Annotated in this window: 245 protein-coding genes, 4 pseudogenes and 4 riboswitches (1 of these 253 cut by a window edge); of the genes and pseudogenes, 191 read left to right on the top strand and 58 right to left on the bottom strand. The window is 38.2% G+C overall.

The window, feature by feature from the left end:
* The 4 genes from ACH0CI_RS21685 to ACH0CI_RS21670 all read left to right on the top strand — a co-directional run.
* Positions 1-373, top strand: partial view of a LytTR family DNA-binding domain-containing protein gene (locus ACH0CI_RS21685; RefSeq protein ID WP_406902250.1) — the 3' portion only. It extends 272 nt beyond the left edge of the window; the window shows 373 of its 645 coding nt (coding positions 273-645); its start codon lies off the left edge, out of view; the stop codon is at positions 371-373.
* A 132-nt stretch (positions 374-505) separates the two neighbouring features.
* A complete protein-coding gene (gene scpC / locus ACH0CI_RS21680) occupies positions 506-2,020 on the top strand; it encodes a succinyl-CoA:acetate CoA-transferase ScpC (protein WP_406902249.1) in 1,515 nt (504 codons plus the stop codon).
* Between the two features lie 119 nt (positions 2,021-2,139).
* Complete coding sequence (locus ACH0CI_RS21675; protein ID WP_406902248.1) at positions 2,140-3,102, top strand: quinone oxidoreductase family protein; 963 nt, start codon at positions 2,140-2,142, stop codon at positions 3,100-3,102.
* Positions 3,103-3,206: 104 nt separating this feature from the next.
* A complete protein-coding gene (locus tag ACH0CI_RS21670; protein ID WP_335706983.1) occupies positions 3,207-3,977 on the top strand; it encodes an SDR family oxidoreductase in 771 nt (256 codons plus the stop codon).
* Between the two features lie 22 nt (positions 3,978-3,999).
* On the opposite strand, the gene ACH0CI_RS21665 is transcribed toward ACH0CI_RS21670, so the two are convergent.
* The gene (locus ACH0CI_RS21665; protein WP_033579236.1) at positions 4,000-4,782 is read right to left on the bottom strand and encodes an SDR family oxidoreductase; all 783 of its coding nucleotides are present in this window, start codon (positions 4,780-4,782) and stop codon (positions 4,000-4,002) included.
* Between the two features lie 308 nt (positions 4,783-5,090).
* On the opposite strand from ACH0CI_RS21665, the gene ACH0CI_RS21660 reads away from it, so the two are divergent.
* Both ACH0CI_RS21660 and ACH0CI_RS21655 read left to right on the top strand, forming a co-directional pair.
* Positions 5,091-5,288 (top strand): hypothetical protein, encoded by a 198-nt coding sequence (locus tag ACH0CI_RS21660; protein WP_406902247.1) that lies wholly within the window; start codon positions 5,091-5,093, stop codon positions 5,286-5,288.
* A 142-nt stretch (positions 5,289-5,430) separates the two neighbouring features.
* Entirely contained in the window at positions 5,431-5,703 is a 273-nt protein-coding gene (locus ACH0CI_RS21655) for a hypothetical protein (protein WP_045292176.1), read from the top strand.
* Between the two features lie 28 nt (positions 5,704-5,731).
* Here ACH0CI_RS21655 and ACH0CI_RS21650 read toward each other — a convergent pair whose 3' ends face one another.
* Positions 5,732-5,968 (bottom strand): hypothetical protein, encoded by a 237-nt coding sequence (locus ACH0CI_RS21650; protein ID WP_335706982.1) that lies wholly within the window; start codon positions 5,966-5,968, stop codon positions 5,732-5,734.
* 266 nt (positions 5,969-6,234) lie between these two features.
* Here ACH0CI_RS21650 and yjcZ point away from each other — a divergent pair, with 266 nt between their 5' ends.
* On the top strand, positions 6,235-6,372 hold the full coding sequence (gene yjcZ / locus ACH0CI_RS21645) for a sporulation protein YjcZ (RefSeq protein ID WP_013057409.1): 138 nt from the start codon (positions 6,235-6,237) through the stop codon (positions 6,370-6,372).
* A gap of 196 nt (positions 6,373-6,568) precedes the next feature.
* Here the strand turns inward: yjcZ and ACH0CI_RS21640 are convergent, their stop codons facing one another.
* Positions 6,569-6,769 (bottom strand): cold-shock protein, encoded by a 201-nt coding sequence (locus ACH0CI_RS21640; protein ID WP_013057408.1) that lies wholly within the window; start codon positions 6,767-6,769, stop codon positions 6,569-6,571.
* Between the two features lie 263 nt (positions 6,770-7,032).
* Between ACH0CI_RS21640 and ACH0CI_RS21635 the strand changes: the two genes are divergently transcribed.
* From ACH0CI_RS21635 to pdxR, 3 genes are all read left to right on the top strand, one after another.
* A complete protein-coding gene (locus ACH0CI_RS21635) occupies positions 7,033-8,733 on the top strand; it encodes a pyruvate oxidase (protein ID WP_406902246.1) in 1,701 nt (566 codons plus the stop codon).
* Positions 8,734-8,876: 143 nt separating this feature from the next.
* Positions 8,877-9,119, top strand: a complete 243-nt coding sequence (locus ACH0CI_RS21630) for a hypothetical protein (RefSeq protein ID WP_080754433.1) — start codon at positions 8,877-8,879, stop codon at positions 9,117-9,119.
* Positions 9,120-9,306: 187 nt separating this feature from the next.
* On the top strand, positions 9,307-10,740 hold the full coding sequence (pdxR, locus tag ACH0CI_RS21625; RefSeq protein WP_406902245.1) for a MocR-like pyridoxine biosynthesis transcription factor PdxR: 1,434 nt from the start codon (positions 9,307-9,309) through the stop codon (positions 10,738-10,740).
* A gap of 204 nt (positions 10,741-10,944) precedes the next feature.
* On the opposite strand, the gene ACH0CI_RS21620 is transcribed toward pdxR, so the two are convergent.
* Complete coding sequence (locus tag ACH0CI_RS21620; RefSeq protein ID WP_013057405.1) at positions 10,945-11,145, bottom strand: cold-shock protein; 201 nt, start codon at positions 11,143-11,145, stop codon at positions 10,945-10,947.
* Positions 11,146-11,493: 348 nt separating this feature from the next.
* On the opposite strand from ACH0CI_RS21620, the gene ACH0CI_RS21615 reads away from it, so the two are divergent.
* The 14 genes from ACH0CI_RS21615 to ACH0CI_RS21550 all read left to right on the top strand — a co-directional run bounded on the left by ACH0CI_RS21615 (position 11,494) and on the right by ACH0CI_RS21550 (position 27,681).
* A complete protein-coding gene (locus ACH0CI_RS21615) occupies positions 11,494-12,372 on the top strand; it encodes an NAD(P)-dependent oxidoreductase (protein WP_060746653.1) in 879 nt (292 codons plus the stop codon).
* Between the two features lie 23 nt (positions 12,373-12,395).
* Positions 12,396-13,190, top strand: a complete 795-nt coding sequence (locus ACH0CI_RS21610; RefSeq protein ID WP_028408234.1) for an SGNH/GDSL hydrolase family protein — start codon at positions 12,396-12,398, stop codon at positions 13,188-13,190.
* 13 nt (positions 13,191-13,203) lie between these two features.
* On the top strand, positions 13,204-14,115 hold the full coding sequence (locus ACH0CI_RS21605; RefSeq protein WP_098333044.1) for an ABC transporter ATP-binding protein: 912 nt from the start codon (positions 13,204-13,206) through the stop codon (positions 14,113-14,115).
* Positions 14,108-15,088: an ABC transporter permease gene (locus ACH0CI_RS21600; RefSeq protein WP_014459751.1), complete on the top strand. Its 981-nt coding sequence runs from the start codon at positions 14,108-14,110 to the stop codon at positions 15,086-15,088. Before ACH0CI_RS21605 ends, ACH0CI_RS21600 begins: the two co-directional genes overlap by 8 nt.
* Before the next feature lie 397 nt (positions 15,089-15,485).
* Positions 15,486-15,932: a DUF6376 family protein gene (locus tag ACH0CI_RS21595; protein WP_028408237.1), complete on the top strand. Its 447-nt coding sequence runs from the start codon at positions 15,486-15,488 to the stop codon at positions 15,930-15,932.
* Positions 15,933-16,560: 628 nt separating this feature from the next.
* Positions 16,561-20,199 carry a multifunctional 2',3'-cyclic-nucleotide 2'-phosphodiesterase/3'-nucleotidase/5'-nucleotidase gene (locus tag ACH0CI_RS21590; RefSeq protein ID WP_406902244.1) on the top strand — a complete coding sequence of 1,213 codons (3,639 nt, stop codon included), beginning with the start codon at positions 16,561-16,563 and terminating at the stop codon, positions 20,197-20,199.
* Between the two features lie 285 nt (positions 20,200-20,484).
* Positions 20,485-21,081, top strand: a complete 597-nt coding sequence (locus ACH0CI_RS21585) for a TerD family protein (RefSeq protein WP_406902243.1) — start codon at positions 20,485-20,487, stop codon at positions 21,079-21,081.
* A gap of 24 nt (positions 21,082-21,105) precedes the next feature.
* Positions 21,106-21,684, top strand: coding sequence for a TerD family protein (locus tag ACH0CI_RS21580; RefSeq protein ID WP_025751616.1), 579 nt, complete (start codon positions 21,106-21,108; stop codon positions 21,682-21,684).
* Positions 21,685-21,719: 35 nt separating this feature from the next.
* Positions 21,720-22,298 carry a TerD family protein gene (locus tag ACH0CI_RS21575; protein ID WP_028408240.1) on the top strand — a complete coding sequence of 193 codons (579 nt, stop codon included), beginning with the start codon at positions 21,720-21,722 and terminating at the stop codon, positions 22,296-22,298.
* 94 nt (positions 22,299-22,392) lie between these two features.
* Positions 22,393-24,009 carry a YceG family protein gene (locus ACH0CI_RS21570; RefSeq protein ID WP_406902242.1) on the top strand — a complete coding sequence of 539 codons (1,617 nt, stop codon included), beginning with the start codon at positions 22,393-22,395 and terminating at the stop codon, positions 24,007-24,009.
* A gap of 18 nt (positions 24,010-24,027) precedes the next feature.
* Positions 24,028-25,119 (top strand): toxic anion resistance protein, encoded by a 1,092-nt coding sequence (locus ACH0CI_RS21565; RefSeq protein WP_406902241.1) that lies wholly within the window; start codon positions 24,028-24,030, stop codon positions 25,117-25,119.
* 273 nt (positions 25,120-25,392) lie between these two features.
* Positions 25,393-26,163 (top strand): DeoR/GlpR family DNA-binding transcription regulator, encoded by a 771-nt coding sequence (locus ACH0CI_RS21560; RefSeq protein WP_406902240.1) that lies wholly within the window; start codon positions 25,393-25,395, stop codon positions 26,161-26,163.
* Positions 26,160-27,194 carry an oxidoreductase gene (locus ACH0CI_RS21555; RefSeq protein ID WP_154991223.1) on the top strand — a complete coding sequence of 345 codons (1,035 nt, stop codon included), beginning with the start codon at positions 26,160-26,162 and terminating at the stop codon, positions 27,192-27,194. The genes ACH0CI_RS21560 and ACH0CI_RS21555 overlap by 4 nt, the downstream gene beginning before the upstream one ends.
* A gap of 13 nt (positions 27,195-27,207) precedes the next feature.
* Positions 27,208-27,681, top strand: coding sequence for a heme-degrading domain-containing protein (locus ACH0CI_RS21550; protein WP_406902239.1), 474 nt, complete (start codon positions 27,208-27,210; stop codon positions 27,679-27,681).
* 36 nt (positions 27,682-27,717) lie between these two features.
* On the opposite strand, the gene ACH0CI_RS21545 is transcribed toward ACH0CI_RS21550, so the two are convergent.
* Together ACH0CI_RS21545 and ACH0CI_RS21540 are read right to left on the bottom strand one after the other, a co-directional pair.
* Complete coding sequence (locus tag ACH0CI_RS21545; protein WP_335706538.1) at positions 27,718-28,977, bottom strand: erythromycin esterase family protein; 1,260 nt, start codon at positions 28,975-28,977, stop codon at positions 27,718-27,720.
* Positions 28,978-29,063: 86 nt separating this feature from the next.
* Positions 29,064-29,222 (bottom strand): hypothetical protein, encoded by a 159-nt coding sequence (locus tag ACH0CI_RS21540; protein WP_165635279.1) that lies wholly within the window; start codon positions 29,220-29,222, stop codon positions 29,064-29,066.
* A 169-nt stretch (positions 29,223-29,391) separates the two neighbouring features.
* Here ACH0CI_RS21540 and ACH0CI_RS21535 point away from each other — a divergent pair, with 169 nt between their 5' ends.
* The 34 genes and pseudogenes from ACH0CI_RS21535 (at position 29,392) to ACH0CI_RS21375 (ending at position 55,642) form a co-directional block, all read left to right on the top strand.
* Positions 29,392-30,153 carry an exodeoxyribonuclease III gene (locus ACH0CI_RS21535; RefSeq protein ID WP_047750804.1) on the top strand — a complete coding sequence of 254 codons (762 nt, stop codon included), beginning with the start codon at positions 29,392-29,394 and terminating at the stop codon, positions 30,151-30,153.
* Between the two features lie 117 nt (positions 30,154-30,270).
* Positions 30,271-30,708 carry a MarR family winged helix-turn-helix transcriptional regulator gene (locus ACH0CI_RS21530; protein ID WP_335706536.1) on the top strand — a complete coding sequence of 146 codons (438 nt, stop codon included), beginning with the start codon at positions 30,271-30,273 and terminating at the stop codon, positions 30,706-30,708.
* A gap of 193 nt (positions 30,709-30,901) precedes the next feature.
* A complete protein-coding gene (locus ACH0CI_RS21525) occupies positions 30,902-32,557 on the top strand; it encodes an MFS transporter (RefSeq protein ID WP_209366655.1) in 1,656 nt (551 codons plus the stop codon).
* 29 nt (positions 32,558-32,586) lie between these two features.
* Entirely contained in the window at positions 32,587-33,219 is a 633-nt protein-coding gene (locus tag ACH0CI_RS21520; RefSeq protein WP_025751627.1) for an HlyD family secretion protein, read from the top strand.
* A 154-nt stretch (positions 33,220-33,373) separates the two neighbouring features.
* Positions 33,374-34,768, top strand: coding sequence for an MATE family efflux transporter (locus ACH0CI_RS21515; protein ID WP_406902238.1), 1,395 nt, complete (start codon positions 33,374-33,376; stop codon positions 34,766-34,768).
* 336 nt (positions 34,769-35,104) lie between these two features.
* The gene (locus ACH0CI_RS21510) at positions 35,105-35,536 is read left to right on the top strand and encodes a YwqH-like family protein (RefSeq protein WP_013057382.1); all 432 of its coding nucleotides are present in this window, start codon (positions 35,105-35,107) and stop codon (positions 35,534-35,536) included.
* Positions 35,533-35,790, top strand: a complete 258-nt coding sequence (locus tag ACH0CI_RS21505) for a YwqI/YxiC family protein (protein ID WP_136789180.1) — start codon at positions 35,533-35,535, stop codon at positions 35,788-35,790. Before ACH0CI_RS21510 ends, ACH0CI_RS21505 begins: the two co-directional genes overlap by 4 nt.
* A gap of 18 nt (positions 35,791-35,808) precedes the next feature.
* Positions 35,809-37,995, top strand: a complete 2,187-nt coding sequence (locus ACH0CI_RS21500; protein WP_335706535.1) for a T7SS effector LXG polymorphic toxin — start codon at positions 35,809-35,811, stop codon at positions 37,993-37,995.
* A 56-nt stretch (positions 37,996-38,051) separates the two neighbouring features.
* Positions 38,052-38,477, top strand: coding sequence for a hypothetical protein (locus ACH0CI_RS21495; protein ID WP_051418580.1), 426 nt, complete (start codon positions 38,052-38,054; stop codon positions 38,475-38,477).
* 334 nt (positions 38,478-38,811) lie between these two features.
* Entirely contained in the window at positions 38,812-39,291 is a 480-nt protein-coding gene (locus ACH0CI_RS21490) for a DUF6985 domain-containing protein (protein WP_335707360.1), read from the top strand.
* A gap of 612 nt (positions 39,292-39,903) precedes the next feature.
* Positions 39,904-39,978, top strand: a pseudogene (locus tag ACH0CI_RS28275) (polymorphic toxin type 15 domain-containing protein); the annotation flags it as partial.
* Between the two features lie 13 nt (positions 39,979-39,991).
* Positions 39,992-40,546, top strand: coding sequence for a T6SS immunity protein Tdi1 domain-containing protein (locus ACH0CI_RS21485; RefSeq protein ID WP_028408252.1), 555 nt, complete (start codon positions 39,992-39,994; stop codon positions 40,544-40,546).
* Positions 40,547-40,916: 370 nt separating this feature from the next.
* The gene (locus ACH0CI_RS21480) at positions 40,917-41,696 is read left to right on the top strand and encodes a hypothetical protein (protein WP_406902237.1); all 780 of its coding nucleotides are present in this window, start codon (positions 40,917-40,919) and stop codon (positions 41,694-41,696) included.
* 19 nt (positions 41,697-41,715) lie between these two features.
* Positions 41,716-42,429 carry a pentapeptide repeat-containing protein gene (locus ACH0CI_RS21475; RefSeq protein WP_406902236.1) on the top strand — a complete coding sequence of 238 codons (714 nt, stop codon included), beginning with the start codon at positions 41,716-41,718 and terminating at the stop codon, positions 42,427-42,429.
* Positions 42,430-43,128: 699 nt separating this feature from the next.
* Complete coding sequence (locus ACH0CI_RS21470; RefSeq protein WP_335707363.1) at positions 43,129-43,827, top strand: SMI1/KNR4 family protein; 699 nt, start codon at positions 43,129-43,131, stop codon at positions 43,825-43,827.
* Between the two features lie 174 nt (positions 43,828-44,001).
* Positions 44,002-44,511 (top strand): Imm6 family immunity protein, encoded by a 510-nt coding sequence (locus ACH0CI_RS21465; RefSeq protein ID WP_335707364.1) that lies wholly within the window; start codon positions 44,002-44,004, stop codon positions 44,509-44,511.
* Between the two features lie 272 nt (positions 44,512-44,783).
* Positions 44,784-45,197 carry a hypothetical protein gene (locus ACH0CI_RS21460; RefSeq protein ID WP_028413068.1) on the top strand — a complete coding sequence of 138 codons (414 nt, stop codon included), beginning with the start codon at positions 44,784-44,786 and terminating at the stop codon, positions 45,195-45,197.
* A gap of 29 nt (positions 45,198-45,226) precedes the next feature.
* Positions 45,227-45,742, top strand: coding sequence for an Imm6 family immunity protein (locus tag ACH0CI_RS21455; RefSeq protein ID WP_025751639.1), 516 nt, complete (start codon positions 45,227-45,229; stop codon positions 45,740-45,742).
* Between the two features lie 455 nt (positions 45,743-46,197).
* Positions 46,198-46,662, top strand: coding sequence for a hypothetical protein (locus ACH0CI_RS21450; protein ID WP_195696836.1), 465 nt, complete (start codon positions 46,198-46,200; stop codon positions 46,660-46,662).
* A 212-nt stretch (positions 46,663-46,874) separates the two neighbouring features.
* Positions 46,875-47,360, top strand: coding sequence for an antitoxin YezG family protein (locus tag ACH0CI_RS21445; RefSeq protein WP_154991762.1), 486 nt, complete (start codon positions 46,875-46,877; stop codon positions 47,358-47,360).
* A 205-nt stretch (positions 47,361-47,565) separates the two neighbouring features.
* Entirely contained in the window at positions 47,566-48,021 is a 456-nt protein-coding gene (locus ACH0CI_RS21440; protein ID WP_406902235.1) for a DUF4274 domain-containing protein, read from the top strand.
* 227 nt (positions 48,022-48,248) lie between these two features.
* Positions 48,249-48,699, top strand: a pseudogene (locus ACH0CI_RS21435) (immunity protein YezG family protein).
* 27 nt (positions 48,700-48,726) lie between these two features.
* Positions 48,727-49,233, top strand: coding sequence for an ankyrin repeat domain-containing protein (locus tag ACH0CI_RS21430; RefSeq protein ID WP_098331806.1), 507 nt, complete (start codon positions 48,727-48,729; stop codon positions 49,231-49,233).
* Positions 49,234-49,555: 322 nt separating this feature from the next.
* A pseudogene (locus ACH0CI_RS21425) lies at positions 49,556-50,051 on the top strand (immunity protein YezG family protein).
* Positions 50,052-50,177: 126 nt separating this feature from the next.
* Positions 50,178-50,633 (top strand): DUF600 domain-containing protein, encoded by a 456-nt coding sequence (locus tag ACH0CI_RS21420; RefSeq protein ID WP_335708236.1) that lies wholly within the window; start codon positions 50,178-50,180, stop codon positions 50,631-50,633.
* A 53-nt stretch (positions 50,634-50,686) separates the two neighbouring features.
* Positions 50,687-51,166: an antitoxin YezG family protein gene (locus ACH0CI_RS21415; protein ID WP_335708237.1), complete on the top strand. Its 480-nt coding sequence runs from the start codon at positions 50,687-50,689 to the stop codon at positions 51,164-51,166.
* A gap of 90 nt (positions 51,167-51,256) precedes the next feature.
* Positions 51,257-51,727 (top strand): annotated as a pseudogene (locus ACH0CI_RS21410) (SMI1/KNR4 family protein).
* A gap of 113 nt (positions 51,728-51,840) precedes the next feature.
* Entirely contained in the window at positions 51,841-52,218 is a 378-nt protein-coding gene (gene cdiI, locus ACH0CI_RS21405; RefSeq protein WP_253352893.1) for a ribonuclease toxin immunity protein CdiI, read from the top strand.
* Between the two features lie 139 nt (positions 52,219-52,357).
* Positions 52,358-52,870: an ankyrin repeat domain-containing protein gene (locus tag ACH0CI_RS21400; protein WP_406902234.1), complete on the top strand. Its 513-nt coding sequence runs from the start codon at positions 52,358-52,360 to the stop codon at positions 52,868-52,870.
* Positions 52,861-53,319 (top strand): antitoxin YezG family protein, encoded by a 459-nt coding sequence (locus tag ACH0CI_RS21395; RefSeq protein WP_047750816.1) that lies wholly within the window; start codon positions 52,861-52,863, stop codon positions 53,317-53,319. Before ACH0CI_RS21400 ends, ACH0CI_RS21395 begins: the two co-directional genes overlap by 10 nt.
* A gap of 76 nt (positions 53,320-53,395) precedes the next feature.
* Positions 53,396-53,908 carry an Imm6 family immunity protein gene (locus ACH0CI_RS21390; protein ID WP_165575062.1) on the top strand — a complete coding sequence of 171 codons (513 nt, stop codon included), beginning with the start codon at positions 53,396-53,398 and terminating at the stop codon, positions 53,906-53,908.
* Positions 53,909-54,024: 116 nt separating this feature from the next.
* Positions 54,025-54,519, top strand: coding sequence for an ankyrin repeat domain-containing protein (locus ACH0CI_RS21385; protein WP_406902233.1), 495 nt, complete (start codon positions 54,025-54,027; stop codon positions 54,517-54,519).
* A gap of 88 nt (positions 54,520-54,607) precedes the next feature.
* On the top strand, positions 54,608-55,102 hold the full coding sequence (locus ACH0CI_RS21380; RefSeq protein ID WP_406902232.1) for a hypothetical protein: 495 nt from the start codon (positions 54,608-54,610) through the stop codon (positions 55,100-55,102).
* Positions 55,103-55,129: 27 nt separating this feature from the next.
* Positions 55,130-55,642 carry a hypothetical protein gene (locus ACH0CI_RS21375; RefSeq protein ID WP_406902231.1) on the top strand — a complete coding sequence of 171 codons (513 nt, stop codon included), beginning with the start codon at positions 55,130-55,132 and terminating at the stop codon, positions 55,640-55,642.
* A 34-nt stretch (positions 55,643-55,676) separates the two neighbouring features.
* Here the strand turns inward: ACH0CI_RS21375 and ACH0CI_RS21370 are convergent, their stop codons facing one another.
* Positions 55,677-56,552: a glycerophosphodiester phosphodiesterase gene (locus tag ACH0CI_RS21370; protein WP_406902230.1), complete on the bottom strand. Its 876-nt coding sequence runs from the start codon at positions 56,550-56,552 to the stop codon at positions 55,677-55,679.
* Positions 56,553-56,820: 268 nt separating this feature from the next.
* Here ACH0CI_RS21370 and ACH0CI_RS21365 point away from each other — a divergent pair, with 268 nt between their 5' ends.
* The 4 genes from ACH0CI_RS21365 to ACH0CI_RS21350 all read left to right on the top strand — a co-directional run bounded on the left by ACH0CI_RS21365 (position 56,821) and on the right by ACH0CI_RS21350 (position 59,657).
* Positions 56,821-57,540 (top strand): endonuclease V, encoded by a 720-nt coding sequence (locus tag ACH0CI_RS21365; RefSeq protein ID WP_406902229.1) that lies wholly within the window; start codon positions 56,821-56,823, stop codon positions 57,538-57,540.
* 94 nt (positions 57,541-57,634) lie between these two features.
* On the top strand, positions 57,635-58,228 hold the full coding sequence (gene uptA / locus ACH0CI_RS21360) for an undecaprenyl phosphate transporter UptA (RefSeq protein WP_013057365.1): 594 nt from the start codon (positions 57,635-57,637) through the stop codon (positions 58,226-58,228).
* A 134-nt stretch (positions 58,229-58,362) separates the two neighbouring features.
* A complete protein-coding gene (locus ACH0CI_RS21355; protein WP_063247850.1) occupies positions 58,363-58,647 on the top strand; it encodes a DUF3219 family protein in 285 nt (94 codons plus the stop codon).
* A 14-nt stretch (positions 58,648-58,661) separates the two neighbouring features.
* On the top strand, positions 58,662-59,657 hold the full coding sequence (locus ACH0CI_RS21350; RefSeq protein WP_406902228.1) for an LLM class flavin-dependent oxidoreductase: 996 nt from the start codon (positions 58,662-58,664) through the stop codon (positions 59,655-59,657).
* Positions 59,658-59,674: 17 nt separating this feature from the next.
* Here ACH0CI_RS21350 and ACH0CI_RS21345 read toward each other — a convergent pair whose 3' ends face one another.
* Complete coding sequence (locus tag ACH0CI_RS21345) at positions 59,675-60,637, bottom strand: aminoglycoside phosphotransferase family protein (protein ID WP_335708245.1); 963 nt, start codon at positions 60,635-60,637, stop codon at positions 59,675-59,677.
* 47 nt (positions 60,638-60,684) lie between these two features.
* Between ACH0CI_RS21345 and ACH0CI_RS21340 the strand changes: the two genes are divergently transcribed.
* Together ACH0CI_RS21340 and ACH0CI_RS21335 are read left to right on the top strand one after the other, a co-directional pair.
* Positions 60,685-60,882, top strand: coding sequence for a hypothetical protein (locus ACH0CI_RS21340; RefSeq protein WP_034269118.1), 198 nt, complete (start codon positions 60,685-60,687; stop codon positions 60,880-60,882).
* Positions 60,883-61,013: 131 nt separating this feature from the next.
* Entirely contained in the window at positions 61,014-61,427 is a 414-nt protein-coding gene (locus tag ACH0CI_RS21335; protein ID WP_033579196.1) for a GNAT family N-acetyltransferase, read from the top strand.
* 40 nt (positions 61,428-61,467) lie between these two features.
* Here the strand turns inward: ACH0CI_RS21335 and ACH0CI_RS21330 are convergent, their stop codons facing one another.
* Both ACH0CI_RS21330 and ACH0CI_RS21325 read right to left on the bottom strand, forming a co-directional pair.
* Positions 61,468-63,054 (bottom strand): MptA/MptB family glycosyltransferase, encoded by a 1,587-nt coding sequence (locus ACH0CI_RS21330; RefSeq protein WP_406902227.1) that lies wholly within the window; start codon positions 63,052-63,054, stop codon positions 61,468-61,470.
* A gap of 154 nt (positions 63,055-63,208) precedes the next feature.
* Entirely contained in the window at positions 63,209-63,745 is a 537-nt protein-coding gene (locus ACH0CI_RS21325) for an IseA DL-endopeptidase inhibitor family protein (RefSeq protein ID WP_014459798.1), read from the bottom strand.
* 292 nt (positions 63,746-64,037) lie between these two features.
* On the opposite strand from ACH0CI_RS21325, the gene ACH0CI_RS21320 reads away from it, so the two are divergent.
* The 14 genes from ACH0CI_RS21320 to ACH0CI_RS21255 all read left to right on the top strand — a co-directional run bounded on the left by ACH0CI_RS21320 (position 64,038) and on the right by ACH0CI_RS21255 (position 79,129).
* The gene (locus tag ACH0CI_RS21320) at positions 64,038-64,160 is read left to right on the top strand and encodes a hypothetical protein (protein WP_013057357.1); all 123 of its coding nucleotides are present in this window, start codon (positions 64,038-64,040) and stop codon (positions 64,158-64,160) included.
* Positions 64,161-64,459: 299 nt separating this feature from the next.
* Positions 64,460-65,695: a Zn-dependent hydrolase gene (locus tag ACH0CI_RS21315; protein WP_406902226.1), complete on the top strand. Its 1,236-nt coding sequence runs from the start codon at positions 64,460-64,462 to the stop codon at positions 65,693-65,695.
* Between the two features lie 167 nt (positions 65,696-65,862).
* The gene (locus ACH0CI_RS21310) at positions 65,863-66,501 is read left to right on the top strand and encodes a response regulator (protein WP_028408271.1); all 639 of its coding nucleotides are present in this window, start codon (positions 65,863-65,865) and stop codon (positions 66,499-66,501) included.
* Positions 66,502-66,505: 4 nt separating this feature from the next.
* Entirely contained in the window at positions 66,506-67,624 is a 1,119-nt protein-coding gene (locus ACH0CI_RS21305; RefSeq protein WP_335706595.1) for a sensor histidine kinase, read from the top strand.
* A gap of 101 nt (positions 67,625-67,725) precedes the next feature.
* On the top strand, positions 67,726-68,664 hold the full coding sequence (locus tag ACH0CI_RS21300) for an ABC transporter ATP-binding protein (protein ID WP_335706594.1): 939 nt from the start codon (positions 67,726-67,728) through the stop codon (positions 68,662-68,664).
* 19 nt (positions 68,665-68,683) lie between these two features.
* On the top strand, positions 68,684-69,790 hold the full coding sequence (locus tag ACH0CI_RS21295; protein WP_335706593.1) for an ABC transporter permease: 1,107 nt from the start codon (positions 68,684-68,686) through the stop codon (positions 69,788-69,790).
* Position 69,791: 1 nt separating this feature from the next.
* A complete protein-coding gene (locus tag ACH0CI_RS21290; protein WP_033579192.1) occupies positions 69,792-70,940 on the top strand; it encodes an ABC transporter permease in 1,149 nt (382 codons plus the stop codon).
* Positions 70,941-71,185: 245 nt separating this feature from the next.
* On the top strand, positions 71,186-72,376 hold the full coding sequence (locus ACH0CI_RS21285; protein ID WP_154991247.1) for an iron-containing alcohol dehydrogenase: 1,191 nt from the start codon (positions 71,186-71,188) through the stop codon (positions 72,374-72,376).
* Between the two features lie 45 nt (positions 72,377-72,421).
* A complete protein-coding gene (locus ACH0CI_RS21280) occupies positions 72,422-73,855 on the top strand; it encodes a GntP family permease (RefSeq protein ID WP_013083445.1) in 1,434 nt (477 codons plus the stop codon).
* Between the two features lie 213 nt (positions 73,856-74,068).
* Entirely contained in the window at positions 74,069-74,395 is a 327-nt protein-coding gene (locus tag ACH0CI_RS21275) for an IDEAL domain-containing protein (RefSeq protein ID WP_028413094.1), read from the top strand.
* A gap of 119 nt (positions 74,396-74,514) precedes the next feature.
* Entirely contained in the window at positions 74,515-75,087 is a 573-nt protein-coding gene (locus tag ACH0CI_RS21270) for a DJ-1/PfpI family protein (RefSeq protein ID WP_013057347.1), read from the top strand.
* Between the two features lie 71 nt (positions 75,088-75,158).
* Complete coding sequence (locus ACH0CI_RS21265; RefSeq protein WP_406902225.1) at positions 75,159-76,271, top strand: CdaR family transcriptional regulator; 1,113 nt, start codon at positions 75,159-75,161, stop codon at positions 76,269-76,271.
* Positions 76,272-76,400: 129 nt separating this feature from the next.
* Positions 76,401-77,813, top strand: a complete 1,413-nt coding sequence (glcD, locus tag ACH0CI_RS21260) for a glycolate oxidase subunit GlcD (RefSeq protein WP_328153463.1) — start codon at positions 76,401-76,403, stop codon at positions 77,811-77,813.
* Positions 77,810-79,129, top strand: a complete 1,320-nt coding sequence (locus tag ACH0CI_RS21255) for a (Fe-S)-binding protein (protein WP_335706590.1) — start codon at positions 77,810-77,812, stop codon at positions 79,127-79,129. The genes glcD and ACH0CI_RS21255 overlap by 4 nt, the downstream gene beginning before the upstream one ends.
* A gap of 27 nt (positions 79,130-79,156) precedes the next feature.
* On the opposite strand, the gene ACH0CI_RS21250 is transcribed toward ACH0CI_RS21255, so the two are convergent.
* Positions 79,157-80,161, bottom strand: coding sequence for an LLM class flavin-dependent oxidoreductase (locus tag ACH0CI_RS21250; RefSeq protein WP_028413099.1), 1,005 nt, complete (start codon positions 80,159-80,161; stop codon positions 79,157-79,159).
* Between the two features lie 233 nt (positions 80,162-80,394).
* On the opposite strand from ACH0CI_RS21250, the gene ACH0CI_RS21245 reads away from it, so the two are divergent.
* The 4 genes from ACH0CI_RS21245 (at position 80,395) to ACH0CI_RS21230 (ending at position 83,567) form a co-directional block, all read left to right on the top strand.
* Positions 80,395-81,030, top strand: coding sequence for a DUF1796 family putative cysteine peptidase (locus ACH0CI_RS21245; protein ID WP_335706589.1), 636 nt, complete (start codon positions 80,395-80,397; stop codon positions 81,028-81,030).
* An 88-nt stretch (positions 81,031-81,118) separates the two neighbouring features.
* Positions 81,119-81,400 carry a hypothetical protein gene (locus ACH0CI_RS21240; protein ID WP_013083437.1) on the top strand — a complete coding sequence of 94 codons (282 nt, stop codon included), beginning with the start codon at positions 81,119-81,121 and terminating at the stop codon, positions 81,398-81,400.
* Between the two features lie 99 nt (positions 81,401-81,499).
* Positions 81,500-81,904: a YkvA family protein gene (locus tag ACH0CI_RS21235; protein WP_406902224.1), complete on the top strand. Its 405-nt coding sequence runs from the start codon at positions 81,500-81,502 to the stop codon at positions 81,902-81,904.
* Between the two features lie 706 nt (positions 81,905-82,610).
* Positions 82,611-83,567: an AEC family transporter gene (locus ACH0CI_RS21230; protein ID WP_028408284.1), complete on the top strand. Its 957-nt coding sequence runs from the start codon at positions 82,611-82,613 to the stop codon at positions 83,565-83,567.
* Positions 83,568-83,635: 68 nt separating this feature from the next.
* Here ACH0CI_RS21230 and ACH0CI_RS21225 read toward each other — a convergent pair whose 3' ends face one another.
* Positions 83,636-84,505, bottom strand: a complete 870-nt coding sequence (locus ACH0CI_RS21225; protein ID WP_098626633.1) for a LysR family transcriptional regulator — start codon at positions 84,503-84,505, stop codon at positions 83,636-83,638.
* A 113-nt stretch (positions 84,506-84,618) separates the two neighbouring features.
* Here ACH0CI_RS21225 and ACH0CI_RS21220 point away from each other — a divergent pair, with 113 nt between their 5' ends.
* Genes ACH0CI_RS21220 through ACH0CI_RS21205 form a run of 4 tightly spaced genes read left to right on the top strand, consistent with a single transcriptional unit; the run spans position 84,619 to position 87,357 of the window.
* Positions 84,619-85,200, top strand: a complete 582-nt coding sequence (locus ACH0CI_RS21220; protein ID WP_335706586.1) for a non-oxidative hydroxyarylic acid decarboxylases subunit B — start codon at positions 84,619-84,621, stop codon at positions 85,198-85,200.
* Positions 85,201-85,202: 2 nt separating this feature from the next.
* Positions 85,203-86,624: a non-oxidative hydroxyarylic acid decarboxylases subunit C gene (locus ACH0CI_RS21215; protein WP_406902223.1), complete on the top strand. Its 1,422-nt coding sequence runs from the start codon at positions 85,203-85,205 to the stop codon at positions 86,622-86,624.
* 16 nt (positions 86,625-86,640) lie between these two features.
* Positions 86,641-86,865, top strand: coding sequence for a non-oxidative hydroxyarylic acid decarboxylases subunit D (locus ACH0CI_RS21210; protein WP_028413104.1), 225 nt, complete (start codon positions 86,641-86,643; stop codon positions 86,863-86,865).
* Between the two features lie 21 nt (positions 86,866-86,886).
* Complete coding sequence (locus ACH0CI_RS21205; protein ID WP_406902222.1) at positions 86,887-87,357, top strand: hypothetical protein; 471 nt, start codon at positions 86,887-86,889, stop codon at positions 87,355-87,357.
* A 17-nt stretch (positions 87,358-87,374) separates the two neighbouring features.
* Here ACH0CI_RS21205 and ACH0CI_RS21200 read toward each other — a convergent pair whose 3' ends face one another.
* The gene (locus ACH0CI_RS21200) at positions 87,375-89,453 is read right to left on the bottom strand and encodes a helix-turn-helix domain-containing protein (RefSeq protein ID WP_406902221.1); all 2,079 of its coding nucleotides are present in this window, start codon (positions 89,451-89,453) and stop codon (positions 87,375-87,377) included.
* A gap of 169 nt (positions 89,454-89,622) precedes the next feature.
* Here ACH0CI_RS21200 and ACH0CI_RS21195 point away from each other — a divergent pair, with 169 nt between their 5' ends.
* The 4 genes from ACH0CI_RS21195 (at position 89,623) to ACH0CI_RS21180 (ending at position 95,232) form a co-directional block, all read left to right on the top strand.
* Positions 89,623-90,846, top strand: coding sequence for an MFS transporter (locus tag ACH0CI_RS21195; RefSeq protein WP_406902220.1), 1,224 nt, complete (start codon positions 89,623-89,625; stop codon positions 90,844-90,846).
* Between the two features lie 23 nt (positions 90,847-90,869).
* On the top strand, positions 90,870-92,321 hold the full coding sequence (locus ACH0CI_RS21190; RefSeq protein ID WP_406902219.1) for a M20 family metallopeptidase: 1,452 nt from the start codon (positions 90,870-90,872) through the stop codon (positions 92,319-92,321).
* Between the two features lie 238 nt (positions 92,322-92,559).
* The gene (locus tag ACH0CI_RS21185; RefSeq protein WP_406902218.1) at positions 92,560-94,263 is read left to right on the top strand and encodes an NAD-dependent malic enzyme; all 1,704 of its coding nucleotides are present in this window, start codon (positions 92,560-92,562) and stop codon (positions 94,261-94,263) included.
* A 12-nt stretch (positions 94,264-94,275) separates the two neighbouring features.
* Positions 94,276-95,232, top strand: a complete 957-nt coding sequence (locus ACH0CI_RS21180; RefSeq protein ID WP_034269159.1) for an AEC family transporter — start codon at positions 94,276-94,278, stop codon at positions 95,230-95,232.
* 45 nt (positions 95,233-95,277) lie between these two features.
* Here ACH0CI_RS21180 and ACH0CI_RS21175 read toward each other — a convergent pair whose 3' ends face one another.
* Both ACH0CI_RS21175 and ACH0CI_RS21170 read right to left on the bottom strand, forming a co-directional pair.
* The gene (locus ACH0CI_RS21175) at positions 95,278-96,456 is read right to left on the bottom strand and encodes an NAD(P)/FAD-dependent oxidoreductase (protein ID WP_013057328.1); all 1,179 of its coding nucleotides are present in this window, start codon (positions 96,454-96,456) and stop codon (positions 95,278-95,280) included.
* A gap of 33 nt (positions 96,457-96,489) precedes the next feature.
* The gene (locus ACH0CI_RS21170; protein WP_013057327.1) at positions 96,490-96,942 is read right to left on the bottom strand and encodes a DUF1641 domain-containing protein; all 453 of its coding nucleotides are present in this window, start codon (positions 96,940-96,942) and stop codon (positions 96,490-96,492) included.
* Between the two features lie 429 nt (positions 96,943-97,371).
* Between ACH0CI_RS21170 and ACH0CI_RS21165 the strand changes: the two genes are divergently transcribed.
* The 5 genes from ACH0CI_RS21165 to ACH0CI_RS21145 all read left to right on the top strand — a co-directional run bounded on the left by ACH0CI_RS21165 (position 97,372) and on the right by ACH0CI_RS21145 (position 101,135).
* Positions 97,372-97,788 (top strand): hypothetical protein, encoded by a 417-nt coding sequence (locus ACH0CI_RS21165; RefSeq protein ID WP_013057326.1) that lies wholly within the window; start codon positions 97,372-97,374, stop codon positions 97,786-97,788.
* Entirely contained in the window at positions 97,785-99,068 is a 1,284-nt protein-coding gene (locus tag ACH0CI_RS21160) for an ammonium transporter (protein ID WP_406902217.1), read from the top strand. Before ACH0CI_RS21165 ends, ACH0CI_RS21160 begins: the two co-directional genes overlap by 4 nt.
* 134 nt (positions 99,069-99,202) lie before the next feature.
* Positions 99,203-99,400, top strand: coding sequence for an IDEAL domain-containing protein (locus tag ACH0CI_RS21155; protein WP_045291744.1), 198 nt, complete (start codon positions 99,203-99,205; stop codon positions 99,398-99,400).
* Between the two features lie 185 nt (positions 99,401-99,585).
* Positions 99,586-100,743 (top strand): hypothetical protein, encoded by a 1,158-nt coding sequence (locus ACH0CI_RS21150; RefSeq protein ID WP_406902216.1) that lies wholly within the window; start codon positions 99,586-99,588, stop codon positions 100,741-100,743.
* 14 nt (positions 100,744-100,757) lie between these two features.
* The gene (locus ACH0CI_RS21145; RefSeq protein ID WP_406902215.1) at positions 100,758-101,135 is read left to right on the top strand and encodes a hypothetical protein; all 378 of its coding nucleotides are present in this window, start codon (positions 100,758-100,760) and stop codon (positions 101,133-101,135) included.
* Positions 101,136-101,174: 39 nt separating this feature from the next.
* Here the strand turns inward: ACH0CI_RS21145 and brnQ are convergent, their stop codons facing one another.
* Positions 101,175-102,530 (bottom strand): branched-chain amino acid transport system II carrier protein, encoded by a 1,356-nt coding sequence (gene brnQ, locus ACH0CI_RS21140; RefSeq protein ID WP_013057321.1) that lies wholly within the window; start codon positions 102,528-102,530, stop codon positions 101,175-101,177.
* A 386-nt stretch (positions 102,531-102,916) separates the two neighbouring features.
* On the opposite strand from brnQ, the gene ACH0CI_RS21135 reads away from it, so the two are divergent.
* The 17 genes from ACH0CI_RS21135 (at position 102,917) to cobO (ending at position 119,152) form a co-directional block, all read left to right on the top strand.
* Positions 102,917-104,188 (top strand): cation:dicarboxylate symporter family transporter, encoded by a 1,272-nt coding sequence (locus ACH0CI_RS21135; RefSeq protein ID WP_406902214.1) that lies wholly within the window; start codon positions 102,917-102,919, stop codon positions 104,186-104,188.
* A 107-nt stretch (positions 104,189-104,295) separates the two neighbouring features.
* Positions 104,296-105,333, top strand: coding sequence for a M42 family metallopeptidase (locus tag ACH0CI_RS21130; protein ID WP_406902213.1), 1,038 nt, complete (start codon positions 104,296-104,298; stop codon positions 105,331-105,333).
* A 352-nt stretch (positions 105,334-105,685) separates the two neighbouring features.
* Positions 105,686-105,844 (top strand): hypothetical protein, encoded by a 159-nt coding sequence (locus ACH0CI_RS21125; RefSeq protein ID WP_014459832.1) that lies wholly within the window; start codon positions 105,686-105,688, stop codon positions 105,842-105,844.
* Between the two features lie 146 nt (positions 105,845-105,990).
* Positions 105,991-106,169: riboswitch (cobalamin riboswitch) on the top strand.
* 118 nt (positions 106,170-106,287) lie between these two features.
* Positions 106,288-106,467: riboswitch (cobalamin riboswitch) on the top strand.
* 101 nt (positions 106,468-106,568) lie between these two features.
* The gene (locus ACH0CI_RS21120; protein WP_033579174.1) at positions 106,569-106,949 is read left to right on the top strand and encodes a (2Fe-2S) ferredoxin domain-containing protein; all 381 of its coding nucleotides are present in this window, start codon (positions 106,569-106,571) and stop codon (positions 106,947-106,949) included.
* A 13-nt stretch (positions 106,950-106,962) separates the two neighbouring features.
* Positions 106,963-108,585, top strand: a complete 1,623-nt coding sequence (cobJ, locus tag ACH0CI_RS21115) for a precorrin-3B C(17)-methyltransferase (RefSeq protein ID WP_406902212.1) — start codon at positions 106,963-106,965, stop codon at positions 108,583-108,585.
* Between the two features lie 17 nt (positions 108,586-108,602).
* Complete coding sequence (locus ACH0CI_RS21110) at positions 108,603-109,520, top strand: sirohydrochlorin chelatase (RefSeq protein WP_155008066.1); 918 nt, start codon at positions 108,603-108,605, stop codon at positions 109,518-109,520.
* Positions 109,517-110,284: a precorrin-6A reductase gene (cobK, locus tag ACH0CI_RS21105; RefSeq protein WP_406902211.1), complete on the top strand. Its 768-nt coding sequence runs from the start codon at positions 109,517-109,519 to the stop codon at positions 110,282-110,284. The genes ACH0CI_RS21110 and cobK overlap by 4 nt, the downstream gene beginning before the upstream one ends.
* Before the next feature lie 5 nt (positions 110,285-110,289).
* Entirely contained in the window at positions 110,290-110,937 is a 648-nt protein-coding gene (locus tag ACH0CI_RS21100; RefSeq protein ID WP_013083415.1) for a precorrin-8X methylmutase, read from the top strand.
* A 3-nt stretch (positions 110,938-110,940) separates the two neighbouring features.
* A complete protein-coding gene (locus ACH0CI_RS21095) occupies positions 110,941-112,044 on the top strand; it encodes a cobalt-precorrin-5B (C(1))-methyltransferase (RefSeq protein WP_406902210.1) in 1,104 nt (367 codons plus the stop codon).
* Complete coding sequence (cbiE, locus tag ACH0CI_RS21090) at positions 112,034-113,230, top strand: precorrin-6y C5,15-methyltransferase (decarboxylating) subunit CbiE (protein ID WP_335707466.1); 1,197 nt, start codon at positions 112,034-112,036, stop codon at positions 113,228-113,230. Before ACH0CI_RS21095 ends, cbiE begins: the two co-directional genes overlap by 11 nt.
* A 2-nt stretch (positions 113,231-113,232) precedes the next feature.
* Complete coding sequence (cobI, locus tag ACH0CI_RS21085) at positions 113,233-113,934, top strand: precorrin-2 C(20)-methyltransferase (protein ID WP_033579168.1); 702 nt, start codon at positions 113,233-113,235, stop codon at positions 113,932-113,934.
* Entirely contained in the window at positions 113,931-114,707 is a 777-nt protein-coding gene (gene cobM, locus ACH0CI_RS21080; RefSeq protein WP_289577826.1) for a precorrin-4 C(11)-methyltransferase, read from the top strand. The genes cobI and cobM overlap by 4 nt, the downstream gene beginning before the upstream one ends.
* A complete protein-coding gene (locus tag ACH0CI_RS21075) occupies positions 114,704-115,828 on the top strand; it encodes a cobalt-precorrin 5A hydrolase (RefSeq protein ID WP_034269184.1) in 1,125 nt (374 codons plus the stop codon). Before cobM ends, ACH0CI_RS21075 begins: the two co-directional genes overlap by 4 nt.
* A gap of 13 nt (positions 115,829-115,841) precedes the next feature.
* On the top strand, positions 115,842-117,224 hold the full coding sequence (locus ACH0CI_RS21070; protein ID WP_406902209.1) for a cobyrinic acid a,c-diamide synthase CobB: 1,383 nt from the start codon (positions 115,842-115,844) through the stop codon (positions 117,222-117,224).
* Positions 117,221-117,991, top strand: a complete 771-nt coding sequence (gene cobA / locus ACH0CI_RS21065; RefSeq protein ID WP_406902208.1) for a uroporphyrinogen-III C-methyltransferase — start codon at positions 117,221-117,223, stop codon at positions 117,989-117,991. Before ACH0CI_RS21070 ends, cobA begins: the two co-directional genes overlap by 4 nt.
* 20 nt (positions 117,992-118,011) lie before the next feature.
* Entirely contained in the window at positions 118,012-118,581 is a 570-nt protein-coding gene (locus ACH0CI_RS21060; protein WP_406902207.1) for a nitroreductase family protein, read from the top strand.
* Between the two features lie 31 nt (positions 118,582-118,612).
* On the top strand, positions 118,613-119,152 hold the full coding sequence (cobO, locus tag ACH0CI_RS21055; RefSeq protein ID WP_034269191.1) for a cob(I)yrinic acid a,c-diamide adenosyltransferase: 540 nt from the start codon (positions 118,613-118,615) through the stop codon (positions 119,150-119,152).
* Between the two features lie 26 nt (positions 119,153-119,178).
* On the opposite strand, the gene spoIIP is transcribed toward cobO, so the two are convergent.
* Positions 119,179-120,348: a stage II sporulation protein P gene (gene spoIIP / locus ACH0CI_RS21050; protein WP_033579162.1), complete on the bottom strand. Its 1,170-nt coding sequence runs from the start codon at positions 120,346-120,348 to the stop codon at positions 119,179-119,181.
* A 160-nt stretch (positions 120,349-120,508) separates the two neighbouring features.
* A complete protein-coding gene (locus ACH0CI_RS21045; RefSeq protein ID WP_406902206.1) occupies positions 120,509-122,077 on the bottom strand; it encodes an RQC-minor-2 family DNA-binding protein in 1,569 nt (522 codons plus the stop codon).
* Between the two features lie 249 nt (positions 122,078-122,326).
* Here ACH0CI_RS21045 and ACH0CI_RS21040 point away from each other — a divergent pair, with 249 nt between their 5' ends.
* Entirely contained in the window at positions 122,327-123,919 is a 1,593-nt protein-coding gene (locus ACH0CI_RS21040; RefSeq protein ID WP_013057301.1) for an APC family permease, read from the top strand.
* A gap of 155 nt (positions 123,920-124,074) precedes the next feature.
* A complete protein-coding gene (locus tag ACH0CI_RS21035) occupies positions 124,075-124,614 on the top strand; it encodes an SMI1/KNR4 family protein (protein WP_406902205.1) in 540 nt (179 codons plus the stop codon).
* Between the two features lie 42 nt (positions 124,615-124,656).
* Here the strand turns inward: ACH0CI_RS21035 and ACH0CI_RS21030 are convergent, their stop codons facing one another.
* Positions 124,657-125,157, bottom strand: a complete 501-nt coding sequence (locus ACH0CI_RS21030) for a GNAT family N-acetyltransferase (RefSeq protein WP_406902204.1) — start codon at positions 125,155-125,157, stop codon at positions 124,657-124,659.
* A gap of 270 nt (positions 125,158-125,427) precedes the next feature.
* Here ACH0CI_RS21030 and ACH0CI_RS21025 point away from each other — a divergent pair, with 270 nt between their 5' ends.
* On the top strand, positions 125,428-126,918 hold the full coding sequence (locus ACH0CI_RS21025) for a sensor histidine kinase (protein WP_406902203.1): 1,491 nt from the start codon (positions 125,428-125,430) through the stop codon (positions 126,916-126,918).
* Positions 126,896-127,579 carry a response regulator transcription factor gene (locus ACH0CI_RS21020; RefSeq protein ID WP_033579157.1) on the top strand — a complete coding sequence of 228 codons (684 nt, stop codon included), beginning with the start codon at positions 126,896-126,898 and terminating at the stop codon, positions 127,577-127,579. The genes ACH0CI_RS21025 and ACH0CI_RS21020 overlap by 23 nt, the downstream gene beginning before the upstream one ends.
* A gap of 42 nt (positions 127,580-127,621) precedes the next feature.
* Here the strand turns inward: ACH0CI_RS21020 and ACH0CI_RS21015 are convergent, their stop codons facing one another.
* Positions 127,622-129,241, bottom strand: coding sequence for a SulP family inorganic anion transporter (locus tag ACH0CI_RS21015; protein WP_335708457.1), 1,620 nt, complete (start codon positions 129,239-129,241; stop codon positions 127,622-127,624).
* Positions 129,242-129,257: 16 nt separating this feature from the next.
* Positions 129,258-129,845, bottom strand: a complete 588-nt coding sequence (locus ACH0CI_RS21010; protein ID WP_013057294.1) for a beta-class carbonic anhydrase — start codon at positions 129,843-129,845, stop codon at positions 129,258-129,260.
* A 248-nt stretch (positions 129,846-130,093) separates the two neighbouring features.
* On the opposite strand from ACH0CI_RS21010, the gene ACH0CI_RS21005 reads away from it, so the two are divergent.
* The 4 genes from ACH0CI_RS21005 to ACH0CI_RS20990 all read left to right on the top strand — a co-directional run bounded on the left by ACH0CI_RS21005 (position 130,094) and on the right by ACH0CI_RS20990 (position 132,962).
* A complete protein-coding gene (locus ACH0CI_RS21005; protein ID WP_335708406.1) occupies positions 130,094-130,756 on the top strand; it encodes a hypothetical protein in 663 nt (220 codons plus the stop codon).
* Between the two features lie 153 nt (positions 130,757-130,909).
* Positions 130,910-131,356: a MerR family transcriptional regulator gene (locus ACH0CI_RS21000; RefSeq protein ID WP_074680920.1), complete on the top strand. Its 447-nt coding sequence runs from the start codon at positions 130,910-130,912 to the stop codon at positions 131,354-131,356.
* A complete protein-coding gene (locus ACH0CI_RS20995; RefSeq protein ID WP_014459848.1) occupies positions 131,326-132,498 on the top strand; it encodes an MFS transporter in 1,173 nt (390 codons plus the stop codon). Before ACH0CI_RS21000 ends, ACH0CI_RS20995 begins: the two co-directional genes overlap by 31 nt.
* 164 nt (positions 132,499-132,662) lie before the next feature.
* Positions 132,663-132,962: a TIGR04104 family putative zinc finger protein gene (locus tag ACH0CI_RS20990; RefSeq protein ID WP_406902202.1), complete on the top strand. Its 300-nt coding sequence runs from the start codon at positions 132,663-132,665 to the stop codon at positions 132,960-132,962.
* A 32-nt stretch (positions 132,963-132,994) separates the two neighbouring features.
* Here the strand turns inward: ACH0CI_RS20990 and ACH0CI_RS20985 are convergent, their stop codons facing one another.
* Complete coding sequence (locus tag ACH0CI_RS20985) at positions 132,995-134,194, bottom strand: multidrug efflux MFS transporter (RefSeq protein ID WP_335708408.1); 1,200 nt, start codon at positions 134,192-134,194, stop codon at positions 132,995-132,997.
* 305 nt (positions 134,195-134,499) lie between these two features.
* Between ACH0CI_RS20985 and ACH0CI_RS20980 the strand changes: the two genes are divergently transcribed.
* From ACH0CI_RS20980 to ACH0CI_RS20950, 7 genes are all read left to right on the top strand, one after another.
* Positions 134,500-134,919: an alanine:cation symporter family protein gene (locus tag ACH0CI_RS20980; protein WP_406902271.1), complete on the top strand. Its 420-nt coding sequence runs from the start codon at positions 134,500-134,502 to the stop codon at positions 134,917-134,919.
* Positions 134,920-135,055: 136 nt separating this feature from the next.
* Complete coding sequence (locus tag ACH0CI_RS20975) at positions 135,056-135,418, top strand: YidH family protein (RefSeq protein ID WP_406902201.1); 363 nt, start codon at positions 135,056-135,058, stop codon at positions 135,416-135,418.
* A gap of 281 nt (positions 135,419-135,699) precedes the next feature.
* A complete protein-coding gene (locus tag ACH0CI_RS20970; protein ID WP_033579151.1) occupies positions 135,700-136,530 on the top strand; it encodes a YihY/virulence factor BrkB family protein in 831 nt (276 codons plus the stop codon).
* Between the two features lie 147 nt (positions 136,531-136,677).
* Entirely contained in the window at positions 136,678-137,220 is a 543-nt protein-coding gene (amaP, locus tag ACH0CI_RS20965) for an alkaline shock response membrane anchor protein AmaP (protein WP_047750853.1), read from the top strand.
* 15 nt (positions 137,221-137,235) lie between these two features.
* On the top strand, positions 137,236-137,445 hold the full coding sequence (locus ACH0CI_RS20960; protein ID WP_033579149.1) for a DUF2273 domain-containing protein: 210 nt from the start codon (positions 137,236-137,238) through the stop codon (positions 137,443-137,445).
* 27 nt (positions 137,446-137,472) lie between these two features.
* A complete protein-coding gene (locus ACH0CI_RS20955; protein WP_034269226.1) occupies positions 137,473-137,913 on the top strand; it encodes an Asp23/Gls24 family envelope stress response protein in 441 nt (146 codons plus the stop codon).
* Between the two features lie 83 nt (positions 137,914-137,996).
* The gene (locus tag ACH0CI_RS20950) at positions 137,997-138,455 is read left to right on the top strand and encodes a 2-thiouracil desulfurase family protein (protein WP_335388295.1); all 459 of its coding nucleotides are present in this window, start codon (positions 137,997-137,999) and stop codon (positions 138,453-138,455) included.
* Positions 138,456-138,503: 48 nt separating this feature from the next.
* On the opposite strand, the gene ACH0CI_RS20945 is transcribed toward ACH0CI_RS20950, so the two are convergent.
* From ACH0CI_RS20945 to ACH0CI_RS20935, 3 genes are all read right to left on the bottom strand, one after another.
* A complete protein-coding gene (locus ACH0CI_RS20945) occupies positions 138,504-138,677 on the bottom strand; it encodes a hypothetical protein (protein ID WP_308122678.1) in 174 nt (57 codons plus the stop codon).
* Positions 138,678-138,800: 123 nt separating this feature from the next.
* Positions 138,801-139,970: an MFS transporter gene (locus ACH0CI_RS20940; protein WP_047750855.1), complete on the bottom strand. Its 1,170-nt coding sequence runs from the start codon at positions 139,968-139,970 to the stop codon at positions 138,801-138,803.
* 104 nt (positions 139,971-140,074) lie between these two features.
* The gene (locus ACH0CI_RS20935) at positions 140,075-140,833 is read right to left on the bottom strand and encodes a TrmB family transcriptional regulator (RefSeq protein ID WP_033579145.1); all 759 of its coding nucleotides are present in this window, start codon (positions 140,831-140,833) and stop codon (positions 140,075-140,077) included.
* A 218-nt stretch (positions 140,834-141,051) separates the two neighbouring features.
* Between ACH0CI_RS20935 and ACH0CI_RS20930 the strand changes: the two genes are divergently transcribed.
* Positions 141,052-141,279, top strand: a complete 228-nt coding sequence (locus ACH0CI_RS20930) for a hypothetical protein (RefSeq protein ID WP_335388290.1) — start codon at positions 141,052-141,054, stop codon at positions 141,277-141,279.
* A 32-nt stretch (positions 141,280-141,311) separates the two neighbouring features.
* On the opposite strand, the gene pssA is transcribed toward ACH0CI_RS20930, so the two are convergent.
* The gene (gene pssA, locus ACH0CI_RS20925; protein ID WP_182029361.1) at positions 141,312-141,803 is read right to left on the bottom strand and encodes a CDP-diacylglycerol--serine O-phosphatidyltransferase; all 492 of its coding nucleotides are present in this window, start codon (positions 141,801-141,803) and stop codon (positions 141,312-141,314) included.
* 170 nt (positions 141,804-141,973) lie between these two features.
* Here pssA and ACH0CI_RS20920 point away from each other — a divergent pair, with 170 nt between their 5' ends.
* From ACH0CI_RS20920 to ACH0CI_RS20910, 3 genes are all read left to right on the top strand, one after another.
* The gene (locus tag ACH0CI_RS20920) at positions 141,974-142,381 is read left to right on the top strand and encodes a MarR family winged helix-turn-helix transcriptional regulator (protein ID WP_034269240.1); all 408 of its coding nucleotides are present in this window, start codon (positions 141,974-141,976) and stop codon (positions 142,379-142,381) included.
* Positions 142,374-142,715 carry a DUF3147 family protein gene (locus ACH0CI_RS20915; protein WP_406902200.1) on the top strand — a complete coding sequence of 114 codons (342 nt, stop codon included), beginning with the start codon at positions 142,374-142,376 and terminating at the stop codon, positions 142,713-142,715. Before ACH0CI_RS20920 ends, ACH0CI_RS20915 begins: the two co-directional genes overlap by 8 nt.
* A 67-nt stretch (positions 142,716-142,782) precedes the next feature.
* On the top strand, positions 142,783-143,478 hold the full coding sequence (locus tag ACH0CI_RS20910) for a class I SAM-dependent methyltransferase (RefSeq protein ID WP_406902199.1): 696 nt from the start codon (positions 142,783-142,785) through the stop codon (positions 143,476-143,478).
* Between the two features lie 194 nt (positions 143,479-143,672).
* Here the strand turns inward: ACH0CI_RS20910 and ACH0CI_RS20905 are convergent, their stop codons facing one another.
* The 5 genes from ACH0CI_RS20905 to ACH0CI_RS20885 all read right to left on the bottom strand — a co-directional run bounded on the left by ACH0CI_RS20905 (position 143,673) and on the right by ACH0CI_RS20885 (position 146,513).
* Positions 143,673-144,143 (bottom strand): DUF4188 domain-containing protein, encoded by a 471-nt coding sequence (locus ACH0CI_RS20905; protein ID WP_335388284.1) that lies wholly within the window; start codon positions 144,141-144,143, stop codon positions 143,673-143,675.
* Positions 144,140-144,694 carry a PadR family transcriptional regulator gene (locus tag ACH0CI_RS20900; RefSeq protein ID WP_335388281.1) on the bottom strand — a complete coding sequence of 185 codons (555 nt, stop codon included), beginning with the start codon at positions 144,692-144,694 and terminating at the stop codon, positions 144,140-144,142. Before ACH0CI_RS20900 ends, ACH0CI_RS20905 begins: the two co-directional genes overlap by 4 nt.
* A gap of 77 nt (positions 144,695-144,771) precedes the next feature.
* Positions 144,772-144,903: a hypothetical protein gene (locus ACH0CI_RS20895; protein ID WP_013057274.1), complete on the bottom strand. Its 132-nt coding sequence runs from the start codon at positions 144,901-144,903 to the stop codon at positions 144,772-144,774.
* 92 nt (positions 144,904-144,995) lie between these two features.
* Positions 144,996-145,892, bottom strand: a complete 897-nt coding sequence (locus ACH0CI_RS20890) for a dynamitin family protein (RefSeq protein ID WP_406902198.1) — start codon at positions 145,890-145,892, stop codon at positions 144,996-144,998.
* A 147-nt stretch (positions 145,893-146,039) separates the two neighbouring features.
* The gene (locus ACH0CI_RS20885; protein ID WP_033579135.1) at positions 146,040-146,513 is read right to left on the bottom strand and encodes an Hsp20/alpha crystallin family protein; all 474 of its coding nucleotides are present in this window, start codon (positions 146,511-146,513) and stop codon (positions 146,040-146,042) included.
* 70 nt (positions 146,514-146,583) lie between these two features.
* On the opposite strand from ACH0CI_RS20885, the gene ACH0CI_RS20880 reads away from it, so the two are divergent.
* The gene (locus ACH0CI_RS20880) at positions 146,584-146,823 is read left to right on the top strand and encodes a hypothetical protein (RefSeq protein ID WP_033579134.1); all 240 of its coding nucleotides are present in this window, start codon (positions 146,584-146,586) and stop codon (positions 146,821-146,823) included.
* Positions 146,824-146,948: 125 nt separating this feature from the next.
* Here the strand turns inward: ACH0CI_RS20880 and ACH0CI_RS20875 are convergent, their stop codons facing one another.
* Complete coding sequence (locus ACH0CI_RS20875; protein ID WP_013057270.1) at positions 146,949-147,182, bottom strand: hypothetical protein; 234 nt, start codon at positions 147,180-147,182, stop codon at positions 146,949-146,951.
* 12 nt (positions 147,183-147,194) lie between these two features.
* Positions 147,195-147,425: a hypothetical protein gene (locus ACH0CI_RS20870; protein ID WP_033579133.1), complete on the bottom strand. Its 231-nt coding sequence runs from the start codon at positions 147,423-147,425 to the stop codon at positions 147,195-147,197.
* A gap of 184 nt (positions 147,426-147,609) precedes the next feature.
* Here ACH0CI_RS20870 and ACH0CI_RS20865 point away from each other — a divergent pair, with 184 nt between their 5' ends.
* The 9 genes from ACH0CI_RS20865 to ACH0CI_RS20825 all read left to right on the top strand — a co-directional run bounded on the left by ACH0CI_RS20865 (position 147,610) and on the right by ACH0CI_RS20825 (position 157,741).
* Positions 147,610-148,614 carry an XdhC family protein gene (locus ACH0CI_RS20865; protein ID WP_406902197.1) on the top strand — a complete coding sequence of 335 codons (1,005 nt, stop codon included), beginning with the start codon at positions 147,610-147,612 and terminating at the stop codon, positions 148,612-148,614.
* A gap of 2 nt (positions 148,615-148,616) precedes the next feature.
* Positions 148,617-149,261 (top strand): NTP transferase domain-containing protein, encoded by a 645-nt coding sequence (locus ACH0CI_RS20860; protein WP_335388274.1) that lies wholly within the window; start codon positions 148,617-148,619, stop codon positions 149,259-149,261.
* Between the two features lie 18 nt (positions 149,262-149,279).
* Positions 149,280-151,610, top strand: coding sequence for a xanthine dehydrogenase family protein molybdopterin-binding subunit (locus ACH0CI_RS20855; RefSeq protein WP_406902196.1), 2,331 nt, complete (start codon positions 149,280-149,282; stop codon positions 151,608-151,610).
* Entirely contained in the window at positions 151,597-152,430 is an 834-nt protein-coding gene (locus ACH0CI_RS20850; RefSeq protein ID WP_406902195.1) for an FAD binding domain-containing protein, read from the top strand. Before ACH0CI_RS20855 ends, ACH0CI_RS20850 begins: the two co-directional genes overlap by 14 nt.
* Before the next feature lies 1 nt (position 152,431).
* The gene (locus ACH0CI_RS20845; RefSeq protein ID WP_406902194.1) at positions 152,432-152,911 is read left to right on the top strand and encodes a (2Fe-2S)-binding protein; all 480 of its coding nucleotides are present in this window, start codon (positions 152,432-152,434) and stop codon (positions 152,909-152,911) included.
* 71 nt (positions 152,912-152,982) lie between these two features.
* Positions 152,983-153,435, top strand: a complete 453-nt coding sequence (locus ACH0CI_RS20840; protein WP_372454456.1) for a hypothetical protein — start codon at positions 152,983-152,985, stop codon at positions 153,433-153,435.
* Positions 153,436-153,855: 420 nt separating this feature from the next.
* On the top strand, positions 153,856-155,490 hold the full coding sequence (locus tag ACH0CI_RS20835) for an MrcB family domain-containing protein (RefSeq protein ID WP_406902193.1): 1,635 nt from the start codon (positions 153,856-153,858) through the stop codon (positions 155,488-155,490).
* The gene (locus ACH0CI_RS20830) at positions 155,444-157,156 is read left to right on the top strand and encodes a DUF2357 domain-containing protein (protein ID WP_406902192.1); all 1,713 of its coding nucleotides are present in this window, start codon (positions 155,444-155,446) and stop codon (positions 157,154-157,156) included. Before ACH0CI_RS20835 ends, ACH0CI_RS20830 begins: the two co-directional genes overlap by 47 nt.
* 186 nt (positions 157,157-157,342) lie before the next feature.
* On the top strand, positions 157,343-157,741 hold the full coding sequence (locus tag ACH0CI_RS20825; RefSeq protein ID WP_406902191.1) for a hypothetical protein: 399 nt from the start codon (positions 157,343-157,345) through the stop codon (positions 157,739-157,741).
* 21 nt (positions 157,742-157,762) lie between these two features.
* On the opposite strand, the gene ku is transcribed toward ACH0CI_RS20825, so the two are convergent.
* The 4 genes from ku to sspO form a co-directional block, all read right to left on the bottom strand.
* Positions 157,763-158,596 carry a non-homologous end joining protein Ku gene (ku, locus tag ACH0CI_RS20820; protein WP_406902190.1) on the bottom strand — a complete coding sequence of 278 codons (834 nt, stop codon included), beginning with the start codon at positions 158,594-158,596 and terminating at the stop codon, positions 157,763-157,765.
* Positions 158,597-158,749: 153 nt separating this feature from the next.
* Positions 158,750-159,187, bottom strand: a complete 438-nt coding sequence (locus tag ACH0CI_RS20815; RefSeq protein ID WP_406902189.1) for an Hsp20/alpha crystallin family protein — start codon at positions 159,185-159,187, stop codon at positions 158,750-158,752.
* Positions 159,188-159,338: 151 nt separating this feature from the next.
* Complete coding sequence (locus tag ACH0CI_RS20810; RefSeq protein WP_013057256.1) at positions 159,339-159,479, bottom strand: small acid-soluble spore protein P; 141 nt, start codon at positions 159,477-159,479, stop codon at positions 159,339-159,341.
* Positions 159,480-159,691: 212 nt separating this feature from the next.
* Entirely contained in the window at positions 159,692-159,841 is a 150-nt protein-coding gene (gene sspO / locus ACH0CI_RS20805) for a small acid-soluble spore protein O (RefSeq protein ID WP_013083371.1), read from the bottom strand.
* A gap of 221 nt (positions 159,842-160,062) precedes the next feature.
* Between sspO and acnA the strand changes: the two genes are divergently transcribed.
* From acnA to ACH0CI_RS20785, 4 genes are all read left to right on the top strand, one after another.
* On the top strand, positions 160,063-162,783 hold the full coding sequence (gene acnA, locus ACH0CI_RS20800; RefSeq protein ID WP_335388254.1) for an aconitate hydratase AcnA: 2,721 nt from the start codon (positions 160,063-160,065) through the stop codon (positions 162,781-162,783).
* Between the two features lie 195 nt (positions 162,784-162,978).
* A complete protein-coding gene (locus ACH0CI_RS20795; RefSeq protein WP_114895570.1) occupies positions 162,979-163,578 on the top strand; it encodes a TlpA family protein disulfide reductase in 600 nt (199 codons plus the stop codon).
* A 212-nt stretch (positions 163,579-163,790) separates the two neighbouring features.
* Positions 163,791-163,934 carry an FbpB family small basic protein gene (locus ACH0CI_RS20790; RefSeq protein ID WP_335388252.1) on the top strand — a complete coding sequence of 48 codons (144 nt, stop codon included), beginning with the start codon at positions 163,791-163,793 and terminating at the stop codon, positions 163,932-163,934.
* A gap of 44 nt (positions 163,935-163,978) precedes the next feature.
* On the top strand, positions 163,979-164,122 hold the full coding sequence (locus ACH0CI_RS20785; RefSeq protein WP_043982832.1) for an acid-soluble spore protein N: 144 nt from the start codon (positions 163,979-163,981) through the stop codon (positions 164,120-164,122).
* A gap of 31 nt (positions 164,123-164,153) precedes the next feature.
* Here the strand turns inward: ACH0CI_RS20785 and ACH0CI_RS20780 are convergent, their stop codons facing one another.
* Positions 164,154-164,765 (bottom strand): hypothetical protein, encoded by a 612-nt coding sequence (locus ACH0CI_RS20780; RefSeq protein WP_335388250.1) that lies wholly within the window; start codon positions 164,763-164,765, stop codon positions 164,154-164,156.
* A 172-nt stretch (positions 164,766-164,937) separates the two neighbouring features.
* Between ACH0CI_RS20780 and tlp the strand changes: the two genes are divergently transcribed.
* From tlp to ACH0CI_RS20765, 3 genes are all read left to right on the top strand, one after another.
* Positions 164,938-165,180: a small acid-soluble spore protein Tlp gene (gene tlp, locus ACH0CI_RS20775; protein ID WP_013083367.1), complete on the top strand. Its 243-nt coding sequence runs from the start codon at positions 164,938-164,940 to the stop codon at positions 165,178-165,180.
* 112 nt (positions 165,181-165,292) lie between these two features.
* Positions 165,293-166,726: a phospholipase D family protein gene (locus ACH0CI_RS20770; protein ID WP_406902188.1), complete on the top strand. Its 1,434-nt coding sequence runs from the start codon at positions 165,293-165,295 to the stop codon at positions 166,724-166,726.
* 78 nt (positions 166,727-166,804) lie between these two features.
* Entirely contained in the window at positions 166,805-167,227 is a 423-nt protein-coding gene (locus ACH0CI_RS20765) for an acyl-CoA thioesterase (RefSeq protein ID WP_071274128.1), read from the top strand.
* Between the two features lie 40 nt (positions 167,228-167,267).
* On the opposite strand, the gene ACH0CI_RS20760 is transcribed toward ACH0CI_RS20765, so the two are convergent.
* Together ACH0CI_RS20760 and plsY are read right to left on the bottom strand one after the other, a co-directional pair.
* Complete coding sequence (locus ACH0CI_RS20760; protein ID WP_013057245.1) at positions 167,268-167,558, bottom strand: HesB/YadR/YfhF family protein; 291 nt, start codon at positions 167,556-167,558, stop codon at positions 167,268-167,270.
* Positions 167,559-167,937: 379 nt separating this feature from the next.
* Positions 167,938-168,531, bottom strand: coding sequence for a glycerol-3-phosphate 1-O-acyltransferase PlsY (plsY, locus tag ACH0CI_RS20755; RefSeq protein WP_014459891.1), 594 nt, complete (start codon positions 168,529-168,531; stop codon positions 167,938-167,940).
* Between the two features lie 205 nt (positions 168,532-168,736).
* On the opposite strand from plsY, the gene ACH0CI_RS20750 reads away from it, so the two are divergent.
* From ACH0CI_RS20750 to ACH0CI_RS20735, 4 genes are all read left to right on the top strand, one after another.
* On the top strand, positions 168,737-169,150 hold the full coding sequence (locus ACH0CI_RS20750; RefSeq protein WP_129709606.1) for a CoA-binding protein: 414 nt from the start codon (positions 168,737-168,739) through the stop codon (positions 169,148-169,150).
* A 333-nt stretch (positions 169,151-169,483) separates the two neighbouring features.
* Positions 169,484-171,460 carry a DNA topoisomerase IV subunit B gene (parE, locus tag ACH0CI_RS20745; protein WP_013057241.1) on the top strand — a complete coding sequence of 659 codons (1,977 nt, stop codon included), beginning with the start codon at positions 169,484-169,486 and terminating at the stop codon, positions 171,458-171,460.
* Entirely contained in the window at positions 171,457-173,883 is a 2,427-nt protein-coding gene (parC, locus tag ACH0CI_RS20740; RefSeq protein ID WP_335388244.1) for a DNA topoisomerase IV subunit A, read from the top strand. Before parE ends, parC begins: the two co-directional genes overlap by 4 nt.
* Before the next feature lie 217 nt (positions 173,884-174,100).
* Positions 174,101-174,922: an alpha/beta fold hydrolase gene (locus ACH0CI_RS20735; protein WP_406902187.1), complete on the top strand. Its 822-nt coding sequence runs from the start codon at positions 174,101-174,103 to the stop codon at positions 174,920-174,922.
* Here the strand turns inward: ACH0CI_RS20735 and ACH0CI_RS20730 are convergent.
* Positions 174,908-175,549, bottom strand: coding sequence for a LysE family transporter (locus ACH0CI_RS20730; protein WP_335388240.1), 642 nt, complete (start codon positions 175,547-175,549; stop codon positions 174,908-174,910). The two genes, ACH0CI_RS20735 and ACH0CI_RS20730, sit on opposite strands and share 15 nt — an antisense overlap.
* 152 nt (positions 175,550-175,701) lie before the next feature.
* Here ACH0CI_RS20730 and ACH0CI_RS20725 point away from each other — a divergent pair, with 152 nt between their 5' ends.
* From ACH0CI_RS20725 to ACH0CI_RS20705, 5 genes are all read left to right on the top strand, one after another.
* A complete protein-coding gene (locus ACH0CI_RS20725; protein ID WP_071274136.1) occupies positions 175,702-176,469 on the top strand; it encodes a YqcI/YcgG family protein in 768 nt (255 codons plus the stop codon).
* Positions 176,444-176,752, top strand: coding sequence for a cupin domain-containing protein (locus ACH0CI_RS20720; protein ID WP_335388238.1), 309 nt, complete (start codon positions 176,444-176,446; stop codon positions 176,750-176,752). The genes ACH0CI_RS20725 and ACH0CI_RS20720 overlap by 26 nt, the downstream gene beginning before the upstream one ends.
* A gap of 21 nt (positions 176,753-176,773) precedes the next feature.
* Positions 176,774-177,361: a cysteine hydrolase family protein gene (locus ACH0CI_RS20715; RefSeq protein WP_406902186.1), complete on the top strand. Its 588-nt coding sequence runs from the start codon at positions 176,774-176,776 to the stop codon at positions 177,359-177,361.
* Between the two features lie 90 nt (positions 177,362-177,451).
* Complete coding sequence (locus ACH0CI_RS20710) at positions 177,452-177,943, top strand: GNAT family N-acetyltransferase (protein WP_335388235.1); 492 nt, start codon at positions 177,452-177,454, stop codon at positions 177,941-177,943.
* Between the two features lie 103 nt (positions 177,944-178,046).
* Positions 178,047-178,415, top strand: coding sequence for a hypothetical protein (locus ACH0CI_RS20705; protein ID WP_335388233.1), 369 nt, complete (start codon positions 178,047-178,049; stop codon positions 178,413-178,415).
* A 36-nt stretch (positions 178,416-178,451) separates the two neighbouring features.
* Here ACH0CI_RS20705 and ACH0CI_RS20700 read toward each other — a convergent pair whose 3' ends face one another.
* On the bottom strand, positions 178,452-179,891 hold the full coding sequence (locus ACH0CI_RS20700; RefSeq protein WP_013057233.1) for an amino acid permease: 1,440 nt from the start codon (positions 179,889-179,891) through the stop codon (positions 178,452-178,454).
* 102 nt (positions 179,892-179,993) lie between these two features.
* A riboswitch (Lysine riboswitch) is annotated at positions 179,994-180,178 on the bottom strand.
* A gap of 174 nt (positions 180,179-180,352) precedes the next feature.
* A riboswitch (TPP riboswitch) is annotated at positions 180,353-180,453 on the top strand.
* Positions 180,454-180,517: 64 nt separating this feature from the next.
* Between ACH0CI_RS20700 and thiT the strand changes: the two genes are divergently transcribed.
* From thiT to ACH0CI_RS20655, 9 genes are all read left to right on the top strand, one after another.
* Positions 180,518-181,096 carry an energy-coupled thiamine transporter ThiT gene (thiT, locus tag ACH0CI_RS20695; RefSeq protein ID WP_406902185.1) on the top strand — a complete coding sequence of 193 codons (579 nt, stop codon included), beginning with the start codon at positions 180,518-180,520 and terminating at the stop codon, positions 181,094-181,096.
* A 156-nt stretch (positions 181,097-181,252) separates the two neighbouring features.
* Positions 181,253-182,671, top strand: coding sequence for an ethanolamine ammonia-lyase reactivating factor EutA (locus ACH0CI_RS20690; protein ID WP_406902184.1), 1,419 nt, complete (start codon positions 181,253-181,255; stop codon positions 182,669-182,671).
* Positions 182,672-182,697: 26 nt separating this feature from the next.
* Positions 182,698-184,068 (top strand): ethanolamine ammonia-lyase subunit EutB, encoded by a 1,371-nt coding sequence (locus ACH0CI_RS20685; RefSeq protein ID WP_335388225.1) that lies wholly within the window; start codon positions 182,698-182,700, stop codon positions 184,066-184,068.
* Between the two features lie 14 nt (positions 184,069-184,082).
* Positions 184,083-184,796, top strand: coding sequence for an ethanolamine ammonia-lyase subunit EutC (gene eutC / locus ACH0CI_RS20680; protein WP_049164845.1), 714 nt, complete (start codon positions 184,083-184,085; stop codon positions 184,794-184,796).
* Positions 184,797-184,817: 21 nt separating this feature from the next.
* A complete protein-coding gene (gene eat, locus ACH0CI_RS20675) occupies positions 184,818-186,167 on the top strand; it encodes an ethanolamine permease (RefSeq protein WP_406902183.1) in 1,350 nt (449 codons plus the stop codon).
* 142 nt (positions 186,168-186,309) lie between these two features.
* The gene (locus ACH0CI_RS20670) at positions 186,310-187,239 is read left to right on the top strand and encodes a TcaA NTF2-like domain-containing protein (RefSeq protein ID WP_335388219.1); all 930 of its coding nucleotides are present in this window, start codon (positions 186,310-186,312) and stop codon (positions 187,237-187,239) included.
* A 47-nt stretch (positions 187,240-187,286) separates the two neighbouring features.
* Positions 187,287-188,477 carry a TcaA NTF2-like domain-containing protein gene (locus ACH0CI_RS20665; RefSeq protein ID WP_406902182.1) on the top strand — a complete coding sequence of 397 codons (1,191 nt, stop codon included), beginning with the start codon at positions 187,287-187,289 and terminating at the stop codon, positions 188,475-188,477.
* 380 nt (positions 188,478-188,857) lie between these two features.
* A complete protein-coding gene (locus tag ACH0CI_RS20660) occupies positions 188,858-189,940 on the top strand; it encodes a tyrosine-type recombinase/integrase (protein WP_048019252.1) in 1,083 nt (360 codons plus the stop codon).
* A gap of 141 nt (positions 189,941-190,081) precedes the next feature.
* Positions 190,082-190,516 (top strand): hypothetical protein, encoded by a 435-nt coding sequence (locus tag ACH0CI_RS20655; RefSeq protein WP_013083346.1) that lies wholly within the window; start codon positions 190,082-190,084, stop codon positions 190,514-190,516.
* 36 nt (positions 190,517-190,552) lie between these two features.
* Here the strand turns inward: ACH0CI_RS20655 and ACH0CI_RS20650 are convergent, their stop codons facing one another.
* Positions 190,553-191,005 carry a MarR family winged helix-turn-helix transcriptional regulator gene (locus ACH0CI_RS20650; RefSeq protein ID WP_033579104.1) on the bottom strand — a complete coding sequence of 151 codons (453 nt, stop codon included), beginning with the start codon at positions 191,003-191,005 and terminating at the stop codon, positions 190,553-190,555.
* Between the two features lie 198 nt (positions 191,006-191,203).
* Here ACH0CI_RS20650 and ACH0CI_RS20645 point away from each other — a divergent pair, with 198 nt between their 5' ends.
* From ACH0CI_RS20645 to ACH0CI_RS20635, 3 genes are all read left to right on the top strand, one after another.
* Complete coding sequence (locus ACH0CI_RS20645) at positions 191,204-191,992, top strand: HAD family hydrolase (RefSeq protein WP_406902181.1); 789 nt, start codon at positions 191,204-191,206, stop codon at positions 191,990-191,992.
* A gap of 204 nt (positions 191,993-192,196) precedes the next feature.
* A complete protein-coding gene (locus ACH0CI_RS20640; RefSeq protein WP_406902180.1) occupies positions 192,197-192,820 on the top strand; it encodes a hypothetical protein in 624 nt (207 codons plus the stop codon).
* 256 nt (positions 192,821-193,076) lie between these two features.
* On the top strand, positions 193,077-193,586 hold the full coding sequence (locus ACH0CI_RS20635; protein ID WP_048019255.1) for a hypothetical protein: 510 nt from the start codon (positions 193,077-193,079) through the stop codon (positions 193,584-193,586).
* Between the two features lie 92 nt (positions 193,587-193,678).
* On the opposite strand, the gene ACH0CI_RS20630 is transcribed toward ACH0CI_RS20635, so the two are convergent.
* The 3 genes from ACH0CI_RS20630 to ACH0CI_RS20620 all read right to left on the bottom strand — a co-directional run bounded on the left by ACH0CI_RS20630 (position 193,679) and on the right by ACH0CI_RS20620 (position 196,950).
* Complete coding sequence (locus ACH0CI_RS20630) at positions 193,679-194,959, bottom strand: Nramp family divalent metal transporter (RefSeq protein ID WP_406902179.1); 1,281 nt, start codon at positions 194,957-194,959, stop codon at positions 193,679-193,681.
* A gap of 156 nt (positions 194,960-195,115) precedes the next feature.
* Positions 195,116-196,054 carry a PD-(D/E)XK nuclease family protein gene (locus ACH0CI_RS20625; RefSeq protein ID WP_406902270.1) on the bottom strand — a complete coding sequence of 313 codons (939 nt, stop codon included), beginning with the start codon at positions 196,052-196,054 and terminating at the stop codon, positions 195,116-195,118.
* 401 nt (positions 196,055-196,455) lie between these two features.
* Positions 196,456-196,950, bottom strand: a complete 495-nt coding sequence (locus ACH0CI_RS20620) for a hypothetical protein (protein WP_033579100.1) — start codon at positions 196,948-196,950, stop codon at positions 196,456-196,458.
* A gap of 415 nt (positions 196,951-197,365) precedes the next feature.
* Between ACH0CI_RS20620 and ACH0CI_RS20615 the strand changes: the two genes are divergently transcribed.
* Positions 197,366-197,866, top strand: coding sequence for a GNAT family N-acetyltransferase (locus tag ACH0CI_RS20615; protein WP_028413183.1), 501 nt, complete (start codon positions 197,366-197,368; stop codon positions 197,864-197,866).
* Positions 197,867-197,900: 34 nt separating this feature from the next.
* Here the strand turns inward: ACH0CI_RS20615 and uraH are convergent, their stop codons facing one another.
* Genes uraH through ACH0CI_RS20600 form a run of 3 tightly spaced genes read right to left on the bottom strand, consistent with a single transcriptional unit; the run spans position 197,901 to position 200,116 of the window.
* Complete coding sequence (gene uraH, locus ACH0CI_RS20610; protein ID WP_028413184.1) at positions 197,901-198,257, bottom strand: hydroxyisourate hydrolase; 357 nt, start codon at positions 198,255-198,257, stop codon at positions 197,901-197,903.
* Positions 198,254-198,781, bottom strand: a complete 528-nt coding sequence (uraD, locus tag ACH0CI_RS20605) for a 2-oxo-4-hydroxy-4-carboxy-5-ureidoimidazoline decarboxylase (protein WP_028413185.1) — start codon at positions 198,779-198,781, stop codon at positions 198,254-198,256. Before uraD ends, uraH begins: the two co-directional genes overlap by 4 nt.
* A 12-nt stretch (positions 198,782-198,793) precedes the next feature.
* Positions 198,794-200,116 (bottom strand): nucleobase:cation symporter-2 family protein, encoded by a 1,323-nt coding sequence (locus ACH0CI_RS20600; RefSeq protein ID WP_406902178.1) that lies wholly within the window; start codon positions 200,114-200,116, stop codon positions 198,794-198,796.
* 271 nt (positions 200,117-200,387) lie between these two features.
* Between ACH0CI_RS20600 and ACH0CI_RS20595 the strand changes: the two genes are divergently transcribed.
* The 7 genes from ACH0CI_RS20595 (at position 200,388) to ACH0CI_RS20565 (ending at position 205,390) form a co-directional block, all read left to right on the top strand.
* On the top strand, positions 200,388-200,975 hold the full coding sequence (locus tag ACH0CI_RS20595) for a lysophospholipid acyltransferase family protein (protein ID WP_406902177.1): 588 nt from the start codon (positions 200,388-200,390) through the stop codon (positions 200,973-200,975).
* 20 nt (positions 200,976-200,995) lie between these two features.
* Complete coding sequence (locus ACH0CI_RS20590; protein WP_406902176.1) at positions 200,996-201,481, top strand: hypothetical protein; 486 nt, start codon at positions 200,996-200,998, stop codon at positions 201,479-201,481.
* Positions 201,482-201,700: 219 nt separating this feature from the next.
* Entirely contained in the window at positions 201,701-202,774 is a 1,074-nt protein-coding gene (locus tag ACH0CI_RS20585) for a branched-chain amino acid aminotransferase (RefSeq protein WP_335708391.1), read from the top strand.
* A 224-nt stretch (positions 202,775-202,998) separates the two neighbouring features.
* Positions 202,999-203,226, top strand: a complete 228-nt coding sequence (locus ACH0CI_RS20580; RefSeq protein WP_335708392.1) for a hypothetical protein — start codon at positions 202,999-203,001, stop codon at positions 203,224-203,226.
* 137 nt (positions 203,227-203,363) lie between these two features.
* On the top strand, positions 203,364-203,645 hold the full coding sequence (locus ACH0CI_RS20575) for a hypothetical protein (RefSeq protein WP_028413191.1): 282 nt from the start codon (positions 203,364-203,366) through the stop codon (positions 203,643-203,645).
* Between the two features lie 104 nt (positions 203,646-203,749).
* On the top strand, positions 203,750-204,208 hold the full coding sequence (locus tag ACH0CI_RS20570; RefSeq protein ID WP_406902175.1) for a hypothetical protein: 459 nt from the start codon (positions 203,750-203,752) through the stop codon (positions 204,206-204,208).
* 255 nt (positions 204,209-204,463) lie between these two features.
* Positions 204,464-205,390, top strand: a complete 927-nt coding sequence (locus tag ACH0CI_RS20565) for a manganese-dependent inorganic pyrophosphatase (RefSeq protein WP_014459925.1) — start codon at positions 204,464-204,466, stop codon at positions 205,388-205,390.
* Between the two features lie 18 nt (positions 205,391-205,408).
* Here ACH0CI_RS20565 and ACH0CI_RS20560 read toward each other — a convergent pair whose 3' ends face one another.
* The gene (locus tag ACH0CI_RS20560; RefSeq protein WP_406902174.1) at positions 205,409-206,353 is read right to left on the bottom strand and encodes an alpha/beta hydrolase; all 945 of its coding nucleotides are present in this window, start codon (positions 206,351-206,353) and stop codon (positions 205,409-205,411) included.
* 225 nt (positions 206,354-206,578) lie between these two features.
* On the opposite strand from ACH0CI_RS20560, the gene ilvD reads away from it, so the two are divergent.
* On the top strand, positions 206,579-208,255 hold the full coding sequence (gene ilvD, locus ACH0CI_RS20555) for a dihydroxy-acid dehydratase (RefSeq protein ID WP_013083330.1): 1,677 nt from the start codon (positions 206,579-206,581) through the stop codon (positions 208,253-208,255).
* A gap of 18 nt (positions 208,256-208,273) precedes the next feature.
* Here ilvD and ACH0CI_RS20550 read toward each other — a convergent pair whose 3' ends face one another.
* Complete coding sequence (locus ACH0CI_RS20550; protein WP_406902173.1) at positions 208,274-208,750, bottom strand: GNAT family N-acetyltransferase; 477 nt, start codon at positions 208,748-208,750, stop codon at positions 208,274-208,276.
* 295 nt (positions 208,751-209,045) lie between these two features.
* Here ACH0CI_RS20550 and ACH0CI_RS20545 point away from each other — a divergent pair, with 295 nt between their 5' ends.
* On the top strand, positions 209,046-209,834 hold the full coding sequence (locus ACH0CI_RS20545; RefSeq protein WP_406902172.1) for a DUF4240 domain-containing protein: 789 nt from the start codon (positions 209,046-209,048) through the stop codon (positions 209,832-209,834).
* Positions 209,835-209,880: 46 nt separating this feature from the next.
* Here ACH0CI_RS20545 and ACH0CI_RS20540 read toward each other — a convergent pair whose 3' ends face one another.
* Positions 209,881-210,858, bottom strand: coding sequence for a DMT family transporter (locus ACH0CI_RS20540; protein ID WP_406902171.1), 978 nt, complete (start codon positions 210,856-210,858; stop codon positions 209,881-209,883).
* 85 nt (positions 210,859-210,943) lie between these two features.
* Here ACH0CI_RS20540 and ACH0CI_RS20535 point away from each other — a divergent pair, with 85 nt between their 5' ends.
* Complete coding sequence (locus ACH0CI_RS20535; RefSeq protein WP_406902170.1) at positions 210,944-211,501, top strand: helix-turn-helix domain-containing protein; 558 nt, start codon at positions 210,944-210,946, stop codon at positions 211,499-211,501.
* A 44-nt stretch (positions 211,502-211,545) separates the two neighbouring features.
* On the opposite strand, the gene ACH0CI_RS20530 is transcribed toward ACH0CI_RS20535, so the two are convergent.
* Both ACH0CI_RS20530 and ACH0CI_RS20525 read right to left on the bottom strand, forming a co-directional pair.
* Positions 211,546-211,830, bottom strand: coding sequence for a hypothetical protein (locus tag ACH0CI_RS20530; RefSeq protein ID WP_028408390.1), 285 nt, complete (start codon positions 211,828-211,830; stop codon positions 211,546-211,548).
* 95 nt (positions 211,831-211,925) lie between these two features.
* Positions 211,926-212,264, bottom strand: a complete 339-nt coding sequence (locus ACH0CI_RS20525; RefSeq protein WP_033579093.1) for a hypothetical protein — start codon at positions 212,262-212,264, stop codon at positions 211,926-211,928.
* A 340-nt stretch (positions 212,265-212,604) separates the two neighbouring features.
* Here ACH0CI_RS20525 and ACH0CI_RS20520 point away from each other — a divergent pair, with 340 nt between their 5' ends.
* The 6 genes from ACH0CI_RS20520 to ACH0CI_RS20495 all read left to right on the top strand — a co-directional run bounded on the left by ACH0CI_RS20520 (position 212,605) and on the right by ACH0CI_RS20495 (position 220,286).
* Positions 212,605-213,723 carry a GAF domain-containing sensor histidine kinase gene (locus ACH0CI_RS20520; RefSeq protein WP_028413198.1) on the top strand — a complete coding sequence of 373 codons (1,119 nt, stop codon included), beginning with the start codon at positions 212,605-212,607 and terminating at the stop codon, positions 213,721-213,723.
* Positions 213,724-213,738: 15 nt separating this feature from the next.
* Positions 213,739-214,377 (top strand): response regulator, encoded by a 639-nt coding sequence (locus ACH0CI_RS20515; RefSeq protein ID WP_406902169.1) that lies wholly within the window; start codon positions 213,739-213,741, stop codon positions 214,375-214,377.
* A 139-nt stretch (positions 214,378-214,516) separates the two neighbouring features.
* Positions 214,517-215,056 carry an NADPH-dependent FMN reductase gene (locus ACH0CI_RS20510; RefSeq protein WP_335708316.1) on the top strand — a complete coding sequence of 180 codons (540 nt, stop codon included), beginning with the start codon at positions 214,517-214,519 and terminating at the stop codon, positions 215,054-215,056.
* The gene (locus ACH0CI_RS20505) at positions 215,056-216,273 is read left to right on the top strand and encodes an MFS transporter (protein ID WP_406902168.1); all 1,218 of its coding nucleotides are present in this window, start codon (positions 215,056-215,058) and stop codon (positions 216,271-216,273) included. The genes ACH0CI_RS20510 and ACH0CI_RS20505 overlap by 1 nt, the downstream gene beginning before the upstream one ends.
* 132 nt (positions 216,274-216,405) lie before the next feature.
* Complete coding sequence (locus ACH0CI_RS20500) at positions 216,406-219,612, top strand: SNF2 helicase associated domain-containing protein (protein ID WP_406902167.1); 3,207 nt, start codon at positions 216,406-216,408, stop codon at positions 219,610-219,612.
* Between the two features lie 17 nt (positions 219,613-219,629).
* Positions 219,630-220,286, top strand: coding sequence for an MtnX-like HAD-IB family phosphatase (locus ACH0CI_RS20495; RefSeq protein WP_406902166.1), 657 nt, complete (start codon positions 219,630-219,632; stop codon positions 220,284-220,286).
* An 11-nt stretch (positions 220,287-220,297) separates the two neighbouring features.
* On the opposite strand, the gene ACH0CI_RS20490 is transcribed toward ACH0CI_RS20495, so the two are convergent.
* Positions 220,298-221,392: an acetyl-CoA C-acyltransferase gene (locus ACH0CI_RS20490; protein WP_406902269.1), complete on the bottom strand. Its 1,095-nt coding sequence runs from the start codon at positions 221,390-221,392 to the stop codon at positions 220,298-220,300.
* A gap of 13 nt (positions 221,393-221,405) precedes the next feature.
* On the bottom strand, positions 221,406-221,963 hold the full coding sequence (locus ACH0CI_RS20485; RefSeq protein ID WP_335708312.1) for a biotin transporter BioY: 558 nt from the start codon (positions 221,961-221,963) through the stop codon (positions 221,406-221,408).
* A gap of 153 nt (positions 221,964-222,116) precedes the next feature.
* Here ACH0CI_RS20485 and ACH0CI_RS20480 point away from each other — a divergent pair, with 153 nt between their 5' ends.
* The 3 genes from ACH0CI_RS20480 (at position 222,117) to ACH0CI_RS28270 (ending at position 224,650) form a co-directional block, all read left to right on the top strand.
* Positions 222,117-223,550, top strand: coding sequence for a class I adenylate-forming enzyme family protein (locus tag ACH0CI_RS20480; protein WP_406902165.1), 1,434 nt, complete (start codon positions 222,117-222,119; stop codon positions 223,548-223,550).
* Entirely contained in the window at positions 223,537-223,995 is a 459-nt protein-coding gene (locus ACH0CI_RS20475; RefSeq protein WP_406902164.1) for a GNAT family N-acetyltransferase, read from the top strand. Before ACH0CI_RS20480 ends, ACH0CI_RS20475 begins: the two co-directional genes overlap by 14 nt.
* A 139-nt stretch (positions 223,996-224,134) precedes the next feature.
* Positions 224,135-224,650, top strand: coding sequence for a YxiF family protein (locus ACH0CI_RS28270; protein ID WP_483880018.1), 516 nt, complete (start codon positions 224,135-224,137; stop codon positions 224,648-224,650).
* 294 nt (positions 224,651-224,944) lie between these two features.
* On the opposite strand, the gene ACH0CI_RS20470 is transcribed toward ACH0CI_RS28270, so the two are convergent.
* A complete protein-coding gene (locus ACH0CI_RS20470) occupies positions 224,945-225,370 on the bottom strand; it encodes a hypothetical protein (protein WP_406902163.1) in 426 nt (141 codons plus the stop codon).
* A gap of 444 nt (positions 225,371-225,814) precedes the next feature.
* Here ACH0CI_RS20470 and ACH0CI_RS20465 point away from each other — a divergent pair, with 444 nt between their 5' ends.
* The gene (locus ACH0CI_RS20465; protein ID WP_406902162.1) at positions 225,815-226,108 is read left to right on the top strand and encodes a hypothetical protein; all 294 of its coding nucleotides are present in this window, start codon (positions 225,815-225,817) and stop codon (positions 226,106-226,108) included.
* Between the two features lie 84 nt (positions 226,109-226,192).
* Here ACH0CI_RS20465 and ACH0CI_RS20460 read toward each other — a convergent pair whose 3' ends face one another.
* Entirely contained in the window at positions 226,193-226,558 is a 366-nt protein-coding gene (locus tag ACH0CI_RS20460; protein WP_406902161.1) for a DUF3888 domain-containing protein, read from the bottom strand.
* 328 nt (positions 226,559-226,886) lie between these two features.
* Between ACH0CI_RS20460 and ACH0CI_RS20455 the strand changes: the two genes are divergently transcribed.
* A complete protein-coding gene (locus ACH0CI_RS20455) occupies positions 226,887-227,156 on the top strand; it encodes a YesK-like family protein (protein WP_221779136.1) in 270 nt (89 codons plus the stop codon).
* Positions 227,157-227,302 lie beyond the last annotated feature (146 nt).

Below are 227,302 nucleotides of genomic sequence, written 5' to 3'. Positions count from 1 at the left end.
TGTTCAAGGATGCGTAACGGCGATTTTTCCTGCGTTAACGAGCGGAAAGTCAGTTGTGACGTTAAAGGTGAACGAAGGATGGATACCGGTTCCTTTCTCAAAAATCATCTACGTAGAAGCGCGTGACCGAAAAACCTATGTGTACGCACAGAAGTATACGGGTACGCATAGATACACGTTAAATGAATTTGATTATGTGCTTCCAAAAGAAGAGTTTGTGCGCTGTCATCGTTCCTTTATCGTCAATGTGACACAAATTCAAGAAATTTACCCTGATACACATTCGACTTTTTTATTAGTGATGAACAATGGAGAAAAAATTCCGGTCAGTCAGTCGTACGCCAGCTATTTTCGAAAGCTGCTTGGGTTTTAACCGTCATTTAGCTTCATTATCATCAAATATGCTGTTTTATCGCTATTTTTGTCCATTTCATTCCAAAAACGCTTGTGGACGCTCCCTTTACAGTAAAATGGTAAAAAAGAGCAAAAACAAGGAGTGAAGAGAATGAAAAACGCTTGTAATCGAATTAAGCATGAAGCACTACAGAATCGCGTTGTCTCTGCTGAAGAAGCAGCGTCTTGGATTCAAGATGGAATGACTCTTGGTCTAAGCGGTTTTACACGCGCGGGGGATGTCAAAGCTGTACCGTTTGCGCTAGCGAAACGAGCGGAAACAGAACCGATAAAAGTAAGCGTGTATACCGGTGCTTCACTTGGGTCAGATGTGGATAAGCTATTTGCAGAAAAAGGTATGTTAAACAAACGCCTGCCGTTTCAAGCTGACCCGACGATGCGTAAGAAGATTAATGAAGGTGAATTCCAGTTTATCGACCAGCATTTATCGCATACTTCTGAATGGGTGCGTTCAGGCGTGTTAGATTCAATAGATTTCGCTATTTTGGAAGCGGTTTCTATCACGGGTGACGGAATGATGATTCCAACAACGTCAATTGGCAATTCGATGGTGTTTGCCGAGCATGCAAAATCGATTATTATTGAAATTAACACAGCACAGCCAGAGCAGTTAGAAGGCATTCACGATCTGTATGATCCAGGCGTTCAAGGACAGCGGGATGCGATTCCTTTAAAAAAATCTGATGACCGGATTGGTTCGTTAGGCATACCAATTGATTTAGATAAAGTAAAGGGCATTGTGTTTACAAATCAGCTAGATTCACCGTCTACGATTGTAGCACCTGACGAAGAAACGGTTGTAATGGCTCAAAATTTGATTTCATTTTTACGTGAAGAAATTAAAGAAGGACGATTAACTGAATCGCTTGCTCCTTTACAATCTGGAATTGGATCCGTGGCAAATGCGGTTTTTCACGGGTTGTTAGATTCAGAGTTTCACAATTTAGAAGTGTATTCGGAAGTATTGCAAGATGCTGTGTTTGATTTATTTGATGCTGGAAAAGTCACGTTTGCTTCCTGCTGCTCAATTACACTTTCAGCAGATAAAATGAAACAAGTTTTCTCGAATTTTGAAGCCTATCGAGATAAACTTATTCTTCGTCCGCAGGAAATTTCCAACCATCCCGAGATCATTCGTCGCTTAGGACTGATTTCAATTAATACCGCGCTAGAACTAGATATTTACGGAAACGTCAATTCCACACATGTGATGGGAACAAAAATGATGAACGGAATCGGAGGCTCAGGAGATTTTGCCCGAAATGCGCGTCTCGGTATTTTTGTAACAAAATCCATTGCTAAAAACGGTGATATTTCAAGCATAGTGCCGTTTGTTTCGCACGTTGATCATACGGAACACGATGTGGATGTGATTGTAACAGAGCAAGGATATGCGGACTTACGCGGACTCGCTCCAAGAGAACGGGCAAAATGCATTATTGAAAATTGTGCCCACCCAATGTATCGCGATCAGCTTATGGCGTATTACGAAGAAGCGCTCACGCGAGGCGGACAAACACCGCACGTTCTTGAAAAAGCCTTTTCTTTTCATAATTCTTATCAAAAAAATGGAACGATGCGAGAAGTTGTAGCGCAAACAAAGTAAAAGAACGCTTTGTCTCCTGAGGAGACAAAGCGTTTTTCCCTTGAGTCAGAAACTTGTGTTTGTTATCTCTTTGAATTACGATGAAAGGGAATACATAAAGAAAACGAGGTAACTTATATATGAAAGCATTAGTATTTGAAAGATTTGGAGGACCTGACGTTCTTCACTATCAAGATATACCGAATCCCTCTATTGGTCCAACAGATGTACTAGTAAGAACAAAAGCAATTGGACTTAATTTTGCCGATGTGTACCGAAGAAAAGGGAACTATCACTTAACGGGTACACCTCCGTATATTTTAGGATATGAAGGAGCAGGTGTGGTAGAAGAAGTAGGAGCAGAAGTAAGTCATGTTAACGTAGGAGACCGTATTGCGTTTGCTGACGTTCCTTTTGCAAATGCAGAGCTTGTTGCCGTGCCACAAGATAAAATCATTGCCGTACCTGATGATATTTCGTTTGACGCAGCTGCTTCTGTGCTTTTACAAGGGTTAACGGCGTACTATTTAACACAAGACAGCTACAGCATTCAGCCCGGCGATTATGTACTTGTTCACGCAGCTGCTGGAGGCGTAGGTCAGCTTTTAGTTCAAATTGCTAAGCTATTAGGCGGACAAGTCATTGGATTAACGTCATCTTCTGAAAAAGCAAAAGCAGCGGCTCAAGCAGGTGCTGACTATGTCTTTTTATACGAAGATAACTGGGTGGAACAAGTGAAAGAAGTAACGAAGCGAGGCGCAGATGTTGCCTATGAATCTGTAGGAGTTACGCTAGAAAAAAGCTTTGAAGCCGTAAAAACAGGCGGAACCGTGGTATTTTACGGAATGGCAGGAGGCGATCCGGCTCCAGTGGATCCGCGTATGCTGATGGATACCTCTAAAACGCTCACAGGCGGAGATCTGTGGAACGTACTTGTATCTTATGAAGAACGTAAAGTACGTTCCCAGCAGCTGTTTGAGTGGATCAGTAAAGGTCAGCTTGTGCTAACTGATCCCGTGGTGTTCGATTTAAAAGACGGAGCAAAAGCACATGAGCTGCTTGAAAGCCGGAAAAGTACAGGGAAAATTTTGTTAAGACCGTAAAAGAAAGGCCCTTTAGTCAAGGGCTTTTTTCTGTTAGTAAAGGAGAAACTAAGGAGCTGTCTAATATATATAGTAGATAAGTAGAGTGAAAGAGGTGAAGGTAGATGAAACATGCATTGATTACAGCGGGTCATAAAGGTATTGGCAAGAAGGTAACAGAACAGTTTTTAAAAAAGCAGTATTCCGTTACCGTCCATTTTCGCAGTGATAAAAATAAAGTGCGAGAACTGCAAGAAGAATGGCATCAATATAAAGACAACGTACAGTTCGTAGAAGGAGATATAACAAATAAAGAAGATATTGAATATGTCGTTGCGCAGGCTACGGAGCGATTTGGACGTATTGATGTTTTAATTAATAATGCAGGTCCGTATGTATTTGAAAGAAAAAAATTAATAGAGTACACAGACAGTGAATGGTATGAAATGCTGGAAGGGAATTTAAGCTCCGTTTTTCACTTTGTAAAAGCGGTTGTTCCTATTATGAAAAAGCAGCAGTTTGGAAGGATTATTACATACGGTTTTCAAGATGTAGAGTACACCCCTGGATGGATGTACCGCGCGGCTTTTAGTGCCGCTAAGTCAGGGCTAGCTTCTCTGACCAAATCGCTTGCTCTAGAAGTAGCCGAATACGGGATTACGGTCAATATGGTCTGTCCCGGAGATATTGTAGGGGACATGAAAGAAAGTGATATTATAAAAGCAAGATTACTAGAAGACAAGGAAACGCCTGTGGGCCGATCAGGTACGGGAGAAGACATTGCGCGTATTATTGAGTTTCTTTGTGATGAAAACTCAGATATGATTACAGGCAGCATTATATCCGCTTCGGGTGGAGTAGACGTTGTTCATAAAAGTAAAAAAACAAGCCCCTGACATTGACGCAGGGGCTTGTACGTTACAGCAGCGATTCTCCGCCGTCGATAAACATTTCACTTCCGGTAATATGTTTGGACGCGTCAGAAGCTAAAAAGGAAATTAAATCTGCTACTTCTTCAGGCTTAGCCGAGCGTTTAGCAAGCGGCTGATTGCCGTTTGGATATTCAATTGGAATCGCGACTTCTTTTAATTTGTCTTCTTGACGGAATGTATTGCTTTCAATATTTGTATCAACTGCTCCTGGACAAATAACGTTAACGCGTATTCCGTATGTAGAAAGTTCAAGAGCTGCCATTTTGCCGAAGGCCATTTGGCCAGCCTTTGAGGAACTGTATGCGCTCATGCCGATGTTTGAAAATGTACGGTTGCCGTTAATCGAGCTAGTAATAATAACGCTTCCTCCCTGAGCTTTTAAATAAGGAATAGAATGCTTCACGGTTAAAAAAGTACTCGTTAAATTTGTATCAATTGTTTTTGTCCAATCTTCTGGTGATAGTTCTTCAATAGAAGAAAACGTACCGTTGATGCCTGCGTTAATAGAAACAATATGTAATTGACTCCATAAGCTGCTAATCGTTTCGATACTTTCTTTTATACTTTCAGAGTCAGATACGTCTGTTTTAACGGCTATACACTCTCCGCCGCTCGCCATGATGGTCTCTTTTACTTCTTGTAATTTTTCTTCCTCTAAGTCTAAAAGAGCAACGCGCGCTCCTTGTTCAGCTAATGTGATGGCTGAAGCGCGTCCAATTCCAGATGCCGCTCCCGTCACAAGCGCAACTTTTCCAGTTAATGCAATCATTTGTAACCCCTCCATATAAAAATGTTGTTTCCTTTCTTTAACCTATAAGAAGGAAATAAAAACCTCTTTTAAACTATTTGTGTTTAAATTTGCTAAAAGATGCCAAAAGGAAAAGAGAAAACAGCGGCGAATTATTAATATGACGCCAGAACACGAAAAAGGCTAAGGTCAAATGAGCTTGCTTGAGTAGCTAAAGATATACTCTGTCTTTTCAGAAGAATGTTTATATAAAATTTTACATCAGAGGGACTTGCAAATCGTTCCTTGAAAGCTTACACTAGTAAAGCACAGAAAAAGGACGGTGTTTTATGAAGAAGAAAGATAATGTGATTCCATTCCCGCAAAGAAGGGAAGCAGCTGCTTATGATCCCGCTTCTATTAGCTTAGATAAGGATATTGTGGAGTTTTTAGAAATTATGAATTTTGAAGATCGAAATGATTTTTTAAATGAAATGATTGATTCATTTTTTAAATATGTAAAAGGTGAAGAAGACGAAGTAAGATAAAAAGTAACGTAAAGACATCCAAAGAGATGTTTTTTATTTTGTGACCAATTGCTTAAAATGCATGCTTAAGCCTCGTATAGTTATTTATGGTATAGTATACATTAGATACTATCTAGCAGGTGCAAATGCGAGGAGTGATAAGATGAGTGGATTTAAAAAAGACATTCGTGCCGGATTTGAAGAACCACACTCACTAGAACAATTAAAGCATGAAATGGAGCAAAGCCTGTGGAATTTAAGAAAAGATTTACGAAATGAAAATCGTTCGGAAACGGAAATGGAAATGATTAAAATTTCTCTGCTGTCACTATTTGAGGAGCAGGCCAATAATTTGAGCAAAACGGAGCTCTCTGATTACCTTGCGGACTATCACAAAAGAGTCGAGCAATTATTCGACAGGTATAGCTATAAATAAGACAAGCATCCTTGTGGGATGCTTGTTTTTATTTGAGCAAAATTCGCTTGTATTCGCTGAGTTTCAGAGGTTTGGATACATATCCGTCAGCTTCTAGCTGATAAATAATGGTGGCAGCTGCATATACGCTAAAGGCATGATCAAGACCAAAGTAGTCTTGCAAGGCGGCGACGCTCACTTCCTCTTGAAAGATTTTACTGCGGTTCGATAAGACAATAGGGTAGACGTTTTTAACGATTTGCTTTGAAATTTCGAGTGTTAACATATTGAATCCCTCCTGTGTGAGTGTACATAACTAAAGGTATTCAGCGCATTGTACATTCATGAAAAAGGGAGCGATTACATTTTTAAAAGATAAAGAAAAGAGGAGTAAATGCCCATAAAATCAGATATTTTATCACTTTGTGGAACTTGTTTGAGAAGCTCAGTATTTTAGTGTATGACAAACATTTTCAAAAGTTCTATGGAATTATTAGGAGCAATTTAACTAAATCCACATATCTTAAAGTATAGCAAATGGAGGTGAAACACATGGGATACTACGGAGGTTACGGATACGGTTGTGGTTATGGCGGCGGTGGCTGCGGCGGCGGTTTCGCTTTAATCATTGTACTTTTCATCTTATTAATCATCATCGGCGCTTCTTGCTTCGGCGGCGGCTGGTGCTAATTATTAAAAAATGAGGACGATGCAACATCCACACTTTATTTCTTCAACTATTTCTTCCACAAAAGGTCTCTTCGGAATGAAGAGACTCTTTTAGTTTACTATTTATAATAACGTGTATAAACTACATGTTAAAAAAATTTATGCGTAGCTCTACATAAAAAAAAGACTCTGACTGAAATCAGAGTCTTTTTACTACTTATGCTTTTTGAACGTTAGCAGCTTGAGGTCCGCGTTGACCTTCTTCAACGTCGAATGTTACAGCTTGACCTTCGTCTAAAGATTTGAATCCTTCGCTTTGGATTGCTGAGAAATGTACGAATACATCGTCGCCGTTTTCGCGCTCGATAAATCCGAAACCTTTTTCTGCGTTAAACCATTTTACTGTACCTTTTTCCATGAATGTTGCCTCCTCGTGTGCTATGCACACATTGTATTACTATCCTTGCTCATGATCAAAATCTTTAAGACGAAAGTATTCACCTATCGATTGTTGCCGAACAAAAATAATTCTTCTTATAGAATAGCAAAAGATAATGATAATTGCAAGGAATGAAGAAAATTTAACGAAAGAAAACGAAAATTATACGGCTGAAAATAAGTAAGAAAGAGCGTATCAGGTCACACTATCTATATATATATAAGAAGAAAGGGGTCAGTCATATGTTTAAACAAAAAGCAGGGGAAAAACTGATTGAACTGTTAACTGAATGGGGCGTTGATCATATTTACGGCATGCCAGGAGACTCCATTAATTCAATTATTGAACCGCTTCGCAAAGCCCAGGATAAAATTAAATTTATTCAAGTGAGGCATGAAGAAGCGGGAGCTCTCGCAGCGGCTGCATATGCCAAGCTAACCGGTAAAATCGGTGTATGCACGGCTATTGCCGGACCGGGAGCGATTCATTTACTGAATGGTTTGTATGATGCAAAGTTAGACAAAGCTCCCGTGTTAGCACTTACAGGGCAAGTGGAGTCCGATCTCATCGGAAGCGATGCGTTTCAAGAAATTAATTTAGAGCGAATGTTCGATGACGTGGCTGTATATAATCAGCGAATCATGTCCGCTGAACAGCTTCCCACTGTTGTTAATCAAGCGATTCGAACAGCTTATGCTAAAAAAGGTGTAGCTGTGTTAACTATTCCTGATGATATCCCTCGTTTTGAAGTCGGATCAGAAGCACGAGAAACATCAAGCATAATCGTTAAACAAGAAGTCTTTCCTCACAGAGAAGACCTTGAAAAAGCAAAAGATTTGATTGGTAAAGCAGAAAGTCCGGTTATTTTAGCCGGTCGAGGCACACATGAAATGAGAGAAGAACTGCTTGCGTTTGCAGAAAAAATCGCAGCACCTATTGTTCTTACGCTTCCTGGAAAAGGCGCCATACCGGATGAACATCCATATTGTCTCGGAGGACTTGGATTAATCGGTACAAAGCCAGCGTATGAAGCGATGCAAGAAGCGGATACGCTCATCATGATTGGAACGTCCTATCCGTTTACAGGCTTTTTGCCAGACCATGCGAAAACGATTCATATTGATATTGATCCCGCACAAATTGGCAAAAGGTACCCTGTAGATGCAGGGCTTGCAGGAGAAGCAAAAACAACCATTCAGTGGTTTTTAGAAAACGTTGGCCGCTCAGAGCATCGCCAGTTTTTAGAGCAAAGTCAAGAACGTATGAAAAAGTGGTGGAGTCAGCTTGATACCCAAGAAGCAAAAGAAAGCCTACCTATCAAGCCACAGCGAGTGATTCGAGCGCTTCAGCACGTAGCGGCTGATAACGCGGTCTTGTCCGTAGATGTAGGAAACGTCACAGTATGGATGGCGCGTCATTTTCGTATGACAAATCAACAGTTTGTGATTTCAAGCTGGCTAGCAACTCTTGGATGCGGGCTGCCGGGCGCACTTGCTGGAAAAATTGCTTATCCCGAGAAGCAGGTATTTGCGGTCTGTGGAGACGGCGGCTTTGCGATGACGATGGCAGATTTTATTACAGCTGTTAAATACAATCTTCCGCTAGTTGTGGTGCTATTTAATAACCATAAAATCGGTATGATTAAATTTGAACAAGAAGTAATGGGAAATGCTGAATTCGGCACAGACTTAACAAACCCGAATTTTGCTAGGTATGCAGATATCTGCGGAGGTGTTGGCTACCGAGTAGAAAAGGAAGACGAGCTGTTGCCGGCTTTTGAAAGTGCAGTTAGACAGAATAAACCGTGTATTATCGATGTAATCGTTGATGCAAACGAAGCGCCTATGCCAGCAAAAATAACGCTTGGGCAAGCAACAGGGTATGCCAAGCACATGGTGAAAGAATTGTTTCAAGAAGGCAAGCTAGATTTACCGCCTTTATAAAAAAATAGGCTGTGACGAAAGTAATTTAGTTGAAGAAAGATCCGAACGATGAATCGAGATTCTTGATGGAGAATCAACTTCGTTTGGTTTTTTTTTATTGGCATGGTGAATGTAGTTTTCATGTATTTCGTTGCTTCTAGCAGTTGATTGGAGAGCAAGGCGAAGACTCCTGCGGGAAAAGCGGAATAGGTGAGACCCCGCAGGAGCGTATGCGACGAGGAGGCTCACCGGCCGCCCGCGGAAAGCGAAGTCTTGCACGGAAATCAAATGTGGTGTACCAAGCAACCCATATGAGCTCATGTATCCCATTTGTTCGTCTTCAGATTGGACTGGTGTGGTTATGTCTCAATCTCTTTTTCATGGTGAAATTCATTCAATATGATTAACTATAAAATTATTATGTGAACTAAAATACCTAAAAATGAAAAATAGCTACTATTATAATTTTTGATAAAGTGGATGAGCAAAAAAACACCGAATTGGATGGTCTTTTTTTATAAAACTGCTTTAAGATAAGAGAGATAAAGGATAAACTACTAATTAAGAAAGTTTAAATGTAAGGACTGACGCCGCATGAACTGGAGACCAGATCGCGCTAGTAAAAAAGCGATTTATAAACAAATTGCAGAATATATTGAAAGCTGTATTTCATCGGGAGCTTTTCCACCGGATTCTATGCTGCCATCAGAACGAACGCTTGCCGCTGAGCTCAACGTGAACAGAAGCACGGTAGTAGCTGCTTATGAAGAGCTGCAGGCACTTGGAATCGTAGAACGTAAAAAAGGAAGCGGCACGCGAGTGAGTTCGAGCATCTGGGGAATTTCCCGAAAACGTATTCCAAACTGGGGGAGATATGTAGAAGACGGTTCATTTTTGCCTAATTTACCGCTCGTACAGCGAATCAGAAGCGAGGCTTTGCGAACAGATTTTGTGAACTTAGCCAGCGGAGAGTTAGCTCCTAGCTTATTTCCAAGCGAAGATTTTCAGCAAATATTAGCGGGCATGCCTTTTAATGAACATTTAGGCTATGATCATCCCCACGGCAATGAACGTTTGCGTGATGCTATTGCTGCTCATGTTTATGAGTACCGGAAAATCTCCACTGACTCCAATTCTATTCTAATTACATCAGGTGCACAGCAAGCACTTCATTTGATTGTGCAGTGTTTGTTAAAACCAGGGGATGCAGTAGCGATTGAAGATCCATCCTATAGCTATTCACTGCCACTTTTTCAATCAGCAGGTCTACGAACGTTTTTACTGCCTGTAGATAAAAATGGAGCAAACCCGGACGACTTAGTAGAATTACATAAAAAGCATCGCATTCGAATGGTTTTTTTAAATCCGTACTATCAAAATCCGACCGGTATTGTGTTATCAGAAGCGCGCCGAAAGCGGTTTCTAGAGCTTTCTTCAGAATACGGCATTCCGCTTATTGAAGATGATCCTTATTCACTCACGGCATTTGATGGCAATGTACATCAAACGCTGAAATCGATGGACGAGAACGGAAACGTCCTCTATATCAGCTCGCTTTCTAAAATTGTTGCATCAGGCCTTCGAATCGGCTGGATAGTGGGGCCGGAGCAAGTGATTCAGCGCCTGGCAGACGCTAAGCAGCAAATTGACTTTGGCCACAGCATCTTTCCACAGTGGATTGCTTATCAATTCTTAGATTCTCCTACGTTTTCTTCACATATTGAAAAGCTTAGACAAGAGCTCAAAAAGCAAGAGTATGCCCTGTCGTCGAGTCTGAACGAATTGCTCGGATCAAAAGTATCTTTCGATTCACCTCAAGGCGGGATTCACTTATGGTGCAAAGTAAATCAGCCGGTCGATGACTATCGACTATTGGAAGAATCGCTTAAAAGAGGAGTGGCTTTTGTACCAGGAAGCGTGCTGAGTTCTCAAAGCGGAGCTATTCGCTTTACGTTTGGCAGAGGGGAAGAAGAGGTCATTCGAGAAGGAATCAAACGATTTGCAAGCGCCCTAGAGAGTCTGGAATAGCTATAAACATAGGTAAACGTACCGGATGAAAGTTTTATTTTATTATTTCGTATAGATTGTTATGATCTTGTGCTATACTAAGAGTACCATTAACTTTACTTCTGTATTTGTACCGACTGGCCCTGTTGAAAAACAGGGCTTTTTTATGTTTGTACACAAAAAAACAGATCCTTTAAAGGATCTGTTTCTGATATGTTGTGTTTCTTATGCTTTTTGAACGTTAGCAGCTTGAGGTCCGCGTTGACCTTGTTCTACGTCAAATGTTACAGCTTGACCTTCGTCTAAAGATTTGAAGCCTTCGCTTTGGATTGCTGAGAAGTGTACGAATACATCGTCTCCACCTTCGCGCTCGATGAATCCAAAACCTTTTTCTGCGTTAAACCATTTTACTTTACCTTGTTCCATAATTGTTGCCTCCTCGTGCGGACTCGCACATTGTGGTACTATTCTTGCTCAAATCTAAAGACGAAAAGTGACAATACTCATACATCCCCACCGAACAAAAATAATTCTCTTACATCTTAGCAGAAATTTCCTATGTTTGCAAGCGCTTTATTTAAAAACCATTCGTATTTTTTAGACAAGTTTTTTATAAATCATGTCTAAAAAATGTCACATTTTGAACATTATAGAAAGGCTATTCTTTGTATTCGCTTTTACTGTAGTTATATAATAATGAAAATACGCTTTTTCTAAAGATAGACGACAAGTATAAGAAACGTACATACTGAGTGCTGAAATGGAGTGGTAAAGATGAAGGTGGGTTTAATTGGTTTAGGAAATATGGGATTACCGATGGCGGAAAATATGATAAAGGCGGGTCATGAACTTGTTATTTATAACCGTACTGCTTCGAAGGCGGAAAGTCTTGTGAAAAAAGGAGCAAAGGTTGTGGAGACACCTGCTCAAGCAGCACAAGAAGCGAATCTTGTCTTCACAATTCTTTCAAATGATGAGGCTTTAGAAGAAGTAACGCTTTCAGAAGCCGGTGTACTTGCAGGCCTTCAAGAAGGTGGTATTCACGTCTCTGTGAGTACTATTAGCGTAGATTTGTCGGAAAAATTAACAAGCGCACATGCTGCATCAGGACAGCATTTTGTTGCAGCGACTGTTTTAGGTCGCCCCGACGCAGCAGCTGCCGGGGCTCTCAAAGTAATAGTTGCAGGTAATAAAGAAGCAAGAGAGCACGTTTGGCCGCTGTTTGAAGCGATTGGTCAAACTATTTTCACTGTAGGAGACGAGCCTTACTTATCAAATGTAGCTAAGCTTGGCAATAATTTTTTATTAGTATCGATGTTAGAAGCTGTTTCTGAAGCAGTAGTCATGGTAGAACAGTATGGCATGCAAGCGGAAGAGTTTCTTGAAGTGGTTAACAGCTTATTTGCATCTCCTGTGTATAAAAATTACGGCAATTTAATTGCTAAAAGAGACTTTGATCCGGCCGGGTTCAAGCTGGAGCTTGGACTAAAGGATGTAAACCTGGCTATTGATGCAGCCAAAAAAGTGTCCGCCCCGCTTCCGTTGGGAGAGCTTGTGAAAGGTCATTATGAACAAGGAATCGAAAATGGCTGGGGTCATTTAGACTGGTCTGCTTTACTAAAAACAGTTGAAGCTCTAAAAAAAGATAACTAAAAAGACGAAAAGGAGTGCAGCCAGTGAAAGCGAAAGGAAAGTGGGTATGGATTGTATCCTTGATTTCGATTATTTCGTGTCTGCTGTTTGCAGCGGGACTTGGAATGTCTATTTATGATTATGTTAGCGCCTCAAAAGCTACTGTAAAAGAAATGCCAAAGCCAAAGCAAGAAACAAGCAGCAGTAACAAAAGTACAAAGAATTATACGATTGTTGCTTTAGGAGATTCACTGACAAGAGGAACAGGAGATGCAGCGGGAAAAGGATACGTTGGGTATTTAAAAGATAATCTTGAAGAAAAAACGAAGAAGAAAATTCTCTTAAGTAACTTTGGAATAAAAGGTCAAACGTCTTCGCAGCTGGCAAGTCAAGTAAAGCAGCAGGAAATTCAGCGGCAGGTTAAGTCGGCAGATACCGTGCTGATCACCATTGGAGGAAATGACTTATTTCAAGGCGGACAAACGCTGCAGAACTTAAATAAAAACAATATTCAAAAGCTAGAAAATGACTATTTAAAAAACGTAGACAGCATCTTAAAAAGCATCCGGTCGGCCAATAAAGACGCGACGATTTTTTTAATTGGTTTATACAATCCGTTTAGTAACCTACAAGATGCAAAAACGACAACGGCTATTGTACGAGAATGGAATTACAAAAGCAGTGAATTAAGTGCTAATTATAAGCAAACTGTTTTTGTTCCGACCTTTGATTTGTTTCAGCTAAAGGTAGATGACTACTTATATACCGATAAGTTTCATCCTAATGCAAAAGGCTACAAGCTGATCGCAGAACGTGTAGCATCGCTTATTACATGGTAAGGGAGGGAATGATATGAGTGAAGTAACGCTTTCAGTAAAAGGACTGAAAAAAGTAATAGGAAAACGAGAAATTATCAAAAATATTGATTTTGAACTAAAAAGAGGCGAAGTGTTCGGCTTTTTAGGACCCAATGGAGCCGGTAAAACGACAACGATTCGAATGCTTGTCGGCTTGATTCGCCCGACCGCTGGTTCCATTTATATTTGTGGATACAGCGTATCGAAGCAGTTTACAAAAGCGATGGAGCATATCGGCTGTATTGTTGAAAATCCTGAGCTGTATCCATACTTAAGCGGCTGGGAAAATCTGCAGCACTTTTCACGGATGATTCCTTCTATGACAGAAGAACGCATTCATGAAGTGGTGGAATTAGTTGGCTTGCAAGAGCGTATCCACGATTTAGTTCGCACGTATTCGTTAGGTATGAGGCAGCGTTTAGGAATTGCGCAAGCGCTTCTCGGAAAACCAAAAGTGCTTATTTTAGACGAGCCAACGAACGGACTAGACCCTTCTGGGATTCGGGATATGCGTAAATTTATTCGCTTTTTAGCTGAAAGTGAAGGTCTAAGCGTCCTAGTATCGAGTCATTTACTGAGCGAGATTCAGCTAATGTGTGACCGAGTAGCGATTATCGCAAAAGGAGAAGTTATTCACACAGAATCGGTGAAGACCCTGTTAACTCAGCAAGAGCGCTTACTGTGGAAGCTAGATCCGCAGCCTGCAGGAATAGACGTTTTAAAACAAGTGACGGACTTTGTACAAGTGCAAGGGGAGTATGTCACGACGTTTTATGAAGAAGCTGAAGTGGGAGAGTGGAATAAACAGCTCATTGCAGCAGGAGTAACGGTAAAAGAAATGAATCGAAAGCTTCCAACTCTTGAAGATTTATTTATCGAAATGACAGGAGGCGAATCGATTGATTAGTTTGGTTCAAAATGAAATGATCAAGCTCGTTCGAAAAAAGCGCCTGTTAATCGTTACTCTTATTATGGGCGTTTTGATTTCCATGTTCACCTATGCTCAGCTTCGCGAAACACAGCGCCTTCAAGAAAAGCTAGGAACGACCGATTGGCGCAGTACGCTGCAGCAAGAAATTATCGATACGCAAAACCGGCTGAGCGGAAGCCAAATTTCAGATGATTGGCGCAAGCAGCTTGAAATTCGCGTGGCGCAGCAACAGTATTATTTAGATAATGATATCAATCCTTCGGAACCAGGGGCACCAACGTTTGTGCGAGGATTCATTGAAAACGCCATTCAGCTTTTGCTGCCGCTAATGATTATGATTATTGCAGCGGATTTAGTGTCTTCAGAGTACAGCTTGGGATCCATCAAGGTATTGTTGACGAGGCCTGTGAAACGGTGGAAAATCCTGCTTAGTAAATACATCACGCTCGTCATGTCCGTCTCGTTTTTAATTTTAATGTTTGGCGTTTTGTCGTACCTCATTTCTGGTGTTGTATTTGGATTTAAAGGCTGGACAGCGCCTATTCTTACGGGATTTAGCGTGCAGGGAAATGACTTAAATACAGCGGACGTTCATTTAATTTCGCAGTGGAGATATATTTTAATGGAGTTTGGTCTTGCTTGGTTTGTATCTCTGGTGGTTGGAACGCTTGCTTTTATGCTGTCTGTTTTAATTAAAAGTACAGCTGCGGGTATGGGTGTGATGCTTGCTTGTTTGATTGCAGGTACAATTTTAAGCAGCATGGTTTCTTCGTGGAATTCAGCTAAGTACTTGTTTATGGTCAATTTAAATTTAACTTCTTACCTGCAAGGAACAGCTCCTCCGACTGAAGGAATGACATTAGGGTTTTCCTTAGGTGTTTTAACCATTTGGGGACTTGCCGGGCTGCTCGTGTCGTTTCTGGTATTTACCAAAAAAGACGTGTACTAATTCCGTATAAGTTGACGATAATCAGGAACGTGCGTTATGATTGTGTTAACAAAAAATGCTGTTTTGCTCAAAGGGGAGTAGCTCTTGCAGTAAAGTCGTCATTTCGAGATTATTATCTCCGGCTTTATTGACAATGCAAATTGTTAGCGAGACCTTTGCCAATGTTGCCATTGGTAAAGGTCTGGATACAAACACCTTTACCACATGTGGTAAAGGTGTTTTTTGTTATTTCAAAATGAGAGAGGAGCTTAAAAATGTCAAAACTATCGAGACTGTTAAAAAGCCCCGCTGTAAAAAAAGGAATAAAAAAAGCTGTACCCATTATTATGAAAGAGTTAAAGAAACGAAAATCGAAAAGAAGATAGCAGAAAAGAAAATAAGAAAGGTTGAGTGCTAAGTGAAAAAGTGGATGCTAGTCATATCAACTGCTGTTCTTTTTATGGTCGGCGGCTGTTCTTTTCTTGAAGATACAAGCAGTACGCTGAACTACGCAAACGATGCGAAAGATTACGTGAGTGAAGCACAAAAGTTTGCTGAAGAAATACCGCCTCTAGCGGAAAAAGCTGTTAATGACGATGAGGCAATAAAAAAGCTCGAGCAAAAGCTGCAGGAAATGAAAGGGAAAGCCGAAGAATTTAATCAAACCAAAGCTCCTGACATCGCTTCTGATGTGCACGATCAGCTTGTTCAGCAAAACGAAAAAATCATTAGTGGAATTGAAGCGTATGAAGCCAATATAAAGGATGGCAGCTTCAATCCAGAAGCGCTAAAAAACAGTGAATTGTTTCAATCAATTCAAGATGTATCAAGTATTATGAAACAAATTAAAGAATTAGGTCAGTAAAAAAACAAACCTGGGACAAAAGTGTGCTAATTGAAGAAAATCCGAACGATGAATCACGATTCTTGATGGAGAATCAACTTCGTTCGGATTTTTTTATTTGTAGGGTGAACGTAGGTTTCATGTGTATAGATGCTTTAGATTGGATTGATATAGTAGGTATGCCTTATAATTCAACCTCGTTTCCATATTATAAATGTAAAATTATATAAATATATCTATTTATTAGAAGACAAAAACCTTCTCTTTCTTTTTTATATCTACGAAATTTTGTTAGAAGCTGTGACAAACTTAATGTCTGCTTTTCATATCCTATGTATAGTACATATATACACACCGCTTGAAATAAATTTTTTTTGAATGAAAAGAGAACGTGGGAACGTTGATGTGTTAGGTAATAAGACTCATTTAAAAAGGAGGGTTCATCCAATTAATGAAAACTATAGTCCTTTGTTTTAAAGAGAGAAACTAAAAAAAATTTTTCGGTTTACAAAAAGTTAATAAAACGCATACAAATGGTTTACTAAAAAATCAAAAAATTTACATCCTTTATAAATCTTTTCTGCTATACTATTTTTGAACAGTTGCTAGATTTATAGCGATGATAACTTACTTGAAAGGTGAATGGTAGATGAAAAAGAACAAACGCAGCAAAACGAAGAAAATACTAACTACATCACTGGCACTTTCTTTATTATCAATGCCGCTTCTAACTACACAGGCAGGAGCAGAAGAACGTCACCCTGGACAAAGCTCACAGCAAAGCAAGCATCAAGGCCACAATAAAAAAGATGCGCTTGTGAACATACGCCTGATGGAAACAACCGACGTTCATACGAATCTATTAAACTATGATTATTTCAAAGACGCCCCTTATGAAAAAGTAGGTTTAGCTAAAACCGCTACCTTAATCAAAAATGCTCGAAAAGAAGTAAAAAACAGCTTATTAGTAGATAACGGAGACCTCATTCAAGGAACGCCTCTAGGCACGTATAAAGCCAAGATTAACCCGCTGAAAAAAGGTGAAGTTCATCCTGTATTTAAAGCGATGAATCAGCTAGATTATGATATTGCAACGCTTGGAAATCATGAGTTCAACTATGGATTAGACTTCTTAACGGAAGCGTATAACGACGCGAACTTTCCTTACATAAATGCCAATGTCTATGTTGACGATCATGACAGCAACCCGAAAAATGACAAAAATAAATTTACGCCTTATAAAATTATGAATAAAAAAGTCGTTGATGAAAACGGTAAAAAACGAACGATTAAAGTTGGTTTCATTGGCTTTGTGCCGCCTCAAATTAACGATTGGGACAAAGCAAACCTTGACGGAAAAGTCATTACTAAAGGCATTGTGGAAACAGCCAACAAGTACATTCCAGAAATGAAGAAAAAAGGTGCGGACGTAGTTGTCGCGATGGCTCACTCTGGGTTTAGCAGCAATAAGCAAAACACGGAAGATGTGATTTACTCATTAAGTGAAGTAAAAGGCATTGATGCTATTACGTTTTCGCACACGCATAAAGTCTTCCCTGCTAAAACGGAAGCTGCGCTAGACGGTTTGTTCCTCGGAGCAGATAAAAAGCCTCTTCCTGGCGTTGATAATGCAAAAGGAACAATCAACGGCGTTCCGGCTGTCCAAGCAGGTTACGGCGGAGGATCACTTGGCTTAATTGACTTAACGTTAAAAGAAGAAAAAGGAAAATGGAAAGTAGTAAACTCTCAATCGTCCACGCGTGAAACGTATAAAGACGTAAAAGATGCGTCAGGGAAAACGGTTACGCAAAGTACGGTAGAACCGGATAAAGGTGTTGTTAAAGCGGTTCAAAAAGATCACGATGCAACGGTTAAATATGTGAACACACCAATTGGTAAAACGACGGATGATATTCACAGCTATTTTTCTCTTGTAAAAGATGATCCATCTATTCAAGTGGTAACAAATGCACAAAAAGATTACGTAGAAAAGTACGTTTCTCAAAACAAGCCGGAATATAAAGACCTTCCGATTTTATCAGTGGGAGCGCCTTTTAAAGCAGGAAGAAACGGCGTTGATGAATATACGGAAATTAAAAAAGGTGACTTAACGATCCGAAGCGCTGGCGACCTGTATCTATATGACAACACGTTGAAAGCGGTCAAAGTAAAAGGTTCTGTTGTAAAAGACTGGATTGATATGTCTGCCGGTAAGTTTAATCAAATTACACCGAATAAAACAGAAGAGCAGGAATTATTAAACCCAAGCTTCCCTGTTTATAACTTCGACGTCATTGACGGCGTTCAATATCAAATTGACGTCACAAAACCACCAAAATACGATGTGAATGGAAACGTGATTCACGCAGATTCAAGCCGAGTTGTTAACTTAACGTATAACGGTAAACCAGTTGACCCGAATCAAGAGTTTATCGTTGTGACAAATAACTACCGAGCTGGCGGAGGCGGGAACTTCCCTGGTCTAAAAGGAAGCGAGCTTGTGGTGGATTCAGCGGATGAAAACCGTCAAATTCTAATGGACTACATCACCGAGCAAAAAGAAATTACGCCTACAGCTGACGATAACTGGTCCATTGCACCAATTAACGGAACGGCTAACGTGACGTTCACAAGCTCACCGCGCGGAGAAAGCTATTTAACTGAAGGAAGTAACATTACGTATACAAATAAAACGGACGACAAAGGATTTGGCATTTACAAAATTAATTTAAACGGCGAATCAAAAGATAATACAAAGATTCAGCTGTTAGGCATGAACGACCTTCACGGTCAGCTCGATACAGATACAAAAATCAATTCAAATGGCCAATCGCTGTTAGCTGGAAATATGAAATATACAGCAGCAGCTATTCGTAAACAAGAAGCTGAAAATCCGAATACGCTTTTAGTTCATGCAGGAGACATGATTGGCGGAAGTCCGCTAGTTTCAGCGCTGTTTCAAGACGAGCCAACGGTTGAAGTGATGGAATCGCTTGGATTTGATGTAGGCACGCTTGGAAACCATGAGTTTGATGAAGGCATTGCTGAGCTTCATCGTATGATTGAAGGCGGAGACCATCCAAAAGGAACAAAAGGATACGACGGCATGAATTTCCCGGTAGTAGCGGCAAATGCTTATGATACGTCAACGAATAAATTAATTACAGAACCTTATGCGATAAAAGAAGTAGGCGGCAAGAAAATCGGCTTCATCGGCGTTGTAACACAAGAAACGCCAAGCATGATTGTTCGTAAAGGAAATGAAAACTTAAAAATTACGGACGAAGCAGAAGCAATTGATAAATACACGGCAGAGTTGAAAAAGCAAGGTATTAAAGCCATTGTGGTACTTGCTCATAATCCATCTAATCAAAACGGAACGTCTACCGAGTTTGATGCAGCAGATATCGCTAAAAAAGTTGACGATGAAGTTGACGTGATCTTTTCAGCTCACAATCACGTATACAACAACAAAGTAGTAGATAACAAACTAATCGTTCAAGCTTATTCATACGGCTCAGCGTTTTCTGACGTAGACGTTGAAATCGATAACACGGGTGACATCGTGAAAAAAGATGCAAAAATTGTGACCGTATACCAAAAAGACTATACGCCAGATCCTGAAGTTTCAAGCATTATGAAAAAGTACGAAGATTTAGCAGCGCCTATTAAAGCACAAGTGGTTGGGAATTCATCTACAGATTTGGCAAAAGGCTATCCTTCTAGCGGAGCAACAGGGGATATTGCGCTTGGAAACTTAATTGCTGACGGTATGAAAGCAGAAATGAATGCTGACTTTGCGTTAATGAATGGCGGAGGCGTTCGTTCACAGCTTGATGCAGGTGACGTGACATACGGTGATTTGTTTGCGATTCAGCCGTTTGGCAACGTCTTAAATAAAGTAAAGCTAAGCGGAGCAGATTTAGAAACGGTGTTAAACAATCAAATTACCTCATCCGGACTAGATTTCCATATTGCAGGCTTTAACTATACGTGGGACAGTAGTACTAATAAAGTCGTCGATATCACGCTTCCAGATGGAAGTAAAATCGACAAAGAAAAAGAATATACGGTAGTAGTCAATAACTATATGTATGGAAATGAAAAATACGGGATTGGCGCACTTTCTTCAGATATGGAAGTGGGACCAGAAGATTTACAAGCAACGGTAAACTATATTAAAACACTTCAGAGCCCGTTTGAATACAAAGCTGAAGGTCGTATTCAAAACGTGGCAGCTGCTAAAACAGCTGAACAGCAAGAACCTACTTTGAAAATAGCTCAATAAGCCAAAAAAGGCTGTCTCATAACTCGGATTTCCGGTTTAGAGACAGCTTTTTTTTAATAGTTTAACTTAAATTTTAAACTCTCAGTCAATGAATTTACGTTATAAAACATAGCTTAATTTTTGAAACAATCACCAAATTGTGGTATTCTCTCCATAAGAAGACTTACGTAAACATTAAAAATAGTATCAAAGATTTCACTATTTTTTCATTTATCTACGCTATTATGTAAAGTTATATAGAACCTGTAAAAGAATGTGTTCGCTATAGTAAAGGAGTAAATAAACGTGGCTATTAATCTACAAAAAGGGCAGAAAATTGATTTAACAAAGGGAAGAGAAAGGTTATCTTCTATTACAGTTGGATTAGGATGGGATCCTGTAAAAAAACGCAGCTTTTTTGGTTTTGGAGGAAGCGGCCCAGAGATTGACTGCGATGCATCTGTTCTTATGCTCAATTCGAACGATAAACTTGTAAGTAACTCAGCCGTTGTGTATTTTGGAAATCGTCATAGTAACTGTGGAAGCGTCAAGCATTCAGGCGATAATCTTACCGGAGCAGGTGAAGGGGACGATGAACAAATTTTTGTTAATTTAAAAAATGTTCCTGGAAACGTACATAAACTTGTGTTTGTAGTCAACATCTATCAGTGTGTTGAGCGAAACCAAGATTTCGGTATGATTAAAAATGCTTTTATCCGTGTTGTGGACAGTGCTAAAAACGAAGAGCTTGTACACTTTAATCTATCTGAAGATCATTCAGGAGCAACAGCTTTATTTGCAGGTGAAATTTATCGAGACGGAAAAGAGTGGAAGTTTTCAGCAACTGGAGATGCAACGAGAGATACTGGATTGGCTGAAATTGCAAACAAATATACAAAATAAACAACTAGAAAAGAGGGAAACGAAATGGCTATTAATCTTTCAAAAGGACAAAAAGTAGATTTAACAAAAACGAATCCAGGATTAACAAACGTAGTAGTAGGTCTTGGGTGGGATGTAAATAAGTATGACGGTGGAAACGATTTTGATTTAGATTCATCTGTCTTTTTATTAAACGGAGCGGGAAAATGCGCTTCAGAATCTGATTTTATTTTTTACAACAATACGACGGGTGCAAACGGAGCGGTTGAACATACCGGAGATAACCGTACAGGCGTAGGTGAAGGAGACGATGAGCAGGTTCAAGTAGATTTGAAAAATGTGCCTCAATCTATTGAACGTATTGCGTTCACCATTACGATCCATGAAGGGGAAGCACGCGGTCAAAACTTTGGCCAAGTAAGCAACGCCTACGTTCGTATTTTAAATGCAACAAATGACGAAGAGTTAATTCGTTATGATTTAGGTGAAGACTTCTCGATTGAAACAGCGGTCGTGGTAGGCGAGCTGTATCGACACGGTGGAGAATGGAAGTTCAATGCCATTGGCAGCGGCTATCAAGGCGGCTTGGCGGCACTTGTAAACGACTTTGGTTTAAACGCCTAATCATTAAAGTAAGAAAATGTACGGAGGATGTTTTTATGTCAATTTCTTTATCAAAAGGTCAGCGCATTGACCTAACCAAAACGAACCCAGGCTTAACAAAAGTAATAGTAGGTCTTGGGTGGGATACAAATAAATATGCTGGGTCTCAGGACTTCGATTTAGATGCATGTGCATTTTTAGCCAATAAATCAAGCCAAGTTGTAAATGACGAGGAGTTTGTTTTTTACAACAATTTAAAAAGTCCAAATGGCGCTGTGGAGCATACCGGTGACAATCGTACAGGTGCAGGAGATGGAGACGATGAGCAAATCGCCGTTGATTTTTCTCTTCTTCCTGACCACGTTGAAAAAATCGGAATTAGCGTCACGATTCACGACGCAGATGCTCGCGGACAAAACTTTGGACAAGTATCCAACGCGTTTGTTCGTCTCATTGACGCCCAAACAAATGAAGAAGTGCTTCGTTATGATTTAGGCGAAGATTTTTCAATCGAAACAGCTGTTGTGGTGTGTGAGCTATACAAGCACGGAAACGACTGGAAATTTAATGCCATTGGCAGCGGTTTTTCTGGCGGATTGGCCGATCTTTGCCGCAACTACGGACTATCCGTATAAAAAAGGCATGCGATAAATGAAAAAGAAAGGGTGCTTTAACGAGTACCCTTTCTTTTTAGCATGTATATGTCTGAAAAGAAAGGAGCTGTAAGGTGTGAGTAAATTAATTGATCCTCATATGATTAATCTTAACGAGGAGGATGGAACTTCTCTTTTTTCTAAAGATGTTTCTCTGCGAGGTGACTTTATACAAAATGAGCAGCAAACTACCTATAAACAAGTGGCAGGCAGATATGTAGGCACTCATCTTGATGCGGACGAGTACGCAGATCTTCTTTATGAACTTGCGCATTCATCACCATTGATCCTTGTCCTGCACGATAAGCTTGATAAGTCCATTTCTAATGATAGATTAAAAGAAGTCCAAACGATCCTTAAAATTAATCAAGAAGAACGCGGCCTTTCTGTCAATCGGCTATTTGCTTTTTTAGAAGGGAAAAAGCTGATCGTGAAGTCAGAAAATCCCGCTATACATAGAAGAGTACGTGAAAAATTTATTGAAACGTTAACGTGTTTTAAAGAACAGCACGCAGAGGGCTTTATGGACGGGCATTTTCAACGCGTATTAATCGATTTAATAAAGTGGCAGTGGAATCATGTAAAACCTTGGATGGTCGATAAAGCATTTCCTGAGCACGCGCCTCGCATCATGTGGTATGGGGATGCAAATAAAAGCGAGCAGTATTTTCTCCATTATTTAATTTTACTAGGTTTTGACGTCCTTACCTTTCATCCAGAAGGAAAGGATCATTTAAAAGAAGTAGATAAGAATCAGCACTTAACAACGGTTTATACGTTTCCTTCTACTAGCTCTCTTGTACCTTTTCCAACGGATAAACCGGTTCGAAAAGGTACGGTAGCATTTCGAGCTTCTCAAGAAATTGAGCAAGTGCTTCATTCAGAAGAGTCCATGCTGTATAAACCTTGGCAATTTCGTTCGTATTTTCCAACTTCAGTTACTCTTAAAACGACGTATGATGAAATCTTTTTATTAATGAGAGAACGGGCGTTTATTCGTCCTAATTTTCAAGTGTCCAAGCCATATGTACACGTGCCGGTCTTGTTTTCAAAAGTACTTGGTATCTCTAAAAACCGAAAAGAGTACTGGAGTAAAGTTCATGAGCTCATGCAAACGGAAGATGAGTTAGCTCTGACGATTGATTCTGTTCCTTTTGCTAAAAAAATAGAAGGAAATAATCACTTTCACTATCAAGGAGCTCTCGGAAGTGATGGCACGCTCAGTCCTGATAGAATGATTGAAAGCAACTGGTGGCGCTATAAAGAGCTGCCTATCGGGCTTCAGAAAGGGCTCGCTGCAGCTATTTCTAGGTATTGTGCACATTCAAAGCTCCTTCGCTTGGATCATGAAGATGCGTATCAGCATCAAATGTATTTGTTTAATCAGTCTTTGAAGCTTCCAAACAACGTGCTTCGGATGCTTCAAAAGTTTGATTATACGCAGCATGTACCCCGTCTCATTATTTATCATGGAAATGAACGAGAAGCGTTTACGCGTGAAGATGCAGCTTTACTGCTTCTATTAAATGAATTCGGCGTTGATATTGTTCTCTTTAATCCAACCGGTCAACTGGATATAGAAGCGTTCGTCGAAGAAAAGTATTTCGATATGCACTGGCTAGAAGATATTAGCTTTAATGAAGAATTCAAAGAACCATCGCTCATTCAAAAATGGTTAAAACGAATCTTTTAAAGAAAGAAGGGTTTTTAAATGGCAACAAATGAATTACAGCCTTTAAATGTAAACGAAGCCGAAGAAGTTTTAGAAACAAAGCCTAACGAAGTAAAAGCAAAACTGCGAGAAGAGCCGGAAGTACGTCGCTTGGCAGAACAAATTGATTATAAAAATCAGCTGGCTCTGCTTGAATACGGGAAAGAAACAGCTAATGAAATTTCCTCATTTTCCGGAAAAGTGCTTAGTACAATTAAATCGTCTAGCATGGAAGAGTCCAGTCAATTATTAAAGCAGCTTGGAAAAATTATGGATAAATTTGATGCAAAGGATTTTGTTGAAGATAAAGGGTTTTTCTCTAAGCTTTTTAAACGCGGTCAAAAAATAGTGGACAAGCTGTTTCAAAAATATGAAACAATGGGCTCTGAAATTGATAAAGTATATGTAGAGATTACAAAATATGAAACGGAAATGAAGCATTCGACCACAACGCTTGAACAGCTTTACGAGCAAAACTATCAGTATTATATGGAGCTTGAAAAATACATTGTAGCGGGCGAAGTGAAAGTAGAAGAGTTAAAACAAGAGCTAAAGGTGCTTGAAGAAAGAGCGTCGAGTGGAAATCAGCTGGCTGCAATGGAGCTTCAAACCTTAAAAAACGCAGTTGAGCTGATGGAGCAGCGATTATATGACTTAGAAATGGCAAAACAAGTATCTTATCAATCTGCTCCTCAAATCCGTATGCTGCAGCGAGGAAATACAAAGCTGATCGGCAAAATCAATTCGGCGTTTATTACAACGATTCCTATTTTTAAAAATGGACTTATTAATGCCATTGCAGCGAAGCGTCAAAATTTAGTAGCGGAGTCGATGAACGAATTAGACAAACGTACAAATGAACTGCTCATTCGAAATGCAGAAAATATTTCACAGCAAAGCGTTAAAATCGCCAAAATGTCCGGTGCCCCTAGCGTAAAAGTAGAAACGATGGAACAAACGTGGAATATTATTATGAAAGGAATGCAGGAAACAAAAGCAATTGAAGAAGAAAATAAACGCCTTCGTGAAGAAGGACTTGTTCGCTTGGAGCAATTTCAAAAAAACTTCAAGGCGCTTGAACATAAGATGTAACGAAAAAGCGGGAATCTTTACGATTCCCGCTTTTTTTGCATATACGTTTGCTAGAAGTCTGATCTACAAGCGATTAGTGAAAAGCGTGAAAGGGTATCAGATATAAAAGAAGTATTATCCAAAATAAGATAGTTATTTCCAAAAGGCGTTCGTATACGTTTATAATTTAAGTTAAAAATGCAAAAAACTTAATTATTTTAAGTTTTTTGCTGGCTTTTAACTTTTCTTTGCGCTACAATTAGCTCATATCAAAGTAAAAAGGAGGGTATTCGGGTGTATCAAGAGCAGCGCATGAGTGCGATTATTGAATACCTTCACACACACCGCACGATTACATTAGACGAAATTTGCGATATGTTTACCGTTTCAAAAGATACGGCGAGGCGTGATTTAGTCAAGCTTGAAGAAAACGGCGAGGTTATGAGAGTTAAAGGCGGAGCGACGCTATCGTCAAGTCATATCATTGATTACAGTGAACGGACGCCTACCAAAGCGAAAGAACAAATTGCTAAAGAAGCAGCTTCGTTAATGTCGGAGGGGTATGACGTGCTTTTAGATACGTCTTCTACCATCGCACTGATGGCGGAGTATATGGATGTAAAGCATGTAACCGTTATTACAAATTCCATTGATAATGTGGATTTGCTCGATCAATATACAGCGTGTGATACGTTTTTGCTGCCGGGCAAGTTTAACGGGAAAAACCGTAACGTCACCGGGCCAAGAACGATTTCTACGTTGCAGGAATACAAAGTAGATCAGCTGTTTTTAGGTACGTGCGGCGTTGGTGCAGCTGGTATTACATCTCCAAGTGAAGAAGAAGCGTTTTTAAAAAGACAGATGATTCAATGCGCAAGACAAGTTATTATGCTTGCGGATCATACAAAGTTTGAACGTGAATTTTTACATCGAGTATGTGATATGAGCGATATTGATATCTTAATCACAAATAAAGAGCCAGAAGCGGATGTAAAAGAAAAAATAGAACAAAATCAAGTGCAGCTTATCGTAACAGATTTTGATAAAGGAGAGGAAACACAATGAAGAAAATAAAAGTAGGATTAGTAGGATACGGATTTTCAGCAACGGTCTTTCACACGCCGCTTTTAAGCGTGTTAGACGAATTTCATATTTCAAAGGTAATGAGTTCAAATCCTGAAAAAGTAAAGAGTGACTTAGAGGATGTTGAAGTAGTGAGCACTCTATCTGAACTTCTAGAAGATGACAGCATTGATTTAGTTATTATTACAACGCCTAGCGGCATGCACTATGAAATGGTGAAAGACGCACTACGCGCAGGTAAGCACGTAATTGTTGAAAAGCCGATGGTGGTATCCGAAAAAGAAGCAAATGAATTAATTCAATTAGCAAAAGAACAAGGTGTTCAACTAAGCGTCTATCATAACCGTAGATGGGACAATGATTATTTGACAGTGAAACAGCTGATTGAAGAAGGGAAATTAGGCGACGTAAAAATGTATGAAGCTCATTTTGATCGCTATCGTCCAGCTGTTCGAGACCGCTGGAGAGAAAATGAAGGACCTGGGTCAGGAGCGCTTTACGATTTAGGATCTCATTTAATTGACCAAGCTTTACATCTTTTTGGAATGCCTGACTTTGTTCAAGCTGATGTGTTTGGGCAGCGAGATCATGCACGCACGGATGATTACTTCCACTTAGTGCTTGGATACGGTTCTCTTCGTGTTATTTTACATTCAAGCGCCATTGTGCCAAGCAACGGGCCTCGCTTTCAAGTTCACGGAACAAAAGCAAGCTATATCAAATACGGAATTGACGGCCAAGAAGATATGCTAAGAGCTGGCAAGAAGCCTGTGGATGATACGTGGGGAGCGGATCGTCCTGAACACTACGGTAAGCTGACAACAGGGGAAGGAGAAACAACAGAAATTGAAACGCTGCACGGTTCTTACGTAATGTATTATCAAAAAATCGCCGACAGCCTGCTTCGAGGAGAAGAGCTTCCGGTTTCAGCAGAAGAAGCTCGTGACGTGGTTAAAGTTATCGAAGCGGCATTTGAAAGCAGCAAAGAAAAACGAGCGGTTTATTTTAACTAAGGAGCGAGAAACAGTGAGTAATCATTCGACAGAGACGCTGCTTGAAAAAGTAGTTCAACAGGAAAAAGAACTAATCTTTCATCAATTTACAAATGACCAGGCGTTACAGATCGGCACGGCCATTATTAATGAAGCGAAAAGCAAAGGTAAGGCAGTAACCGTAAGTATTAAACGAAATGGTCAAACTCTCTTTCAACATGCGATGGAAGGGGCTATTCCCGATCATGAAGAATGGATAAAACGAAAATCAAACACCGTTCTTCGTCACCATCACAGCTCGTACTATATGAAGCTGTACTGCGAGTTAAAAGATCGTTCTTACGCGCAGTTTTACGCAGCGAATCCTCAGGAATTCGAAGCAGTAGGAGGGTCATTTCCGATTTCGGTTAAAAACGTCGGTGTAATTGGAAGCATTACCGTATCAGGCATGTCACAAGAAGAAGATCATGCACTTGTGACCGATACGATTCGTAGCTTTTTGCAATAAAAATAAGCGGACTTCGTTGGAAGTCCGCTTATTTAATTAAAAGATGAGTGGCGATAAGGCGTGTGTTTTTTCTACATAAATAAAAGCATCATATCGTTTTGACAAGCGAGAAGGAACATAATTTCCGTATTGTTCAATCTCTGGGTCGTATACAACACCAATGGCACGGTGGCCTATCGTTGAATGAAAAAATGTTCGGTTTTCCTCTGTGAACATGAGGTATTGATCAAAAGCACCTGCTCGGTGGATGGTATCTTCCCAGCTTCCTTCTATAGCTGGAGGAACGGTTAATTCCTGATAAGGATTACCCCAGCTATCAGAAGCAATGACCGTGCCGTGATGTGTCCCGAATCCGACGGCGTAAACATGCTTCGGTCCGTATTCTTCACGGGTAAGCTGACCTACATTCACCATGCCGCTGCTTTTCATGTCCGTTGCTCTTGCATCTCCGATGTGAGTGTTATGCTCCCATACAATGCCTTTAGCGCTATCTTTGTAGTAAGCTTGAATATATTTTAAAGCTTCTACCATATGACGATCGCGAATATTCCACGATTCATTGTCATTGGTAATCATCGTATGATAATAAGCTTCAGCATTGCTTGCTACCAGCGCATTTACCTGCATACTAAGCGCAGCTTCAGGCTCGTGAGTGTAGGTATCTTTTTTTTGCTGAATGGTTTGTAAAAGCTCTAAGATCTCTACCATGCAGTTTTTTCCATAAAGGGCAGAAGAAATTCCGTACATCTGTGCTTCGCGATGAAAAGGTTCAAAGCATTCAAAGGCTTTTTTTGCTTTTTGTGCATCAGAAGAGTGGGTGGTTTCTAAGTACTTAATAATAGCTTCCATTGATTCCCACAGACTGTATACATCTAAGCCGTAAAAACCTACTTTCGGCTGATGTGCTGGTAAGTTGTTGTTATAATTCCGAAGCCATTCAATTAATTCTTTGATTTCTTGATTAGCCCACATCCATGAAGGCCAGCGGTTAAAAGTTTTTAAGACTTCTTCGGCATTCGCGTATTGATTTGTATATCCTTTAATATAGCGATTAACTTCAAAACACGAAGGCCAGTCTCCTTCCACTGCTATAAAGGAAAAATCATGATGCTGAATTAATTCTTTCGTAATATCTGCTCGAATTTTGTAAAATTCAGATGTACCGTGAGATGCTTCACCGAGAAGTACGTATTGAGCGCGGCTTGATTTGTTAATAAGCGGCAGTAAGTCATCGACATCAGCAAAAGGGATGGAATATTCTTTAATGGCTTCTATCATTTGATTGGTTTTTAGCATATGATCACCTTGTTTTTAAGAAATGGATAGCAAGAGCTTCGTACAACAAGTCTTGCTACCAGTTAACGGGTTTTTATTGTTATGAATTACCTGCTAAAGTGCTTAATAGCAGAATCATTTAAAGAAAAATCTTCTTTAGTAAGCGCCGTTTGATTCTGTGTTTCGCATTCTTTAGTAGGATGCTCTTCTTTTTTAGAAACAGTAGAAACTTGTTCGTTATTTTCATACGTGTAGTTTGTTGACATTATGTTTCACCTCTTGTATCTAGTGTTTGAGGTACAGAAAATAAAATAAGAAGAAATATCAGGAATACCTTAAAAAGAAGGGTACCCTTTAAATTATTTGAACTCGTGCAAAAAATTGTCTACACTAAACACTGATACATAAATCAAGTGAGGAGAACGTGGACAGTTTATGAAGTTGATTTCCTGGAACGTAAATGGCATTCGCGCGTGTGTGCGAAAAGGTTTTTTAGATTATTTTCAAGAAGTGGATGCAGATGTATTTTGTATTCAAGAGACGAAGCTGCAGGAAGGCCAAATTGATTTGCAGCTAGAAGGGTATTATCAGTATTGGAATTACGCCGTGAAAAAAGGCTATTCTGGAACGGCTGTTTTTACAAAGCAGAAGCCTTTATCGGTTTCATACGGTGTGGATAAAGAATCGGAAGACGAAGGACGTATCATTACGCTTGAATTTGAACAATGCTATGTAGTAAATGTGTATACCCCAAATTCTAAAAGAGATTTAGCAAGGCTTGAAGAAAGGCTTCAATGGGAAGACGATTTGCTCGTGTACTTAAACAAATTGAATAGCCGTAAAGCGGTGATTTTGTGCGGAGACTTAAACGTAGCACACGCAGAAATTGACTTGCGTAATCCGAAGCCAAACCGAGGGAATTCTGGTTTTACAATAGAAGAGCGAGGAAAAATGACGACGCTTCTTGCTAGCGGATTTCTTGATACATTTCGCTATTTGTATCCGAATCAAGAAGGAGCATACACGTGGTGGTCGTATATGAACAAAGTGAGAGAACGAAATATCGGATGGCGCATTGATTATTTTATCGTCTCGGAGAGAATCAAAGATGTTATTCAAGAAGCTGCTATTCATCCGCATGTAATGGGAAGCGACCACTGTCCTGTGATGTTGGAATTAAATGTACCTCATCTATGATATCTTTCTATATAATAGAAGAAAAACGGAAAAAAGGTTGGTTCACGCGAACGGTTGCGGTATAGTAAACATATTGAAAAGTACAGAATGTTCTAGGAGATAAAGGGGGAGACAGAGGTGAAGCGAGACTCGCTGCAAATCATTGAGCACGAAATTGCGCTGCTTGTTCGTCTAACAACGACGCACAGTCCTAAGCTTGGAAGCTTGGACCGTTCTGAGTATTTACTGTTAAGCGAGCTAGATCAGCGCAGTCCGCTCGGGATTAATGCATTAGCTGAAAATTTAAAGCTGAGCTTATCTACAGCTAGCCGGCAAGTATCTGCGCTTGAGACTAAACAGTTTGTTCGTCGCTTTCCGAGTCCAGAAAATGGACGGATTAGTTTAATTGAAATGACGGATTCAGGAAAAGAAATTTTGCAGCATGTACAAAGCAAGCGTAAACAGGCCTATGCTGAAGTGTTAGAAAATTGGTCGGAAGAAGAGGTTTTGGCACTGGAAAAAAGTTTATCACGCTTGAATCTCGATTTTAAAAGATGGCGCAGTAATGGGTGTTAAAGCGAATACATATAGATGAACAAAAAGGCTATTGAAAAATAGTCTTTTTAAGTTGAAACAAAGAAGTTGATTTCTTCTTTAAAAGATGTATAATATGTAGTGCTGCTATAACTTGCATGATACAACTTGTACAATAAAATATGTAAGGAATTGTTAGTCATATGAAAAGAATTTAATAAAAGGAGGAATAAATATGAGTCAGAATAATCCAGCAGTAGCCTCCGACAAACAAGGTTTAAGCGTACCTAAATACTTAATTATGGCGATTTTAACGCTATTTTCAATTGGCCCTCAGTATTTTTTGAATTTATCTTACACGGTCAATCAAGTATTAATTCAAAATCGATTTGATGCGAGTACACAAAGCTTACTATTGCCATCTATTATTTCTAACTTGGCATTTGGACTTGGAGTACCTATTGGTCCGATGCTTGCGAAAAAATATGGCGTGCGTAAAGCATACTTAACGTTCGTTTTAGTCTTTTTAGCAGGTTCGATTATCAACGTTTTTTCCGAAAACGTTGCGTTTTTATCCCTTGGTCGTCTGATTCAAGGCTTAAGCTCAGGAATGCTGTTTTTAACCATTATTCCAGCTGCGCTGATCTCGTTTCCGAATAAAATCCGAAACTTCTTTTTAGTGTTAGCGATCGGCGGACTGTTCGGTTCAACGGCAATTGGAGCCTTTTTAGGTGCTGTATCTCTTAGCATGGATAATTGGCGCTGGGTTTTTGTTTTAGGAATAATAGCTTCTCTTGTCTCTCTGTTTATCGGATATAAGGTATTACCTGCTCATGATCCAACTCAGCAAGAAGATCGACCAGTGGATAAGAAAAGTATCTTTATTCTTAGTCTTATTATGATTTTATTGGTGTATCCACTGTATGAACTAAGATACGAAGGATTTGCTTCTATTCAAGTGTGGCCGTTCTTACTAGCTGCAGCAGGATTAGTTGTCATTTTTGTCTTAGTTGATTTAGCGGCTGAAAATCCGTTAGTACCATTAAAATCGCTGCTAGCCGTAAAACCAGTTGCAGGTACAATTATGGCAATTGGCGGTCATATGGCGTATATTCTAGCCATTGCAGGTATTAATGGCGTCATGCAAAATGTGCAAAATGCATCGTACACCACGCTTTCTTATTTTTATTTATACTTTTTTGTTGGGGTACTGATTTCAGCATTTGCAACGACATTCTTATATGACAAATTTGGTCCAGGTTACCTTGGAGCAATTGGATCACTTCTTATTGTCATTGTAGGATTTAGCTGGGTGAACGTATCAGCTGATACATCACTAGTGAGCTTGTATGTTCACATTATGCTCTTTGGTATGGGTGTTAGTATGGCACTTGTATCCGGTGCGCTAGGAGCGGCACTAGCCGGAGATTTACATCAAGCTTCGATGCGTTCGATTTCACTGCACTCCATTCGAAATTTATTAGGAGCCATCGTGGCACCTGTGATTGGGTGGTTTGTTGTTCGACAAAACGCCATTTATTATGAAGATTTTCGAGGTCAAATTAGCTCAGTAGATCCTCAGGTGAAGATGCAGCTGTCTGAAATGATTAAACGCTATATGGGTATGGGAATGAGTCAAGCAGATGCAAAAACATCGGCCGTGACGGCTGTTGTAGCAGGCGCTAAAAAAGCATCGATTTTACATGCGTATCACAACTTATTTTTTATGCTTGGTATTTTAGGCGTAATTATGCTCATTGCTTCACTAAGTAAAGCGTGGAGCGGTGAAAATAGAATTCTTGTTCAAAAAGAAGAGGTTCAAGAAGAAGCTGAGCCGCAAGAAGAAAGAAAAATGCTGCCGGCACCTCAAACAGAAGAAACCTCTGTATAATATACTAACTATAGAAAGAAGGAATTCCGATGAGTAAAAGTCGTTTATTGGTTACTAACATTGTTGGAATCATTGTGATTTTATTACTAGTAGGCTTTGGTGGATATTATTTCTACGAAAAAGCAAATTACGTTAAAACAGATGAAGCGCAGGTAGAAGCACCGCTTTCACAAGTCATCGCTTCAGCTAACGGTCAGTTAAGCGAATGGAATGTAAAAGAAGGAGATAGCGTTTCACAAGGTGATTCTGTTGGAAGCTTAAAAGAAGGCGAAAAATCAACAGACGTAACGTCTATGATTGACGGAACAATTATAAAAAACAACGCATCTCAAAATCAATTAGTAAAAGCTGGCGATGTGTTAGCACAAACAGCTGATTTATCTAAAATCTACATCAATGCAAACATTAAAGAAACAGACCTAGGTGACTTAGAAGAAGGAGACAGCGTCGACATTACAGTGGACGGAGATTCAGGTAAAGTCTTTAAAGGCCATGTTGAAGCAATCGGTCGCGCAACAAACTCAGTGTCTTCTATGCTTCCTGCTCAAAATACAGGAAACTACACAAAAGTAACGCAAAAAGTACCGGTGAAAATTTCAATTGATGATGCATCAGATAAAGTTCTTCCAGGTATGAACGCAGAAGTGAAAATTTCAATTTAATAACGGAAAAAAAGCTGCTTCCTCTAAGGGAGCGGCTTTTTTTATGCCTAAACAAATAAAATAAAAAATGTGCTAAAAAGGGGATGTATACAAAGGAAATGTGTGGTAAGATACTTCTTGTTTGAAATTGGATATCGGTAAAGAAGGTGATGGGATGACCGCGGTCGAAACAAAAAAAGGGCCAAAAGAAAAGCTGAATTTGTTTTTCTTAACGTGGCCGATCTTTTTAGAAGTGTTTCTTTTTATGTTAATGGGGATTGCTGATACCTTTATGCTAAGTGCGCTGTCGGATGATGCCGTATCAGGAGTCGGAGCAGCCAATCAATACCTTCACATTGCGATTTTGGTGTTAGAGGTCATTGGTAACGGAGCGGCAATTGTTGTCTCTCAGTATTTAGGATCAAAACGGTATATGGAAGCGTCAAAGATTTCTGCTTTGGCCGTTACGTTAAATTTAGGAGTCGGGCTAGTCATTAGCGCGGGTTTTCTTTTGTTTTCAAGACATATGATGGAAGCGATGAACTTACAAGGTGACGTGCTGATGTATGCACAAAGCTATTTATCCATCGTTGGAGGAGCTATTTTTCTTCAAGCGATTATTAACTCTCTTGCAGCGATTATTCGCGTACATGGCTTTACGAAGCAGGCGATGTTTGTTTCACTTGGAATGAACATTTTTCATATTGCAGGAAACTATGCTTTAATTTTCGGGAAGTTCGGCTTTCCGGAAATGGGCGTGCAAGGAGCAGCGATTTCATCTGCGTTCAGCCGATTTGTTGCCCTTATTGTGTTCTTTTGGCTGCTGTATCAAGTGATGGAATATAGAGTGAAATTTCAATACTACATTACGCTTTCAAAAGAATATATCGGTAAAATTTTAAAAATCGGTATTCCATCGGCTTTTGAACAAGTGATGTATCAAGGCTGTCAAATTGTCTTTTTATACTATGCGACGTACTTAGGAGCAGAATCACTTGCTGCGAGACAGTACGCGATGAATATTTCAATGTTCATTTACTTATTTGCCATTGCGATTGGAATGGGCACAGCGATTATTGTCGGCCGTTTAGTAGGCGGAAACGAAAAAGATGAAGCGTACCATCGCGTATGGAAAAGCGTCAAGTGGGCCAGTGCCGTAACGATGATGATGGTTGTTCTTGTGATGACATTCAGAACACAGCTGATCAGCGTGTTTACAGACAATCCGCATATCATTGAGCTTGGGGCGACGGTGCTGCTTCTGAGCATTGTGCTTGAAACGGGAAGAACGATGAACATTGTGCTGATTAACTCGCTGCGGGCAGCGGGAGATGCCAAATATCCGGTGTTGATTGGTGCGATGTCGATGGTCATGATGAGCTTGCCGCTCGGTTATTTCTTCGTTTTCCATTTAGACATGGGGCTCACTGGCATTTGGCTTGCCATCGCAGCCGATGAATGGACGCGCGCAGTTATTATGTTTTTTCGCTGGAAAAGCCGAGCATGGGAAAACTACGGACTTATACAGCACGAACAAACAGCTGAAGAACCAACGCCGGTTCAAGTATAAAACAAAACCTCTGCAGAACGTGCAGAGGTTTTTTGCTGTGTAAAAAAACGAAGTAAAGTTGGTCTTTTTACGCAAAAAGCTTTAATTTGTGGGAAAAAACGGGTATGGGTACAAAGAAATGGTTTTATTCTACTTATTCTTTGTTTTAGATAACGGTATATGGTTGGATGACGTATTTAGACATGAGTCTTTTTTCTCTGATTTTCCATTTTTATCTCAATTCATGAAACTAGAAGCATAAAAAAGAGAGTTTTTTCCTATTTAGCTATAATGAGACAAATTTTATACTTATAATTATTGGATTAAACTCGAAATGTGCGGAACAGGAGGAACGATATGGGGTTAGGAAGCGTATTAGACGGACTGCTGGGTGAAGTATCTGGAAGAGTCTCAGATGTAGAAGGGAAAATTTCTAAGCTAAGAACGGCTAAAAGTAAAATTGAGCATGAACAAGCTGTTTCATTAAAAGAAATTGAACACATCAAAAAGCCTGAGCTGGGAGACAAATGGACGGGTACGTTATCGGATGATTTTGACGAAAAACGTACGGCAGCCTACGACAACATAAAAGGCATTTTAGACGGTGATTACGATGGATACATTCGTGAAATTGAAACAAAGATATGGGCGCTAGAAGCTGAAAAAGGAGCTTTGAGTGGCTTGAACGCCGTTATTGGAGAAGCGGATTCTTTATTAGCTAAAGGTGAAGAAGCCTATGACGCAGTAGAAAACAAGATTAGTGAAATTAGAAGGGGGCTGTTTTCATGACAATTAAGCTTGATCACGCTGACGTTATCAAAAAGCTTGAAGCAGTCAGCACAGCGATTGGAAATTTATCCATTAGCAAAATGCCTGACCTTGGAAAAAATAGCCTTGATACTACAGAGAAATGGGAAGCGCGCGAAGAAGAAATTCAAAAGCTTATTTCTACTTATATAAAAGCACTAAACAAAAACGTAAAAGATACAAAATCTAATGTAGACTTACTAAAAGAACAAGACGAATCTATTATCCATTCGTAGCAGCAAAGGGGGATGACTGTGGGAAAGGTATACGATGCAAAAGCGCTGTTTGATGTAGCAAAAGACAGGGAAAAAGCCTACGATGAGTTACTCAGCCAGCTGGGTGAACTGAAAAAAGCGCTGCAGGGCGTAGCGGACTTAGAAGGCAGCTTAGAAGGAAAAGGCGCTGACAATATAAAATCTTTTTATAAGCAGCACGCCGATACGGCCGGACAGTGGGAAAACTTAATTAAAATGCAGCAAAGCTATTTTTCAACGCTTCACGTTAAAGCTGAAAAAGCAAAGCTATCAGGAAGCACGATTGTAACTGAATCATTTTTAGAAACAGAGCTAAAAAACGCCAACAGCAATGCTAAAGAAATGGTTGCGCAGCAGCACGACGATCTGCAGAGTATTTTAAACGGCATCGATGATATCGTCTCTATTTCAGCGTTTTCAACGAGTGAGTTTAACGATAAAATAGAAGAAGCAGAGAAAAAACGCACCGATACAATTGAAGCAGTGAACCAGCTAGACGCTGAATGGTCAAAAGAATACAGCGAAATGGACGACTTCTATGCGGTAGTGGATACGCTAGTAAGCGGCTTAGAGCTGGCTACGAGTCAAGGAGGAAGTGTCTATCAGCTTGCCTTTGACGAAAAAGCCTATCACGACAGCGAGCTGTATAAAGTTCAAACAAAGCTAAACGACTATGCAACTTCATATGTTGACTACAACAAGCAGCAAGAAGAAGTATACGAGCTGGAAAAAAAGCAAGAAGAAGAAGCAAACAAGCCGTGGTATGAAAAAACGTGGGACGCGGTTTCTACCTTTACAGGAGAGGTCAGCGGATATTATGATTATAAACGAGCAGCAGAAGGCGTGGACCCTGTTACGGGTGAAAAACTTTCCACCTCACAGCGCGTCGCAGCGGGAGCCATGGCAGCAGCCGGCTTCATTCCGGTTGTCGGCTGGGTAGGAAGAGCCGCAAAAGGCGGAAAAGCCATCTACAAAACGGCTAAAGGCCTAAGCGCAGCGGATCACGCCCTAGACGCCTACAAATCCGCCAAATCCTTCAAAGTCCTGGAGCAAACCGAAAAAGGCCTCTACGGTCTTGTGGCTGCAAACGGCTTAGGAGAATACGTGACCGGACGCGACATGTTCGGGAATAAAATCAGTGAAGAACAGCGTAAAGCAAGTCTTCTGCAAGCACTAGGAATTGCTGGAGCTGGAGCGCTTTCTACGAAAGTAGCGGGGAAAATGGGACAAAGCCTTGCGACCAAAGGAACCGAAAAACTCAACAACATGCGCAACACGCTTCGCACAAGCGCTGTTGCCAACGTCACAAAGCAAGCCTACCAAAGCGTCAAAAACGCACCGGCCTCTTGGACTCAGTCGCTACATAAAACGTATAACAACATCCTAGACAGCAGTATGCCAAGACTCATGCCAGAACTTGTGCCGGCTGGTCCAGCACTTGCCCAGCAGACGGTGAGGGAGACCTTGCAGAACGCGAAGAAACAGACGATGCAGATGATTGGTAAGGTGACCTACGATCCTGTTCATAATCGCTATCGCAAAGCTGATGGAAGGTTTATGTCAAAGCGTGATGTGGAGAAGCTGGGTGATTCGGTTAAGGTAGAGACGGTTCGGAAAGTTGATAAGCCTGTAAAAGTAGAGCGTGTGAGTGAGCCTCAAATTCGAAAGAATACTAAGGGTACGGGTAATCGTTTAGCTGGAGAAAGTGAAGTTAAAACATTCGTGGGAAGAGGAGAACAGTATACAAATGGAAGAAAAAATAGATTAAAGCCTAATATAAGATATATAACAGGAGAGTATGACTACTTCTATGAAACAGATAATGCAGGTAGACTTGTGAAATTTGAAACAGAAAATTTACAATTAACAAACAGAGAAGAAAGATTACCACACAGTAAAAATACACCTGGTAAAGTTAAAGGGCAAGATCATGCAGGCCATTTGGCAGGTGATAGATTTGGTGGATCGCCTAAAATTGATAATCTAGTTTCACAGTTATCGGATGTTAATCTAAAACAATATAAAAAGATAGAAGAAGAATGGGCTACAGCCTTAAAAGAGACTCCTCCTAAAGAAGTAAAAGTTAATGTTGAAATTAAATACGAGGGAAATAATAAAAGGCCATCAGAATTTATCGTTGAATATGAGATAGACGGAAGATATGAGGGAATAAATATACTAAACTAGGAGTGAATATATTGGGAAAAGTATTTGAGGATTACTTTAGTGAATTGCAGGCGGATATGGTTTCGATATGTTTAGAGTATGTTTTCGATAGAGCAAATAAAATATATATATATTGTTCTTATGAAGAAGGTCTTATTTCAAATGATTTTTTTTATAATATCAATGGTAAAATTGTCGAGAGACATAAACTTAATGATGCATTGATCAATGTAGAGAATAAAGACGATTTTTCTTATGATACTTCTGTAGTCCGTCAAAAAGCAGTTGTTAAAATAATCAATGAAGATATTAAAGAAATGATTAAATTATGCAAAGAATACAATCGTGAAATGCCAACAGAGATTAAACTGGTTTACGATGTTAAAGCAAATAAATTAACCGCAGATTATAAGTATGAGCTTGTGCATACAATTGATTCTAATGAAACTGCAAGTTCCGTTGCTAGGCGGTGGTTTGAGCAAGTTAAGAGGGAACATATTTAATAATAAAATAGCTTTTTACTTATTAAGAACCCTTGGTTGAGTGTCAGTTACTCGTTAAAGGGTTTCTTTTTATAAAAGGCAGTTTCGCTACTGAGAGAAGGCGTAAATTTTGAGGAGGCTCCTAAGGGTACGTTTGAAGTTGCGCAGAAGAGCCCAGCTAGAACCTTTAACAATACGTATGGAGAAAGACTTGCACAAATACCGGTGAATAATGGAAAATAGAATGAAGAACGTGGTGACTCCACATTTGCTTATAAGAATGAGAGGGTCAATGAAACCCTAAGTGGAGTTTTTAAGGCAGGTAAAGTAAAAAAACAAGTAGAGGGTGGCAGCAATGAAGACCATTCAACATAAAATGTTTGGAGAATTAGCCTACTACCATGGTTGGAAGAGGGCTATGAACATTACCTTGTTTGGACATGAAAAGACTGTAACATTAAATATTGAAGCGGAAGATGATGCAGAATTTGAAGATGCACAGGTCAATGCTTATCATAAATTTTTTAATGACAAAGAACGTCTTTTGAACTTGGCTGAGGATGCTATATTGAACTATTATTTAGAAGTTTACGAAGATTACAGACAGCGACTCGGTGAGAAATTCGCTGATAAGATGGCTCCTGTCATATCCACAAAGGACGAGGTAGCTACTATTGTTGAACCTAAGCAACTGATATTTCCTATGGTCTTTGATGAAGATGTAAGACAAGTTGGTTTGTTACTTGAATGCACGTGGGAACCTGAGCATGGTCTTGCGGTAAAATTTGAGGATGAAGAAATAGTCGAGGTTGGTTTTCAAGATATTGTTTTATAATTTGGGGACTACCCAGTGCCGAATGGGCCCAACGGTTTTTATGAGATAAAACTAATAAATAAGATAGTGGTTAAAGAGTTCATTAATTATTTAAAGGATAGTAATACTTCGCTAAAAAAAGATGATATTATGAACTTTTTAAAAGGGTTACAGTAGAATTTAAAGCACTTGATTGTCTACTTTAGGCAACAAGTGCTTTTTGTTTTTTGTGAGAAATTTATGCTTTGGACTACATAAAAAATGCTAATGAAAATCAATAGCTTATGATGGTTGTACCATCAAGGCATTATGTTTTAATACTTGGTTTGTGAAAATAATATAATAATTAGGCGATAAACAATGGATAAAGTAAAAGGATGTTCGAACTTTGCTTTGGCTTAATAAATTATGAATTGTATTTTTACTAGATACGGCCTTATAATACTCGCTATTCGTTAAAAAAGCGTTACATAAATTTTAATTTCGTAATGGGAGGCTGAAAAATTAAACGTTGTTGAGTATACAGAATTCTCAACTCAAGGACAGGTAAGTTGAAATATCAAAAAGACGAAATCAAAGTATACTGTAAGGAACAAGGTTTGAACTTGATACATATTGTTAGAGATTGAAGGAATAGAAGAGATGGCTAAAGATATGACGCCTGAACAACTCAAAAACACGTATTTAAATGTAAAGCTTATACACTAGGGAGGAGTAGGAATTGAATATATACAATGATTTTCGGCAAAGTGGAACAGTAGAAGAAGAAACAATCAATAAATATAAAGAGCATCTTCCAAAAGAATTGATTGAAGCGTGGAAAACATATGGATATGGAACTCTTCTGAATGGTTATTTAAAAGTAATTAACCCTGATGATTTTAGGGAGTTGATAACTGACACATATTTAAGAAATGAAGGGACTATTCCAATTTTTGCTACATCCATGGGTGATATTATACTATTTGAGATGGATGAAAATAATGAGTCCTATGTAGTGATGGTTAACTATCGTAAGGCTAAAACGAAAGTGCTAGCTTCAAAATATTCTTTATTTATTAGATTTTTAGAGGAAGAACCATTTAGACAGAGATCATTAGAATGGTCACCTTATATAAAAGCGGTAGACCACTATGAGTTGCCAGCTTATGATGAGTGTTTTGGTTATACTCCATTATTAGGGCTTGGTGGAGCAGAAAAAGTAGAGAATCTAAAAAAAGTCAAATTGAAGGAACATATTCTTATTGTTACTGAATTCATGGGACCAGTTCAGTAATGTTCAAAGCTATATTACAAAATGAACTATAAGCACTTGACTGCCTTTTAGGCAACAAGTGTTTTTTTGTGAGCAATTTTTTGTTTTTAAATTATCCGATGTGAATGTGAAAAATATCAGAAAGTTAAAGAGAAATGAGGTTGAATTTTTAAAAAAATATTTCAAAAAAACAAGTGTTGACGTTAAAAACATTTATACTGAGAGTAATATGCAAACAAAGGAAATTTATAGTTAAATATATTATTGATGGCAAGCATGGCCTTACAGCATTTTATTATTGTTAAAGAAGTAAAAGTAGTATGAAAGAATTTAAAGATTTATTCAGTGAATTGCAGGCTGATATGACATCTAGTATGTAAGGAGGATATAGATGAAACCTAATTATTTTTCAATTTCAATGTACCCCACAGTAGCTTTTAACGAAGAGGAGCTATTAGGTCGTCTTTTGGATGTGTTTGAGTCAAATGAAAAATTTGCTCCTACTCATTGGGGGAACGCTGAAACGGTACGGGTAGAATATAATCGTGAGGAAATTCTAGAAGAAGTAATTTCGGGACGTAAAGTATCTGAAGTTCATCTGTATCGTGATAAATCTGTGCACTATAGAGGACGCTTTGAAGTTAACTTGAACTATGGTTCATTTCTGAAATTTGAATTTCAAAAATCTATTCCTCAAAAATTTTTGTCAGATTTTTTTGTGCTATCTGATCAAATCGCAGAAGTTGCAAAACCTTGTTTTGGAGTAGCTCAAATTTGTTGGCCAGTACCTAATCCTCGGAATACTGAACGTGAACGTTTACAAAAATGGATGAATATCTCATCTCTACCTATACCGGTTAGATTTCTTCCTAACGGTCCTTTGGGGGTAGGAGCTAGAACATATTTTAGTGGTCAGGTTTTGGAAATGTTTGATAAAGAATTCTTACTAAATACTCCCGCTGTCGTATCGGAATTAGAATGGGGCGGGGTTTGTATGGATCTTTTACAAAATCCATTAGAAGCTGATAGGGATACATTGCTAGATCGGTGGTTACATGTAATGAAATACTTAGAACCAGCTCAAGTAATAGCTGTGCCAAGTTTTCATGAAAGTCGAATGGTTGTCACGTATTCGCCCAATGTTGCTTGGAAGAAGTATCTAGAAAATTAAAGGAAAGGAATTTGTAATCATGGATGAGAAAAGTAATGAGCGAATAAGGGTTATGGAAATAGTAAATAGATCTCAATATAATGATGAGGTTATAGATCAGGTAGATATGAGTGATTTAGACCTTAGTTTTTCAGACCTGTCAGAAGTAATGGCAAGGCGTATTATGGCAAAACGTGTTGTGTTGAGAGCCTCTTCACTAATGAGAGCAGCGTTTCATGACTGCGATTTTGAGTTAGCTGATTTCAGAAGTTGTAATTTAGAGGGAATTAACATGGCAGATTGTAGGTTTGGCGAAGCGGATTTTTCTAAAGCAAATATGAAATATGCAAAGATAAATATAAGTAGTTGCTTTGAAACTCGTTTTGATGAGGCTGATTTTTCACATGGAGAATTAGTTGGAACAATTTTAAATCATGCTACATTTCGCCATGCAAATTTGTCAGGAATTGATGCGGAACAGGCCGACTGTACGGGAACGGATTTCAGCGGTGCCAATCTGACAAATAGTAAATTTGAAAAAGCGCATTTGGAAAATGTAAATTTATCAGCGGTAGATGCTAGAAATGCTAATTTCACAGAAGCGGATTTTACCGGAGCAATCCTTTTAAATGGGGATTTCACAGAAGCGGATTTTACCGGTGCTAAACTCGACAATGTAGTTTGGACAGGAGCAAATGTAGAAGGAGCTAAGTTTGACGAAAATGTGAAAGAACAAGTGTTGAAAATGATATAGAAGTAGCTTTTAAATTGTATGTAAAATTGGCACCTACGTTTTAATGTATGATTTGTCACAGCATGTAAAGGGTGTCACACTCTCACTATAAAACTTGCAAACTTAAAGCACTTAATTGTCTAAGAGAGACGATGAGTGCTTTTTGTATTTCAGTATGAAAGGTGAAATGAACATGATAATTTTATAAGTATGCTAAAGAGAATGGTAAAGCAGTATCTAAAAAGAAATCAATACCCAATTTTGTGAAAAAACAATGGGAAGAAATATGTTGTTGATTCTTATATTCTAGGTGGGGAAATTGTCTCGAGGAAATTCACTCAACTGACTGAAGTACAAGAAAAGACCGCATTAAGTTATTTAAGTGAATTTACTAAAAAATATTATTCTGGTAAATTTAACCTAAACACTTTAAAAGGTGGTCGAGTAGAGGGAGAATTAATTTTGGAAGTTCCTGTTCAAACGAAGCCAGTTCCACAAAAAATCACTAAAGATCATTGGTCGATACGAAAACAAAATGTATTGAAGTAATATGACAGGTGAAAAGCCGAAAACTCATGATTTTAAATATACTGACTAGCTTAAATAGACCCAAAAAATGATGAATACTGAAAATCACCTAGGTTTCTACAATAGTCTAACAGAAGAAAATAAATATAGTTTAATAAATGAATTTAAGAGGATAAATAGGAGTGATTCTAAGTGAATAAGTTATCTTTTCTACAACAATACAGAAAAAGTATTGAGTTTGTATCTAATGAAGACTTACTAAGTATTGAGAAAGAGAAAATCCCGGAAGAATGGATGGAAGTATTTATAGAAACTGACAAGACTGAGAGGAAAGATAAAATAATTGCTTTATGGAATCGGGTATGTGAAAAAGAATTAAGTCATACGATCTCATATTTAAAAGAGAATTTAATAGATGTTGAACTCATTATAGATAATGGACAGTACGCCATTCTATATAGCGTGAAGAGTGAAAATGACGAAATTCTTTATTATGAAGGGGGAATACCAAACAAATCAATTTACGATTTAGACATGCAACAAGCTTGGTCAAGTGTTCCGCAATCTATTGTTAAATTTTACGGAAAGTTACATAATGGCTTTTATTATATGCCAAGTCGAGCAATGGGTCTAGTACCGTTAGAGAGAGTAACTTATTTTAAAGAAGATGAATGGGGGATTCTTGATGATTTAGAGCATCCATTAGAAATCAATCTTGATACCACTTATGGATTTTTTGAGAATGGTATGGGTGGATACGTTGCGGTGGATTTGAACAATTGTACGGATAATAGAGCAACACTGTGGTTCACCAATGACCAGCCTGAATATAGTGTTGATTTCTGGGATATTGTAGATGAATGGATTTTAATAGGGTTACAAGATAATTAAAAAATAATGTGTAAATAAACTAAGTTTATATAGCATATAGCACTTGATTGTCCATAAAAGGAAGCAGGTGCTTTCTTTTATGGACAATCAGTACAATCATAGAAAAGTTCAAAAATGAATTACGTGTACGTTAAAAAAATGGAAAGATTATTAAATAAACATAAGGAGGATTTTGTGGAAAATAAATCTATTATTAATTTACAAAGTGAACGAAAAGTTGGGGCTGTTTTAATTTTTGCTGAAAGAGTATTTTCTGTAATAAGTAAAGGTGATGAAAGATATCCAGCAGGTAGAGAAGCGTTAGACAAATGTTGGTTATGGGGTGAATCTCATACTGTAACTGGAGATGAACTCTATGAGCTTATTGATAGTGCAGACTATACAGGGATCTCAGAATTTGCTGAGGAAGAAGAAGACTTGAATATGGCTAGGCTATGGTCACTACTAGTGGATGCCGTCGCTTATACATCTTGGGAAGCTTATAAAAACGAAAAAGTAAAATATGTACCGCAAGCACTGGAAGGTATCGGTGCAGATAGTATCACTGTCTTTTTGAATAGCGCAGTTGAAACCGGTTTTATCACAGTAGAGGAAATTGAAAGAATGGAATTAGTTCTTTATGATTATGAGTGTATAAGCAATGAAACCTCAATAAAAAGAGAAGACTTTATGAAATTATTTTAACTCAGTGTATGGAACCTATTAAATAAACAGAACGAATGAGTAAGTGTAGACCACTACAGCAAATGGTGAGAACTAACAGTAAGCACACCTCAAAAAGCAGTTAAATGCATTATTTTTAACAGCACGTAATTGTTAAAGGAAAGAAAAAGGCGCTTTTTATGTTTTAGGATAGGAATCAATAGGTCTAGTCAAATTTTATAAGTGCAAAACTATTAAATAGTAATGTATCTTTAGTCTTAACAAGTCATCCCATTTTATTAAGGAGAATGTAAATGAAAATGGAATTAAATATCCAACAAAGAGTTGGAGAATATAGAGTGAAAAGTGATCAGTTATTTGAACAGAAAAATTATCAACAATCTGTTGATGTATTAATCAAAGGGTGGGAAGAGATTCCGCTTCCAAAAGGGTTATATAGTGATACTTATGAGGTGGTAAAAGATATCATTGATACCTTTATCATAATGAATGACTATGAAAGTGCCCAATATTGGCTAACTCATCTATACTCATCAGGCTTTAAACGATTTGATGATGGTGAAAAAGAGTTTATTTCAGGCGTTATTTATTATGAGTTGGGATCCCTTTTAATTGCCAAAGAGTTTTTTGATATAGCTAATCGAAAATCAGAAGGAAGGTTATTTGAAGGGAAAGACACGAAATATATAAAATTACTCAAAAGGTAACCATGTATGAAGGAAGATCACCAAATCAAATGAATCGATTTAATAATTTGAGCAAGGATGCTAAAGTCGTATATCTATTGTCGCTATCTAATTTAATTATCAACAAGATTTCTGAATCTAAAGGATTTGAAGTAGCGGTTGAGTCATTAGAAAAAGCTTGGGAATGGCTAAAATTAAAGGATTTTGACGCAGATAGCCTGTATGTATATTTAGAAAACATAGATGAAACAGATATCATGACTTATATGCAACTGGCCGATGATAAAGATAATGAAAAAGTATGGATATGTATTGGAAATGCTCTGGCATATACAATCTGGGAGGCGTATCAATATGAAAAAGAAAAGTATCTTCCCCAGACTATTGAAAGTGTTGATTATCAGACTGTTGAAAGCTTCATAACAAATTTTGAAAAGGTATATGAGAATAATAGTATCTCAGATAAGCTATTACACTTTCTTGAAGAAAACTATCCAAAGAATGCTGATAAAAGGGTAGATTTAATTTCAATAAAGACTTTTATTGATGAGTCTATTGAGAAATAGATAACTAAGAAACTTCTAAAAATGTGTAATTATTTAGCTATACTTTCAAAAGCAGATTTTAACTTCAAAGATAAGCAGATGAGACTTTTAGATGACAGCTGCTTTTGGTTGTTTTTTTGAGATATTTACATTTTGTATACTTGAATGATGCTTTATTAAAGTTCATGAAGGTAGCATCATCAAGGAATATCAAGTTAATATTTGAATTTTATGAGAAGGACGATGATCAGAAGCCAAATGGATATATCGCCTTTTAATATTACACTTCATCACAATGTTAAAGAGGTATACAAATGGAATGTAAGGATGGTCAATCATTTATCCCTTGCCGGACGATACTGTGCTTTCTGAAAAGGAAGGTAAATGGAGAATGAATTTACCAGAAACGTATAAAGAATTTGTGGAAAAAAACAGCACTGTTAGTAGAAATATTATGGGAAGGTGTACAAGTGACTATGGAAATGTATTATTGTGACGAATGGTCAGATATCAAAAAGAAGCCTTGGAACATTCTTGATGAGCATACTGCATACACATACCACCAAAAACATAAACCCTATACGGTCGTACTAAGGGAAGATGAGAAGCACAAGTATATTATAAATATTACAAATGAATGGGTTTCGGTAGGGTTTTATGATGAACTAATTCGTAAATATTTAAATTATGATTTCGAAGTTATGAGTGAAGGTAAGCTTTTTTTAAGAACAGCCATGTATTGGGAATATGATGATAAAACTAATACAGAAGTAAGTAGTTTGATTTTGAATTTCCGAGAAGATGGTTACATAGCAATGGAAAAGCGTGATTTAAAAAATGGTTCAGTCGAGGAGCGCGAAGCAAACAATACCCTTGAAAAAAACTGGGATGTGTTTCCTGAATTTGGCCAATACTTATATTTGTGCAAAGAAGAGCGCTAATTCCTTTGTGAAGCTAGAGTTCATAAGATGTGTCAGCTTAATAGTTGCTACGATATATAAGTATCATAGTGTCTTTTTTTAGTTGTTTGACATGGATTTGAAGAAATATAAAAAAGTTAAAGATAAACAGTTAGGATAACATACCAAATTGAAGATGAAGAACTAGGGATAGCAACAGTTGAAAACCAGTCAGGAGGATAAATTTTATGCAAATGGAAAGCCAGTTACAGGAATTGTATCAAGAAATAGCAGAAACGGTTAATAATATGATTCCAGAAGAATGGGAGAAATTTTATTTTTATGCACAGATTGATGAATCAGGGGGACGAGTTTACTTTTTTTATAAATCAATTAGAGATAATAGCTACACGTATAGTCTAGATATACCAAAACAATTTAACATATCGGAACTAGAATTTAATAATGAAGAAGATAAGCTTTTTGATCTTAGTGAACAGCTCAGGGAAATCTTTAAAGAAAATAACCAGGAACTATGGTATTCTTTTACGCTAATGTTAGAGCAAACAGGGAAGTTCTCTGTATCATTTGATTATACAGATTGGTTGAATACAGATTACGGATTTGTAGCACAGAAAAAGATTTGGAAGTATAAATATTTAGATGAAGCACCGGCGGATGAAAAAACTAAAAGTTTAATAGATCAGTATTTAAAAGAATATCCAAATAATCCTATTTAAATAATTATTAAGGCTATACAAATAAAGGAAGCAGTAAGCACAAAGTGAAGATGCGGGATTTTCGAGTACAAATATTTAAGTAGAGAATTAGCGGATGAAAAAGATAAAGAACAAATGATGAAAATGAAAAGATATGAAGAGAATTTTAACAGCAATAATCAATAATTTATAGCATTTGAGTTTTTTAAAAAGGAGGCAAGAACTTATGGATAAGGACGATATTCATTTTCTTCAACAGTTACTTAATAGCACAGATAAGGATTATATAATAAGTTATTTATTGAATACTAATAACTCTCTATTGCTTCATTACTCTGCTGCAAATTATAACTGGAATAGTGGGTTTGAAGTGCCAACAGTTATTCTAGAAAATGCAGCTTGTGATTTTGGAACAGGTTTACTGATGTTTCATTATGCAGACGGGTATCGTATGTTAGAAGATCCTGGTGAGGTTTCAAATTCTTCCTTGAAAAATTGGAAAAATTTTTTAGGGGAAGTTTACAATAAACTCATAAACTTAGAGTTTACATCTCAGGATATTTCTTTCAATCCTGAATTAACAAATATTCAAAAATATAAATTAAAGAAGAGTAATCCAAACATTCCTGAACTCCTTATTAATAAATCTCCAGGAGATGCGGTTGATATTTTTAAAATATAATGAATTAGTAACTAACCTTAGGGAGTAATAAACGCGTTATAACAAGAGAAAAGAGTTAGGTCTAAATCCGAAATACATAAGGAAAGTTAGATATACATATCAAGCAGCTGAATCTGGAAGAATGGCAGGTATAGAATTTGAGCGAACTGAAGTCATGAAAAGAGTGGCAGGTGAGACCGCTTTTGTTGGTGTTTCATTAAGGTCAAATGTATCGGAGGTTGCTAAAAGTGGAAAATGAAATGAAGCAATTACATAAAGAAATAGCTGAAACAGTGAATAAAATGATACCAGAAGAATGGGGGAAGTATTTATTTTTTTTATAATACACCTCACAATACACAAAGTTTTACGTATAGTTTGAAAATCCCGTTTGAGTATCATGTGGATCAACAAGAATTTAAAAAATGTAAAAGAAAACTGTTTGAATTGAGCAATCAATTAAGAAGCAGTTTTGAAAATAATCATCAAGAGCTTTGGTATTCATTTACAATGTCTGTAGATAGTAACAGGAAGTTGAACATACACTATGATTATACGAATTGGTTCGATACAAAGTATAGTTTTAGTGACCAAATGATGATTTGGAAACGTAAATATCTAGGTGAAGAAGCAAGTGAAGAAAAAGATAGAGCATTAATTGCAAAGTACGATAGTGAATTTCCGAATGATCCTATTTGAGTAGATGATAATGAAGGAGTTTGCATAGTGAACCGAAACCATAGTAAGAAATTGATAAGAAATGCCATTAAAACTGGCGATATTAACGCAGTGAAAAAACTAATAGGCGATGATATAGAGACTTTGAATACCGTGAATGTATTTGGTACGTGGTTACATGTAGCGGTTAAAAAAGAGAACCTTCAAATCGTCCGATATTTAGTTGAAAAAGGAATTGACGTTAATGCGAAAGGCGGGACATTTGATGCTTCTGCGTTAAATTTAGCAGCTGGGTCCGGTAATTTAGAGATAGTAAAGTATTTAATAGAATCTGGAGCAGAACTAGATGTGAGCTTAGCGAAGAGAAATCCACTGTTTGGAGCAATTTATGGGGGGCATCAAGAAGTAGTTAAATATTTAGTGCAAAAAGGAATAGATGTGTCGATTAGATACACGGGAGAAAATATCAAAAATATGAATGCCTATGAATATGCAAGAGAGTTTGGGCAGACTGAGATTGCTGAATATTTAAAGCAAAGGATGACTGAAAATTGATTGGGTTTAGATTGTCTCTCATGCAGGTGGTACAAATTGCTTAAGAGCAAAAAAATGAGGAGAGAAGTTGTTAAATTAGGAAAAGAATTCGAAAAGAGTCGAATTCTTTTTTTATGTTGGAGTAAAAAGTTAGTATTTGAAATGTAAAGAATGCAATGCAGGAAGTAGAGAGAAAGTATTTAGTACTTTAGTGTTTTATGATAAGAGTAATGGTGAGTTTATTGTAGTGGTTTATAATAGTTATAGAGAAACATTAATGGATGGTACAGTAAGGAACGCGTTATAAACTGGAAAAACAGTTAGGTGGTCGAACATATTGAGTATGGAAACAGAAATAAATCAAATTTATAGGGGAATTTCTGAAACAGTGAATGAAATGATTCCTACCAAATGGACAAAGATTTATTTTTACGCTCAAATATCCGAAACGGGCGGAGGCACTTACTTTTTTTATAATACCCTTGAGAATGAAAAGAACTATAAATATAGTTTAGAAATTCCTTGTGAATACGACGATATTGATAAAGAATTTTATAAAATGAAGGATCGAGCTTTATTTGAGTTAAGTAAAAGATTAAGAAACGTTTTTAAAGATAATCAGCAAGAACTTTGGTACTCTTTTACACTATCTGTTAATAGCGATGGCAAATTGAAGGTGCATTATGATTATACAAATTGGTTTGACACGGATTATAGCTTTGATGACCAGCTAGTGATTTGGGAATATAAATATTTAGGAACAGAACCAGATGATAGCGAAAGCAAGACTTTAATCAATCAATAAGTATTTAAATGAGTATCCCAATAATCCAATTTAGCATAAATCCAGTATTTTTGGTTAAATTCCCACCTCATGAAGGTACTAAATTAACCCTAAAGAATTGCATCAAGGGAACATTTTACAAGCGTAGAATTAAAAGTTTATAAGCGAGGTGCAACATCATATGAAAGAATTTGAAGACCGATTCAGTGAACTCCAAGCTGATATGATATCAATTTGTATAGAGTATATTAACGATAGAGCCGACAAAGTGTATATCTATGCTTCGTGTGAAGGAAACATTATCGCTAGTAAGTTTTTTTATCTTATTAACAATCAATATGTAAAATCTCATCAAGTGAACGACGCCTTAGAGGATGAGGGTGAAAGATATGATACATCTCCGAAAAGAGGATTTATGGTATTAGATATTTTAAATGAAGATATTGAAAAAATTGAAGCGCTGTGTAAAGAAAATAACAGAGACATGCCAACGGAGATGAAATTAATTTATGATGTGAAGAGCGGCCACTTTACAGCGGAATACAATTACGAGTTGGTTTATACAAATGATGATGTTAAAACCGCTAGTTATAATGCTAATGAGTGGTTTGAAAAGGTGAAACGTAATAGACTTTAATATTTTGCTAGGGCTTCTTAGGCAATTTAACAAGGCAGCAGGAGGAATGTTAGATGAACGAAGAAAAAGTGAATAAGCTATATCAAGACATGGGCAATATCGTAATAGAGACCATTCCGGAAGCGTGTTCTAAAGTTTATCTTTATGGTGAAGTTGTTGATGGTGCCCAAACAGTGTACTTCTATTATTATCCTAATAACAGTGATGAAATTATATACAGTCATGACATTCCTGAAATTTTTGCTGTAAGTGAAGAAGACTATGTTAAACAATGGAACAAATTATTAGACTGCATCCAAGAATTGTGGAAAGTGTTTACCGGAAGTGAGAACCAAGAGCCATGGACCAGCTTCACTTTAATTTTTAATCACAAAGAAACGTTTACGATTCAATTTAATTATGATGATCTTTCAGCCGCAGATTCCCATGCTAGGAAGACAATATGGAAATATGAATACCTTAGTATCTTGCCAAAAAGTAAGCTAGGACAAAAGCATCTAAAGAGATATCTCGAGGCTGTAAAAGATAGATAAAAAATGAACAGCTTATAGTGTAATTCATTATGTTAAATATACATATTACAATAGGGAATGAAAGAATACTACAGAGAAGGCGTACATTCAATGGAAATAAAAAAAGATTCAATCATTTATCCATTACCATCGGATAATTTACTAGCTGAAAAGGAAGCGTTTTGGAGAGTGAAATTACCTCCAGACTATAAACAAATGATAAAAAGAAATAACGGGGCTTCTCCAGAAGCAAAAGCTTTTAAAGTGAAGAGTCATAGCTATGTATTAATAAGGTTTTTATGTATTCTTGAAGCCCCAGAGAACAATGAAGCTGGTACGTTTGACATTGATGTAACGTGGACTCAATTAGAGGATCGGCTTACAGATGATGGAGATTTATTGGGAGTAGCTTTATTACCAATCGCAATGTTATTTGCAGGAGATTTTGTGTGTTTAGATTATAGAAATTCAAGAGATAACCCTAGCGTTTGTGTATGAGATCATGAAAATTCTGCTGAGCTTGAGCCGAACACGTATCCTGTTGCAGATACATTCAAAGAATTTTTAGCTATGCTTCATTAATCCGCAGCTAAAGTAGGGCATGAAAATAATTGTGGATTTTTTGAGGCTCTCATAGAAGTAGTCGTGATCAAATAGTAAATGTTGATTCAATTAATTATAAAAAGGGGATACGAATGAAGAAGATCGTAGAATTATTTCATGATATAGATTGTACGTTGTCTCCCATGATAAGTTTTTATAGCGCTTTATCAGATCAAAAATTTTTAAAAGTCTTACATTATTTTTCAGAGGAAACTGGTTATGGAAATGAGTACTACACTTGTACATTTTCAGGGGACTTAGAGCCGTGGGAAGAGGGCTATGTGGAAAACGGCATTGAATTTCTAGACGGTACGGGTGACACTGACAAAAGTGTTATTGTTGATTATGAAACGTTTTTAACTTATTTGAACAAAATTTGCCACGTATATATTGAAGATCATGCCCATGATAAAGAAAAAGTGATGGCTCTTTTACATAAAATCAAACAAAATTATAGTATCGAAGACTAGTAGGAGTATATGAAGAAGCAACGAATCGAGTCTTGCTATAGACAATAAGCTCCCCACACTACAGCGCATTACACCAAGCAGAGAGACGATATATTTTGGAGAGAATTCTACAAGGTAGAAAGTAGAGGGAAAACGAAAAATGGAAATAACTCAAATGACAAAAGCTATTAGAGGTGCTATAAAAGGTGGTCACTTAAATAAGGTGAGAGACTTACTTGAGAAAGAGCCAGAAATGTTAACATGGGTCACACCTTTTGGCACATGGCTACATGTAGCGACAGCTCATGGTCATTTAGAAATCGTCCAGTACTTTATTTGTGCTGGAATAGATGTTAATGCACAAGGAGGAACTTTTTCTGCCAATGCCTTAGAAAGAGCGGCTGCAAAAGGACATATAGATATTGCTAAGTATCTTATTAACCATAATATTGAAATTGATATCAGTGAACCAGATAGAAATCCGCTGTTTGCTGCCATATATAACGGTCATTTTGAGATGGTTAAACTGTTAGTTGAGAATCATATTAATATATCGATCACATACTCTGGTGAAAACATGAAAGAAATGGATGCTTACACATTTGCGATTGAACGAGGACAAATAGAAATTGCTGAATATTTAAAGCAGAAGGTGGACAGTAGATGGAATTAAAGCTTAATAATATTTATCAAAAGGTGGCCGATAATTTAAAGGAAATGATACAAGAAGACTGGCGAGAAATCTATTTGTATGCAGAAGTAGGAGAAGGTTCTCAAGCAACGTATTTCTTTTATTATCCAAAAGGAAGCGATGAACCTATATATAGTCATGATATACCTGAACTATTTGAGGTGTCAGAACAGAGCTACTTAGTGTTATTAGATAAACAGTTAGAGTGCTTTCGTGAGTTGTTAGATGTATTTATAGAAAACAAGCAGGAGATATGGACAAGTTTAACTTTGCATTTAGGTCATGATGGGAAATTTGAGATAGACTACGGGTATGAAGATATTCTTACTGTTGACCCGTATGAACAACAGGTGATTTGGGAGTATAAGTACTTAGGGATTATTTCAGAAGATGAATATGATAAAAAGATCATAAAAAACTTTCTTTCCTAATCATAGAAGAGCAAAAGATATATGGACGGAGGCGTTAAGCTCATCATAGTGAGGGAAATGGAAACGGAGTTTAAGAATGACTAATGCTAACTTCAATAGTTTAACAGAACATGATAAAGTGATATTTTTTTTGGCACTTTCAGAAAAAGTGGTACCGTTACTTTCTCGTACGGAAGATCAAATTTTAGCCCGGAAAGTTATATGTAAATGCTGGGAAGGGTTAAAAGACAAAGAAAATAGTGGAGATACTCTTTATGAATTATTAGATCACGAGGAAAATGGTATCACAATAATTCAAGAGATGTCAGATAATAAAACAGATGTGATAGTCTGGGACTGTATTATTGATGCAGTTGCTTATACTAGTAGAAAAGCATTTGAAAGAGAAGGCGTCGAATATTACCCCGAACCCATTGCTTTAGTGGATGATACATTAGTAGAGCATTTTATAAATGGTTTTGAAAGATGTATAGAGAATGCGGATAGTTACATAGAAAGATTAACTTCTTTATTAAATGATGATACGAATAGGAAAACAATGAATGATCTGCGAACAAAAGTGTTAAAAGAACTACAAATACGACAGTGATTTTAATTGATCACAACTATTTAAAAGCAAAAACGGTAGAAACAGCTAAATTATTGAGGGAGATGTCTATATTAAAACACGGCAATAATGGGCGACTACATTAAGGGGGATATGCTTTGGAGAAAAACAGCGTCAATAAAGCAATAAGGAATGCAATTAAACGTGGTGACATTAACTCAGTCAAAGAACTAATAGGTAGTAATAAAACAATTCTACACACCATGACTCCATTTGGTAGCTGGTTGCATATAGCAGCAAAAAAAGGACAGATGGAAATAGTAGAGTATCTAGTGCATAAAGGAATCGATGTAAATACAAAAGGTGATATATTTGATGCTTCTCCCTTACGAGTCGCAGCAGGTGAGGGGCATGTAGAAATAGTACAGTACTTAATCCAATCTGGAGCAGAACTAGATGTAAGCTTGGCAAAAAGAAATCCTTTATTTGCAGCAATTTACGGTGGTCATAAAAAAGTAGTTGGATATCTAGTTAATCAAGGTATAGATATTTCCGTTCAATATACCGGAGAGAATATCGAGGATATGGATGCGTACCGATATGTTAAGGAATTTGGACAAATAGAAATTGCTGAATATTTAAAGCGAAACTGAATGAAAAAGTACAAAAGAGAGTGCTTAAAGATTAATTAAATTGTATATAACAGGTCACAAAGCTAATAAAAGCAAGGAGGTCCATCTCATGCTAGAACCTATATATGTTGAAAACGTAATTGTCGGAGTGATACATAAAAAGCAGTTTCAATGGTATGTGACCGACCGAGAGCTATGGTACTTGGATTATGTGAAGTTTGCACAAGCTTTTGAAAGTGAAGGTGGTTCAGCGGTTAATGAATACATGGAACCTGAACGAAAAGGAATCGAGGTTCTTAGCAGTGAAAATGCTGAGCTTTTTTTACAACGTATAGAGTCGTATCAAGCAGACACAGCTACTCTTTTAAAGCTGTTTGAAAATAAAATAGAAAGCGTAGATGAAGAAGATGTATTAGACTTTAGCCCTTCGTTTTTAGTGAACTTTGATCAAAAAACGTTCTTCTCACTGTTTCCTGAGCCGGCTTCATTTGAAGAATACGTTCCAAGAGATTGGAAAGGAACGTATGAAGACTTTACAGGTTTGATTCCAAAAATAGAAAAGTATTGGGTAAATAAGGACGGAGAAAATTTATTTGAGCTGTGAAAGCAAACAGGGCATGGAGGGATAATGTTGTTTCGTGTTCAAACATTCATTAAGCGTCCAGGTATTTTGATTACCGATTTATCATCTCTATATGAAAAGGAATCGCACTATTTTATCGATATATCAAACGAAGAAGAACTCATTCGTTACGGTAATCAGTTTGATTTTACCTGTCTTGAAGGAGCTATTAAGCTTGAATACTACGGTGAGCCGCTTCTTGATGCATCTGCGTGGGATGTTATAGATGGGATGTGGCTTTATTTGTTGGATGCAATGGAGAGTTTAAAAGAGACCGGATATGGAGAGATGAATTTTCCAGATCAACCGTTAGTATTAACCTTAAAATCGGCTTCTGAACAGTTTGTACTGTATACCTTGCATACATCTCCTCCCGTAAAAGCAGTGCTTCCAAAACAAGACTTTTTTATGATGGTGTTAGGAGGAGCGGAGCAGTTTTTTAAAACGATGGAGAGATGTTTTAAAGGGAACTTTCAGTATTTCAGTGAAATTAAACGTATTGAAGCGTTAAAAAGGCAGTAAGGAAGACGAGGTTACTAGTAAAAGATTACAGGAACTATGGCCACATTGTGACGGCAAGTGTAATTACTCGGCGTGCGCTTCCTTTTTCGAGCTGTTGTCCGATAGCACTTGATGTTTGCACCCAATTCACTTCATCAGGATAATTTGTAATCACTCCGTCACTTTTTGTTTTCCACAAAAATGAAGCGGGAAGCCGCTTGGTTCCAGACCACGGCGATATTTTCATTCCGGCAGAATGGACTTGGTGGATAAGAGCAGGCGTTAGGATGTCATAAGACGGGTTAAAGTAAGTGGCAAAAGCGGCGAATTGCTGGATTGAATTTGGGCTTGCGTCTCGCTGTGAAGAAGTTAGTATGCCTATAGGAACGTTTGGGAGAAGCTCATGCATTTTTTTCATGGATGAAACGTTAAAAGACTGAATGATAACGTGATTGACCTGTCGCTTGTTGATTTCAAAAGCTACTTTTTTTTCAATTCCGGGGTAAAGTTCTGGGGCTTTTAACTCTATTAATATACCGATTTTTCCTTGAAATTCATCTAACACTTGTGAAAGAGTTGGAATTTTTTCATTCGCAAACGAATCCCCTTTCCAGCTTCCTGCGTCCAAGCGCTGAAGCTCCGCGTACGTTAACTCTCGAACGTGTCCGCTTCCGTTTGTCGTTCGGTCTACGGTACGGTCATGCATAATAACGAGTACACCGTCTTTGCTTTGCTGCACGTCAAGTTCAATGTAATCCGCATTCATTTCTAACGCTTGGTGAAAAGCAGCCATTGTATTTTCAGGTGCGTAGGCAGAGGCTCCTCGGTGCGCGATATTTGTGAGTTTTTCTTCCGTGCGTGCAAAAGCAGAAGAGGCGATTGAACAGCATAACAAGGCGACGGCGCTTAAACCAGCTAAATATTTTTTCATCACATTTCTCTCCTATGCGTTGGTATAGAAATAGCGTAACGAAAAAATGTGATGCTGATATAGAGGAAGTGTGTAGAAAACGTTGACATTTCGTAAAGAAAAATAGGGATTTTTTCATGATGATGTTTACAAAAAATGCGTAAACGAATAGCGATTTTAATCAAACGTTAAGGAAACAGCGCTATAATAGAAGGTGTGAAAAAAAGAATAGGAATTTCTTAGAAAATAGTTGTATAATAGGTGAGTCAGTCAATGAAAGGAATGGAACATGGATATTCAGTACATACATGCGTTTACGATGCAAACGAAAGAGGAGTGCCGGACGCTTCAGCAAAAGCTAAAAGCACAAATTGATTTAACATCACGCGTCAAAATGACGCATATACATAACTGTGCTGGTGTTGATGTTGCGTACTGGGAAGAAAACGGCATATCTCACGGAGCGTGCAGCATTGTAGTGGTTGATTATCAGACGAAAAACGTTGTGGAAAAAGTGCACAGTGTAGGAGAAGTAACCGTTCCTTATCTTCCTGGATTCCTAGCTTTTCGAGAGCTTCCTTTAATTCTTGAAGCGGCTAAAAAACTTCAGGTAGAGCCCGACGTGTTTTTATTTGATGGCAACGGATATTTGCACTACGAGCATATGGGAGTAGCCACACATGCTTCGTTTTTTCTCAATAAACCTACCGTTGGAATTGGCAAAAGCTATTTAAAGATCAAGGGACATGATTACGTTATGCCTGAAGATACAGAGGGCGCCTATGAAGATATTGTGATTGATGGCGAAGTTTATGGTAGAGTAGTAAGGACAGCTAAAGGGGTAAAGCCCATTTTTCTGTCGTGCGGAAACTATATTGATTTGGACATGTCGTATCAGCTTATGATGCATTTTATTTCAAAAGAAAGTAAGCTTCCGATTCCGGTCCGCCTAGCAGATCTGCATACGCATGAGCTGCGGAAAAGGTACCGGCAGTCAACAGGGAAGTAAGCTGTTCATAGTGAGTTCATAGTTTCCTTTTATACTGATGGTTGGAATATAGTAGTAGTGTAAAATTATTAAAGAATGAGTAAGGTGATTAAAGGTGAGTTCATTTGTTGCGAGTATTTTGGATTTTTTAACGAGCCTTGGCTATTTAGGTATTGCGCTCGGCTTAATGATTGAAATCATTCCAAGTGAAATTGTACTAGCTTACGGAGGGTATATGATTTCTCAAGGCATGATTAGTTTTCCTGGAGCAGTCATTGCCGGAATTATTGGCGGGACGATTGCACAGTGGTTTTTATATTGGATTGGAGCCTACGGAGGACGTCCGTTTCTTCAAAAATACGGCAAGTACTTATTCATTCATGATAAGCATATTGATCTTGCGGAAAACTGGTTTAATAAATACGGCGCGGGCGTTGTTTTCTCCGCTCGTTTTGTCCCGGTTGTTCGACATGCAATTTCGATTCCTGCAGGTATTGCTAAAATGCCGTTTTGGAAGTTTACGTCTTTAACCGTGTTAGCGATGATTCCTTGGTCGATTTTATTTATTTACTTAGGCGGAAAGCTAGGGGAGAACTGGGCGAACATTGAAGACGTAGCAAGCAAATATACGCTTCCGTTTGTAGTTGCGGCATTTGTGATTATTGTTCTTTATTTCGTATTCAAACGCACGCGTACAAAGCGCGTATAAGATCGTTTTTGGACTACAAGCATGGCGAAAAGCCATGCTTTTTTTGCATGCGCAACCAGAAGCTCTTTTATTTGCTCATGACTTCTTCAAGTGCTATTATTTTTCATACGCACTAAAAAAGGAGACGATTTAACGTGGTACAAGAAATTGTATTAAATGATATGCCTATTCAAATTTACAGCTATGAACAAGAAATTGTAAAAGGCAAAACAAAAGTTTCAGTTGATTTTAAGGTAACAAGTGAGGAATATCATGATATTACTACACTTTTATATAAAGGTACTTTTCATGTAAATGTCCCGGAAGAAGATCTCGATTTTCAAGGAACGATTCATCAGTACTCTACGTCTTTTACAAATTTATATGAAAAAGGCCAGGTAGGGGATTTTTCATTAAGTTTAATTGAAGTGAACGAATAAGGAGAAGATGCGTGATGAAAGTAAGTATACTCGACCAATCACCCGTTCCATCCCATCAGACCCCAGCGGAAGCGTTAGAAGCATCGAGGCAGCTGGCCAAAGCGGGTGACAAGCTTGGCTATGAGCGCTACTGGATTGCAGAGCACCATGATTTGTCTGGACTTGCCTGTTCGGCTCCTGAAGTGATGCTTGGCTATATCGGCGCACAGACTAATAGAATTCGAATTGGATCGGGAGCGGTGCTGCTGCCTCACTACAAGCCGTATAAAGTAGCGGAAACGTATAACATGCTGGCAACGCTGTTTCCAGGGCGCGTTGATTTAGGGATTGGGCGCGCGCCGGGTGGATCGGCTGAAGCAACAAATGCGCTGTCGGATAACTTCTTGCAGCAAGTATTTAAAATGCCTGAACTTGTTGAAGAGCTTCTGCAGTTTTTAGACGATAAATTTCCGGCTGAACATGAATACGCCAAGCTTTCAGCTTCGCCGCTTCCGCCTGTCTCTCCAGAACCGTGGCTGCTTGGCACAAGTAAAAAAAGTGCCGAGCTCGCTGCTAGAAACGGAATGGCCTATACGTTTGGACAGTTTATGAGTGAACAAGACGGTTCAGCTATTATTGATCAGTACAAACAGGCGTTTCAGCCGAGACGAAACGGAGATCAGCCCTATGCGATTGTCACTGTATCGGTCATTTGCGCTGAAACAACGGAGCAAGCGTATCGCATCGCAACGAGCTCACTCGTATGGAAAATTCAACAGGATAAAATGGAAGCAAAAGGTGTGCCTTCTATTAAAGAAGCGGCCAGCTATCCGCTGACAGAAGAAGAAGAGAAAAAAATGACGAAGATGAAAGAAGCCATGATTATCGGAAATCCAGAAGAAGTGCATGAGCGCCTTCAAGAAGTTAAAGCACGCTACGGAGCGGATGAACTCATGCTTGTCACCATTACGCACGATCCGGCTGACCGATTAAAATCATATGAGCTTGTCGCAGAGAAATGCAAAAAATAAGAGCCAAATGTCGGCTCTTATTTTTTATGCCCGTAATAGTACTTAAATAAGTGCTGAAATGCTTCTATAGCACGTAAAAAAGAAGCGGTGTCTTGGCGGTCTTCTATTAACCAGCAAGTGGCTAATACAGAATGAGCGTATCCCCACAGTAAAATGCGTTTTTTACTTACGTTCAGTTCTTTTACAAATATATTGGTTCGATGGTCAATTGTCTCTGCTACGTTTGTCTTAGGCAGATGATTTAAAAGAAAAGGGATAATTTCGTACTCTTTTTCTCCAATTAACCCTTTTGGATCAATTATTTTCCACGCTTCACCAGACTGTAAGATGTTATCATGATGCAAGTCTCCGTGAAGCAAAAAAAGCTGCTGAGAAGTCCGGTTTAATTCAGAGAAAACGGCTAGCGCGTGTTGAAGCGTTTCGGAAGAAAGAAAATCAATGCCGCTTGGATACATTTGTGTATACTCTCGAAGCTGCTTCTCTCTTTTAACGGCTGTTTCTTCGATAGTGGAGTCTGATTGAGGCATGCGCCACAGAGATTTCATGAGCCGAGCAGCGATTAACGCAGCCTCTTCTTTAGTTGATAAAGAGGAAAGCGGGCATCCGGGAGATAGCTTTTCAAGCAGTAAAATGCCTTTTTCAGCATCGCTGTCCACTATTTTTACCGTGTTCTCACCAGCTATTGCTGTCAGTGCTTCTTGCTCATGAAGCAGCTCTGAAGGCTCTACAAAGAGTTTTACAACTAGTTCGCTTCCATCTGCTTTGCGCGCAGGAGCAACAAAGTGGTAAGAAAGAGGGAAGTGACTGTGAATGGTGATATGCCATCGCTGTTCGCAGTAGCGAATCAGCTGAGGAAAGTCAGTTAGCCACTTTTGGCCTTTATGAGAGTGAAGGTGAGTAATTGTATCACAAAATGTTTGAGGCAACGTATGCATGCGTTTATCTCCTTTGTCGTTTCCAATTTTTTCTGATAAACTCATCATATACAGCCTACATGGAATCTGTAAAGAAGGAGGAGATCCTATATATGAAGACAAAGAAGGTGAAATCCCCTTGGGCTCTCGTTGGGTTTCCGGTTTATATCATTGGATTTTCACTTTTACTTGCTGAAGGTGCACCGGAATGGGTAGAAACAGTGAGTAAAATCATGATCGCTCTTGGAATCATTTTGCTTATTATTGCAGGAATTGATCTTAAAAAACGAAAAAAATCAGCACAAGCCTAAAAAACTGCCGTTTGGCAGTTTTTTTATTTGGAGAAAGGGTAACAAGATAACTAGATAAAAATGTTGAATTATTATTCTTTTTGATGTATAAATATAATATAGAAAGCAACGGTATTGAGAGGAGAATGAACGTGTCTTACGTAATAAAAAAAGAGGTTCCGTTATTTGAGCAGTTTGCTGCTTTGCATGAAGCGAGCGGATTACATAAAAGTAAAAAAGGCAATTATACAAAAGAACAGCTGTTTGAAGCGGCAGCCAACAGCTGGTTTAGAGTCGGTATTTATGATAATGAACAATTGATTGCATTCGGTCGTATGATTTCAGACGGAATTTACCAAGCGCTTATTTGCGACGTGATGGTTGATCCCTCGTACCAAAACAAAGGACTTGGAAAGCAAATTATTCAAGAGCTGTTGACGAAATGCCAAGAAAGCGGAATTGAATCGATTCAGCTGTTTGCAGCAAAAGGAAAGCATCATTTTTATAAAAAATTAGGATTTCAAGAAAGAGAAGAAGACGCGCCAGGCATGTCGCTTGTTATGTAAAAAAGCTCAGTGATCAATCATACTCACTGAGCTTTTTGTATTATGCCGTTTTTAAAACCGTACTTTTTTGGACTAAATTCCAAGCAACTTTTACTAAATAAACAACAAGCAAAACGTTTAGCATCGACGTAGCAAACATAGAAAACGGGTATGAAGTGCTGTTTTGCATATTGCTGTCGCCGTATAAAACAAAAAAAGTGTTCATAAAAATACTGATGCTAAATCCAAGGGATAAGTAAAGCAAGTTTTTGTCTTTTAAATAAATATAAGCCACTAAAGCAAGCGCTGCTGCTGGAAATAAGTAGCGTTCATGCATGCTTGAAGAAAACGTAAATACCCCTGAAATTTGAATAAGCGCTGCAAGAGCGGCGTATTTAAAGCTCCGTCCTTTTATATAAATAAGCCAAGAAAAAATAGTTGTCGCGACGATAAAAATAAGTCCCCACGTATGATAGCTGAAAAACAGCAGCGTTGCAGAGCTGTCTTTATAGTTTGCGCCTATTAAACTATAAAAGTTGTAGGCGTTAACAGAAGCATACGGGTACTCTCCAATGGTGGATGAAAATAAATCAATAATCCACGTTGGACTTTTTCCGACTGAAAAAGGCAATAAAATCACCCCAGCAGTGAAAGCCGCCGTTAAAGCAATGCCGAAGAAATGCTTCACTTGCTTCAGGCGAATGAGCTCGAAAAACAAAATAGGCAGGATAATAATCGCCTGCGGCTTCATTAAGACCGCTGCTGTAAAAATAACGGCCGACGCGTAAATTCGTTTTTCCGTAATCATTACAATGGCTAGGACAATAAGTAAAGTGAAAAATGAATCGACTTGTCCCCAAAACGTTGAATTAACTAAAATGGCCGGATTAAATAAATACCCAATTGCTAACAGGTATGCAAAAGAAGGTGCCAAGTATTTACGAGCTAAACGATAGAGTAAATAAGATGTGACAACATCTGCTAAAATAGGCGGAATTTTAATCAACAGCGAAAAATACTGCTGAAAATCCGGTAAACTGCCAACTTTCCCAACGATAAACAAGATATAAATATAAAACGGCGGATAATCGCTTTCGCTTTTAGCGTAGAAATTTGAAAAATGATTAGCCGCAACCGATGCCCAGTTTTTGAAAAGCGACGCATCCATATGAGAGCCTACCCACGGAATCAGTGCAATCCGGATAAATAGTCCAGTGCCAAGTAATGACCATAAAATAACGCGAGAATGCCCTATCGAATGATGCCATTTCTTTTTCTTTACTAATCCGTAAACGAAAGCTGCTGCTATAAAAAAGCCCACCGTATAAAGAGCTAGCGGCGTTTCATAGTCTTTATTAGCTCCTTGACTTCCGGCACCGTTATCCATAGATAGATTATGAAAAGGCGTTACGTGTTCTCCGGAATTGCTGGGTGAAGCAGGACCGTTTCCTGAAGGAAGACGATGATCTCTTGAGTTATTATCAAGAACAGATATACCATTCGTAATCTTTTTTAACTGATGACTTTCTTGAATTGAAAATAAATGTTCTTCTCCTTTATAGTGTGATAGTGAAACGATACTGAAAACAAATGCTAAAAGAAAAGCTGCCGTTACGATAAAAGCCGTTCTTTTTTGTAGTATGTTCATATAAAATCCTCCGATGACAATGTATCGAATAAGTAGTAGTGTGTCTCCATACTATAAGGGGAGTTGGTGAAAATAAAGTGAAACTTCTTTAATAAAGAGCGGAAGAGAGAGCATAAAAAAACAAGGCCTTAGAAGACCTTGTTTTTTATATTGCTTATAGTACAGCATCAAACTTATTTACTTTCCACTGTGAACCAGATTTATAAAATGTAACGGTGCGTTTTACACTTCCTCCGTCAACTGTTGGAACCGTAAATTGATAAGAGCGAACATCGGCGCGCTGATAAGTTAGTTTTGCTTTTGCTTTGTTCCACTCTAGCATGCTGAATCCGTCACCGACAGGACGAGCAAGCTTTCCGTTATATGTGATGTAGCGATAATTTGTTAATCCTTTTTGAATAGCACTGTTTGTAAACGTTTCAGATAAGTAGCTTACTAGTTTGCTTTTTGTATTAAAATCTTGACAAAGATATGAGTACTGAGTGCCTTTATAATTAAATGTTTTTTGAGTACATAAATTACCTTTAGATCCATGAAGTGCATTCCAGAAATGGTTGCTTGCGTTTGCTGCAATTTTTACCGCATTAGTCGTTGATAGATTTTGTGATGCTGCTTGAGCTGTAACTCCTGTGCTTAGTGAAAAGAAAAGAGCAAGTGATGCTAAGATTATTCCAAATTTTTTCATTTCCATTTCCCTCCTACTCATTCATTGAAATATATGTAACATTCATGCTGTTAATATTACAATTGTTACATTTATATTACAATACTTCTTTAAAGAAATAAAGAGTATTTCTTATATATGTTTGAATTATTCCCGTATTTTCTTAAATAAAACGTAGAATTAAAAGAAAACATATAAACAGTATGTCAATTATGTGTCACATATTTCGTCGCTTTACAAGTTCGTATATAATAGGAATAAATCGATCAATATGCTGATTTAGATAAATAGGTCAGGCACAAAAGGAGAACGTAAACTAATGGGTGTTTCAGAAGTGACATCAGGAATTATTATTACCACTGCCGTAATTGCTATTGTGATTATTACAGTTGGTGTTTTGGCTACAATGATTGCGATTGCGAAGAAAGCAAATAAAAAGTAAGTGTGTAGAGGAGAGTTAGTATAATAACTAATTCTCTTTTTTTTGAAAAAAACCTATCGCTATTTTTATAATAAAAATGCATAAATAACGCGTGCATTATTCATAGAAAAAAGCAGGAAATTTACGTTTTGAAGCTAATAGATACATAAGGCAAGCTGCGCACTTTCATTACAAAAACAATGGAAGGGGTTCTAACAGACTTCAAGTGATATCGCCTATTTTATGTCATAATGAATGATATTCATTAACACAGCATCTTAGACGCACTTTATAACCAAATAATGAGGAGAGTGGTTGAGTTGCAACGACAAAAAGTAGCAGTGAATGGAGAAAGGTTAAAAAATACGCTTGAACGATTTGCCGATTATGGACGAACACCTAATAACGGTGTAACCCGCCTAGCGCTGTCAGAAGAAGATCGCCTAGCACGAGATTATTTTTGCTCATGCTGCCGGGATCTTGGAATGGATATTAAAATCGATGACCTTGGATGTATTTACGCCACGCTTGAAGGGCTAGAAGATAAGCCGCCTGTTGTGATTGGCTCACACATGGACAGCGTAAAAAAAGGCGGAAGGTTTGATGGAATCCTCGGTGTAGTTGCAGGGTTAGAGTTAGTAAGGACGCTGGTTGAACATAATATTAAGCCGAAGGTGCCGATTATGATTGTTAACTTTACGAATGAAGAAGGAGCGCGTTTTGAGCCTTCTATGATGGCTTCAGGTATTTTATCGGGCAAGTTTCAAAAAGACGTTATGATGAAGAAGACAGATGTTGACGGCGTGACGTTTAAGCAAGCCCTTCAATCATGCGGATATGAAGGCGATAGAAGTAACCGTCTTACTGAAGCATCGGCATTTGTAGAATTACATATTGAGCAAGGGCCTATTTTAGAAAGAGAAGCCAAATCAATTGGTGTAGTCGAGTGCGTGCTCGGAATGGTATGCTATGAAATTGAAGTTACGGGGGAGTCAGATCACGCCGGTACGACGCCGATGGATATGCGGAAAGATGCGCTATTTGCAACTAATAACCTGATTGCTGAAGCTCGTCATGAGCTCGGCAGATTGGATTCAAATTTAGTCTATACAATGGGGCGTATGAACGTACTGCCTAATATTCATACCGTTATTCCAAATAAAGTGATTTTTTCGCTTGAAGCGAGACATACGGATGAAGATGTCATTGCATCCGTGGAAAAAATTATTCAATCACTGCCTGATCAAGCGGAGCTGTTAGAAGGGTGCGAAGTGCGGGTGACCAAGCTTTGGGGACGCGATACCGTGTGGTTTGATAAAACGGTTTGTGATGAAGTGGAAGAGTCGGTTCGTTCGCTAGGGTATTCCTACAAGCGAATGGTCAGCGGAGCTGGACATGACGCACAGTTTTTAGCTAGCTATATTCCGACGGCTATGATTTTTATTCCGAGCGTAAACGGAAAAAGTCATTGTGAAGAAGAGTTCACTCCTTGGGAAGAATGCGAAAAAGGTGTAAACGTACTTTTAGAGACGATGATTAAGTTAGCTCAGAAGTAACAGGACGAAAGAGTAAACCTGCGGAGGTTTGCTCTTTTTTAGTGTTTAGAAAGACTGCAAACTATCGCATTGAACTTTTGGTTTATTATGGCTACAATAAATGAGAAGCATCCAGATGGATGTGAAAAAAGGATGTGAAAAAAAGTGAGATCTTCTCACTTGCAGAAATGAAAATTACTATTATTATTGCAGATGATAATTCGTTTATTCGAGAAGGAATGAAAATTATATTAAATACATACGAGGAATTCGACGTTGTCGCTACTTTAAAAGATGGTCAAGAAGCCGTTCAATATTGCAAGAATCACTCCGTCGATATTGCATTGTTAGATGTAAGAATGCCTGTTATGGACGGTGTAGAGGCTACAAAGCTTATTTCAGAGTCAACGAAAGCAAAGCCGCTTATTTTAACTACGTTTGATGACGATGAATATATTATTGATGCTGTAAAAAACGGAGCTAAAGGCTACTTGTTAAAAAATACAGAGCCAGAGCGCATTCGAGACGCAATCAAAAGCGTGTTCAACGGACATACGGTGCTGCAAGATGTTGTGCTTGATAAAATTAAATCAAGTTTAAACGCTGCAACTGAGCGCGAGTCAAAAGCGGATATGACACAGTTTACCGAGCGTGAAACAAGCATTATGACACTGATTGCCAAGGGGCTTTCAAATAAAGAAATTTCTAAAACGCTTTTTATTTCAGAAGGTACCGTAGCAAACTATATTAGTTCGATTTTAAGTAAAACGGGACTTGAGCACCGTACTCAAATTGCTATTTACTATTTAACCGGTAAAGGGAAGTAGGACTATGGAAGTCGGATTAATGATGACCAAGCTCATCCTCATACTGTTTTTGGCTATTACGTACATTCAGTTTAATTATGTACACTCGATTTCAGCTATTGTGTTAGCACTGCTTCTTTACAGCTGTGTTAATATCGCCGCGTCTATTGTGAAAAAGAGCGCGTTCAAGCGCATGCTTATTGCTTTTTCAATTGTCCTTATTCTATATTGTGCGTATCAACTTCATCCTTTGTTTTTTCTTCTTTTGCCGCTAAACCTTTGTGAGCTTATTGGAGAATCAGTCGTAAAAAAATGGATGGTGCTGCTTGTATTGCTTCCAGTGCTGCTAGTTCCCTCTGATATTAGAGCTCTGTATGTGTTAGTCGCTGCGTTTACTTTTTTTATTTATACAGGAGCAGCTCTCTATCAAAAGCGGACAATCAATTATGAACAAAAGCTTGATGAAATGAGAGTAAGTATGCAAAAGCTGCAAAAGCACGTGAATGAAAATAAAGAGTATGTGAGACAGTCTCAATATGCTTCAAAATTAGAAGAGCGAAATCGACTATCGCAGGAAATTCATGATAAGATTGGTCATTCAATGACAGGAGCGCTTATTCAAATGGAGGCAGCAAAGCACGTAATGAAGCAAGACGAGGAAAAAGCGCTGTCTCTTCTTCAAAATGCGATTACAATTTCGAAAGAAGGCATTGAAGAAATTAGGTTAACGTTAAAAAGTATAAAGCCTCCCGCTGAGCAAATAGGAATCAGCCGTCTTAAATTATTTATTGGTGAATTTGAGGCTAAGCATAGTATCGCAATGCCTCTTGTATACAAAGGGAATTTAGATCTTATCACGCCTATTCAGTGGAAAATTATTCATGAAAATATAACAGAAGCTATTACAAACGCTTTAAAATATGCAGAAGCAACGATGATTGCCATTGAGCTTCACGTACTAAATAAAATGGTGAAAGTAGAAGTCAAAGACAATGGGAAAGGCGCTCACTTGTTTCAAAAAGGACTTGGCATAGCAGGAATGGAAGAGCGCGCTGCTTCCATTAACGGAACGGTGATTGTTGACGGAGCAAACGGATTTTCTGTTACCACACTGCTGCCGATAGGTGAGAAACTTCATACGTAAATAATGAGATTTCTCATGGGGAAAAGGTGAACTTATGCACTGACGTAAGTTTGCCTTTTTTTCATAAAATAAGGATATACCAACACACTAGAGGTGAAATGATGAACGTATTATCCATTCAAAAATTAACAAAGAAATTTGGAGATTTTATTGCGGTAGATAATTTATCTTTACAAGTAGAAGAAGGAGATATATTTGGGTTTTTAGGAACAAACGGAGCAGGAAAAAGCACAACGATTCATATGGTAGCTAGTCTTCTTCAAAGCAACAGCGGCGATATTGAAGTACTTGGGAAAAATATAAAGAAACACCGAAATTTCGCAAAGATGAACATCGGAATTGTTCCGCAGGACTTAGCGATTTATGAAGATTTGACAGCCTATGAAAATGTGAAGTTTTTTGCAGGACTCTACGGATTAAGAGGATCACTTCTTAGCGAACGAGTCGAAGAAGCTTTAGCGTTTGTAGGGCTTTTAGATAAACAAAAGGCGTATCCGAAAAGCTTTTCAGGAGGAATGAAAAGAAGGTTAAATATCGCATGCGCAATTGCTCATCGCCCTAAGCTGATCATTATGGATGAACCGACGGTTGGCATTGATCCTCAGTCGCGAAATTATATTTTAACATCTGTAAAAAAGCTAAATGAAATGGGAAGCACAATCATTTATACGAGTCACTATATGGAAGAAGTAGAAGAGGTATGTACAAAAATTGCAATTATTGATCACGGCAAAATTATTGCTGAAGGAACAAAAGAGCAGCTGAAAGCGATTATCACCGATACAAAAGATATTTGGATTGAAGTAAAAGAAGCAGACGATATAGATTGCAGCGGTCTAAAGGAAATTCCAGGCGTAACAGCCGTTACGTATGAAGATGGAATCATTAAAATTAATTCAAGCGCCGAAGTGAATAACTTAAACAAGGTCATTCATTATTTAATGACGCATCATATCGAAGTTAAAGCAGTTAAAGAACAAGCACCAAATTTAGAGACGGTCTTTCTGACGCTCACAGGACGCAGTCTAAGAGATTTATAAAAGAAAGGAGGAATAACGAATGAATATTATTGCAATTGCTTTGAAAGAAATGAAAAGTGATCTGCGAGATAAGCGTGCATTTATCTTTATGATTCTTTTTCCGCTAGCTCTTGTCCTTATTTTAGGAACAGCTTTGTCCCAAGCCTTTAATAACGACATGACGATAGACGATAGCTATGTTCTCTATAAAATCGATACGAGTAATGAACAATCTGCCGCATTTAAGCAGTTTGCTGCACATGCAGAAAAATCGGGCATTCACTTTAAAGCGTTGAAAAAAGATCAAGATGGAAAAAAAGAAGTAAAAGAGCAGCATTATACAGCTTATGTAGAAGTGAAAGACGGAGGCATTAATCTCTACGGAAATGAAGAAAACAGCATTGAATTTAACGTGGTGCAAGGTATGTTAAGTACATTTGTTGATAAGTATAACGTGGCTATGGAAGTGGCCAAAGTAAATCCTCAGCAAGTCGAGAACCTGCTGCGTGCGTCTAAGCATGACTATATTCAAGAAACATCCCTTCATTCTCAAAAACAGCCAAATTCAATAGACTACTACGCTATTTCAATGACCACCATGATTGTTTTGTACGGATCTATCTCAGCGAGTTATTTAATTAGAGGAGAGCGTATGCGAAATACAGCAATTCGATTAGTAGCCGCACCGATTAAAACCGCTGAAATTTTTGTCGGGAAAATTTTAGGCACTGTTTTGGTTCACGCCATTTGTGTATTAGTGGTCATTATGTCGACTAAATATTTTTTTGATGCGAATTGGGGAGATCATTTACTCTTAGTACTCGTAATGTTAGTATCTCAGATTCTTTTTGCCATTAGCTTTGGATTAGGAGTTAGCTACCTTACGAAGACGGAAGCGGCGTCAAGAGCAATTATTATGGTCGTTATTCAAGTGTCGTGTATTGTGGGAGGAACCTATTTTCAAAATGGATCTGGAGAAGGCTTCGTCAATGTATCACCTTTAACCTGGATGAATAATGGACTTATTAAATTGATTTATACAAATGATATCGGCGCTTCTCTTTCAGTTATCGGGTTGAATGTAGGCTTCTCTATTTTATTCTTGGGCACAGCCATTGTGCTTTTGAGAAAAAGAGAGGGGTTATAACATGAAAAATATCATGTGGCTTGTCACAAATATGCTGAGAAATATGCTGCTTAGAAACAAAAGGACGCTTGTGCTTGTTATTGGTTTGCCTATTGCAGGTATTTTGATGTCCGTTCTTATTTATGGAAATACAGCAGGGACTTCGGTGAATATCGGAGTTGTCAATCACGACTCAACGGATATCTCAAAAGACACCGTTCAGTTTTTAAAAGGGCTGCATAAAACGAATGTTAAAATGCTCACTGACAAAGAAGTGGATCATGAGATTACGTCAAAGAAAGTTGATGCTGTTATTACTTTTGAAAAAGGGTTTTCTGAAAGCGTCAAAGCGAACAAACCAGATCATATTACGATTACTTCGATAAAAGGAGCAGAAGTAACGGGCTTTATTAAGTCTTATTTGTATCAATATATTGATAATGTTTCTGCGCTTAATCAAGCAGCAGGCGGCAATGACGCTGCGTTTAAACAAATGTATGAGAGTTATCAAAAAGCGCCATTCCACGTCTCCACGCATGCACTTGAAGACAAAGGAACCGATCAAAACATTGTCAAGCAGACAATTGGGTATTTAATTATGTTTATGCTTTTTTCTGCCGTAAATCTATCGGCTCTTATCACAAAAGAAAAAGAGCAGCGCACGTATTTTAGACTGCTAGCTTCGCCAGTCAGCGCAAGGCAATACGTGATATCTAATGTTATGACAAATATGATTTTATTAACTTTGCAAGTAATGATTACACTTGTTTGTATTACGACTCTTTTTCACGTAGATATGAACATTCCTGTGTGGCAGCTATTTTTTATTTTAGTTTTGTTTGGGCTAGTAGCCATCGGCTTGTCGCTTGTAATCGTTGCTTTTACAGAAAGCTCAAAAGCGGCAAACGGCCTTCAAACGCTTATTATTACGCCAACTTGTTTACTGTCAGGGTGCTTTTTCCCTCCTGAATTTATGCCGGATGTGATGCAGAAAATAGCCGACTTTCTTCCTCAAACGTGGGTATTAAGCACGTTGAAAAGTGTTCAACAAGGAGCTGCATTAAGCAGCCTATGGTTAAATATCAGCATTTTACTAGCTTTTGCACTCGTTTTTTTCCTGCTATCGATCTATAAATTAAATCGAAATAATACTGTTCAAAAGTTTATTTAAATGGTAAAGTCAGAGAATACCTCTGGCTTTTTTTGTAATTTTTAAAAGGTTTCAAAAAAAGATTGAAAAATATAAGATGAAATTTTAGAATGAAAGAGGAAAGGGGTATACAAAAAGAGAATAAATAGGGGAGAAAAACGAAGTTCATGTTGGTTTTTTGCACAAATAAATGAAATCGCTTACATAAGTCAGCATGAAAATACGGAAGGAGAGATTGTCAGCGAGATAACAAAGGGGGAAAAACAGTGGGAATTTATGAACTACTTGTACCACGCACGGTTTTATATGGAGAAGGATCATTTTCTAAAATTGGAGAGCAGGCTGCACTGCTTGGGACAAAGGCATTGCTTATAAGTGATGACGTTATGGCGAAAGCAGGCAATGTAGAAACTTGTCGTCGTTACTTAGCAGAGGCTGGCATGGACTGTGCCGTGTATACAGGCGTAAATTCAGAGCCGACAGATATTCATCTAGATGAAGCGCTTGCCATATGTAAAACGGAGCAGTGCGATGTGGTTATTGCCTTAGGGGGAGGCAGCTGTATCGATACTGGAAAAGCGGTTGCCATTATGATGACAAATGAAGGGCATCTACGAACGTATTTTCAAAATCAACAAGATTTTCAAGGTAGTCCTCTTCCTTTGGTTGCCGTGCCTACGACTGCCGGAACGGGCTCAGAAGTGACGAAAGCGACGGTTATTACAGACACGGCGTACGATGTAAAAATGATGCTCGCAAGGCCTCAATTATTGCCTGATACAGCCATTGTTGATCCGTTATTAACTCTATCATGTCCAAAACACGTAACGGCAGCTACAGGAATTGATGCACTCAGTCATGCGGTCGAAGCGTATTTGTCTAAAAAAGCACATCCTTTTACGGATTCACTTGCGCTTCAAGCAATTGAGTTAATTATGAAAAATATTCGTCTTGTGTACAGAAATGGAGAAAATGTTCAAGCAAGAAACGAAATGGCCTATGCTTCTATGCTTGCGGGGATGGCGTTTTCAAATTCATCCGTTGCTCTAGTGCACGGTATGTCACGACCTATTGGCGCGTTATTCCATGTGCCACACGGTATTTCTAACGCGATGCTCCTGCCTGCGGTTTTGGACTATACAAAAGAGGCTTCAATCGATCGTTTAGGTGAAATAGGACAAGCTCTTTTTCCGAACGTATCATATACAAAAAAAGAAGGAGCAGATGTGTTAATTGAAGCCATCAAGCAGCTTTGTATCGACTTAGAGATTCCTAATCTTCAATCGTGGGGCATTGATCGCCAGCTATTTTACGCGGCTGTTGAGAAAATGGCAGCGGATGCGATTCAAAGCGGAAGTCCTGCTAACCATCCGGTTGTACCGACGGCAGAAGAAATTATCCAGCTGTATTACACGTCCTATGAATATGAGTTTAAGTCTGCACTTTATAAAAAATAAGATAAATTCAAAACAAATTGAATGAGGGATGAAAGGGGAAACGTTATGGATTTGCTGATTATTTTGCTGTCTCTGGGGCTTTTAATGCTGGTTGCTTACCGCGGATTTTCAGTTATTTTGTTTGCTCCACTTTGTGCGCTGCTAGCCGTTATTTTAACGGAACCAAGCTATGCACTCCCGTTTTTCTCAAACGTTTTTATGGAGAAAATGGTTGGATTTATTAAAAACTACTTCCCTGTCTTTCTATTAGGAGCAGTCTTCGGGAAGATGGTAGAAATGTCTGGAGTCGCTGAGTCGATTGCGAAAACAATTGTTAAAGTCGTGGGGGCTAAACGTGCGATCTTGGCGATTGTTTTAATGGGAGCAATCTTAACCTACAGCGGCGTAAGTTTATTCGTTGTTGCGTTTGCAGTTTATCCGTTTGCGGCTAACTTATTCCGCGAAGCGAATATTCCAAAACGATTAGTACCGGGAACGATTGCATTAGGAGCTATTTCGTTTACCATGGATGCACTTCCGGGTACACCACAAATTCAAAATGTTATTCCAACGACTTTTTTTAAAACAGACATCTATGCTGCTCCGACACTGGGGATTATCGGATCAGTTATTGTTTTTAGCTTAGGTCTTTGGTATTTAGAAAGCCGAAGTAAAAAAGCAAGAAAAGCTGGAGAAGGCTACTACGGATTTAATAATGAACTAGCAGCTGCTGCAGAGCTAGAAAAAGAGTCTGTACCTTCTACAGAACCTAAATATGAACCTAGCGTAGCAAGACAGATTTTAGCGTTTGTACCGCTCGTGCTTGTAGGGGTTGCAAACAAATTTTTTACTGTTTCTATTCCAAAGTGGTACCCAGACGGTTTTGATTTTGCCAAAATTGGCCTTGAAGCGTTCGGAAAAGTAGATTTAACCGCAGTTGTTGGTATTTGGTCAGTGGAGTTAGCACTTGTTATTGGAATTATTACGACGATTGCGTATGACTGGAAGAGAGTGACCACCGGTTTCCAAGCGGGTCTTAACGCAAGTATTGGCGGAGCGCTTCTCGCTGCGATGAACACGGGAGCTGAGTATGGCTTTGGAGGCGTTATTTCATCTCTTCCTGGCTTTGCAACCGTTCGCGATGGTATTTCACATACCTTTACAAATCCGCTTGTCAATGGAGCCGTTACGACAAACATTTTAGCCGGTATTACAGGATCCGCTTCTGGAGGTATGGGAATCGCGCTTAGTGCGATGGGAGATAAGTATGTAGAAGCTATTAATCAATACAATATTCCTCCTGAAGTTATGCACAGGGTTGTAGCGATGGCATCAGGAGGTATGGATACGCTTCCTCATAACGGAGCTGTTATTACCCTGCTTGCTATTACCGGATTAACCCACAAGCAGTCTTACCGAGATATTTTTGCCATCACTGTTATAAAAACGCTTGCATGTTTCTTAATCATTGGAATCTACAGCTTAACTGGACTCGTATAACAAATAAAGAGGCTGAGTGTAGTTGAAGAAAGATCCGAACGATAAATCGTTCGGATTTTTTTATTGTTGCAGTGATTTTGTATATCGAGCCTTTTGCTCTAAAACAGATTCTTTGACTTTCTAAACTGTAAGTATTATGATTACACTACTTTCTAGAATACTATATGCCGTTACATTAATTCTTAGCATGTTTATGAAGAAAGGAGAATGACTGTGAAGCTATTTGAAGGAAATTTAAAAGTAGGCGACTGGGTCAAAGGAAAGTCTCGCGACGGTGAACTTATATACGGATATATAAAAACGATTAATCCATCTAAAAAAGCCGCACTAATCAATGTAGTGAAAAGTGATGATGAAAAAATGGTCGGCACAACCATTGGCATGATGGATGAAAAAATAGAGAAGCTGCCCCTTCAAAAAACGGCGCACGAAGAGCAGATTCTTTCATTGATTGATCTTGCGCTGCTAACAAAAGACGAAGCTTGGTTTATTGAATTAACAGCTGAATTAAAAAGAGTACAAGATAAAAAGCAAGGCTGACATTCCTAGTAAAGGAATGAAGGCCCTGCTTTTTTTATTATTCCTAGGGGAAAAGCAGGAATGGAAAGCAGCTTGCGAGAAGAAGTAAATGACGACATTAAAAGAAAAGGTGATAAAAGATGAGTAAACGTGTCTTGATTTTAACAGGAGATGCCGTGGAGGCTTTAGAAGTTTTTTATCCGTATTATCGCTGTTTAGAAGAAGATATTCAGTGTACCATTGCCTCTCCCGTGAAAAAGAAGCTCCAAACGGTTGTTCATGATTTTCTTCCAGAAATGGAAACATTCACAGAAAAAACGGGATATAAAATTGATTCTCATGCTTCTGTAGATGAAGTGGATCCCGCTGATTTTGACGGACTTATTATTCCTGGAGGACGAGCGCCTGAATATATTCGAATGAACACAAAAGTTCAGGAAATTGCTGCTCATTTTTTAAAAGAAAACAAACCTTTAGGCGTTATTTGTCATGGTCAGCTCGTGTTAACGACGGTTAGAGAGTATCTCCAAGACAGAGAAGTGACAGCGTATCCTGCTTGCCGTCCGGAAGTAGAAGCGGCGGGTGCTGTATTTGTTGAACAGACGCTCCACGTAGACAGAAACTTAGTAACCGGACAAGCTTGGCCGGATTTACCTAAATTTATGAAAGAGTTTTTTAACGTGCTAAAAAAAGCTGAAAAAGTGAACGCATAATAAAAAAAGCGGGCTGAGAGAAAACCATTCTTTCAGCTCTTTTAATTGATGATAGATGAGGTGTAAACAACGTGCAGCTAGTTTCTGAACTATCGAAGAAAATTATAAAAGAAGTGCAGCTTGTGATGAACGAGCATGTAATTGTAACGGATCCACATGGAATTATTATTGCATCAACAGAAGAAAAGCGGGTTGGTTTTTTTCACGAAGGTGCGTGGAACGTGATGCAAAAAAAGCAAAAACTATATATCTCTAAAAAAGAAGCAGCGGATTTAAAAGGAGTTAAGCCGGGCATTAATTTGCCCATCAGTTATCAAGGAGACATTATTGGCGTTATTGGCATTACAGGTACTCCAGAAGCTGTTGAGCCTTTTGCAGACATTATTCGAAGGTTAACAGAGCTAATTATTCGCGAAGCATACTATATAGAAGCGAAGGAATGGGAGAATAAAGGAGTAGAAGCTTTTTTTCGTGAATGGATTTATAGCCAGCAGGTAGATGCAGAATTTATTGAACGAGGCCATATTTTAGGAGTACAAGTAGACAGTGCTTACTGCTGCACGCTGTTTCAAATTGACTCATCTCTTTCGAAAAAGAAGCAGCAGCAGGTACAAGAAATGATTCGCTACTGGTTTGAAAGTCATAAAGGTGAAGGAGATTATATCGCAAATTGGGGATACGATCGCTTACTTTTACTAAAAGAAGCGGTAGGTGAAAAGGTAAGACAAGGATTTAAAGAAGAATTAAAAAAATGTCAGCAGTACATTCAAGCAAACAACCAAGTTATCATCACTATTGGTGTAGGAAAGCCAGCGGAGCAATTTGATTTGCATGCTTCATATGAAGAAGCAAAAAAAGCGCTTAAAGTAGCTTCAAAACGTCAAACCGTTGTTTTTTATGAGGAACTGCTGATGGCCATGATTTTAGAAGACGTTTCTGAACCTGTAAAAAAGGAATTCTTAAGTCGAGTGCTTTCCGCTCTTTTAAAAGAAAAAGAGCTTCTCGAAACGTTGAAATGCTATTTATCCAATGATCAATCATTAAAAAAAACGGCAGTTGATTTACATATTCATATCAATACGCTTCATTACCGCTTGAAGCAAATGAAAGAACTAACAGACATTGATCCTAAAAGTGTAAAGGGTCTCACGCTTTTTTACCTTGCGCTGTCTCTACTAGAATAAAGTGCGCTATTCATTAGATAAACATACAAAAAATGAGTTTTTAAAGCGCTTTTTTTTAGTTTTTTATCTATAGTCCCTCGTGGCTTCTGCAACTATAATAAGATTAAGAGATATATAAGGAGGAACGTTATGCTTAATGAACGAACAAAAGCAAAGCTCATTGAAGTTGTAGGATCGGCCAACTTTCAAGATAGCAGTGAAGCAAGACTCGTATATTCTTATGACGCAACCCCTAACTTTCAGTCGCTTCCTGATGCAGTTATTATGCCTGAAAACAAAGATCAAGTGAAAAGAATTTTAACGATATGCAACGAAGATCACGTTCCTATTGTGCCAAGAGGCTCAGGCACAAATTTAAGCGCAGGAACGTGTCCAACGCAAGGCGGAATTGTTCTTACCTTTAATCGAATGAATAAAATTTTGGAAATTGATGAAGAAAATTTAACCGCTACCGTGCAGCCGGGTGTTATTACGTTAGACTTAATTAATGCCGTAGAGGCAAAAGGTTTATTTTATCCTCCTGATCCAAGCTCTATGAAAATATCAACCATTGGAGGAAACATCAATGAATGCTCAGGAGGATTACGAGGCTTAAAATACGGAGTAACAAAAGATTACGTTCTTGGTCTTGAAGTAATTCTTGCAAACGGCGATTGTATTAAGACAGGAGGCAAGCTGGCTAAAGATGTAGCTGGCTACGATTTAACGAACTTATTTGTCGGGTCTGAAGGAACGCTGGGCGTCGTGACAGAAGCGATTTTAAAGCTCATTCCAATACCTGAAACAAAACAAACTCTGCTTGCGCTGTTTGAAGACATGGACGCAGCTGCTAAGACGGTTTCAGCAATTATCGCCAATAAGATTATTCCGGCTACGCTTGAATTTTTAGATCAGCCGACGTGTGAAGTAGTAGAAGATTTTGCCCAAGTTGGGCTTCCAACTGATGTAAACGCTGTCTTATTGATTGAACAAGATGGCCCGCCAGAAGTGGTGAAGCGCGATATTGAAATGATTTCACGCATCTGCAGCGAAGGAAAGGCTGTATCGGTGAAAGTAGCGGCTTCGCAAGCAGAAGCAGAAGCGTTAAGTACAGCAAGAAGATCAGCTCTTTCTGCTTTAGCACGAATGAAGCCAACGACGATTTTAGAAGATGCAACCGTCCCGCGGTCTAAAATTAGTGAAATGGTCAAAGCGATTAATGAAATTGCTGTAAAATACAACGTTAAAATCTGTACGTTTGGTCATGCGGGAGACGGAAATCTGCATCCGACTTGCTTAACAGATGCGCGTGACGAAGAGGAGATTCACCGAGTCGAACAAGCTTTTGAAGCAATTTTTCATAAAGCCATTGAGCTTGGAGGAACGATTACAGGTGAACATGGAGTCGGAGAAATGAAAGCACCGTATTTAGCATTGAAGATGGGCGGAGAAGGAGTAGCTGCGATGAAAGCAATTAAGTATGCTTTGGACCCGCAAGGAATTATGAATCCAGGGAAAATTTTTGCTAAAGACACGAGAAAAAGAGTGGTGGTTCGTTCATGACGGCAACAAAAGACATTCAGCAAGCGTTTAAAGAACGGTTAGATTATGACGAGTTAATGAATTGTATGAGATGCGGTTTTTGTTTGCCAAGCTGTCCGACGTATGGCCAAACCAATCAATATGAAGCAGCGTCACCGCGCGGAAGAATTGCTTTGATGAAAGGAGTTGTAGATGGGCTTATTGAACCGGATGAATCCGTTGAAAAACAATTGAACCTTTGCCTTGGCTGCCGAGCGTGTGAGCCTGTTTGTCCTTCGGGTGTGAAGTACGGACACTTATTAGAAGAAGCGCGTGATATTATTCAGCAGAAAAAACGACATAAATGGCCGGTAAAAGCGCTCAGGCATATGGTGTTTGAACAGCTTTTTCCGCATAAAGAACGATTAAAAAATGTACATTCTCTGCTTGCTTTCTATCAAAGAAGCGGCTTGCAAAAAGCTGTTCAAAAAACAAATATATTAAACGTCCTGCCCGGTAATTTAGCACAAATGGAAAAAACGCTTCCGCCTGTGCCAACAAAAAAAGAAATGAAGAAACGTCCTTTTTTATTTGAAGCAGAAGGAACAAGAGAGCGTACGGTTGCTTTTTTTACAGGGTGTTTAATGGACACGATGTTTATGGAAACAAACAACGCGACGATTGCACTTTTACAAAAAGCGGGGTGTAAGGTCGTTATACCAGAAGTGCAGACGTGCTGTGGCGCCCTGCATGCGCACGGCGGAGAAAAAGATCAGGCAAAAAAGTTAGCAAAACAAAATATTATGGCGTTTGAATCTATTCAAGCGGATGATATTGTTCTTAATGCAGGCGGCTGCGGTGCGCTGTTAGTGGAATACGATCATCTATTAAAAGATGAGCCGGAATGGAAAGAAAGAGCAGCGGTCTTTTCTGCAAAAGTCAAAGATTTCTCAGAGATTTTATTGCAGCAGCAGTTTGTAGAAAGACAAAAGTTATCGCTTTCAAGTCAAATTATTACGTATCAAGACTCGTGTCATTTAAGAAACGTGATGAAAACGTCCAGCGCACCGAGAAAACTGATCCAAGCGATTAACGGAACGGTGTTTAATGAAATGGAAAATGCGGCTCATTGCTGCGGCTCAGCTGGTATTTATAACTTAACGGAACAAGAGATGTCTATGCAAATTTTAGATTATAAAATGGAAAAAGTGAAAGAAGCCCATGCCCATACAATTGTAACAGCAAACCCGGGCTGTCTCATTCAAATGAAGCTAGGCGTAGTCAGAGAAGGAGTAGAAGAAAGTGTAAGGGCCGTTCATCTTGCAGATTTACTTCTTGAAGCAGTAGAAAGCAAATAAAAAGGCCGGACGTGTCCGGCCTTTTTATTATTTGAACAGCTGAGAAACAATTTCGTACGAACGAAGGCGAGCTTTGTGATCGTAAATTTGAGCGTTAATCATCAGTTCATCTGCTTCTGTTTCTTCAATAAACTGTTCTAGCTTGACTTTAATCGTCTCAGGACTTCCGACAATAGAAGAGCCCAGCTGCTGTTGAAGAGAAGCTTTTTCAAAGTCAGTCCATAGTTCATCCATATTATCCACGGGAGCTTTGAGTTTCCCCGGTGTGTTTCGAATTAAATTTAGAAACTGCTGTTGCATAGAAGTAGCCAAGCGTTCAGCTTCTCTATCTGTATCAGCAGCGATTACGTTTACACCTAACATTGCATATGGTTTCTCTAACACGTCGGACGGCTTAAAATAACGACGGTACATGTTAAGAGCTGTCATTGTATTATTAGGCGAAAAGTGACTTGCAAATGAAAATGGCAAGCCTAGCTGTGCAGAAAGCTGTGCGCTAAAACCGCTTGAGCCAAGGAGCCAAATCGGAATATTTAAACCTTGACCGGGAACAGCTTTAACACGCATCTGACTTTCTGAAGCAGGTTTAAAGTATTCTTGCAGTTCGGCCAGCTGTTCTGGGAAGTCACTGCCGTCGCTTCTGCGGTCGCGTCGCAGCGCCTGCGCTGTCAGCTGATCTGTCCCTGGCGCTCTTCCTAAGCCTAAATCAATACGTCCTGGAAATAGTGATTCAAGCGTGCCAAAATGCTCAGCAATAACAAGCGGAGAATGGTTAGGAAGCATAATGCCGCCAGAGCCTACGCGAATGCGTGACGTGCCTCCAGCGACATGACCAATTACAACAGATGTAGCGGAGCTTGCGATACCTGTCATATTATGATGTTCAGCTAGCCAATAGCGGTTATACCCCCATTTTTCAGCGTGCTGAGCTAAATCTAATGTATTTCTAAGTGAGTCAGATACAGTCCCTCCTTCAACTACAGGAGAAAGATCTAACACGGAAATCGGAATATCTTTTAATGCTTTACTCATCAATTTCATCTTCTTTCTTTAAAGACTTCATAGGCCTTGTTATTTCAATGGAATACAAGTATTTTAACAAGAATCTTTCGAGTTCCAAAATATTTTGCTTCGGTTGTTTTTTTAAATTCCTTACTCTTTTATTACACAAGCTCCTAAAACGCAAAAAGCTTGTACGGTATAAGGCAGAAGCCGCCTCTTTCTATAAAAGACTGTCATATTTTATAGAAGAAGGGAGGATGAATATGGTTACTTTAAATGAACTAAAAAGCAAGCAGTACGATATGATATACAGTTTAGGCTATAACTGTTTTCCAGGGATATATATGAAAAAATATTCTTTGCGAAAACAAGCCGGCGTGATTGATTGGTGTATTAGTATTTCTCTTTCTCATATTAACCAGCTGTTGGAAAATCGCTGTAAAGACTTATTTGTATATGAACACTTAACCTATATCAGTTCTTTCGGAGATGGTTCCACGCTTAGACTGCGTGATAAGGTGTATCAAATTGATTCTGCTCATGATTTTCCGTCGTCTATTAATACGGAGACTAACTGGCTTTCATATAATGAAGTCAAAGAAAAATATGAACGGAGAACGGAGCGATTTTTAACGTCAATGGAGACCAGTTCTTGTATATTGTTTATTCGTATGGGCGGAACGTATGAAGAAGCGAAAGAACTAGAGCATGTTTTAAAGGGAATGGTCAAAAACGATTTCTATATACTGCTGCTGACAAACAGTGAAAAAGAACTTTTGTCCGAAGCTAACTGGGACTTGCCTTATACATGTGTTTTACATGCGCCTATTTTTTCAATGGACGTGCTGCGCGATGATAAAGTATGGGAAGAGCTCTTAAGCGGGCTTGTTATAAAATAAAAAAAACACTTTTTGTATAATACGGGAATGAAAAAGCTCGTTTTTTTCATAGACTTTGTTATATCTGTGTATCAAAGGAGATGAAAAGATGGAGTCCAATGTGCGGAAGGCGATAAAAGAAATTGTATGGCTGCTGCTAGAACAAGATCAGCGCTGGAATGAGTATCTAGTACAGCTGGAGGATTTGAAAATACAAGTGGATTTGAATAGTTCCGCATATGAAGTCCTGAGAAAGATGACGGGTAATTACGAAGTGCTGCTTGAACATATGGATCTCATTCAGCAGTTTGAAAATCATTCTAAAAGTGAAACGGCGCTGAATGACTTAGTTACTATCGTTATGAAGCATTACTCATTAAAAAATTCATAAGCCTGCTTTGTGCAGGTTTATGGAGTTTAAGCTCTCAATGGAATTCAGTAGAGATAATCGTTTATAATAAGTACATATGGTGATGAAAGGGTGATCGATATGGAAGAGAAACAAGAAATTGTACCCGTTCGTACAGAGGAAACAGCCAAATATTATTCGGAAGAAAAATTTTGGGACAAGCTTAAAAAGTTTGGTAAAAAAGCGGGGGCAAACGTTGTTTATGCCGTACTGCTTTTATACTACACGCTGCACAAGCCTGATATTCCTCCAAGAGCAAAAGCAGTCATTATAGGAGCGTTAGGTTATTTTATTCTTCCTTTAGATTTAATTCCGGACTTTGCAGCAGGAGTTGGATTTACAGATGATTTAGGAGCTCTGGGGCTCGCATTGATTCAAGTTGCCATGTACATTGATGAAGGTGTTAAACTGAAAGCAAAAGAAAAAATCAAAACGTGGTTTTCAGAAGAACACAATTTTTCCATTATTGATGCTAAAATAAAGTAACATTATGATCTACATCTAATTATTAAATAAAGTAAGCAAAAGAAGGTGATAGATGAATCATCTTCTTTTTAATCGATAATATATAGGTCTTTTTAACTATATTAATCCGTTTTATGTAAAAAAAACAGGATTAAAATATTTTTTTCACTAAAAGTTTAAGCAATGTAATTGAATAATTCCCCTACAAATGTTAAGTTAAAACATGTTCATAAATTCGTCACAGAAAGCAATATACAAATAAGTAAGATTGTTTGTAAAAACTTTGTGAAATTATGGAACTTTTTAACTGAGAGTTTCAAACTCTTAGAGATTCTTCCTCATCAATCAGAAGTCGCTTTCTTTCGTCACAAGATTAAGCATCTTTCATTTGAAGGTGTTTTTTTTCAGCCTAAGTAAGCCAATAACATGATTGTATGACAAGTTTTTGCTAAGGTTGTAGAGTTACTGTATTGTATGACAAGTTTTGTGTGATTTGATTTAACTAAATGAACAGCTTCGAAGTAAATAAATGATTGCAGAAAAACAAAGTCCATGCGTTTTCATGAACCATTATACGTTACTTCATATTTGTAGAGATGTTTAGCAAAAGGGGAGATGAATGGCCTGACGTAAACAATATCCATAGACAAGCCTTAGAAAATAATTATCTTTCTAAGAAAGCAAATTTATATGATTGATTCTAATCTAAACAATGGAGTGTTCAAAAATGGAAATTAGTCAAATCTTTATTATTTTAACCCCAATCTTTTTCGTTATTTTGCTAGGTTATTTAGCAGGGTATTTTAAAAAGTTTGATGCAACAACATCTAAAGGGTTAAATACGCTTGTAACAAAATTTGCGTTACCTGCACATTTATTCGTTGGTATTACAACAACATCAAAACAAACGCTTATTGAAAAATGGCCGTTTTTATTAGCATTAGTTCTTGGTATTATTGGATTTTATGTTCTTTTCTTACTTGTTGCAAAATATGTATTCAAATACTCACTAACAGGCGCGTCTATGTTCTCTTTAAACTCTACGCAGCCAACGTTTGCGTTTATGGGTATTCCCGTTTTAGGTAGCTTGTTTGGCGCGGATGTAGTAGCAATTCCGATCGCTATTACGGGTATCGTAGTAAATGCGATGCTTGATCCTTTAGCAACTATTATTGGTACGGTTGGACAGCGCGAAAGAAGTGAAGGGGATTCTGAAGAAAGCTTATTTAAAGTAACGATTAAATCAATCTTACACGGTCTTTCTGAACCGTTAGCTTGTGTTCCGTTAATCGCAGTAGTATTAGTGCTATGTGGATTCCAATCTCCAGATTTATTGTCAAGCAGTTTAGATCAAATTGGTTCAATTACATCTGGTGCGGCACTATTCGCAGTTGGGGTAACAATTGGTATCCGTAAAATTCAATTTAGCCCAGCGGCATTTGGTATTGCGATTTTAAAAGTGGCTATTCAGCCGCTTGTAATGTTAGGAATTGCAACAGCAATGGGTCTATCATCAGCTGACATCGTAAAATTAGTGTTATTAGTAGCATTCCCAGGTTCAGCTGTAGCAGCGATGATTTCAGTGCGCTTTGATAGCCTAGCTGGTGAAACAGCTTCAGCATTCGTACTTAGTGCCATTATGTCACTTGTTACATTACCGCTATTAATTTCTTGGTTAATGTAGTCACATATATCAATATAAAATAAAAAAGGCTTTGCTATTTTAGCAAAGCCTTTTTTGTGCATCTATACTTAAAAAAGCTTTAAAAATTCTTGAGCGATTTTGGGGAGATAACTATCGGTACGCCACGTAACTAAAGGCTCAATTACAAATGGATTATCTTCTATGCTTAAAATTTTAATATGTTCTAGCGAAAAAGAAGATAGCATCGAATAAGGAACAATAGCAGCACCAAGGCCACGACATACTAAATTAAGAAGCATCGCTGAGTCATGGCATTCGCATAAAATGGTAGGTGTTATATCCATCTTTTTAAATTCCTTTATAATGCGATTGTATATGCTTATTTCCCGATTTGAACGAAGAAGAATAAGAGGGAGAGAAGCGATTTCAGCGACTGAAATCTTTTCTGTTGCATAACTACTTTCTTTGGGAACTGCTACAACAAAGACATCTGGTGCAAGTGTTTTTGTTTTTACCTGTTGATAAGGTAAGTCTGTAGTGGTGACTGCTACATCAATCTTTCCATCCGTCAACAACTCGTTTAAATGAGCTGGTTCGTTTTCATAGATATTAAAAGTACTGTTTGGATACTGTTTTTGAATAAGAGCTAGCTTATCCAGAACCGTTGATGCACAGTAGATTGTACATCCGACTTCAAGCTTTTCATTTGTTACGTTTTTACATTCCTGTACTTCCAATACTGATTTTTCGACCCTTTGCACAATTTCTTTCGCTCGTTTTAAAAAAAGCTCTCCTTCTGCCGTTAACAATAAGCGCTTGTTATTGTTTCGTTCAAAAAGCAAAAGGCCCAGCTCATTTTCGAGCTGCTTTAGCTGTCTGCTTAAAGGAGGCTGAGCCATGTGCAGACGCTTGGCTGCTTTAGTTACATTTAATTCTTCAGCTATGACAATAAAATAATGCAGCTGTCTTAATTCCACTATATTCAACTCCATACTTTAAAGGTATTATTATATACTTTATCAATATTTTAATTGTATGGAAAATAAGTGTAAAGTTAAATGTGTAACCAAAGCAGAGAGGAGGAAAAGAAATGAAAATAGCTGTAGGAATAACAGGGGCCACAGGAGCTATTCTAGGTATTCGAATTTTAGAGCTTTTGAAGAAGGCTTCTGTTGAAACGCATTTAGTCATGTCGTCTTGGGCTCATGCCACAATTAAGCTGGAAACACCGTGTAGCGTTAGGCAAGTAGAAGCGTTAGCAGATTATTGTTATTCATATCAAGACCAAGCAGCAAAAATTTCGAGCGGTTCATTTCGTATAGACGGAATGATTGTAAGTCCTTGCAGCATGAAAACATTAGCATCTATTCGAATGGGACTAGCAGATAACTTAATAGCAAGAACGGCAGATGTGATGTTAAAAGAAAGAAAGCCACTGGTGCTACTTCCTCGAGAAACGCCTTTGAATACGATTCATTTAGAAAACATGCTGGATCTCTCAAAAATGGGAGCTATCCTCGTGCCTCCTATGCCAGCTTTTTATAACAAACCTGAGACAATTGATGATATTGTCACGCATATTGCTGTTCGAACGTTAGATCAATTAGGAATTGAGCTTCCTGAGGCAAAAAGATGGAATGGAATTAAACATTTATCACAAGGAGGAAAATAAACATGGCTTATAAAGACTTTAGAGATTTCCTTGATACGCTACATAAAGAAGGGCAGCTGCTGACGATTACAGATGAAGTGCAGCCAGATCCGGATTTAGGTTCAGCAGGTCAAGCCATCAGTAATTTAGGAGATCAAACGCCGGGATTATTATTTACAAATATTTATGGATATAACAACGCAAAGGTAGCTCTAAACGTAATGGGTTCCTGGTCAAATCACGCGTTAATGATGGGACTGCCTAAATCAACTCCTGTAAAAGAACAGTTCTTTGAATTTGCCCGGAGATATGAAAAATTTCCTGTTAAAGTGAAAAGAGAAGAAACAGCGCCATTTCATGAGTGTGAAATTAAAGATGATATTAACTTATTCGACCTTTTGCCATTGTTCCGCTTGAATCAAGGAGACGGAGGCTATTATCTAGATAAAGCGTGCGTTATTTCTCGTGATCAGCATGATAAGGCGCATTTCGGCAAACAAAACGTAGGTATATATCGTATGCAGGTCAAAGGGAAAGACCGTCTAGGCATTCAGCCCGTGCCACAGCATGATATTGCCATTCACTTGAAACAAGCCGAAGAAAAAGGTGAAAACCTCCCTGTATCAATTGCTTTAGGATGTGAACCCGCGATTGTCACAGCAGCTGCTACGCCGCTTCATTACGATCAATCAGAGTATGAAATGGCAGGAGCTATTCAAGGTGAGCCGTACAGAATTGTGAAGTCTCAGCTTTCTGATTTAGATGTACCTTGGGGAGCAGAAGTGATTTTAGAGGGAGAAATCTTAGCTGGTGAACGTGAGTATGAGGGTCCTTTTGGTGAATTTACAGGTCATTACTCCGGTGGCAGAAGCATGCCTGTTATCAAAATCAATCGCGTATACCATCGCAAAGATCCTATTTTTGAAAGTCTATATATCGGTATGCCTTGGACAGAAACAGATTATTTAATTGGAATCAATACAAGCGTTCCTTTATATCAGCAGCTAAAAGAAGCATATCCTGAAGAGATTGAAGCGGTGAACGCGATGTATACTCATGGTCTCGTTGCTATCATTTCAACGAAAAGCCGATACGGAGGATTTGCTAAGGCGGTTGGTATAAGGGCATTGACTACGCCGCATGGATTAGGATATTGCAAGCTAGTTATTTTAGTAGACGAAGATGTGGATCCGTTTAATTTACCGCAAGTCATGTGGGCGCTATCGACAAAAATGCACCCAAAACATGATGTTATAACAGTGCCTAATCTCTCAGTTCTGCCACTTGATCCAGGATCTGATCCGGCTGGTATTACAGATAAAATGATTTTGGATGCTACAACACCGGTTGCACCAGAAACAAGAGGCCACTACTCGCAGCCTTTAGATACACCACTTGAAACTGAAAAATGGGAAAAAATCTTAACGAATATGATGCAAAAATAAACAAGGAGGAATCGACATGCATACTTGTCCAAGATGTGAAGCCAAACAAGCGAACTTAGTATCTAAATCACCAGTTGAAGGAGCCTGGGAGATTTACTTATGCAACGTGTGTTTGTTTACTTGGCGTTCTTCTGAACCTGAGACGATCACCAATCCTGAAAAATACCCTCGACCATTTAAAATCAATCCAAAAGACGTACCGCTGGCAACGCACGTGCCTCCTGTGCCACCCCGATCTTAATGAGCAAAGGTGGTAAGTAAAATGAATAAAGCAGAGCTGCCAAAAGACGTGCGCGTATTTTTAAATGGAAAAGATCTAGAAAGGAAACAGCATGATGCGATGCTGCTATCTACAGTGACATCCGAGGGGTTTCCTCATGTAGCAATGATTAGCGCAGGAGAGCTGGTAGCTATTAGCTCTTCGCGCGTCAAGCTGTTAGTATGGAAAGATACCACGTCTTCAAAAAACATGATACAGAATCATAAGGCAACCGTTACATTAGTTGTTGAAGGCAAAGCTTATTACATTAAATTTCGGCTAAAAAAAGAAGCTCCTGTGTTATCAGGCTATGAGCTATTTACGGGAGAAGTAGCCGCTGTTAAAGAAGATTACGCAAAATATGCAGTTTTAACATCGGGCATTCAATTTCAGCTTCATGATTCCAAAGAGGTACTGAGCCGCTGGAAGCAATCAATTAAGGCTGTTCTTTCTACTGAAAAAACCGATTCTTAAAAATAAGAATCGGTTTTTCAGCTGTAGTGAAATTTTTTCAAATAGCAGGCTAGCTGCACTTTTAATAGATGTTCACTATTTGTAAATGATATGTTCATTTTATCTTCGATTTTCTTCAACCGCTGATAGAGTGTATTAACGTGAATATGAAGCTGCTTAGCTGTAAGTGAAGCCGAGCGGTTGTTATCAAAATACGCTTCTAGCGTTTGTTCTAAAGGTTCATCGTTCAAATGATTGTTTTTAAGAGGGACAAATACTTCATCAATAAAGGTTTTGACTTCTTCTTTCGATTGATTAATAAATAGCCGGTTAATTCCTATTTCCTCATACAACATGCATCCATCTTGCTGCTGAGACAGAAGGTAAGAGACAGCTTTTTCAGCTTCACTATAACTTTTTTCTATTTGGGTAAAGTGAGAATAACGACTTCCAATCCCTATTTTTACATGACATTCATTGTAGTAACGCCATTTTGAGAGTGAATCTTCTAATTGTTTGATAATAGCATGATGGTCTTCATAAGAATCAAGCGTGAATACAATGGTTACTTTCGTGTCGAATCCGTATACGACCGGCGCTTTTAAGCTGAAAACCGATTTGATGTCAGATACAAGGCGATGAAGATGTAAGTTTAAGAGCTGCAGGTCCGCCTGTGAACGAATGGTAATAAGAGTGACTAGAATATGCTTTTTTGTATCAATGTTTAGCTCATTTGCTTTTTGATACAGTAAAGTGGTGTCATAACATGATAAGTATTCACTAAATAGTTCATGCGTTCGCTTGTAAAATAAATCGACTAACGTTTGTTTTTTCAGCATTTCTAGTGCAATAACAGAGCTGCTTTGTTCGAGTGCCACTTGATCTAGAGAGGAAAGATCTTCTTGATTTGTCTGCAGAATAACTAACCCTAAGAGCGTATCAATGCCGTGTATCGGTTGAATGTAGACGCTGTGCTTCTGGTTGTGTGACTCAATAGTATAAAAGCAAGCTTTTGTATGTAAAACAAAATGCGTGTGAAATTCAGCTGTTTTTGTGTCTACATCAAGAAATTTTAAAAAGCCATAGGTCTTATTATCAACAAAATCTACAATGGTGACGGGAGATGTAACCATTCGGCGTAATTCGGTAAGTATCGGTTCAATTCCTTTACTTTGAAGTGAAACGTTCATGAATGTGCGATGAATTTGATCGCGACGTATTAAAAGTTCATTTTGTTTTTTTACATCTTCAAAAAGCGCTGAGTTTAAGAGAGCAATCGAAACTTGATCGGAAAAGCTTTCTAACAATTCTTTATCCTCTTCATTTAAAAGAGGAGTTGTACCGTTTTGATAAATAATGAGTACGCATACCGTTTGTTCTTCCATGCAAATTGGGACAGAAATAATAGATTGAATGTGTGTAAATGAATAGGACTGATTAAGATAGTGAATATTATCGTCAGTCATAGTAGAAGAATCGCGTACTATATCCTCTAAGTTCGTATACATATAGCTTTTATTATGCTGAAATGTCTTTCCGATAATTCCTTCGCCAACTTTCATTTTCATGTTTTGAATTTCATTGTTTGGCCCCCCGGACCAGGCGCGAGGCAAAAGAAATTCAGTGGAAGAATCAAACATCCACAGCACGCCCATATCCGCAACAGAAATAACTGAAAGAGCATTTTCTAGAATTCTTGTTAATAGATAGTCAGAGTCTTGTAAAAGCGAGATTTCCTTAATGCTTTTCATAAGTACGTTCAAAATGTGCTCATGCCGCTCTAGCTTTTTTTGCAGCACATAAGGAGAAAAGTTAGCGGATAGCTTCTTTATTTGTTGTGGTGTCCAGTCATGCTTAGCAAATATGCGAACAACAAACGCATACCGGTTTGGAAAGGATAAGTAAATTTCTTCGAACTCTTCATAGGCGATATGCTTTTGAAAGGAATCACTACCGTTATGTAGGCTAGTGGGAGGAGTGTAAGTCAGGGATGAGCATAAAGAACTGGAAAAAATCATGTTAAAATTTGCAGAATCAATACTTGTCCAAATTTGATAAGAACTGTTTTTAATAATAGATGTAAGATAACCTTTCATATTAGCTAATAAATCACTCATATTAACAACCCCTTATAGACTACTTAATGTAAAAAAATACATAGTTATAGTTCTTATTATATAGAAATGCACATTGAAAAAATAGTCAGAATTTTTTAATATTTATGTAACGAATCGATTTGTTACAAAACATTACATTAAATGGAATAAAAAGGAGATGAGTGCATTTATGCTAGCAAGGTCGAACTGGAAATACATCATTTTATTTTTATTATTTTTAGGCTGGTCGCTTGGAAACTTAGATCGTTTTATTATTAATTATGCTATTTTAGATATCTCGAAAGATCTACACCTTAATGCTTCTTCTACAGGCATCATCTTAAGCAGTTTTTTTGCAGGATACGCACTGATGCAAATACCTGGTGGGTGGCTAGCAGACCGCTTTGGGTTTAAAAAAGTCATTACAATTGCCGTGCTTTTATGGTCTTTGTTTACGGTTTTTACCGGAATGGCCTGGTCTTTTGCTTCTATTATTATCATTCGCTTTTTATTTGGATTAGGGGAAGGGAGCTATTTTCCATCTGCGTCAAAAGGAATCGCAGGGTGGTTTCCTCAGCAAGAACGCAGTAGAGCCATGTCTTTTTTGTTATCGTCAGGTACGATTATGGGCGTGGTGACACCGATTCTGGCGACGCAGCTGATGCAAACAATAAGCTGGAGAAGTATCTTTTATATCATAGGAGCCATCGGGCTTGTTATTACAGTTCTGTTTGTTTTTTTACTAAAAGAAAAGCAGCAGGGGGAAAAAAGAGAGGCTTCTGCTATTCCTGCTAAGCAGATGACATTAAAAGAAATTATCAAAACCCCGATGATTTGGAATTTATTTATTGCCTATTTCAGTATTTACGCTATTAACTGGGGGCTCATGTCGTGGATGCCTACATATTTAGCCGAAGTAAGACATTTGAATTTAACGGACATCGGTTTTCTTTCCGCTATCCCAGCATTTGTAGGCATTATCGGAATGTTTGTTAGCGGCTTTATTTTAGACAAGCTTCCAGAAGGAAAAGACAAGACGATAGCAGCGGTTTTTGGTTTACTGATGGGCGTTTTTCTTTGCTTAATGGCTATTTCACCTAGCGTAGGCATATTTATCGTTTTTCAAAGCGCAGTAACTTTACTGTTTTCATTTAATGTGATTTTAATCGCTTCAGCTCCTTTAAAAATGTTGCCTGAATCAGTGGTCGGTTCAGCAAATGGTTTTATTAATACAGGGGCTCAAGCAGCCGGCGTATTAACACCAATGCTTATTGGTTTTTTAGTACAATCGTTTGGCGGGTCTTATAATGCAGCGTTTGCTTTATTAATTATCTGCGCTCTTGTCTGTGCTATTTCGTTGTTTTCGATTCGACCTGCAAAAGTGGTAGTGAACGCACAAAATGCTGTTAAATAATGAGGGAAAAAGGAGAGTGTCTCATGGATATTGTCAAAAAAGTCGAACAACTTGTTGAACAAAAGCGACACGAGCTAACTCAAATCAGTGATCAAATATGGGAATATGCAGAAACGAGGTTTGAAGAGTATAAGTCGGCACAGCTAATTTGCGACATGTTAGAAAAAGAAGAGTTTACGCTTCGTACACATATTGCTAACCTTGAAACAGGTTTTATTGGAAGTTACGGGCACGGTTATCCGATTATCGCTATTCTTGGTGAATATGATGCGCTTACCGGGCTGAGTCAAAAAGATAAGTGTGCAGTAGCAGATCCAGTCAAAAAAAATGGAAATGGCCATGGGTGTGGACATAACCTACTTGGCGTAGGCTCACTAGCAGCTGCGCTTGCAGTCAAAGAATACTTAAAAGAAAAAAATGTTCCGGGAACCGTTCGATACTATGGATGTCCAGCTGAAGAAAGTGGCTACGGAAAGACGTATATGGTACGAGAAGGATTTTTCCAAGATGTAGACATCGCGTTTTCGTGGCATCCGGCTACCGTTAATGGTGTCATGCATACGTCATCGAATGCGGTTATGCAAGCAACTTTTAAATTTAAAGGAAGAAGCAGTCATGCAGCTGCTAGTCCTCACCTTGGCAGAAGCGCTTTAGACGCTGTAGAGTTGATGAATATTGGTGTGAATTATATGCGTGAACATATGATAGATGAAGCGCGCGTACACTATGCCATTACAAACAGCGGAGGCATTTCTCCTAATGTTGTTCAAGCAGAAGCGGAAGTCATGTACTTAATTCGTGCTCCGAAGCCATCTCAAGTAAAAGAACTTTATGAACGGGTTGTGAAAATTGCAAAGGGAGCGGCTTTAATGACTGAAACACAAATGGAACAGGAAATTCAAGGAGCCTGCGCTAATCTAATTCCAAATCAAACAATGGAGCAGCTGATGCATAAACAAATGATGCAGATAAATTTGGCTGAGGTGAAACATGAAGAAATAGTCTTTGCCAAAGCTATTTACGAGTCTACATCCGCTGAAGACAAAGAAGCAGCAAAAAAACAAGTGGGTTCACTGCTAGACAGAGCTTTAGCAAATCATCCAGTCTTCAATCAAATTGCTCCTATGTCTAAAAATGTTTCCTTCATGACAGGATCAACTGATGTTGCAGACGTTAGCTGGAATGTTCCCACTGCACAGTGCGTGACCGCAACGTGGGCTTATGCTACGCCGTTTCATACATGGCAAGCTGTTGCTCAAGGGAAAACGGAGTATGCCCATGATGCGATGTTATTGGCTGGAAAATCCATCGCGGCTACGGCGATTGAAATGATAGAAAATCAAGAGCTGATTAGTCAAGCTAAACAAGAGCTGGAGGATAGACTAGAAGGGGAAAGCTATGAATGTCTTGTGCCTTCACATATACAGCCACCTAATTACTCAGAAAGTGAGGAGGAAGACTACAGCGTGGTATAAAAAACGAAGCGGGAAAAACGTATTTTGGCGTAAGGAAGATCCGGACGATGAATCGTTCGGATTTTTTTATTGTTAGGTTGAACACAGGTTTCATTTATCCCGTTTTTTCGTCTTTAGATTGTATTGATGTAGTTATGCCTCAATCTCTTTTTTTGTTTTCATTAAAAATAAATGGTTAAAAATATATCTCTTTGCTGAACCTAACCCTATCTAATTGTTCACGAAAAGAGGTAAAAACATGAGAGCATATAAAGTAGAAAAAGATGGGTCAATTTCAACTTCACTAAAAGGAAAATCAGTTTTATCCACTTCTTATTTAAATAAAGGCTCTGCTTTTACTGAAGAAGAAAGAGAAGAGCTTCATCTGCAGGGACTTCTTCCTCCAACGGTCTTAACGTTAAAAGAGCAGGCAAAAAGAGCATATGAGCAGTTCGAAAAAGCGCCGAATGATCTTCAAAAAAATAATTCGTTAAATGATCTGCATAACCGGAACGTTGTGTTGTTTTATCGTTTATTAACCGATCATTTAAGTGAAATGCTTCCCATTATTTACACGCCTACTGTAGGTCAATCTATTCAAGAATACAGCCATGAATATCATCGTCCTGACGGCTTATATTTATCCGTAAATGAAGCGGACAGATTAAGTGAGGCGATTGAAAACTTAGGGCTCGACAGCGAAGATATTGATTTGCTTGTAGTCACGGATTCAGAAAGTATTTTAGGAATTGGGGACTGGGGAGTAGGAGGGATCAATATCGCAGTTGGAAAGTTAGCGGTCTACACAGCTGCAGCAGGAATTGACCCAAGCCGCGTACTGCCTGTTGTTCTTGACATGGGGACCAATAATAAAAAGCTTCTTGAAGATCCTTTGTATTTAGGAAATCGTCATGAACGAGTAAAAGGAGAAGACTATAATCGTTTTATCGCTCAATGTGTAAAAGAAATAACGGCCAAGTTTCCTAAAGCGCTTCTTCATTGGGAGGATCTTGGTAATATTAACGCGCGACACATTATGAAAGAATACGGCGATAAAATTTTAACATTTAATGATGATATTCAAGGAACGGGAGTAATTACTCTTGCAGCCGTTTTAACAGCCGTCCGTATTACAGGTACGCCTTTAAAAGATCAGCGGGTTGTTGTATTTGGACCGGGATCTGCTGGAATTGGGAATGCTGATCGTATTCATAGTGCGATGATGCTTGAAGGGTTATCTGAAGAAGAAGCATATGATCGTTTTTGGGCATATGATTACAGAGGTCTGTTAACGGAAGATATGGAAGATTTAGCTCCTTTTCAACAGCCATATGTTCGCCAAAATGAAGAGATTAAAGAATGGGAAAAGGGCGATGAAAATAAAATTTCACTGTTGGAGCTTGTCAAGCAAGTGAAGCCAACGATTTTAATTGGAACATCAGGCGTCACGGATGCTTTTACCGAAGAAATTATTAAAGAAATGGCAAAGCATGTAGAGCGCCCGGTGATTATGCCGCTTTCAAACCCAACTAAACTTGCTGAGGCTGTTCCGGAAAATATTATAAAATGGACGGAAGGAAAAGCCCTTATTGCAACAGGAAGTCCATTTGAACCCGTTGAATATAACGGGCACACTTACGAAATCGGACAGGCTAATAATGCATTTGTGTTTCCAGGTCTTGGTTTAGGTGCAATTGTGGTTCGCGCTCAAAAGTTTACTGAATCTATGTTTGCAGAAGCAGCCAATGCAGTAGCGCGTATAGCAGAAACAGATACAAAAGGAGATACGCTTCTTCCAAATATTAAAGATCTTCAAAAAGTATCAAAGGCGGTTGCTGTGGCAGTTGCCGATGCTGCTGTAAAAGATAACGTAGCAACTGTTACCGAAAAAAATGTAGCTGAACTTGTAGAAGAAGCGGTATGGCAGCCTGTTTATAAACCTGTTAAGGCAAGAAATGAATGAGGTGAATGATAAATGAGCATAGGTCAAATTTTTCTCATTCTCGCGCCTATCTTTTTTGTCATTTTGCTTGGTTATTTAGCAGGGCATTTTAAAAAATTTGACAAGCAAACGTCTAAGGGGCTTAACACATTAGTAACGAAGTTTGCGCTTCCTGCACACTTATTTGTAGGTGTGACGACAACGCCAAGAAAAACACTCATAGATGAATGGCCGTTTTTAGTTGTGCTGATTTTAGGCATCGTCGGGTTTTATCTCATTATATTGCTCATCGTGAAGTATGCAGGGAAGCATACGCTAACTTCTTCTTCTATGTTTGCTCTAAACTCAGCTCAGCCAACGTTTGCTTTTATGGGCATTCCGGTACTTGGAGGCTTGTTTGGTGCAGGTGCAGTAGCGATTCCAATTGCCATCACAGGAATCGTGGTGAACGCGATTTTAGATCCGTTGGCAACGATTTTGGGAACCGTTGGCCAAAGGGGACGAAAAGAAGGGGAAGAGAAAACAAGTTTATTCAAAGTAACGGTTCATTCTATTTTGCATGGTCTATCTGAGCCTTTGGCATGTGTCCCGTTAATTGGAGTGATTTTAACGCTTTGCGGCTTTCAGTCACCTAAACTGTTACAGGATATGCTTGATCAAATTGGAAGTATCACATCCGGAGCAGCTTTGTTTGCAGTAGGAGTAACGATTGGAATTGGAAAAATTAACTTCAGTAAAGGCGCGCTTGGGATCGCTGTCTTAAAAGTAGCGGTTCAACCGATCGTTATGCTCGGAATTGCAGTATGGATAGGGCTGTCTTCAGATGAAGTGACAAAAGCTATTTTACTGGTAGCTTTTCCTGGGTCTGCTGTAGCTGCGATGATTGCTTTGAGGTTTGAAAGCTTGGAAAACGAAACGGCCTCTGCTTTTGTCATTAGTGCTATTTTATCGTTGATTACGCTTCCGCTTCTTATTTCTTGGCTTATGTAAATAAAAAAACGAAAGAGGGAAATTCCTCTTTCGTTTTAAGACGGATTAATAAGCTAATGCGAATAATCCTTTGATATGAGATAAGTAACGAACGTTACTTGCTTCTTTCATAAGTGATGCTGGTAAACCTTTTAATTGCGTTTTGTTTCCGCCGATTGTACCAATTGCATCTTTGCGTCCAAGACTTCCTAGTGTACCAGAGAAGACAGGAACGAATGATTCCATTGCTCCGCCGCGAATAGCTACTGCTAAGTTCACGCCTACAACTTCACCCATTTGCCAAGCTAATTGAGCAGTAGGTGGGTAAGGGCGACCTTCTGGACCCATTACAACCGCTGAGTCACCAGCAAGGAATACATCTTTATGAGATGTAGATTGTAAGAATTCATTTACAAGTGCACGACCGCGGTTTACTTCGATACCTGAGTTAGCAACTACAGAGTTACCTTGAACTCCGCCAGTCCATACCATTGTTTTTGTTTCAATTTTGCTGCCGTCTTTAAGTTCAACAGTTGTAGCATCCATTTTTGTTACAGGTGTACCAGTAACGAATGTAACGCCACGTTTTGTTAAGCTTGATTGAGCGCGCTCTACTAATTCAGCAGGGAAGCCTGGAAGAACTGTAGGAGCTGCTTCTACACAGTATAGAGAAATTTCTTTTGGATCCACACCGTGTTTTAGACATAGGCTTGGCATTAAGTCAGCGTATTCACCAACAAGTTCGATACCTGTTAATCCGCCACCGCCAACTACGATTGTACCGTCAGCTTTATTTTTTGTTTTGCTGTATTCAGCGATACAAGCTTCTACGTGTGCACGTAAACGGTTTGCATCATTTACTGATTTAAGAACGAAGCTGTGCTCTTCTAAACCAGGGATACCGAAGTAAGCAGTTTCACTACCTAAAGCTGTAACAAGGTAGTCGTAGCTTAATTTTGTACCATCTTCAAGAGATACTTCACGTTGATCTGGTGAAATTTCTTTTACCGTTGCAATTTTTAAATCAACGTTGTAGTTTTTAAGTAATTTATCAAGTGGTAAAGCTACCGCTTGTTCAGAAACGCCGCCTACAGCTAGACGGTGTAATTCTGTAATGATTTGGTGAGTAGCAAAACGGTTCACTACTGTAATTTTTGCTTCATCCGCACTTAGGTGTTGGCGAGCTGTCATTGCAGTTAATAAACCACCGTAACCGCCGCCTAAAATTAAAATATGTTTTGACATAGTCGATCCTCCGTCCACACTTTTTAATGAAAATTATTTTTGTTTTTCGTTTGTAATGTCTAAATACGCTTGTGCAAAGCGGAATAGTTTTTGAGCTTGTGGATCTTTAAGCATGCGTAATAAACCGAATAAACCGATTGAATTAGAAGCATTTGCTTCTGCACGATCGTTTGCTTCGATTGCAGTAGCTGCAAGACCTTTTACTGTTCCTTCTACTGGCTCGATAAATTCTTTTACTCCACCAAGTAGATCTTCTTTTAATACGTCGTCAGTTAATAATGATTGCGCAACGTCGTAAGTTTTTGTAAGCACCGTTACCATTTCAGATAATTTTGGTAAATTATCTACAAGAACAGTAAGAGCTTCTTGTACTTCAGGCTTTAACAATTGATCTAACACATCCGCTTGACCTTTGTTAACCGCCGCTTCTGTTTGTACAGCAGCATTTTCCTCTGCAGCTGATTTTTGAATAGTTGATTGAGACATGAAAAGTCCTCCTTTGCTGGATACTGTTGCATATGTAGTTCCTAGTTATCTGCTAGACTTTCAAACTACATTGTGAAGTTGTGAAATCTTGCACATAATTCTATTTTAATTTTAATACGAGATAAAATCAACTCATTTCGTTGAAAAAATAAGTGAAGAACCTCGTAACCCTTTGTTTAATAAAAGTTTATAAAAAATAAAGCGAATAATTGCCTAGGTAAATAAAATTAAAATAGGGAACTAACATGATTCCTCTTCCTACGATAAAACAAATAACGTCATATTTCAACACATACGAACTTAATATTCTATAAGTATTAAAAAGATAGGGCGCATTTACTATTTAAAGAGTTTTCAAAAAATTACATTGACTTACTATAGTGTTCTACATATAATCAGAATATAACATCTTATGTAAGGAGATATAACATGGTTATAGTGGATGAACTTTATCATAATGTGGTCATTACATTGCCTCAATTAAAATTAATTGAATTTATAATGAAGTTAAAAGAAGCTAAAGCACAAGAAATAGAAGATATAAAAACGAAAATTAGTAAATACGAAGAGAAGAAACGTGCTGAAGAAGCTTGGTATCAATCACTATCACCGTTTCGCAAATTTTTTACCGGGCGTCCTTTAAGTCAGCATCAAGCGGTCGAGTATATGGTATACGTAAAGGAACGCTTTAAAAAAATTGATCACCTTAAAGCACAAATGCGAGAACTTCATGAAGTTCTTGAATTAATAAAAGCGGAAAATGAAGAAACAAGTGAAATTACGCTTTCGCCTGCTATTGTACAAGAAATAAAACGATTAAAAAGCAGTGGAGGCGTTGGGATATGAGTGTTAATGAACTAAGTTTAGGGATAAATACAACGTGGGTTGTATTAACAGCCGCGATGATTTTGCTAATGGAAGGCGGCTTTGCCTTGCTAGAGGCAGGTTTTGTCCGCTATAAAAATAGCGTCAATATTATTATGAAAGTATTCGCTGATATTACAATAGGAACGCTTTGTTTCTATTTAATTGGGTTTGGATTAATGTACGGAGATGATTTAGGCGGAATCGTCGGTAAAAGCGGTTTTGCGCTCTCAGGTAATTTATCGCACCTTGACATTCCAATTGGGCTTGAAACATTTTGGCTGTTTCAATGTGCGTTTGTGATTGCGGTCATTTCTATCGTTTCTGGAGCGGTGGCAGAACGAATTAATTTCCGCGCATATCTTTTATATGCGATTTTAATGACTACATTTATTTATCCTATAGCCGGCCACTGGATTTGGGGAGGCGGATGGATTAGTAAGTTAGGGATGCTTGATTTTGCCGGTTCGGCAGTTATCCATGCTCTTGGCGGTTTTTCAGCTTTAGCAGCTGCAATAATGATTGGACCGAGAAAAGGGAAGTTCACGAAAAATGGAATTAGTTCTGTTTCTCTTCCAAGCAATTTGCCGCTTGCATCAGTGGGTGCTTTTTTATTATGGTTTGGATGGTTCGGGTTTAATGCAGGAAGTACGCTAAGTGCCACTGACGTTAGAATTGGTCACATTGCTATTGTCACAATGTTATCAGCAGCAGCAGGCGGAGCAGCTACTTTATTTTATACTTTATTTCGCTACAACCGTTCAGATGCACCTTCTGTGATAAATGGATCGCTTGCCGGACTTGTCGGCATCACGGCCGGGTGCGCTTTTGTAAATACGCCATCTGCTATTTTTATTGGAGCTGTATCCGGCTTATTAATGATGGCAGCTACAAACTGGCTCGAAGCACGTCAAATCGACGATCCTGTAGGAGCTTTTCCTGTACACGCTGCTTCGGGAATATGGGGCACGTTGGCTGTGGGTTTATTTTCTACAGACGGCGGTGTGTTTACAGGAGGGAGCTGGACGTTATTAGGTGTTCAACTTCTCGGATTAATTGCTCTATGCGCTTGGGGATTTGTTACGACGTGGATAGGGTTAAAGGTTATTTCCTTGGTAGTTCCGCTTCGTTCTACGGAAGAAGAAGAGGAAGTGGGCTTAGATATTAGCTATCATGGCATCATGGCAGCTCATCAAGCTCCTGAGTTTATTGAATATGAAAACTACTATGCGGAAGTGAAAAAAAAAACCGTAGATTCTTAAAAAAAGGCCGCCCTTTATAACAAAAGGGCGGCCTTTTTATGTGGGAAAAAATAGATTTAAAATACTTGGTTTAAATGATTGAAAAGTCAGAATATTTGTGTTATATTATAAAAAAGCCAAGGAGTTGATTTCTTATGAAAAAGAATTTACTTAATTCACCGCAAAAATCCAACGGAAAGGTGCTTGATGCATTATTCGCTGAGATGGTTTTAGACAAGGCGATTGCAGAATTTCGTAAAGCACAGCTAAAAGAAGAAATCGACCGCACGCTATTGATGAAAAATAAAGAAGAGTTTTTAAAACTCTCATCAGAACTTAAACAAATTTCTTAATTACTTACTATACTTCACACACCATCTATTTTAGATGGTGTGTTTTATTTTTGAGACCTACTAAAAGGGATTAATTAGTAATAATTATGAATATATTCCTATTTAAAACTTTATTTACATTAATTGTATTGACTTCTTTTATGGATTTTTTTAACATAAACAAGAATTAAAGAGGAGGGGTTTGGTTGGGACATCTATTATTAGTAGATAGCTTAATTGCAGGTATTGTTTGTATTGTGTTAGGAATTTTATTTAGAGCTCACAAAACAAGCAAATTTTTGTACGGGATAGGAATTGTATTTGGTCTTATTTTTGTAGTTGGAACGGTTACTCAGTCTTCATCTCATACAGAAACTTCGTCAGTTACAGCTGAGAAAGTAGAAGCAAATCAAAAGAGCAGTAAAGACACGTCAGAACTTAAAGCCCTCGTTACTAAGGGAATGACAGATAAAGAATTTCAAAAAGAAAAAGAGAAAGCCGCTTTTCAACAGTCAGACTTAATTGCGTTAGGTAATGGAGAAGTCGGATATGTGATAAAAGCTGAAGATGGTTACATTGTAGCTGATACGAACGGCGAAACTATTTCAAGCGTTGAAACGTTTAAAACCGCTGATGAAGTAGAACAGTACGAATTAAACGAAGTTAAAAAAGTACATAAAGATGTGAGAACAGTTGATGCTCACTATACGGCTTCAGATTTAGAAAGCTTAGAAGATTTTGATCAAAAAATTAATGAAGTGCTGAAGCGCGTCGATCTTACAAAAAAGGAGTTTAATGAACTAAAATTAAAGGATGTTAAAACATTAACTTCTCATGAAATAGAAGTAATGAAGGCTATTCGTGACTCTGTTTCGCCCATTACAAAAGATACGCTGCTGCAAAAAACGATCCCTGCTAAAGATATTGAAAAGTATGTAGATGGATCTTATACAGCACTAGGAGGATATGTAGCTAAGGCTGAAGATGTTCATGATATTACTTCGTACAAAGATTTTGTTGAAAGCTTACGTTTAGATTATACAGATGGTTCAGGCAAAAGGCCGTTTCCTGAAGAAGGATCGACGTACGGTGTAATCAAATTTAAATCACAAGCGGTAAGCCACGTTGATATTCCCTACGGAACTGCGTTCGGAGGGAAAACAGCAGATGGACCTCCATGTACGCTTAATGGGTTTACAGGATCTCGAAACGGGGAAACCGTTCCAGAGTTCAAATTTGATAACTATTATCCACCAGCAAACGGAGCGGAACTATATCAAGTGGTAAATGGGGAAGAAGTACTTTTAGCTACCTACGTGGCAGAAGAAAAACGATTTGTACCAGCGGTTGCTAAACCAATGTAAAGGAATGTTTTTTTATGATTCGAAAAGGTTTGTATGCAGCATATAATGAACGAGACTACGAATGTTATGAAACGGAAAACGGGTGTGTAAAGCTGATTAGCTATGATAAAGGCGATGTAGCAAATGGATTCATTCCATACAATGACACGACTTTTACAAAAGAAGTTCCTCGTGATGCTGTTGAAGAAGTGTTTTTTGTAGCTCCGTATGCTACTTATCAAAATGAAACGTTTGGTGTGTCAGCTGCTTCTGATGTTCGAGTGCTTTTGACCACACCTGAAAAAGAAAAAGCTGATAAATATCATTTTCAACGAACGGATAAATATCTATATGAAAAACGTGTGTTAAAGGAAGAAGTGAAGTTAACGGAGAAAAAAACTCCTTATTCATAAGACGCCAAAATAAAAAGAGGATGCAAATGCATCCTCTTTTTATTTAATCAATTTTCTTGAAGTGTTTCTGTTCGTATTATCATTTGTACGAAGGAAGGTAATGCCAAGACCGATTAATCCTCCTACAATAGCAGGAACTACCCAGCCGAGACCCACTCCATACATAGGTAGAATCGATGTAAACAGATCGTTTACTGCGGCAATTTTGAATCCAGCAGCATTTAAGCCATCAAATAAACTAACGATAAACGTGAACAGAAGGCTTACTTGGTAAACTTCAGAACGTCCTTTAAATAAAGGATGTAGAAATGTTAAAGCAATTAACACAATAGCTAACGGATAAATAGCTGTTAAGACTGGAACCGAAATAGCGATTAATTCCGTTAAGCCAAAGTTTGCTACAACGGCGCTGAATGCTGATAAAATGACAGCAATCAACTTATAAGAAACCCTTGGAAACAGCTTATGGAAGAAAGATGAACAAGATGTTACAAGGCCTACACTTGTTGTTAAACAAGCAACGGTAATCATCAGACCTAAAAGAATTCCTCCGTAAGAGCCAAAGTAGTAATTTGATACTTCAGCCAAAACCGTACCTCCGTTATCAAGACGTCCAAGCTCTGATACGCTTGAAGCACCCATATAAGACAATGCACTATAAATAAGAGCCAAAATAACGGCAGCGATAGCCGTAGCTTTTGCACAAATTGTGATGATTTGTCGGTTGGTTTTTGCTCCTTTTTCTTTAATTGCATTAATAATAATAATTCCAAAAACAAATGATGCTAGTGTATCCATTGTTAAATAACCTTCTTGGAAGCCTTTAAAGAATGCGTGCGTTGTATAAGCTTCGCTTGGTGCTTCAAATTTCCCAATTGGGTTCACAACGGCTACAACTACCAATATTCCAATAAACGTTAATTTAATAGGTGTTAAAACTTTTCCTACTAAATCGACAATTTTCGCAGGATTTAGCGAAAAAAAGCACGTAATCGTAAAGAAAATTACCGTGAAAATGATAAGGGGAAGGTGACCTGAATTTTCTGATAAAAAAGGCTTAACGCCAATTTCAAACGAAACACTTCCCGTTCTTGGCATTGCAAAAAGCGGTCCAATTGCCAAGTATAAAATCGTAGTAAAGATAATACCGAAAGCTGGGTGTACACGACTAGCTAAAGACTGCAGATCCTCTTTTCCGGAAAAACCAAACGCGAGAACGCCTAGCAGAGGTAGACCTACACCCGTTACTAAAAATCCAGCATTTGCTGACCAAATATTGCTTCCAGCAGACTGACCTAACATTGCAGGGAAAATTAAATTACCTGCGCCGAAGAATAGGGCAAAAAGCATAAAGCCAATAACCACTATAAATGAAAAAGGAACTTTGTTTGACACATTAAAACCTCCAAAATTATAAATGCTTTTTATTACCGTGTTGAATAATTAAAATTTTCAGAATTTTATATTCGAATAATAAAAATAAACATGTATCGTATTATACTAACCTAAAATGTATATTTCAATATAAAATTTTATTTTTTTAATTTATTCGCTAAAATAGCAAAAATAGAAAAATACGCAGCGAAAAAATCTCGGTATACAACAATCATTTGATATGATAAAACAGAACTGTAAGTTTTAAAAATTTGCATGTGCGGTCTTACATTTTTTTAGTAAAGAGCTGTTTACATAAGGTGCTGTAAGGGTGTATATTTATACACGGTTCGTTGAACCGCATATGCTCAATGGATGAAAGTCAACTGTGCGAAAGGAGCAAGAAAGTGAAAAGGTTAGGTCTAGCAACTCAGATTCTAATTGGACTGATTTTAGGCGTAGCTGTAGGTGCTATCTTTTACGGAAGCGATACGGCCATTTCTATTTTACAGCCAATTGGAGACATATTTATTCATTTAATTAAGATGATTGTCGTACCGATTGTGATTTCAGCATTAATCGTAGCGGTCGCAGGAGTAGGCGATATTAAAAAATTAGGTAAGCTTGGCGGAAAAACAATTCTTTATTTTGAAATTGTTACAACCATTGCGATTATAGTGGGGATTATTGCCGCGAACTTATTCCACCCTGGTGCAGGGGTTGATATGGGACATATTGAAAAAAGCGATATTTCTCAATATGAGGCAACGGCAAAAACGTCTGAAAGTACAGGGATTGCTCAGGAGCTTCTTCATATTGTTCCGACAAACGTCTTTCAGTCGGTAGCAGAAGGCGATCTTTTACCAATCATTTTATTTTCCGTACTGTTTGGTGTAGGCGTAGCTTCGATTGGACAGAGAGGAAAACCTGTTTTAGCTTTTTTTGAAGGCGTCTTGGATGCAATGTTTTGGGTAACTAATTTGGTGATGAAATTTGCTCCAGTAGGTGTATTTGCACTTATTGGTGTTAATATTATAAAGTTTGGTGTCGGATCACTTATTCCATTAGGGAAATTAGTGTTCGCCGTTTACTTCACCATGATTTTCTTTGTGCTTGTGGTTCTTGGAATTATTGCTAAAATGGCTGGAACAAGCATGTTTACGCTCATAAAAGTGTTAAAAGACGAGCTGCTTCTTGCTTTTACAACAGCAAGTTCAGAAGCCGTTTTACCATCTCTTATCAAAAAGATGGAAGACTTCGGTTGTTCTAAATCGGTTACATCGTTTGTTATTCCAACAGGCTACACGTTTAATTTAGATGGTTCAACCATTTATCAGGCGCTGGCATCGCTGTTTATTGCTCAAATGTACGGCATTGACCTTTCCATTATGGATCAAATTCAGCTCCTTCTTGTGCTAATGTTAACCTCAAAAGGGATGGCTGGTGTACCAGGGGCATCGTTTGTAGTTGTACTTGCTACGCTTGAATCTATGGGCTTCCCTCTTGAAGGCATGGCATTTATTGCAGGAATTGACCGCATTCTTGATATGATGCGTACCACAGTTAACGTAGTAGGAAATGCTTTAGCTGCAATTGTAATGTCCAAGTCTGAAGGCGAGTTTGATAAGCAAAAATCATTAAATTACACAAATGAATTAAAGAAATCAAACATAGCTTAAAACAAAAAAGCCGGGCAGCTGCCTGGCTTTTTTGTTTGGAGCTGCCTGTTATCTTTTTTGAAACATATGGTAAAATAAAAGAAATGAGAGACAAAGGAAGTGTCATAATGACGGAAACTGTTCAGTTAATTAAAAAGCTTGTTTCAATTCCCAGTCCTGCTGGAAATACAGAAAAGGTGATTTCATTTGTCGAAGACTATGTAAAAGAGCTAAATATTCAAACGTATCGCAATCGAAAAGGAGGCTTAGTCGCTACTATTCCCGGTAAAGATACGGATCATCACCGCATGCTGACGGCTCATGTCGATACATTAGGTGCTATGGTAAAAGAAATCAAACCGAGTGGACGTCTGAAAATCGACTTGATTGGAGGGTTCCGCTACAATTCCATTGAAGGAGAATATTGTGAAATCGAAACGTCAGCAGGAGAAGTATTTACAGGGACCATCCTTATGCATCAAACATCTGTTCATGTGTATAAAGATGCAGGTAAAGCTGAGCGAAATCAAGATAATATAGAAATTCGATTGGATGAAAAAGTACATAGCGCAGAAGATGTTCGCAGTCTTGGAATTGAAGTCGGCGACTTTGTTTCGTTTGATCCTCGTGTAGAAATAACAAAAAGCGGTTTTATTAAATCTCGTCATCTCGATGATAAAGCAAGCGTAGCTTTATTGCTTCAGCTCATGAAAACAATTCAAGAAGAGCAGATCGAACTGCCATACACTACGCACTTTCTTATTTCAAATAATGAAGAAATTGGATACGGAGGAAATTCGAACATTACGCCTCAAACGGTAGAATACTTAGCGGTTGATATGGGTGCCATGGGAGATGGACAATCTACTGATGAATACACCGTGTCTATTTGTGTAAAAGATTCAAGCGGCCCATATCATTACGGTTTGAGAAAGCATTTGGTGGAGCTAGCTAAGCAGCATGATATTCAGTACAAATTAGATATTTATCCGTTTTACGGATCAGATGCTTCTGCTGCTATTCGTGCCGGGCATGACATCGTACACGGCTTAATTGGTCCAGGAATTGATTCTTCTCATGCGTTTGAGAGAACGCATCAAGATTCATTGAACCATACGTACAAGCTTCTTTACCACTATGTGCAATCGAACATGGTTCTGCTTTAAGAAAGGAATATTTAATTAGTGTATTTTTATGCAAAACAAAGAGCAGGACGGGACTGTGATGTCTGTACTTTCCTTTCCTAAAAAAGAAGCCAGCTGTCCGGCTTCTTTTTTTAATAAATACTATATATTTTTTTACTGGTGAAGCAACAGTTGGTAAAAAAAGCACCTTTTTTAAAGAGGTATAATACGGCTTAAACCTTTTGTACATTTTGTTCATTTACAGAAGTTAAAATGTTTTTAAATTTTTAAAAGTTTCTTGTGACAAGTTTTGTAGAATGGGTTTTCAAAAGGATATGGTTTCGTCATAATGTGGATATAGCGATCACTACAATAATCGGAGGCGAATCTTTTCATGTGGGTACTGACGGTATATGCTGGAAAAGAAATGAAAATGTTTGAATTTGAAACTGAAACGCAGGCGAGAGAAGCTTTTGCAAAAACAAATGGCTGTAAAGTTCTTTCAGAAGTCGTGTATTATAATGATCCTCATTTAACATTAGTAGCTATATAATGAAAAAACAAGAGCTGACTTTATGCTCTTGTTTTTTTATAGCTTCTTGTATCTTACGAAAAGAATAGAGTTGAAATAAAAAAAAATGTACGCTATGATATGGTAGTTACTTCTATTATTCTGATAGTTTAAAAGGTTCATATATATCAAACAGCAACAGTAAAGATGCCAAGAAGGCTTAATAGGGAAACTGGTGAAAGACCAGTACTGCCCCCGCAACTGTAAGTGTGGACGAACGAGTATAACCACTGTGGAAAAATCACGGGAAGGTTCTCAAGTAGAATGATACACAAGTCAGGAGACCTGTCTTTATTGTGAAGTTTCTATTTCTCCGGGGAGCGGGAAGGGAAACGTTGGCTTAAAGTGGCATTCGTGTACACTTTTATTCTGACGTTTTACCCGCTCGCATATTAGCGAAGCGGGTTTTTCTCGTAGCACAAAACTACATATCGTGCAAAAAAGGTGCGCAATGTTCACATTGCGTTAAATGGGAAGTCTGGTGTGAAGCCAGCGCGGTACCCGCCACTGTGAAGAGGAGCTGATTGCATATGCCACTGTATTCGGGAAGGCGCAATCAAGTGATGAATCGAAGCCAGGAAACCAGCCTTTTTCTAATGCGAAGCTTACCCTACGGGATATAGGTGGAAGTGCAAAAACTTAGTTTGAATTTTTCTGCGCCTCTATCATTGATAGAGGCGTTTTTTTAGTAAAGGAGCGAATAAGTGTGACGACGTGGAACTTAAATGGAACAAAACATCACGTATTGATTTGTAATGGAAGCAGCTGTATGAGAAAAGGTGGAGAAGAAGCCACGCAAGCTATTCGAAATAAAGTGACTGAACTGAATCTAGATGAAGCGGTTCACACAACCCGTACGCGCTGTAACGGAAGATGCAAAGATGCTCCTGTAGCTATAGTGTACCCTTCAGGAGATTGGTACAAGCAGGTCACTGAAAACGTAGCTCATCGAATTGTTGAAGAACATTTAGCAGGAGGCTGCAGTATAAAGGAATCACTTATTTATGAATATGATCAAAACGGTTTTGTTTCTCCGGAAAAGAGTGACTCCATAGAAGGAATTGACAAAGTAAAAAGTAACGCATAAAGGAGGAGCTAGCATGAAAGGTAAACTGTTAGTTATTGGATTCGGCCCAGGAAGCTTTGAACATATTACACAGCGAGCAAGAGAAGCCATTCAAGAAAGTGATATGATTATTGGTTATAAAACCTATGTGGAATTAATTCAAGGACTATTAACGAATCAGCAAATTATTAGTACAGGAATGACCGAAGAAGTAAGCCGTGCACAAGAAGCCGTAAAGCAAGCTGAAGCGGGAAAAACCGTGGCGGTCATTTCAAGCGGAGATGCAGGAGTATACGGAATGGCCGGCCTTGTGTATGAAGTGTTGATTGAAAAAGGATGGAAAAAAGAAACGGGCGTAGAGCTGGAAGTGATTCCTGGCATTTCGGCTATTAATTCATGCGCATCCCTCCTTGGGGCGCCCGTGATGCATGATGCCTGTACGATTAGTTTAAGTGACCACCTTACGCCTTGGGAGTTAATCGAAAAACGAATCGAAGCAGCTGCACAAGCAGATTTTGTAGTAGCTTTTTATAATCCGAAAAGCGGAAGACGCACAAGACAAATTGTGGAAGCGCAAAGGATTTTATTAAAATACCGTTCCCCCGATACGCCTGTTGGTCTTGTGAAAAGCGCTTATCGTGACCGTGAAGAAGTGGTAATGACCAATTTAAAAGACATGTTAAATCATGAAATAGGCATGCTGACTACCGTTGTTGTCGGAAATTCATCTACGTTCTTTTACGATGACTTAATGATTACACCGCGCGGGTATCAGCGGAAATATACCCTCAACCAAACAGAGCAGCCGCTAAGACCGCATCAGCGACTTCGAAAAGAAGCAGAACCATGGGCTCTTGATCAAGAGGAGACTGTAAAGCAAACGGCTTCAGCTATTGAAGATGTTCAGAATACAAAAGAAGAAAAAGCAGCTTCACGAGCTCTGGCAGAAGAAGCGCTTCAAGCAATTTTAGGTGAAGCTACTTCACCGGTCGTACACCAGCCAATTGAGTCTATTTTTGAAGTGGCAGTTAGTCCAGGGCTTGCAAATAAGAAGTTTACGCCCGTTCAAATGACAACACTAGCAGAAGTTGTTGGTGAAAAAGGTACGATGGAGTATACGCCTGACCATCAAATCAAACTGCAAATTCCAACGGCTCAGCCAGATGTGATTATTAAAAAGCTCCAATCAGCTTCCTTTTTACTATCTCCAGTCGGAGACGTGTTTACAATTAAAGCGTGTGATTTTTGTGATGGAGAAAAAAGTGACGCCATCCCGCATACGGAACAATTACAAAAGCGTCTCGGTGGAATGGACATGCCAAAAGAGCTGAAGCTTGGTATTAATGGATGCGGTATGGCCTGTTACGGTGCTGTTCAAGAAGATATTGGCATTGTCTACAGAAAAGGTGCGTTTGACTTATTTTTAGGGGCTAAAACGGTTGGACGAAACGCCCATTCAGGTCAAATTGTGGCGGAAGGCATAGCGCCCGATGACATTGTTGAAATAGTGGAGAACATTGTCCATGAATATAAAGAAAAAGGTCATCCAAATGAGCGGTTTCATAAATTCTTTAAGCGTGTGAAGAATGTTTATGGATTCGACTATCAAGATATAACACCAAAAATAAAAGTAGAACCAGCTCCGTGTGGAGATTAAAAATGGGAGGGCATTATATGAAATCAGTTTTATTTGTCGGTCATGGAAGTAGAGATCCTGAAGGGAACGATCAAATTCGCGAGTTTATCTCGACTATGAAGCATGATTGGGACCCATCTATTTTAGTAGAAACGTGTTTTCTAGAGTTTGAACGTCCGAATGTAAGTCAAGGCATTGATACATGTGTGGCAAAAGGAGCGACAGATGTAGTTGTAGTTCCAATTATGCTCTTGCCAGCTGGCCACTCAAAAATACATATTCCGGCGGCTATAGATGAAGCTAAGGAAAAATATCCACACGTAAACTTCGTGTACGGACGTCCCATTGGCGTTCATGAAGAAGCCCTTGAAATTTTAAAAACGAGATTACAAGAATCAGGAGAAAATTTAGAAACTCCAGCTGAAGACACGGCTGTTATTGTCTTAGGGCGAGGAGGAAGCGATCCTGATGCAAACAGTGATTTATATAAAATTACACGCCTTCTTTGGGAAAAAACAAACTACAAAATCGTCGAAACTTCTTTTATGGGCGTGACCGCTCCATTGATTGATGAAGGAGTGGAACGATGTTTAAAACTGGGCGCTAAAAAAGTGGTTATTCTCCCGTATTTCTTATTTACAGGAGTACTAATTAAGCGTTTGGAAGAAATGGTGAAGCAGTATAAAATGCAGCATGAAAACATTGAGTTTAAGCTAGCCGGCTATTTCGGTTTTCATCCAAAACTGCAGACAATTTTAAAAGAACGTGCTGAAGAAGGATTAGAAGGCGAAGTGAAAATGAACTGCGATACATGTCAATATCGCCTCGGCATTATGGAGCATATTGATCACCATCATCATCACGATCATGATCATGATCATGATCACGGGCATCATCACCACGATCACCATCATGACCATCACCACCATGAAGATAAGGTCGGCGAGTTAAAATGATTTTATTGTTAGCGGGAACTAGCGATGCACGTGCATTAGCTGTTCAAGTGAAAAAAGAAGGTTACGACGTTACGGCGACGGTTGTAACCGACAATGCAGCAATCGAATTACAGCGAGCAGAAGTGAAAGTGAAAATTGGACGTCTCACACAAGAAGATATGATGACTTTTATAAACGAACATGGTGTAAAAGCTATTGTGGATGCAAGTCACCCCTTTGCCGAAGAAGCATCTAAAAACGCCATCGGTGCGGCTGCTGAAACAGCGATTCCTTACATACGCTATGAGCGGGCTTCGCAGGCTTTTACCTATGATAATATGACAATGGTTTCTACGTATGAAGAAGCAGCAGAAGTAGCAGCTGAGAAAAAAGGAGTTATTATGCTGACAACAGGCAGCAAAACGCTGCAGATTTTTACAGAAAAGCTGCTTCCTCTTTCAGATGTACGGCTTGTTGCTCGTATGCTTCCAAGGCTGGATAATATGGAAAAGTGCCAGCAATTGGGATTTTCGCAAAAAAATATTATTGCTATTCAAGGTCCGTTTACAAAAGAGTTTGATCAAGCGCTTTATAAGCAATACGGAGTGACGGTCATGGTCACAAAAGAAAGCGGAAAAGTTGGATCTGTGGATGAAAAAGTGGAAGCAGCTAAAGAGTTAGGCTTAGATATTATTATGATTGGGCGACCGAAAATTGAGTATGGGACCGTGTATTCCACGTTTGAAGAAGTGGTTCATGCTTTAGTAAACCAAAATAGGAGTTGATTGAGATGGATTTTCGTACAGAATTTAAACCGTTAACTGTTCAGCCTCAGCAAATAGAAGGAAAAAGTTTTGAGATGATTACAGAAGAGCTTGGGCCTCATCCGTTTACAGACGAACAGTACCCAATTGTTCAGCGCGTAATTCATGCGTCTGCAGACTTTGAGCTTGGACGCAGCATGCTGTTTCATCCGGATGCGATTCAAGCAGGAATTAAAGCTATTCGCAGCGGCAAGCAAGTGGTTGCAGATGTACAAATGGTGCAAGTAGGAACAAACAAGCAGCGAATTGAAAAACACGGCGGTGAAATCAAAGTTTATATTTCGGATCCGGACGTAATGGAAGAAGCAAAGCGCTTAAATACAACGCGTGCAATTATTTCTATGCGAAAAGCCATCAAAGAAGCAGACGGTGGAATTTTTGCAATTGGGAACGCACCCACAGCTTTACTTGAATTAATTCGTTTGATTAAAGAAGGAGAAGCGAAGCCTGGGCTTGTTATTGGTCTGCCGGTAGGATTTGTTTCAGCAGCTGAATCGAAAGAAGAACTTGCAAAACTTGACGTGCCGTTTATTACAAACATCGGGCGAAAAGGCGGCAGTACGGTAACGGTTGCTGCATTAAATGCAATCTCAATTCTTGCAGATCAGGTGTAACGCATGAAGGAAGTACCAAAAGAACCTAAGAAACTCAGAGAAGGCTATACGACGGGCGCTTGTGCAACGGCTGCTACGAGAGCAGCTCTGCTTACGCTAATTTCAGGAGAAGTGCAAGAGGAGTCAACGATTTACTTACCTGTTGGTCGCTTTGCTACGTTTCATCTTGAAGAATGCGAGTATCGCACAAGCAGCGCTGTAGCCAGCATCATTAAAGATGCTGGAGATGATCCCGATGCCACGCACGGAGCGCTGATTATTTCTGAAGTTTCGTGGTGTAATGGTGCAGACATTATCATTGATGGAGGAGTGGGAGTAGGGCGTGTGACAAAGCCCGGTCTCCCAGTTTCTGTCGGTGAAGCAGCCATTAACCCTGTGCCAAGAAAGATGCTGAAAGAAACGGCTGAACAGCTTCTAGCCCAATACAACATACAAAAAGGCGTTAAGATTGTCATCTCGGTTCCTGAAGGAGAAGAAATGGCGAAAAAGACATTAAATGCGCGTCTAGGTATTTTAGGAGGCATTTCGATACTGGGGACGCGGGGAATTGTTGTTCCGTTCTCAACAGCTGCTTATAAAGCAAGTATCGTGCAGGCCATTAGCGTTGCTAAAGCAAGTAATTGTGAGCACGTTGTCATTACGACAGGGGGACGAAGCGAAAAATATGGAATGAAACAGTTCCCAGAACTTCCGGAAGAAGCATTTATCGAAATGGGAGATTTTGTTGGATTTACGTTAAAACAATGTAAAAAGCAAGGAATGAAAAAAGTGTCTCTCGTAGGCATGATGGGAAAGTTTTCAAAAGTCGCGCAAGGCGTTATGATGGTTCATTCAAAAAGTGCACCTATTGATTTTAATTTTTTAGCAAAAGCAGCTTCTGAGTCAGGCGCTTCTGCTGAACTGGTAGAGGAAATAAAAGGCGCAAACACAGCTTCTCAAGTGGGAGATTTAATGACGCAAAGCGGTCATCATCAGTTTTTCGAAAAACTGTGCGAGTACTGCTGTTTATCAGCATTAAAGGAAGTAGGGGACGGAATCGATGTCGATACGTCTCTTTACACATTAAAAGGAGATTTTTTAGGACAGGCGGTGCAACATGGCAATTAAAATTATTGGAATTGGTGACGACGGGAAGTTAAGTCTACTTCCTATGTATGAACAGTGGGTGTATGAAAGTGATGTGCTAATTGGAGGAAAGCGTCACCTTGACTTTTTTCAAGATTTCGAAGGAGAAAAAGTAGCCATTGAAGGAGGTCTTTCTTCCCTTGTTGAACGTTTAAAAAACGAAGAAGGAAATGCGGTTGTGTTAGCCTCAGGCGATCCGTTATTTTACGGAATTGGAAGCTATCTTTCTGCGAAGCTAGACGTTGAAATATATCCTTATTTAAGTTCTATTCAGCTTGCATTCTCACGTCTAAAAGAGCGATGGCAAGACGCTTATTTTACAAGCGTGCACGGCAGAAGTATAAAAGGGCTGGCTCAGCGCATTGACGGTTATAAAAAAGTGGCGATTTTAACCGATGAGCAAAATTCTCCTAGTGCTCTGGCAAACTACTTGTTATCATTCGGCATGACAGAATACAAGATGTTTGTGGCAGAGAATCTAGGTGGAGAGGCGGAGCGCTGTCAGCTGCTTTCGCTGGAAGAGGCGGCGAATCAACTCTTTTCTCCGCTTAATGTCGTGATATTAAAACAGGTAGAAAAAAGTCCAGTCTGGCCTCTCGGAATAGAGGACGATGAATTTATTCAACGCAAGCCGGACAAGGGACTCATTACTAAAAAAGAAGTTCGTACACTTAGTATTAGTGCCCTGCAGCTAAAGAGAGACAGCGTCGTATGGGATATCGGAACATGTACAGGTTCAGTCGCGATTGAAGCAGCTAAAATTGCGCGTGAAGGACAAATTTTTGCTGTGGAAAAAAACGAAGCAGACTTGGAAAACTGCAGGGGAAATCTAGCGAAATTTCGAGTAGATGCCCATACTGTGCACGGAAAAGCACCGGAAGGGTTAGGTGAGTTTGCTGATCCTGATGCGGTGTTTATTGGAGGGACAGCAGGAGGCATGGAAACCATTTTAGACGTGTGCTGCAGCCGATTAAATTCAGAAGGGCGCATCGTATTAAATGCCGTAACGATTGAAAATTTGGCAGAAGCGATGAAAGCTTTTAAAGAGCGAGGATTTGAGACTGCTGTTACCCTTGCACAAGTTTCAAGAAGCAAGCCAATTTTACACTTAACACGATTTGACGCTTTAAACCCCATTTATATTATTACAGCCAAAAGAGGAGAATGAACATGATTGGAACATTGTACGGACTTGGAGTTGGACCAGGAGATCCAGAATTGATTACAGTAAAAGCATTTCGTAAATTAAAAGAATCACCCGTTATTGCGTACCCAAAAAAGCAAAAAGGAAGCAAAAGCTACGCCCAAAAAATTATTGATGTCTATTTCAGTGCAAATGAAAAAGACATGCTAGGCCTTGTGTTTCCAATGACAAAAGATCCTGCTATTTTAGAGAAAAAATGGACCGAAACAGTGGAACGAGTATGGGAAAAGCTCCAGGAGGGAAAAGATGTAGCATTTGTGACAGAGGGAGATCCTATGCTTTATAGCACGTTTATTCACATGATGCGCCTGATGCAAGAACGTCACCCTCAAGCTCCTATTCAAGTAATTCCTGGTATTTCATCTATTAACGGGGCTGCGTCTCGCTTAGGCATTCCATTAGCAGACGGTGATGAACATGTGGCCATTGTTCCTGCTCGTGAAGATTATGAAACAATGAAAAAAGTATTGGTGGAAAACGACTGCGTTATTTTTATTAAAGTGGCTAAAGTCATCGATTTTATGGTCGGTCTTTTAAAAGAGCTTGATCTGCTTGAAAAAGCATCGGTGGTAACAAAAGTAACGTCAGATGAAGAAATTATTTGGAAAGCTTCAGAACTAGAAGGAGCCGATTTACAATACTTAACGCTAATGGTGGTGCGAAAATGAAGTTATACATAATCGGAGCTGGACCCGGAGATCCAGATTTAATTACCGTAAAAGGCTTAAAATTACTTCAGCAGGCAGATGTTGTTTTATACGCTGACTCACTAGTAAGTGAAGAGCTAGTTGCTAAGTCTAAACCAGGAGCTGAAGTGTTAAAAACAGCTGGTATGCATTTAGAAGAAATGGTCAGTACGATGCTTGATCGCATGCGTGAAGGAAAAATGGTTGTAAGAGTTCATACCGGAGATCCGGCTATGTACGGAGCCATTATGGAACAAATGGTGCTTTTAAAAAGAGAAGGCGTTGATATTGAAATTGTTCCGGGAGTCAGCTCCGTATTTGCTGCAGCAGCAGCGGCTGAAGCAGAATTAACCATTCCAGATTTGACTCAAACGGTTATTTTAACTCGTGCTGAAGGAAGAACGCCTGTACCTGAGTTTGAAAAATTAACTGATTTAGCAAAACATAAATGTACCATTGCTTTATTTTTAAGTGCGACGCTCACAAAAAAAGTAATTAAAGAATTTATAAGCGCCGGTTGGAGTGAGGACACGCCGGTTGTAGTAGTCTATAAAGCAACGTGGCCAGATGAAAAAATTGTTCGCACGACGGTAAAAGACCTGGATGATGCTATGCGAACAAACGGCATTCGTAAGCAGGCGATGATTTTGGCAGGCTGGGCCCTTGACCCCCACATTCATGACAAAGATTATCGATCAAAACTTTATGATAAAACATTTACCCATGGCTTTCGAAGAGGAGTGAAGTCGGAATGATTCAACTCCAAGAAGGAAAAAAAGCTCTCATTACACAGCGCGGGGATTATGCTGTCGTGGCCATCACGAAGCATGGCGTAGAAATTGCAAGAAATCTAGGCCGCACTTTTCAGCAGTCCGATGTGTATTACATGAGCAAGTTTGAAAAAGGAGACGAAAGAGAACAGAACATTCAGCTGTTTTCAGGAAGCGTGCGGATGCTCTTGCCTTCTCTTTTTGAATCGTATAAAGGACTTATTATTATTATTTCACTGGGAGCAGTTGTACGTATGATTGCCCCTATTTTAAAAGATAAGAAAACGGATCCTGCGGTTGTTGTCATTGATGATAAAGGCGAAAATGTCATCAGCGTGCTTTCAGGTCATATCGGAGGAGCAAATGAACTAACGCGTGAAGTTGCGGCAGCACTTGAAGCTCATCCTGTTATTACAACAGCATCCGATGTTCAAAAAACGATTCCCGTTGATTTATTTGGTAAGCGCTTTGGATGGGTGTGGGAATCAGCAGAAAAGCTAACCCCTGTCAGCGCTTCTGTAGTAAACGAAGAAGCAATAGCGGTGGTTCAAGAATCAGGTGAAAAGGGCTGGTGGCACTATGAGCACCCTGTTCCAGCTAACATTAAAACGTACTCATCGATTCAGACAGCTCTCGAAGCATCGCCACATGCAGCCTTGGTCGTAACGCATCGCAATTTAAAAAAAGAAGAAGAAGCGATCTTAGAAAACGGTGTTCTTTACCGTCCAAAAGTACTGGCGATTGGGATGGGGTGCAACAGAGGAACAAGCGCAGCGGAAATTGAAACCGTTATTGAAAAAACGCTTGCTGAACTTCAGTTTTCAATGAAAAGTGTAAAAGCATTATGTACAATAGAGTTAAAGAAAGATGAAGAAGGGCTGCTAGAAGTGGCGTCTAAGTACGGCTGGGAGTTTGTCTATTATTCGCCCCAAGAGCTAAACAGCATAAGTATCCAACAGCCTTCAGATACTGTCTTTAAATATACAGGTGCATATGGCGTTAGTGAACCTGCTGCTATGTTATACAGCGGTGCTGATACGCTTGAACTTGTGAAGAAAAAGTCAGGGAATGTCACCATTTCAGTGGCGCTTATTCCATATGACTAAAGGAGAGAACAACATGTCAAACAGAAGACTCGTCATTGCCGGTACCGGAAGTGGCGTAGGGAAAACAACACTTACAATTGGGCTGATGGCGGCATTAAAACAAGCTGGTTATAGAGTTCAAGGGTTTAAATGCGGACCCGATTATATTGATCCAACGTATCATACGGCTGTTACAGAACGAGCGTCTCGTAATATAGACAGCTGGATGCTTGAACACGATATGGTTAGGGAAATTGTAGCTCGAGCTAGTGAAGACGCTGATATTTCCATCATGGAAGGAGTTATGGGATTTTTTGATGGGAAAAATCCGTTAACGAACGAAGGGACAACAGCAGAAATCAGCTTAATCACCAATAGCCCTGTCCTTTTAGTTGTCAATTGTGCTAGTATGGCTAGAAGCGCAGCGGCAATTGTAAAAGGGTTTCAGCAATTTTTACCGGAAGCGAACATTGTCGGTGTAATTGCTAACCGAGTTGGAAGTGAAGGGCATTATAAACTTGTTAAGGCAGCGATTGAGCAGGAATGTCATATCCCTGTAGTAGGCTACTTGAAAAGAAACGATGATCTTACGATTCCTGAACGTCACCTCGGGCTGATCCCGTCGATTGAACGAGGAGAATTAACACCGTTTTTTGAACAGTTAGGGCAGCTTGTTCATGATACAATTGATATTGAAAAAGTATATGAACTGGCTTTAGCTCCTAAAATAGAAATTAATGATCCTATCTTTACAAAGCCGTCCGTACCTCAAGTGAAAATTGCTGTGGCAAGAGATGCCGCTTTTAACTTTTATTATGAAGAAAATTTCGAATTGTTAAAAGCTTACGGAGCAGAGCTTGTAGAATTTTCGCCTTTAAAAGGAGAGACGGTTCCGCAAGATGCTGATGGCCTTTACATAGGAGGCGGATTTCCAGAAGAATTTGCTGAAACGCTGGCTCAGCAAATTGACGTTAAAAATTCTGTTCGAGCAGCCATCGAAAAAGGGATTCCTACACTTGCTGAGTGCGGAGGCTTTATGTTTTTAACAGATGCTATTGTCACAACAGATGATACATGCCATGAAATGGTGGGGCTTATTCCCGGACAAGTAAGAATGCAGACAAAATTGGCTGCTTTAGGGTACCGAGAAGTGATGGGAAAGCCAGGGAATTTTTTATTTAAAGGCGATATACAAGCTAAAGGCCATGAATTTCATTATTCAACCTTTCATTCAGAGAAAGAGTTTTCGCCTGCCTATGATACAAAAGGGATGCGAGGAATGAAAGAAGAAGGCTATATGAACAATAATTTAATTGCCGGCTATACGCACTTTCATTTCGGCTCTTCTACGAAGATGGTAGAAAACTGGGTGGAACAGTGTAAAGCGGTAAAAAAAGAAAGAAGAGATGCCGTGTGACAGTTGGAAAAGTATATTTAGTAGGAGCCGGACCAGGAGATCCGAAGCTAATAACCGTATATGGAATGGAGTGTATTCAAGAGGCGGATGTCATTTTATATGATCGCTTAGCTAATGAACAGTTATTAAACTATGCTAAAAAAGACGCGGAGCTTATTTTTTGCGGGAAATTACCGGGCAAGCACGGAGTCATCCAAGATCGTATTCACGAACTGCTTGTTGAAAAAGCACTTCAAGGAAAAGTAGTGACGCGCTTAAAAGGAGGCGATCCTTTTGTGTTTGGCCGCGGAGCAGAGGAAGCTGAAGTACTTGCTACTCAAGGAATTCCTTACGAAGTCGTGCCTGGTATCACGTCAGGAATTGCAGCTCCAGCTTATGCAGGAATTCCTGTTACCCACAGAGATCATGCCACTTCTTTTGCGATTGTAACGGGGCATGGAAGAGAAGAAAAAGGAAAAGATTATTTAAACTGGTCAGCGCTTGCTCAAGGAATAAATACAATTGCGTTTTATATGGGCGTTGGAAATTTACCTCATATATGCAAGCAGTTGATGGACCATGGACGAGATAAACATACGCCAGTAGCGCTTGTTCAATGGGGAACGACGAAGTATCAGCGCACCGTAACGGGAACACTTGCCACAATCGAAGAAATAGCAAAAAAAGCAGAAATTGCTCATCCTGCCATCGTGCTTGTAGGTGAAGTTGTGACAATTAGAGAAAAAATAAAATGGTTCGAAGAAAGAGCGGAAAATATTCTGCTTTAACGTTAAAAGGAGGAGACAATATGACGATTATTTCACAGCTAAAAGAACGAAGAGCGGTACGAGATCATGAACCGCGTGAAGTGGAACAAGAGAAAATCGAACAGCTGCTTGAAGCAGCGACGTGGGCTCCAAATGACCGAATGAGAGAGCCTTGGAGCTTTTATGTGATTCAAGGAGAAGCAAAAAAGAAGTATGAAGAACTGGCTGAAGCGTATTTAAAGGAGCGCTTTCCGACAAAGCCTCATTTAGTAGAAAGTTCGTTAAAAGCAGTGAAAAATACGCCTGTACATATTGTCGTAACAGCTGATACAGTTGGAGGAGACGACGAAGCCACTGAAGACAACAAATATGCGGTTTCATGCGCGATTCATTCCATGTGGCTAGCTGCTAAAGAACTAGGACTTGGATTCGTTTGGAGAACAAGAGGAGTTGGTCTTGTTCGAGATGAGCGACTGTATGAGTTTATCGGAAAGCCTGCAGGTAAAGTCGTGGTAGGAAACGTATTTTTAGGCTATCCAAATGAAGAGTCTCTTACAAAAATGAAAGAGCCTGCTAGAACATCGTTTACAGAAAAAACAACATGGCTGTAAACTGAAATTCGAAGAAAAAGAGGTTTTTAGATTGAAAGACAAACGGGGTCTTACGTTAATTTATACCGGAGACGGAAAAGGGAAAACAACCGCTGCTTTAGGTCTTGCGTTGCGCGCTACGGGACGCGGACAAAAAGTATTAATGATTCAATTTATTAAATCTCCTCAGCGTACATATGGCGAAAAGCTGATGTTTGACAGAATAGGAATTGAAATGATTCAAACAGGAGTCGGCTTTACGTGGACAAAAACACCGCCTGAACATCGTGAAGCTTTGCAAAAAGCCTGGGCGCTCACGAAGGACAAAGTCTTCTCGAACGAATATGATGTGGTTATTTTAGACGAGTTAAATAATGCACTGGCTATCGAGAAATTTCCTATTGATGATGTGCTACCGCTACACGAAGTAATTGACCTTATTCAAAAGCGCCCTGAGCATATGCATTTGGTCATTACCGGACGTTCTGCCAAAAAAGAAGTGATGGAAGCAGCAGATCTTGTGACGGAAATGAAGCCTCATAAACATTATTACGATGAAGGAATTCCGGCTGTAAAAGGAATTGAATTTTAAAAAGCCCTCAGTGAAGAGGGCTTTTTTTATGGAGCAGGGGCATCTACTTTTTCAGCTTGCCAGTAAAATTGGCTAATGACATCAGACAGTGCTTTTGTTGTGTTGGTTAGTTCATCAAAGTTATTGTCAACTCCACCCACTTCGATTAAAATCGCATTTTTGGAAACATCTTGATTATATACACCGTTACCGCTGGATTTGTTTTTGCCAATAACTCCGCGGCTTAAGCCGGGATATTTCTTTTCAAGTCCTTCATGAAGCGCTTTTGCCATTTTTAAGTTTTGTTCAAAGTTTTGATTCGCTTTCCCTAAAACAAACACAACTTTTGCATACGATTTATTGTTAATCTTAATGGTTGTATTATCTTTTCGAAGCGAATCTCGGTGCAAATCGATAAAGTAAGTTAAATCTCTATTTTCAGTCATCGCCGTTTCAATGACTGTGCGAGACATGGCGTACGATTGATTGGTGTTCCAACCTTTTTCTTTTAATTTCTGTCCAATATTGGTTTGATCAACTTCTGCCCCAATTCCCTGAGCCTCTAAATCTTTTCCTAGCATATTTGCAACAATATTAATATTTGTTTTGCTATCCACTGCTTTATTAGCATCTGGATCACCTTCAAGTCCTAACAGAGGCAAGTAAGATTCCCAGCTGTGCGTATGATAAATATAAAATACCTTTTTTCCGCCAGTTGTATTATTATTTGGAGCGTTCGTACCATTGTTTTCTTTAGGTTGCTGAACTTTTGTAGTAGAATTTCTTTCTTTTAGCGTTTCATCTAGCGGCGGTGCAGATTCTCTAGGGAAGTTTGTGAAATTTGTGCCTTCACCGGCGATAATGATATTGGAGTCGTAAATACTGAATCCAGGAAGTTCGGAACCAAACAAGCTTCTCGCGTCTTCTGCTCGAATACTTGTTGATAACTCGAGCAGTGTAGAAGAAAGACCGGGAGGTGAGTAGTTTTTATCAAAAGCCGTTGAAAAATGATGGTTTTCTTGGCTCATTAAATAATAAAGACTTTCTGCTTTATGCTTTGATAACGTTTGATAGACAATAGAAGAATTGAACTGTTCTTTAAATGCTGAGTAACTTACTAGAACAATGATAGATGATGTCATTAAAACAACGGATAAAATAACGAGAACCATCTTATATGTTAACACTACAAAATTGGCGCGATTACTAGATTTCAATGGCGAAATCTCCTCTCTATGTCAGCGTCAGGCTAATAGGTATGAAGGACTTTGCTAATCTAGTAATAATTATATGAATGGAATTTTCTAATTATGATAAGCATTTAATAGAGAAAGTAGTCTTCAAAATCAAAAAAGAAGAATCACGTGAGATACAATCTCATATTCTCCGTGATTCTTCTTCAAATAGACCTCGGATGGCTTCTCCTTTTGGAGTGAGGCTGAATCCTTTTTTCTCTTTTTTAAGCAGCTGATAGTTTTGTAATTCTTGTAAATACGTAACAATGCGCTTGCGCTTTACGGAATTTAATAATCCAAATGCGGGTATTTTATCGAGCTCTTTTTGACGAATGCTGTTAGTAGAAACGCCTTCTAAAATTTGTACGTAACTCTGCTGAGTTTCCGTGTTTTTTAAGGTATCTATAAGCGTTAATAACTGTAACATTTGGTTTGAATCGAAAGTTATTTGACCGATTTTTAGCGGAGTCAAAAGCAGGTTCTGACGCTGCTTATGAAGTTCATTTTCTATCTTAGCGCTTATTTCTGTCAGCTTCGTTTCTATTTCGTTTGGACCCATATAACATATAAATTTGTTTGTTTCCTGCAGCAGGGTGACATCTGAAAAATCCCACTGTGAAAACCATTGGATGGAACCAATTTTGAGATTGGCATTCGGTGTTTTTACTTGTAATACGTTTTGAATGAAGGAAAGAAAAGGATCATTTTCCCGTAAAACTTGTTCTTCATTAAGTTGATAAGTGGTTAGGCTGCACAATTTGTCTTGGATTTCTTTGATGTGCACTTCATGATGCTTTAAAAGACTTTTCCACTTAAAAAAGACAAGCAGTTTTTGAATCACTTCTTCATTTTCATCTATAATCTCTTCGAACTGCCGCTGAGTTGTAGCTAATCGTTTGGCTGCTAGCACTACATTATACTCATCACCGAGTGAAATAGCATCATTTGTGACATCATATGTTACAGCGAGACCTCTGTTTTCTGAAGTTAAGCGAATGATCTCGTTTTCTCCGTGAACAGTTAATACCGTATCTTCCGTATCTGCAAATCCTCTCTCAAAGGCGGTGGAAGAAAGAGAGCGAAAAGGTCTCATAATGATTTCAATCCGATTGCGCCAAAAAGCAATTTGCTCAGGGTTTTTCATAATAAAAAGCAAAGGTGATTTTTTTGATTGTTCAATTGCTTCAATCACATCTGCATTTCGGTGATAAAGAGAAATGAGGGGATGTTTGAAAAAACACTTATTAATATGTTGAATCCATTCTTCTTTTGAAGAATCATGTATTCTAGCGCAAAACATGTAATCTTTCATAATGCTTCCGAGATAATTTTCCAACTCATTTTTAGTCAAAACCGTAAAATCTTGAGAATAAAACTCATCATGATGAATAGGAATGCCGCGATTCTTATTATATTCTTTCCATAGAAATGAAGTTGGTTTCCAAAAGTAAGGATAAACGTCTTCATTTTTATCAATTGCGACGGGAAAACCGCCCCTATGATTTCCATATAAGAATGTTTGAAAAAGGATGATATCTTCTTGAGGTAACTCATTCATTGCTCGCTCAAAGTAGTCTTCTAAACGTCCAAGCAACCCTTTAGTATGTTTACTTCCTACGGACCGAATCGATTTATTCTTACGTCCGAGCGGAAGGAATGTTAAGTGGTTGTAAGCTGTAAAATCAACTGGCAAATTCTCTGGTAAAGTCATTTATCTAACTCCTTTCATTTATTGAGTATTTTACCCATTAAAGAAAAGAAGAAAAAGTTTTAATGTGTCTTGAACGCAAGAATGATTTTTTAAAATTTTCTGTTAATTAATCTTCAGAAATAAAGAAAAGGGATTCAAAGTAATTTTGAATGGGTATAGTAATAAAAATTTTGACACATATTATCGAATATATATGAATGTTGTCAAAAAAAACAACAAAAGTAATGATTCATCCAAAGGAGGAAGCTTATGGAGAATAAAGGTCCGTTTAAAAAGACGATATCCCTATTAGATTTAACATTGATTGGATTAGGGGCTATTTTTGGTTCCGCTTGGCTGTTTGCCGTTAGTAATGTCGCTACGCAAGCAGGTCCTGCAGGAAGTTTTTCTTGGGTTATTGGTGGAGTTATTATTTTATTAATAGGCCTTGTATACGCTGAGCTAGGGGCTGCCTTGCCTCGTACAGGAGGAATTATTCGATATCCTGTTTATTCACACGGTCATCTTGTAGGCTATATGATTTCGTTTATTACGATCGTAGCTTACACTAGTTTAATCGCTATCGAAGTAACAGCAGTGAGACAGTATGTGGCTTACTGGTTTCCAGGTTTAACAAAATCTGGATCTGACTCACCAACGATATCTGGATGGATTCTACAATTTGTGTTGCTTTGCTTATTCTTTTTACTCAATTACTGGAGTGTAAAAGCATTTGCGAAATCGAATATTATCATTTCTATTTTCAAATATTTTGTACCGCTTACGGTAATTGTAACGTTGGCATTTTATTTTAAGTCAGGAAACTTTACGATGGGAGAGTTTGCTCCCGGGGGATTTGATGGTATCCAGGCCGCCATTGCTACAGGCGGGGTTATGTTTGCTTACTTAGGCCTTCATCCGATTGTATCGGTAGCTGGAGAGGTGAAAAATCCTCAGCGCAATATTCCAATTGCTCTTGTGATTTGTATCATTCTAGCAGCTCTCATTTATACTGCTCTACAAGTATTGTTTATCGGAGCTATTCCATCTGACATGATTAAAGGCGGTTGGTCCGGCATTCAAGATAAATTCTCACTGCCGTTTAAAGATATCGCTGTTGTTCTTGGCCTTGGCTGGCTAGCAACACTTGTTATTTTAGACGCTATTTTATCACCGGGTGGTAACGGTAATATTTTTATGAATACAACATCTAGACTTATCTATGCTTGGTCTCGTAACGGTACGTTATTTAAAACGTTTGCTCATGTGGATAAAAAAACAGGGATTCCACGATCATCTTTATGGCTTTCATTAGGACTTTCGATTTTTTGGACACTGCCATTTCCTTCGTGGAATGCACTCGTAAACGTATGCTCTGTTGCGCTTATTCTATCTTACGCGATTGCACCAATTTCATCAGCGGCCTTTATGGTGAACGCAAAAGATTTGGAAAAGCCTTTTAAATTAAGAGGAATGAGTATAATTGGTCCATTATCCTTTATTTTTGCTTCCTTTATTGTGTACTGGTCAGGATGGAAGACTATTTCGTGGCTGCTAACTTCTCAACTGGTCATGTTTGTTATATATTTGATTTTTGCTAAATATGTGCCTAAAAATGAAGTGAGTCTTCGTCAGCAGATTAAATCAACATGGTGGCTAGTTGCTTATTATATCATCATGCTCTTTATTTCTTATATCGGTTCGTTCGGCGGAGGGAAAGGTTTAATCGATACGCCTGTAGACTTAATTATCATAGCGGTCGTATCTCTTGGGATTTATTATTGGGCTAAATATACGGGCCTTCCAAAAGCGCTTATTGATTACGATCACCATCCTGAACAGGAAGAAAAAGCGCCTGTATAACCTGTAAAGCAGCGACATTCGCTGCTTTTTTCTATGTTATGCAAACATGAATTTCTAAAGTTTATCGTATAATTGAGTAGGAAAGAAGGAATTAGCACATTATTGTTTAATTAATGTAATGTAACCGTTTTAAATCCAACGCTTGGAGGAAGAGTATGATTGAAAAAATAATAAATTCACTTCGAAAGCGGCTGTGGGAAAACAATAATGTTATAGAAGTGTGTAAAAATGAAGGAGAAGTATACAGAACCACTTGTACTTTTTTTGATGGACTAAGCAAGAACCAACTGCAAGTTTTTGAAGAAGAAATGCATGTATCACTTCCTGAAGACTACAAGCAGTTTTTGCAGCTAACAAATGGGTGTAATTTGTTCATTGATGCTGACGAAAAAATAACAGGGAATCTTTATAGCTTAGAAGACGTAAGAGAAACAGCTTATAAAAGTCAGAGTCTTTATATGACAATTGGGTCTGTCGGAGAAGAAGAGATTATCATTGACTCTAAAAAATCAGCGCATCCTGCATATATAATAGTAAAAAAGCGGAACGCATCGTTTCAAGATGCACATGTATTACATATGAATTTTCAGAAATGGCTGGATTGTTTTATAGTGAGTCAAGGGAATTGTTTTTGGCACTGGAATAGGCTTTGTAATAAAGCTCATTCAACGGATAAAAAGACAACGGCTCAATAATATTATCTTCTAATAAATAAACGAGCACACTAGTGTGCTCGTTTATTTATTAGAAGGAAGACGTTCCCAACCGTATGCTTCGTCTTCAACTTTAGTTTCTCCAAATTGACTTGTACGATTCAAGCTTTTTTTGCCGCCTAATTTTTTATAAAACTGAACGGCTTTCTTATTTTTCTTCATGGCCCAAATAATCATAGACGTATAGTGCTGATCAGTAAATTCTTTTACTGAATGAGAAAACAGAAGACGACCAACTCCTTGGTTTTGCACTTCCTTGCAAACGTATAGCGCGTATATTTCAGCAGCGGACAAATGAGGTTTACCTGCTGAAAAGCCGACAATCTCTTCTCGTTCATCGATAGCGAGCAAAATAAAATGAGAAGGCTCGGTAAGAAAAAAGGACCATTTTTCTGCACTTTGTTTATAAGACAAGTTGTTTAAATAAGCATCAGGTACTAACCCTTTGTATGTAATGCGCCAGCTGTCTACGTACAGACGGGCAACAGAAGGGATGTGAGAGGAAGTAGCTTTAATAATTTTCATTAAAAAGTCTCCTTTTTTAAAATATTAAGGCATATAATATACCTTTCAGCCTAAGAATATTATGAAAAATAGATCATAATTTTCCAGTAATTCATAAAATGGTAAAAAAGGTGGTGTTCATTCTCACTCTATCACGGTAAAGTGAGAATATACATTTGTTTTGTTGTTTTAATTTTTACTATATGTATAATGTCTAACGATCTATTTGTTATTCACCTTTACTAGTCTATCAAATAGTTTTGTTAAAGCCAAAGGGGCATAGGGTAAGTCATGTCAATTCAGCTGCGTTTTGTTTTAACGTATATCAGTATTGTGTTTGTTTTTATTATTTTGCTTTTTTTATCGGGCTTTCTTATTTTTTTCTCCATTACTGGAGACGCCGATTTTGTAAGAAAACTGTACAGCCACTCCTATGAGTATAAATTGTTAACGCCAGAAGAAGAAAATGCATTCTTAGATTTAAAGTTATTGAGTGAAAAAAAACCAGAACAGCTGCTGCGGCCGGAGACAGTTAAAAAATATGAATTTGAAAATATTGATATTGTGATTCAAAAAAACACAGAGGTTGTATATGCTTCAGAATCCATTAAAGGAGAAAACCTTCGTAAATACTTGCCAAAGCATCAAAAAAGTAAAGGAAATCATTCGTATCAGCAGGACATGCTGCGCATAGGCAAGCAGTATTTTACATATATCAACCTTGATTTTCCTTTCTCAAATGAAGAAAAAGGAAGCATTTACGTTTTGCGAAAAATCAGCCCTTATGTAGGCATTATTAATCGGATTTTCCCTTTTTTAATCTTTCTACTATTAATTTTAGTCATTGTGATTATTGGATTTTTAAACTATCTTGTTTCAAGAAGCATTATTAAACCCATTCGTGAATTAAAAGAAGCAGCCGAAAAAATAAAACAAGGTGATCTTCACTTTGAGATCTCTGCTAATTCAAAGGATGAAATAGGCGAATTAACGCAAGCTTTTGAAGAAATGAGGCAAAAACTAAAATCTTCTGTTGAACTGCAAATTCAATATGAAGATAATCGAAAGCAGCTGCTTTCAAGTATTTCACACGATTTACGAACTCCCATTACTTCCATTGTAGGATATGTAGAAGGAATTCAAGATGGCGTAGCTAATACGCCAGATAAGCTTTCTAAATATTTGTTAACAATTTCAACGAAAGCAAAAGACATGAATGCGTTAATCGATGAGCTGTTTTTATTTTCTAAATTGGATTTGCATGAAATTCCATTTGTGTTTAAAAAACTTAATATTTCTGCCTTTATGAAAAGCTATGTGCAAGAGCTTCAGTTTGAAATGAGCGAACATGATATTGATGTTTTATTTTCTAATGATTCTCTAACGACACTGTATGCAAAGGCAGATGCTGAGCAGCTGCGAAGGGTTTTAATAAATTTAACAACCAACAGCATTAAATTTATGGATAAAGAAAAAAGAAGAATCGATATCGTTCTTTCTGCTACCGAAAGTGAACTCATTATTGAAGTAAAAGACAACGGCTCTGGGATTTCACCGGAAGCATTAGCGCATATTTTTGACCGGTTTTATCGAGCAGAACAGTCCCGCAATAGCAATACCGGAGGAAGTGGACTTGGACTGGCCATTGCAAAACAAATTGTTGAACGCCACGGGGGAGACATCTGGGCACTAAGTAAGCTTGGCGAAGGAACAAGTATTTTCTTTTCTTTGCAAAAAATGAATGAAAATGGTGATACACATGAAGAAGATATTGTTAATTGAAGATGAAGTAAGTATTGCTGAATTGCAAAGAGATTATTTAGAAATTAACGATTTTGAAATAGACGTTCAATATAGCGGGGATAAGGGATTAGAAAAAGCGTTAAATGAACATTTTGATTTGATTATTTTGGATATTATGCTCCCTAAAGTGAGCGGATTTGAAGTGTGCAAGCAAATTCGAGCTGCAAAAGATATTCCAATCATTTTAGTTTCAGCTAAAAAAGAAGAAATTGATAAAATTAGAGGGCTCGGGCTAGGTGCAGATGACTATATTACCAAGCCATTCAGCCCTGGGGAGCTGGTCGCAAGAGTCAAAGCGCATTTAGCGAGATATGAAAGACTCTCTGATAAGCAGGAAAAGCGTATGATTCGCATTCATGGTTTAGCGATTGACACGCTCGCTAGAAGAGTATTTGTGAATGACAAAGAAGTGTTTTTTACAGCGAAGGAATTCGATTTGCTGAAGTTTATCGTTTCTCATCCAAATCAAGTATTAAGTAAAGAACATCTATTTGAAAAAATTTGGGGATTTGATTCTTCAGGAGACATTTCAACCGTAACAGTTCACATTCGAAAACTAAGAGAAAAGCTAGAAGAAAACCCAGCAGATCCTCAGTACCTAGAAACGGTTTGGGGAGCAGGGTACCGATTTAATATTTAAAAAAAGAGATCCGAACGATTAATCGTTCGGATCTCTTTTTTATTACGTAGTAACGATTCTATGACGAGCTTTAATCTTACTCACGGGAGGTTCGGAAGAAAATATATTTTTTTCACCGATTTTATCATATAGACCGGTTGACTTTAACATTTCTTTCGGCTGGTGCTGTAAGCCAGAAATAACGACTTGGCTATGCGAATCTTTCAAACGTTCGACCACCTTCGATAGTAAAGCTTCTCCAGATGTATCAATAAAGGAGACTTGGCTCATTCGAAGCAATAAAACTTTCGGTTTCGCTTCAGCGATGTTATCAAAGGAATCTTCTAATACTTCAGCTGATCCAAAGAAAAGAGATCCTTGCATGGTATATTCCATCAGCTCAGATTTGTGAGCGTTTTCAGATGTTTCCGCTAAAACCTTTGAAATCTTCAGTGATCCGCTCATTCGTTTCACGAACATAACAATAGCTAAAAGTAGACCTACGCCTACACCTGTTGTTAAATCGATTGAAACTGTTAATAAAAACGTAGCTACAAGTACAAATGAATCAGCTGACTTGGTTTTTAAAATATGTGCAAATTCTTTACGTTCACTCATATTCCAAGCCACAAACATTAAAATAGGTGCCATACTTGCCAGCGGAATGTTTGATGCATAAGGAGCCAGCATCACAAGGACCAATAAAACAACTAAGCCGTGTATAACTCCTGATAACGGAGAAGCTGCGCCGTTTTTGATATTAGTAGCTGTTCTGGCAATGGCACCAGTTGCAGGAATTCCGCCAAATAGCGAGGTAGCGATATTAGCAATTCCTTGACCCACAAGCTCTTTATTGCTATTATGCTTGGTTTTGGCCATATTATCAGCAACAACAGCTGATAGTAAAGATTCAATACCTCCAAGCATCGCAATTACGCAGGCAGCAGGAAATAGCATCACGATGTTATCCCATGTTAAATCTGGGAAGCTAAAAGATGGTAGTTTACTCGGAATGGCACCGTAAGTAGAGCCAATCGTTGCAACTTTTCCTGGGAACAGTGTAATGGCTACAAGTGTGGAGACAAGAAGACCTAGAAGGGCACCGGGAATTTTAGGTAAAAACTTTGGCGTTATAATCACGATAGCTAAACAAATAGCGGCTATGATGACGCTGTAAATGTTAATCGTTGCAATTTTTAGTAGGATTTCAATCATATTTAAATGAAATTCCTCATGTTTTGCAATTCCCTTTAGGCCTAAAAAGTTAGCGATCTGACCTGAGAAAATAATAATCGCAATTCCTGCTGTAAATCCAATCGTCACAGGGCGCGGAATAAACTTTATAAGTTTCCCTAGTTTAAATATTCCGAGAAGCGTAATCATAATTCCAGCCATAAAGCCGGCAATAATGAGGTTCTCATAACCATATTGCATGACAACTCCAAGCAGCACCGGAACAAATGCACCTGTTGGGCCTGCAATTTGAAATTTCGATCCGCCTAATATTGAAACCATAATCCCTGCGATAATGGTTGTATAAATTCCGTATTCAGGTCTTACACCAGAAGCGATGGCAAAGGCCATTGCTAAAGGAATAGCAACGACCCCAACAACCAAACCGGCGATAATGTCTTTTTGTAAATGCCCTGCTGAATAGCCTTGAAATCGGTTATCTTTTAGCATTCGATAAAACCCTCCTTCATGAGCTTACGGTTTCAGCTCGGTCTTGGGAATAGCCGTTTACAACGACGTCAAGTTTTCCTGTTGAAGGATGAATAACCATTCCAGAAACAAGCACGTCTTTTGGTAATAAAGGGTGATTTCGAATCATATCCACACTGTTTTCGACACTATCCTCTACACATTCAAACCCAGTCAGCCATGATTCTAAATCAATACCAGCATATTTTAGATTACGAATCTGTTCCGTGCTAATCCCTCTTTGTTCAGCAGAGGCTAAAATAGCTTCAGCTTTCATGCCCGTCATTCCACATTCATGATGACCAATGACACATACTTCATCAGCTTGCAAAGCGTAGACGGCAACTAAGATACTTCTCATGACGCTACCAAAGGGATGAGAGATAACAGCTCCGGCATTTTTTACTATTTTTGCATCTCCATTTTTTAGCCCCATAGCTTTAGGAAGTAATTCTAACAAACGTGTATCCATACAAGTTAAAATGACTATTTTTTTGTTAGGAAATTTGGATGTTTGAAAAGCCTCAAATTGATTATTGGTTACAAATTTTTCATTAAACTTTAAAACTTCAGATAGACAAGTCATTGTTTTCCTCCTGCGTTATTTATTTTTAACTTATTTTTTAGTCTAAAGATAAAGTTTAAAAACGAACTAAATAAAATATTAAAATTTTCTTAAAATATTCAGAAAAAACTTATAAATAAACAGAAATTATATGCGTGAAATTATGTAAGCGTATTCTTTGTTTGTTTTCACGAAAAATAGGAATTATATGTTAAAATGGTACAAAGTTGGAATTGTCTAGAAGAATGGTAGAAAGGAGGAAGGCAAAAGTGAAGGTTCTTATAGCAATAGGCATTATTTTCTGTTGTTTAGTAGGGTGCAGTTCTAATGCCCAAGTCACCAACGACAAAGAAATGGGGCAAAATATTCAGCAATCATTTGAAAAAAAAGGTGTAAGCTCAGTGGATGTATCGAAGTTAAGTGATTTTAAATGGGAAAAAGGATATTTATTCACAAACAAAAGCAAGAAAGCCGACGTAGAAAAACTTGTAAACGCACCGATCAGTGAAGAGGTGATGAAAAAAATATCTGCTGCTGATCAAATGCTTGTGTTTGTAGATGAAGGAGAAGTTGTCCGCTATGTAGAACTACCCCAAGATTTCATAGCGCATGATAAAAACCAACTTGAATTTTCATCTTCTCATTCGGAATTAAAATTTAATAAAAAAAGGGAGGGCAAGCCTATAAAAGCAGGAGATAAAACGTTAAGTTCAGAAGATGCTTTAGCTGTAGAATCAATTATGAAACAAATTCAATGGAAAAAAGCTGATTACAGCGTCGCTCTTGACCCAGATGTACAGCTTACTTATGAAGGAGTCGTATACAATATACGATTCACCTCGGAGAGTGCGGAACTTACTTCTAAAAGACGAGGAGTGTACGGTAAAGTAACAGGAGAAACAGCACAGCAGCTATATGACATATTGATGTAACCTATTGATTTATCAATAGGTTTTTTGGTGCACATATTTTTTAAATTTACATAAAATGTCTTGATATTATTGACATTAACGTTAACGTTAATCTATAATGGTAATATAGAATTGACGTTAACGTTAATGTTAAAGGAAGGTGAAGGGGAAAACATGTATCTAATCGATGACGTGACGAAAATGACAGGTTTGACCAAGCGTGCTCTTCGGTATTATGAAGAGATTGGACTCATTTTACCCCCGCAGCGCACAAAAGGAAATGCGCGAATTTATTCCGAAGAAGAGGTAAAAGAACTAAGAAAAGTAGCAGAAGCAAAAGAAGTTCTCGGTTTTTCTCTACAGGAGCTGCAGCAGTTTATGTCGCTTAAAAGAATGATTGAAGAAAGAAGTGAGCGGCAAGGATTGTCAGTGAAAGAGATCACGCAAATAGAAGATTTGCTAGAAAATCAAATCAAGATGATTGATTTTAAAGTCGTAAAAATGCAGGCATTTAAAACAGAATTAAAAGAAATGCGAGAATCTGCTATGGCAATACATGAAAAAACAAAAACAAAAGGAGAGATGAAAGAGTGGAAGGACAGCATTCAAATAACCGATTAGGTCAAATTATTACAGTAGTAGCTACTTTTTTAGCGTTTATGGGGATCGGGGTAGTAGATCCGATTTTACCGGAGATTGCTAAGCAAATTGGAGCTTCTCATTGGCAAGTAGAAATGTTATTTACTTCCTACTTGTTAATGATGGCTATTATGATGATTCCAGCAGGCATCTTAGCATCACGTGTAGGAGACAAGCGTTTGATGGTAACAGGACTTATCATTGTGACGATTTTTGCAGCGCTATGCGGGTTTTCTAACAATATTCCTCAGCTTTCCATTTTCCGAGCAGGATGGGGACTTGGTAATTCGTTTTTCTTTGCAACAGCTATGACGCTGCTTATTGCATTATCAGGTGAAGTGAAAAAAGCAGTAGGATTATATGAAGCTGCAATTGGTTTGGGGATGGCCGGAGGACCGCTTGTAGGAGGCGTGTTAGGAAATGCTTCTTGGAGATTGCCGTTTTTCGGTACAAGTGCTTTAATTTTTATCGCCTTTATTTTAGTATTAACGATTGTTAAACAGCCTACAAGCACTAAACCTCGTAAAGCAGCAGGTTTTAAAGACATGGTTAAACTTTATAAATTAAAACCATTTACTCAAGGCGCTGTATCAGGCATGCTTTATTACTACGGATTTTTTACAGTGTTAGCGTATACGCCGCTTATTCTATCGATCGGAGCTCTTCAAATTGGCTTTGTTTTCTTTGGATGGGGATTATGTTTAGCTTATGGCTCAGCGGTTTTAGCACATCAGTTAGAAAAAAGATATCAGCCAAAACAAGTGTTACATGTTAGCTTAATTGTTTTTTCACTTATTTTAATTTGTTTATTTGCCTTTGATGCAACATGGTTGCGCATTGTTTTAATTATGGCAGCAGGTCTTGTATCAGGACTTAATAATGCCTTATTTACGAGTCATGTAATGGAAGTATCTCCTTATGAACGAGGAATTACATCTGGAGGATATAATTTCTTAAGATGGTTAGGCGCAGCGTTTGCTCCTTTATTATCAGGAGTTATCGGCAATGCTGTAGCGCCTCAAGCTCCTTTTCTTGTAGCAGCGATTCTTGGATTGCTCGCTTTTGTTATTATGGTTATAAAAGTAAAAACAACTTCTCAAACGAATGAAGCTGTTTCTAAATAAACGTTGAAATAAAAGGCTTTTTCCTGTAAAAAGCCTTTTATTTTGTTTTATGTTATAATAGTAAAAACGTTTTTAATCATAAAAATGAAACTCTTTACCAACTCTTTACCAACTTGTACGTATACTTTATATGTACATAAATTCTTTTTAGGAGCGTGATGCCCATGGCCACCTGTCAAAATTGTAATCATAAATGGAACTGGAGGACAACCTTTAAACAACTGTTAACATTTAGAAACGTTTTAGAATGCCCACACTGTGACAAACAACAGTATATCTCTGCAAAATCCCAAAAGCGATTATCAATCTACTCATTTGCACCCCTTATTATTTGGCTTATTCTCTCACTATTTGACTTTTCCTTTCCATCCATTGTTGTCGCGGAGCTTATTTTCTTCATAGCAGCGGTTGTTATGATGCCACTTTCTTGTGAAGTAAGCAGCGAAGAAGAACCCTTGTGGTAATAAAAAAACCTTCCGTTAACACGGAAGGTTTTTTATGCGGCTTTACCGTCTAGCTGCTGTCTGTGATGGCGCTGATAATACACCCACCCAGCATTCAACAGTAGAAGAACACTCGTTGTTAGAAATACGTAAGGAATTCCTTTAGCTCCGGCAATTTGTCCGCCAATAACTGGACCGGCTAAATTCCCGAAGTATTGTGCTGTTTGATTATAGCCAAACATTTTACCTGTAATCGAGTCCGGCACAATTTTCTTCAAATAAGAATTAATAGAAGGTAACAATCCTCCCATTGCAAAACCGAGTAAGAAACGTAGTAAAAATAGCTGCCAAGTACTATGCACAAAGGCCTGCAAGCCGCAAATAACCGCTACGATAAGCAAGCATATTTGAAGGACATTTTGAGGACCCACGCGATCGCTGACTTTGCCAAGTCTGGATGCAGCCAAAATATTTGAAATTCCTGTTGCCGCTACGACAAAGCCTGAAATAAGGGCAAGATGATCGGTATGAGTAGACAGTTGTTTTACATACAGTGTAACGATTGGCTGAATAGCCATAACCGCAAGCTGCAGTAAAAAAGTGGTAACAAATACACCAATCACGGCCTTCGAATTCTTAAGAGAAAGTAACCCAATGTTAGATTCTTTCATGGTTTTCGCCGTCTCTTTTTTGTCTTCTTGAATTAAATTTACAATTAAAAAAGACAAAAACATAAATGCACCTGTCACGAAAAAGACGTGACGCAATCCAATTGTATCTCCTAAGTAGCCGCCTACTAGCGGTCCTAATAAAGATCCTGATACAGCCCCTGTAGACAACGTCCCTAATGCTTTACCGCTGTGCTCTTTAGGTGTTTGAGTCGCTACTAACGTAATGGCTGCAGAGATGAAGCCGGAAACGGCCCCCATTAAAAAGCGCAGTCCGACAAGCTGATAGACATTTTGTACAAAACCAATAGAAGTCATAACAATTGCCATACCCAAGCTTGCGCGAAGGAGCATCAGCTTTCGACCGTATTTGTCGGCCAAACTTCCCCATAAAGGAGAAACAATAGCGGCCATTAAAAAGGTAGCTCCAAATGCAATACCAGCCCATCTGCTGATGGAGCTTGTATCGTGAACCCCCAGCTTTTCAATATAAAGCGGTAAAAACGGAATAACTAAACTCATCCCGGCTGTGGTGCAAAAAGAACCGAACCAGCAAATGTACAAGTTTCGTTTCCATAATTCCATTCTATTTCCTTCTTTCGTTGTGCCGCATAGCGTAAAAACAACAAAAGAGCGAAACCATACGGCCTGCTCTTTTAGCATACATGCAGCATCTTTTTATCAGCTTAAATTATACCACATATCAGAAATATTTAAAAATAAAATGATTCACTTAGTGAACTATTAACATGAAATGAAAACAGAAAGATGTGCTGCGGTTACACTCCGCCTAGAACATAAAGTGACCCTTAGTTCACTCATTACCTTATGCTGTAACAGTAGAGGATATGTAAAGAACTTATGCTTCACTGAAAAAAGCGTAAGATAATCTGTCTAAAATATACGTTATATCCACACAGTATTATATTGCGGAAACGAACTTAGCTTACGTAATGAAAGGCAAACAAAATAAAATAGTATCCATGATCCTTAAGGCAGCTCTTTTAGCCACTACTTTGTACGGGTCTATCCGAACAGCTGAAACTGCATGGGCATTAGCAGACATCGGAGTTGGAATAATGGTTTGGCTCAATTTGATTGCAATTTTGATTTTAGCTAAGCCTGCTTTAATAACCTTAAAAGATTATCGCGAGCAGAGAAAACAAGGAATAGATCCTGTCTTTTCTCCTGGGAAATTAGGAATTCAAAACGCTGATTATTGGGACGAGGAATATCAGCATGATCAAGATAAAGAAAATGTTTCACAAACTAAAAAAAGCCAACTGGGGTTGGCTTTTTTTAGTTTGTGAAGAAGCTCTTTCGACCGCTTGAAAATGGTAATGATTCGTTTTTTTCGGGTATAATGTGGCATGAAGCGTCCTCAATTTATTTTCGTTTGAGCATTTATTTATAATAGAAGACATATAAAAGGACGGTGGTATGTGCATGACTAAAAAAGAAAATGAATCTATTTATATTCAGCAGCATTTAGCAAATGAACGAACGTATTTAGCGTGGATTCGAACGTCTATTGCTACACTCGGCATTGGTTTTGTTGCAGGAGGCCTGCATTTCAATTCCGGAAAAAAATTAAGTGAAGCAGCCGATACTCTTATTATTGCTGTTATCATCTTTTCTTTAGCTGCAAGTGCAGGTTTGCTTCTTTTCTCAACCTATCATTATTTTTCAACACGTAAAAGAATTAATAGCCAAACGTATCAATCTTCTCACGCTTTGGTTATTTTCGTTTCAATGATTATGCTGATGCTGATCGGGGCTCTTATGTTTTACTTTTTTAACATAGCGTAAAAAGTTTAAGGTGTAAGAAAAGAGGGAATACACCCCCAAAGAATTTACGGTTTTATGAAAGAAAAAGAAGATCTATTGATATGGTGGTAATGGCAGATGTAATTATAATAATATCTTCTTTATGAACCGGCTGTATAATTTTACAGGTTAAATTCTTTGTTAACCGCGGATAATGGAAAAGGAAAGCTTTATAAGCCGAAACTTATCCAATCCATGTTGAACATAAAAAATTGAATATGAATTTCACTGTAGGGTGAAGCGAAAGTAAAGGAGAACGCTGTATGATTCAAACATCTAAGACCGTTGCCGCTCGTTTTTTTACGGAGCGTTTCTTTGATCAGGCTGCTCAAACAGCCTACTATTTTTTGTTATCTTTTGTACCGTTTATTATCTTTCTTTTTTCTCTGCTGAGTTTTTTTCCAATTGATACAAACAATTTGCTGATATTTATTGAACCATTTACACCTAAAAGCGCCTACGACGTAATTGAACGGTCAATTGAAACAGTTAACAATAGCGGGAAAAAAGTTTTATCTTTTAGTTTATTGGCGACTTTTTGGCTCGCATCTATGGCTATACAATCTTTGGTTCGTTCGTTAAATGACGCGTATCATATTCAAAGAAAACAAACGTTTTTGCGCGGTTTAATCAATGATTTAATTTTAACTTTTGGTTTTATGGTTGTAGTAGCTATTTCATTATTTGTACCAATTATTGAAGAGGTCATTCGACATTTGGTCCTAACAAAAGTCCATGTTCCTGACATATGGTTTCAAAGCTGGACGACAATTAGATGGGGAATTGGGACATTATTTTTATTAGGCTTTTTTATTCTTTTTTACAAACTGATGCCAAGCGCAAGAGTAACGTGGAAAGATGTACTTCCAGGAGCTGTTTTCTCCACGCTAGGATGGCAAGTTGTATCTACCGGATTTGGATACTATGTCCAGTTTGGAAGCTACTCGCAAATCTATGGTCAGCTTGGAAGTATTATTATTTTAATGGTCTGGTTTTATTTAACGGCCGCTATTTTATTAATTGGCGGTTTAATAAACGGTAATAAGTTCATCAAAGCTCACAAGACAACGTATAGAGACGTGGAAAACGACTAGGGAAACCTAGTCGTTTTTTTTATATTCAGTTTTACAGTTAAAAGGTTTATTAAAAAAATATCGCGGGTAACTATTGAATATCTCGTTGCCTTTCCTATACACATAACTAAAAAACAGTAGGAGTTCACGTTGAGATGAGGTGGAAAATTGAATAATTTTAATCGGTTTTTAATCGCAGTTATTGGAATTGCAGGACTGATTTGTTCCGGTATGTTAGCACTGATGGTTTATAAGGTTCCTCACCTTTCGAACTGGGTAGAAAAGTGGCAGCATCAGGAGTGGTTTTACTACACGATATTATCAATAAGCGCATTTTTAGCTGTTATTTTTATTATTTTTCTTTTAACAGGCATATTTAGCAGACCGCCTAAAAAGAATTTAGCAATTGTAACAGGCGAAGGCAAAATAACCATTTCTAAAGCCACGATTGAATCTACAGCTTTGCGAGCAATTAGAGGCTTTCAGGGAATACGCTCTCCTGAAGTCCAAGCATCTATTCATTCTCGCAAAGAAAGAGTTAGTCTATATATTAACTGTTCGCTGTTTGGACGAGATGGGCTACCAACACTAGGAAAAGAGATGCAGCTTGAAACAAAACGCGCCGTGGAGGCCTTACTTGAGCTTCCCGTTCACTCCATTCGTATTGACTTAACAGATACACAAACACGAAAGAAAGAACGTGTTGTGTGATGAAGGAGGGACATAATGGGTACTCCAGATAAATTGATTCCATACCGTGGCCGAGTACTTGGTATTCTGGCAGGTTTAGTGTTGGCAATTTTACTATTAACAATTGGTTTTGGCCCCACGCTGCTAATCGTAGCTTTTATGGGAATTGGTTATGTAATTGGGAAGTGGCGAGACGGTCATTTAGACATACATGCCTGGGTAGGATTCTTTACTAGAGGAAGATAGAAAATCACTTTAAGGGAGATGTTCGTTATGGCAGTTAATGAAACAAATACAGCAGTAAAACCTCAGGAAAATACACATCAAAATACATTAACATTTGAAGATCAAGTCATTAAAAAAATTGCTGGAATTGCAGCTAATGAAATTAAAGGGATTTTATCAATGAGCGGTGGATTTATGAGCGGGTTAACAGATCGCTTCCGCAGCACGGAAGACATCACAAAAGGGATTAACGCTGAAGTTGGAGAAAAGCAAGTTGCTCTTGATTTAAAAGTAATTGTTGAATACGGAAAAAATGTTCCAGCGATTTTCTCCGAAACTGTTCATAACGTGAAAAAATCAGTTCACGATATGACGGGCTTAGAAGTAGTAGAAGTAAATATGCACGTAGAGGACGTAATGACTCGCTCTGAATTTGAAGCAAAAACGGATCGAGACAAAGAGCAGGAGTCAAAGCGTGATCTTGAATAAAATATAAAAGGTAAACACTTCCATTCGTCATATATTCTTTGTATGATGAATGAGAAGTGTTTTTTTATGGGAGGGAGAATTCTGTGATATTGGTTAGTTCTTGCTTAGCAGGTCAAGCTTGCAGATATAATGGAAGCAGTGCCTTAGTTAAGGAAATGGAAGCGCTCGTTGAAAATAAAGAAGCGGTGATGATATGTCCGGAACTGTTAGGTGGATTTCACACGCCTAGAGAACCGGCAGAAATTATAAAAGGAACGGGAATAGACGTAATAAACGGAAATGCGCGAGTTATTGAACGATCGAGAAAAGACGTGACAGATATATACATAGAAGGGGCCTATAAGGCACTGAACATCGCAAAAGAAATAAAAGCTACTGTTATTGTACTAAAAGAAAACAGTCCTTCATGCGGAAGTGAACATATATATAACGGAGCATTTCTAGGTGTTAAAATAGCCGGTGAAGGGGTAACGACTGCGTTGTTAAGAAAGCATGGTTTTATCGTTATATCCGAATCTCAATTTGCAGCTAAAATGTATTAAGAGCAATCACAATGACAAGAGGATGGGACAGAACGAAATGAATCCAACTCAAAGACAAACAATTTGGATGCATGATCTGGACTGCTTGCTCGACCGCTGTTGATTTCCGTGCAAGGCTTCGCTTTCCGCGGGTGGCCGATGAGCCTCCTCGTCGCTTCGCTCCTGCGGGGTCTCATCTGTTTCGCTGTTCCTGCAGGAGTCTTCACCTTGCCCTCCAACCAACAGCTATAAGTACCTGCGTTCACCATGATTATAAAAAAACACGAACTATTTATCCATTTTTGATAGATAGTTCGTGTTTCACTTTTATGAAATTATTTTTATCCAATCTCTTTTTTTAAAAGCTTATTTACTGTGAAGCGTATCTGCTGTGCTTTCTGTTCGTGTTACCGCATAAAGAGAGAAGCAAAGACCAAGCAATACAAAAATAGACCCGACCCAGCCGTTATAAATAACAGAGTATTGATTAACGACAATTCCTCCGACATAGGAGCCAATCGCAATTCCTACGTGTGAAATCGCTGCATTGGTGCTGATTAAAATGTCCGACGTGTCGCGTGCACTATGAATAATTAAATTGCTTTGAGCCGGTGAGACCGCCCAGCTGAGCGCACTCCAAATAATCATAAGAAGCAAGAACACAACGAATGGCAAATGAACGCCAAAAGGCATAGCAATCATGCTAACAAAAAAGAGAGCAATCATGGTGATAACAGACGAAGAAGGGTTCCATCTATCAGAAACAGCTCCTCCAAGTCCTCCTCCTGCCACTGCAGCAAGACCGAAAATACCATAAATAATGGTCACCATCGTTGTATTTAATCCTAGCGTTTCTTGTAAAAATGGCGTGAAGTACGCATAAAGCGTTAAATGACCCGCCAGTACAAACAATGTTGCTAGGTGAATAGCAAGCATTTTTTTATTGCGTAAAGCTTTTACCTGAGTCTTTAAAGGTACAATTGGAGCGGGAGCTAGACGTTCCATTGTAAACCAAACGGTAATCATAATAATAGCAGTTAAGATTGCAATCATAACAAATACTTGACGCCAGCCAAGCGCATTTCCAATCAAAATACCAAGAGGAATACCCAAAACAAGTGAGCCGCTGATTCCCATAAACACAACGCCAATTGCTCTGCCTTGATATTCAGGCTTTACCATTCTAGAGGCCATTGTGGTAGATAGGACAATAATAAAAGAGCCGCTCGCAGCAGCGAGGATACGCCCAATTAATAGCATATAATAACCTGAACTGTAGGCTGAAAACACATTGCTCAATAAGAAAATAAATAATGTCCACATATAAACTTTTTTCCGCTCTATCTTAGCCGTCACATTTAGTAAAATCGGCGCAGACAAAGCATAAACAAACGAATAAATAGAGATTAAATAACCTGCTTTTGCTAGTGATACATGAAATGCATCGGCAATTAAGTCTAAGATGCCTCCTAGAATTAATTCGACCGTTCCAACAACAAAAGAAGCAATCGCAAGTATGTAAACTTTTTTATTCATCAAAAAACCCCCTCTTTAAAAAGTTACAACTAGAATAGTAACCTTTTTTAGAGTGGATTTCAATAGGTAATATTAAAAAGGTTACTGATGAATTAGTAACCTTTTTAATATCGCAGTCGAGTAAGCAGCTCCATGATCTCAGAATCCTGAAGAAGCTGCTCTTGATATTTCTTTGTAATATGGGTAAGTGCGACATCATGATAAAAGAAATCAGCAAAAACTTTTACAAGCGGCTGCGACATGGTTTTTATTGCTTTCCATGTCTCATGTTCAATGCCGGCAAATAAAAGGTAGGCATCGTCAACAATAATCAACTGCGACGGCTCAAGGTTTTTATGATCATCTATTGGATTTAATGTATGTAAATGTTTGAGGGCAGTCTGCAAGTTTCCTATGGTTAAGACCTCGACGTTTACGCCTTGTTTCTCTTTTTCTTCTAGCAATGAGCGGTAATGTTCCAACTCATCATTCCAAGCCGATAAAATAATAGAAGATTCCGCTTCTTGAATCAACTGTTCAATGTGAGCAGAAATAGAGGATTTATCTTTTAAACTCCAAACATGATCATCTGTAAACGTTCTTTTAATTTTATATGTTTTTAATTCATTAATGTCATTTTCAAAATCAGCAGTAAGTTTTTGAATGACGGTTTGAAGGGCTACCGCTGAATAAAGTTTCTTTTTCCCGGACAATGTATTTACTACAATGCCTTTATCAATTAAACGATTAAGTACTTCATAAATCTTTGCTTTTGGAACATGCGAATACGTGACAATCGAACTAGCATCCAGCGGACCTTCATTCGCAAGCAGCGCTTCATATACTTGACTTTCATACTGAGAAAAACCAAATTTTTGCAGCATAATTCTCTATTCATCATCCTTTCTTTTTTTTAGTATATCACGGTTTGTAAAAGTATTACTAATTGTAACTATATCTTATTAAACTATGTTCTAAATAATCAACAAAGATAAAAAATAGGCTATTAAAGGGTCTTTACTACGATAAAACTATTTTTAATCATGTGCTTTCCATACTAAAACACTCATCATCGGGTAAAGAAAAGAAAGAGGTGAAAAAAATGAAGAAAAATGAAAAACTACTGTTGAAAAAAATGAACATGAAACAGCAAAGAGAAGTGGCTGCTCAGCTTGAAGACGTACTGGATTCCTTACTGTCTCTTGAAGAAAAATTATGCTCAGCACCTGATAATAAGGAGTGGCTTTCTTTACAAGCTCAGCTTGAAAAAAGAGAACATGAGCTGAAATTCAAGCATAAAATGCTGTGTGAAGAATGGAATGCACTATAAAAGACAGGCATTTTGTCTGTCTTTTATGGCATCTAAATTTTTATGACCCGGATAGGACTCACCATCAAAATAGCTAAAATAATCATAAGATAAGGGTTCACATAATAAAACATGCCAAGCAGTGCGATAATTAGAGCAGGAAAAGGAATAGGAAGCCCTATAAAATAACCTACGGTTGGATTTGCGCTAAATTTAGCTAATCTCAACGCACCCATGCTTGGATAAATCATAAAAGCGAGTACCGTTAGCCAAGAGTGGGGAGAAAGAGTATGAAATAGCATTGCAGGCGCTACGCCAAAGCTTATAATATCAGCCAAAGAATCTAGCTCTACACCAAACTCACTGTTAACTTTTAGCTTTCTCGCAATTTTGCCGTCAAATAAATCGAAAAAAGCGGCTAGAAAAATAAAAAGAGCAGCTAAGCGTTCGTAGCTGTTCATATTAAAGGCTATGGAAAATACGCCGCTTAGCAAATTTCCAATCGTAAAGAGATTCGGAACCCATTTTAACAGTCGAAGAATCAATGTCATACAACCGCCTTTCACAGTGTGTACAATTAGTGTAACTGTTAAATCGTATTATTATGTGAGATGCAAGATAAAAAGAAAGGAGTATTGAAAACTGGCTGTCGTTTCTGTAATATATATCGTATAATACGATAATAACTAAAAATACGATATAAAGGAGCAGGATCATGAAAGTAGAGGAGTTAAACAGCTATTGGACGTCTATTTATTATCATTTGCACTATACGCATCAAGAGAAAATTACGCACCAAACCATACGTCTTTTGCAGCATATCGACAAATCATCTTCGGTTGGAATAAGAGAAATCGCAGATTATTTAACTATTTCACATAATACGGCATCTGAACATGTAAAGAGAAGCATCGAGAAAGGATATGTGTATAAAAATAGAGATATACAGGATGAAAGAAAAGTAATTCTGCATTTAACAGAAGCAGGAAAAGACATCTTAAAACGGAATTCAAGCTTGGATGAAGAAAAAGTATCAGCTATTTTACGCGAAATGACAGCATCTGAAAAACAGCTGATTCAACAGGCTTTTCAGTTATTGAGCGAGCGTGCAGAACATGTATAGTATCATCAAAATTTTAATGTCGGCTCTTATTATTGCAGGGGTAACAGAAATGGCCAAAAGATTTCCGGCATACGGTGGAATCGTGGCTGCTCTTCCAATTGTGAGCTTACTAAGTATTATATGGTTGTCAGTGCAAGGAGAAAAAAAGGAAGTGGTCAGTCAGTTTACACTTGGCGTTCTTTATGGACTTCCAGGCACTATTTTATTACTTGCTGTCGTCTATATTTGTGTAAAAAACTCCCTTCATTTGTTTGTGAGTTTATCCATAGGAGTTATGTGTTGGGCCTTGTTTTTAGTGCTTGAAAAGATGGTGATTAACCTAATTACTACATAAACTATTGGAATTTAATCCAATTTTCTGTAAAATAAAGGTCTAAGTAAAAGATAGGAGCTGAGTAGAGTTGAGTTTAGCAGAGAAAAAGTTAGGAATTGACCGAGTTGTTTTTATCGGCAGAACGTTTGAAGAGTATAGAGCTATGTTTAATTTGAATGACAAGCGTTTAAAAGGAAAAAAAGTGTTAGATTGTGCTAGCGGAGCCTGTTCTTTTACTGCTCATGCCTTGCAGCAAGGTACAATGGCTACTAGCTGTGATATTGCCTATACATTTACGGCAGAAGAGCTTGAAAAAAAGGGAAGTTTGGATTTAATTCATACGATGAATCAAATGCATCACGTACAGGAGCAGTATGTGTGGAAGTATTTTTCGTCTATTGATAATTTAACTGAACACCGAAAAAGAGCATTAAAAGATTGTATCGTTCATATGAAAAAGAACCCCGAAGCCTATCAGTACGGAGCCCTTCCTAATCTGCCGTTTCAAAAGAACGAATTTGATTTAACGCTTTGTGCAAACTTTTTATTTATGTACAGCGACCGGTTAGATTATCCGTTTCATTTAGAGGCTTTAAAAGAACTGATACGCGTTACAAAAGAGGAAGTGCGCTTGTTTCCTTTAACGGACCTGAGCGGCAAGATTTCTACCTATTTGCCGCGGCTTTTAGAAGAGATTGCGCCTCTAGTAAAAGGAACAGAAATAGCAGATGTCCCGTATGAATTTCAAAAAGGTGCCAATCAAATGCTGAAAATATATGTATAACAAATGTAATGAAGAGGCTGAGGAAAAAGTATTTTAGCCCAAGTGAAAAACGAACCCTTGATCAAACATGTTAATCAAGAGTTCGTTTTTTTTCTTTTGTTAGGGTGAACGTATGTTTCAACTGCGGCGTCACAAGCGGTTCAGCTCATGTATCCCATTTGTTCGTCTTTAGATTGGATTCATTTCGTCATGTCTTAACCTCTTTTAACATTCAAACGTTTTTTAGCAGTTTGAGTATGCTTCGTTATGGTTTCACATCCAAGCGCTTTAGCTAAGCCGAACGAAGGCATATTCACATATACTGATTCATAATTTCCTGCAGGAATGACGTACGTTTCATGATAAATGCCAACTGCATTCGTTTTTGAAGCCTGTTTATAAAAAGAATTCCAAGCTTTTAAGTGCTGAGGACCTTTGGCATAGGAGGTCAATTGATCAACTGACTCCCAATATTGAATCAGCGTAATGGTTCTTAAATTAAACGATCCTTGCAAAGATAAAAAGCCAAGATTTTTGTTTGCATACAACTCTCGAATCATAGGAGGCATTGCTTTAAATACAGGAAACCACTTGTGTACGGCTGTCCATTTATTAATGCGCATTCCTATAACAAAGACGACCAACTCCTGACCGGGCTTAGCCATTACACGATTGGAATGAATCATAAATTATGCGCCTCCTCATCATATAATTTATTAATCGTATCTTTGCACCATTCTATCGAAGCAGACGTTGTTCGTTTACCGTAGTCTAGGGTAATAAGCCAATACGTTCGGTCGGGAGAAGGGCTGTTAGAAATGCTGTCTTCAATTCCGCAATACATGCAATAGCGTTCAGTTAATTTCTCCTGCGCATTTTTTAACTGCGAAATTGTGAGCTGCTTTTCTTGATGACTACTAAAAAATAGTTTTAACAAAAGTTCATTTCGTTCTGAAGGGAGCTGCTTAATAGGTTCACGCAGCCAATCTTGCAGAACTTCTTTTCCTTTAGTTGTTATTGCGTACTCTTTTTTATCTGGTTTATCAGTTTGAACAACGGAATTTACCGTTGCTAGTTCTTCATTCACAAGCTTTTGTAAAGTGGGGTAAATTTGGCCGTAACTGATTTTCCAAAAGTGATTTAAACTTCGATCCATTAACTGCTTAATTTCATAACCAGTTCTGCACTCAGTGGTAAGCAGTCCTAAAATTGCATATGTTGTTTGATTTTCTTTCATTTCTTTCCTCACCTATATCTTTTTGATATATATATATTACCATAAACAGGATATTATTCAATAAAAAAACGCGAGAGTTATGCACTCTCGCGTCTAAAAAAAGGTTTGTATTGCTGAACCATCATTTGCGAAGCAGCAATAAATAAAAAGATAAAGCCTCCACACATTAGCAACATGACAGCACCTATTCTCCATAAAAGCTTTGGCATCAGCATATCTCCTTTTTTGAAGTTATTACCTATAGTGTAAAGAATAGCTTGCAAAAATTCTAGTCATAACTAAATATAATTTTATAACTTTTTTAGACTGACTCTTCCTTTGGATCATCTTCATCAAAAATAGGAACTTCTGTATACGCTTCTTCTTTTTCGAAAGCGGAAGAAGAATTCTCTTTATCCTCTTGTGCAGGCTTCGGTTTACCAGAAGAAATATCTGATTTAGCGTTTTTTAACTCTTCCATATCTTTTTGGATTTGGTTCGTGAAATCCTTTGGTATAGCTCCGCTTCCGTATGTAGCTCCGATGTTTAAAGCACCTCCGAGCTCCTTAATGCCCACTTGGCCAATATTGTTGTTTTGTTCGTATTTATCAAGAAAAAATTTATCAATATGAATAGGCGGAGGAGCATTTTCTAAAAGTGCCGCTTTTTGATGAATCAATCTTACTTCTTCTTGAAGAGAAGACGTTCGTTTTAGCATGTCCACCTGTACTTCAGTTAAAAGCGACATGCTTCGCTCTAATGCTGAAACTCTGTTATCTAGTTCGGTCATTTTTTCGAGATAAGGAGCCATTTGTTTCTCTACAGATTGTTCTACTAAGCTAGCTATATCCGGATAAGGCACAGCTTCTTTCTTTTTATCGCGAGGGTTTTGCGTGGAGATGATTTGTTCCAATTGCGCTACTTTTTCTTTTAAAAAATGAAGCTGCCTAGCAGTCTCTTGCATGTCTTTTGTATATGATTGTTCAGTGTTTTTGTGAGCATCTCTTTGTGAAGATGAAGAATCGTTGGAAAGCACTGGCTGAGCCTCCAGCTTTTTTTTGAACATTATGAGAGAACCCATCTGCGGTTCGAGTTTTAAAAAACGGTTCATGTGAACTTCAAGCGTGTTAATACGCTTGATTTGATGTTTGAAGTCCGCTAGCTCAGTTTGAAGATGTTGGTTAGTCTGTTTGGGGTTGAAAAATCCTTTCATAGACATTTCGCTTCTCCTCATCTTGGGCTTATTTCCTCTGTAATCACAGTTAGATAAATAAATATTGATTCAGTTTGGGAGTTAATATTAAATTTTTTGTATTTATAAATGCTTATGTGCAGCATTACATTTCATTCGTAAAACTACTAAACCTTATTCAATATGAATACGCTCTTCTTGAAAAAACTGCCTGTGATAAGAAAGAATAAGCAGTCCATTTTCAAATTTTGCACGCAGATGATGCGCATCTGTAGGCTCAGGCAATTCGATAATTCGGTTGAAATCTCCAGAAGGTCGTTCTTGTACAACAGGCTGCCCTGTAATGAGAGGGTGGGGCGAGCCTTTTAATAGAAGCCGGCTGCCTGAAACAGAAACGTGCAAGTTTTCTTTTAGATAACCAGGCAGGTCAGCGATAACAATGATCTCGTGAGGGGTAACATAAATGTCGATAGGTGGAAAATTACTTCTAGGAGGTTGAGGAGCGTGATGCGAATCCTGAGCAGTCATATCCATATTTTCTTTCATAAATTCGTTAAAAGCAGTTTGATCAAAAACACCGTTCCAAAAGTCGTTTGTTTGATATTTTTTAGCGAATTCCATCCACTGCATAAGTTTATCAAAGTCCATATGGTTTCCTCCTTACCACACATCATAAAAAGATGGAATTTGAATATAGTTTGAAAAGGGGGTGGTTTAAATGTCAGGTGCATCTATAAATATTAATATTTTAATGCTAAAGATAAATTCCTTTGAAAATGCGTCTGCGGTAAATATCGGACAGAATTTACTAGCAGACTGGAATAATTCAGATAAAAAAACACAGGGGTTTGGGCAAAATTTCGGTGATGATAGCGGGTTTATAGGAACGAGAAGCTGTGTTGATGATCGTGATCAAATTGATAGCCCATCGTCTTTTCAAAAAGTACCCATTTCATAGAAAGAGCCTAATAAATATAGCCAGTTCAGACGCAGGTTATATTTATTAGGCATCAGGTTGAATACTAGTAGACGAATAGATGAAGGTATGCTGCTAGTCATGCTCGTTAGAGGCGGTGTAGAAGCTTAAATTACGCTGTTTTTAACTGAGTTTGAATCGTTTACGTCTGAATCTATAATCCATGAGAACGGAGTTACGTTTGGAGAAAAATCTCCGTTTGATTCTCCTAGTCCTTGATTACGTTTATAAGATACGAACACGTCAAGCTGCTGATTAGGTCCTATGCTTAAAACGGATGAATTATCCAGAACGTTCACTTTGAAGGCTTGTAAGTTAATGACCATAGGTGAAAAAATCATATGGTTTCCTCCTTATTTATCATTTTTTGTTGCAAATGCATCCACATAATCATTATCTACAGTTTTGTAAGCAGATCCTGCTGAAAAACATTGATCAGCGAGCTGCTGTCCGAAGGCCTGATTTTTCTTTGCTGTGACATACCTTGTAACTTTTGACGTATTTCCAATAGAAATACTGCTTGCTTGATCAGCACTGCGAACGTTCAATTTTCCTAAGTTGATTTTTGTTGAGTCAAATAGCATACTATTCTCCTTTCAAACGACAGTTCTTCTAAGTCTTTAAAAGCTTATTGTAGCTTCGTTGAAAATATGAATAATACATGGATTCATTCCGAGACTAGAAGTAGTCTACTGTAGCGTATTTTAGTTCTCCACAAAACGTGAAAAGATTTTAAAAAATCAGTAGTAAAAGGAGGAAATAATAAAAATGCACGACATTTTACATACTGTAGAAAAATCAACAGTAAAAAGCGTGTTGGCATCGATTATTCATGTAGAAGGATCCTCTTATTTAAAAGAAGGAACCTCCATGCTGTTTCAAGAAAACGGGGAGAACATTGGGATGTTAAGCGCTGATTGTGTAGAAGCAGATCTTGCTGAGCGAGTAAAAGAGTTGTTCGACACTGAGCACGTATTAACCGTTACGTACAATTTAAAAGAAGAAGGTGATGCGGGGTGGGGACAAGGAGCAGGCTGCAATGGAATTCTCTATATTCTCCTAGAACCTGTAACTGCGAAGATGAAGCAAGATCTTTTGCGGGTAAAACGCCATTTAGATAACCGAAATCCTGTTTTGCATATTAAAAAATTAGAAAAAGACTTTGTTCAAACAACCTCTTTTTATGTAGAAAAGACGGGCCAAAAATTTGGTGCAAATAGCGACGAATCATCTTTTGCAACAGATGATTGGAATGGGAGAAAGAGCGGTATTCAACTTTCAAATTGCTCTCTGCTCACATATGCTCATCTATATAAACCGAAGCCTCGTCTAATTATATGGGGAGCAGGTGCTGATGCAAAATATTTAGTATCACTTGCTGCCAATACGGGGTTTTTTGTTACTTTATGCGACTGGAGACCGGCTTTATGTAATAAGGAACATTTTCCGCTAGCAGAGGAAATACAGATTGGATTCCCGGAGGAAGTAGAGAAACACTTGTCCGTTCAGAGCGATGATTTTGTTGTGATTATGACGCATAATTTTTATCGCGATCAAGAAATTCTCTCGCTATTAAAATCAAGTCCTGTGAAGTATATAGGAGTTTTAGGGTCTAAAAAGCGAACGCTTCGATTATTGAATACCGATATTCCTTCCCATATTCATTCGCCCGTGGGACTTTCTATAGGAGCGGTAGGACCGCAGGAAATTGCGGTTAGTATTGTAGCTGAATTAATTGAAATCCTCCGAATGTATGATGAAAAAAAGGGGTGAAAATGTCCGGGTTAAATATTGTTGCTGTTTACCTTGCCGCGGGAGCTAGTAAAAGGATGGGCATCAATAAGCTGCTGCTGCCTTTAGGGAATGGATGTTTAGGGAGTAAAGCTTTACGAACAGCGGTTTGTTCAAAAGTAAATCATACGATAGTAGTCACAAAGAAAGGAGATTCTCTTGAGTGGATTGACCCTATTCTTTTTTCAGAAGCATATCAGCAGAAGTGGAGTCATACTTCTTGTAGTAGCGCCTTAAAAGGTCAGTCTGCGTCTTTAAAATGCGGATTAAAAAAAGCAAAAGAATTAAGCGCTGATGCTATTATTGTGCTGCTGGCAGATCAGCCTCTTATAAGTATCGTTCTGATAGATACATTTGTTTCTCTGTTTGAAAAACATTTTTCCGTTCCGTTTATTTCATCTTTTTATCAAGGAATTGCCAGAGCACCGGTTTTATTTTCAAAACAAATGTTTTCGAGCTTGGATAAGCTGCAAGGAGATCAAGGAGCAAGAAAAATCATAAGACAAAACGGACCTGGAAATGGAATGTCTTATGAATGTACCGACGCTTCTCTTTTCATGGATGTTGATACAAAACAAGCGTATGAACGCATTAAAAAGATATATAAAGAGAAATGTAGACGGGTTTGATTGACGGAGGTGAAAAGAGTGGATGTTATTGGGAAAAGCGTGATTCGAAAAGATGCGTTAGAAAAAGTGACGGGAACAGCTCGGTACACGAATGATTACAGTTTTAAAGGTTCCCTTCACGCCAAAATAGTAGTCAGTCCTTACGCTCATGCAAGAATTCAAACAATAGACATTCAAGCAGCGATCGCTACTCCCGGTGTTCATGCAGTTGTGACGGGTGAGCATTTGCCGTTAACCGGAGAGGGAGTTCGTGACCGGCGACCGCTTGCGTTTGAAAAAGTGCGGTATCACGGAGAAGCCGTAGTCCTTATAGTAGCAGAGACTCCTGCACTCGCTGAGCGTGCGGCGAGTGCTGTTCATATTCAATATGAGCCGTTACCTGTCGTTCATTCTCCTAGCGCCGCTATTGACCCGGATTCTCCTTTAGTGCATGAACATATGCACATCTACAAGCATGATGAAACGGTGTATCCAGAGCCCGGCACCAACGTAGCAAACAGAGTCAAAATACGAAAAGGCAATATGGAAGAAGGTTGGCAAAAAAGTGAGTTAATAGTTGAAGAAACGTTTTCTCTATCTCCTTCAGATCACGCGGCAATGGAAACAAGAAGTGCCGCTGCTGAAATTCTTCCGAATGGATTAGTTAAAATTATCACTTCTTCTCAAGCTCCTTTTATGGTGAAAAAATTAATCAGTGAGTACTTTGAAATTGAAGCGGGAAAAGTGATCGTTGAAACACCGCTAGTAGGAGGAGGCTACGGAGGAAAAGCAGCTGTCCAGCTGGAGTTGCTTGCCTATATAGCTTCAAAAGCTGTTGGTGGAAGACTGGTTAAAATATTAAATACAAGAGAAGAAGATATGCTCACTTCGCCTGCTCACATAGGTCTAGATGCCAAAATCAAGTTAGGTTGTTCTAAAGAGGGACTCTTGCAGGCTGCTGACATTCTTTATTTGTTTGACAGCGGTGCTTATGCAGATAAAGGAACGGACCTGAGTAAAGCTGCAGCAGCTGACTGTACAGGACCTTATCGTCTTGAACATATTTTTTGTGATTCATTATGTGTATATACAAATCACCCTTACGCTTCTCCTTTTCGAGGATTCAGCCACTCAGAACTATTATTTGCGTTCGAGCGCACGATGGACATCCTTGCTAAAAAAGCAGGTATAGATCCTTTGGAGTTTAGAGAAAAAAATGCTATTTTGCCGGGCGATACTACGCCTACGCAAGTACGTTTAACGTCTAGCAGCGTGGGTAACTTACCAGAATGTATTCGTCGCTTGAAGCAGCTGATCAAATGGGAGGAAGGACAAAGAACGGTGCATGAAAACGGCCTTATTACTGCTAAGGGGATTAGCTGCGTCTGGAAAACCTCTACCATTGAAACAAACGCAGGTTCCGGTGTTATTCTAACATTCAATCCGGATGGAAGCGTGAATTTAATGTCTGGCGTTATTGAATTAGGCACGGGAACGAAAACCGTGCTCGCGCAAATACTGGCTGAAAAATTGCAGATGCGCGTGGAACGCATTCATGTACGAATGGAAGTAGATACTCAAACGACTCCTGAACATTGGAAAACGGTGGCTAGCAGAGGCACTTTTATGGCAGGAAGAGCGGTTTTAGAAGCCGCTGAAGATGTGATTAATCAATTAAAAAAGATAGCTTCTTGTATATTTCGAGCTTCTGAGGAAGATATCGAAATAAAAAATGAAAAAGTTTTTTTACGGGATGAGCCTGAAACATCCTTGGCCTTTAAAGAAATTGTATATGGCTATAAATATCCGAACGGAAATGCAATTGGAGGGCAAATTATAGGGAGAGGCAACTATATTTTAAGAGGGATGACCTACTTGGATAAAGAAACGGGAGCTGGGCGTCCGGGGCCTGAATGGACGGTAGCAGCTGAAGGAGTTGAAGTGGAATATAATCCTAGAACGTATAGATATCGTATTGTAAAAGCTGTCTCTGTTATTGATATAGGAACCGTGCTAAACGAGAAAATGGCACGCGGGCAAGTCATGGGTGCGATGAGTATGGGGCTATCGTTTGCAGGCAGAGAAACATTTTGGTTTGATTCAAATGGCCGTATTTTAAATCCTCAGCTTCGGAAATATCGTCCTCTTCGCTACGGAGAGCATCCGGAGTACGTAGTAGATTTTGTTCATACGCCTCAATTAGATGCGGCGTACGGAGCTAGAGGAGTCGGAGAACACGGGCTGCTTGGTATGCCGGCTTCTTTAGGAAACAGCTTAACGGTGGCGGCAGAAACAGAATTAAACCAACTTCCGCTTATTCCAGAATTGATTTGGAGAATGAAAGAAGGGAATGCTGATGATTTCATTTGACTTTGAATATCACAAACCTGGAACTGTTTCAGAAGCAGTTGCCTTGTTTCAAGAGTTAGAGAATCAAGGCAAACAGCCGCGGTATTATGCTGGCGGTACCGAAATTCTGACATTAGGCAGATTGGGTTTGTTTGTTACCCATGCTGTTATTGATATAAAAAATATACCTGAATTTCAACAAACCGAAGCTAATGAAGATTGGATGATTTTTGGTGCAGGAGTAACGTTAACTGAACTGGAAGATAAAAATTTGTTTCCTTTATTAAGTAAGTCTGCTAGCGAAGTGGCTGATCACACGGCTCGAAATAAAATAACGCTAGGAGGAAATATTTGTGGGCATATTTTTTATCGAGAAGCGGTATTGCCGCTGCTTTTAACGGATAGTCAACTTGCAGTGGCAGGTCCGGCTGGAATCAATATCTATTCGATTCACGACCTTTTTAACCGGCGTTTGCAGCTGAAAAACGGAGAACTTCTTGTTCAGGTGTTTGTTGAAACGAAGTATGCTGCCCTGCCATATATGAGTATAAAAGAGCGCCAGCAGTGGGACACAGGATATCCATTAGTGACAATAGCAGCGTTAAAAACAGAAGGAACCATCCGAGTAGCTTTCAGCGGAGTATGTTCGTTTCCTTTTCGCTCAGCAGAAATAGAAGAAGTGCTAAATCATAAAGAAACGCCGTTAGAAGCTCGAATTCAAAATGCTCTTGATTATATACCGGCTCCAATTTTAAATGATGGGGAAGGGTCGAATCGCTATCGCAAATTTGTGATTAAAAATTTATTGTTTGATATTTTCACAGAGCTGGGGGGAACGTAACGTGCTAAAAGATGAACGGTATAGAATAACAATTAAGCTAAAGGTTAACGGTGAAGAAAAAATGGTTGATATCCGAACAGCAGATACGTTGCTTTACGTATTAAGAGAAAAGCTGGGCCTTACCGGAGCAAAACCAGGCTGCTTAAACGGGGACTGCGGAGCTTGTACAGTAGGGATAAATCAGCGGCCAATGAAATCCTGCCTCATGTTAGCGGCAGAAACAGAAGAGAAAGAAATAATGACTATAGAAGGGCTGAAGAGTTCACCTATGCAAAAAGCTTTTATTGAACACTTTGCTTTTCAGTGCGGTTATTGCACATCGGGTTTTATCATGAATGCTCATTTGCTTTCCAAACACCATCCTTCAGGCAGTGACGATATTATAAAGGAGTGGCTTGCTTCCAATATATGCAGATGTACAGGGTATAAAGAAATTGAAGACGCAGTAAAATCTGTTTTACACTTTTCGGAGTGGGAGTGAGACGGGAAAAAGAAAAAATAGAATAACATTTACACGTGTTTAGAATAGTATGTGCTAAGGGTGTGGAGAATGTGGAATGGAAAAGCGGCTTTGACAAAGAAAGGGAACTGATCTTTGCCATTCAACGAAATCTGGATGTAGTAACAGCTATATTATTATTAACTGGCCAAATAACAATTATAGGCGTATTTGTGACACCCGGAGCTTTTCGTATTTCAGTAGGGGGACCTATTACAGGAACTAGCCGAATCGAAGGAAAAGACGGAGATGCGGGAATTAATATCATTATTGATATGATTGATGTGATTCTTGCGGCGTTGCTGCTTAATAACCAGATCAATGTGTCGGGCGCCTTTATTTCTTCTGGAAGGTTTACCATTAATGTAAGTGGGCCTATTTTTGGCGTTCCTAAAACAGAACCTGCATTAAGTGAACTAAATCAATCCTCTCAGTTTTTTCATCGTACCGTATCAAAACATTTTTATGTAAATCCTGACTTAGTTGAAAAATTTACAAAGGACTGATTAAGATGTCATTAACGGATATACCTACAGTAAGACCTTCAGAGACGAGTATTTTTCTTATCGCGCTGCCGCTGATTATTTTTATTTTTTTCTTTACTCAGCCAAAAGCATCAGACATCAAATAATCATGTAGCATAATGGCGATTGTATCACTGTGTACAGAAGCTGCCTATTTTTCTGTTCGTATCATTACCTCTTCATTCATTAAGCCCCTAACGCTTTTCTTTTCGGTCATGTTTCATTAAAATGAACATAAACATATATGTAGAGAAAAGAATAATGTAGTGTTTTCTAACGTTATAAAATAGCTTGCGATACGAAGAAAGCGTCTATAATAAAAGAAACGAAACTTTTGCGTGGTCAACTGACGATGCTTTTTATTTTTACAAACTGCAGTGAAGGCAGAAAGGAGAGAATTCGATGAGTTTGCGCGATCGGCTGCTTTATGTAGCGGAATATTATAAACAAATGGGTGGAGACGTACTTGTAAAACATGAAATAGAAAATATGCTTACACGCCGGCTTCCGATTTCTCTTTATCGATTGGAGCATATAAATCGAGAAGAAATGCGTATATCGGGCCACCACGCTGAAACATTTCCTTACGTGACTCTTGCTAATAAGAATATAGAGAGTGATGTGATAGTAGCATATTTATTCAGTGAAGACGGTCAGCGCATTTACTTAGTCATGATGAAAGGAGATGCAGGGGAAGGAACTGATCTGAAAGACATTCGTTTTTTTACTCCTGAACATGCCCGCGTATTGAAAGATAGTCATATTGTTATTGGTACAAGCATGGAAGCGAAAAGCTTTGAGGATAGAGTAGCTCTTTACCTTCCTTACAATATAGTAGACTTACCTAGCAATGATCAGCTTCAAGATGACTTGCATTTACTGCTGAGTATGCATGAACAATATATAAAAACATACGGAATGAGCAAAGAAATGATTGGCGATAAAGACGCCATCGTCCATATTCATGAGTATATTAAGAAATCTGGATTTACATATGAACGACAAGATATAGCCAACGCCTACTTTGCTTTAAAGACCAAGCCATTTATTGTTTTATCAGGAATGAGCGGGACGGGGAAAACAAAGCTTGCGCAGCTCTTAGCAGACAGTATCGGTGCCACGATTGAAAATGGAAGACAAGTACTCATTCCGGTTCGGCCCGATTGGCATGATAGTTCAGATTTATTAGGATATATTGATTTAAGAGGAGATTTTCGCAGAGGATCGTTTCTGTCGATTATGCAGCAAGCCATTCAGCATCCAGCTTACACATATGTTGCCATATTGGATGAAATGAACTTAGCTCGAGTTGAACATTATTTTAGCGATATTTTAAGCGTAATGGAAAGCAGAAGCTGGTCAAAAGAGAAAATCAAAACGGCTCCGTTATTTCCTGGACATAAGATGTTCCGAGATATTTATTTGCCATCTAACCTTCTCATTATCGGTACCATTAATATGGATGAAACAACTCATGGGTTTAGTCAAAAGTTGTTAGATCGTACCAACACCATTGAGTTGAATAAGATTCAGCTGGATTCTTTTGATTTTTTAGATGATAGAGATCCACCTCGGCACAGCATTGAAAATGTACAAATTCAAAGTCAATATGTTCACTTAAAAGATGCGTATGCTGAACATGCTGAGCTCATTCACGAAGTAACAAATGAACTGCTAACCGTTAACGAGATGCTTACAGAAATCGATTTGCAAATAGGTTACCGCGTACGCGACGAAATATGCTTTTATTTAATTTACGCAGTGAAAAGCGGGATGTTTACATTTGATCAGGCGTTTGATTTTCAGGTGCTGCAAAAAGTTTTGCCTCGTATTTCAGGAAGCGATGCTTACACATTTGACTTATTAAAAAACCTTTATTATTACTGTACAAATACGCTGCTAGATGATGAATTTGAGACAGCTGTCGTAAATGCAGACGGGATGAGATTCCCTAAGAGTGCACGCAAAATAATGGAGATGATGAGACGTTTTGAAGTATACGGATACACGTCATTTTGGATTAATACCGTACGTTGAAATTGAAACCGATACGTGTACGGTGGTTATAAAAGGAAAGAATAAGAAAAAAATAAAATCTGCAGAAGAAGTGATGTTTTTTTCTTGTACGGGAAAAGGAATCACACATGTAAAAGTACTAAATCAAACAAAAGGCATGATGACTTCCAAACCGCCGCTTGAGCCTTTATTTTTTGAAAATGAAACCTATCAAATTACAGTTGTTTCAAAAATTGAAACAAGCCTGTTTGTTAACCACGATTCAAAAGCATTTGAACAAAGTTTTCAAACCGTAGGATTTCCTTACATTTTAACAGGAAATATAAGCTTTCAAAATGAGGTAGGATATTCTACGTTTCATGTCTACAGTGAAATAGAAAAAGAGCTGTCTTTTACTCTTGAAATTTTCCCGTCAAAGATGAGCTACAAGACAGATTATGTACGTATGATTGATGAAGTGAACGGATACATCCATGATGTGGCATACGATATGCTCCGTAAAACGTATATTGAAGCAAAATCGGTTTGGTCTAAACAAGCAACATGGACGGAATTTTATCATGTGCTCTCTCACTATATGAAACCCTTTCTTCATTCTGTTCGTCAGATTGAGAATCAGCCGTTTCAATCGGTAAAAGTTGAACATGAGCTCATGAGAGGAGATCAAATAAAAAAACAAGATAGCCGTGCTATATCATTTGTCCGAACACACCCTACCTATCTTACATCTTCAAGCAGAGGGATTAAAATTAATCGGCATATAAAAGTAGTACCCACAAAAGCGATGGGCACAAGACATGTCGCTACCTATGATAATCTGGAAAATCAAAGTGTGAAATGGATGATGACGCAGCTGTATCACAAGCTAACTATACTAATTGACAAATTGATAGAAGATAGATATGTAAAAAAAGAAGCGGTGTCGGCTCTAGAAACCAATCATACCGAATTAAAAAGGCTGTTAAACAATGTGTTCTGGCAAAGAGTGAAGACCATACAAGTTTCAACTCTTCCTTCTACACTCCGTACAGCACCTCGCTACCGGGAAGCAAGCAGATATTTTATGTTCTTAACGCGAGGGTTGGCTCTTAACGGAGAGTTTTACCACCTTTCATTAAAAGATATCGCAACTCTCTACGAATACTGGACGTATGTTAGTCTTTTAAAAAAGTTGCAAACTTACGGCAAGCGAATAGAACAAAACATTATGACAACGACAGAACAAGGGCTGAACGTCAGGGTGCAGGCCTCTTATCATTGTTTTCAGGTGGGAAAAGCAGAAATAACGCTATGGTATCAAAAAGAATACCATCATACTCATACCGTTATCCAAAAGCCGGACTTGCTGCTTGAAGTAAAGCAAGGGGAGAAAAAAAGCGTATATCTTTTTGACGCTAAGTATCGTATCAAACCAAATCACGATACGCCCTCTCCTAGAGAAGAAGATATTAATACCATGCACCGTTACCGAGACGCTATTGTAGAGGAAAATGGAATAAAACCGGTACAAACAGCGGTTGTGCTGTTTCCAGGGAAAGCAGAAGGCTATAAGCAGCATCATTTTTATAAAAGTATTGAACGCGTTGGAGTGGGGGCGCTGCCTTTTTTGCCGGGAGAGGAAGGGCTAGTAGAAGAATTTATTAAAACTATTTGTACGGAAGAACCAAATCTTTTCAGCGCTGATTAGGTAAATAGGTAGAACGTGAACAAGCCTTTTTTTATGCGTTGACATAGTGTTAAGTTTTTTATGTTTTGATGACATTTCGAGATTTTAGTTGTATTTTCCTGTTGAATTTTCTAGAATAGTAGAGAATAAAACCGTATCGAAAAGAAGTCGTATCATGTGCAGAGAACGTATCAGGAGGACAACGAAGTGAAAAAGATTCTACTATTCACGTTAGTAGCGCTATTGGCAACTTTTTTTATTGACAGGGTATACAGCGAACGCAACCAAGCGCAACTTCAGCAAACCGTAATTAATGAAATTAAAAAAACAAATCAAAGTAAAGAAGAAGCTTCCATCCTTGATTTTAATGAATTATGTGATTTTAGATGGGATAAAGTATATGTTTTTGGACCGGAAACGACCCGCAGTGAGTTAAATGAAAAGCTGGGCTTCAATTGGTCTGAAGCAAAAGCAAAAGGTATTGGAAAAGATAAAAAAGATAACTTTATTGTTTTTGTGGAAAATGATCAAGTAACGCAATATTTAAAAATACCGGCGTCATATGGAGCTATTGTTCCTAAGACTTCTGTTGCAAATGAAAGCTAACGAATTTCTTCGTTAGCTTTTTTATGCTTTCTTTTTTAAGGATGACGTTTTTTTCTTTGCTGTTGATTTTGTCGGCTGTAAAGTAGAAGGATCTATGCTCACTTTTAACATTTCCATTAAATGTCGAATATCTCGTTCTTCGCTTCCGCTTACTTTTGTAACTTCGCCTTGATTTATTTTTTGTTGAATGACGCTTTGTAAGGCATCTCGGTAGTTGTTTTTATAAATAGACGGATTAAAAGAAGTAGATAGCTTATCGATTAATTCCACCGTCATTTGTGTATCACTTTCATTGGTAGAAGAAGTACTAGATAAGTTAGGCACATCTGTAACTGAACGAAGTTCTTCTTCAAAATGCATCGTGTGAAGAACGAGAGAGCCTCCCACCGAACGAATCATGGCGATTTGCTGTTTGGAATATAAAAATACATTGGCAATACCGACTTTATTCGTTATTTCAAGTGCATTTAACAACGTATAATAAGCTTTTAGGCTCGTTTCTCCAGGAGAGATATAGTAGGGCTTATCAAAAAACAGGGGATCAATGTCATCTAACGAAACAAAGTGTAACAATTCCACAGCTTTATTTGCTGCAAAAGGCTCTTTGACACGGTCAATTTCCTGTTGTGAAAGTACAACAAACTGACCGGTCGCTGTTTCGTATCCTTTAACCAGTTCATCGAATTCTACTTCTCGTCCACACGTTTGGCAATGTTTTTCTTGATGAATAGGTGTATGGCAAACGGAGTGTAGCGTGCGCAGTTTTACATCTTTTTCCTCAATTGCTCCGTGGAGTTTAATAGGGATATCAATCAATCCGAAGCTGATTTTACCTTTCCAAGCAGTATGAAGCATAAACGTTCTCCTTTTACTCTTTTTTAGTAGTGTGCCGTAAAACAAATTAGATATCCCATGGTTTTGAAAAGAAAAACTTTCTAAAAAAACTATGTGCTAAATAAACAATTAAATATTTCTAATAAAGCTGCAGAGACAACATCTGCAGCTTTATTAGAAATCAATAGGGACTATTTGCTGGTTAGATTCATTTGTCTCATGTTTGGAAATCGTAATTTCAAGGATTTCATTACTAAATGTAGCGGTAATCTTTTTATTCAACAATGAAAATGGAAAGTCAATTGTACGTTCAACGCTTTCTTCCATTTGTTCTCTTGCAAGCGTTCCTTGCTTTTCATCATGAAATTCTCTAATGCAGTATTTTTTGGCTGTCAGCTGTAAGTGGTCAGCTTGTATCTGAACGATAATATCCTTAGGGTGATACCCTAACAATTCAGCTTCAACAATAAATGATTGTTCTGTTTCAAATAAATCTATACGAACGGAATCATAATCTAAATAACTCATAAAGGGATTTGAAAGCATGACTTCTAACAACTCTTGAAAGCCTTTTACAAACATTTGGTCTGCTGGCAGACGCTTGTTTTTCATTTCTGTGTTCCTCCATTATTTAAACTGTTCACTTTACTATCATATGCGCGTTTATGTACTTAGTGAACTCCTGTGCAAAGAATAAGCTTGAAGTACTAGCTGCCTTTTCTATGCATAAAAAAGCAAGCTCTGTAGAGAGCTTGCCGCAGTTTTACATATCATGTCCGCTATTGTGTTTTTGGCGAGAATGCTTACGGTTCTTTACTTTATGAGATCCGCTTAGCGGTTCGGGCTGTCCAGAATTGCTTTTTGGCGCATTTCTTCTGATGTCTTTGCTGCTGTTTTTGTTCATAGTTAAACCCTCCCTTTCATTTATTAGGGTGGGATAGTGACAGGGGATTTATCCGATGAAAAATTCCCCTTTCTAAAAATAGGTTTAGCAAAAACAGGAAATGGGAACAGAAAAAAAGCGCCATATATAATGACGCCTTCTCGTTAGATTTCATGGAGTTAAACGATTTTGCTTTTCTAACTAGTGATTAGTATATCCAATAAGAGAGTGTTTTATTGATTTTTTTTGCGTTTTTTATTATTTTGTTTCTGTTGTTCGGTTAATGGTTCGTTTGAAAATTCTTCATTATAACCCGCTCCTTTTCCTTGAGCGCTAGCCGCGTTAGCTCCAGGAATGACGTGGTTTGACTTGCGTTTAGCCATGTTGAATCACCTCCGTTTCTAGCATGCGTAAAAATCAATAAAATATGAATTATTAGAAAAATAAAAGGCGGATGGAAAAAGGTTATAAGTGAAACTTATGTTAATTAATAACATTCTTTTTATTTACTTATGTATAATATTATATTAAGATAGATGGTGAAGGGAATAGAGGATGGGGTAAGTAAATCCTTTATACATAGAATTTTAAGGGGGTAAAAGCAATGACTAAAAAAGACGTTTTTAACGCTCGTTCGTCATTTGATCTTAATGGCAGCACATATAATTATTACCGCTTACAAGCTTTAGAGGAAGCAGGTTTAGGTAACGTATCTAAGCTGCCGTATTCAATTAAAGTATTATTAGAATCTGTTCTTCGTCAGGTAGATGGCCGTGTTATTACAAAAGAACACGTCGAAAACCTTGCAAAATGGGGAACAAAAGATATCAAAGATATCGATGTTCCTTTCAAACCATCTCGTGTTATTCTTCAAGATTTCACTGGAGTTCCAGCGGTTGTAGACTTAGCGTCACTTCGTAAAGCAATGGCTGATTTAGGAGGAGATCCTGACAAAATCAATCCAGAAATTCCAGTAGACCTCGTTGTCGACCACTCCGTACAAGTTGATAAAGCAGGTACAGCTGACTCATTACGAATTAATATGGACCTTGAGTTTCAACGTAATACAGAGCGCTATAATTTCTTAAGCTGGGCTCAAAAATCATTTAATAACTATCGTGCAGTTCCGCCAGCTACTGGTATCGTGCATCAAGTAAATTTAGAATATTTAGCAAACGTTGTTCATGCTGTTGAAGAAGACGGTGAATTCGTAGCTTTCCCTGATTCTCTAGTAGGTACTGACTCTCATACAACGATGATTAATGGTATCGGTGTTTTAGGATGGGGTGTTGGCGGTATTGAAGCGGAAGCAGGCATGCTTGGTCAACCTTCTTATTTCCCAGTTCCTGAAGTAATCGGTGTTAAACTTGTTGGTGAATTACCAAACGGTACTACAGCTACAGACTTAGCATTAAAAGTTACGCAAGTGCTTCGTCAAAAAGGAGTAGTCGGAAAATTCGTTGAATTCTTCGGTCCTGGCGTAGCAGAACTTCCATTAGCTGACCGTGCAACAATTGCTAATATGGCTCCTGAATACGGTGCAACATGTGGATTCTTCCCAGTTGACGCAGAGGCATTAGCATACATGCGTTTAACAGGAAGAGATGAAAAAGACATTCAGGTTGTCGAACAATATACAAAAGCAAACGGTTTATTCTTTACACCAGAAAATGAAGATCCAGTTTTCACTGATGTTGTTGAGATTAATCTTGCTGAGATTGAAGCAAATCTTTCAGGTCCAAAGCGTCCGCAAGATTTAATTCCACTTTCTCAAATGCAAACAGAATTCAAGAAAGCTTTAACAGCTCCTGTTAGCAACCAAAGCTTCGGACTTGATGCTAAAGACGCGGATAAAGAAATTACGTTTAAGCTTGCAGACGGTTCAGAAACAACAATGAAAACAGGTGCCATTGCCATTGCGGCTATCACAAGCTGTACGAACACATCAAATCCTTACGTATTAGTAGCAGCCGGTTTAGTTGCGAAAAAAGCGGTAGAAAAAGGATTGGATGTTCCAGCTTACGTGAAAACTTCTTTAGCACCAGGTTCAAAAGTAGTAACGGCTTACCTTCAAAATTCAGGGCTGCTTCCATACTTAGATAAAATTGGCTTTAACATCGTAGGTTATGGCTGTACGACTTGTATCGGTAACTCTGGTCCATTAGAAGCTGAAATTGAAGCAGCGATTGCAGACAGCGACTTGCTTGTAACGTCTGTTCTTTCAGGAAACCGTAACTTTGAAGGACGTATTCATCCATTAGTAAAAGGTAACTACCTTGCTTCTCCGCCGCTTGTTGTAGCATATGCACTGGCTGGAACGGTAGATGTAGATTTACAAAAAGATCCAATCGGCATTGATACAGACGGCAATGAAGTATTCTTTAGCGACATCTGGCCTTCTCAAGATGAAATTAAAGAAGTGGTTAGCCGTACCGTAACGCCTGAACTATTCCGCAACGAGTATGAGCGTGTATTCGATGACAATGAGCGCTGGAATGAAATTAAAACGAGCGAAGATGCTCTTTATACGTGGGAGAATGATTCAACATACATTCAAAACCCACCGTTCTTTGAAGGCTTATCAGAAGAGCCAGGTGAAGTAGAACCGTTAAATAAGCTTCGGGTAGTAGCGAAATTTGGTGACTCAGTGACAACGGATCATATTTCACCAGCGGGTTCAATTGCTAAAACATCACCTGCAGGTCTTTACCTTCAAGAAAACGGTGTAGAACCAAAAGACTTTAACTCATACGGTTCTCGTCGTGGTAACCATGAAGTGATGATGCGCGGTACGTTTGCAAACATCCGCATTAAAAACCAAGTAGCTCCTGGTACAGAAGGCGGCTGGACAACGTACTGGCCAACAAATGACGTAATGAGCATTTATGATGCTTGTATGAAATACAAAGAGCAAGGTACAGGTCTTGTTGTACTTGCAGGTAAAGATTACGGCATGGGAAGTTCTCGTGACTGGGCAGCAAAAGGCACAAATCTTTTAGGTATTAAAACAGTAATCGCCGAAAGCTTTGAGCGTATTCACCGTTCAAACCTAGTATTAATGGGTGTTTTACCTCTTCAATTTAAAGATGGTGAAAGCGCGGATACATTAGGTTTAACTGGAAAAGAAACAATTGCAGTAGCAGTTGATGAAACAGTAAAACCACGTGATCTTGTAAAAGTAACAGCAACTGATGAAGCTGGAAACAAAAAAGAATTTGAAGTACTGGTTCGTTTCGATAGTGAAGTTGAAATTGATTACTATCGTCACGGTGGTATCCTTCAAATGGTGCTTCGTGATAAATTACAGTCTAAAACACATGCGTAAGGTATAAAGAAAAAGAGCGGTTCTCGTGAGCCGCTCTTTTTTTATGCAAACGCACCGTTTTCGACAAAAAGCGAGAGGGAAATATGCTATATTATAAAAGAAAATGCCCGATAAAAGGATTATTTTAGTAGATATTGCACATATCTATTAGTACATAGATTATCACTTTTTAGAAGAAATAAAGGAGCCGATCATATGGTTAAAAAAATAATTGCGGTCTTGCTTCTAGTAGGCTTTCTTAGCTACGCACTTTGGCAAGGGCTTTCTTCAAATGAAGCATCCGATAGTTCTAACTTAAGCGAATACAAGGATTTAAATATTAAAAAAGGCAATAGTGCTCGTCAGGCTTCGGGTCAAGCTTATGGGTTGGAACCAAAAGATACAGCGCCTCCGTTTACACTTTCAGATACGAACGGGAAATCCATTCAATTAGCGGACTTTAAAGGGAAAAAAGTCATTTTAAACTTTTGGGCAACATGGTGTCCGCCGTGTCAAAAAGAAATGCCCGATATGCAAGCGTTTTATGAGAAATATGGAAACGATGTACAGCTGCTTGCGGTTAATTTAACTTCGTCAGAAGGCAGTAAACAGGCAGTATCTAAGTTTCTTAAAGAAAAACAGTTTACGTTTCGTGTATTATTGGACGACCAAGATAGTGTAGGAAGTAAAAAATACCGGGTCTCCACCATTCCGACATCTTATTTTATAGATGAAGAAGGGAAAATTGTTCAACGAGTGAATGGTCCAATGACGCTTAAACAAATGGAAACATTTGCTCAACAAGCAGCGAATTAACTTCGCTGCTTGTTTTATTAAAAATGAAACTTATTTACTCTACCATCGTATACATAGATAAGTTAGTAAATATGTCAAACTTTCTTACAACTTTTTAAAAAGTATGTTTACTTATCTGACAAATTGGTTACAATATAGATAGTTGTATGATATCAGTTTCTTTTGATTTTTCAGATTTTTCATAAAAATTACATAAAGTAGGTGTTGGAACCATGAGAAAATTACGCAAACGTTCATTTGAAGAGTTAGTGCAAGAAAATAAAACGCAGCTGTTAAAAGATCAGTCAGAAATTGAACGCATTGAATTGGAAATTGAAAAGCGGTTAGAAAATCGTATGCTTGAAAGAGCTGAATAACTTTAAAGTAAGTTGGTTAGAGTAACGGTGAGGAGGGGATAAGCATGGGAAATCCTAAAAAACAAAGCAAACCTTTTGTTCCGAATCACATCGGCACTCAACCGAGAGAAGCTGGTGGAAATAACGGAAAACAAATGCAAGATAAATCCGGCAAGCATCCTCAAGTTATTCAAACCAAAGGTGAATGAATAAAAAGTCGCTGAATTCAGCGACTTTTTATTATTTGAATTCTACCGTGAATAAATAAACGTAAGGATTGCTCGAAATAAGCTCTTTAACAACTTCTCCATCATCGGTTGAAAGCGGAGCAACTCGTATGCCACTGCCATCGTCACCAAATAAAGCAGCAATTGGATATGTTTTATTCATTTTTACCGTTTGTTTTTTCTCTAATCCAGTAAAGGAATAGCCGTTCATTTTTTTGGGCTTTTCCGCTTCTATTCCTAGGTTTGTATCGTTGCTGCCTACATTAAACATAACTTTGTGAGTATCATCATCGATTTTATATGTAATAGCAAACATGTCAAATTCTTTTGAAACAGTCAATCCTCCTGAAAATAAAGGTTCTTTGGCTTTTCCCTTTTCGTAGTAAGTAGCTTTTACATAAGCTTCTTTTGCGTCACTAGGAGCTTTCACATCGTATGCAATAATATTGCTTTTGTAGTCTAAATTTGTCACGGCTAACATTTTTTCTTCATGTTTTGAGTAATGATGAGGCTTCATAAAGGCACTTGCTGTCAATTTTGATGCCAATGAGGTTTGCGACATAAAAAATACGGCAAGCACTGCAATAAAGCTGACGCTTAGTAATGTTATCATTCGTTTAGTCATAGAGATTCCCCCTTTGTATGTATATATTACCATATTATGTATGTTTTATATATACATTTTAACTTAATCATAATTATATTATGTAAACTAAAATCATTTTTTTCCACTTATAGAGATGAACAAATCCGGCATACTACAATTGTAACAAAGTTATTTTGAGGAGGAAGATACAATGGCATGGAATAAACCGAATCCAGATGATCGCAGTGATAACGTTGAAAAATTACAAACAATGGTGCAAAATACAATGAAAAACATTGAAGAAGCAGAAGAAGCTGCTGCATGCAGCAATGAAGAAGAGCGTCAGCGCATTCAGCAAAAAAATCACAATCGCGAAGTAAGTATCGAAGCAATGCGCAGCGAAATAAAAGATGAGTCAGAAGCTCGTCAAAATGGTTACGAAGGTACGATTTAATAAGTAAAGCAACGACAATAAGCAGCTAAAAATAAACGGTTTTAGCTGCTTTCTTTCTATATTTTTTTAGTAAGGTGAATAATATTACAAACTAGCGAAGAGGTTTATGTAGGTGAAAAAGCACGTGAAAAAGAAAATAGTAAGGATTTTGCTCAGTTTACTTATCGTCTTGATTATTGTGGGCTCTTATCACACTCATAAGCCCTTGCCTAAAGGAATTTCATACGAAAGTAGCCCTCACAAAGTAGAGGATGTATTGCTTTTATCAGACCTAACGTATCAAGACCAACAGACGTCTGTTTCCGAACAACATATTTTTCAAGCAGTTATGAATGCAATTGATGAAGCAAAAACTTTTATTATTATGGATATGTTTCTATTTAATGGCTACTACAACCATGGTCAAAAGTTTCCTCACCTTAGTGATACGCTTGCAAGTAAGCTGATTGAAAAGAAACGAAAACATCCTAATGTCGAAATAGTCTTTATTACGGATGAAATAAACACAACCTACGGCTCACATGATTCAAAGTGGTTAGATTCACTGCGGCTGAACGGAATCAAAGTGGTGCAAACTAATTTATCTAAGCTCAGAGATTCCATTCCACTATATTCCGCAGTGTGGAGAACTTTTGTTCAGTGGATGGGTGAAAAAGGAACCGGGTGGATAACGAATCCTTTCGGAAATAACGCGCCTAAGGTAACGGCCCGTGCTTATCTTAAGTTGTTAAATGTAAAAGCTAATCACAGAAAAGTAGTAGCAACCGATCAAAGCGTTATTATTTCTTCTGCCAATCCTCATGATGCAAGTTTTTATAATTCTAACATGGCCTTTGAAGTAAAAGGGAATATCGTTGGAGATGTGGTAAAAAGCGAACAAGCCGTGTCAGATTTTTCTTATGGAGGAAGGTTACCTCTATATAAAAAGAAAGAAAAAGAAAAAGAAAAGGGAGACCTCTATGTTCAGCTGCTAACAGAAGGCAAAATCTATAAGCACGTATTAAGTGGTTTACGTCATGCTAAAAAAGGAGACGATGTGTGGCTTGGCATGTTTTATCTTGGAGATCGAGACGTAATAAAGGCCCTTTTGAAAGCTTCTGAACAAGGAGCAAACGTACGGTTAATTATAGATCCTAACGAAAATGCGTTTGGAAGAAAAAAGTTCGGACTGCCTAACCGTCCAGTAGCGGCAGAACTTGTTAAGAAATCTAAAGGCGATATTAAAATTCGCTGGTATCATACAGGAATAGAGCAGTATCATTGTAAAACCTTATTAATTCAAAACAAAAAAAACGCTACTATTATTGCAGGAGCAGCAAATTTCACAAAACGAAATTTGGATGATTTGAACTTAGAAACGGATATTAAAGTATCAGGACCTTCTAACGAAAAGGTTATGACCGAATTAAACGCTTATTTTGATCGCCTATGGACAAATAAGGACTACACATATACATTTCCTTATAGAAGATATGAAAATAAGATGACGCGGCTGGAAACACTGATATACCGAATTCAAGAAGCGCTTAGTCTTACAACCTACTGAGTCAGGACCAAACTAGTAGGAGTATACTCTCCTTATATGGTAAGATAAAACAGGAACAGTGCAATAGGAGGTAGAATCATGCTAGTATCGAAGAAAGAAATCGAAGTGCGCTATGCAGAAACCGATCAGATGGGCGTTGTGTATCATGCGAACTATTTAGTATGGATGGAAATAGGCAGAACGCAGTTTATCAGTGATTTAGGTTTTAGCTATGCACAAATGGAAAGAGACGGTGTGCTGTCGCCAGTTATTGATATACAGGCGTCATATAAAAAGCCGCTTCATTATGGCGAGACAGCTGTGGTACATACTTGGGTTGAGAACTATGACGGTCTACGCGTTGTGTACGGATACGAAATTTTTAATTCAAATGAAGAACTTGCGTTAACAGGAACATCGTCGCACGTATGTGTGAAAAAAGAAAACTTTAAGCCTATTTCGATTCGTCGTAATTATCCGGAATGGCATAACGCCTATGAAGATGCTAAAAAGCAGGGTTAAGCGTAAAAATAAAAAGCATCGATAAATCGATGCTTTTTTCTTACGCTTCGTAATGAAAGTCAGGTTCTTTTGTTTCTTCATTATAGTTCACGGTCAAATCATGACCATCAAAGTACCAAAGGTCTTCATCTTCTACGAAGAATGTTAAACCGTCAACTTTTGTTTCAACGCCAACGTTTTTAGGAGAATCTGTGTTTACACCTAAAGAAAAACCTTTTTGAACGTTGCTGCATCCGCCGTAGCGAACAAAAAAGCGAATTGTTTCGTTTCCTTCTAGCATCATTTCGTCTTTGTACCACGTAGCTGCTGCTTCTGTTACTGTTAATTTCATTAATTATGCTCCTTCCAATACTGCGGATACATTTATTATAGTAGAAAGATAGATAAATTACCAATATATACGAATCCAGCTAGGAAGGAACGAGATAAAATAAAATAAAACGATTTAATATAGAGGCGAATGCTTCATTTCTATATTAAATCGTTTCATTCTTTCATTTAAAATCATATTGTTTTCCAATAGTTTCCCAGCAGTGAACGCAGTAGCGGCTTCCTTCTAGCTGTGAATCCATTTTCTTATTACGTTTGCAAATAGGGCATTTTTTCTTCACATCATTCACCTCCTTATTTTAGTATCAGTATAACTAATAAACAAGAAATGTATTCGCTTACAAATCAGTTATAAAAAAAGAAATAAGAGGAAAATCCCCTTATTTCTTTTTACCTGATAAAAATGTGACTTTCGGTTCTGTTTTGTTAAGAATTCGCGTAATGTTTGCCCGGTGTCTGTAAATGACAAAGGCTACAATTACACCAATAATCATAATAAGCATGTAGTCTTGTTTAAATAGCGTGTAGATAAAGGTTAATACCCCGGTAACCATTGATGAGAGTGATACATACTTCGTTATGTATAAGCAGATAAAAAAACATAATAGCACGAAAACAAATAAAAGAGGTTCATAACATAAAATCACTCCGGCGGATGTGGCAACAGCTTTCCCGCCTTTAAATTTCGCGAAAATGGGAAAAATATGACCAATGACAGCAAATAAACCAATGAAGAGAATGTTTTGATTTGTATCAAATAAAAGCGGTAAAGAAGCTGCTAGGGTGCCTTTTAGAATGTCTCCAAGCGTAACGATAATTCCGGCTTTTACACCCAATGTACGAAATGAGTTGGTGCCGCCTAAATTGCCGCTTCCATGCTCTCGTATATCGATGCCGTATCCTAGTTTTCCAACAACTAGTCCAAAAGGAATAGAGCCCAAGATATAGGCAAGAATAGGTAATAAATAATTCATGTTTGAAAGCTCCTTTATTTCTATATCGTTTCTATTTTACCATGAGATACTTAAAAAAACATAGCTAGTTTTGGGTGAGAGACAATTATTTTAAAAAAAGAAGACGTTTACAAAAATAGAGAAAACGGGTACTATATGCAGGAAATCAACTGTAAATCGCGAATGTTGTTCAGTACATATTATATAGCTAAGAGAGGTAATAGACATGTCCATCAAAATTCCTTCCCGTCAAGAGCTTGGTAAAATATTAAAAAAAAGCAAGCGCATTGCTGTAGTGGGTTTATCAGATAATCCTCATCGAACGTCTTATATGGTTTCAGAAGCCATGCAGAAGCAAGGTTACGAGATAATTCCGGTGAACCCCACAATCAACTCAGCGCTCGGCGTAAAAGCCGTATCTTCATTAAAAGAAATTGAAGGTCATATTGATATCGTTAACGTATTTCGTCGCTCTGAGCATTTGCTTGAAGTTGCAGAAGAGTTTTTAGAAGTAGATGCAGACGTATTTTGGGCACAATCTGGTTTAATTAATGAAGAAGCATATGACCTGCTCGCTAAAAAAGGGTATACTGTAGTTATGGATCGTTGTATAAAAGTCGAGCATGCTTTAACAAAGTAAGATCTATAAGCAGAACAACCAACCCATGCACACTGCTTGCATGGGTTTCACCATGCGTTGAAATAGTAAGAGAGTTTCCGCTACAATAGACGTTAGACAGCTAGCTTTATGAGGCTTATAATCCATGAATACACAAGATATTGCTTTTATAATACGGAAATTTGTGCTAAAATCTTGTAAGTACGCAAAAATAGAAACATACGTTCTGTTGATGCGAACACTATAAAATTAAAAGATAGGATACATGATCATTTATTCTTAGACACGAAGCGCAAACGTTTGTGTTTCATACATAATGTAGTAATGTTCGTTGTGATGAAAGGGGTAGTATGAATGGCTCGGAAACAACAATTTAATTATAATGAAGATGCAATTCAAGTACTAGAAGGATTAGATGCCGTTCGTAAACGTCCTGGTATGTATATTGGAAGTACGGATACACGAGGTCTGCATCATTTAGTATATGAAATCGTCGACAACTCTGTCGATGAAGCTCTAGCAGGCTACGGAGAAGAAATTATTGTAACCATTCACAAAGATAATTCAATTTCTGTACAAGATAAAGGTCGAGGTATGCCAACGGGCATGCATAAACTAGGAAAACCAACGCCTGAAGTTATTTTAACCATCTTGCATGCAGGAGGTAAATTCGGACAGGGTGGATATAAAACAAGCGGAGGCTTACACGGAGTAGGTGCATCTGTTGTAAATGCGCTGTCTGAATGGTTGACTGTAACCATTCATAGAGATGGATTTATTTATGAACAGCGTTTTGAAAATGGAGGAAAGCCGGTTACGACGCTAGAAAAAATAGGGAAAACAAAAAAAACGGGAACAACGATTCATTTCAAACCGGATGCCACGATTTTTTCAACAACCGTGTACAATTATGATACGCTTTGTGAACGGCTCCGGGAATCGGCTTTTCTGTTAAAAGGATTCAAGATAGAGTTAATCGATAAAAGGCATGATCGTCACGATATCTTTCATTATGAAACAGGTATTCAAGCCTTCGTTTCATATTTAAATGAAGAAAAAGATTCACTTCATCCAGTCGTCTTTTTTGAAGGGATTCATCATAATATTGAAGTTGAATTTGCCTTTCAATTTAACGATGGTTATTCTGAAACCATTTTATCATTTGTTAATAATGTTCGTACCAAAGACGGGGGAACGCATGAGTCCGGTGCAAAAAGCGCTATGACGCGCGCATTTAATGAATATGCCCGTAAAGTAAGCCTGCTAAAAGAAAAAGACAAAAACTTAGAAGGAACGGATATACGAGAAGGATTAGGAGCCATCGTTTCCGTTAGAATACCTGAAGAGTTGCTTCAGTTTGAAGGACAAACCAAAGGAAAGTTAGGTACAAGTGAAGCTCGTTCGTCGGTAGATGCAGTTATTTCTGAAAAACTTGCCTATTTCCTAGAAGAAAATCCAGATGTAAGCTCTCTTCTTGTAAAAAAAGCAATCAAAGCTGCTCAAGCGCGTGAAGCGGCACGTAAGGCGAGAGAAGACGCAAGAAACGGGAAAAAACGAAAGCGTCAAGAAACCGTTCTAAGCGGGAAGTTGACGCCTGCGCAATCAAGAAATCCTCAGCGAAACGAACTGTACCTAGTCGAAGGGGATTCCGCCGGAGGTTCAGCAAAACAAGGAAGGGATCGCCGCTTTCAAGCTGTGCTGCCGCTGCGAGGGAAAGTTATCAATACCGAAAAAGCCAAACTTCAAGATATTTTTAAAAACGAAGAAATTAGTACGATCATTCACGCGATAGGCGGAGGAGTAGGCGCAGATTTTACAATCGATGATATTAACTATGATAAAATAGTCATCATGACCGATGCGGATACGGATGGCGCTCATATTCAAGTGCTTCTTCTAACGTTTTTCTACCGCTATATGAAACCGCTTGTGGAAGCAGGAAAAGTATTTATTGCTCTTCCACCGCTCTACAAAGTAAGTAAAGGGTCAGGTAAAAAAGAAGTGGTTGAATATTCATGGAGTGACGAAGAGTTGCAAGGTGCTATCGATAAGGTAGGAAGAGGGTATATGATTCAACGCTATAAAGGTCTCGGTGAAATGAACGCAGATCAGCTTTGGGAAACAACAATGAACCCAGAGACGCGTACGCTGATTCGTGTTCGTATTGATGATGCTGCTCGCGCTGATCGTCGTGTGACCACTTTGATGGGCGATAAAGTAGAACCACGCAGAAAATGGATTGAAAGCAACGTAGCGTTTGGATTAGAAGAAGATCCAAATATTTTAGATAATGAAAATGTATTAACGGTCGCAGAGGAGGACGTACAATGACACAAACAGAACGCTTTTTAGATTTACCTCTTGAGGATGTACTAGGCGACCGTTTTGGTCGATACAGTAAATATATTATTCAAGAGCGTGCACTGCCGGATGCAAGAGACGGGTTAAAACCCGTTCAGCGCCGTATTTTATATGCAATGCACGTAGATGGAAATACAGCAGAAAAAGGGTTTCGCAAGTCAGCTAAAACTGTAGGAAACGTAATTGGTAACTATCACCCTCATGGTGATTCATCTGTATATGATGCCATGGTTCGAATGAGTCAAGAATGGAAAGTTAGAAATGTATTAATCGAAATGCACGGAAACAACGGAAGTATTGATGGAGATCCCCCAGCAGCAATGCGTTATACAGAAGCTCGCCTTTCATCGATTGCTGCAGAACTTCTACGAGATATTGACAAACAAACGGTTGAGTTTGTGTCTAACTTCGATGATACAAGCAGCGAACCAACTGTGTTACCAGCTATGTTTCCTAACTTGCTAGTGAATGGATCCACGGGTATTTCAGCTGGTTATGCTACAGAACTTCCTCCTCATCATTTAGGTGAAGTAATTGACGCAACGATCATGCGAATTGATAAACCAACGTGTACAATTGAAGAATTAATGACGGCTATCCAAGGTCCTGATTTTCCTACAGGGGGAATCATTCAAGGTGTAGACGGAATTAAGAAAGCCTACGAGACAGGTAAAGGGAAAATTATTATTCGCGGAAAAACGGAAGTGGAGTCCATTCGCGGTGGAAAACAGCAAATTGTCATTACGGAAATTCCGTTTGAAGTAAACAAAGCAAACCTTGTGAAGAAAATGGATGAGCTTCGTTTAGATAAAAAAGTGGAAGGTATTGCTGAAGTTCGCGATGAAACGGATCGTACGGGTCTGCGCATCGTAGTAGAATTAAAAAAAGACGCAAATGCTCAAGGAGTACTTCACTTCCTTTATAAAAATACGGATCTGCAAGTACCGTATAATTTTAACATGGTTGCCATTGCTAAAAAGCGACCAAAGCTTATGAGTTTGGCAAACATTCTTGATGCTTATATTGATCATCAAAAAGAAGTAGTAACAAATCGTTCTAAATACGAACTGCAAAAAGCACGTGAACGTGAACATATTGTAGCGGGATTGATTAAGGCACTGTCGATTTTAGATGAAGTTATTGCGACGATTAGAGCTTCTAAAGATAAGCGCGACGCTAAAAATAATTTAATTGGCAAATATGAATTTACAGAACCTCAAGCAGAAGCGATTGTGTCGCTTCAATTATACCGTTTGACAAACACGGACATTACAGCTCTACAAGCGGAAGCTGAAGAGCTAGGTGCTAAAATTAACGAGTTAGAAGAAATCTTACATAGCGAGAAAAAACTTTTTAATGTAATCAAAAAAGAATTACGCCGTGTAAAAAAGCAATACAGTACAGAACGCCGCTCAAAAATTGAAGCGGAAATCGAAGAGATTAAAATTAATCTAGAAGTGATGGTTCCATCTGAAGAAGTGATGGTAACAGTCACAAAAGACGGATATGTAAAACGAACAAGTCTTCGTTCTTACGCCGCGTCTAACGGGCAAGACTTCGGTATGAAAGATACGGACCGAATTTTAGCGAAGTATGAAATTAATACAACCGAAACGCTGCTCATCTTCACAAACAAAGGGAATTATTTATATATGCCAGTGCACGAACTTCCTGATATCAGGTGGAAAGACATGGGTCAGCATATCATGAACATTGTTCCAATTGATAAAGAAGAGCAGATTGTAAGAGCGATACCGGTAAAAGAATTTAAAGAAAATCAGTATCTGCTTTTCTTTACGAAAAATGGTATGGTCAAAAAATCAGAATTACTTCAATATAAAGCACAGCGCTACTCCAAAGCTCTTGTCGCCGTTAATTTAAAAGGCGATGATGAAGTAGTGGACGTATATCAAACGGATGGTAAAAAACAAGTGTTTATTGCCACTCGCTCTGGCTACGGACTGCGTTTCCGGGAAGAAGAAATCAATATTGTAGGAACTCGCGCTTCTGGTGTAAAAGGAATTAACTTAAAAGACGAGGATTATGTTGTAAGCGGCGTTGTCTTCGATGAAGATGAAGCTCTATCAACGGAATTATTTATCGCCACGCAGCGAGGAGCTGTGAAAAAGACAAAAATTACTGAGTTTGAAGAATCAGCACGAGCAAAACGAGGGCTAGTGATGGTCCGAGAACTAAAATCTAATCCGCATCAAATTGCAAAAGTAAAAGTAATCTCTAAAGAACATTACATGATAGTGGAATCATCTAAAGGTCAAATCGAGCAGGTTGATCCATCTACAATGCGAGCTAGTGACCGATACAGCAACGGTTCATTCGTATTGGACCAAAGCGAAGCTGGAAATTTAGTTGATATGTGGCTGGAAGAAAAATAACAAAAAAGTAGTAAAGTTTTTAAAACTTTACTACTTTTTTTTACTTAGTATTTTTAAATTAAACTATGTTCTAAATAAACAATATAAAATAAAATAGTTTCCCTACTCCTCATCCCAAATAGACATAATGGATCTCCTACACAAACCTCTAAGAAACTTTTGAATGTTCAAATTGTCCAAAACATATATATATAAGAACATCTAGGAGGTGTTATATATGAACTATTTTATTCACGTAACTCCTAAGACTAAACTTTTTGTTCGGGATATTGGAAAAGGGGAACCCGTTCTTTTCCTTCACGGGTGGCCTGTTAATGCTAAAATGTACGAATACCAATTTACAACGCTGCCGGCCTGCGGTATTCGGTGTATTGCTCCTGATCTTCGGGGATTTGGAAAATCAGATGCGCCTTTCACCGGCTATTCTTACAATCAATTAGCAGACGATATTCGCATGTTAGTAGAAAAATTAGGACTTAAAAATTATACGCTAGTAGGCTTTTCTATGGGAGGAGCCATTGCCATTCGATATATGAGCAGACACTTAGGATATGGCGTGAAGAAGTTAATTTTATTAGGGGCAGCGGCTCCAAGCTTTATTCAAAAAACTGATTTTCCATATGGACTTCCAGCTGAAGAAGTAAATACAATTATTCAAAATACGTATAGAGATCGTCCTAACATGCTTGAAGACTTTGGGAAAAAATTTTTTAATCAGCCTACCAGCGCAGCTTTTAGAGGATGGTTTCAAGATTTAGGTTTAGAGGCATCTGGCCATGGAACGATTAAAACTGCGGTGTCTTTACGAGACGAAGACTTACGGAAAGATTTGAGTCAAATTTTCGCTGAAACATATATATTACACGGAAAAAAAGATCAAATTTGTCCATTTGATCTTGCGAAAGTAATGAATCGCCACATTTCATTTTCTACACTAATTCCATTTGAAAATAGTGGACACGGTCTTTTTTATGATGAACGTGAGAAAGTAAATGACACCCTTATTGAACTCATTAATAAAAGCTCAGCCGATAAGTAAGGATACACATTTAAAGCCGAATTGGCAGCCAAATAAAAAAAGTAAAAAACCAGCACCTAACGTAATGAGGCGAAAAAGCTTAGGCGTGATAAATTTTCTTGTAAAATGAATACTGCTCGCAATATTTAAATTCCAAAGAATGATGCCAAAAATAATAAAGAAGCTATGAAAAAAGACGGATAGCCACGTTTGACTTTGAAGGCTTTCGCTTAAGCTTGATCCAAATACACCAAACCAAAACACAATATTTAAAGGGTTCATAAGAGCAATAAAAAAACCTGTAAAAAACGACTTATCTTTTTTTACAGAAGGGTTATTTACATCTACTGAAAAGGAAGGAGAGACAGCTTGTTTCATACTTTGAAAGCCAACAAATGTGAGCATGACAAAACCCGTTGCATACAGGACAACCGTAACAGCCTGCATCTGAACAAAAGGGGTTAACCCTATTAAAATGAGAAGCATAAATAAGATATCGGCCGTCATTCCACCTAAACCAACTAGCCAAGAAGCCCAAAATCCTTTTGTCAGACCTCTTTTAATCATCTCTATATTAATTGGACCTACCGGTGCTGCGAGACTAATACCTAGAATTATTTGTTTTATAGCAATCAAAAACCACTCCACAAACACAGCCTCCTTTCTAACTTGTCCAATAGTAGCTTATATATATATAGATTAGAGTTTTATAATTTAGAAGGGGCATTTAGTTAAAAATACTCATAAACTTTCTTTTTTTTAATACACATGTAACGTTGAGTTCCATAAGGAGGGTTTTAATGGCATCAAAAATGCTTTTTCGAGCTAATGAGATTTTAGAGTCAACGCATGTCCCGTTCTGGGGGAAAGATGCTTTTCAATATTTCCAAAGCGATATATTATCAGAAGAAAATCCATTTCCCTGTATATTAGGGGTAGAAGGCTTTAAAAAAGATTTACTGCGTTTTTCATTTGTGACTACTCCTTATAACTATCAAGATATTAGGCATGCAGCGTCGGCACTTAGAGAATACATAGATACATTTAAAAGCATAGGTCGCTATACATCCTTTGTGTTATTCTTTAAGCCTGAACATAAAGAACGTTCAATGGAAGAGTACGAAACGATGTTTTGGGATACGCTGACGTTTCTTCATCAAATTGATCAAAAGAAATGGCCGCAAGACATTCCAAAAGACCCGAAAGATGCATTATGGGAATTTTGTTTTCACGGAGAACCTATTTTTGTCGTCTGTAATACGCCTGCTCATTCTTTACGTAAAAGCCGTAAGAGCAGAGGATTTATGATTACATTTCAGCCGCGGTGGGTGTTTGAAGGTATGACAGGAGATTCAAAAATAGGGAAGCACGTACAAAAAGTCGTCCGCGATCGGTTAAAAACATATGATGACGTATCAGCTCACCCCGAGTTAGGATGGTATGGGCATCAGGAAAACCGAGAGTGGAAGCAATATTTTTTACATGACGATAATAACTATACTACCGGACAGTGTCCATTTAAATTAAAAAGGAGTGAGCAGCATGGACGTAAAAAAAGCCTCTATTAAAAAAGGAGTTGGCGGAAAGTTTGAAGAAGTAATTAAAGAGCTGCTTCCAGCGTATACTGGATACGTTGAAGTACAGCACGATATTGCTTTTCAAACACATTCGTCTCATACGCATCCAACTGATGAAATTCTTCATATACTTGAAGGATCTATTTACTTTACAGTTGAACATGATACGGTTCTATGTCAGGCAGGAGATCGGATACATTTACCGAAACAAACGGTTCATTCTTCAAAAGCCGGTCCTGATGGATGCACATACGTTATTTCCATTTTAAAATAAAGAAGAAAGAAGATGATGCTTATGCTACGTTCCCGTCCAGTGTTGCTACTTATCGATGTACAAGAAGGGTTTTACTCACCTCAGTGGGGAGAAAGAAACAATTTAGATGCAGAAAAGAATATGCTGACGCTACTGCAAGCATGGAGGCGCCAAGACTATCCTGTCATTCACGTGCAGCATGCATCAGAAAATCCAGATTCGCCTTTACACCCAAATTCAAAGGGATTTCAGTTCAAAGAAGGATTTGGTCCACAAGAAGACGAATGCTTAGTTCGCAAACACGTGAACAGCTGCTTCATTGGAACAGAGTTAGATAGCTATTTAAAAGAAAATGGCTATGATACGCTTATCTTAATAGGACTAACTACTAATCACTGCGTTTCTACGACTGCGCGCATGGCTGGAAATCTAGGGTATAGGACGTATGTTGTGAACGATGCAACGGCTTGCTTTGATGGTACGTCCTACGATGGAAAAACAAAGCTGTGTGCAGAAGATGTACATACATTCGCACTGTCTTCCCTGCACGGCGAGTTTGCAACGGTCGTTTCTACAAAAGAGACACTTCAAGTTCTTCAAACCTTTCAATATGCTCAAAATCATAACTGATGTGCATGCGCACATCGGTTTTTTATGTAGATTATGTTTCTTAAAAGAAGTAAAATAAAGATAATTCTATACTATAAGGAGTTTGTACATATGATCATTCGTTATGCTAAAGAAGAAGATTTACCTATGCTTGTTGAAATTTATAATCAGTCCGTTCAAACAAGTGCTGCTACTTTTGACTTAACGCCTGTAACAGTGGAACAAAGAAGGGGCTGGTTTAATAATCATATTAGCAATAAACTTTTTCCACTTATTGTCGCAGAAAAAGATGGAGTAGTAGCGGGCTATGCTTCGCTTTCCTCGTATCGAGATAAAGAAGCGTACATTCAAACAGTAGAGCTATCGATTTATATTGATAAAAATCAACAAGGGTATGGTATTGGAAAACAGCTTATGAAACGCATTTTGGAATTGGCTAAAGAAGTCGACCATCACGTTGTCATTTCAGGAATTACAAAAGGTAATGATATCAGTATCAAAATGCATGAGCAATTTAATTTTACGTTTTGCGGAGAGTTTAAAGAAGTAGGCTGGAAATTTGATCAGTGGCAAGATGTGCTTTTTTATCAGCTTATTTTATAAGATGTATGACACCTTTACACATTGTAACGTTTTAGTTTCATGTGTAAAGGTTATTAAAATAATAAGTTGTTTTATTATTTTAATACGAAAGGTGTTAGCTATCATGAATACACATTTTCAGTATCAACATCTAAGAGCTGTGCCGAAAAGATGGTCCAAAAAAGAACTGCATATCCAGCTGAATAGAATCAAACACAATTCTGAACTATCTACTATAGCGGCAGATCCGCTTTTTCATCTGTTAGAATGTACCCATTCGGGCCTTCAAACGAAACAAGAAATCATAGACTACATCCAAACCATTCCTAATCACCAACTTCCATCTTTTGTAACTCATTTAAGCAGGTTAATTCAGCGTATTTATTATATAGAAGCTGTGGATTACTATAATCGCCCCCTCAAAGGTTATATGCTTGTTATGAAAAACCAACCCGCTTATATATCTCTTCATTTTGCCGATCAGCTCATATAAAAAAAGCTCTCTATTCAAAAGAATAGAGAGCTTTTTTTATTCGTATTTTTTCACTGTTACTTGACATTCTTTTAACGGGATAAGCTTCGACTTTTTCGTCCATTTGTATCCTAACCAAACAATTAAGAATAAAGGCAGTCCGATATAAGAAACAAGTACACCGTACCAGTCAATCGAGTCACCCATAAACGCCGAATAGTTTTGGCCTAAAATAACAACGGCACATAAAATAAAGGCAAAGATAGGGCCAAATGGGAAAAGTTTTGCATGATATGGAAGTTCACTCAAATCATGACCTTGAGCAACAAATGCTCTTCTAAAACGATAGTGGCTAATCGCGATTCCTAGCCAAGCAATAAAACCAGACATACCAGAAGCGTTAAGTAACCATGTGTATACCGCACCGTCTCCAAAGAATGAAGCACCAAATGCAAGTGTACCGACAAGCGCCGTTGCGATTAAGGCATTAACCGGAACGCCTCGTTTATTCACTTTTGCTAAGAACCTTGGTGCTTTTCCATCTTTCGCTAAGTTCCACAGCATACGCGTAGAAGCATACATACCTGAGTTACCAGCAGATAAAACAGCTGTTAAAATAACGGCATTGATAGCTGATGCAGCAAACGCTAGACCTGCTCGTTCGAATATTAAAGTAAACGGACTTACTCGCACATCATCACTTGCTAACGAATCCGCTGTGTATGGAATAAGCATCCCGATAACAAAAATAGCTAAAATATAAAATAACAAGATGCGCCAGAAGACTTGTTTCACTGCGCGAGGAACCGTTTTTTCTGGATCTTCACTTTCTCCAGCTGCAACTCCAAGCAACTCTGTTCCTTGGAATGAAAAACCAGCTGCCATAAAGATACCTAGTACAGTGAAGAATCCACCGTGAATCGGTCCATCACCAAGCGTGAAGTTTTTAAAACCTGGTGCTTCATTGTTAAAGATACCAAAAATCATCATAATACCAATAACTAAAAAGATAATAACCGTTACTACTTTAATTAACGAAAACCAAAATTCAGATTCACCAAATCCTTTTACAGAAAGGTAGTTAAGCCCAAACATAATTAATAAAAACAGGGCACTCCATAAAATAGAAGAAGAGTTCGGGAACCAAAATTTCATAATAAGGGCTCCAGCGGATAATTCAGCTGCAATCGTAATAGCCCAGTTATACCAGTAGTTCCAGCCGAGAGCGAAACCAAAGGATGGATCTACAAAACGAGACGCATACGTACTAAATGAACCAGCTTCAGGCATATAAGCTGCGAGCTCTGCTAGACTGGTCATCAAAAAGTAAACCATTACGCCAATAATAGCGTAAGCTAAAAGCGCTCCCCCAGGTCCTGCTGTGTGAATTGCTCCACCACTTGCTAGGAATAAGCCGGTTCCGATGGCTCCTCCTAATGAAATCATCGTTAAGTGGCGAGATTTCAACCCACGTTTTAATTCTTGCTGCTCTTGCATAGATAAATACTCCTTTCGAATGTACGGAAAGAGACGGGATAACATAAAAAAAGCCCGCAGTATATGTGCGCGCTTTTAAATCTGAAAACCGCGTCAACCTTCCGTGAAGATAGCTCTTCACATCACTCGCATGATGTGACAGTTCTGTTCCTGTTCGGAGACAGCCCCAGCTTAAATCAACCGAGAAGTGATTTAAACTTCGGCAATTTTTCCTTTCAAGCAACATCCTCAATGTTCTCTGCATTTCCGTTACTTTACTATTAAAAACTGCGACCTCTACCTCATCGATTAGGATGAGGGTTTTTTATATTCAATTGACATAAAAGAAGTATAACAAATACTAAAACGATTGTCATTATAAAAAATAGATTCAGAAAATAGAAACATCTTTGAAATCTCTCGAATCTATTTTGTTACGTATGGTATAATAAACGTTGTCTTTATACTACATAAATATCCAAACGTACCACAGGGGGAGCCGCCGTGCTGAGAGTGAACGAAATGTTCAGACCCTTTGAACCTGTTAGTTAACGCTAGCGTAGGAATGTGGGAATAGTAGCATACCTATTTGCTTACTCCTGTGTAAACCGTTTGATATGAATGATTCAAAAACAGGAGTGAGAAACGTGAATAAAGCATTACCTTTACAGGCTAAAATTGAAATAGCTATTTTTGCAGCATTGGCACTTCTACTTGACCTTTTGCCTTCAATTAAAATTGCGACGGCTGTGAGCATTTCGTTCTCCATGGTGCCCATTTTTATTATGTGCTTTCGCTGGGGAGTAAAAGGCGGGGCTCTATCTGGTCTATTATGGGGGCTTTTGCAGTTAGCGACAGGAACAGCTTATATTTTAACAGCGCTACAAACATTTATTGAATATATTGTAGCTTTTGCTTTTATAGGTTTTGGAGGTATTTTTTCACAATCTATTAAAACAAATTTAGCTACCAATAACAGATCAAAAGCTTTTATTTTAATTGTTTTATCCCTTATTATCGGCAGCTTCGCACGTTATTTCTGGCACTTTATTGCTGGTATTATTTTCTGGGGATCGTACGCACCAAAGGGTATGTCCGCTCTGTGGTATTCTTTTTCAATGAACGGTATTTCAATGGTAGGGTCACTAATAGCCTGCTTAGTCATTCTTTCATTGTTAATTCCATCGGCATCAAGAATGATTGTAACTAAATCACACTCATCATAAGAAAAAAGACTAAATCTGCCAAGATTTAGTCTTTTTTGTCATTTGTCACCTTTGTTTACACAAAAGTGTGTCAGGTTTGATAACATAGTTAGTGAAATATTCAAAAAACTGTTTTATGATAGTCAACATATTCAAACGAGATAAAGGATTGATCGTATGCTACAGAAATGGATCACGAGCATAGGTTTAGATATTGGAACAAGCACAACAAAACTGATTGTAAGCAAACTGTTAATAGCAAATCAACAAAATCAGTTTACGCTGCCAGGCTGTCAAATTATTGATCGTCGCGTAACGTATGCAAGTTCCATCTATACAACACCTATGGTAAACGAGGTTGAAATCGATGTTCGAAGGTTAACGCTATTACTAGAAAAAGAGTACAAAAAAGCAGGGATCTCCTTAGATCAAGTGGAGGCGGGTGCTGTGATCATCACAGGAGAAACGGCTCGGAAGCAAAATGCAGAGAGTATCGTTCACTATCTAGCTGAACACGCTGGGAATTTTGTTGTTGCAACAGCTGGTGCTGACTTAGAAGGAATGTTAGCGGCAAAAGGATCGGGAGCAATCGAACATTCTGCTGAAACCAATAAAGTGATTGCCAATATTGATGTAGGTGGAGGCACTGCTAACATCGCCTTATGTCAAAATGGAAAAGTGATTGAAACGTTTACCCTGCATGTAGGCGGAAGATTAATTCGACTAAACGAAGATGGTATTGTTACCTACGTTTCGTCTTATTTAACTGAATTTTTAAAAAATAATTCTCTGATGCTTCAAGAAGGCGAAAAAGCAACATTTGAAAAACTCTCGTCTATTTGCAAATTGCTAGCTAAAGAAACCGTGGATTATGTGAGCGCACTGAAGCAAACCTCTTTGCTGCTCGTTTCCCCTCATACAAGATCTTCTACTCGGCCAGAGACAATCATGGTCTCGGGAGGAGTAGGAGCCATGATAGAGAAGGAGAAACCAAAAACAGTGAAGGAAGTGGCCATACACGGAGACATTGGTCCGCTGCTAGCTTATCAGTTTCAAGCCATACAGGTATCTCGAGCGGCTGAAACAACGCGAGCCACTGTCATTGGAGCTGGTATGCAAAATACAGAAGTTAGCGGATCAACCGTATACATTAAATCAAAGCGGCTGCCGCTAAAAAATATTCCGATTATAGAGATACCCGTACAGCAAGAGGAGGAGTGGAATCCGCAGCTGTTTCAAGAAAGAGCTCGAACGGCATGTATGCAGGCTTCAACTGTTTTCAGCGCAGAAGATCCTCCCATTGCTATTGCTTTATCTCATTTCCCTTACTGCAGCTATAGAATGCTGCAAGAATTAGCAAAAGTAATAAGCGCTGAATTTGGTGCTTGTTTTAAAGGAGCTAAGTGCCTCGTTGTTTTATGCGAGCAGGATATTGCTAAAGCTTTAGGACAAGCACTAGCCAAACAGGAGAAAGAATTAGAAATTATTTGTTTAGATCAAATTGACTTTACCCACGGAGATTATGTCGATCTAGGGTTACCCGTAGCTGGAGAGGCAATCTCTGTTTCGATTAAAACACTCGCTTTTTCATCATAATCAACTGAACATACAAGGAGGAAACGATGTTTAAAACTACACGATTGTTAGGAGAAACATTTTCATTTTATAGCTTAAAAGAAATTATGGCCAAAGCAAACGAAGAACGTTCTGGAGATCAGCTCGCAGGAGTTAGCGCTGAGTCAATGAAAGAACGAATGGCAGCCAAACAAGTGCTAGCTGATATCACACTTGCTGATATTCGAAATTACCCGCTGCTAAGCGCAGATGAAGACAACGTCTCGGCATTAATCGAAAGTCAGGTTGATTCATCGGTTTACGACATTATTAAAAATTGGACAGTAGGGGAGTTAAGAGAATACATCTTATCTGATGAGCATACCGGAGAAGACCTTCTTGCGCTTAGCAAGGGATTAAACAGCGAAATGATTGCGGCAGCTACTAAAATTATGTCCAATTTAGATTTAATTCAAGGAGCTGCCAAGATAGAAGTGCAAACTACTTGTCAAACGACTATCGGTCAAAAAGGCGTATTGGCTTCAAGAGCCCAGCCTAATCATCCTTCAGATAACTTAAAAGGAATGAGAGCATCTCTCTACGAAGCGTTAAGCTATGGAATTGGAGATGCGGTTATCGGAATTAACCCTGTTATTGATACAACGGATAATATCTACGCGCTTTTAAATGAAACAAAAAATATAATCAACGAATGGTCGATTCCTACTCAAAACTGTGTGTTATCACATGTAACAAGTCAAATGAGAGCAATCGAAAAAGGAGCAGCTGCTGACTTGGTTTTTCAAAGTTTAGCAGGCACAGAAGCCGGTAATGATTCATTTGGGATTTCACTGTCTATACTCGATGAAGCGACAGCGTTAATTCATGAAAAAGGGACAGCAAAGGGCCCGAACCGCTGGTATTTTGAAACAGGACAAGGTTCTGAACTGTCAGCAGAAGCCCACTATAATATTGATCAAGTAACGCTCGAAGCTAGATGCTATGGCTTAGCTCGCCACTATAAGCCTTTCTTAGTTAACACGGTTGTTGGATTTATTGGACCTGAATATTTATATAACAGCAAACAAGTTCTAAGAGCTGGGTTAGAAGATCACTTTATGGGCAAAATGCACGGCTTGCCTATGGGAGTAGACGTATGTTACACCAACCACATGGATGCTGATCAAAACGATATGGATAATTTAAGTATGCTTCTAGGAACAGCTGGGGTGAACTTTGTAATAGGAGTGCCCATGGCTGATGACTGCATGCTAAACTATCAGTCTCTTAGTTATCATGATATCGCAACCGTGCGCAATGTACTCGGCCGTACCCCAACTCCGTTATTTCAAAAATGGCTTGAAGATCAGCGTATTATGGAAAACGGACGCTTCACATCAAGAGCTGGAGACCCAACTATTTTTATGAATTTGATTTAAGGAAGGTGCTTACTATGATACCAAAGTCAAATCGCGATCCGCTTGAAACACTTAAACAATTTACCCCTGCCCGCATAGGTGTTGGTCGTACGGGAACAAGGCCGCTAACAAAAGACGTTTTATCTTTTCGCACAGATCATGCCGCAGCCGTAGACTCTGTATACGGCTCAGTTTCAGAAGATATTCTATCTGAGTTTAACCTTTTTTCTGTGAATACACGGGCGGAGTCAAAAGAACATTATTTAAAACGGCCGGATCAAGGAAGGTTATTAGCAGATGACGCTAAGAAAGAGATTTTAAAAAACTGCGTGCAGCAGCCTGATGTACAAGTAGTGGTATCAGATGGACTGAGTGCTAAGGCAATTGAAGAAAACATGAGCGACGTGTATCCTGCTTTAATTGATTCACTGGAGTCATATGGACTTCGTATCGGGACTTCGTTTTTTGTAAAAGGAGGACGAGTTGCATGTATGGATGAAATTGGTGAAATCATAAAGCCAAAAGCACTTGTGCTATTGATTGGAGAGCGACCTGGGCTGGTCAGTGCTGAATCCATGAGTGCTTACATGTGCTATGAACCTAGCAAAGGCAAAAAAGAGTCTGATCGTATGGTTATTTCTAATATTCATAAAAGAGGTACGCCTCCTATTGAGGCAGCCGCACATATCGGTACCATGATTGACAAAATGATTAAGCAGCAAACAAGCGGTGTACATCTTATTGTCTAAACATCAAAAGGAGGAGAACGTATGGCGTTACAAAAACAATTAAAACCTATTCATTTATGGGCTATTTCAGTTGGTATGGTTATTTCAGGACAATACTTTGGGTGGAACTACGGGTTTGAACAAGGCGGGATTATCGGACTTGCAATTGCAACCTTAATTGTAACCGTGTTTTACACAACGTTTATGTTCAGCTATGCAGAGCTTTCAACATCTATCCCGCAAGCTGGTGGACCTTCAGCTTATGCAAGAAGAGCACTTGGACCTTTTGGCGGATATATCGCCGGAATTGCATGCTTGCTTGAATTTATTTTTGCTCCTCCTGCTATTGCGGTATCAACAGGAGCATACCTGCACTTTCTTATCCCAGCCGTTAACCCTGTATATGCAACGGTAGGTGCCTTTATTTTCTTTGTTTTACTAAATTTAATCGGGGTAAAAGAAGTAGCGGTGATTGAGCTTACAGCTACCATTGTTGCACTAATTGGTTTATCTATTTTTTATGTAGCTGGTTTGCCTCATGTACAAACATCAAATATTTTTAACGATCATTCATTTATTAACGGGCCAACAGGGGTACTAGCGGCTATTCCATTCGCTGTTTGGTTCTATCTTGCAATAGAAGGCGGAGCAATGGCAGCGGAAGAAGTGGAAAATCCTAAGAAAAACATCCCTAAAGGGTTTATTGGAGCGATTATTACTCTAGCAACCGCAACGTTGTTTACACTATTTGTAACAGCAGGACTTGGCGGAGGAAGCGGAAAGCTAGCTGATTATCCACTTCCACAGGCACTATCTTCTGTATACGGAAACGGCATTTCAACCGTTGTTGCTATTATCGGGCTATTCGGATTGATTGCTAGTTTAAATGGAATCATCATGGGATTTTCAAGACAAACCTATGCGCTTGCACGAGATGGTTACTTCCCTAAATTTCTTGCTAAAACGAATAAAAAAGGAGTTCCTGTCGGCGGTTTGTTGATTCCGGGAGCAATCGGTGTGATTTGTGCTGGATCTGCCACGTTTGCCAATGCCCTTATTATCTTATCTGTATTCGGAGCAATGATGATGTACTGCATCAGTTTAGTTTCTCTTTTTATTTTACGCAAAAAAGAACCTAACTTATCTCGTCCTTTTAAAGTAAATTACCCGGTAGTGCCAAGCGTTGCTTTAGTATTAGGGATTCTGTGCTTATACAGCATTATAAAATACAGTGTGCTTACAACAAGTTTAATGCTGTTTGGTGTTTCTCTACCTTTAATGTATGTGATTCTTGGCATTTTCCTTCTTTCAATTATTTACTATGTTTTTTATGGTTCAAGACAGCTTAAAAAAGAGGCATTCAATTCATATCAAGAAGCATCTATTAAATAAGAAGAAAAACGGCTGCTGTAAAGGCAAGCCGTTTTTCTTGTGAAATTAAAGGGTTGAGCGTTTTTTTGTAGAATGATATACTAGGTCTGTTTGTTGGAAGAATATACATACATTTATATTAGATAAAGAAGGGGCAATTATGATGAACAAACGTAATACAATCATTATCACGGTTGTTTCATCTATTCTGTTATCAGCCTGTCAGCAAGAAGAGACAATAAAAGACGGAAATACAATGATAGTAGAAAAAGATGCAAAAAAAGTACTAAATGAACCAAAAACACAGGTAGAAAGCATTCAATCAATTGATTTGAATAAAGAAGCAATGAGCGGAAAATTTATTACAGCCTGGATGACTGATTATTTTTCAGCGTTCGGAAAAGCAATTGATGACAACTCTTTTAATGATCTAAAAGCTTTTTTGAAAGCGGACAGTTCTTTTTATAAAGAGCAGAACCTTCTTGTTGACAATTTCACACGACAAGGCATCGAGCAGAAGAAGCAAACGTTTCATATTGTCAATTGGTATGAAGAACCTAACCATGTGTTCAAAATACAAACCCACGAGGAAAGCTTATTAAAACAGCCCGGCAAAGATCCTTACAGCAAAGTTTGCGACCGCCTTTATACAGCTGTTTACCAAAACGATACGTTAAAGCTATCGAGTGTAGAACCATTCGACTTTTCATCTAAACCAAATACACACACTGAAACTCCCACTACACAAACAACAGATTTACACGACTACGATGGAAAATGGACCACTGGCAATGATAACGGATCTCCTATCATTCAATTTCTTGCTACATCCAACTCGGAAGCGACGATTAAAATAAATTCGTACCAGCCACCTAGCAAAATCCGCGTGTCAACCGTTGAACAAAAAAATATTCGCTTTGAAAATAACCAAGCCGCCATTGAATATGAAAATGATGGGCAAGGAAATAAAGGAACCATTGTCATTACGCTTAAAGAAAACTCCATTTCGTTACTTGCTAAAACAGTTCAACATAAAAAGGCAAAATGGGGAATTCCAAGCGGTGATTACGTACTCGATACGTTCGAAAATTAAAAATCCTTTTAAGAACAGACTAAATTCGGCATTGAGGAGGACACCTTATGCATAAAAAATGGACGATTGCATTCGTTCTACTGCTGCTAATGGTTTTAACGGCCTGTGAAGAAAAAGAAACAGTTAAGTTATCCAAACCAACCGAACCTTCCTCAGATGAAGTGATCCCAAAAGATCAAGCTAAGTCATCTATCAAGCCTGATCTTGTATCAGAAAAAAAAGCAGAAAAAACTGCAGTTGAGACGATGAATAAAATTTCAAGCACCTATAAAGAATTAGGTGAAGAGTATGAATGGGATAATGAATCTAACCCTGCTGATTATGAAACGTTAAAAAAAGCGCTAACGCCATATGCAACATCATCTTTAATTGCAACAAAGTTAAAAAGTATCTCCACTAATTATTACTGTAAAGAATGTAATATGAGCTTTTTCCCTGATGTTAATCATCTTATTCGATTTGAACTTATTAACAATCACCCCGGGCAATTTTCGGTGTCAGCCATTGAACCAATTAGTAAAGAAGGGAGCGGCGGACTGACCATTTACATGAATTTTAAATACGTTAATAAGCAATGGAAGTTAAATGAATGGGATGAAGTTACCTATCATCAAAAATACCTCAACATTACGGCTGATGAATATATGGAATACGTGAAGTCAATTAATCCTTCTAGTGATATTTCATACCAAGGCGAAACAACCCGCACAAATGAAAAAGGGGAAAAGGAAGAAATCATGGTTTTCAAAGAGAACCATACAAAGTATGCCATCAGCAAAAACAGCTCTCAGCGAATCGACGACTTTAAAGAAGATGAAAAAGAAAAAGAAGAGAAGGAAGAAAAAGAGTTTAATTTAAAAAATATCCTAAAAGTTGATCGAGAAACAGCAGATATTTTTATTGAACATTATTTGCGAGATTTAACAAAGTCCATTAACACAAATAAATTCGAACACGTACAGCCTTATATCCAGCGTGACAGTGTTTTGTGGAATGATCAAAAGCAGCTTGTGAAAATGCTGTATGAAAGAGACATTCGAGAAGAACTTGTTGATTATTCGGTATTAGAGGTTGCACCCGTGAGTGAAGAAGATGATGAAACGGTCTATACAATCCAAACAAAAGAAGTTATTTCCATTACAACGAACGGTCAAAGTCAGGAAAAAGAGTATTACCGAACGTATACCGTTTCTTACAGCAACAAACAGTTGTATCTGACAAAAATTGAATCACTTTAAAAAACATCACGTTCTGCGTGATGTTTTTATGTATATACAATTTGTGTAATTCCTATCATGATAGATTTTACCGTTCCACCATAAAAAGCAAATCTTTAGAAAGAGCATTTGAAAAAATACTTTACTATACTAACGCAAGATAACTCTTCCTTATCAAGCGTTTATATGATAAAGTAGAAAAACAAGCAGAAAATAGAATGAATTTTACATATAATGGATATTTATGTTGAAATCTTTAAAAAACGACTTTCTAAATTAAGTTTTGAGAGGTTTTTGAAAACTTTTAATGGTATTTGTTGCGGATGAATAAAAACTCTTTATATTTAATTCTGGTTCGTTTAAAAAGTATATCTTCGTTTTTTATAATTAGGAGGGGTAAAATGGAAGAATTTGAATTGTCGCCTGCGAAAAATTCGTTTCGCCAGCTAAAAGAGCAGTGGGAAGAGGCAGAGCTGTTAGATGAAGATAACAACTTGAATTTAAAGCACGTTTCAGATGAAGAATTTATTCAGCTCTTTTTTTCAATGCGTATTATTAAAAAATCACTTTCTCCTCATACGATCAGATCTTACAATCAAGACATGAAAACGATTCTGTCTTTTTTCTACGAACGAGAGATTACATTAAAATCGATTGGATTTATGGAAGTCAAATTATTTAATGAAGAAATGATAAATCAATATGCCAATCGCACTGCTGCAAGAAAACTAGAATTTTTTAGAAGAATGCTAGAGTTTGGACACGCTACTCATTTTTATCCTTCGCTGTATACGACGTGGATTGAAAAACCATCTATCGCAAAAGGACATTACAGTGATAAGGAAAAACAAAATCGTACCGAATACCGAGAGCTAACCGATCGCGAAGCACAGGTGATTGTAAATGCGTTAGAATCCGTCGTGCGCATTCGCCAGCATGAAAAGGAATTCAAAGCGCGCAATCGCTTAATGGGAATGCTTTTGTATATGAGTGGAATGCGTTCAAGTGAACTGCTAAGTTTAAATTGGGGAAGCTTCCGCGAAGACCGCCGCGGAAATTTGGTTGTAGATGTGATTGGTAAAGGAAAAAAAGAACGCACTATTCCCGTGTTTGATGATGTGAAAGAAACGCTTTTCACTTATCGGCAAGCGTTAAATGAAAGCACCGAACTAAGTCCTTTTGACACTGAACCGCTTTTTTACTCCATTAAAGAGTATTATCGTACCGGCGAAAAAAAGCGATTATCCTATACAACGTTGTATCGAACGATTAAATCAGCTGTTTATAAAGTAAAAGGAAACGCGTCTATTTCTCCTCATTGGTTTCGTCATACCTTTATTACAAATAGTTTAGCTAATGACGTTCCACTTGCGGTTGTGAAACAAGTAGTAGGGCATTCTTCTATTGCTACAACGAACGTTTATCTTGAAAAACTTCAAGAGGATACGGTATACGACGCGTTTCGAAAGTCGGGCTATCGCTAATTACTTATAATATTTTTATGTAAACTAAAAAATATATATTTTCATTTTTACTGCTTATGCGTATGAAATAAGTTGTATAAATGAATAAGTTACTTTTCCTACAATATAATGGTAGAAAGTCGATAAAGGAGGGAGCTACCTATGACGGCTAAACATCCGCTTCACTACCATTTCGGAGAAGTAACGGAGCTTTTTCATTACATATACGAAGTTTGTGAAACAGCAGGTATTTATATTGACTGGAGCGGAACAGCCCAAACCGTTCAGCTATATCGAAGTAAAGAATCTTTTTTATCCGGAGAACGCTACATCGGAGCGATTCAATATGAAGGGAGCAATCAGTTTCAAAAAAGATGGCCTTCTACCGTCAGTTTGAGATTTCGACGTGCAAACTTGTCGTTTATTTTAAAATATTGTTTAGAACAAATTGAAGACTACCGCAAAGACACAAATAAAGAACCCTTCATTAATCCAAATGCAGAATCCATCGCGTTTAAATTCACCTCTTTAACAGATGAAACCAAACAAGTGATTTCAAAAATTAAAGAAGTATTATGTATTGCCAACTACGTATAAAACCCCGCAGAATGTTACCTGTGGGGTTTTGGGTATTTAACGCAGGTTTTCTGCGTCTTGAAGCAATTGTTCGGCGCGAAATTCAAGTTTTTGTAAAGTGTCGGTATAAATCTTTACCTGCTGCTCGTTTAGCTGGGACGTTAATTCGGAAAATACCTGTTCTACAGCAGGCGTCACTTCTGTTTTTAAACGCAGGCCGTCTTCTGTTATTTGAATAAAAAACGAGCGGCGATCTTCTGGATTTCTAACACGCTGAATCCAATTTTGTTTTTCTAGTAAATCTAAAATTTTAGTCAGCGTCGCTTGATCTTTATCTGCTCGCTCAGCTAATTGCTTCTGTGTACTATATTCAGCTTCTGATACGCGCTTTAAAACGGTCCACTGTTCTGGCGTAATCCCAAAAGGACGTAAGTGTGCGGCAACGACTCTGCTTAAGCGCTTACTTGTACGAACGGTGGGAATGCCGAATATTTCTTCTAACGATTCCATATAAAACCTCCTGCATATATACCTGCTGTGATTATATCAGCTGTTTTTATTTCTGTAAATTTGTTTGTAAAGGTGATCCTTTATAAAAATAAATTTACACAATAAATTGCAAATACACTAGACTTATTGTGTGTATCCTTGTAATCTAGTGTAAGAATAGTTAAACTTTTTCAAAAACAGTAGGGGGTACACACATCCATGATTAAAGCGGTTTTTTTCGACCTAGATGACACGCTACTTTGGGATCAAAAAAGCGTAAAAGAAGCATTCGTTGCAACATGTACATATGCAAGTGAAAAATATAATCTAAAACCTGAAGAACTAGAAGAAGCGGTGCGTAAGGAAGCAAGAGAATTATATGCTTCGTATGAAACATATGAATTTACGCAAATGATTGGCATTAATCCATTTGAAGGGTTATGGGGAAATTTTTTAGACGATCATGATCAATTCCGAAAAATGAAAGATATTGTTCCTACTTATCGAAAAGAAGCTTGGACTCGAGGCCTTCGTGCTCTAGGAATTCACGACGATGCTTTTGGAGCGGAATTAGCTGAACGTTTTCCATTAGAGCGCCGCAAAACACCTTTTGTATACGAAGAAACGTTTGAAGTGCTTGATCAATTAAAAGGAAAGTACAAGCTGCTGCTGTTAACAAACGGTTCACCTGACTTACAAAATACCAAATTAGATATTACATCAGAACTAGTTCCATATTTTGATGAGATTGTGATTTCAGGGGCATTTGGCCGGGGTAAGCCTGATCCATCTATTTTCGACCATGCTTTATCACTTATGGATTTAAAGAAAGATGAAGCGATCATGGTTGGAGATAATTTAATGACAGATATACTGGGTTCTTCTCGCGTTGGAATGAAATCTGTATGGATTAATCGTCACGATAAAGAGCGAAATGAAGTCATTCCTACTTATGAAATTATCCATTTAAGTGAACTGCATTCAATTTTAGATGAACTAAATTCGTAATACGAACAAACAAAAAGAGGCGTAAATCGTCTCTTTTTTTGTTGTAAAAACAAGTACAAAAGTCTCTGAAAGTCCTATATCCGTTCCAAATCTCACTGACTTCAGTCACTTTTTCTTCTTCCTGCATAGTAAACCAATCTTATCCTTGATTCCCAGATAAATACCATGTAGCATAGTATATAGACTAGTCATTGGAGGAATAACATGAAGAAAATAGTTACCAGAAGCCTTGTAGCGGCTGTTTTGTTCACAAGTCTCGCCGCTTGTGAAGACAAACAAGGCGATACGCACGTCACTTACAAAAACCCTCAACCTAAACATGCCCCTGGAGCAGACACCATTTCAGCAACAGATGAAACGATGGCGCCTGTAAGCCGGGTAGCTACAGAAGATGAAACCGATGATCGATTAGCGTTTGGAGAACGATCAAAACACGGTCAATATTACGTTTCCACAACGGATGCACAATTTTATCCTGTTAAAGGAGCTAAACAAGTAAACACCCAGTACATTGTCGTATCCGTTCAGTTTCAGCGAACACCTAATGAACATTCGGCTGTAGTATTAAACGACACAACGTTTACATTACAAGACACAGCAACTTATCAAACCTACGAACCGTCTGATGGAGGAAATTTATCGACAGAAACCCCGCACACCCTGTGGACAGCTTTTTCATCACCGTCACTATCTGACGATGAACCATTTAACCTCGATGTTGCATTTAAAATTCCAAAAAAGGCCAACCATACGTATAACCTGTTAATTACACAGCAATCAGAACGAGCAGATGTGTTTAAGTTTGAAGAAGCCAAACAAGATTATTAATTACATACAGAAAAAAACGCCTATCTTTTGTTGTATAGAAAAAGAAGGCGTTTTTTTGTAAAACTATCTTGTTTCTCATAGAAAGAGCAAACGATAGACATAAAAAGAAAATAGAGAATAGACATAAAACGCGTTAGTGTAGTCAAGTTCAAAAAGAACGTGTATCATTGTAACTACTGGTACCAAAAGATAGACATAAAATATAAATAAAAAAGTTATGAGAAAGGAAAAGGTGCGTACATCACGTTAAAGACATATGAATCATAAACATACAAAAACAACTACTGAATTTAGTAATAAAAAAATAAACATGCATTTAAATAGAAAGCTATCAGCCGCCATTATAGCTGCGTTTCTTTTTACTTTACTTTTTTGTTTTATGCCAGGTATAAAAGAATCAATTCCTAATTTTTCTATTAAAAAAACCAGTCAGAATTTCATTGATTTATTTCCTTTATACCTTTTATTTTTTACACCCTTCTTTTTAATAATGGGGACGTTAGGCACGGTTATCGTTGATTTATTAGTCAGTGCTTTTGTAAAAGACCGTAGTAAAAAAATTGATTTTATCATGTCATTCATATTTCACGCCATTTTTGGGTTATTAATGTTTGAATTCGGAATGTTGGGCGTCATTCTTATTTTTATTGTGGATCGCCTTCTTTCAATCCGTAAAGAAAACTATTCTTATTTATATCCACTGGGTTGCTTAGTACTGTCGGCCATTATTGGAACTCTCGTCTACTTCATTTTTACTATCGTTTAATAAAAAAATAATAAAAAGAGACCCAATTGTTAGACTATATCTAACTTTTCAGGGTCTCTTTTTTGTTTTTTCTTGAAAGTTTGATTTATTTACTATGCGAATGTTTGATAAATCAAAAAGATATTTAAACAAATGACTAATGCAGCTATCACCCAAGCTACAGTAGTTGTTGCTTTATGATTAACCAACCCGCCCATGATTTTTTTATTACTTGTAAACATGATAAGAGGTACAAGCGCAAATGCAATTCCGAACGATAAAATAACTTGACTGACAACTAGTGCACTTGTTGGATTTACGCCAAGTCCGATAATCAAAAGCGGCGGAATAATTGTAATGAAACGACGAAGATATAAAGGAATTCTGCGTTTAATAAATCCTTGCATGATGACATCTCCAGACATTGTTCCGACCGAAGAACTTGAAAGTCCTGAAGATAATAATCCAACACCGAACGCAATAGCTGCAAAAGGACCAATTAAATGTTCAAATTGTGTAAAAGCCACGTCCAAATCTTGCACGTTTAGTCCGTTTTTAAAGAATAGAGCGGCTGCGACAATCAGCATGCTTGCATTAATTGCACCAGCGATAATCATGGCAATCACAATATCGATAAATTCAAAGCGGAAAATCGCTTTTTTCTCCGATTCTGTAGTTCCTACCACGCGGCGCTGCGTAAGAGCTGAGTGCAAATAAATCGCGTGCGGCATAACTGTAGCACCTAAAATCCCAGAAGCTAACAGCACGCTGTCTGTCCCGTGAAACCGAGGGACAAATAAGCCGTGGACAACACTTGCGCCGTCTGGATGCGCAAGAAACATTTGAGTCCCAAAAGCTAATACCACAATAAAAACCATTGCCGCAATCGCTGCTTCTAGCAGTCGAACACCTCGTCTTTGTAACTCTAAAATAGCAAAAGAACCTACCGCTGCGATGAGTGCAGCTGGGAACAAAGGAATATGAAATAATAAATAAATTCCAAGAGCAGCCCCAATAAATTCTGCTAAATCCGTCGCCATAATGACTAATTCCCCTTGGATCCAAAGCCCAAAAGAAACGAAGGACGGGAAGTGTTCCTGCGCTATCTCGGGTAAATTCAAGCCTGTTGCAATACCTAATTTAGCTGATAACGATTGAATTAAGACAGCCATTAAGTTAGAAATTAATACAACCCAAAGCAACATGTATCCGTATTGAGAGCCTGCTGCGATGTTAGTAGCAAAATTACCTGGGTCAATATAAGCAACCGCTGCGATAAAGGCAGGCCCTAAGAAAGGTAATAATCGCTTAATTCCTTTTGTTTTACCCGACAATACGTCTTGAGCACTTAGCTGCATAGCTGATAATGCTTTACTGCTGTTTTGATCTTTCATGTCTAGTGCTCCTTTCTTTGATGAACAATAAATAGCCCAAGCTAATTTTTTTAAATGAAGTATAAAATGTTTCCTTAATGCAAATTATATGCTAGCAAAGGTTCTTTTGACAATAAAAAAGTTTAGCAAAAAATATAAATCATCTTCAGCTGTTTTTTATCCCGTTTGGCACAATTCTTTAAATGCACACCCGTGACAGGAGGAAGGTGTATCTGCTTGAGGGAAATGCTCAAGCGGAAGAGGCTGATTTACCTCTGAGTGTTCCAAAAAAGTTTTCATATAGTCAATGCTTGTATCGACTTGCCGAAGAACAGCTTCAATTTCGTGAAGAGTAAGCTGATACGTACGCGCACTGCCTGAAAGCAAGTATTCGTTTCGGACTTTTATCTGATCAACGGAAATATTATATTCAGCTAGCACGTAGAGAGCGTAAATTGCCAGTTGAAACAAATCATCTTTTGTTTGTTTACTTGTTTTCCAATCAACAATCGTAAATTCGTCTGTGACTGGATTTTTAAAAAGGGAATGAAAAGGCGCATATACTTTATAATCATACACATTTATAGAACGAAACGACTGAGGAGAATCTACTTCTAAAGAAGGTGAAGACACCACGTCGCAAAACGATTTACTTTGTAAAAAGTTATGTACACAAATGTGTACCCGCTTTTGCATGTCTTTAAGATCTTTTTTAGAAATATAGCCGTTTTCGTAGAATTCTAAAAGCATCTTATACTGAGCAGGCTTATGATACCAAAGCTCTCCATAGTCAGTAGAATCACGCAGTGCGTTATTTAGTAGCTGGTGTACTTTCTTCACTAAATTTTGTTCACCCGGGACAATCTGTGTAGATGTATAGTCAGAAATGGCTTCTGTAATCACCTGACGGACGGCTTGTCCTGCGTACATAGATAAAGTAGAAACCTTTTTTAAACGATAAGCGCTTTGAGACTGTGCAGAAGCGCTGTCAAGCCATCCGTTGTGTGAGACATAATAATGATATGCATACTTTCGTTTGCACTGTGTGATCATTTTATGCCTGGAATAGGACCATGAAAATTCAGGGAAATCAGTGATTTGAAACAAGCTATTCACATCCTTTTTCAAAAACTGCGCATAGGTTGGTCTATTAGTGTATTCGTATATGAGTTAAAATAGACTAAAAATGTAGAGAGTGAATAGCTACGCATGCATATTATTTTGTGGATTCTTGCGAAATATGTATAAATAGAAAAAACTATTTAAAAATTTGTTGCTTTTTTCTATGGCAGATGTTATATTAATAAAGCGATGAGCTAATTTGTGTAAGTCGAAGGATATGCTTTCGAGCTAAACGTGTGAATGTGGTCACACGGTCCCCGCCACAAACGCATCAAAGACGTCCTGCGTGGACGTCTTTTCATTTTATAAAAAAGAGAGCATATTGCTCTCTTTTTTTGTGGTAACTTTTTGATACCTTCTATAATTTCTGCCCCTTTTATTTACTGCAGCTAAACTTACTGTATTTGCACATTTGCCGCATATTGCATTGTTCCTCTTGTAGAGTTAATCACGATATCTACAACGTAAAAACCTTGATTTTCAGGAATCTTAAATTCATTATTTTTGACAAACAGCTTGGTTTTTTCACCGTTATTTTTCCATATATGCACGCTCACGCCGCGAATATAAGCACCGTCTAGGTTGGAAAAATGGAGCTTAACCAATTGTTGCTGCTTTAAAGGGATACTTTTTTGCTGCGATATGTATGTATATAAATCATATACATTTATTTCTTTTTTTGTTGTTGAACGGCCGTTTGACCAGTTAATAGAACCTTTGTGAAGGTGATAGGTATGTTCGCTCACCGCAAGCGCAGCTTCAGGTTTGTTTTGGTCGTATTCTTCCTCTAGAAAGAAAGCACTGTTCTTAAGTAAAAGTAAGAAGAACACCGTAACAGCTCCTAGACCGCTTAAGACATATACACCACATTTTGCGGGTTGTACTTTCATAATAATTTCCTTTCACAGACCAATAATTAAGGAGGATAGGTACATAAAATTTCCACTTTTTCTATTCTAAACGATTACAAGTGAAATTACATTTATTGCTTTCTTTCTTCACAAAAAACAGGATAATAGTCATGTGTTTTCTATAAAAGATCCCCTTAGATCAAAATCAACCCCGCAGAAAAGGAAAATAAATGGAAATTAAAAGAGGGAATCTAAAAAATTTACAGAAGTTGATAAGTGATTTAAAATTATACAGAGGAAAAAAGCATTTCAAAAAAAGGGAGATTAGTAGGTTTTTTGTTCTACTTCCACTTCTTAAAAAGTCGTATTTTTCGTAAGAAACTGTAAAGTTATATTTTATAAAGGTGAACCAATACATATACAAACAAAAGGGACACAAAAAAGGGGGATCAGCATGGAAATTAGAGAACTAGAATTACATGATGCTGCAAACTTTGTAGATTTGCTTAAACAGATTGAAGAAGAAAGTAAGTTTATGCTGTTCGAAAGCGGAGAGCGAAAGCTGAGTACGGATCAGCAGGAGAAAAACATCGAAATCTTTAAGCAGCAGCCAAACTCTACGATTATTGTAGCAGAAGAAAGCGAGATGCTTGTGGGATATATAGCTGCAACAGGGGGTGAAGCTAACCGAAACGCTCACATCGCTGCTCTGACATTAGGTATTCGAAAAACGTTTCAAAATCAAGGGATTGGTACGGCTTTATTCGCTGCGCTTGAGGAATGGGCAAGAGAACACCATATTCACCGTCTTGAGCTCACAGTCGCTGTACAGCATGAAAAGGCTCTTTCTTTATATGATAAAGTAGGATTCGAAATTGAAGGAACGAAAAAGCATTCCCTGCGAATTGGCGGTTTGTTTATTGATGAGTACTATATGTCTAAATTGCTGAATTAAAAAAGAAACGACGTTTAAAGACGCCGTTTCTTTTTTAACTTCCTCTATAAATTTGGTATCCCCACGGTGATACAAGCAAAGGGATGTGATAATGTTCTTGTTCAGAAGACAATCCGACTCGAACAGAAACTTGATTTAAAAAGGGGGGATTTGTTGTTTGGACTTCTTGTTTTTTATAGTATTCCCCAATATGGAACAAAAGTTCATAATCTCCTGATTCAAAAGCTTCAGAAGAGAAGAGCGGGTTTGTTAATCTTCCGTCTTCATTTGTAGTACCATGAGAAAGCTTTATTCGTTTACTTTCTGACTGGATGTGATAGAAATCAACTTTGACAAAAGCAGCCGGACATCCGTGAGTGAGGTCTAAAATATGCGTTGTAATTTTAGTCATGCTCGTTTCTTTGTCTCCTTATCTTCAGTAATTTTATCAGTTAAACGAAAGAAAGCAATTTTATATACTTCTTCTAACGCTGTAGCAAACTCCGTTTGTTTGGTATTCTGTAAGCGACTTTGCATTGCCTCGTAAATATCTTCTTTTTGTTTACCTCGTACTGCCAAAATAAAAGGGAAAGGAAACTTTTCCATATACATTCCATTAAGAGAAGAAAACTGTTCATACTCATTTTGTGTTAAGTTTTGTAAGCCTGCTTTTGTTTGTTCTTCAGTAGAAGCAGATGTCATAGCGATATTTTCACCTAGATTTGGATGAGCTTTCAGCAACTTAAGCTGTTTTTCTACAGATGCTTGCGCTACAATTTCTTTCATCTTTCCATGAAGTTGTTCAACGGACGAGAAAGGGCGCTTAGAATAAGCCTCTTCTGCAACCCAAGGTGAATGTTCAAATATATCGCCAACTAATGAGACAAAATGCTGCTTGCTAAGCTGATTTACATACTGCACAGATACATTATTCATACTAAACCACCTTTACTTTACTTCTGAATAATCTGTTTTCTCTAAAGAGACAGAAGGTACTTTTCGTTCAACCGATGCGTTAAAAAAGAGATTTAATAAAATGGCAGCTAAACTTCCAGTAATAACTCCATCGCTTACAATCACACGCAAAGCATTTGGGAGCTGGGCGAATAAATCGGGTACCACCGTTACACCAAGACCCAGTGAAAGAGAGCACGCAATAATCAGCAAATTTTCTTGTTTAGCCAAATCAACAGCGCTTAGCATTTTGATGCCTGATGAAATAACTAAACCAAACAACACGACCATTGCCCCTCCTAAAACAGGAGTAGGAATAATGGTTGTAAAAGCAGCTATTTTAGGAACAAGTCCCAATAATACGAGAATAAAGCCGGCTACTACCACTACATTTTTTGTTTTTACTTTCGATAATTGAACCAGTCCTACATTCTGAGCGAATGTATTGTAAGGAAAAGCATTAAATAGCCCTCCAAGAACAATGGCGATTCCTTCGGCGCGGTAGCCTTTTGTAAAATCTTTTTCAGTTAATTCCCGATCACACAGTTTTCCTAACGCTAAAAATACGCCTGTAGACTCAATAATAATGACCAAGCATACGAGAATCATCGTTAAAATCGGTCCAATTTCAAAAGTGGGCATCCCAAAATAAAAAGGAGTGGGAATGTGCAGCCAAGAAGCTTCATTAAAGTTAGTGAAATTAACTTTTCCCATTAATACAGCGGCTATTGTTCCGGCTACAATTCCGATCAACACAGAAAGAGAACGAAGGAAACCGCTGAAAAATCGATTTAAAATTAAAATAAGCGCTAGAACACCAAAAGATAGAAGAAGATTAGAAAGAGAACCAAAATCTTTACTTCCTACTCCTCCTGCCATATTTCGGACAGCGGATGGTACAAGTGATAAACCAATCATCGTCACAACCGTTCCTGTGACAACTGGAGGAAAAAATTTAATAATTTTGCCTAAAGAACTTGCTGCCAGTACGATGAAAATACCACCGGCAATAATCGCTCCGTAAACAGCGCTAATTCCATATTGAGTTCCAATCGCAATCATAGGAGTCACCGCTACAAATGAACTTCCAAGTACAACAGGAAGACCAATCCCAAACCACCTGTTCGTCCAAGCCTGCAGCAGCGTAGCTAGTCCGCAGGTCAGTAAATCAATGGCTACGAGATAGGTTAAGCCATGTGCATTTAAATTCAATGCGCGTCCTACCATCAGCGGAACGAGAATGGCACCCGCATACATAGCGAGTACGTGCTGTAATCCCAATGAAGCTAGTCGAAACGGTCGATTTTGGTTATTCACCTAAAAACCTCCTTTAATTATATCACATGTAATGTTAATAAATATTACATTTAGAATGATACATTAATAGTAAAATGTTTTTTAAGGGATGTCATTAGTCAAGTTGACCAAAAACAGAGGTTTCAATATCTCCTTTTTTACAATATATAGAGAAGTAGGTAAGCTACCGTGTAAAAAGATGTTACATCCCCTTTTTTAGTACCAACTCTTAATATCAAGTGATATAATTTTTGTATATATTTTCAACTAATAGAGAGAAGAGGAAACACTTATGTATAATATTGCGGCTCACACATGTAAATTTTTATTAAAAAGAAGGGGGAATTTTCAGGTAAGGAACAGAGAGTATCTGCCAGCGGATACAGGCTTTGTGATCGCTTGTTCGCATAAGGGATGGGTAGACGTTGTAGCGCTTGGTGCGGCTATTTTGCCTCACCAAATTCATTTTATGGCAAAAAAGGAGCTTTTTAATCATATACTCACTAGTAATGTATTAAAAAAACTTAACGCATTCCCAGTAGATCGTAACAACCCGGGACCCAGCAGCATTAAAACACCTATTAAATTAGCAAAAGAAGGACATATCGTCGGGATTTTCCCTAGCGGCACGCGAACAGAGGAAGACGTTCCCTTAAAAAGAGGAGCAGTCACTATAGCGAGCATAGCAAAGGTTCCTATTGTACCCGCAGTTTACAAAGGACCCGCAAATGTAAAAGAGCTATTTTCAAAGGAGCCCGTTGTCATTTCCTTTGGGAAGCCCATCTACCTTGCTGAAGGAAAGCTAACAAAAGATAGGCTCGCCGACGTGTCAAATCACTTAACAGCTTCGATTCGTGCGTTAGAGGAAACAGAAACATAACTTCATAGCGGAGGTGCATCATGAAGGATTGGGTACAGAGAAAGCTAAACGATGTGATTAGTGATGATGTGCAGGCAAAAATGAAAGAAAAGATGGCTGAGAGCGGTGTAACCGTTCCTATATCCGCTTCTATGCTCATGCGAATTTTTCAAAAGCAAATGACAAAGCAAGATCAAATTCAGCAATTTTCTATTTCATTTCAAGACTCGTATATTCACGTGAATGGAATTATTAAAAAATTCCTGGTGAGAATTCCATTTTCTATTGTGCTAGAACCTCTTGAAGCAAAAGAACGTACGCTTGTATTCAAAATCCATGAAATGAAACCTCTTAATCAAAATTGGATCAACTATCAAATTTTTCACAAGCCGCCTGTTACTACGTATGAAGAAAAACAAATTCATATCAACCTCAATGAAATTGATAAAGTGAAAGTCATTCCAGTAGGGAAAATCAAACAATTTTCAATACAAGATGAAAAGCTTCGAGTGAAAATTGGTTTATAAATGGTTGTAAATAAAATGTAGAAATAGTTTTTTTAGAAAGAAAACCTTTTCAATTCAGCACTTAATTTGATTAGGTGCTATTTCTTTATAATTTCTATAAAATTTTTAGAATTTTTCGTCTCTAACTATTGTGACACGCTTCCCTAAAGTTGTACAATGTAACTTATATAGAGGTTTAAGCGAAAAACCCGTAAATATAAAGAGCAAGGAGAAACAACTATGACAACTTATTCAATCGATGTAACACTAAGTCAAACAAAAAAAGAAAAGCCACAATCTGATCAATTGCAATTCGGGAAAATCTTCACGGACCATATGTTCATTATGGATTATACAGAAGGCCAAGGCTGGCACGATGCTCGTATTGTACCTTATCAACCTATCACATTAGATCCGGCATCCATGATCTTTCATTACGGGCAGTCTGTTTTTGAAGGACTAAAAGCATATGTAACAAAAAAAGAGCAAGTATTATTATTTAGACCAGATGAGAATTTCAAACGTTTAAATAAATCAAACGATCGTCTTTGTATTCCTCATGTTGACGAAGACTTAGCATTAGAAGCGTTAAAACAGCTGATTAAAATTGACCGCGAATGGATTCCTACTGCTGAAGGTACATCACTATACATTCGTCCATTTGTCATCGCGACAGAGCCTTACTTAGGAGTAGCGCCATCTGACCGCTACCAATTTATCATTATTCTATCCCCAGTTGGCTCATATTATAAAGAAGGGATTGCTCCTGTAAAAATTGCGGTTGAAAGCGAATTTGTTCGTGCTGTAGCCGGAGGGACAGGGACTGCTAAAACAGGCGGAAACTATGCTTCAAGCTTAAAAGCTCAGCAGCTTTCTGATTCAAAAGGCTATTCACAAGTACTGTGGTTAGACGGAGTTGAACGCAAGTACATTGAAGAAGTAGGAAGCATGAATATTTTCTTCAAAATTGATGGAGAAGTAGTAACGCCATCTGTGAACGGAAGTATTTTAGAAGGAATTACGCGTAAATCCATCATTGAGCTGCTAAAACACTGGGATATGCCTGTAACTGAGCGCCGTATTTCTATGGAAGAAATTAAGCAAGCTTATTCGGAAGGCAAACTAGAAGAAGCATTTGGAACAGGTACAGCTGCAGTTATTTCTCCGATTGGCGAGCTATTTTGGAATAACGAGAAAATGGTCATCAACGGTGGAAACACAGGAGAAGTATCACAAAAACTGTATGACACTCTAACAGGTATTCAAAATGGTACAGTGGAAGATCCATTCGGCTGGGCATTGGAAGTGGAATAAATTTCGATATTCGAATATCTTTTTACGTAAAAGAAGCGGGACAGCTCCCGCTTCTTTTTTTGTTGATCGTCGAGTAGTTCAAAAGGAACAAACTATATTTTGAATATTTAGAACTATTTATATACTTTTATTGTAAAATAAAATATAATTATCCTTATAAAAGCAATACGTTGTCTTTATTGAAATTCACAGCATTACTTATTCGTTATAAGGGGGAGAACAAAATGCTTTTTTTATCACATGATGAAAAAATTAAACAGCTGGCTTCACACTTAGCTGAACGACTCGAAAGAGAATTAAACCAAGAAACCTCAGATGAACAAATGCACGTGCTCATCGGCTACTTATTTGCTTCTCATTTAATCGAGCAACGCCCTACAGGTTATTACGTAAGGTCTCAATACCCTGAGCAGCTAAAAGATTTATATGAAACTTTACACGTCCATCAATAAATTATCTCTTCCTCTTTTGTCCTATATCGTGTAGAATTTTAGAAAATATATGATTTTCTAGTTGATGGCAGAGCTAGGATATAGCGTGGTATGGCATTTACCTTTAAATGATTAAGTAATGGCTTTAGAGGTGAATAATGTTAGCGCAAATCAAAGAAATGAGTTTAGATAAAAATCGTCGTAATCCACATTACCGCGTGTTGTTGCAGTGTCCAGACGGGAGTGAACTATTCATTCACTTTAATTATACATACCGATCAAAAACATATTGGTCAAGAGATGTATATTACAACAATGTTCATAAAAAATCTCAGCTTGCTTGGTATACCCAAAGCGTAGAGGAAATGACTGCTCAGCAGTTTCTTGAAGAGCTAGGAGCTATAGTAAATGAACATTTCAACTTTACACTGCGACGATAACCAAGAAAAGCATCCTTTAACAAGGGTGCTTTTCTTGGTTATTTTACATAAATAAGGACAAAATAATATATATTCTCTTTTTGAAAGTGAAAGGTGGAAAGATCATGGCGCAAATCGTAATGTGGGTGCTTTTTATCGGTCCTTGGCTATTGCTTTTTGCAGTTGATAAAGAGCGAGTAAAGCGGTATATGGCTGTATCGCTATTCGGAGTGGTATTGTTAACGGTGGTTTTTCAAATTGCAGATCGCTTTAACTGGTGGGAAGTCCATGAAACTCTTTTTTTCTTTGTTAATATGACGCCTTTTCCTTTTGGCATATTTATAATAGGAACGCTTTTTATTTTTTATTTTACCTATCCTGGCTTTTGGATGTTTATGATTATCAATGCAGCGTTCGATTTATTTCAGGCATTTGTCATGAGTCCTATCTTTGAAAAACTAGACATTTATACACTGAAGGGAATGAATCATTTTTTATTATTTGTACTAATGATGGTTATTGCTGTTCTACTTTTTCTTTATCAAAAGTGGCAAGATACTGCGTATAAGTTATCTATCAAGTGATAGAGAGACAGGTTGTGTTTTATCGTTAACTTTTATATAATGAACGTATAAAACCCTCTATTTATATCGGAAATAGAGGTGTTTTTACTGTGAAAAAGATACAAAATGGCAAAATATCTGCGGATGAACATCATTTTTCGCAAAAAAATTAAAATAATGTAAAAGTTTATGTTAAAATGGCAATGTTGCGTGAACGAATTAACTAACTTTACGCAAGAATGCTATTTACATACGTAAGAAGGAGAGAGATTTAAGATGGCAAAGACGTTAATTTTTGGACATAAAAATCCTGACACAGATACAATCTGTTCTGCAATTGCATACGCTGATTTAAAGAATAAATTAGGTGTAGACGCTGAACCAATTCGATTAGGCGATATTAACGGTGAAACGCAATTCGCTCTTGAAAAGTTCAACGCTGAACTACCACGTTTCGTTGATGAAGTATCTAAAGAAACAAATGAAGTTATTTTAGTGGACCACAACGAACGCCAGCAAAGTGCAAACGATATTGATCAAGTTCGTGTGCTTGAAGTAATTGATCATCACCGTATTGCTAACTTTGAAACAGCAGATCCTTTATACTATCGTGCAGAGCCAGTTGGATGTACGGCAACGATCTTAAACAAGATGTATAAAGAAAACGGCGTAGAAATCGAACCTAACATCGCAGGTCTTATGCTATCAGCTATCATTTCTGATTCTTTATTATTCAAATCACCAACTTGCACAGACCAAGACGTTGCAGCTGCTAAAGAATTAGCGGAAATTGCAGGCGTAGATGCAGAAGAGTACGGATTAGCAATGCTAAAAGCTGGAGCTGACTTAGGCGATAAAACAGCTTCACAATTAATTTCATTAGATGCTAAAGAATTCAGCATGGGCACAAGCAAAGTTGAAATTGCACAAGTGAATGCAATTGACGTAAACGACGTTTTAGTGCGCAAAGTTGAATTGGAAGAAGCGATTACTAAAACAATCGAAGAAAAAGGATTACAATTATTCCTTTTAGTTGTTACAGATATTTTAAACAGCAACTCTACTGCATTAGCATTAGGTTCTGCTGCTTCAAAAGTAGAAGAAGCATACAATGTAACGCTTGAAAACAATACAGCTGTCTTAGAAGGCGTTGTATCACGTAAAAAACAAGTAGTACCTGTATTAACATCTGTATTTGCTTAATAAAAAAACGGTTCGTGTCTACACACGAACCGTTTTTTTGTCTATTTGCACGTTAAGCCAATTTAGTATATCTTCTATCACTTCATCTTTATTTAATTCATTCAGCAATTCATGACGGCACTCTTTTAAAAAACGGTAACTTACATCCTGTAATCCTGCCTTTTTAAAGTCGTTATATACTTTGACTACGCCTTTTGTATAGTTGCCTACTGGATCTTGTTCTCCAGATACCAAATAAATAGGCAGGCCTGATGGAACTAGCTTTATATTAGCTAAGTTAGAGATTTGTTTGATTCCTGTTAGTAAGTCATAGAAAAACCCGGCTGTGAAAACCCCACCGCAATAAGGGTCATTTACATATAAATCTACAGCTTCATTATCTTGACTTAACCAATCAAAAGGTGTCCGAGCAGGATGAAATGATTTATTGTATTGTCCAAAAGAGAGTTTATCAAGCAAAGGGCTAGGAGATCGTAACCCTTTTCTCTTTATCTCTATTTGCGCAGCTAATATACCGCCCTGCAGTGAAAGGGAAGGAATGCTGCCAGTACCTGAGAGTATCACACCATGAATGTGCTCTGTATCCAATTGAATATATCTTCTCGTTAGAAAAGACCCCATGCTGTGACCGAAAAGAAAGATCGGTAGGTCGGAGTGTTCCGTCGAAATGTGCTTAGTCAGAGCAATCATGTCGTAGACTACTGTATCAAAACCATTTTCTTCAGCAAAAAAACGCTTGTCTTCATCTTTTAAAGCTGTTTGACCGTGACCTCGGTGATCATTCCCATATACGATATATCCATGTTGCGTTAATACATTAGCAAAGTATTCGTAGCGTCCAATATGTTCGGCCATCCCATGGGCTATTTGGAAAACGCCTTTTGCAGAATTGTTTTCAACATTCCATTTCTGTGCAAATATTTCTTTTTCCTGATGACCTCTGTAGTAAAAGGATTGTTTCATGCTCAGCATCCACCTTCTGTTTTCCTGTAAAATAAGGGATATATGTATATATTATACTAATTTATGCAGGTGATTTTACTATTTTAAAATAAAAAATGATTATTTTGTCATAAACCTTTACAAACCTTTGTGTGATTTGTTAAATTAGTATTTATATTAAAAATTATTAAACAATTTAAAAAGATTTAGTTTTTAATAGGTTAGATGAATACGGAGGGAATTATTGTGGCAGAATTAAGAAGTAACATGATCAAAAAAGGATTCGACAGAGCACCACATCGCAGCCTACTGCGTGCAGCTGGTGTAAAAGAAGAGGATTTCGGCAAACCGTTTATTGCGGTTGTCAATTCATATATTGATATTGTACCAGGTCATGTTCACTTACAGGAGTTTGGTAAAATCGTAAAAGATGCGATTCGCGAAGCTGGTGGCGTACCTTTTGAAATGAACACTATCGGTGTAGATGACGGTATTGCGATGGGACATATCGGTATGCGTTATTCATTACCAAGTCGTGAAATCATTGCTGACTCAGTTGAAACGGTAGTATCTGCTCACTGGTTTGATGGAATGGTATGTATTCCAAACTGTGATAAAATCACGCCTGGGATGTTAATGGCTTCATTACGTCTGAATATTCCGACAGTTTTTGTTAGCGGCGGACCAATGAAGGCTGGCGTAACGAGCGACGGCCGTAAGATTTCTCTTTCTTCAGTATTTGAAGGCGTAGGAGCTCATCAAGCTGGTAAACTTGATGATAAAGGATTACTTGAATTAGAACAATTTGGCTGTCCGACATGCGGATCTTGTTCAGGAATGTTTACAGCGAACTCAATGAACTGCTTAGCTGAAGCGTTAGGACTTGCTTTACCTGGCAATGGTACAATCTTAGCAGTTGCTCCTGAACGTAGAGAATTTGTTAAAAAATCAGCTAAACAACTTATGGAATTAATTAAATTAGATTTAAAACCACGTGATATCGTAACAGAAAAAGCAATCGACAACGCATTTGCTTTAGACATGGCGTTAGGTGGTTCTACAAATACAGTTCTTCATACGCTAGCTCTTGCGAATGAAGCTGAAATTGATTATCCGTTAGAACGCATTAATGAAGTAGCGGAACGCGTGCCTCACTTGGCAAAACTCGCTCCGGCTTCGGATGTATTTATTGAAGACTTACATGAAGCAGGAGGCGTATCGGCTGCTTTAAACGAGCTATCTAAAAAAGAAGGAGCTCTTCATTTAGATACGATGACGGTTACTGGAAAAACGCTAGGCGAAAACATTGCAGGATGCGATGTAAAAGATTATAACGTTATTCATCCAATCGATAAGCCGTTCACAGAAAAAGGCGGACTTGCTGTATTGTTTGGTAACTTAGCTCCAGACGGCGCGATCATTAAAACAGGCGGTGTTCAAGACGGCATTACTCGCCACGAAGGACCAGCAATTGTATTTGAGTCTCAAGACGAGGCGCTGCATGGTATTGCTAACGGAAAAGTAAAAGAAGGACATGTCGTAGTCATTCGTTATGAAGGACCAAAAGGCGGACCGGGAATGCCTGAAATGTTAGCTCCAACTTCTCAAATTATGGGAATGGGACTAGGTGCAAAAGTAGCACTATTAACAGACGGACGCTTCTCTGGCGCTTCACGTGGATTATCAATCGGCCACGCATCTCCAGAAGCTGCTGAAGGCGGACCGCTAGCATTTGTCGAAGATGGCGACCACATCGTGATTGACATTGAAGATCGTTCAATGAATGTTCAAGTTTCTCCAGATGTTTGGGCAGAACGAAAAGCAAACTGGAAAGGCTTTGAGCCAAAAGTGAAAAAAGGCTATCTTGCAAGATATTCTAAACTTGTAACTTCTGCAAGCACAGGCGGAATTATGAAAATCTAATAGCACAAAAAAGGCTCTCTACGGAGAGCCTTTTTCTTTACTAAAGCAACTGTGCAAAGAAGCCTTTTTAACACGTAAACTCTTTTTCATAATAACGTGTGGAATACCGTCTTCCATAAAGACATCAGAAGCAGTCTTATACCCTAATTTATGATAAAAAGGTTCAGCTTGAACTTGACCGTGAAGCTTAGATTGAGTTAAGCCTTCTTTTTTCGCTGCTTCTTCTAAGCTGGTCACCACTTCTTTTCCGAGCCCGTATTTTCTAAATTCCTTTAATACGCATATTCGCTCTATTTTGGCGTAATCGTCGACTATGCGGAATCTACCAGAAGCAGCTGGTTCGTTGTTATAATAAATCAACATATGTTTTGCCGTTTCTTCATGCTCATCAAATTCATCTTTTAAGGGCACGCCTTGTTCTTCAACAAACACTGTTTTACGTATACGGAATACTTCTTCAAGCTGCTCTTTTGTTGTAACATGCTCAATTTTCATTAAAATCCTTCCTTTTCTACGAATTTAGGCTTCTTTTTTGTATAATAAAAATACGTGATATAAAAAGAGTATAAAGGAAAAATAAAATGTTGTAAATGCAACAAAAAGCAACCAATAAACATTTTACACAAATTTGTGGTCATTACTCACTGTTTAAACGACCTCAACAATAGTAAAATCAACTGAAACATGTTAAAAAAGCAAAGAAAATGGATTATGAATCGCTGTGAATCTACATAAATTGTAAAAAGAGAACTATTCACAATAGTAGTGGGATGAAAAAGGGGAATGTATCATGCAAATAACCTTAGTGTATAAAGATGAGCAATCGAATAAATTTTGGAAAGTTGAAAGAAGAGACAGCAAGTTAATCATTCACTTTGGAAAAGTTGATACAGCCGGTCGCATGCAAGTGAAAGAGTTTGCTTCCGCAGAAGCTTGTGAAGCAGAAGCTGAAAAGCTGATTCGTACAAAATTGAAGAAAGGATATAAGCCTTTAACTTGTTCGATGCAAGTAATGAAAGACAGCACGATGTCAGAGTCTCTCTTTTGGGAATTGATAAAAAAGGCGAAGACAAAATTAGATGTCGATGAGCAAATGGAATGGCTCCGCTCCACGCTAGCGAAGCGTTCTGAAAAGGACATTTTTCGCTTTGATCAGCTACTAAATCAGCATTTTGATCAATCCTATACTTCTTCATTGTGGGCAGCAGCTTATATTGTAATGGGCGGTTGTTCAGATGATTGTTTTGATTATTTTAGAGCGTGGCTTTTATATCAGGGAAAAGACATATATTATAAAGCGATTGAATCTCCTGAGACGATGATTTCTGTACTTAAACCATTAGAAGCAGAAGGCTATGCTCCTCAATTAGAAGAATTACTTTCTGTAGCGTGTGAAGCTTACGAAGAAAAGACAGGTTTAGATAACGACTATTATTATGATAAATATGACCAGTTTGACCCAGTGTGGTACGATGAGCAAGATTTGGATCTTGATTGGGATGAAGATGATGAGGATGGTTTACAGATGCGATTCCCTGTGCTTTGGAACCGCTATTGGAACAATCATCTCGAATATTAAAAAGAGGAGATGAAAACCTTTAAACAGATTTTCATCTCCTCTTTTTTTATTTTGATAGAGTGCGTGACGGGGCGGCCGAAGACAGTTTTGTTTTTTTGTTTAGCATACTGTTCATAATCATTCCAATTACGATTATCGTCATACCAGCTAACGCAATCCCTGTTGGCATACGTCCATTTAATAAAAACACTTCGCCAAGCACGGTAAAAATCATGCTGCCTGATTGAGTTGCTTCAACCGCTCCAAGCAAACCTAAATTTTCTTTTGCCAAGTCTGTTGCGTAAAAGAACGTCATCGTAGCAATTACACCTGAACTCATTGCTAAGATAAAGGCTTGAGAAAATTGTGGCCCACTCGGGATACCTGTAGTAAAGAAGCCGTATATAGCGTAAATAATACTTAACGGAATGCTTCCTAACGCCATTCCTAAAACACGTTGGAACGTATCAAGCTTCCCGCTGCATATTTCCATCATTTTGCGGTTTCCAAGCGGGTATAAAAAAGCAGCGACAACAACAGGCAGAAATCCTAATATAAACTGCATAGCCGTAATATTTTCTGCTTCTTTTACCTGCATAAGAATCACGCCTATTAAAATAAACGCTGAAACGCTAAGCGTTTTTAGCGGGATTTTTCCTCTTACTTTTTTATATCCTTCTGCAGTTTGAACTTTTATAAAAAACAACGGAGAAAGTAGAGCTCCTGCTAGAATGGTCACTTGCCACGTTCCCGCCACCAGCCATGATGGTCCGAAAAGCGAGGAAAAACTTAAGAGAGAATAAAAACCTACTCCTGCAAGTGTACCCCAGCCCAGCCAAGACCACGGATGTTTTTTCATTTCCTTCCACAGAGGCATAAATTTCTTTTGCAGCAGTACTAAAATGAGTAAAATAGGAATAGCGAATAAAAAACGGAGGGATGCAGTCCATGCCCAACTCGTTCCAGATACATTCATTGCTCGGTTAACGATAAACGTAGCGGAAAAGAACATGGAAGATAATAGTCCCCATATTATTGCTTTCATTGTTTACCCTCCTTATTAAATATATTATAATATGTTAATTACTCAAAAAAGTTTATCATAATATATATCAGAAAGGAAGGAAGAAATGCATACGGAAGAGATGATTAAAAAAGTAGGCAGTGAATTACGAAAAATCAGGGTACAAAATCATTTGACACTGGATGAACTAGCTGAAAAGACAGGAGTCAGCAAACTCACGTTAGGGAAAATTGAAAGAGGAGAGACCAACCCTACTTTAGGGGTGATGTGGAAAATAACCACAGGTTTAAATATTCCTTTAACCAAATTAGTATCAGTGGAGCCTTCAGTATCCCTATCTAAGTGCGGAGAAGGATTTTCTCTCAAAGGACCAGATGAAGCGTGGAAAATCGAATTTATGTTTCAAAACCAAATGGATTCGACGATTGAAATGTACCGAGCCTTTCTTGCGCCTCTCGCTACATACCGTCCTGAACCGCATCACAAAGGATTAATTGAAGTAGCAACGGTAATGGAAGGCAAAATTGAAATGAAAATCGAAGAAGAGCTATACGAGCTAAAACAATTTGACTCTATAAAATTTGAAGGAAGTCACACACACTCATACAAAAATCTCGAAGAACGTCCCGCTGTATTACATCTACTAGTAAAATATGAACAATAAAGCGGCAGAGCCGCAGTAAAACGAACCATAAAAAATGATTCGTTTTACTGCGGCTCTAATAGCTGTTTATTCATCAGCTTGTTTTGATAGCTAATATATTTTTTTACTTTAATGATACTTAATGAATATTCTTCAATTAATCGGTGGATAGATTGAACCATACACTCTGGGTAATGATGTTTTTTCTGTAAATACACTTTATACTTTCGAATTTGTCTTTCGAAATATAAAATAACTTGCTCAGGCGTTTTTACCAGTAACGATTGCATGTATTCATTTACTTGCGTTTCAAGAAACGAATAGCGATTTGTGATAAAAAATGTCTTCATCTTATTTTCCTCCCTATATGTTAGTGGTACAAAAAAGAAACCCTTGTGCTAGGATTTCTTTTTTGCTTTTTATTTGAATCAGCTGTGCACAACTTTTAGGCACTGATACTTGAAATCGAAGACTGTCTATATTTTTTTATTTTGCATTTTATATATGTAGGCGTTTCGCCGAAAAGATTTGCTGCATGTGCAATAGCTCCGTAATACGTTTTAGCATCCATCATTTCTTTATTCACAATATAGTCATACAGGGATGATTCAATATCATCAACAAAAGCTAAAATGTGACGCTTTTCGAATAGGAGTTGATAAAGTTCATTAATTAAGTATGGGCTTTGATCAAATTTGTCTTGAAGCTGCTCTACTCGGTACTTTGTCATAGGCACTTCACACAAGATAATGTATCGTAACTCTTCTAAAAATAATTTATTCATCTTTCTCACATCCCTATTCTGTTAATAATTATATAATAGCACTATGCCTTCATATTTGGAAGCGTTTTCAATGGATTAATTTTAATATTTTTTCTTCTCATTTCCCTTCATTTTTTCTGTTCTTACTTGAATTATCTGTAGTATAGTTCGTTTTACGTAAAGACTCTAGCTAATTGTTAAACTACCTGACATACTTTTTGAAAATTTTATTATTGATGTTAAAAGGTCTTACATATCTAAGCGGAAATGCTTTAAAAATAACGTTCTTTGAGTCGGAACCAGCTTTAATTGTGATAAAATAAAAAATGGAAAATACATCATATAATATAGGAGAGAGGCTATGGAAAAAGATCATATTTCAGAGCTGAAGATTTTAAAAGACATTGCCGAGATTTTAAATGAAGGCACTAATTTACATACCATGCTTCATGATGCGCTTTTAAAACTGCTGCAAATCACAGATTTACAAACAGGATGGATCTTTTTTATTGATGAAAATGGAAAGCATGAGATGATTGCCGCTCAGCATTTGCCGCCAGCTTTATTAAATAAAACCGCTCAGCCTATGTGTAATGGAAGCTGCTGGTGTGTTGACCGGTATATGGATGGCCGGCTTCAAAAAGCGTCTAATATTATGGAGTGTAAGAGACTTGAAGATTCCGTCATTCATGAGTGGGGAGATACACATGACATTACTCATCATGCAACGGTTCCTTTACAAGCAGGGGATGAACGCTTTGGATTATTAAATGTAGCTGCCCCTCATAAAATTCATTTTGAACAGCGAGAGCTTGATTTATTAGGATCCGTCGCTCTTCAAATTGGCACGGCTATCAAGCGGATTAAGCTGACTCAATCTCAGCAGGAAGTAAAACTTATTGAAGAAAGAAACAGGCTGGCAAAAGACCTTCACGATTCTGTTAATCAGCTGTTGTTTTCAATTAATGTCACAGCCAAAGCCGGAAGCAGCTTAGCAAAAGATGTGCAGTTAAAAGAGACTTTTTCCTTAATCCAAGAAACCGCTCAGCATGCTCAAGTGGAAATGAAAGCTTTAATTTGGCAGCTTCGTCCTCAAGGATTAGAAAACGGCATTGTCAGTGCGTTAAAAAGCTATGGTCAAATGCTAGGGCTTAACGTAAAAGAACAAATTAAAGGAGTGTCCGTTTTGCCTGCTGTGATTGAAGAGACACTGTGGAGAGTCGGACAAGAAGCTTTTAATAATTGCCGAAAGCATGCGGGTACGGCAGAGGTACATCTAAACGTAAATATAAGCAAAGACCAAGTAATTATGAAAGTCCGGGATAGCGGCAATGGGTTTATGTATAGCCCTTCAGCAGAATTGCCGACGCTTGGGCTAAAAACTATGCACGAGCGAATAAAAAGATTAAATGGAAAACTATCTGTTACAAGCAGCATAGGAAACGGAACGATTGTGGAAGTATCTATTCCTCTTTCATAACGGAAAGGAGCGTACATGAAAATAAAGATTTTAATTGCAGATGATCACCACGTTGTCCGAAAAGGACTTGCCTTTTTCTTACAAACGCAGCCTGATTTAGAAGTTGTAGGAGAAGCTTCTAACGGGGAAGAAGCTATAAAGTTAGCGACATGTCTAGAGCCTCATATTGTGTTAATGGATTTATCGATGCCGGTTCTCGATGGAATCGAAGCAACAAAAGAACTAAAAAAACAAGCACCGCATATACAAGTCATGATTCTAACAAGCTTTTCAGATCAAGATCACGTGATACCGGCATTAGAAGCAGGAGCTTCAGGCTATCAGCTAAAAGAAAGCGATCCAGATGAACTTGTAGCGGCTATTCGAAAGCTAATGAACGGAGAAAATCAGCTTCACCCCAAAGTCACTACGCACTTGCTAACACGGTTAACCAAAAGCAGCGAAAATAAAGTCAATTTTATTGATCACTTAACAAAACGAGAAAAAGACGTATTAAAAGAAATTGCAAAAGGCAAAAGCAACAAAGAAATTGGTGCTGCCTTACATATTACAGAAAAAACAGTAAAAACACATGTGTCTAATATTTTATCGAAGCTTGGGGTTCAAGACCGCACGCAAGCTGCTCTATATGCTGTTCAGCATGGAATTTCCTAACCTACGACTTTAGTTGTAGGTTTTTCTCTGTTCACCTCAGTCTATATTGGTAGCTTTCTTTCTATCAATAGCATGACGAAAAAAAGTTCAATCATCTCTATACTATACATATAACCAAACGACAGAGGGGTAGATAAATATGAATATACTTATTATTAACGGAAGTCCTAGAGAAACAGGCCGAACAACACAAGTAACGAGAGAACTTCACAAAAGCTATCAAAGTTCTTTTCTAGATTTAAGTCAATTATCACTTCCTATATTCACCGGTGAACCTCATCAGTATGAAATAGAAGAAGTGAAAGTGCTGACTGAGGCAATAGAAAAAGCGGATGGTATCTTACTTGCGACGCCTGAGTACCACGGCGCTATGAGCGGAGCATTAAAAAACGCGTTTGACTTTTTAAACAGTGCGTATTTTGCACATAAGCCCGTCGCACTTGTAGCCGTATCAGGAGGAGGAAAAGGAGGTATCAATGCTTTAAACAACCTTAGAACCGTTACACGCGCTTTGTATGCAAATGTTCTATCTAAGCAGTGGGTATTAGACCCTGCAGACATCGTGGAAAAAGGAACTTTACGAAAAAACGCCGCTGACGGAATTCATGAATTAGTTAATGAGCTGACTCTGTATACACAAGTGTCTAAGCAAATTTTAGAAGCTAAGCAAAATGTTTGATGAAGGCGCTCTATAAGGACCGTCGCTTTCAAGCCGTAGTTGCTGCGAATGTTTTATCCTCTATTGGTTCCGGTATTACGATGCTTGCCATTCCTTTACTGTTAGTTGCATCTCCAGATGGAAATAAACTATTTGGCACGATTATGCTGATTATGACGGTGATTAGCTTTGTGGCTACTCCGTATATAGGTGTTCTTATTGATCGAATGTCACGAAAGAAAATGTTGTTAACCGTAGAATTGATAGGTTTTATCACGGTCATGCTATTTGTGATCGTTGGTTTTGTTACAGATTATTCAACGATTCACTACATCATTTTGTACGGAACCGGAAACCTTTACTACACGTTTTTTTATCCAACGATTTTTGCGTTAAATCAAGAAGTTTTTTCAAAAGATGTGTTTCAATCATTAAACAGTATTATGGAAATACAAGGCCAGCTATCGAGTATGCTGGCAGGGGCTGCAGCGAGTCTAGTCATTACCCGGTGGTCGCTTCAATGGATTTTAACAGTAGATGCAGCTACGTATATAGCTGCATTCCTTTTTCTATTGAGTATTCCATATAAACAAAGTAGTGAAAGAAGCGATAAAAAACACACTGCGATGAAAGAGGGATTAGCATTCATAAAAGAAAATCGCTCGGTATCTCTTTTTTTACTGCTTTCTTTTATGCCTTTCATTGCTGTGATGATGACGAACTATTTGTTTCCTATTTATCTGACTCAAGAATTGAACGCAAGTCCAGCAGCATACGGGATTGAAAGTGCTGTATATGGTTTCGGGGCGTTAACGGCAGGGATATTGATTGTATCTATTATGAAAAGAACAGGCACTGAGCTAGCCATTATGCTTAATATAAGCCTTTTTGCACTTGGAATATCGATCATCTTCTTTATGAAGCTTCTGCCCGTTTACTTTTCTATTGTGTTTCTTCTTGCTTTTGCAAATGCAGGTACAAGAGTAGCTCGAAATACGTTTATGATGCAAAAAATACCGAATATTATCGTGGGAAGAGTCGACAGCTGTTTTCGCTTTATCACGTTAGGGATTCGTATTTTATTGATTTTCTTCTTTACGTACGTTACGGATAATGATCGTATAGGTCTTGCTTTTTTAGGACTTAGCCTGCTTTTATTATCAACCGCAGGAGCAGGCTGGATACTTTACAAAAGAAAACAGCGAAAACAGTCTGCACTGCTTAAGAGTGTTTTATAATGTCTGTTGCATGTTATAATAGAAGAATTGACAAATAATGTTCAACGTTTATGACGTTGGACATTATTTGTTCTGAATAGAAATTAAACAGCAACAGCATTGACTGTTATGCGATTGGAAGATTGTGAAGCGATGATAAATAAAACATTAAACAAAGAACAATTAAAAGATTCGTACTCAAGCAGAACGTACTATAGAGGACACACGTATTACAAGCAGGGGCGTGTGCTTGATTTGGAATACAATGAACAGACCACTACGTGGACAGCATCCGTTCGAGGTGCAGAAATGTATACGGTAATGGTTGAACAAAAAGGAAATTCTTTTTATTCATTCTGCGATTGTCCTGCTTATCACGAGTTTTCAGAATGCAAACACGAAGTAGCTGTTTTATTAACCATTTGCGATGAGCGCGCAAAGCCGCAGCCAATTAAAACAAAGCCTTTTCGCCAAAGCAAAGAATACGAAAATGTAAATCATTTTATCGACTTATTTTCGATCTATCAGCAAACCATAAGCGACCATAAGAAATATGCAGATAAAGATCCGTTGAAAGTAGAATTTATTTGCAAGTCTTACTCAGAAGAATTTTTACGTTCAGAAGGAATGTACGTAGCGCTTGAAATGAAAGTAGGCGTTGACCGGACGTATGTAGTAAAAAACATTCAAGAATTTTTAACAGACGCTAAAGAATTCCAAACTCACGAATTTACCAAGCGCTTCGAATATGATCCTGCAGAACATTTTTTTATAGAAGAAGATAAGAAAATCATTGAGCTACTGATGGATATTATGACGAATGAATCATTTTATAAAAATTCCTATTCTATGTATCGTTCGTCCGCAAATAACAGAGAACTAATCATTCCATCTATCGTAGCCAAAGAGTTATTTAAACTCCTTAAAGATCGGAACTTTACATTTATTCATGAAGGGCATTCATATGAAAATATTATCTTTGCTGAAAGTTCAGCTCCTTTTTCATTTCAAATAAATAAGCACTCGGCAGCTGGATTTGAGCTAGACTTTACGGAACTTCATCAAGCTTCATTTTTTGATCGATACGGTTGGCTATTTTTAAAAGGGACGTTTTATGAGCTATCTCAAGATCAGCGTATGCTTCTTGAAGGCCTTCGGAAAACGGCTCCTTTGAAGCCAGTCGTACCTATAGCAGAAGAGCAGATGGGCAATTTTTTATCTCACGTCGTTCCGGGACTGAAAAAAGTGGGGAAAGTGGATATCGCAAAAGAAGTATCCCATCAAATTATTGCACCTGAACTAAAAGCAAAAGTATTTATTGACCGTGAGGATGAACAGCTGTTTGTGACGCTTCGGTACAACTACGGAGAGATTTCGATTAATCCATTTTCACCCCAGTCTGAAAAACACGATAAAATCTTGATACGAGATTTAGAAAAAGAAGACCGCGTTATGGACTTAATTGAAACGGCTCCTTTAAATATTTATAAAAACCAGCTGTACTTAAATCAAGACGAATACTCTCTATATGAATTTTTGTTTCATATTGTTCCAAAGCTTGATGAAATAGCGGATGTGTATATTACGGATGAGATGAAAGATTATGCTTATACGGATTTTTCTGCGCCAGTAACAACGGTTGACATTCAAAATAGTAATGGGCTATTAGAAATTAATTTTGATTTAGGAGACATTGATCATCAGACCGTTCAAGATGTTTTAAAATCTGTCTTAGAAAAGAAAAGCTATCATCGTCTAGATAACGGTGCGTTTATCCCCCTTGAAAATGAGGGCTTTGAACATATTCAAAATCTGTTTCGGGAGCTGAACGTAACGGAAAAAGATTTAAAGGATAACTCATTGCAAGTACCTTTATACAGAGGAATGCAAGTGGAAGAAATTATGAGTGCAGGTGATAAATCAGCGGCTAAGTTTGGCTCAGCATTTAAAACATTACTTACACAGCTCAAATCTCCAGAGGAAATGGATTGGGAAGTACCGGAATCCTTACAGGCATCCCTGCGTGATTATCAGCGTAATGGATTTAAGTGGTTTAAATCTCTGTCTCACTACTCTTTAGGAGGCGTACTGGCTGATGATATGGGGCTTGGAAAAACACTTCAAAGCATTGCCTATATCTTATCTGAAAAAGAGCTTGATGAAGACAGCAGTGCCTTTTTAATTGTTGTGCCGGCTTCCTTAATTTATAACTGGCGCAACGAATTGGACAGATTTGCACCGAATTTAAAGGTTCAAACCATTACAGGAACGCCGAGTGAGCGTGAGGAGAAGCTAAAACGCACAGCTGACGTATGGATCACATCTTATCCAACGCTGCGTCAAGATATTGATTTGTATCAGCACCTTCATTTTCATGCTTTAATTCTAGATGAGGCTCAGAGTATTAAAAATCATACAACAAAGACAGCAGTAGCTGTTAGGACTATTTCAGCTAAAAAACGTTTTGCGCTGAGCGGTACGCCTATTGAAAACTCACTTGACGAGCTTTGGTCAATTTTCCAGACTATTCTTCCGGGTTTATTTCCAGGGCTTCGCCAGTTTAAAAACATGTCATCGGAGCAGGTCAGCCGAATTGTAAGACCATTTTTACTGCGACGAGTAAAAAAAGATGTGTTAAAAGAACTGCCTGATAAAATTGAAACCACTCATTTATCTGAGCTGACTAAAGAACAAAAAGAGTTGTATGTAGGCTATTTAGAGCAGTTAAAATCATCTTTAGCCGGTGAAGATTTTAATAAAAACCGAATGAAGATCTTGGCGGGATTAACAAGACTCCGCCAGATTTGCTGTCATCCGTCTTTATTCGTTGAAAATTACGAAGGGTATTCAAGCAAATTAGAGCAGCTGCTTGAGATTACAAGAAATGCGGTTGCCAACGGAAAACGCTTGTTAATCTTTTCTCAGTTTACAAGCATGCTTCATATTATTCGAGAAGAGCTTCAAAAAGAAAATCTCTCATACTTTTATTTAGACGGTCAAACGCCATCAAAAGAACGAGTGGAAATGGCGGATCGGTTTAATAATGGAGAACAAGACATTTTCTTAATTTCACTAAAAGCCGGAGGCACGGGTTTAAATTTAACGGGAGCCGATACGGTTATTTTATATGACTTATGGTGGAACCCCGCGATTGAAGAACAAGCGGCAGGCCGTGCACACCGCATTGGACAAAAAAATGTTGTGCAGGTCATCAAGCTTATTTCTCAAGGAACCATCGAAGAAAAAATTTACGCCTTGCAACAAAAGAAAAAAGAACTCATCGAACAGGTTATTCAACCGGGAGAAACAATGCTTTCTAGTTTGACAGAAGAAGAGCTCCGAGAACTGCTTAGTATGTAGCAAAGGATGTGTGAGGAATGAAAAAATGGGCGTTTGTATCAGATTTTGATGGAACGATTTCAAAAAAAGATTTTTACTGGATTGTGATTGAAAAGTATTTTCCAGAAGGTGAAGAACTTTTCCGCCGGTGGAAAGCAGGAGAAATGAAAGATATTGATTTTTTATCTACTGTTTTTCAATCCATTCACCAAGAAGAACCGAAAATTTTAGAAGAAGTAGCGAATATTCCAATTGATAAATACGTGCCCGCTTTTATTAAAACTGTTCAGGAAAACGGCGGAGATTTTTATATTTTAAGCGCTGGAACAACGTACTATATTAAACCGCTGTTAGATAAATACGGTGTTGAAAAAGTGGAAGTTTATTCGAATGAAGGATATTTCCATCAAAACAACGTTCACTTGCGTCTAGATCCTGCTCACAGATGGCATTCAGAACGATACGGCATTGATAAATCTGCTGTTATTCAAGAACTAAAAGAGGCATACGAAACGATTTATTTTGCTGGAGACAGCGAACCGGATTCACATCCCGCAAAATATGCAGATGTTACCTTTGCGAAAGATTCTTTGCAAGATTTACTGCGCGAACAAAACGTTTCATTTGTTCCGGTTGAGACATTTAAAGATATTGAGCAATATTTGATGCAATATAATGTAATAAAAAAGGCATAAAAACAGCGGTATTATTTGATGACTTCAAATAATACCGCTGTTCCTATTCCGCCTCCGCTTCCTAAAGATGCTATGACATATCGCACGTCACGGCGCTTGCTTTCATAAAAAAGACGCGTAGCTAAAATAGCTCCTGATGCTCCGTAAGGGTGTCCTAGGGTCAATGCTCCTCCGCGAATATTCACTTTTTCTTCTGATATTCCCAGTTCTTGCATGCAAGCGACAACTTTAACAGCAAATGCTTCATTGATTTCAAATAAATCAATATCATCTACCGTAAGAGAATTTCGCTGCAAGATATTTTTAATCGCAGAAACTGGTGCAATAGCAGGGTAAAGAGGTGACACTCCTGAAATATCAGCGTCAATAAAACGCAAAACGGGCTGAAAGCCTAAAGCGCGTGCTTTTTGCTCTTCCATCATAAGCGCAATGCAGGCTCCGTCGTTAATTCCACAGCTGTTGGCTGCGGTGACGGTGCCTTCATTTTTTAAAAAGACGGGGCTGGCTTTTTGAAGAAGCTTTGTTAGGTTTCGTTTTTTCATAAATGCTTCATCGTGCATCACGTTTGGAAGAGGAAGCGTTTCTTCTTCAAACCATCTTTTTTCAAAAGCCTCCCAGCTTCTTTCATGGCTTAAAAGAGCATATCTGTCCTGCTGGTCTTTAGATATATTGTATCGTTGGGCCACGTTTTCTGCTGCAATTCCCATGTCAGGGTCACCAATTTTATCAGGAGAAAAACGTGCTCTTTTTTCAAATGGAGAAGTACTTGTACTTTCAACGCCTCCAGCTAAATAGCACGTTCCTGCACCTGCTTTTATCAAATAGCTGGCCATTCGAATCGCCTCTAAGCCAGCTCCGCACTGACGATCAATGGTCATTCCCGGGATAGAAAAAGGGAGGTCCGCTTTTAAAGCGGATAACCTGGCTACGTTTCCTCCTGGACCTACAACATTTCCTAAAATAACGTCATCAATTTCATGTTCAATTCCAGCGCTAAGCCGTTTTAATAAAGGAGCTGCTAGCTCTTGAACATGAAAATCTTTCAGTAGACCGTTTTCTTTTCCAATGACCGTACGCTTCGCTTTTATAACTACTGCTTGATAGATAGTCATCACTTCCTTACATAGAAGCCGTGTTAGAACGGCCAGGTACCGCTACTGCTTTTCGAACTTTTGTAATTAAATACGCCGCGACCACTGCTTTTATACAGTCACCTGGAAGGTAAACGAAGCTTAGCTGAAGGGATTTTAGAAATGGAATGTGAAGCTGCATTGCCTGCACGGGAATGCCACATGCGTATACTAACACAATCCCAAATAACACATTTACGGCAAATGCCTTTGCAACCGTTATATTTCTTAACCTTGATAGTGTCCAGCCAATAAAGAAAGCCGCAAACACATAGCCAATGATATACCCAGCACTCGGACTCAAAAATACGCCAATTCCTCCGCGCCCTCCAGCAAGTAAAGGAACGCCAGCTGCTAGTAAACATAAAAAAAGAAATTGACTTAAAGCTCCTAATCTAGCTCCAAGAATTCCTCCCGACAGCATAACACCCATAGGCTGAAGAGTAATTGGAACAGGTGTAAAAGATAAAAAAATAGGAGGGACGAGTCCTAGAGCTCCCATTATAGCCGTGAATAAAGCAACGTACGTCATATCTTTTGTTTTCATCGTAAACCTCCGCTATGTAGGATAAAACATGACTATCGTATCTTATTAAACTTAAATTAGTCAACTTAATTTTTGTTAAAGTTTACATTTCTCTTTTCTCAAACCCGTATTTACGGTACACTAAAAGTAAAATAAAAAGGAGCTTACGGAGTAATGAATCGAATTGAAGAACTAGTTTTTAATCAGTGTCAACAAACGCCGGACAGACTCGCACTATCGGATTCTGTTAATAAGCTAAGCTACGGTCAAATGTGGGATCGTGTATGTAAAGCCGAAAAACGGCTGAAAGAAAAAGGGATGGAAAAAGGAGAGCTCGTTGCGTTAAGTATGCCAAACAATGCAGAAGCTGTTGTGTCATTTTTAGCGATTTTAAAAGCTGGTGGAATTGTGATGCTTTTACATAATGAGCTAACAGATGCTGAAGTGGATACCTATTTTTCTATTCAGTCCCCGAATTGGCTATGGAAAACGTCTTCTTTAACTAACATAACAAAAGAAAAACCAATCCTGCCTATACGGCAAGTGAATGCACTGTCCGATTTATTTTTATTTGGATTTACCTCTGGATCAACAGGGAGACCGAAAGGATTTGTAAAATCGCATCATTCTTGGTCTTCATCATTTCAAGAATGGTCGGACGTATTTTCTTTACAGAAACATGAAAAAGTACTTATCCCCTTACATATTTCGTATTCCGCGCAGCTTTATCCGGTTTTGCATGCGCTTTGCAGCGGGATGCACGCTATCATGCTAGAAGCGTTCACACCTTCGTCTGTTTTTAACAAGGAAGCTAGCTGTATGTCTATTACACCTGCATTAATTTCTCCTTTGCTTCGGTACATACAAAGCAGACCGAAAGAAAAACGACTTTTGCCACAGACCGTGATTTCAGTAGGAAATAAATTATCGCCTTCCGTTCGAAAGAAATTTTCACAAGCGTTTCCTAACTCCTCTCTTTATGAATATTACGGATCTTCTGAAATGGGATTTGTTACGGTACTTTCACCACATACCGCTGAAACGCTGCCTCATACAGTAGGTTATCCTGTTGACAGTGTAGACGTTTTAATCTTGAACGAACGTGGAAAAGAAGTAGAAAAAGGAGACAAAGGAATACTGTTTGTGAAAACAACTCAAGCATTCGAAGGGTTTGTTAAGGACAGCGAAGAAACGAACCGCTCATTTTTTAACGGATATGTTACATCGCATGATATTGCGGTTCAGCTTCCAGACGGAAACATTACCATCGTAGGAAGAGACAAAAATGTAATCAAAAGCAGCGGAAGCTTAGTATATGCTGAAGAAATTGAAGAGCTGCTACTACAAATACCGGGCGTTAGCGAAGCAGCCGTTTTTAGCGTAGCAGATGCTGAACGTTCAGAAGTCGTAGGTGCAGCAATTGTCTTAGAGAACATTTCTCTTTCTGATGTAAGACAAGCGCTGACAAAACGAGTATCCTTTTATAAAATCCCGCGCGTATGGAGAGTTTTAACGTCCTTTCCGCGAATGAAAAATGGTAAAATTGACAAAGCAACGATATACAGCTACTTTACAGAGAAAGAAGGGAAGACATATGATTTCATTTGAACCCGTTACAGCTGATACGATGTATATTGTGTCAGAGATTATCAATTCAAACGAAGCTTATAACGTGTTAGAAAACGGTAAAAAAGAGCGGAGTGAAGAAGAGCTTTTTAAAGAATACATGAATGAAAAAACGGACAGTTATTTTATAAAAGCCGACGATACATACGTAGGGGTTATTGATTACATGAAACAAAATCCTAACGATGATCATTCGTGGATTGGAGCTTTTATTATTCATAGCGCCTATCACAATTTCAGTTTCGGAACGCAGGCGTATCTAGCGTTTGAAGAGAAGCTAAAGGAAGAGGGGCTTTCTGTTCTACGTCTTGGGGTTCTGTCTCAAAACCCTAGAGCCAAGCTGTTTTGGGAACGCCTTGGTTTTACCCAGTACGCCACTAAGCCGCTGCACCATAATCAAGTTAACTGCTTGGAAAAAGAACTGTAAGAAAATCCGTGGATTATATCCGCGGATTTTTTATTGTACTGGAATGCAAATGGAAGAGGTCCGTATTTTCACGTGGTAGATGGGGTAAATCCTTATAAAAAAGGTAGATATGATTAAATAAGCACCCGTTACCCAGAAAATCGTTCAGGATACAAAAAGCGAGGGAAGAACAATAGATAACTATTTAAGAAAAGAAAAAATAGCTGAATTAAAGAGAAAAAACTACTTAAAAAGAGCTGAAGAAGATTTCAAAAAATGCATTCCAGATATTTCATCGTTTGAGATAAATAACGAAAAAGTTTACCTGGACAAACTAGAGTTTATTTATTCATTAGAGCTTAAACTTAAGGCATTCTTCAAACATGATGAACAAAGAATAAAAGTTGAATTAGAAGAATTTCAAAACAAAATAAAGGTTGATCTCAATCAAAAAGTTGTAATTTACAATGGTAGAAAACATGAACAACTGCCTAATTTAATAATTAAATTAAAAGATTTTTATGAAGACTCAGAAAGTGTATTAGGTTATACAGAAGCTAATAATTCTGAAGATTATTTCTGGTTCATACTTATAAATGTTAATGAGAAATTTGGCATTTTCATCAGTGAAGATGAGTATGGAATGGACTCAATTTTCTATTGGGGAATTGAATAAAGAAGATTAAATTACAATGTTTTATAAAAACTGTACCTTCGATTATTTTGAATCTAGGTGCAGTTTTTTTGCACTTATTGGTTTCCACATGATTAAGGGTGTTTTGTTCTGACGCACTATCAAGATTCGATTTGAATCCATCACTTTTTTCTAACAAGAACGTTCGCAAAGTTTTATGTGTTTTAGAGAACGTTCGTATAATATTTCAAAACTTAAACGAACGGTGAAAATGATAGATTTTCTATATAAATCAAAAGTTCGTAAAAGTATACTTTTACGGACTTTTCTTTTTTATCATTTGAATGTAAAGACTTTTCTTATGCTCAAATTATTATCTCTATACAAAGAAAATTGGTATTTTCCTGCAGAAAGTTTCCCTGGACTAATTTTAAATTCGTAACCCGAAGTGGCCTCGTCATTAGGAATAGTTTCTTCCATCAAAACATTACTCTTATCCCTGATATTAGCTAACTTTAGTACAAATTTTTTATTTTGTTTTTCCTTTTCCGAATTGCCTTTAAAATATGTAGAGACAATTATCTCCTTGTTTCGATCCACTTTATTTCGTGGATTAATGATTTGTTGAGATTCATCATTTGTTTTATACCCTATTTCTATATTATCTCTTTTAATTTCTCCATCATCTTTGAGTATAAAAAAGAAAAGAGCAATAGAAATCAATAGAACAAATAAAATCAAAAAAACTTTACCTTTTGACATATAAATTACCTACTTTGTTATATTATAGTAGATTTATACCATAATAACGTTTTATTCACAACAGTATATACAAAGGAGCTTTTCAAGGTATTAGAACGTATAAGTCCGTAATTTTATATTTTTTTGAAGGTCTTTTTCAATTTTAGGATAATGTCACAGGTCTATGAATATTTTCTTACGGTTAAAGAACCGATAATCATTGTTTGTTATTTGAGATGTAGGTAGTACAAGGTAAAATAAACTAATTGGGAGTTCCATATAGGAAACAAAGAAGTATGAATTTCTAAATAGCAAACCACTTAACTAGACAAATTATTGAAAAAACATCATATTTATAAGTATTGTGTTTGAATATAAACTAGTTAAAGGGGTTTTACTATATTGAAGTTAGTTTGTAAAAGTTGCGAAATAGACATTTCTAACGTATTAACAGAACTAAATGACATGATCTTACTCAAAGAGGAAATGGAGGAAGATTATATTCCTCAAGGTTATTTCTTAATTGTTGATGAAGATGATGAAGTTGATAAAAAAGGTACAATTATTATAAATATGAAGGACCTAATCAATTCTAAGCATCATCCAGATGGAGATCGTTTAAACGGATGCTGCGGTTTAGATGGTTTAGACGGTATGAACAGAGTCTGTTTAAATGGTCATGAAATTGGTACTGAGAATTCAGATTGCTGGATGCCTCATTACATAGCTATAAATCCGAATATGGTAAAATTAATATAAATATTTTCCCGTTACTTTGCTATTTACTTCAATCAATACAAGAAAAAAGCGTCAGAAACGTTTCTAACGCTTTTTATTTACCCATTATCCTTCAACCTTTAGAATCTTGACTTCATTGCTCACCGAAAATGTAATCACCAAAGGTCCTTCAGGTGGGTTGTGTGGACCTGTAAATGTGTGGTATTTCACCTTCACCACGAAATCATAGTTCGAAAATCCACTGGATACACGCTTCAAACTTAAAATATCTGCATTCCATAAACTATAACTACGATCAGGATATTTCGTTCGAATGGCTTTCTCCGCATAGGGATTCAGCAGCATCAAAAAGGCATCATAGAAATCCGTATGCTTTTGTTTGATGGACGGTTTGGGAGTAGCTTCTGTACAGGTGGCTATTGCTCCTGTTAAGCAAAGGACAAGAGCTGTGACGACCATGAATCGTTTCATCCGTTATTCTCCTCGTAGTACTTGTTTTAGTTAGTTTCCCCATATGAAGATATACGATACAGAGGGTGAAAAAACGATATTGGAAGCTTACTTTTATGCAAACATAAACGCTTACAGTGTCTCCTAAAACGTTGCTGTACCACGATGTATAAAATTCTGCATAAATGATAAAACGAATAAGCAAACAAGCCCTTGTGTATCAAGGGCTTGTTTTTATGATGTGTACCGGAAAGAGTGTTTATGTAAACTAGGATTGTATAACATATACATAGTGATTTCACTCAATATTATTGTTAAAATGGAATTAAAAGGATAAAAGGGGTATTCTATGGATGTTAAGATCATTTTAGGGACGATTGTAGCTGCTTTAGTATTGGCGTATATATTTCATTCACTTCAAAGAAAAAGAAACTCTGATAAACACATAGGAGATAAAGTTTTTAACATTGGGTTTGTCATTTCTTTAACTATAATTGCAATTAGCATTTTGGTAGTAGGCGGATGGGATGGAATGGCTTTGGGAGCACTAGGAGCTTATTTATTGTTTCCATCATTAAGTGGACTTATTTTTACTAAGCTTTTGATCAGATATAACTAATAAAGTGTTAAGCATATTTGAAGCCTTTAGATTTATAAATCTAAAGGCTTTTTTGTACCGATAATCTGGATTATGGTGCGACAAGAAGTCGCTTTCTTACAGTGTAGCTAACGCTACTCATCTAGACGCGAAGATGATCTCCATCC

The sequence above is a fragment of the Priestia sp. 179-F W1.4 NHS genome, from assembly GCF_045369295.1.
Lineage (GTDB): Bacteria > Bacillota > Bacilli > Bacillales > Bacillaceae_H > Priestia > Priestia zanthoxyli.
This window is presented reverse-complemented; position numbering and strand designations above follow the sequence as displayed.

Excerpts from the sequence above, each read along its gene's own strand:
- scpC (WP_406902249.1), top strand. The coding sequence starts at position 506 with ATGAAAAACGCTTGTAATCGAATTAAGCATGAAGCACTACAGAATCGC.
- ACH0CI_RS21675 (WP_406902248.1), top strand. The coding sequence starts at position 2,140 with ATGAAAGCATTAGTATTTGAAAGATTTGGAGGACCTGACGTTCTTCAC.
- ACH0CI_RS21670 (WP_335706983.1), top strand. The coding sequence starts at position 3,207 with ATGAAACATGCATTGATTACAGCGGGTCATAAAGGTATTGGCAAGAAG.
- ACH0CI_RS21665 (WP_033579236.1), bottom strand. The coding sequence starts at position 4,782 with ATGATTGCATTAACTGGAAAAGTTGCGCTTGTGACGGGAGCGGCATCT.
- ACH0CI_RS21660 (WP_406902247.1), top strand. The coding sequence starts at position 5,091 with ATGAAGAAGAAAGATAATGTGATTCCATTCCCGCAAAGAAGGGAAGCA.
- ACH0CI_RS21655 (WP_045292176.1), top strand. The coding sequence starts at position 5,431 with ATGAGTGGATTTAAAAAAGACATTCGTGCCGGATTTGAAGAACCACAC.
- ACH0CI_RS21650 (WP_335706982.1), bottom strand. The coding sequence starts at position 5,968 with ATGTTAACACTCGAAATTTCAAAGCAAATCGTTAAAAACGTCTACCCT.
- yjcZ (WP_013057409.1), top strand. The coding sequence starts at position 6,235 with ATGGGATACTACGGAGGTTACGGATACGGTTGTGGTTATGGCGGCGGT.
- ACH0CI_RS21640 (WP_013057408.1), bottom strand. The coding sequence starts at position 6,769 with ATGGAAAAAGGTACAGTAAAATGGTTTAACGCAGAAAAAGGTTTCGGA.
- ACH0CI_RS21635 (WP_406902246.1), top strand. The coding sequence starts at position 7,033 with ATGTTTAAACAAAAAGCAGGGGAAAAACTGATTGAACTGTTAACTGAA.
- pdxR (WP_406902245.1), top strand. The coding sequence starts at position 9,307 with ATGAACTGGAGACCAGATCGCGCTAGTAAAAAAGCGATTTATAAACAA.
- ACH0CI_RS21620 (WP_013057405.1), bottom strand. The coding sequence starts at position 11,145 with ATGGAACAAGGTAAAGTAAAATGGTTTAACGCAGAAAAAGGTTTTGGA.
- ACH0CI_RS21615 (WP_060746653.1), top strand. The coding sequence starts at position 11,494 with ATGAAGGTGGGTTTAATTGGTTTAGGAAATATGGGATTACCGATGGCG.
- ACH0CI_RS21605 (WP_098333044.1), top strand. The coding sequence starts at position 13,204 with ATGAGTGAAGTAACGCTTTCAGTAAAAGGACTGAAAAAAGTAATAGGA.
- ACH0CI_RS21590 (WP_406902244.1), top strand. The coding sequence starts at position 16,561 with ATGAAAAAGAACAAACGCAGCAAAACGAAGAAAATACTAACTACATCA.
- ACH0CI_RS21580 (WP_025751616.1), top strand. The coding sequence starts at position 21,106 with ATGGCTATTAATCTTTCAAAAGGACAAAAAGTAGATTTAACAAAAACG.
- ACH0CI_RS21575 (WP_028408240.1), top strand. The coding sequence starts at position 21,720 with ATGTCAATTTCTTTATCAAAAGGTCAGCGCATTGACCTAACCAAAACG.
- ACH0CI_RS21565 (WP_406902241.1), top strand. The coding sequence starts at position 24,028 with ATGGCAACAAATGAATTACAGCCTTTAAATGTAAACGAAGCCGAAGAA.
- ACH0CI_RS21555 (WP_154991223.1), top strand. The coding sequence starts at position 26,160 with ATGAAGAAAATAAAAGTAGGATTAGTAGGATACGGATTTTCAGCAACG.
- ACH0CI_RS21545 (WP_335706538.1), bottom strand. The coding sequence starts at position 28,977 with ATGCTAAAAACCAATCAAATGATAGAAGCCATTAAAGAATATTCCATC.
- ACH0CI_RS21540 (WP_165635279.1), bottom strand. The coding sequence starts at position 29,222 with ATGTCAACAAACTACACGTATGAAAATAACGAACAAGTTTCTACTGTT.
- ACH0CI_RS21535 (WP_047750804.1), top strand. The coding sequence starts at position 29,392 with ATGAAGTTGATTTCCTGGAACGTAAATGGCATTCGCGCGTGTGTGCGA.
- ACH0CI_RS21525 (WP_209366655.1), top strand. The coding sequence starts at position 30,902 with ATGAGTCAGAATAATCCAGCAGTAGCCTCCGACAAACAAGGTTTAAGC.
- ACH0CI_RS21520 (WP_025751627.1), top strand. The coding sequence starts at position 32,587 with ATGAGTAAAAGTCGTTTATTGGTTACTAACATTGTTGGAATCATTGTG.
- ACH0CI_RS21515 (WP_406902238.1), top strand. The coding sequence starts at position 33,374 with ATGACCGCGGTCGAAACAAAAAAAGGGCCAAAAGAAAAGCTGAATTTG.
- ACH0CI_RS21510 (WP_013057382.1), top strand. The coding sequence starts at position 35,105 with ATGGGGTTAGGAAGCGTATTAGACGGACTGCTGGGTGAAGTATCTGGA.
- ACH0CI_RS21505 (WP_136789180.1), top strand. The coding sequence starts at position 35,533 with ATGACAATTAAGCTTGATCACGCTGACGTTATCAAAAAGCTTGAAGCA.
- ACH0CI_RS21495 (WP_051418580.1), top strand. The coding sequence starts at position 38,052 with ATGGTTTCGATATGTTTAGAGTATGTTTTCGATAGAGCAAATAAAATA.
- ACH0CI_RS21490 (WP_335707360.1), top strand. The coding sequence starts at position 38,812 with ATGAAGACCATTCAACATAAAATGTTTGGAGAATTAGCCTACTACCAT.
- ACH0CI_RS21480 (WP_406902237.1), top strand. The coding sequence starts at position 40,917 with ATGAAACCTAATTATTTTTCAATTTCAATGTACCCCACAGTAGCTTTT.
- ACH0CI_RS21475 (WP_406902236.1), top strand. The coding sequence starts at position 41,716 with ATGGATGAGAAAAGTAATGAGCGAATAAGGGTTATGGAAATAGTAAAT.
- ACH0CI_RS21460 (WP_028413068.1), top strand. The coding sequence starts at position 44,784 with ATGAAAATGGAATTAAATATCCAACAAAGAGTTGGAGAATATAGAGTG.
- ACH0CI_RS21455 (WP_025751639.1), top strand. The coding sequence starts at position 45,227 with ATGAATCGATTTAATAATTTGAGCAAGGATGCTAAAGTCGTATATCTA.
- ACH0CI_RS21450 (WP_195696836.1), top strand. The coding sequence starts at position 46,198 with ATGGAAATGTATTATTGTGACGAATGGTCAGATATCAAAAAGAAGCCT.
- ACH0CI_RS21445 (WP_154991762.1), top strand. The coding sequence starts at position 46,875 with ATGGAAAGCCAGTTACAGGAATTGTATCAAGAAATAGCAGAAACGGTT.
- ACH0CI_RS21440 (WP_406902235.1), top strand. The coding sequence starts at position 47,566 with ATGGATAAGGACGATATTCATTTTCTTCAACAGTTACTTAATAGCACA.
- ACH0CI_RS21420 (WP_335708236.1), top strand. The coding sequence starts at position 50,178 with ATGAAAGAATTTGAAGACCGATTCAGTGAACTCCAAGCTGATATGATA.
- ACH0CI_RS21415 (WP_335708237.1), top strand. The coding sequence starts at position 50,687 with ATGAACGAAGAAAAAGTGAATAAGCTATATCAAGACATGGGCAATATC.
- cdiI (WP_253352893.1), top strand. The coding sequence starts at position 51,841 with ATGAAGAAGATCGTAGAATTATTTCATGATATAGATTGTACGTTGTCT.
- ACH0CI_RS21400 (WP_406902234.1), top strand. The coding sequence starts at position 52,358 with ATGGAAATAACTCAAATGACAAAAGCTATTAGAGGTGCTATAAAAGGT.
- ACH0CI_RS21395 (WP_047750816.1), top strand. The coding sequence starts at position 52,861 with ATGGAATTAAAGCTTAATAATATTTATCAAAAGGTGGCCGATAATTTA.
- ACH0CI_RS21390 (WP_165575062.1), top strand. The coding sequence starts at position 53,396 with ATGACTAATGCTAACTTCAATAGTTTAACAGAACATGATAAAGTGATA.
- ACH0CI_RS21380 (WP_406902232.1), top strand. The coding sequence starts at position 54,608 with ATGCTAGAACCTATATATGTTGAAAACGTAATTGTCGGAGTGATACAT.
- ACH0CI_RS21370 (WP_406902230.1), bottom strand. The coding sequence starts at position 56,552 with ATGAAAAAATATTTAGCTGGTTTAAGCGCCGTCGCCTTGTTATGCTGT.
- ACH0CI_RS21365 (WP_406902229.1), top strand. The coding sequence starts at position 56,821 with ATGGATATTCAGTACATACATGCGTTTACGATGCAAACGAAAGAGGAG.
- ACH0CI_RS21350 (WP_406902228.1), top strand. The coding sequence starts at position 58,662 with ATGAAAGTAAGTATACTCGACCAATCACCCGTTCCATCCCATCAGACC.
- ACH0CI_RS21345 (WP_335708245.1), bottom strand. The coding sequence starts at position 60,637 with ATGAGTTTATCAGAAAAAATTGGAAACGACAAAGGAGATAAACGCATG.
- ACH0CI_RS21340 (WP_034269118.1), top strand. The coding sequence starts at position 60,685 with ATGAAGACAAAGAAGGTGAAATCCCCTTGGGCTCTCGTTGGGTTTCCG.
- ACH0CI_RS21330 (WP_406902227.1), bottom strand. The coding sequence starts at position 63,054 with ATGAACATACTACAAAAAAGAACGGCTTTTATCGTAACGGCAGCTTTT.
- ACH0CI_RS21325 (WP_014459798.1), bottom strand. The coding sequence starts at position 63,745 with ATGGAAATGAAAAAATTTGGAATAATCTTAGCATCACTTGCTCTTTTC.
- ACH0CI_RS21320 (WP_013057357.1), top strand. The coding sequence starts at position 64,038 with ATGGGTGTTTCAGAAGTGACATCAGGAATTATTATTACCACTGCCGTA.
- ACH0CI_RS21310 (WP_028408271.1), top strand. The coding sequence starts at position 65,863 with ATGAAAATTACTATTATTATTGCAGATGATAATTCGTTTATTCGAGAA.
- ACH0CI_RS21305 (WP_335706595.1), top strand. The coding sequence starts at position 66,506 with ATGGAAGTCGGATTAATGATGACCAAGCTCATCCTCATACTGTTTTTG.
- ACH0CI_RS21300 (WP_335706594.1), top strand. The coding sequence starts at position 67,726 with ATGAACGTATTATCCATTCAAAAATTAACAAAGAAATTTGGAGATTTT.
- ACH0CI_RS21295 (WP_335706593.1), top strand. The coding sequence starts at position 68,684 with ATGAATATTATTGCAATTGCTTTGAAAGAAATGAAAAGTGATCTGCGA.
- ACH0CI_RS21290 (WP_033579192.1), top strand. The coding sequence starts at position 69,792 with ATGAAAAATATCATGTGGCTTGTCACAAATATGCTGAGAAATATGCTG.
- ACH0CI_RS21280 (WP_013083445.1), top strand. The coding sequence starts at position 72,422 with ATGGATTTGCTGATTATTTTGCTGTCTCTGGGGCTTTTAATGCTGGTT.
- ACH0CI_RS21270 (WP_013057347.1), top strand. The coding sequence starts at position 74,515 with ATGAGTAAACGTGTCTTGATTTTAACAGGAGATGCCGTGGAGGCTTTA.
- glcD (WP_328153463.1), top strand. The coding sequence starts at position 76,401 with ATGCTTAATGAACGAACAAAAGCAAAGCTCATTGAAGTTGTAGGATCG.
- ACH0CI_RS21255 (WP_335706590.1), top strand. The coding sequence starts at position 77,810 with ATGACGGCAACAAAAGACATTCAGCAAGCGTTTAAAGAACGGTTAGAT.
- ACH0CI_RS21250 (WP_028413099.1), bottom strand. The coding sequence starts at position 80,161 with ATGAGTAAAGCATTAAAAGATATTCCGATTTCCGTGTTAGATCTTTCT.
- ACH0CI_RS21245 (WP_335706589.1), top strand. The coding sequence starts at position 80,395 with ATGGTTACTTTAAATGAACTAAAAAGCAAGCAGTACGATATGATATAC.
- ACH0CI_RS21240 (WP_013083437.1), top strand. The coding sequence starts at position 81,119 with ATGGAGTCCAATGTGCGGAAGGCGATAAAAGAAATTGTATGGCTGCTG.
- ACH0CI_RS21235 (WP_406902224.1), top strand. The coding sequence starts at position 81,500 with ATGGAAGAGAAACAAGAAATTGTACCCGTTCGTACAGAGGAAACAGCC.
- ACH0CI_RS21230 (WP_028408284.1), top strand. The coding sequence starts at position 82,611 with ATGGAAATTAGTCAAATCTTTATTATTTTAACCCCAATCTTTTTCGTT.
- ACH0CI_RS21220 (WP_335706586.1), top strand. The coding sequence starts at position 84,619 with ATGAAAATAGCTGTAGGAATAACAGGGGCCACAGGAGCTATTCTAGGT.
- ACH0CI_RS21215 (WP_406902223.1), top strand. The coding sequence starts at position 85,203 with ATGGCTTATAAAGACTTTAGAGATTTCCTTGATACGCTACATAAAGAA.
- ACH0CI_RS21210 (WP_028413104.1), top strand. The coding sequence starts at position 86,641 with ATGCATACTTGTCCAAGATGTGAAGCCAAACAAGCGAACTTAGTATCT.
- ACH0CI_RS21205 (WP_406902222.1), top strand. The coding sequence starts at position 86,887 with ATGAATAAAGCAGAGCTGCCAAAAGACGTGCGCGTATTTTTAAATGGA.
- ACH0CI_RS21200 (WP_406902221.1), bottom strand. The coding sequence starts at position 89,453 with ATGAGTGATTTATTAGCTAATATGAAAGGTTATCTTACATCTATTATT.
- ACH0CI_RS21195 (WP_406902220.1), top strand. The coding sequence starts at position 89,623 with ATGCTAGCAAGGTCGAACTGGAAATACATCATTTTATTTTTATTATTT.
- ACH0CI_RS21190 (WP_406902219.1), top strand. The coding sequence starts at position 90,870 with ATGGATATTGTCAAAAAAGTCGAACAACTTGTTGAACAAAAGCGACAC.
- ACH0CI_RS21185 (WP_406902218.1), top strand. The coding sequence starts at position 92,560 with ATGAGAGCATATAAAGTAGAAAAAGATGGGTCAATTTCAACTTCACTA.
- ACH0CI_RS21180 (WP_034269159.1), top strand. The coding sequence starts at position 94,276 with ATGAGCATAGGTCAAATTTTTCTCATTCTCGCGCCTATCTTTTTTGTC.
- ACH0CI_RS21175 (WP_013057328.1), bottom strand. The coding sequence starts at position 96,456 with ATGTCAAAACATATTTTAATTTTAGGCGGCGGTTACGGTGGTTTATTA.
- ACH0CI_RS21170 (WP_013057327.1), bottom strand. The coding sequence starts at position 96,942 with ATGTCTCAATCAACTATTCAAAAATCAGCTGCAGAGGAAAATGCTGCT.
- ACH0CI_RS21165 (WP_013057326.1), top strand. The coding sequence starts at position 97,372 with ATGGTTATAGTGGATGAACTTTATCATAATGTGGTCATTACATTGCCT.
- ACH0CI_RS21160 (WP_406902217.1), top strand. The coding sequence starts at position 97,785 with ATGAGTGTTAATGAACTAAGTTTAGGGATAAATACAACGTGGGTTGTA.
- ACH0CI_RS21155 (WP_045291744.1), top strand. The coding sequence starts at position 99,203 with ATGAAAAAGAATTTACTTAATTCACCGCAAAAATCCAACGGAAAGGTG.
- ACH0CI_RS21145 (WP_406902215.1), top strand. The coding sequence starts at position 100,758 with ATGATTCGAAAAGGTTTGTATGCAGCATATAATGAACGAGACTACGAA.
- ACH0CI_RS21130 (WP_406902213.1), top strand. The coding sequence starts at position 104,296 with ATGACGGAAACTGTTCAGTTAATTAAAAAGCTTGTTTCAATTCCCAGT.
- ACH0CI_RS21125 (WP_014459832.1), top strand. The coding sequence starts at position 105,686 with ATGTGGGTACTGACGGTATATGCTGGAAAAGAAATGAAAATGTTTGAA.
- cobJ (WP_406902212.1), top strand. The coding sequence starts at position 106,963 with ATGAAAGGTAAACTGTTAGTTATTGGATTCGGCCCAGGAAGCTTTGAA.
- ACH0CI_RS21110 (WP_155008066.1), top strand. The coding sequence starts at position 108,603 with ATGAAATCAGTTTTATTTGTCGGTCATGGAAGTAGAGATCCTGAAGGG.
- cobK (WP_406902211.1), top strand. The coding sequence starts at position 109,517 with ATGATTTTATTGTTAGCGGGAACTAGCGATGCACGTGCATTAGCTGTT.
- ACH0CI_RS21100 (WP_013083415.1), top strand. The coding sequence starts at position 110,290 with ATGGATTTTCGTACAGAATTTAAACCGTTAACTGTTCAGCCTCAGCAA.
- ACH0CI_RS21095 (WP_406902210.1), top strand. The coding sequence starts at position 110,941 with ATGAAGGAAGTACCAAAAGAACCTAAGAAACTCAGAGAAGGCTATACG.
- cbiE (WP_335707466.1), top strand. The coding sequence starts at position 112,034 with ATGGCAATTAAAATTATTGGAATTGGTGACGACGGGAAGTTAAGTCTA.
- cobI (WP_033579168.1), top strand. The coding sequence starts at position 113,233 with ATGATTGGAACATTGTACGGACTTGGAGTTGGACCAGGAGATCCAGAA.
- cobM (WP_289577826.1), top strand. The coding sequence starts at position 113,931 with ATGAAGTTATACATAATCGGAGCTGGACCCGGAGATCCAGATTTAATT.
- ACH0CI_RS21075 (WP_034269184.1), top strand. The coding sequence starts at position 114,704 with ATGATTCAACTCCAAGAAGGAAAAAAAGCTCTCATTACACAGCGCGGG.
- ACH0CI_RS21070 (WP_406902209.1), top strand. The coding sequence starts at position 115,842 with ATGTCAAACAGAAGACTCGTCATTGCCGGTACCGGAAGTGGCGTAGGG.
- ACH0CI_RS21060 (WP_406902207.1), top strand. The coding sequence starts at position 118,012 with ATGACGATTATTTCACAGCTAAAAGAACGAAGAGCGGTACGAGATCAT.
- ACH0CI_RS21045 (WP_406902206.1), bottom strand. The coding sequence starts at position 122,077 with ATGACTTTACCAGAGAATTTGCCAGTTGATTTTACAGCTTACAACCAC.
- ACH0CI_RS21040 (WP_013057301.1), top strand. The coding sequence starts at position 122,327 with ATGGAGAATAAAGGTCCGTTTAAAAAGACGATATCCCTATTAGATTTA.
- ACH0CI_RS21035 (WP_406902205.1), top strand. The coding sequence starts at position 124,075 with ATGATTGAAAAAATAATAAATTCACTTCGAAAGCGGCTGTGGGAAAAC.
- ACH0CI_RS21030 (WP_406902204.1), bottom strand. The coding sequence starts at position 125,157 with ATGAAAATTATTAAAGCTACTTCCTCTCACATCCCTTCTGTTGCCCGT.
- ACH0CI_RS21025 (WP_406902203.1), top strand. The coding sequence starts at position 125,428 with ATGTCAATTCAGCTGCGTTTTGTTTTAACGTATATCAGTATTGTGTTT.
- ACH0CI_RS21020 (WP_033579157.1), top strand. The coding sequence starts at position 126,896 with ATGAAGAAGATATTGTTAATTGAAGATGAAGTAAGTATTGCTGAATTG.
- ACH0CI_RS21015 (WP_335708457.1), bottom strand. The coding sequence starts at position 129,241 with ATGCTAAAAGATAACCGATTTCAAGGCTATTCAGCAGGGCATTTACAA.
- ACH0CI_RS21010 (WP_013057294.1), bottom strand. The coding sequence starts at position 129,845 with ATGACTTGTCTATCTGAAGTTTTAAAGTTTAATGAAAAATTTGTAACC.
- ACH0CI_RS21000 (WP_074680920.1), top strand. The coding sequence starts at position 130,910 with ATGTATCTAATCGATGACGTGACGAAAATGACAGGTTTGACCAAGCGT.
- ACH0CI_RS20990 (WP_406902202.1), top strand. The coding sequence starts at position 132,663 with ATGGCCACCTGTCAAAATTGTAATCATAAATGGAACTGGAGGACAACC.
- ACH0CI_RS20985 (WP_335708408.1), bottom strand. The coding sequence starts at position 134,194 with ATGGAATTATGGAAACGAAACTTGTACATTTGCTGGTTCGGTTCTTTT.
- ACH0CI_RS20975 (WP_406902201.1), top strand. The coding sequence starts at position 135,056 with ATGACTAAAAAAGAAAATGAATCTATTTATATTCAGCAGCATTTAGCA.
- ACH0CI_RS20970 (WP_033579151.1), top strand. The coding sequence starts at position 135,700 with ATGATTCAAACATCTAAGACCGTTGCCGCTCGTTTTTTTACGGAGCGT.
- ACH0CI_RS20960 (WP_033579149.1), top strand. The coding sequence starts at position 137,236 with ATGGGTACTCCAGATAAATTGATTCCATACCGTGGCCGAGTACTTGGT.
- ACH0CI_RS20955 (WP_034269226.1), top strand. The coding sequence starts at position 137,473 with ATGGCAGTTAATGAAACAAATACAGCAGTAAAACCTCAGGAAAATACA.
- ACH0CI_RS20940 (WP_047750855.1), bottom strand. The coding sequence starts at position 139,970 with ATGAATAAAAAAGTTTACATACTTGCGATTGCTTCTTTTGTTGTTGGA.
- ACH0CI_RS20935 (WP_033579145.1), bottom strand. The coding sequence starts at position 140,833 with ATGCTGCAAAAATTTGGTTTTTCTCAGTATGAAAGTCAAGTATATGAA.
- ACH0CI_RS20930 (WP_335388290.1), top strand. The coding sequence starts at position 141,052 with ATGAAGAAAAATGAAAAACTACTGTTGAAAAAAATGAACATGAAACAG.
- ACH0CI_RS20920 (WP_034269240.1), top strand. The coding sequence starts at position 141,974 with ATGAAAGTAGAGGAGTTAAACAGCTATTGGACGTCTATTTATTATCAT.
- ACH0CI_RS20915 (WP_406902200.1), top strand. The coding sequence starts at position 142,374 with ATGTATAGTATCATCAAAATTTTAATGTCGGCTCTTATTATTGCAGGG.
- ACH0CI_RS20905 (WP_335388284.1), bottom strand. The coding sequence starts at position 144,143 with ATGATTCATTCCAATCGTGTAATGGCTAAGCCCGGTCAGGAGTTGGTC.
- ACH0CI_RS20900 (WP_335388281.1), bottom strand. The coding sequence starts at position 144,694 with ATGAAAGAAAATCAAACAACATATGCAATTTTAGGACTGCTTACCACT.
- ACH0CI_RS20895 (WP_013057274.1), bottom strand. The coding sequence starts at position 144,903 with ATGCCAAAGCTTTTATGGAGAATAGGTGCTGTCATGTTGCTAATGTGT.
- ACH0CI_RS20890 (WP_406902198.1), bottom strand. The coding sequence starts at position 145,892 with ATGTCTATGAAAGGATTTTTCAACCCCAAACAGACTAACCAACATCTT.
- ACH0CI_RS20885 (WP_033579135.1), bottom strand. The coding sequence starts at position 146,513 with ATGGACTTTGATAAACTTATGCAGTGGATGGAATTCGCTAAAAAATAT.
- ACH0CI_RS20880 (WP_033579134.1), top strand. The coding sequence starts at position 146,584 with ATGTCAGGTGCATCTATAAATATTAATATTTTAATGCTAAAGATAAAT.
- ACH0CI_RS20875 (WP_013057270.1), bottom strand. The coding sequence starts at position 147,182 with ATGATTTTTTCACCTATGGTCATTAACTTACAAGCCTTCAAAGTGAAC.
- ACH0CI_RS20870 (WP_033579133.1), bottom strand. The coding sequence starts at position 147,425 with ATGCTATTTGACTCAACAAAAATCAACTTAGGAAAATTGAACGTTCGC.
- ACH0CI_RS20865 (WP_406902197.1), top strand. The coding sequence starts at position 147,610 with ATGCACGACATTTTACATACTGTAGAAAAATCAACAGTAAAAAGCGTG.
- ACH0CI_RS20860 (WP_335388274.1), top strand. The coding sequence starts at position 148,617 with ATGTCCGGGTTAAATATTGTTGCTGTTTACCTTGCCGCGGGAGCTAGT.
- ACH0CI_RS20850 (WP_406902195.1), top strand. The coding sequence starts at position 151,597 with ATGATTTCATTTGACTTTGAATATCACAAACCTGGAACTGTTTCAGAA.
- ACH0CI_RS20835 (WP_406902193.1), top strand. The coding sequence starts at position 153,856 with ATGAGTTTGCGCGATCGGCTGCTTTATGTAGCGGAATATTATAAACAA.
- ku (WP_406902190.1), bottom strand. The coding sequence starts at position 158,596 with ATGCTTCATACTGCTTGGAAAGGTAAAATCAGCTTCGGATTGATTGAT.
- ACH0CI_RS20815 (WP_406902189.1), bottom strand. The coding sequence starts at position 159,187 with ATGAAAAACAAGCGTCTGCCAGCAGACCAAATGTTTGTAAAAGGCTTT.
- ACH0CI_RS20810 (WP_013057256.1), bottom strand. The coding sequence starts at position 159,479 with ATGAACAAAAACAGCAGCAAAGACATCAGAAGAAATGCGCCAAAAAGC.
- sspO (WP_013083371.1), bottom strand. The coding sequence starts at position 159,841 with ATGGCTAAACGCAAGTCAAACCACGTCATTCCTGGAGCTAACGCGGCT.
- acnA (WP_335388254.1), top strand. The coding sequence starts at position 160,063 with ATGACTAAAAAAGACGTTTTTAACGCTCGTTCGTCATTTGATCTTAAT.
- ACH0CI_RS20795 (WP_114895570.1), top strand. The coding sequence starts at position 162,979 with ATGGTTAAAAAAATAATTGCGGTCTTGCTTCTAGTAGGCTTTCTTAGC.
- ACH0CI_RS20790 (WP_335388252.1), top strand. The coding sequence starts at position 163,791 with ATGAGAAAATTACGCAAACGTTCATTTGAAGAGTTAGTGCAAGAAAAT.
- ACH0CI_RS20785 (WP_043982832.1), top strand. The coding sequence starts at position 163,979 with ATGGGAAATCCTAAAAAACAAAGCAAACCTTTTGTTCCGAATCACATC.
- ACH0CI_RS20780 (WP_335388250.1), bottom strand. The coding sequence starts at position 164,765 with ATGACTAAACGAATGATAACATTACTAAGCGTCAGCTTTATTGCAGTG.
- tlp (WP_013083367.1), top strand. The coding sequence starts at position 164,938 with ATGGCATGGAATAAACCGAATCCAGATGATCGCAGTGATAACGTTGAA.
- ACH0CI_RS20765 (WP_071274128.1), top strand. The coding sequence starts at position 166,805 with ATGCTAGTATCGAAGAAAGAAATCGAAGTGCGCTATGCAGAAACCGAT.
- ACH0CI_RS20760 (WP_013057245.1), bottom strand. The coding sequence starts at position 167,558 with ATGAAATTAACAGTAACAGAAGCAGCAGCTACGTGGTACAAAGACGAA.
- plsY (WP_014459891.1), bottom strand. The coding sequence starts at position 168,531 with ATGAATTATTTATTACCTATTCTTGCCTATATCTTGGGCTCTATTCCT.
- ACH0CI_RS20750 (WP_129709606.1), top strand. The coding sequence starts at position 168,737 with ATGTCCATCAAAATTCCTTCCCGTCAAGAGCTTGGTAAAATATTAAAA.
- parE (WP_013057241.1), top strand. The coding sequence starts at position 169,484 with ATGGCTCGGAAACAACAATTTAATTATAATGAAGATGCAATTCAAGTA.
- parC (WP_335388244.1), top strand. The coding sequence starts at position 171,457 with ATGACACAAACAGAACGCTTTTTAGATTTACCTCTTGAGGATGTACTA.
- ACH0CI_RS20735 (WP_406902187.1), top strand. The coding sequence starts at position 174,101 with ATGAACTATTTTATTCACGTAACTCCTAAGACTAAACTTTTTGTTCGG.
- ACH0CI_RS20725 (WP_071274136.1), top strand. The coding sequence starts at position 175,702 with ATGGCATCAAAAATGCTTTTTCGAGCTAATGAGATTTTAGAGTCAACG.
- ACH0CI_RS20720 (WP_335388238.1), top strand. The coding sequence starts at position 176,444 with ATGGACGTAAAAAAAGCCTCTATTAAAAAAGGAGTTGGCGGAAAGTTT.
- ACH0CI_RS20715 (WP_406902186.1), top strand. The coding sequence starts at position 176,774 with ATGCTACGTTCCCGTCCAGTGTTGCTACTTATCGATGTACAAGAAGGG.
- ACH0CI_RS20710 (WP_335388235.1), top strand. The coding sequence starts at position 177,452 with ATGATCATTCGTTATGCTAAAGAAGAAGATTTACCTATGCTTGTTGAA.
- ACH0CI_RS20705 (WP_335388233.1), top strand. The coding sequence starts at position 178,047 with ATGAATACACATTTTCAGTATCAACATCTAAGAGCTGTGCCGAAAAGA.
- ACH0CI_RS20700 (WP_013057233.1), bottom strand. The coding sequence starts at position 179,891 with ATGCAAGAGCAGCAAGAATTAAAACGTGGGTTGAAATCTCGCCACTTA.
- ACH0CI_RS20690 (WP_406902184.1), top strand. The coding sequence starts at position 181,253 with ATGCTACAGAAATGGATCACGAGCATAGGTTTAGATATTGGAACAAGC.
- ACH0CI_RS20685 (WP_335388225.1), top strand. The coding sequence starts at position 182,698 with ATGTTTAAAACTACACGATTGTTAGGAGAAACATTTTCATTTTATAGC.
- eutC (WP_049164845.1), top strand. The coding sequence starts at position 184,083 with ATGATACCAAAGTCAAATCGCGATCCGCTTGAAACACTTAAACAATTT.
- eat (WP_406902183.1), top strand. The coding sequence starts at position 184,818 with ATGGCGTTACAAAAACAATTAAAACCTATTCATTTATGGGCTATTTCA.
- ACH0CI_RS20670 (WP_335388219.1), top strand. The coding sequence starts at position 186,310 with ATGAACAAACGTAATACAATCATTATCACGGTTGTTTCATCTATTCTG.
- ACH0CI_RS20665 (WP_406902182.1), top strand. The coding sequence starts at position 187,287 with ATGCATAAAAAATGGACGATTGCATTCGTTCTACTGCTGCTAATGGTT.
- ACH0CI_RS20660 (WP_048019252.1), top strand. The coding sequence starts at position 188,858 with ATGGAAGAATTTGAATTGTCGCCTGCGAAAAATTCGTTTCGCCAGCTA.
- ACH0CI_RS20655 (WP_013083346.1), top strand. The coding sequence starts at position 190,082 with ATGACGGCTAAACATCCGCTTCACTACCATTTCGGAGAAGTAACGGAG.
- ACH0CI_RS20650 (WP_033579104.1), bottom strand. The coding sequence starts at position 191,005 with ATGGAATCGTTAGAAGAAATATTCGGCATTCCCACCGTTCGTACAAGT.
- ACH0CI_RS20645 (WP_406902181.1), top strand. The coding sequence starts at position 191,204 with ATGATTAAAGCGGTTTTTTTCGACCTAGATGACACGCTACTTTGGGAT.
- ACH0CI_RS20640 (WP_406902180.1), top strand. The coding sequence starts at position 192,197 with ATGAAGAAAATAGTTACCAGAAGCCTTGTAGCGGCTGTTTTGTTCACA.
- ACH0CI_RS20635 (WP_048019255.1), top strand. The coding sequence starts at position 193,077 with ATGAATCATAAACATACAAAAACAACTACTGAATTTAGTAATAAAAAA.
- ACH0CI_RS20630 (WP_406902179.1), bottom strand. The coding sequence starts at position 194,959 with ATGAAAGATCAAAACAGCAGTAAAGCATTATCAGCTATGCAGCTAAGT.
- ACH0CI_RS20620 (WP_033579100.1), bottom strand. The coding sequence starts at position 196,950 with ATGAAAGTACAACCCGCAAAATGTGGTGTATATGTCTTAAGCGGTCTA.
- ACH0CI_RS20615 (WP_028413183.1), top strand. The coding sequence starts at position 197,366 with ATGGAAATTAGAGAACTAGAATTACATGATGCTGCAAACTTTGTAGAT.
- uraH (WP_028413184.1), bottom strand. The coding sequence starts at position 198,257 with ATGACTAAAATTACAACGCATATTTTAGACCTCACTCACGGATGTCCG.
- uraD (WP_028413185.1), bottom strand. The coding sequence starts at position 198,781 with ATGAATAATGTATCTGTGCAGTATGTAAATCAGCTTAGCAAGCAGCAT.
- ACH0CI_RS20595 (WP_406902177.1), top strand. The coding sequence starts at position 200,388 with ATGTATAATATTGCGGCTCACACATGTAAATTTTTATTAAAAAGAAGG.
- ACH0CI_RS20590 (WP_406902176.1), top strand. The coding sequence starts at position 200,996 with ATGAAGGATTGGGTACAGAGAAAGCTAAACGATGTGATTAGTGATGAT.
- ACH0CI_RS20585 (WP_335708391.1), top strand. The coding sequence starts at position 201,701 with ATGACAACTTATTCAATCGATGTAACACTAAGTCAAACAAAAAAAGAA.
- ACH0CI_RS20580 (WP_335708392.1), top strand. The coding sequence starts at position 202,999 with ATGCTTTTTTTATCACATGATGAAAAAATTAAACAGCTGGCTTCACAC.
- ACH0CI_RS20575 (WP_028413191.1), top strand. The coding sequence starts at position 203,364 with ATGTTAGCGCAAATCAAAGAAATGAGTTTAGATAAAAATCGTCGTAAT.
- ACH0CI_RS20570 (WP_406902175.1), top strand. The coding sequence starts at position 203,750 with ATGGCGCAAATCGTAATGTGGGTGCTTTTTATCGGTCCTTGGCTATTG.
- ACH0CI_RS20565 (WP_014459925.1), top strand. The coding sequence starts at position 204,464 with ATGGCAAAGACGTTAATTTTTGGACATAAAAATCCTGACACAGATACA.
- ACH0CI_RS20560 (WP_406902174.1), bottom strand. The coding sequence starts at position 206,353 with ATGAAACAATCCTTTTACTACAGAGGTCATCAGGAAAAAGAAATATTT.
- ACH0CI_RS20550 (WP_406902173.1), bottom strand. The coding sequence starts at position 208,750 with ATGAAAATTGAGCATGTTACAACAAAAGAGCAGCTTGAAGAAGTATTC.
- ACH0CI_RS20545 (WP_406902172.1), top strand. The coding sequence starts at position 209,046 with ATGCAAATAACCTTAGTGTATAAAGATGAGCAATCGAATAAATTTTGG.
- ACH0CI_RS20540 (WP_406902171.1), bottom strand. The coding sequence starts at position 210,858 with ATGAAAGCAATAATATGGGGACTATTATCTTCCATGTTCTTTTCCGCT.
- ACH0CI_RS20535 (WP_406902170.1), top strand. The coding sequence starts at position 210,944 with ATGCATACGGAAGAGATGATTAAAAAAGTAGGCAGTGAATTACGAAAA.
- ACH0CI_RS20530 (WP_028408390.1), bottom strand. The coding sequence starts at position 211,830 with ATGAAGACATTTTTTATCACAAATCGCTATTCGTTTCTTGAAACGCAA.
- ACH0CI_RS20525 (WP_033579093.1), bottom strand. The coding sequence starts at position 212,264 with ATGAATAAATTATTTTTAGAAGAGTTACGATACATTATCTTGTGTGAA.
- ACH0CI_RS20520 (WP_028413198.1), top strand. The coding sequence starts at position 212,605 with ATGGAAAAAGATCATATTTCAGAGCTGAAGATTTTAAAAGACATTGCC.
- ACH0CI_RS20515 (WP_406902169.1), top strand. The coding sequence starts at position 213,739 with ATGAAAATAAAGATTTTAATTGCAGATGATCACCACGTTGTCCGAAAA.
- ACH0CI_RS20510 (WP_335708316.1), top strand. The coding sequence starts at position 214,517 with ATGAATATACTTATTATTAACGGAAGTCCTAGAGAAACAGGCCGAACA.
- ACH0CI_RS20505 (WP_406902168.1), top strand. The coding sequence starts at position 215,056 with ATGAAGGCGCTCTATAAGGACCGTCGCTTTCAAGCCGTAGTTGCTGCG.
- ACH0CI_RS20500 (WP_406902167.1), top strand. The coding sequence starts at position 216,406 with ATGATAAATAAAACATTAAACAAAGAACAATTAAAAGATTCGTACTCA.
- ACH0CI_RS20495 (WP_406902166.1), top strand. The coding sequence starts at position 219,630 with ATGAAAAAATGGGCGTTTGTATCAGATTTTGATGGAACGATTTCAAAA.
- ACH0CI_RS20485 (WP_335708312.1), bottom strand. The coding sequence starts at position 221,963 with ATGAAAACAAAAGATATGACGTACGTTGCTTTATTCACGGCTATAATG.
- ACH0CI_RS20480 (WP_406902165.1), top strand. The coding sequence starts at position 222,117 with ATGAATCGAATTGAAGAACTAGTTTTTAATCAGTGTCAACAAACGCCG.
- ACH0CI_RS20475 (WP_406902164.1), top strand. The coding sequence starts at position 223,537 with ATGATTTCATTTGAACCCGTTACAGCTGATACGATGTATATTGTGTCA.
- ACH0CI_RS20470 (WP_406902163.1), bottom strand. The coding sequence starts at position 225,370 with ATGTCAAAAGGTAAAGTTTTTTTGATTTTATTTGTTCTATTGATTTCT.
- ACH0CI_RS20465 (WP_406902162.1), top strand. The coding sequence starts at position 225,815 with ATGATCTTACTCAAAGAGGAAATGGAGGAAGATTATATTCCTCAAGGT.
- ACH0CI_RS20460 (WP_406902161.1), bottom strand. The coding sequence starts at position 226,558 with ATGAAACGATTCATGGTCGTCACAGCTCTTGTCCTTTGCTTAACAGGA.
- ACH0CI_RS20455 (WP_221779136.1), top strand. The coding sequence starts at position 226,887 with ATGGATGTTAAGATCATTTTAGGGACGATTGTAGCTGCTTTAGTATTG.